Origin of the sequence: Marinobacter denitrificans, from assembly GCF_008795955.1 — a bacterium.
Classification (GTDB): Bacteria; Pseudomonadota; Gammaproteobacteria; order Pseudomonadales; family Oleiphilaceae; genus Marinobacter; species Marinobacter denitrificans.
Map to the genome: position 1 here is coordinate 1,383,507 of NZ_VMHN01000001.1, position 230,686 is coordinate 1,614,192.

Below are 230,686 nucleotides of genomic sequence, written 5' to 3' on the forward strand. Positions count from 1 at the left end.
CTACGGACATGGCTGAGGCGACGCGGGGGTGTGCTCAGATTGAGGCTGACCCGGGCGCAGGCGGTGTCGAGTACGTCGATGGCCTTGTCCGGAAGCTGGCGGCCGGCCATGTATCGGGCGGACATGTCGGCGGCCGCTTTCAGGGCGCTGTCGGCGATCAGTACCTGGTGGGCCTTTTCGTAGACGGTGCGAAGGCCACGGAGGATATGTACCGCCTGGGCCGGTGTGGGCTCGTCCAGCGCAACAGGCTGGAAGCGGCGGCTCAGGGCCGGGTCTTTCTCGAAGTATTTCTTGTATTCGCGCCAGGTGGTGGCCGCGATCGTCCTCAGCTCGCCACGGGCCAGGGCCGGTTTGAGCAGGTTGGCGGCGTCGGAACCGCCTTCGCTGTTGCCGGCGCCGATCAGGGTGTGGGCTTCGTCAATAAACAGGATGATGGGTATAGCGGAGTTTTTTACCGCTTCGATCACGCCTTTCAGGCGTTTTTCAAATTCACCTTTCACCGAGGCCCCGGCCTGCAGGGCGCCCATGTCCAGGGTCCACAGCTCCACGCCGGTCAGGCGTTCGGGGACATCCCCGTTGACGATGCGCAGGGCCAGGCCCTCGACTACGGCGCTTTTGCCCACGCCGGCATCGCCGACAACAATGGGGTTGTTCTTGCGGCGACGGCAGAGGATGTCGATCATCTGGTCGATTTCAGTGTCGCGGCACACCACCGGGTCCAGTTTTTTGTCCCGTGCCAGTTTGGTGAAGTCGGTGGCGTAGCGCTGGAGCGGGTCCATGTCCACCTGCGCCTTATTGGCGGCACTGGGGCCATCTTCGGCGCGGGGCTGCTCAACAGATCCACGGGTCATGGAATCGAATTGCCGGCGTAACTGTTCCCGGTTGATGTCTTTCAGGCGCTGGCTGACCTGGGGCATCAGGTAACGGTCTGGATTCATCAGCAGTGCCAGCATGATGGCACCAGAGCGCAAGTCTGCGTGCCCCAGTTCGGTGGAAGCGATGAGCCAGGCGTCCTGCAGCAACTCGATCAGCAGCGGGGAAAACGAAGGGTACGCCTCGGCGGACTGGGGCTCGCCGTTGAGACTGTCCCCCACAACCGGTTGCAGCGTGTGGTGATCAATTCCGGTGCTTTCAAGAATCTGGCGCACATCGGTAAAGGGCGTTTCCAGCAGCTTGAACAGCAGGTGGGCCGGGGTGATCTCGGCACCCTGGCGGCTGATACACAGCGCCGCCGAGCTTTCCAGGCCCTGGCGACAAATCTCGTTGAGGCGCCCAATCAGCGCCGGTAGTTCTACCCGAATCACAGTGATCTCCTTATTTCGGGAGTTGTTCCAGTACGCTGAGCACATCCCTGATGCGTTCGTTCAGCGCTATGTTGTAAAGCGTGTATACCCCGGCCATGGCCGCCACAAAAAGGCCACCAATACCCCACAGGGGCAGGCCGGTCCTCAGCCGGTTGCGGGCCGGAGTTACATTGTCCAGTGCGCTGCTCAGTGGCTGCGGTTCCTCATCGCGACGAAGCCCACGAATCTGCTCGTACAGTCCGCGGATAATCTGTTCATACTCGTCCCGGCCGTTGGTCATCACCTTGTAGCGGCCCTCGAAGCCCAGGCACAGGCACAGGTAGATAAACTCCAGCATGTCGCGATACCGTGCTGGTTCCTGCTCCATACGGGCAGTGATGGCAAATACCTTTTCGCCACCCCAGGTTTCGTTGTGGAAGCGGGACAGCAGGGAATGCTGGGACCAAATGCTATGGGCGCCCCACTCAGTGCCCAGTACAGCTTCGTCAATAAAGGCACAGAGCACATAGCGGTAAGCCACCACAGTCGGACGCTCGTAGCCCTGCTCTACCAGTTCCCGGTCTATGGCGGCCACTTCATCCACCACCTGCTGGTACAGGTTTTCCACGCCGTGGAAATCCGCCAGCCGGCGCACCCGGATAACCAGCCCCAACAGGGGCGTGGCGGCATCGATCAGCCGGTTGTCTTCAAGACCTCGCAGTTGGAACTGGTCGTTGCCAAAGCCCTGGTCGCCCCCGCGACCGTCGGGGTTACTGTCCCCGAACATCAGGTCATCAAACGCACTGCCACCTGCTTCCGTGTTGCCATTGGGTGAATCCATCACCGGTGCATCTGCCATGATCTAGCTCCTGATTGCCCAGAACTGCATTTCCATTCCCGGGAAACTGCCGGCCACGTGGAAGGCAAAGCCGCTGGCGTTGTCGAGCATCTGCCAGGCCTGGCTCTGGTCGTCCAGCCGGAAGTACACGAACCCGGCGTGATACGGCAACTGACGGGGCGCCACCGGCAGGGCCGACAGCGGAATCCCCGGCAGTTGCAGACTGATGAGGTCGCGGATTTTCTCCACCGACGCCACCTTGCACTGCTGGGTGAACTGCTTGCGCAGGTCGTCCAGTGGCATATCCGCTTTCACCGCCAGGATGAACTCCGCCTGACCAATCAGCTGTACATCCTGGATCGGCGCCACCGTCAGACCGTACTGGCGCTGCTGCAGCTGGATGGCCAGCGCGCGCGGCTCCAGCACCGTACTGAGGGACTGCCTCAGTACCTGCATCAGCGGTGTGAAGGAAGCCTCCGGCAGATCGTGATCATAGGCGGTGTATTCCTGGGGCAGGCGGTTCTCGTCGGTGAAGGTCACCAGCTCGCCGCAGAGCTCCAGCAACGCCTCGTAGAGGCGCTCCGGATGCAACTGCCGTAGCCGCGCCAGGTGGAGGAACCGGGGATGGGCTCGATTGAGCATCTGCAGCAGCATGAAATCCGCCACATCCGCCACACCGCCCTGCCCGGGGGCCCCCACGCGCTCGGCAATGTTCTTGGCCCGTTCGCGCATCAGCCCGGCCATTTCCCCCACGAAGCGCTGCAACCGGGGCGCCGCCCGCACGCTGAGCATGGTGGGAACGAAATTCGGGTCCATCACCAGGCTGCCGTCCGGGCGCTTCTCCAGGATCCGGCCGATGGCCAGGGCCGCGTAGGCACTGCGATCGTCCCGCTCCAGCATCAGCTTCGGAGCCACCCGGGCCACGTCGATGGTGTGGGAATCACCATCGATGGAATGCAAGTCCCGGATTTCTTCACTCTGGGCACGGAAGCGGCCGGCGATGGCGGCCTCCGGCCACTCCACTTCCGCCAGACTCTCGCTGCCCAATGGCAGGGCCAGGTACACCACCTGATTGGCCACAGAGGCGTCGGTGATTTCCAGGGGCTCTGGCATCACATCGTCCTGGGGAAGGCAAAAACGCGTGCCATCCGGGAACAGGCCGCTCGCCCTCACCAGGCCCACCCGGCCAAAGCTAAGGTATTCCGCGTTGAGCTCCAGGTCACTGAAACCATAAAGGTAATCAGAAATCGCCAGAGCCCGTTCGTTGATCTGGTGTTCCAGGTATCGTTGTTGCTGCTGGAAATGCTGGGGCTTGATAAACAACCCATCACTCCAGACGACTCGATTGGTTGCAGACATCAGGATTCATCCGACCTTCTGAGTGTAACTTCACGCTCGCGCAGGTTGACCAGCAGGTGGTAGCGACCACCGATAGGGTCCACCTTCACCACCTTTTTCCACTGGGACAGGTTGGGATAGGCGTAGAAGGCAATCACACCAATAAACCGCGTATCCTCATCAATCTCGAACGGCTCAATAAACTTGAACTGCCCTGGCACGAGCGTGTAATCACTGTGGTCCACATAGTTGCGTCCCAGGGACGGCTCCAGCTCACCCAGCAACTGGTCAAAGTCAGCGGCCATAAGACGTGAGCTGTCCCGCATCTCGATGATCTGGAACGCGATGGGTGTGGGAGCCAGGGATTCGTTCGGGTTCACATCTGGCTCCGCCAGCATGGTCAGGTCCACCCGACTGGGCAAGTCTTCCGGGTAACCCACGGGGATATCCGGGTCCCACATGACCTTGGCGGTTTTGGTAACAGCGTTGTAGGGGGTGCTGCACCCCACCAAAACGAGAATGGCGACCAGCAAACTCCATTTGCAGTACTTCACGACAGGTTCTCCCTCTGTAATTGACGCAATTGTTGATCGTAAGCCTGCTCGAACACCTCCTGAAAAAGACGCTCGAAGCCCTGCTGACGACTGGAACTCAGTTCCCGGTAATAGTGTTGGTACATTTCCCACGCCCAGTTGCTCTCGTCTTCATCGGTTTTCAGCCCACGGCGATAACCATGGAAGCGGCGCAGTAATGCCTCTGGTGAGAAGGCATGCAGAATGGCATCCAACCCCTCGCGTATGGCAGTCTGCGTGGCTACCTGATGATGTCGAAGGCTCTGCAGGCTCTCGCTGACCGCCGCAGGTGCTGACAGGTGCACCGGGCTACGCTGGCTGGCGAACAGGGTCTGCACGGTATCGTGGTAGTCTTCGCCCAGGCGCAAAGGGTTGTCCTCAATGGGCTGGAGGCGGGTACGCAGTGCCTGGTGGCGGCTGTCTTCGCCCTGGTGAAGGCTTAGCAGGCCTTCCACTGTGGCTTTCAGGGTCTGGCCGGCCTCTTCCAGAAACAGGCGCATCTCATCGCTGTCGGCAAAGCCCAGGTCAGTATCCATGCCGCGTAACAGCGGCGCGCCGCTGATGTGTTGGCGGCTCTGGTCATTGGCGTCCCGCTGGCGTGTTGGTCTGGGGGTCTCGGACATCCTGTCGTGCTCTCCTTTTCGCATGGGCAATCCCATGGCTACATCGCGGTTCTCGCGGTACTCGTCAGTGACAGCGCCGTCGCGGGCATGCCACTCCGGATTGTCTGCCAGTAAGGCGTCCTGCTCGCGGTTGATGTCCTCGTCGCGTTTGCGGTCATCCTCCGGGGTGTCAGTCCAGGCCTGCAGCGGGTCGTCACTGAAGGTTTCGCCCGGTGCCGGCTGCAAACCATGCAGAGGTTCATCACCAACCGTTTCCAGCTCGCGGTTTTCTGCGCGTACCAACTCACCTTCATCCACATTGACCAGGGTGGTGTCCTCCACCTCCTCCGGGAGGGCGCCGTTGTGGCGCTGACCACCAAGCACCTCCGCCTTGAGCTGATAACGACCAATAGTGATCGTATCGCCAGTCTTCAGGCGCGCCCGGCGACCACGCCCCACTGGCTGAGTGCCACTGTTAATGTAGGTACGGCCACTACGGTCGATCAGGCAGAATACGCCGTCCATAAAGCGCACTTCGGCGTGGCCAGCCACCGCGCCGGTGCGGTGGGAGGACAGTTGCCAGGTGTCGCTGCCGGCACTGCCAATCGAGCCGCCACTGACGCTGAACACATGCTCCCGCGCCAGGCCACTGGCCACCTGGGTGGGGTTACTGACCACCAGTTTCAGGCTGCGGGTTTGTTGATGTTCCATATCCGGTTTCCTTTTACACAATCCATTGTGAGTTCAGCGGCGTATTTGAAGACGCACCGCGGGCAGCTTCCGGGCCTTTTCCGGCGTCACAAACGAGTTCCAGCCCAGCCGCACGTCCGCCCCCAGTTGCATCGGTTTGACGTCCCGGGGGCGCATCTGCAGTTCGAGGTCGTAGGCGAGCTGTTCCCGGGTCACAAACTCCACCAGTTTCACCAGCCGGTCGTGGTCTTCCCCATTGGGCAGGAAGTCCGCGAACCGCTGGCGGTCCAGGTTGCGGATGCGCAGGATGAACTTGCCACTGCGATCACGGATGCCGGAGCCCACCAATGTGTCCTCACCCAGGGCGGCATTGGCCTGCCCCAGGCGGGTTTGCTGGTCCTTCGGAATGGCCACCCGGCGCAATACCCACTGCTCAATTCCCACGTCGTCAAGATCGAAACAGTGGCCGATAATACCGCTGACCACTTCCGGCGAGCGGCTGCGCCCTGCCATCATCCCGGCGTAAGCCAGCATCTTCGACCAGTTGACCGGCGTTGCCGCCCTGACCTGCGGATCCCCCAGGCCAACGAGCGAAAATATATGCTCTGAAAAACCGTCCGATGCCTCCGGCCGGAACCGCACGTAGTAGCGATACTTGCGCCACGCCCGGTGAAACAGGGTCACCAGCCGGTGATTGAAAAAATCCAGAAAGTGGCGCCGGATGCCCAGGTTCTGCCCTGCTTCCCAGGCCAGATCTTCCAGGTAGTAGCCGGGCAAGGGCGACTGGGAACCGTGCAATCCCAGAAAACTGACTTCCAGCTGGTAGGGGGCGTGCTCGTGCTCCGGCGACGCCGCTGACACCACATCGCTCCCGGGAAAACCGAGCCCCGCCGATGCCGAGAAGCGGATACGCTCCCGCTGGGGCTGTTCGTCCTGGGACCGCTCCAGATCATCACCGTGATGGCGATGGATCAGGTCTACCAGCTGGAAAAAGCTGTAGCGTCGTGCATTGCCCAGAACGGGCTGCAGCTCAGCTACATCAGAGGCTGTTGCCCTTGCTGTAACGTCCATGTGTACCGTTCCTGGTTGTCTGTATTCACCACTTCCAGTTGGTGAAATGCGTTAATACTGGCGTAAAGGGCAAAAAACTGGCTGAGTACGGTGCCGAACAGGTAAAGATCGCCTTCCGAGGCAAACGACTGCTGGTCCAGCCGCATCACTGAGCGGATACCCCGCACCGGCAACCCCCGCACCATCCGGTCCACCGGCGTGGTTTCGATATCCAGGATGCCGGCCAGGCGTTTCTGGGAGACCCGCTCCGCCTGTCGATCCACCAGCGCCCGAAAGTCATAGACTCGTAGCACCGTTCGCAGGGCATCCACGTCCAGCAGCGACAGATAGTTCAGCGACAGGTTGGAGATCAGCGTCCATAACAGGCTGCCATCCAGCGTCGGCCGCAAGGTATGGGTGGGCCGGGTAATATTGCTGAACGACGCAAAAGCCGGTGTCGTCTCCGTGGCCATGCAAATCTCACCCACCGCCAATTGGTGCGGCAACTGCCGGTTGGTACAGGTGAGCGTCAGCGACACCGCTTCCTGGCGGTTCATGCACTCGGACTCATCACCGCGCACGAAGGAAATATAGTGATCGAAACCATCCCCCCGCACACTCTCCCGGGCCTTGACCCGGTAATACAGGGCGGTACGGCCACGATCACGCTCTACCTCGTGCTGAAAACTCTCAAAGGCAGTGTACAACCGCGGCTCCCCACGCCCCGACCGCCCTTCCAGCCAGCCCTCTACCTGCTCGATACTGAACACCTCGTAGTGCTCCGGCGAGCGACTGGACGGCGCAATCCGGTACTCCGTCTGGCGACCATTCAGGTCCACCGGGTCGGCCTCATGAGTAAAGAGATTGATGGCCGGCGTGCAGTAAAGCTGGAAATTCTCCGCACGGATCTTCGCATCCGGCGGAAGAATCCGGCTGAAGTGAAAACGCAGGCTGACTTCATCCGCCTGCACCGCAGGCAACCGTGATTTCAGGCCCTGAATATCCACGAACCGGAAGGCTTCGGGAAAACTCAGGAATTCCTGCAGGATCCGGTAGCCGGGATAGGCATTCTTGGGATAAGGCAGCAGCGCTTCATCGTTAGCAAACCCCACCGGCTTCAGATGGCTGGCCGGGATGGAAAACACCGAATCGCCGACCACCAATTCCATGCGCTGCAGGTAATGGTTCAGCCATAGATAAAGCGTTTCGGAAATGTGGCTCTCGCCACCCAGGTAAAAACGCAGGCTATCCAGACCAAGGGAGGACAGTGGCTGGTCGGTATGCAGTGCCAGGTCGACAGTCACAGAGGACACTTCCCTTGAATGCTCCGCGTGGGCATCCGCCACACTCACCGGAAACACATCCACTGCCCGGCAGGTCCGGAACCGACACTGGGTCTGGCGCGTGGCGTCGCCCAGTGGCCGGCTCTTGATCTCGGTATGCCGCTCAACCCGCTGACGCTCACTGATGGCATGCAACTGCGGATCAAACCGCATAATGGTGCAACTTGGCACCGGGCGCAGGTAGTTCGGCCACAGCATGTTCAACAGCGAATGCGTCAGCTCCGGAAACTCGTCCTCGACCTTTTCACGGAGCTTCCCGGTCAGGAAGGCAAAGCCTTCCAGCAGCCGTTCGACATCCGGATCAGTGCTCTGCTCCGACAGGAAACGGGTCAGCTGCGGATGTGCATCCGCAAATTCCCGCCCCTGCAATCGCAGAAAGCTAAGTTCGTCCCTGTAAAACCGATTCAACTTCATAGAACTACTACACCAAAGTTCGATCGAGGGGATGGGGATACCTTTTCTGCCGGGAAAAAGGTGTCCGAGCAAAGCGAGTTCTTTTTCCCAGAAGAAAAGGTATCGCCATCGCCTCTGACTCCGAACAGGCAATGCAGGGGGCTGCCCAAAAGACGCTCAAGCCGTCCGTGGGCGCTTGGGCTCCGCCATCCATGGCTCCGCACACTTTTGGGCAGCCCCCTGCATCACCTGTTCTCATCCGTGTCTGCTTGCTATTACCAGTGATTTCAGATCACCCGATAATAGCGCTTGTCATCCAATAACAAATCAATGGTCGTTTTATCGTCATCCGAACCCACCTTCAGGTAGACCGTCACCTGGAACCGCAACTGCAATGGATCCGGCCCCTGGGGCATCGCCATCACATCCACCCGGTTCACCCTGGGTTCAAACTTCTCAATACACTGTCGTATGGCGCTGCGAATACGAATGCTCAGGTCATGGGTACCAAGGGTGGCGTCGTTAAAATCCACCAGCCCCAGGTCCGGCACGCTTTCACTGTTACCCGGATGGGCATTCAGCAGACGAACCAGGTGGCGCTTGATGGAATCCACCACATGGGTCACTTCCCCCATGCTCTGCCCCGCGGGTTCGGCAGCCTGCTCCAGTCTCTCGAACAGACTGCCGCCCGAAGCCTGAACACCGTCAACACCGGTGTTCCTGAACACGGATCAGTCCTTGTCCAGACGGCCGACGAGTGACAGCTCGAAGTTCGCACCCATGTACTTGAAGTGCGGACGAACCGCCAGGGAGACCGAGTACCAGCCCGGATCGCCTTCCACATCGGAGACGATCACCTTGGCAGCGCGCAAAGGACGACGGCTGCGAACGTCCGCCGGCGGGTTTTCCTGGTCGGCAACGTACTGACGAATCCAGGTGTTCAGTTCCCGCTCCAGGTCCTGGCGCTCTTTCCAGGAACCGATCTGCTCACGCTGTAGCACCTTGATGTAGTGCGCCAGGCGGTTGACGATCATCATGTAAGGCAGTTGGGTACCCAGCTTGTAGTTGGTTTCCGCTTCCTTGCCTTCCTTGGTGTTCGGGAACTGCTTGGGCTTCTGCACGGAGTTGGCAGAGAAGAACGCCGCATTGTCGCTGCCCTTGCGCATGGTCAGGGCGATGAAACCTTCGTCAGCCATTTCGTATTCGCGACGGTCGGTGATCAGCACCTCGGTCGGAATCTTGGCTTCCAGCTGGCCGAAGGATTCAAAGGTATGAACCGGCAGGTCTTCCACGGAACCACCGCTTTGCGGGCCGATGATATTCGGGCACCAGCGGTACTTGGCGAAGCTTTCTGTCAGGCGCGTGGCCAGCAGGTAGGCGGTGTTACCCCACAGGTAATGCTCGTGGTCACCGGACACGTCTTCCTTGTAGTTGAAACTGCGCACCGGGTTTTCGGTGGGATCGTAAGGCACCCGCAGCAGGAAGCGTGGTGAGGTAAGGCCCAGGTAGCGGGCGTCTTCCGACTCACGCAGGGAGCGCCACTTGGCGTATTTCGGGCCTTCGAAGACGGCTTTCAGTTCCTTGATCGCGGGCAGTTCCTGATAACTGTCGACACCGAAGAATGATGGCGCAACGGAGGACAGGAACGGCGCATGGGCCATGGCGCCCACGGACGACACATACTGCAGCAGCTTCATGTCCGGCGTGGAAGGCGTAAACGCGTAGTTGCCGACCACAGCACCCACCGGCTCACCGCCAAACTGGCCGTATTCGGTGGAGTAAATGTGCTTGTAGAAACCGGTCTGGGTTACGTCGGGCGCAAACTCGAAGTCTTCCAGCAATTCGGTCTTGGTGGCGTGGAGAATGTCCACCTTGATGTTCTCGCGGAAGTCCGTGCGATCAACCATCAGTTTCAGGCCGCGCCAGGAGGATTCCAGTTCCTGCAATTTTGGTGCGTGCAGGATTTCATCCATCTGGGCGCTGATCTTGCGGTCCAGCTCGACCACCATCTGGTCAACCAGTGCCTTGTTGACCGGCTGGCCTTTCTCGTCGCTTTTCAGCAGGTTGGAAATAAACGTCGCCACGCCGCGGCGCGCCACATCGTATCCTTCATCGGCGGGCGCCATGCGACTGTTGGCCATTACCTGGTCCAGCAGAGAGCCTTCAGCTCCTGATTGACGGTCATCCGCAACGGATTCGGAGGCAGCAGATTGCTGCTCAGCAGTATCAGACATACCACATCCCTTCAGTACGTTTTAATAGAAAAGTGAGACCTGCCAGCAATGGCAGAATCCGGATTATTCGCCGCTTTCGTCCGTGGCCAGCTCAAGCTCCTGAAGGAGTTTGTCGCGGGCGTCATCGTTGTCCAGCAGTTCCTGCAGCTTGGAACGGAACGATGGTACGTTGCCCAGCGGGCCCTTGAGGGCAACCAGTGCTTCACGAAGCTCGATCAGCTTCTTCAGCTCCGGTACCTGGCGGGAGATACTATCCGGGGAAAAGTCATCCAGGGTCTGGAACGCGAGGTTAACCGGCAGTTCTTCGGCTTCTTCGTCCAGCTTGTTGGTGACAGTAGTGGAGAGGGTAAGACCGGCTTCCGACATCACAGAACGGAAGTTGTTCTTGTCGACGGAAATCGCCTTGCGGTCTTCGATCGGAGTTTCTTCGGCCTGTCCCTTGAAGTCACCAACGACAAACATCTTCAGCGGTAGCTCTGTTTCAGCCTGCTGATCACCGGTGGCGGGGACGTACTTGATATTGATGCGCTCTTTAGGCGCGACGGAACCGTCTTTTGAAGACATGCGCTTGCTCCCTGTGGTCCATGTGCAAACTCAGTTGCTGTATTACAGTCCTTTGTGCGCACCTTCCTGGCACGCTACGGGCAAAACTTTACACAGAATTAATCAGGCACTCAAGCAAAAACTGGCCAGCTCTTGGCAAAAAACCGGTTCCGGGCAAAGAATTGCCAAGCTGTCGATGTTTTGGCCATACGGCGCCTCCTGTGGCGATAGTGCTGAGCCGACTGGAAAGATCAGCCAATGACGGCGGCAGAGCGTCTGGATATACTCTGACTGACCGTGAGTTACGGATTCAACACCAAAAAAAGGACCCCCACATGAGTGACCTGAAAACCCGTTTTGACGAAGCTGTCAACTACATCCAGAGCGCAGAGGGCGACTTCAAGCCGTCCAACGAACTGAAACTGGAGTTCTACGCCCTCTACAAGCAGGCCACCGAAGGCGATGTCAACGGCAAACGCCCGGGCATGATGGATTTCGTTGGCCGCGCCAAGTACGACGCCTGGGAAAAGGTAAAAGGAATGTCGTCGGAGGAAGCCATGCAGCAGTACATCGACAAACTGGAAGCCCTGAAGTAACCGGGCCGCCAGGCATTCACGGGAGCGGCTACCGTAACGGGAGTTGCTCCCCGTCAATTCTCCCGGTGAAAATTTTTGCGACGGTCAAACGATTGTCATAAGATGCGCCCAACATAAGAACAACAATTCACACGGAAGACGCACCATGGATATTACCGAGGCGCTGGAACAGTCCCAGCCCGGCCTTGTCAGTCGAGTGACTGGCGCCATCCGCAAACACCAGCTTAACCATCGCGCAGAACAGACCTACCTCCACTGGATTTCCCGGTTTGTGCTTTTTCACAACCTGAAAGATCCCGATGCACTGCAGCCTGATGATCGGCAGCTTTTCCTGGCCTATCTGAGCGAGCGCCTGCAGGTATCAAGGGCACGCATGAATCAGGCAAAACAAGCCCTGGCGTTCTTTTACGAGGATGTGCTGGGCAGAAACGAGCCGGATGGAATCGCCGCCGCCTGAGTCGGCCCAGCGTGAGAATCAGCGCTCGGTAGTTGTGGTATTGAACGCGCCGTAGTTGCGGTTGGTGGGTGGCCGGATGATGTAGTTGTCACCGTGGGTCTGTCCGGGGATAGACTTGGGATTGCTGAAACGGAATTCCACCGGAATTTCGTTGCGACCAAGGTCCGTGCGTGGGTCCCGGGGTTGCAGGGCGAGAGGATCAAGATAGAAATCCTCGTCCGTTCGCGGCTGCACCGGCACCCCGGCCGCCGGCGCTTCCAGCCCGCCTTCGATCACGGTGTTGGCCAGGGACTCTTCCTCCATGGATCGGAAAGGAATAGTGTGCAGGGTTGAGCGTTCCTCATAGTTGAACGCACCCCCGTCAACCGTATCTTCATCCGTTTGCGCACACACCAGTAATGGCAGTGCCATTATTGTCACTGCAACCCCGATTGCTGCCCTGATTGAATCGAATCCGCCCATAGCCATTGCCTTTTATTATTCCCTGTCGTGCCGGGGCACCTGACTGACAATTTTTGATCAGTCTATCGCCAAACACGACAAAAAACCCGGGCGGTCGCCAGTTTTGTGACACTCCTCACTTGTCGGGCGTGAGCGGCTCGTAACGAATGCGGGTAATGACAACATGGGTCCAGCCATCCGGAGTGCGCACGCCCACCTCATCGTCAATACGCTTACCCAGAAGGGCGCGAGCCATGGGAGAGTCGATACTCAGATATCCGCGCGACAGGTCGAACTCGTCAGGCCCGACCAGTCGGTAGGTGCTTTCGGCACCTTCCTCGTTCTCGATGGTCACCCAGGCGCCAAAGAATACCTTGTCGCGATCCTCAGGCAGCCGGTCCACCACGGTCAGTTCGTCCAGTCGCTTGCTCAGAAAGCGGACGCGCCGGTCGATTTCCCGAAGCTGTTTCTTGCCATAGATATACTCGGCATTTTCTGATCGGTCGCCCTGGGCGGCGGCTTCACGCACAGCCTGGGTGACCTCCGGCCGCTTCTCCTTCCAAAGGTAGCGCAGCTCTTCACGCAGGGCATTTTCGCCCTCCGCTGTTATGTAGCGGGTTCTGGCCATAGAAAAATCATCGCGTAGAAATAAAAAAACCCCGTAAAAACGGGGTAAGGCTAGCGCTGTGCTGGAGGGAGAAGCAAGCGGAGTTTCCGCCGGCTTCCATAACTACACCCTCCATTCTGCACAGTCGAGGTTACACCGCAGTGGCCGCACGATTACGTTTTTTTCAGGGCGGGAATTAGGTTGTTCACTCTAGAGAGTAGCGTTAACGTCCAAGTCAAATAAGCGTACTAACGAGTGAAGCTTTCACTGGTCGACACTTTGGACAATTTCTGAACAAACGGGGCACCTGAAATGAACACGCAAAAACTCATCAATACAGCGTTAAACGGCCTGGACAGTATTGGCTACCAGCTTGATCAGTATGGCATTACCGGTAAGTTGAACCGCCACAACCTGGCCGCGTTCATCATGCTCGAACAGAAGCATCTGGAAGGCGAGTGGGACAGCATTCAGGCAAAGTTTGATCGTCGCCGCTCACAGTTTGATGGCCTGCTGACCGTGATCGAAACCCGCACTGATTCGCTGATCAAGCCTCTGATCAGCCGTGTACATCAGTTCCGGGGCGTTTCCGACCACTGATCATGCACCTTTAAGTTCGCCCGGAGACGCTTGTTCTCCGGTTTCCGAACCCGGCAGCGTCTGGGTATCCTTGAGGCGTTTCCGGGTCGGGGAATAGGCCGGCATACGAACGGTCACCATTAGCCCCGGGTACTCTTCCCCGGGGTGATGATCGCTGAGGGAAATAACTCCCTGGTGTATCTCGGCCACGGCGCTGACAAGACTGAGGCCGAGGCCATTTCCCGGCAGGGACCGGCTTTTGCCCACCCGGTAGAAACGCTGGAAAACCTGGTCTTTTTCTTCGTCGGGAATGCCAATACCACTATCCCCCACCTCGAAGATGGCATCAGTCCCTTCCTTGCGAACATTGACACGAATCTTGCCCTTTTCGGGGGTGTATTTGATGGCGTTGTCGATCAGATTGCTGACCATCTGGAACAACAGATCCCGGTCACCTTCAATCACTACCTGCTCTTGCAGCGACTGCTCGAAGTCCTGGTCCTTATCTTCCGCCAGGGCCTCGTATAGTTCGCAGGCATCGCTCACCAACTCCCCCAGGGCCACCTGTTTCATATCGGCAGCGTTGCCACGGGTTTCCAGGCGCGCGATTCGCAGCAGGGCGTTGAAGGTTGCCAACAACTGATCTGCCTCGGCCACCGCTTTGCCCGCCTGATCCCGCGCTTCGTCGTGGTCTACAGACAGCAAGGTGTTTTCCAGCTGGTTACGCAGGCGGGTCAATGGTGTTCTCAGGTCGTGAGCAATACTGTCGGAGACGTGCCGTATACCTTCCATCAGGTAGACAATCCGGTCCAGCATCTGGTTGAGGTTTTCGGCCAACTGGTCGAAATCATCATCAGTACCCCGGGTAGGTATGCGCAGGGAGAGGTGCCCGTTCATAATTCGTCGGGAGGTATTGTTGATTACCTCAATTCGCCGGGTGGTACTTCGGCTCATCAGAAATCCGCCCAGCAGCGCCAGTGCCAGGGTAATCCCCATACCCCAGTTGATGGCCGTTTCGATCACTTTTTTCAGATTGGTAAGTTCGTCCACATCACGACCGACCAGCAAACGCAGACCGCCCTGAACCTCGAAGATACGTGCACGGGCCAGGCGCTCGGGGCCGGTCCAGCCTACAGATTCATCCAGCGTGAAATTGATCCAGCCACTTTCCGAGCGTGAGCCCTGCGGCCAGGTCTCTACATTGCCGGCAAGCTTGAGAAAGTCGTCGGTGGTGAGCAGGTAAATGGATTTGGCGTTGGGGTCGCGGGCAACGCGTTCGCGAATAATGGAAATAAGTCCATTGATACCGCTGCCACGATATTGCTCAGCGAGGCCGGCAATCTCGGCCTCGATGGTTTCATCCGTCTGGGCAGTCATGAACCCGGCTGTGCGCCAATAGATAAACGCCAACAACAGAAAAACCGAGGTGGCGAACACCACCATGTACAGCAGGGCTAACTGAAACGATGAGGTTCTGAGCTGGCTAAGCAGTTTCACGCAACATGTATCCTGCACCCCGGATGGTCTGCAGCAATGGGGTATCGAATTCCTTGTCGATTTTTGCCCTCAGACGGCTGATATGCACATCGATCACATTCGTCTGCGGGTCGAAGTGATAATCCCATACCTTCTCAAGCAGCATGGTGCGCGTGACCACCTGGCCGGCATTGCGCATCAGATATTCCAGCAGACGGAATTCCCGGGGCTGAACGTCAATATTGTGCCCTGCCCGCTTTACAGTCCTGGCCAGCAGGTCCATTTCCAGATCCGCTACCTTCAGCACAGTCTCGGTTTCGGCAGACTGGCGGTTACGGCGCACCAGGGATTCAATCCGGGCCAGCAGTTCAGTAAACGAGAAGGGTTTGGTCAGGTAGTCGTCGCCGCCACCACGCAGGCCTTCCACGCGGTCATCCACATCTCCCAGGGCGCTGAGGATCAGCACTGGCACCTGATTACCGGTGGCACGCACCGTTTTGATAATCGACAGGCCATCCATACCCGGAAGCATGCGATCAACAATCATGATGTCGTAATCTTCGCTGGCGGCCATCATCATTCCGTCCTTGCCATCCGCCGCATGATCCACGACAAAATCAGACTCTTTCAGCCCTTTAACAAGGTAGTTTGCCACGTCCTGATCGTCTTCAATTACCAGTGCTTTCACCGGTTATCCTCCTGATTAGCGGATTACATTAACAGCTAGGGTACGAAGAACATCGGTTGCCGGCCAGTTACGATCTTGTAAGAGGGTGTCGCCAATGGCGACGGTCACGCTCTCTCCCAAAACCAACCCAGACTTGTTACCGTCTCGCGACTGGGGCGATATTCCGCGCTCACCCAGCCACCATACCCCATGCGGTCGAGAGCCGCGAAAACATTCCAAAAGTTAATCTCCCCGGTGCCAGGCTCATGGCGGCCGGGATTGTCCGCAAACTGGATGTGGGCAATCCAGGGCAGCAGACATTCCACTGTACGGATCAGATCCCCTTCCATAATCTGCATATGGTACAGGTCGTACTGCAACTTCACGTTGCCAGCATCAACCGCTTCAATCAACTGTATCACCCGGGCGGAGGTGTCCAGAAAGAAACCCGGTATATCCACCCTCGAGTTGATGGCTTCCAGGCAGAGGGTCATACCTTCGTCCTCAAGCCGGGCGGCAGCATAACTCACATTATCGACCAGAGTTTGCCAGGCCAGGGACTCATCCAGGGTGTCAAGGCAGATGCCTGCCAGACAGTTGACCTGTTTGCAGTTCAGGGCCCGGGCATAGCGGATAGCCTGGCCCACGCCCTCCCGGAATTCCTCCACGCGATCGGGAAGGCAGGCAATACCACGCTCCCCCGCGCTCCAGTCGCCGGGAGGCAGATTGAACAGCACCTGCGTCAGTCCATTGCTCTCCAGCTCACGCTTCAGGTCTTCTTCTGCCCAGTCGTAGGGAAACAGGTACTCCACGCCCTTAAACCCCGCCTCCCGCGCCAGCCGGAAGCGATCCAGAAAATCCGCCTCGGTAAACAACATGGACAGATTGGCGGCGAATGCAGGCATGGTTTATCCCTTACGTTTGATGGCTGGCGAGGTGCCCAGAAGAGCACCGTTGAGATGTTCCAGTTCCAGCAACAGGCCACTGTGGTCCACATCGCTATGGCCGTTGGCGACGAGGCTCTGGTATTCATTGTGCACCTGCTGCGCCAGCGGCAGGGTCAGCCCTTCCGAGCGTGCCTCGTCCAGAATCATGCGCAGATCCTTGAGCTGTATACGCGCAGGCGCACCGGGGGAGAAGTCGCGATCAATCATCCGCTGGCCGTGCAGCTCCAGAATCCGGCTGCCAGCAAAGCCACCCATTAAAGCCTCCCGCACGGCAGCAGGATCGGCGCCACCCTTCGCCGCCAGCAGTAACGCCTCCGAAACCGCCCCAATGGTAATCCCCACAATCGCCTGATTGGCCAGTTTGGCCAGCTGTCCGGCACCCACGGGGCCAATCGGCGTACACTTTCCCAGTGCTTCAAAAACTGGCCGCATCCGTTCGATGTCCGCTTCAGAGCCACCGGCCATAATGCTCAGCGTTGCCTGTTCAGCCCCCACGGTACCACCCGACACTGGCGCATCCACATAGCCCGCACCCCGTTCGTGGGCCAGGTCCGCGTGGCGGCGCGCCAGCGAAGGCTGAACCGAACTCATGTCAATATACACCGCCCCGGCCCTGAGCGCGCCGATACCACCCTGTTCCACCATCACACTGTCCACTACGTCGCTGTTTTCCAGCATGGTGATGACCACATCGGCATACCGCACCGCGTCCTTTGGGAAGTCAGCAATCACTGCCTCGCCTCTGAAAGGATCGCATTTGCTCGCAGTGCGATTCCACAATGTCATTGGGAAACCGGCGTCCAGCAGGTTGCGGATCATGGGCGTACCCATCAGTCCGACACCTAAAAAGGCAATGTGCAAACGTTTATTGGTCATGACTTTTTGATCCCCGAATCAAGGTTCGATTATACAAACAAAAACGCCACCGACCCCGTAAGGGTGGTGGCGTTCTGACAAAAGCCGGAGTTGTTTCTGGCTTACGCGGCAGCTTCTTCCGTCATCTGCGCACGAATCTTCTTCATGGCGTTCTTTTCCAACTGACGAATACGCTCGGCAGAGACACCGTAACGGTCAGCCAGCTCATGCAGCGTAGACTTGCTGTCAGACAACCAGCGCTCACGCAGAATATCCTGGCTGCGTTCGTCCAGCAATTCCAGCGCCGACATCAGGCGGCCATTGGAATCATCCGTCCAGTCCGACTGCTCCAGTTGAGTAGCCGGATTGCTACGGTGATCCTCCAGGTAATACGCCGGTGCCTGGTAGGCATTATCGTCGTCATCATCCTGGGGCCCGTCGAACGCTGTGTCGTGAGAGGCCAGGCGGCCCTCCATTTCACGAACCACCTTTGGCTCTACACCAAGATCACTGGCGACGGCGTTTACCTCATCGTGGCTCAGCCACGCCAAACGCTTCTTCTGGCTGCGCAGGTTGAAGAACAGCTTACGCTGAGCCTTGGTGGTCGCCACCTTCACGATGCGCCAGTTACGCAGAATGAACTCGTGAATCTCCGCTTTAATCCAGTGGACGGCAAAGGAAACCAGGCGGACACCATATTCCGGATTAAATCGTTTGACCGCTTTCATCAGGCCCACATTGCCTTCCTGAATCAGATCGGACTGAGACAGGCCGTAACCGGCATAACTGCGGGCAATATGGATCACGAAGCGCAGATGCGAAAGAACCAGCTCGCGGGCAGCATCCACATCACCTTCGTAATGCAGCCGCTCTGAAAGCTTGCGCTCCTCCTCGACAGACAGCACCGGAATACGGCTGGCCGCCTGGATATAGGATTCCAGATTCGCGCCCGGAACCAGTCTGTCGATGACCTGTAAGTTCGTACCCATGTCTTCTCCTCCGAACATGACGACCAGTAAATATATCAACTCGCACTGGGACCGCCAAGTATCCTGAAAGTTCCCTGCATTCACATTAATACGTTTTAAATCAACAAGCTGAGCATCTGATCACTGCTTCAATCTGCGTCCACGCTACTTCGAAAGCAGAACTGTTTCCAATACGGCATTACCGAGACCGGAGATCACCCGCCGGCTATTTCGCCGGGCTCAATATCATCAAGGTGGCGCTTGACGGCCACCCACGCCCCCAACCAGCCTAGCAGCATGGCTGCAATTATCAACGCCAGCCCACCGTCGAAGGTCAGGCCGTTAAGAGAGAACTCGCTGCGATAAAGCCCTGCCAGGCGCTCAACCGGCCCACTGAGCCACCAGAGCGATATCTGAAGCAGCAGCCACGCAACTATACCACCTCCAAGACCAAACCAGGCGCCGGTATAAAGAAATGGTCGGCGCACAAAGGCATCCGTGCCACCCACCAGTTTGGCCACCAGAATTTCGTCGCGGCGGTTTTCGATGGCCAGGCGCACGGTATTACCGATCACCAGCACCACTGCAGCCGCCAGCAACAGTGCCAGGACCCAGACCGCCCGACCCAGAAGGTCGGTCATCGCATTCAACCGTTGCAACCACCCCAGGTCCACCTGCACGCGCTCAACACCGTCCAGCCCTTCAATCACTGTCAGCAGCATCTCCACGCCATCTGCAGTGCGGGAGCTTTCACTGGGCGTAACCAGCAATGTGTGGGGCAATGGATTCTCGTTCAGGTAATCCAGAGCATCCTCAAGACCGGAAGAAGCGCGAAATTCATCCAATGCCGTATCCCGATCGATCAACTCTACGCCAGCCACGCGGCTGTCGTCAGAGACTTTCGCCTTAATGGCCCGAGCCTCTTCAATAGAGACGGAATCGTTCAGATAGGCAGTCACCCGTGCGGAGCTTTCCCAGCCAGCACTGACGCCTTCCAGGCTGGCCAACAACAACATCAGCGCCACCGGCAATGCCAGGGCCACGCCCATGACCGTCCAGGTCATCATGCTGGCAATCGGAGACTGCCACAGCCGCTGTGCGCTGTCCCGGGCCACTCTGCGATGATGGCTCAGGTAGCTCTCGGCCTGTTCGCGCCACGGCGAGGGGGCACTTTTCGCGCCCCGGGTCTGTTGTCTGCGGGGATCATTAGCCATGCAGGCCTCCCGCAGGCCCAACGCCAGACACCAGCCGTCCGTGGTCAAGGGTGAGCTTGCGGCGCCCGAGGTCGTTGATCAGGGCAATATCGTGGGAGGCGATCAATACCGTCACCCCCACCTGGCTGAATTCCGCGAACAGCCGCATGATGTCAGCCGACAGCTCCGGGTCCAGATTACCGGTAGGCTCATCGGCCAGCAGCACCGGCGGCTTGTTTACAACTGCCCGGGCAATACCCACCCGTTGCTGCTCACCCCCGGAAAGCTGCAACGGGTTCATTTTTTCCTTACTCAGCAGACCGACCTTGTCCAGGGCCGCACGAACGCGCCTGCCGATATCCCGGGCAGGCGTGCCCATCACTTCCAGGGGCATGGCGACGTTGTCGAACACGGTGCGATCAAACAGCAGCTTATGATTCTGAAAGACCACCCCGATGTGGCGGCGAATATAGGGCACCTGACGGCGCGGCAGGGTATTGAGCACCTGCCCGCCCACAATCACCTCCCCGGCACTGGGACGCTCCATCACCATGATCAGCTTGAGCAATGTACTTTTACCGGCGCCGGAGTGGCCGGTGAGGAACGCCAGCTCACCGCGCTCCAGGCCGAAATTGACCTGGCGCAGCGCGGTATGGTCGCTGTCGTAGCGTTTGGTGACCTGGCGGAACTCGATCATCGAGGGTTACTTCTCTGGGGTATTATCAGGAGTTTTCGTCAAACAGCGCATCCACGAAGGTGCGGGCGTCGAAGCTGCGCAAGTCGTCTACCTGCTCACCCACACCGATGTAGCGGATGGGCAGCTCCAACTGCCGGGCAATGGCGAACACAATACCACCCTTTGCAGTACCGTCCAGTTTGGTCAGGGTAATACCACTGACACCCACGGCCTGCTGGAATACCTGGGCCTGACTGAGGGCGTTCTGGCCGGTGCCTGCATCCAGCACCAGCATCACCTCGTGGGGTGCGGTATCATCCAGCTTCTTGATGACCCGGACCACCTTCTCCAGTTCGCTCATCAGGTTGTCCTTGTTCTGGAGACGGCCGGCAGTGTCGGCGATGACCACATCCACCCCGCGGGACTGGGCCGACTGGACAGCATCAAAGATCACTGAAGCGCTGTCAGCACCGGTATGCTGGGCCACCACAGGCACGTTGTTGCGCTCGCCCCACACCTGCAACTGCTCAACCGCCGCCGCCCGGAAGGTATCCCCCGCCGCCAGCATTACCGACTTGCCGTCGCGCTGGAACAGCTTGGTGAGCTTACCGATGGTGGTGGTTTTACCGACGCCATTCACGCCGACCATCAGAATCACATAGGGCTTTTTGGCGGTGTCGATTTCCAGGGGTTTGGTGACGTCTGCCAGCAGGCCATGGAGCTCTTCCCGCAGAGCCTTGCGCAAGGCCTCGCCGTCCTTGAGCTGGTTACGCTGAAGCTTGTCCGTCAACGATTCGATGATTTCCGAAGTAGCGGTAACGCCCACATCGGCCATCAGCAGCGTGGTTTCAATTTCCTCCAGCAGGTCCTCATCCACTTTCTTGCCGACGGAGAACAGGTCGGCAAGGCCACCGGTCAGGTTGGCCCGGGTTTTACCCAGACCCTGCCGGATACGCTCGAAGACACTGACCTGAGGTGCTTCAGGCTCTGGCTCTGGCTCTGGCTCTGGAGCTGGCTCAGGCGCCGCGGGAACTTCCTCCACAACGGGCGCTTCGGCAGCCGGGGCACTATCGGGCGCTGCTTCCTTCGCCTCACCAGCCTTGGGCGCAGCACCTTCAGGGGTTTCCGGCTTTTTCTGCGGCACAGGCTTCGGCCGCGGCACACGCCGCCGGTTGGCCGCCACATCCAGAACAAACACCAGAACAAGAAGGGCCAGAAGGCCGATAGCAATCCACTCTGCCGTCATAGTCATACCATTGGTTGTCGATTCGCGGGATGAAAGAAAGCCGGTATTCTAGCAGACTGGATGCCCTAAGTGATGGCCGCGGGTGACTCGCCCGATAAACCTTCGTAACATGGCGCTACCCAAACCCGCGAATAACCAGACTCCGCGAAAAAGAGGCCCACTGCACCATGGCGCGCAACCAGAAACCCAGGCCAGCCAGCGGCGGCGAACTGCGCATCATCGGCGGCGACTGGCGCAGCCGAAAACTCCGCTTCCCCGAAGCTGGCGGCGTGCGTCCAACCCCCGCGCGTACCCGCGAAACCCTGTTCAACTGGCTGTCGTTTCACCTCGCCGGCAGCCACTGCCTCGACCTCTTCGCCGGCTCCGGCGCCCTCGGCCTCGAAGCCCTCTCCCGGGGTGCCGGCACAACCGTCTTCGTCGACCACACCCCGGAACTGGCCCAGTCCCTGCGCAGCAACCTGAGACTCTTGAAATCAGATAAAGGAGAAGTGGTCTGCCAGAACGTCGACATCTATCTGGCCCAGCCACCCGCCAAACCGTTCGACATTCTTTTCATGGACCCACCATTCAGGCAGGGCTGGCTGGAGAAACTGTTCCCGCTGATTGCGGACAATGGCTGGGTAAAACCGGGAAGCTGGATATATGTGGAACACGAAAGCGAGATGTCGACACCCACAGCACCCGCCAACTGGACGCTACACCGACAAAAAACAGCAGGCCAGGTGACCTACTGTTTATTCAGAGTGGAAGAATCGGAACCTGTCTTAAGAAACCGCAGCGACTATCCCGGTGCGGTCAGATCGGTCTCGGGGTGGGTGCCTTTTCTGCCGGGAAAAGGTGTCTGAGCGAAGCGAGTTCTTTTCCCAGAAGAAAAGGCACCTACCTCGGGACCAGCCACCTACACCAGCAGGCTACTTAGGGAGAGGGTCGCAAAGAATAAGCCCGCAAATGCGCCGCAAAGTCTTCGAGATAGCGAATACCGCTGGCCTCGGCCTCCCGGCACCACTCCATCAACGCATTCAGCTTATCCTGCGGCTTCAAACCGCGACGGCGCCAAAGCTCCTGCAGCTCATTGCTCTTCTCATAGATCTGCCGCAACACCGCATTGCGCTCCAGCACCGTTTCCAGATGCTCCTTCTCCTTGGGCTTGATCAGCGTTACCTCACGGGACAGCAAACGCTTAAGGCTGCGATACCGGGGGCGAATCTCCTCGTCCATCAGCGATTTCTGCTGTCGCAACACCGGCTCCATCACCCGCTTGCGGTACTGACGCATAATATCGAACCGGCTGTTGGTGATCGCCTGCACGGTCTCCACATCCACTTCCTGCTTGCCGGGCACATAATGCGCAATCGGTTTGAAACCCTTGGGCTTTGCCAGCCCGAAGAGCTGGAACAGACGAATGTAGCCCCAGCCAATGTCCACTTCGTACCAGCGCCGTGACAACTTGGAAGAGTTGGGATAAGTGTGGTGGTTGTTATGCAGCTCCTCGCCGCCAATCAGGATTCCCCAGGGCGAAATGTTACGGGCATTATCGGCGCACTCGAAATTGCGATATCCCATAAAGTGGCCGATACCGTTGACCACACCGGCAGCCCATACCGGAATCCACATCATCTGAACCGCCCAGATCCAGATACCGTGAACACCGAACAACAGCAGGTCGATCACCGCCATCAACTGGATCCCCAGCATCCGGTAACGGCTGTATACCTTATTCTCAACCCAGTCTTCGGGAGTGCGCTGGCCATAACGCTGCAGCGTCTCCGGCGTGCCGGCCTCGTCGTACAGCTCGGCACCTTCAAGCAATACCTTGCGAATACCCAAAACCACCGGGCTGTGGGGATCTTCCTCTGTTTCGCACTTGGCATGATGTTTACGGTGGATAGCGGTCCACTGTTTGGTGTTCTGTGCCGTGGTCAGCCACAGCCAGAAGCGGAAGAAATGCGCCAGCACCGGATGCAGATCCAGCGAGTTATGGGCAGAATGACGATGCAGGTAAAGCGTAACGCTGATGATTGTGATGTGGGTAAGCCCCAGCGCAACCAGGATCAGCTGCATCACCGAAAGGTCCAGAAGACCGTTGTACCACATAGAGTTTTCCTCTTTCGAAATCATAAGGTTGCAAAGTGCATGACAAGGCCCGGCAGAAAACCTGTGGCCTGACGGATCCGGTACTGCCCAACAACCGTATCTGGCCACTTTAGCGTACACTTGTTAGCTGGAACAACCGTATTTGGATGCCAATTTGTTACTGATTACCCTTATCCGTTACCGCCTCAGTCGCTGGAGTAGACCCCTTGCCCGAATTACCCGAAGTTGAAACCACCCGCCGTGGCATAGCGCCCTATTGCGAGCACCGGACTATTACCCGGGTGACCGTGCGGGATGGCCGCCTGCGCTGGCCCGTTCCGGGTAACCTGAAGGAACTGCTGGAAGGCGCCGTGATCCAGACCGTGGACCGCCGGGCAAAATACCTGCTGATCGGGGTTCGCTCCGCCACCGTCGCCGGCTCACTCATCGTGCACCTGGGCATGTCCGGCAGCTTGCGGGTGATCACTGACCAGAGCGAACCACTGCTGCATGACCACGTTGAACTGGAGCTGGACAGTGGTGTTCGCCTTCGCTTCAATGATCCGCGCCGGTTTGGCTGCTGGCTGTGGTCTGAAATCCCTGAGCAGCACCCGCTGATTGCCAGCCTGGGCCCGGAGCCCCTGGCACCGGAATTTAATGGCCGCCTGCTCTACCGCGTGTCGCGGGGCAAGAAAACGCCCGTCAAATCCTTCATTATGGACAACCATGTGGTGGTGGGTGTGGGCAACATCTACGCCAACGAAGCGCTGTTCAAGGCCGGCATCCACCCCCGCCGCGCCGCCGGCCGCATCAGCCTGGACCGCTACAACCGTTTGGTGGAAGCGATCCGCGAAACCCTCAGCGCTGCGATTCTGATGGGCGGAACCACTCTCAGGGATTTCGTAAACAGCGACGGCAAACCCGGCTACTTCGCCCAGTCGCTGCTGGTGTACGGCCGCACCGGTGAGTCCTGCCAGGAATGCGGGCACACGCTGAAGGAAATACGCATGAACCAGCGCTCGACGGTTTATTGTGGCAAATGTCAGCGCTAGACCGCGCTCAGACAACTATTGAAACAGAAAATTCGTTTGAAAATGCGCAAATATGATTCATAGTTAACAGAGTATCCATAATTGTAAGCTACAATAAGTTGTAGATTTATCGCCAGTTATCGCCAGGAGTAACAAGAAATGACCGGTAAAATTTCCAACATCGTTATTACAGCCGTAGCGGTTTGCCTGCTGGCGTTTTCCTCTGTCGGCCATGCTCAGGCCATCGATGAAGAGCCCTCTGCGCTGGCAATGACCGGTGATGCCCTGTTTGTTCGTCCGGCCCTGCTTGCCACCACCATCATTGGCAGTGCCGTTTATCTGGTATCCCTGCCGTTCTCTGCCCTCGGTGGTAATGCCGCTGAAGCTGGCGACGTTCTGGTAGTTGGCCCGGCCAAGGCCACCTTTGTGCGCTGCCTTGGCTGCACCCGCACTGGCAAAAAGCCGGAAACCATTGAGCAGAACTGATCCGTAAAATCCCGCCTTGCCAATTCAAGCATTCTTCGGCAGCCTGAGGTTTAACCAACTTCAGGCTGTTTTTGTTTATGGTGAACTGGCAATCCCTCGATACCGTGTTCCTGGATATGGACGGAACACTGCTCGACCTGCATTTTGACAATCATTTCTGGCTCGAGCACCTGCCCAGGCGCTACGCCGAATACAACAACCTCAGCCCTGAAGAAGCGCGCGACACCGTTATCCCCATGATTATGGCCGAGCGCGGATCCCTCAACTGGTACTGCACCGATTACTGGAGCGACCGGCTGGAGCTGGACATTACCAGCCTCAAGGCAGAAGTGGGCGAACGCATCGGCTACCGGCCCCATGTAACCGATTTTCTCGATGCGGTTAGGAGCAGCGGCCTGCGCTCCGTTATCGTGACCAACTGCCACCCCGACCCGCTCAGCCTGAAGCTACAGCGCACCGGTCTCGACACCCGGGTGGACAACATCATCTCCAGCCACCAGTTAGGCAAACCCAAGGAAGATCCGGCCTTCTGGCGTGATCTGGCCCAACTCGAAACCTATCGGCCCGCAGCCACCCTGATGGTAGACGACAGTTTTCCGGTGCTGGAGAGTGCCCGTACCGCCGGCATAGCCCAGTGCCTGGCGATCCTCGCACCGGACAGCAAGCAGGCAGCCCGGGACAAACACCCGGATATCCCCTCGATTCATCACTTCGATGAAGTCCTGCCTGCCCTGCGTCAGCGCCAGACCCTGCCATCCGGCCAGTGAGCCAGCTATACTATGGCTATACGCTCATCAGGTGAGGAGACATGACGGCAACCACCACTGACGACAACCGCGTAAGACTAGACAAATGGCTGTGGGCGGCACGCTTCTACAAAACCCGCAACCTCGCCAAACAGGCCATTGAAGGGGGCAAGGTTCACTACAACAGCCAGCGAACCAAACCCGGAAAGCTGGTGGAGCCCGGCGCCAAGGTCACCCTGCGGCAGGGATGGCAGGAGCGCATTGTCATCGTGGATGACATCAGCGAACGTCGCCGGGGTGCTCCGGAAGCCCAGAAGCTCTACCACGAAACCGACGACAGCGTGAAACGCCGGGAAGAACTCTCGTGGCAGCGCAAAACGATGCAGGCAGCGCAGTTGCCCCCTGCCCGACGTCCCTCCAAGAAGGACCGCCGGGATATCCAGCGCTTCCGCGAACAGAACGGGCTTTGATGTCCCGCCCCACAGATTACCAATTCCGATTCTAACGCTCAGGAGAAAACACCATGGCATCCCGGGACCAGTTCCAGCGATTTATTTTTGAAGACAGCCAGGTCCGGGGAGCCTGGGTGAAGCTCAACGATAGCTACAGTGAAATTGGTAACCAGGCGCCGTATCCCGACTCTGTAAGGCGCATTCTTGGGGAATCCCTGGCCGCCAGCGTACTGATGAGCAGCACCCTCAAATTTGAAGGCACCCTCTCTTTACAGGCCCAGGGCAAAGGGCCACTACGTACCCTGATGGCGGAATGCAGCCACGACCACTTCATCCGGGGCCTGGCCCGATACGACGAACACGCCGTTACCGAGGAATCCCTGGACGCGCTGCTGGGTGAAGGCAGCATGGCCATCACCATCTCGCCGGACAAAGGGCAGCGCTATCAGGGTGTAGTGCCCAGAGAAGAAGAAAACCTGGCCGGCTGTCTGGAAGAATACTTCGAGCGCTCTGAGCAGATCCCCACCAGCTTCTTCCTGTTTGCCGACGAGAACCGCAGTGCCGGCCTGATGCTGCAAAAAATGCCCGGCACTACCGAGCAGGATTCCGACCTCTGGGACCGCCTGAACCACCTGGCCAGCACCGTGGAACCCGAGGAACTGCTGGGGTTGGACAGCGAAACATTGCTCCACCGGCTGTTCCACGAAGAAACCGTGCGCCTGTTCGACGCCGAAACGGTCGCCTTCCGCTGTAGCTGCTCAAGGGAACGAACCCTGGGCGCGCTGGAGGCCATCGGCCAGGCCGAGTGCTACAGTATCCTGGAAGAACAGGGCTCCATCGAGATGGATTGCCAGTTCTGTCACGCCCACTATCGCTTCGATAGAAATGACATTGATCATCTTTTCACCGGTCATACGTTACACTGAATACCCGGCTGAATGGCCCGGAAGCCAGTGGTAGCGCGGCTTCCGGGGCAGTCGTTTTTTACCGGCGTCTCTGGCATAATAGCGCGCCTGAACTGACCCGATTGCTCAGATTTCCGTCAATTTTCAGGGGGGACGGCCTGAGCAGTCACGATCACATCCCGAGGGCGAGGTCGAAGTGAGTAACACTTATAATGATCTGTGTGCAGCACGACTGATCGAGTTAGCACTGGAAAGACACGAAGGCCAACTGGCCGCAAATGGTTCACTGGTGGTAAAAACCGGCGAACGCACCGGCCGGTCCCCGATGGACCGCTACATCGTGGAGGAGCCAAGCACCTCTGACGACATCCACTGGGGCCCCATCAACCGCCCGTTCGACGCGGAAAAGTTTGATGCCCTCTGGGACCGCGTGGAAGCCTACATCGCCGAGAAAGACAGCTTTGTAAGCCATGTGCACGTCGGTTCTGACCCGGAACACTATCTCCCGGTACGCATGACCACGGAGACCGCCTGGCAGAATCTGTTCGGCCAGAACCTGTTCATTCGCCCGGAGACCTTCAACCCGGCCGACAAGCAGGAATGGCAGATCCTCAACGTTGCCAATTTCGAATGCGTGCCCGAGCGTGACGGCACCAACAGCGACGGCACCGTGATCATCAACTTTGCCAAGCGCAAGGTACTGCTGGCGGGCATGCATTACGCCGGCGAGATGAAAAAGGCCATGTTCTCAGTGCAGAACTTCCTGCTGCCGGAAAAAGACGTGCTGCCGATGCACTGCTCCGCCAACGTGGGCGAAGACGGCGAAACCTGCCTGTTCTTCGGTCTCTCCGGTACCGGCAAAACCACCCTGTCGGCCGATCCGGAGCGCTTCCTGATTGGTGACGACGAGCACGGCTGGGGCCCCGGCACTGTTTTCAACATCGAAGGTGGCTGCTACGCCAAGTGTATTGACCTGAGCCGGAAAAACGAGCCCATTATCTGGGATGCGATCCGCTTTGGAGCCCTGGTTGAAAATGTCACCATCAACCCGGAGACCCGCGAACCGGACTACACCGACGTTTCTCTTACGGAAAACTCCCGCTGCGCCTATCCGCTGGAGCACGTTGAGAAACGTGTCCTTGAAAACCGGGCCGGCGAACCGTCACACATCGTATTCCTGACCTGCGACATGACCGGCGTACTACCGCCCGTGTCCATCCTCAGCAAGGAAGCCGCCGCCTACCACTTCCTCAGTGGCTACACCGCACTGGTGGGTTCTACGGAAATGGGCTCCTCTTCCAAGCTGAAAGCCACCTTCTCCACCTGCTTCGGTGCACCATTCTTCCCGCGTCCGGCCGGCGTCTACGCCGAGCTGCTGATGAAGCGCATGGATGAGTTCGGCAGCAAGGTCTTCCTGGTCAACACCGGCTGGACCGGCGGCCCCTACGGCGTGGGAGAGCGCTTCAGCATTCCCACCACCCGTGGCATTATCGCCGCCATCCAGAATGGCGACCTGGACGATGCCGAAACCGAGCACCTCCCCACCCTGAATCTGGAGGTGCCAGTAGACGTCCCTGGCGTAGACAACAACCTGCTGAACCCGCGCAATACCTGGGCCAGCAAGGAAGACTACGACGCCAAGGCTGCCGAACTGATCGGCCAGTTTGTCGAGAACTTCAAGAAGTTCGATGTTTCCGACGCCATTGTAGAGGCCGGGCCGAAAGCATAAGCCCCCTTTACTGAAAAAAGTGCCCTGCTCTGTGAGTACGGCGCTTTTTTTGTGCCTTTCTCACAGGAACCCCTCAGTATGATAGCTTGGTCTTTTCGGTGATTAGAAACGGGAAGGGGATTACCTGTGTTGCCTGAACTGAAAACGGTCAGCCTCTTTCTAGCCACCGCGCTGGCAGAAATCATTGGCTGTTATTTACCTTACCTCTGGCTTCGTGAGGGTAAGTCCGTCTGGCTGCTGGTGCCAGGAGCGCTGAGCCTTGCAGCCTTTGCATGGCTGCTGTCACTGCATCCGACCGCTGCCGGCAGAGTCTATGCTGCATATGGCGGCGCTTACATCTTCATGGCAATTATGTGGTTATGGGTGGTCGAGGGCATTCGGCCAACCCACTGGGATCTGATTGGTTCGGCGGTAGCGCTGGTTGGCATGGCAATCATCATGTTTGCGCCACGCACTACTTAGGCTATTGTTTTGGTATGTTCCGTGCGCTGACCCGATACGGGTGCACGCGGCGTCGAGTACTTTGGCAGTCACTGGACCTACCTGGACCTGGCCCCCTTTGGCCGTCAGGAAACGTGGGAGGACTCGCCGGAGGGCTGGCCGCAGACCGCCCCCTATGATTGACCTGCGGAGTGCGTGAGCGCTAATTTGATAACGTCCCCCCGAGCAATGTGGAAGGAACCAACATGCCAAGGAAAATATCACTCCTAATCAGGGTATTCATTCCGCTTGCACTATGTGCCCTCCCCGGCCTGAGTCTCGCCGACAGACCCGCACCTGAAGACTATATTGCAGAAAAACCGCTGCTTCTGGAGATCCGTTACTGCGAGTGCCAGGCCACAAACCCCGAAAGCTCTCCATCCGAGTTGTTGCCCGGATTTCTGGATGAGTCAAAAGTCTTGAAGGTGGGCGTGTCTGCCGAGGATAAAGGGTTTGTTGCTTCCCGGGAGTTTTCCCTCGGGTATGACATCAACATGGTGGATGATCCCTCCGGGCAGCTTCAATTCAACTATATCGGTACATACGCAACCAGTAATGGCGAAAGTACTGGGCAGGCTACGCTGGTTTTAGAGCAGGGTGAGTGGTCGAATCTTTTCGGGTCACATTCCCAGCAGGGAACCGAATCGCAACCCATGAGTGTCATGGTGCGACTGGTTCCGGCGGACGGTTCCTGAGGCTGGTTGTGAGTGCAGTGCGCTCACGACCGTGAGCGAGTCACCACTGCTCCCTGTCCTCCGCGCTTTCCTCGGCCTCAATTTCCGCCTTACGCTCCTGGATCTTTTTCATCTTTTCCTTCGATATCGGCATCTTGCCGCTATCCCTCAGCATGAACAGTCCGCCAAGTACCAGGGCAATGGCACCGAGAAGAAAGACCCATCCTATCGTTGGCATTAGCATGACTCCCTGACCGGATTGGTTTCCTTTATAGTGGACCACACTCCTTCAATCCTACAACCAGATTTAGGATATTCCATGTCCTTTGCCAGAATCTACAATCAGGCGGCCGCCCGCAAAGGCGGAGAAGTGGAACTACGTGCGCTCCTGCCAAGGGTCGCTGAGCCTGGCGAACTGGAAGCCCTGGGCGACGACCGCTACCTGTCGGAGGTTACGCGATGTGTCTTCAAGGCAGGCTTCGTATGGCGAGTAATCGAGAACAAGTGGCCCGATTTCGAAGCGGCGTTCAAGGGGTTTGTGCCGCTTTATTGGCAGCAGGTGCCACCGGATGTGCTGGAGGAACTGGCCCGTGACGAGCGGATTGTGAGGAACATGCAGAAAATCCGCACCGTGCCGGAAAATGCCCGGATGATTGTGGAGGGTGCCAGGGAGCATGGGAATTTCGGAGCTTTCCTCAGCCACTGGCCTTCGGAGGACCAGGTCGGGTTGCTGATGTGGCTCAAGCGCCACGGCGCGCGGTTGGGCGGCAACACTGCCCAGTATTTCCTGCGACGGGTTGGCTGGGATGGCTTTATCCTGTCGTCGGATGTGGTCGCCGGGCTTCATCGTGAAGAGCGCCTGGATGCAACGCCCGGCAGCAAGAAAGCCCTGGTTCAGGCGCAGCAGGCCTTCAACGACTGGCATCGCGAAACCGGTCTGCCCTACAGTCACCTGTCTCGGATTCTGTCCTGTTCGGTGGGGGACTGACTTCCTTAACCGAGCAACGACATGCTATAAAACGTGCTTTGCGAATTCTGCAAAGCGATGGCAGGATATTTAATTCCTCAGGATGAGAAAGAGGGTAGCATGAACCCGACGATTGAACTGCTCAAGTCACACCGTTCGATACGTAAATTCCAGGATTGGAAGATTCGCGACGAGCTTTTCGAAGAGCTGATTCGTGCCGGCCAGAGCGCTGCCACCTCCAGTCACGTTCAGGCCTATTCCATTATTCATGTCGCCAACAAGAAAAACCGCAAAGCCCTGGCGGAGCTGAGCGGAGGCCAACGGTATGTGGCGGAGTGCTCGCATTTTCTGGTGTTCTGCGCGGATATGAAGCGGCCCACGGATGCCGCCGAGCGTACTGGTACCGAGGTGGTCAGAGGCACCACCGAGCAATTACTGGTTGCCAGTATCGATACTACGCTGGTTGCCCAGAACGTCGCTACGGCGGCAGAAGCGGAGGGGCTGGGCGTCTGTTATATCGGCGGCATTCGCAACGACCCTGCCGAAGTGAGCAAACTGCTTCGCCTGCCGGACCATGTGTACCCGGTGTTTGGTATGTGCATTGGCTACCCTGACCAGAAGCCGGAAATCAAACCGCGGCTGCCCATGGCGGCTATCCTGAAGCAGGACTACTACGAAGATGAACAGGACGTGGCGTTGGTGGCGGAATACGACAACACCATGCATGCCTATTACCAGGCGCGCACCGCCGGCAAAAAAGACACGACCTGGTCAAAACAACTCACGCAGCTATTCTCCACCAAACTTCGCCCCCATATGCGCGACTTCCTGCGCGACAGGGGCTTCGAGATGAAATAGCGGCTTGGCGGGGTGGTCTAACCCGGCGCCCCGACCAGGGAGCGGTATACGTCCACCATCGCCAGGGTCACTGCCGTACGGCTACGCACGGCGGCATCCCGGGTGGCGGTGAACTCCTGTTCAGCCGTCAGTACTTCGAAATAGCCGATGAATCCCTCTTCATAACGGGCCCGGGCCAGCTCCACCGCTTTCTCGGCGTTATTCATGGCCTGTTCAAGTCGTTTTTCCCGTTGTTGGGCGCGCTGGTAACGCACCAACCGTGTCTCTGCTTCTTCTAGCGCTTCCAGTACGGTTTGCTGGTAATTGGCTAGTGCCGCACGGCTGTCGGCCCCCGCGGCCTCTATGCGTGCCTTTACCTTGCCGTGGTCCAGGAAGGTCCAGTCGATGCCCAGGGCCACACGCCGGGTATCCGCGGGGCCGGTGAACAGGTCACTGGTGTCGGCAGTAGCAGAACCTATCATCCCACTGAGGGTAAAGCTGGGAAACAGGTCGACGGTGGCAATGCCGATTCGGGCAGTGGCAGCAGCCAGGCGGCGTTCTGCCGCAGCAATGTCCGGACGTCGTCGCAGCACATCCCCGGGGCTGTCCACGGGAATTGCCGGCAGGGTTTCTGGAAGCGCACGCTGGGGTGACAGCGTTTCCACCAGCGCCATCGGAGGCTGGCCGGTCAGTATGGCAATGCGGTGCATAGCCGCCCGGATACCCGCCTGCAGCGTGGGCAGTTCAGCGCGGGTTCGTTCCAGTTGAGCACGGGCACGCACCTGATCAAACTCCGTCCCCCTCCCCGCACCTACCCGGGCTTCCACAATATCCAGAGATTGCTGTTGCAGTGCCACACTCTGCTGCGCCACCAGATACTGCTGTTGCAGACCGCGCAACTCAAAGTAGCTGCTTGCCAGTTGCCCCACCATCGCGACCTGCACGGTGCCGATATCAGCCCCGGCGGCTTCCAGCTCTGCCCTCTGGGCTTCTGTCGCGCGCCGCAGGCGCCCGAACAGGTCCAGCTCCCAGTTGGCGGCAAGGCCAGCCTGGAATCGCTGTACCCGTTCCGGCCCGGCGCCCTGCGGTGACTGCTCAATGTCCGCCAGGTACTGTTCGGCAGCGGTAGCACTGGCAGTCACGCTGGGCCACTGGTCCCTTTCGGCTCCGTAGAGCAGCGCAGCGGCACGCTCGTAGCGGGCTACCGCGCCTTCCAGGGTGTGGTTAGCCGCCAGGGTCTGGTCAATCAACTGCTCCAGCAAGGGGTCGCCAAACCCATGCCAGAAACGTTGCTGGTCACTGACGCCAGCGACCATCGTCCGCCCCTCCGAGAAGGCCTCCGGTTCCGGTGTGGCCGGCGCCTGGTAATCCGGCCCCACGGCACAACCGGTCAACAGCACCAATACTCCGGTCATTGTGATTACTTTATGCATGGCTACCTCCCGGAACTACATCGTCGTTGGGCTCGTCTTCGCAGATCAGTGTGGATGTGTGATGGCTTTTCAGAGGATGGCTGCCAGACAGCTTGCGCAGAGCCACATAAAACACCGGCGTGAGGAACAGGCCAAACAGGGTTACCCCGACCATGCCGGCAAATACGGCAGTGCCCAGAGCCTGGCGAACCTCGGCACCAGCGCCGGTAGCCAGAACCAGCGGTACCACGGCCGCGGTAAAGGTAATCGAGGTCATAATGATAGGCCGCAGCCGCAACCGGCAGGCCTCCAGTGCCGCCTCCACAACGCCCCGGCCCTGTAACTCCAGCTCACGGGCAAATTCCACGATCAGGATGGCGTTCTTACAGGCCAGACCAATCAACACCACCAGGCCCACCTGGACGAAAATGTTGTTGTCCCCGTCCCCAAACCACACGCCGATCAGTGCCGAGAGCATACACATGGGCACGATGAGGATCACCGCCAGGGGCAAGGTCCAGCTCTCATACAGCGCCGCCAGCACCAGGAACACCAGCAGGATGGAAAGCGGGAATACCACCAGCGCCGCATCGCCCTGGGTGGCCTGCTGAAAGCTCAAGTCGGTCCACTCAAAGTCCATGCCGGCAGGAAGGGTCTCGTCCGCCAGGGCCGTCAGTGCATCCATGGCCTGAGCCGAAGACAGCATCCGCGGGTCTGCTTCGCCGGCAATGTCGGCGGCAGGGTAGCCGTTGTAACGCAATACCGGATCAGGGCCGAAGCTCTGACGGATATCCACCATCGAGCCAATGGGTACCATCTCGCCCTGGTTATTGCGGGTGCGCAGGCGGGCAATATCCTCCAAACTATCGCGGTAGGGGGCGTCGGCCTGGGCAATCACCTGCCAGGTACGGCCAAAGCGGTTGAAGTCATTCACGTACGTGGACCCGAGATAGGTCTGCAGGGTGTCGAACAACTCCGTCAGCGGCACGCCCTGGGCCTTGGCCTTGAGGCGGTCCACTTCCGCATCCAGTTGCGGCACGTTGGCCTGGTAGCTGCTGATGGGGTAACCCATGCCGGGTGTCTGGCTGATCGCGCCCTGGAACTGGTTCACCGCATTCTGCAGGGCACCGTAGCCCAGGTTCCCCCGGTCCTCTATGAACAACTGGTAGCCGGAGCCGTTACCCAGCCCAAGAATCGGTGGCGGCATGAAGGAGAAGGCGAAACCTTCTTTCAGCCCGGCGATTTGCTGGCTGATGCGGGCGTTGATCTCTGCCGCACTCAGGCTACGCTCCTCAAACGGCTTGAGCGGAAAGAACACCACACCGGTGTTGGAGGTATTGGTGAACTGCAGTGCATTCAGACCGGGAAAGGCCACGGCGTTGGCCACCCCTTCGGTATCCATGGCAATATCGGTTACCTGCTGCAGCAACTGATCAGTGCGTTCCAGGGAAGCCCCTTCCGGTAGTTTTACCCCGGCTATCAGGTACAGTTTGTCCTGAGTCGGGATAAAGCCCGGCGGTACCACCTTGAACATCAACCCTGTGCCTGCGAGCAACAAGGCATACACCACGAACACGGCACCGCGCCGACGCAGGGAACGGGACACGCCGCGCTGGTACTTCTCCGCACTGGCGTTGAAGAAACGGTTAAATGGCCGGAAGACCCAGCCGAACAAGGCATCAATGACCCGTTGCACCCGATCCTTGGGTGCTGTGTGGGGTTTGAGCAACATCGCGGCCAGCGCCGGCGACAGGGTCAACGAGTTGATGGTGGAGATTACCGTGGAAATAGCGATGGTCACCGCGAACTGCCGGTAGAACTGGCCCGTCACGCCGGACAGGAAGGCCATGGGGATAAACACCGCGCACAGCACCAGGCCAATGGCGATGATAGGACCAGACACCTCCTTCATGGCCTGATGGGCCGCTGCCAAAGGGGTCCGTCCTTCCTCGATGTTACGCTCCACATTTTCCACCACCACAATGGCGTCATCCACCACGATACCGATGGCCAGTACCAGCCCGAACAGGGTCAGGGTGTTGATGGAATAACCCAGCAGGTAAAGCGCACCGAAAGTCCCTATGACCGACACCGGTACCGCAAGCAGCGGAATAATGGAGGCGCGCCAGGTCTGCAGAAACAGGGTGACTACCAGCACCACCAGCAACACCGCTTCCAGCAGCGTGGCCACCACCGCCTTGATGGAATCACTGACAAAAATGGTCGTGTCGTACACCGCTTCATACTCCACGCCCTCCGGGAAGCGAGTGGCCAGTTCATCCATGGTGTCGATCACTTCATCACGGATTTGCAGGGCGTTGGCTTCCGGTGCCTGGAAGACACCGATGGCCACGGCATCCTTGCCGTCCAGTTGAGAGCGCAGGGTGTAGTCGCCAGCCCCCATTTCCAGCCGGGCCACATCTTCCAGCCGCAGGATTTCGCCGTTGTCGCCGCGTTTGAGTACGATGTCACCAAACTCCTCCACGGTTTCCAGCCGTCCCCTGGCATTGATGAGGGTGAGGAAGTCGCTGTCCGGCACCGGCTCGGCGCCGATCTGGCCGGCGGACACCTGCACGTTCTGTTCACGCATGGCACGCACCACATCGCTGGCGGTCAGGCCACGGGCAGCAATCCGCTCCGGATCCAGCCAGGCGCGCATGGCGTAGTCACCACCACCGAATATCTGCGCGTCCCCTACCCCCTGGATACGCGCGAGGCGATCCCGCACGTGCAAACGGGCATAGTTTCGTAAATAAAGAGTGTCGTAGGTACCGTTCGGGGAGGTCAGATGGACCACCATCAGGAAGGTTGGCGACTGTTTCTGGGTGGTCACCCCCTGGCGCCGCACCTCCTCCGGCAGCCGGGCGAGTGCCTGGCTGACCCGGTTCTGTACCCGTACAGTGGCGTCCTCCGCATCTGTGCCGGGGCGGAAGGTGACGGTCATCTGGAGGACGCCATCCGAGCCCGCTACGGACTTGAAATACATCATGTCCTCGACACCACTGATGGCTTCTTCCAGGGGCGTCGCCACGGTTTCAGCGATTTCCTTGGGGTTGGCACCGGGGTAAACGGTGCGCACCACCACAGACGGCGGCACCACTTCCGGGTACTCGCTGACGGGCAAGTTGGGGATGGAAATCAGCCCGATGGCGAAAATGATAATGGAAAGTACCGCCGCGAATATCGGCCGGTCCACAAAGAAGCGGGAGATATTCATTGCGCCATCTCCCGCGCTACCGCAACCGCGTCAGCATCCTGATCCGATTCCCGCATAGCGACCAGTTGCGGGCTCACCTCCATGCCGGGGCCGTACACTTTCTGCACGCCATTGATTATCACCAGGTCACCGCTCTGCAGGCCGTCGCGGATCACCAGCAGGTCATCCACCTGACGGCCCGTGGTCACCTGCCGTGTGCTGGCCAGGTTGTTTTCATCCACCACGTAGACGTAACGACGGTCCTGGTCGGTCAACACCGCCTTGCGGTTGACCAGCAGTGCGCTGTCCAGTTTGGCCACAGGCATTTCCACACGGGCAAACTGGCCTGGCCTGATCAGACCGTCCGAGTTACTGACCACGGCGCGATACTGCAGTGTGCCGGTTCCCGGGTTCAGGTGGTTGTCCACGAAGTCGAGTTCGCCCTGGTACTGGCGACCGTCCTCATCCCCCAGCGCGATACGCACACTTCGTGGCTGGCCAGTGACAGGCAACTGTTGGCTACGGGATGCGGATTTCTCATCGGCCTCAAAATAGACGTGGAGCGGGTCCACAGACACCACGGTTGTCAGCAGGCTCTGGTCCGCATTAGCGAGGTTGCCGCGTGTTACCAGCGCACGGCCGGCACGGCCGCTGACCGGTGCGGTTATGCGGGTGTACTGCAGATCCAGCTCGGCGGCATCCAGCGCTGCCTGGGCAGCCTGCACCCGGGCACGGGCGCTCAATAAAGCGGCATTGCGCTGGTCGTACTCTTCCTGGGAAATAGCACGGCTTTCCAGTAGTGTCTTGGCCCGGCCGGCTTCACTCCGGGCCAGTTCCAGCTGGCTATTGGCCAGTGCCAGTTCCGCACGGGCTGCCTGCGCCCGCGCTTTGTAAGGCCGGGGGTCTATCTGGAACAGCAGGTCACCGGCCTGTACCAGCTCACCTTCTTCGAACGCCACCTCGTCAATGTAGCCACTCACACGGGGGCGCAAATCCACCGTTTCCGGGGATGCTACCCGGCCGGTGAAGGACTCCCACAGGGTGACCCGGTCCACCAGAACTTCCGCCACATCCACTTCCGGCGGTGGAGGCGGCGCGATCGCCTCGTCGCTTTGTGCCTCACAGCCGGTCATCAACACCGCCAGTGCAATAGCCAGGCCCAGTACCCGGCCGGATTCGCTCAAGTTCTTTGTTATCAGACTTTCCATGGTTTCTCGCTCCAATGTCGGGAACGCCTTGTGAGCACGCCCGTTTGCCAAGTAATCGGTTGGATTGCTTGTTAAGTCGGTTGGGGTTAAACGAATTCGACACAGAGCCTATTTCCTCAAGTTAACTTGAGGTCAATAGGCCCGAATCAGGATGTAAGCTAAGATAAAGAATGCAGGGATGAAGAGGGTATCGGGTTACTGCGGGAAGCTTGCCTGATTCTGCCGGCTGCCATCTGCTGGGCGTGAGGGGTTGCCGATTTCTGCGCGGTCATTGCCTGATCCTGCAGAACATACATGAACCCCCATACGATTCAGGATACGAAGGATTATACTGCCCTGAAAGGGAGACCTACCGATGACTGCCACGATTCCCGAGATTTCCGGAAATCTCACCCTCAACTTGCAGCAACAGCTCGCCCGGGTAGTTGGTAAATGGACGACCCAACAGGGCATCCAGGGTTCGGCCATAAATGGTGTAGAACTGATACGCTGCAACCAGCCTTCCAGCTGCGGTTCAAGTGTTTATGAACCTTCGCTGTGTTTTGTCATTCAGGGCACCAAGACCATCCAGCTGGGCGACCGGGAAATCACCTACCAGCCACTGTCCTATCTGGCCAGCTCGGTACACTTACCGGTACTGGGGCGGATTGTCGACGCCTCAGAGGAACGGCCCTATCTGGCGGCAAAACTCAAGGTAGATCCTCAGGAAGTGGCAGATCTGGTGCTGGAGCTCGGCGAAAAGGCCCCGCCACTGGACCCACACGGACACTGCCCGGAACTTGAATGCGGCCTGTGCATCTCATCCATGGATGAGCCTATGCAGAGTGCGCTTTACCGGCTGCTGGGGTTGCTGGATTCCCCCGGCGACATACCCATACTCGCGCCCCTGGCTCGCCGGGAAATCATTTACCGGACCCTGATTGGAGAGATGGGGTCCAGAATGCGAAAGTTTGCTTCGGCGGAATCCCAGTCCCACCGGATTTCCACGGTGATCTCGGCATTGAAGGATCACTACGCGGAACCCCTGCGAATCCGCGAGTTGGCAGAAGCGGCGAACATGAGTGAGTCCACGCTGTACCACAGTTTCAAGCAGGTAACCCGGATGTCGCCGCTGCAGTTCCAGAAGAAGCTGCGCCTGCATGAAGCCAGGCGGCTGATGCTGGCCGAGGGGCTTGAGGCGGCCACCGCCAGCTATCGGGTGGGCTATGAAAGCCCTTCCCACTTCAGCCGCGAGTACAGCCGCCTGTTCGGAGCGCCCCCAAGAGCTGACGTCACATTACTTCGTGGTGAACGGAAAACGCCCGAGCCGGTGTGACCCTTGCGGCTCAGCCATAGAACAGCAGCGGTACGAACGCCACCAGCACCAGTGATATTCCCATGGCTATCAGCGGCATGATGATGCGCTCGTGCCGCTGGTAGAACGTACCCCCTTCCTGCTGTGCTGCCAGCACTTCCGCTTCTCCTACCACTTGCCGTGTCAGCAGATGGTTCAGTGCCACAGGGGGGCTGAGGTAACCGAGCTCGAACGCCACCAGGGTAACCATCCAGAAGTGAATCGGATGGATACCGCTGCTGTAGGCAATGGTTGCCACCGTTGCAGTTACAAGAATCACGGCCCCGAAGGCGTCCATGATCATCCCCAGGATCACGAGGATGACCACCATCAGCAGCATGGCGGACCAGGCGCTGTCGAAAGACTGTGGGAACGCTTCCATCAGATGGGAGCGCTCAATCACGCCGCCAATGCTGACTGACAGGCCCAACAGCAACAACAGAGCGCCGATTTCGGCGGTGGTGTCGTTGGTGGCTGAGCGCAGGCTGCGTTCCAGGCCCTGGTGTTTGATCTCACCACTGGCCCGACCCTTGCGGTTTTTCAGGCTGATGTGCTCATACAGCAGAATCGCCAGCATGATCACGGGCAGCAATCGGGGGGCCGAGAACTCGTCCATTTTCACATCCAGGGCGAACCGGTACAGCAGCACCACCGCTGTGATCACCAGAACATAAGGAATCAGCTGCTTCAGTGCTGACATCATCGGCGAAAGGGCAACGGATGCCGGAGCGAGGTTGAACTGGCTCTGACGGTTAACGGTCAGCGCGACAGCTGTGAACATGGCAGCCGTAAGTACGAACACCCAGATGCCCCAGCCAAAGAGCTCGTCGGTAGTGACTTCCCGGTTCAGGTAGGCAATGACCACCACCAGCAGACAGGGCCGCAAGACGACGCCGAGGGAACCAGACATGGCGGTGGCGGCCAAAGCCAGATGCCGGCGGGCACCGGCAGCACGCAACTCCGTGTAGATAACGGCACCGGCGGCAATAACAAAGATACCGGAGGCGCCGGTATACGCGGTAGGCACGGCTGCCACCAGCACCGCCACCACGGCCAGAAGTTCGGGCGGCATGCGCCACGGCCTGAATACATTGAACACCAACGTGGCGAGGCGGGTCTGCTTCAGCATCATGCCCACCCACACATACAGGCCCACGTTGAGGAACATGTCAGACAGTTCCATCATCTTGCCCAGGTAGATACCAATACCGGAGGCGTGACCGATCAGTGCAAAATAAGTACCTGATATAAGGCACATAACCGTATAAAGAGGGACGGCCAGAAATGCCTTGTTCAGATCGCCGCCCTCTTCCAGGTCGTCCGGCACCCGTACCAGACGGTAGAGACTGGCCAGGGTCAGCGCCGCGAACCCGATGATCCACAGGTTGTGGAGGAGTAGCTCGTCGGAGGACATGGTGTTGTCAGAGCCGAAACTGGACTGGCGGAAGATCACACTGGAACCAAGCAACATGGCGTTGGCGACAGTCTGCAAGGTATGGGAAACCGTGTAGTCCAGGCGGGTTTCCATCGCTCGCATGGCGATGTGATGGCGGGTCAGGGTTGCGGTAGCTGCACACAGCATTACCAGAATGACCAGTATATAGCGCTGGGATTCGAGGCCGAAGGCGATCAGGTCGGCCACGAAGAGTTCCACTGTTCGATAGGCTTTCACGCCTGGCGTAAGCTTGTCCTTGAGGTTCTCGTAGCTGCGATAGCTCTGGCGACAATCTTCCACCGAGCGTTCGATCGCCAGACGGATATCCGCCGGATCTTTTTCAGCTTCTCCCAGTAGCGCCGCCATGGGATCATCTCCGCTCTCCTCCGCCAGCTCTTCCTGTACCGCGGCTTCGATATCCACGTTCGGGTCACAGGTTGGCTGGACCGGATCTGCCCTCAGTTTGTAATAGCCACTCCACAGTTGCTCGCCACCGCGGAGCATCTGGTTGTGGATATCACTGCTGGTGGAAAACAGCACCACCGCCAGCAAAAGCAGACAGGCCGGCAGGGAGGAGAACCACTCCCTGCCACTACGGCGAAATCCAACCTCGGACATAACAGCTCACTCTGGGAATATTGGTTTACAGCAGATCATCCAGATCCATGGTTTCCACCGCTTCCTTCTCATCGTCCCAGAAGGTTCCCAGCTTGCCGGTCGGCGTACGGTGTCCGGTGTTTTCCATCCACATGCGATCGGAAATAGCGACAATCATCTGGGTGGCCATGGCGTCCACGAACTTCCATTCTTCATTGGAGGGTGTTTCGTCGATCGCTTCGGCATGGCTACGAATAACAGCTCGGAGGCGCTCCTGATCACCCTTGTTCTGAGCAGCAATGGCGTGGAACACATGGCTGAGTCTTACCCCGGCCTCCTCACCCTGCTCATCGGCTACGCTAAGGCGCTGGAAAGGATCTTCGCCCTCGGGCTGCGCGCCGGGGATCATCGACCAGACCGTGGCGCGCAATGCCATGGGCGCGCCCCACCACTTGTCGTTCTCGAGACAACTGGTGGCGCGGGCGACGGTGGAGCCGATGTTCTTGGGAACGCCGATGGACGACGTAGACTGGATCTCGGCATTCAGTGCCTGCAGACCCGACAGCAGGCCCGCCATGTAGATAAATTCGCCAAGGTCGTCGTCAAAGCCGGGACATTCCTCCTCATCCGGTTCGCCGTAGAACGCGTTGTGATGTTTCCAGCCCCGGTGATAACGCTTGGCAGCCAGGGACAGGGCACGCTTCTGGCGAATGATGGCATCTTCGGCCGCTTCCGCGTTCCTTGTACGCAAGGCACCCAGGCTGGCCAGTTCGTGCTCCCGCGCCTGTTCTTCCGCACAACCACCGGCTGACAGATAAAGCATTACCGCCAGTTGGTCAGGCTCGCTGGTTACACGGCCAAAGGACATCAGCAGGGGGGCGGTGGCCTCACTCATGGCGCAACCCATGGCCAGATCTTCACTTTCCAGAAGATAGGGAACGGTGTGATTGCGGGAGAAGCCCTGCATCACATCACCGGTGGTCTTGTAGATCATGTTGTTGACGACACCACAACCACTGAGGACCATTCCTGCAAGAACTGCCGTTACGGCACCGCGAAACCGGACAAACCCGTGAGGTGGCCGGTTGGCAGGTTTCTGAATACGTGTCATAACATCTTACCTTTTTATTTTTAGGGCAACCGGAGCCTCGTCCGGCCGGGGCCGCACACCTGCTTGGTTACAGTTTGTAACCGAAACGGCATTATCGCCCACAACTCCCTGTTTTTATGCGACTCCGCCCGCAAATGAAGCCGGAGGCTCAAATGTATTCGGATTACCGGTTTGCACAATGCGTCGCAAACCGCTATAGATTTGGTCAGCCGGCGGTTACGCAGCCACCGGTGAATAACCAAAAACGACAACAAGGAGTATCCAATGCGCAAACCTGAACTTGCCGCCGCTGTTGCAGACCAGACCGGATTGACCCGGGAGAAAGCCAGCGAAGTGATTACAGCATTCACCGACCAGATCTCCGCTGCTGCTGCCCGGGGCGAAGACACCACCCTGATCGGTTTCGGCACCTTCAACATTCGCAGCCGTGAAGCCCGCGATGGCCGTAATCCCCAAACCGGTGCAACCATCCGGATACCTGCCAGCAAGACAGTCGGCTTCAAGGCAGGCAAGGCGCTGAAAGACTCGATCCGCTAAGTCCGCAACCGGGGGCCGCTCGCCCCCGGTTATCCACTCCTCAGGACGCACACTCGGAACGGGAGCCATCCACCCGGCAGCGAATCGCCTTCATCAGGCTGATAGCGCGTTCGTCGTAGACACCGTCTTCCAGTAATGACAACCGCACCTTGCGAAGCATCTTGTCGTATTCGGCGACGTCTTCCTGTGGCGGATGCATCCACACATCCTCGGGAATACCAGCTTCGGCTTCAGCGATGATTTCGTAGGCCTCATCGATGCGCTGGATGGCCTGGTTACGCACCATCTGGCCAGCACTATCCGGGAAGCGATCGCGATGGATGATCACCTGGAAGTTCATGTAGGCTAGCGCGTACTTGAACACGCCCCCATTGGGGGTCACACCTTTGTAAAGCTCCAGGGGGGAATAGGCCACTGCCGGTGCATAGGCCAGATCGACACTGCCATTGTTGAATTTACCCGCAAAGTTGGCAGAGTTGGAGCCCACTACGGAAGCACCCACATGCCGCACCATGCGCACGGAGGCGCTGTCAAAATCCAGGGTGGCAATGCGTTTGCCCTGCAGCTTTTCCACGGAATCGATCGCACGATCTCGGGTATGGAGGTACACCGCGCCACCGGGGAAAACGCCAGCCACTTCGTAGTTTCCATCGATCAGGAACGGGCGCGCCTTTTCCTGGCTGAGAGTGTTGTAAAGCAGCCGCATTTCCTCTTCACCGGGCACAGCACCCATAGCCTCCAGGGTACCGGTGAATTTGTTGAATTCGCGAGCACGGGTGCCGGTGAGCAATACGGCGTCACACTGACCGGCCTTGAAGTCTTCGGCGGCGACTTTCTCGTCGGTATAGGCACGCAGGTTCAGTTTGATGCCTTCCTTGAGGGCGATGGGCTGGAAGGTTTTGGTAATAGCGAACAGCGGGCCGTTGGCCCCCACCGGATCAAACACACAGAAGCTTCGCTCCATGAGGTCCGATTCCGCCTGGGCAAGCGGCGACAACGCAAGACTGGCACACAGGGCGGCAACCGCTGTGGCCTTTCGCGGTAGGTTGACTAGTTTCACGGGGATGACTCCTGAATTATTATTGTCTGGCCGAGATTAGGCCGGCCACGACAAGAATACTTTGGCACAGGTGCCTGTCATCAAGGGCTCTGAAGCAAAAAGGTAAGGAACTGTGACGGGCTCGACAGAGGTTCCGCAACCTCTGCCACATTTTACCGACATGAAAGCCCGGGCTACAGGTTATTGCAGGGCCAGGCCTGTTGGCCATTGCACAGGGTAAGCCGAACCACACCTGGCAGATCTTTACCGGGCAACGGAATGTGGCGCCCCACTGAACAGAGGTTGGTGTCGTCCGGCCGCCAGCTGGTCCGGGGGTCAAACACACACAGGTCCGCCACTGCACCTTCATGGAGCTCGGCGGAATGGCCAAGCACGGCAGCCGGGCCAGTGGTGAGCGCCCGGATCAGGTCTGCATTGCCCAGCTCGCCTCGCTGCACCAGCAGCAGACCCATGGACAGGGTGCTCTCAATGGTGGAGAGGCCCGGTTCGGTGGCGGCCATCGGGGCCTGCTTGGCAGCGGAGTCGTGAGGCTGGTGCTGGCTGGTGATCGCATCAATTACGCCGTCCCGCACACCGGCCAGCAAAGCCTGCCGGTCTCTCTCCGAACGCAGAGGGGGGCGCACATGGTAACGGCTGTCGAAACCGGACAACGCATCTTCAGTAAACAGGAGTTGGTGCACTGCAACGTCTGCGGTCACTGCAATACCACGCTTCCGTGCATCGGCCAGCATCTCCACGCTACGGGCACAGGATAACTGGCTCAGGTGCAGGCGAACGCCGGTTTCTTCAGCCAGCAACAGCATTTCCATGACCGCAGTGGTTTCCGCCACCTCGGGAATGCCCAGCAGCCCCAGCCTGGAAGCTACCAGACCATCGTGCGCGTACCCATCAGCTGCCAGTGCGCGGTTCTCGGGGCTGAACATCACCGTCAGCCCGAACGTCTGGGCATAGGCCATACAGCGACGCAGCACCCGCGCATTCTTCACCGGACGTGCGCCGTTCCCCAGGGCCACACAGCCCGCGGCCGCCAGGCCCGCCATGTCGCTGAGAAGGTCGCCTTCCAGGCCGCGGGTAATGGCGCCCACCGGCAGTATTCGCACCCCCGAACGCTTGGCAGCCACGTCCAGAATCAGATTGGTGACCGCACCGGAATCGTTCACTGGCGAGGTCTCCGGAGACGCACATACAGTGGTGAATCCACCATGGGCGGCAGCCAGGCTCTCCGAGGCAATATTGCCTTTCTGACCATTGCCGGGCTCGCGCAGGTTGCAGCACAAGTCGACAAACCCTGGCGCCACGATGCAGCCGGCGGCATCAAATTCGTTATCGGCAGACTCTCGTCCAGCGGCATCGCCGAGCGCAGCGATGTAGCCATCCCTGATCAAGACCGTGGTTACAGTATCGGTGTTGGCCAGGCGGCCACCGCTGATTTTCAGGCTGCTCATCCCTCGACCCTCTCTGCCAGCTTGCGATTGCGCTCTGCCATCTGGCCACCCATGGCCATGGACATTACGGCCATGCGAATGGCAATACCGTTGGTGACCTGGTTGAGGATGACCGACTGTGGCCCGTCAGCCACCGCCGATTCTATTTCCACCCCCCTGTTGATGGGGCCGGGATGCATCACAATGCAGCCCGGGTCGGCAAGGGCCAGCTTCTCCCGATTGAGACCATAGAGTCGGTAGAACTCCCGTTCGCTGGGCAGTAGCGCCCCTTCCATACGTTCTTTTTGCAGGCGCAGCATGATCACCACATCCAGGTCTTTCATGCCCCGTTTCATGTCGTATTCCACGGTGCAGCCCAGGCTTTCCACGTCTCTTGGCAGCAGGGTGGCCGGTGCGATCACCCGTACTTCTGCCGCTCCCAATTCGTTCAGGGCACGGATCTGGGAGCGCGCCACCCGTGAGTGCAACACATCACCAACAATGGCCACTTTCAGCCCCTCAAAACGGCCCTTGTGTTGCCGGATGGTGAGCATGTCCAGCATGGCCTGAGTGGGGTGGGCATGGCGGCCGTCTCCGGCATTAATGATCGCCACCCCCGGTGTAACGCTTTCGGCAATAAAATGGGGAGCACCACTCTGGGAATGACGCACCACGAACATGTCGCTGGCCATGGCTTCCAGATTCAGCAGAGTGTCAGACAGGGACTCACCCTTGGACGTGGCTGAGGTATTGATGTCCAGGTTGAGTACGTCCGCCGAGAGGCGCTTGGCCGCCAGTTCGAAGGTGCTGCGGGTGCGGGTGCTGGATTCAAAGAACAGGTTCACCACCGTACGGCCCCGCAGCAACGGCACTTTCTTGATGCTGCGCTCACCCACTTCGATAAAGGAATCTGCGGTGTCGAGAATTTCGGTCAGTAGCGCCCGGTCCAGGCCATCGAGGGTCAGAAAATGCCGTAGCTGGCCGTCGGCGGTAAGCTGAAGGGAGGTCGAGGAAGGGTCGTTTGCCGTCATGTGTCGCCTGTTGGGGTTATGCGTTCGCTGATTACTTGCCCGTTTCCTGTAATTCTATGTGCAGCGGGGCCGGGCCGCGCAATTTCACACGCTGGTGAGACTGCAGGGCCAGTACCCGTCCGGTTACATCCGGCTGCACCGGCAGCTCCCGCGCGCCCAGATCCACCAGTGTGGCGAGGATGATACTTGCCGGCCGGCCATAATCGAAGATTTCATTCATTGCCGCGCGGATGGTGCGACCACTCATGATAACGTCGTCGATCAGGATAATATCCCGGTCTTCGGTGCTGAAAGGCAGACTGGAAGGTTTCACTTTCGGGTTAAGGCCAATGCGGCTGAAATCGTCCCGGTAGAAGGAGATGTCCAGCTCGCCCCAGGGCTCTTTCAGGCCCAGACGCTTGCTCATGACATCCGCCAGCCAGACGCCGCCGGTACGAATACCGATCAATGCCGGGTCGGTGACTCCCCGCTCTTCCAGCCTCTTGCGCAGGCCCTTTTCCAGGTCATCAAGCAGCTGGTCCATATCAAGCAATGCAGTCATTTGAGTCCTCTCATACAACAGCCTGAGCCGGGTCAGGCAGAACGGGATTCCTGCTGATGAAACCAGGTTTCCAGAATCAGCACGGCGGCACGGTCATCGACGCCGTCGCGGCCAAAATCACGACTGCCGCCGGCAGCCAAGACGTCGCCCTTGGCCTCGAAACTGGTCAGGCGTTCGTCCACCATTTCCACTTCGACGTGAAAGCGTCCGTGTAAACGTTTGCCAAATTTTCGGGCCCGGGCGCACATGTCGTTTTCGGTGTCGTCCATGTTCAGGGGCAGACCCACCAGCACACGGTCCGGCTTCCATTCTTTCAGCAGCCGACCAATCTGATCCCAGTCCGGCACCCCGTCCCGGGCTGGCAACATCGTCAGGGGTTTGCCGGTTCCGAGCAACTCCTGGCCGCTGGCCACACCAATCCGCCGGGTGCCGAAGTCGAATGCCATTACGCGGCGATTTCCTGCATCAGGCATGTCCCACAAACTCGCTGAGCTGGTTAAGATCGATGCCGATCAGTTTCAGCACCGCCTGATAGCGGTCCTCCCATGGCGTACGGAACAGGATTTCGGGAGTGGCGGGGCAGGTCAGCCAGGCATTGCTTGCCAACTCATCCTCCAGTTGCCCCTCACTCCAGCCCGCATACCCCAGACACACGAGGTAGTTTTTCGGCCCTTTGCCAGCCCCAATGTCGGAGAGCACATCCCGGGAAGTGGTCAGCAGCACGTCATCGGCCACCCGGGCGGTATTCTGCCAACCGGCATCGGGCGAGTGCAGCACGAAGCCGCGCTCAGTCTGTACCGGCCCCCCACCATAGACGGGCACATCCAGTTCGCCGCCCTCCATATCAAGCTGTTCGAGGATTTCGCCGAGGTGAATATCCAGGGGGTGGTTAACCGTCAGCCCCAGGGCGCCCTCATCGGAGTGTTCGCACAGGTAAATCACCGCGCCATGGAAACGGGGATCCTGCAAATAAGGAGAGGCCACCAGAAACTGGTGCCGCAGACTGTGTGGAGAGTGTTTCGATGCTGTCATCCTGATGTCAGCCCCCGCCGTTCAAATACCCAGGTACGGATAATTTCCAGTTCGTCGATATTCTCTCGCATATCCTCCGGGAAAGGTGCAAACGGCGCCGCCATTCTCACGATGCGAATAGCCGCGTCATCAAGCACCGTGCTACCGGATGACTGGAGTATAGCCAGTTCCTTGATCGAGCCGTCTTTCTTCAGGGAAACCAGCATGCGCAGGGTGCCATAGATGCCCGCCTGCCTGGCCTCCTTAGGGTAGTTGATATTACCCACCCGGGTCACCTTGCTGACCCAGTTCTGCACGTACCATGCGTTGGTCGATTTCAAGGTGGACGCCGCCGTCACCCGCATCACGCGGGGTTTCTTGGCATAAGCTTGCCGTTGCTGGTCGAACCGGGCCTCCAGACTGGCGATTTCGAGGCTGCGCTCCATCAGGCTCTTCTTTTCTTTTACCGGCAACGTTTCTTCCGACTCCGGTTCCGCGGTATCCGGCTTCGACACCTGGCGTTCGCTGGGCGCCTCGGCCTGCACCACAGGCTGCTCCTGCTGAGGCACCGGCTTCACCCGGGAAGGCGGCTCCGGCTGAACCTCGGCGATCTCCTGCTGGCTGAGTTCGGAGGGCTGCGGCGATGTCATTTCCACCGCGTCCTCCTCGGTACCACTGCCTTTCTGGCTGGTCTGGGCAAGGAAATCGGCTTCGTCCGGATCGCTCTCGTCATCATACTGTGACAGGGTGATTTCCATGGTCTGGGCCGAGGAACGCGGAGACTCCGGCGCGAAAGTGATGCCCAACACCACGATGGCATGAACCGCGAGCGCCATGAAGAGTGTGAAAGAAAACCGATCGAAATCGCTGACCTGCACTGCCATTCCTGAACTTTACCTCGGTTAGGCCCGGCTACGGACCATTATTTAAGACGACGCTCGATGGCATCCAGCAACTGGCTGGAAATATCGATTCCGAATGCGGCATCCAGTTCCCGGATACAGGTGGGGCTGGTTACGTTGATCTCGGTCAGGTAGTCACCAATCACGTCGATACCGACAAAAATGAGCCCTTTGTCCTTGAGTACCGGCGCTACCCGGTCGCAGATCTCCCGGTCACGGGCGGTCAGTTCACGGCCCTCGCCGCGGCCACCGGCAGCCAGGTTTCCGCGATTCTCCCCGTGGGAGGGGATGCGCGCAAGTGCATAGGGAACCGGCTCGCCGTCGATCAGCAAAATGCGCTTGTCACCCTGCTTGATTTCGGGAATGTACTTCTGGGCCATAGCCTGGTGAGCACCGTGGTTGGTCAGAGTCTCGATTATCACTCCGAGATTGTCGTCATTTTCCTTCACGCGGAAAATCGAGCGTCCACCCATGCCATCCACCGGCTTCATGATGACGTCGCCATGCTCGGCATAGAATTCCTTCAGCCGATGGGCGGAACGGGTCACGATCAGCGGCGGGGTGCAGTCTTCGAACTGGGCGGCGAACAGCTTTTCGTTACAGTCGCGTAGCGTGGAGGCCGGATTGACCACCAGAGCGCCCTGTTGCTCGGCAATCTCCAGCATGAACGTGGCCATCAGAAATTCCCGGTCAACCGGTGGGTCCTGCCGCATCAGGATCACGTCCAGGTCACCCAACGCACGATCCTGGCTGCCGCCGAACCGGAACCAGTCTTCCGGGTCCATGTGCACGGTGAGGTCCCGCGTTCGGGCTCGGGCCTGACCACCCTTGAGGTACAGGTCCGGCAACTCCATGTACTCGATTTGCCAGCCCCGCTTCTGGGCGGCCAACAGCATCGCCAGCGAGCTGTCTTTCTTGAAATGGATCTTCTCGATGGGGTCCATCACAATTCCGAGTCGGACTGTCATAATGCCTCGCCAGGTAAAAGGTTGAAAACACGAACCGGTCTGCAGAGCGCTGTTGGTAATAATGCTATGCTGAAAACACAGATGGTATTGTACCCGAGCCGCGAATGCATCCGGAGAAATCCCGTATCAATTACGTGACTTCCGGAGCAGAAGTACATTTGGTCACAAAGTTATACTTTTTATCCGGCCCTCAATACTCTATAAATGAGCGGGATTTATAGAACAACGTTAACGTTTGTGTTAAAACCCCCGGTTGAAAAATAACGACAGTCGCAGAGCGCAAGGCAGTTGGACAATGGATGACAACTTCGAGAATCTGAAGATTATGGTGATCGACGATAGCAAGACCATTCGTCGCACCGCTGAGACCCTCCTCAAGAAGGTCGGTTGCGAAGTCATTACAGCAACAGACGGCTTTGACGCTCTGGCGAAAATTGCCGATTCCCAGCCCAACATCATTTTCGTTGATATCATGATGCCCCGGCTAGACGGTTATCAGACCTGCGCACTCATCAAGAACAATTCCTCTTTCAAAAAGACGCCGGTTATCATGCTCTCCAGTAAAGATGGACTGTTCGACAAGGCCAAAGGCCGAATTGTTGGATCAGACCAGTACCTGACCAAACCGTTCAGCAAGGACGAGCTTCTTAACACCATTCGCCAGTACGTTCCCCAAGCGGAACAGTAAACCTGCTGAAGCAAAGAACTATTGAGGACACCATGGCCCGCATTCTGATTGTTGATGATTCCCCGACCGAGGTTAAAAAAATCTCGACCATTCTGGAAAAGCACAAGCACGAAGTGCTGACGGCCGATAACGGCGCTGACGGCGTTGCCAAGGCCCGTGCCGAAACTCCGGATCTGGTTCTGATGGACGTGGTCATGCCCGGGCTGAACGGCTTCCAGGCAACCCGCCAGCTGACCCGCGCTCCGGAAACTGCCTCTATCCCGGTGGTTATTGTAACCACCAAGGATCAGGAAACTGATCGTGTATGGGGCACTCGTCAGGGCGCCAAGGGCTACCTTGTAAAACCCGTCAACGAAGACGACCTGATCAAAACAATCAACAGCCTGATTGCCTGATCCCCAACCGTGGAGTAAGCATGTCCGCCCAGGCCGCCCCCTTTGCAGTACTGACGGATATCGCCCGACGCAGCCGGTCAATGGCTGCCGGTCTGCCGGAACAACAGGAAGCCGTCGAACTCTGGAACGGGATCGGCTTTGTTCTGGCAGGCGAGCGCTACGTCGCACCGATGGGTGAAGTCACTGAGATCCTACATGTCCCCCGCTATACCCATATACCGGGGGTTCATCAGTTCATGTTGGGCGCCGCCAACGTGCGGGGCCGCCTCCTTCCCCTGGTCGACCTTGCCGGTTTTTTCGAAATCCCCCGCTCTTCCCGCAGCCAGCGTGAGCGCCGGGTGCTGGTTGTGGAACAGGGTGACGTGTTCAGTGGCCTGGTCGTCGACAGTGTCTCGGGCATGCAGTATTTCGCAGTGGACAGCTTCGTGGCATCGCCACAGGATGTGCCTGCAAACGTTCAGCCGTTTGTAAATGGCGGCTACGAGCGTAACGAGGAAGTCTGGAAAGTGTTTTCTGCCGCCGAACTGCTCGGGGACGAACGCTTCCTGGATGTAGCGCAATGGTAAGGGCGGTGACAACGGCAGGAACTCCTTCCCGCCTGCCCAACGCCCGCAGAAACAAACTTGCCAATATTATGAAGAGGCCGGGAGCCAGAAAATGAAAAATAGAGCCGGAAGACTCAGTATGGGACAGGGGGGCAACAAGCTCGTTGCCGGCCTGATTGCCGCACTGATCGCATTGACCGTCCTGCTCGTTGCAGTGCTGTTCATTATCAACAAGGACAGCCAAAACGACCAGGCCTACATCGCCCACGCTTCGGAGCTGCGGGTACTGTCACAGGAAATTGCAAAGAACGCGACGGAAGCAGCGGGCGGTACTCCCTCGGCCTTCGACGCTCTGCGCCGTTCCCGTGACGAATTCGAGCGCCTGTGGGGCTATGTGGTTGATGGCAACCCGGATACCGGCCTGCCCCCGAGCGAGATTGCCCGGGAAAGCGGCGTGCAGGCCACCTGGCAGGAAGTGCGGAACAACGCTGACAGTATCCTGTCCACCCGTGATGCTGTACTCGGCCTCCACGAAGTTGCCCGCACCCTGAACGAAACCATTCCCCAACTCCAGGTGGAATACGACGATATCGTTCAGATCCTGCTTGACAACAACGCACCTGCCGAACAGATCGCCCTGGCCCAGCGCCAGTCACTGCTGGCAGAGCGGATTGTACGGTCGGTCAACAACGTACTGTCCGGTGATGAAGACGCGGTTATCGCCGCTGACCGCTTTGGGCGTGACGCCAGCCTCTTCGGCCGCGTTCTCGACGGCCAGGTTAACGGCAACCCGGCCATGGGCATTTCCCAGGTTAACGACGAAGATGCCATTTACGGCCTCGAAGCCGTTGGTGAACTGTTTGAATTCGTATCCCAGAACGTAGACGCCATCCTTGAAGCCTCTCCCGACCTCTTCAAGGTTCGTACTGCGGCCAGCGATATCTTCTCGAACTCACAGGTTCTGCTCGATGAGATTTCCGTTCTGGCCGAGCGATTTACCGGTCAGGCCGGCTCCCGTTTCATCAGCCCGACTCTTGCCTTCATCATCCTGGCCGCCATGGTGGGTATCGTTGTCATGATCGGTGTGGTTCTGTACCGCGAAGCCCAGGAGCGTCTGGCGACGACCCAGGAGCAGAACGAGCAGAACCAGAACGCGATCCTGCGACTGCTGGACGAACTGGCCGACCTGGCCGATGGTGACCTGACAACCGAGGCAACGGTAACCGAGGACTTCACCGGTGCCATCGCCGATTCCATCAACTACGCGATCGACCAGATGCGCGGACTGGTACAGGCGATTCGTGGTACGGCGGTACGGGTAGCGTCAGCCGCCCAGGAAACCCAGGCCACGGCCATGCACCTGGCGGATGCTTCCGAGCACCAGGCCCAGGAAATTGCCGGCGCCTCTGCAGCGGTCAACGAGATGGCGGTGTCCATCGACCAGGTATCCTCGAACGCTGCTGAATCCTCTGCGGTTGCGGAGCGGTCGGTTGCGATCGCGAAGAAAGGCGCGGAAGTGGTACAGAACACCATCCGCGGCATGGATAACATCCGTGAGCAGATCCAGGAAACCTCCAAACGGATCAAGCGTCTGGGTGAATCTTCCCAGGAAATCGGTGACATCGTATCCCTGATCAACGACATTGCCGACCAGACCAACATCCTGTCCCTGAACGCAGCGATCCAGGCCTCCATGGCCGGTGACGCGGGCCGGGGCTTCGCGGTGGTTGCGGACGAAGTTCAGCGCCTGGCGGAACGTTCCTCTGCGGCAACCAAGCAGATTGAAGCGCTGGTTAAAACGATCCAGTCAGACACCAACGAAGCGGTTATCTCCATGGAGCACACCACCGCCGAGGTGGTCCGTGGTGCACGTCTGGCCCAGGACGCGGGTATCGCCCTCGAGGAAATCGAGAACGTATCCATGTCTCTGGCGGAATTGATCCAGAACATCTCCAACGCTGCACGTCAGCAGTCGTCTTCTGCGGCGCACATTTCCAACACCATGAACGTCATTCAGGAAATCACCTCGCAGACCTCCTCCGGTACCAACGCGACTGCGAAGTCCATCGGTAACCTGGCAGAGATGGCGTCTGAACTGCGGTCCTCTGTTGCGGGCTTCACACTGCCCGAAGAAGAGTCGGCCGACCAGGAAGAAGAGGAAGACAGCGACGTTCCGGTGGTGAGCTGATTATTGCTCCGAGGCTGCTGACAGTTTATGGCTGAAACACGCAACCATCTGTCACCTGCCGACGGCATCTGGTCACTGCGCCGACTCCCCGACATGGACGAGGCGCAGTTCAGCCAGTGGCAGACACTGCTTGAGCACCGTACCGGTATTGCCCTGTCGTCCGGCCGCAAGTCGTTTCTCGAAACCAACCTCGGGATACGCATGCGAGAGATCGGATGCAGCAGTTACCAGGCCTACTACGAGCAGATCGTATCCGGCCCGGATGCCGTTATGGAGTGGTCCACCCTGGTGGACCGGCTGACGGTGCAGGAAACCCGGTTTTTCCGGGATCCGGATGCCTTCAGGCTGGTGTCTGACTATGTGCTTACCCGGCCTCGCGAGGCGCTGAAGAAGCGCCCCCTGGAGGCCTGGAGTGTAGGTTGCTCCACCGGCGAGGAACCTTACACGCTGGCGATGCTACTGAATGAGTGTATGGAAGGGTTGTCGCTGCAGCCATTGTTCGGGGTAACCGGCTCTGACATCAGCAAACCAGCCATCGACAAGGCCCAGTCCGGCCTGTTCAGCGCACGCAAGCTGATGGGAATGGACGAGGCCATGAAGGCCAGGTACTTCCGGCCGGCAGAGCGGAACAACGTTGAAATTGTAAAAAGCATCCGGGAGCGGGTGTGTTTCACAAGGCTGAATGTGCTGGATCTGAAACACGCTCCCATGCACGGAATGAACATTATCTTCTGCCAGAATCTGCTGATTTATTTCCGGCGCTGGCGCCGGCGGGAAATCGTAAAACGGCTTGCAGAGCGGCTGGCGCCCGGGGGGTTGCTGGTCCTGGGCCAGGGAGAGCTGACCGACTGGCAGCCCCCTGGCTTACAGAGGGTACCCTCGGAACATGTGCTGGCGTGGATCAAACGCCAGACTGACGAAGAATAACCGGAGTGGTTATGGGCAATCACCATGACAGCATCGCCCTGGACTGGGTTCGTGGCGAAATACAGGACACGTTGACCCAGGGTCAGCAGGCACTGGAAGCGTATGTCGAGAATCGTGACGACACTGCGCGCCTGCGCTTCTGCCTGAACTATCTCCACCAGGTTCACGGTACTCTGCAGATGGTTGAGCTTTATGGCGCAGCCCTGCTGACCGAGGAAATGGAGAAGCTCACCCAGGCCGTCCTGAACGAAACCGTCGCCAGCGTGGACGATGCGGTGGAAGTATTGATGCAGGCTATCCTGCAGCTTCCCCAGTACCTGGAACACCTTGCCAGCAGCAAGGATGATTTTCCAATGGTACTGCTGCCGCTGCTGAATGATCTCCGGGCTGCCCGGGGCGAATCTCTGCTTTCCGACACCTCGCTGTTCAAACCCGATCTGGCGCCCTCGAAGATTGCCGCAGCGGCCAATGTCTCCCAGCGCCTGCAGGACCCGAAAGTTCTCGGCCATATCCGCAAGCTTCGCCAGATGTATCAGTTCGCCCTCGCCGGCGTGGTCCGCGAGGCCGACCTGGACGCTCATTTCGATTACATGCAGAAGGTTATCCAGCGGCTGATCCGTTTGTGCCAGAAAACCCCCCGGGGTCAGCTCTGGAAAGCCGCGGGCGCCTTCGTTGAAACCCTTCAGGAGCACGTCAACCCGGTCAATACCGCCGTCAAGGCGCTGTTGCGTGAACTGGACGCGGAAATCCGGCGCCTGACCGACGAGCATGTGGATATCCTGCAGCAGCAGGTACCGGAAGCGCTGCTCAAGCACCTGCTGTATTACGTCGCCCGGGCCCGGGAACTGAACACCCCGCTGGTACAGGAACTGCGCGACAATTACCGGCTGGAGCACGCCCTGCCCTCTGATGATGACGTTGACGCCGCCAAGACCCGGGTGTCCGGCCCTGGCCGAGATGCCATTCACTCGGTGGTCAGCGCCCTGAACGAAGAGCTGGCCAAGCTCAAGGATCAGCTGGATCTGTTCGTACGGTCAGAGCTACGCCAGAACGACGAACTCGAAGAGCTTTTGCCCGGCCTGCGCCAGGTGGCCAATACTCTGGCAGTGCTGGGCCTTGGGATACCCCGGAAGGTCGTTACCGAACAGCTTGAACTGGTGGAAAAGTTGTCCACGCAGTCTGAAGCAGTCGATGACGGTACCCTGATGGATATCGCCGGTGCCCTGCTGTATGTCGAAGCCAGCCTGGCCGGTCTCGACAGCGACCGACAATCCGAGAGCAGCCGTGCTGACGACGACCAGCAATCCGTTAATATGGGCTCGCGGGAACTGGGTGAAGCCAGTGGTGCCCTGCTGAGGGAGTCACGCAACACCCTCGAACAGGTCAAGACCGCCATCGTCAATTTCATTGCCTCGCAATGGGAAACCGGCGAAATCGAGCACGTCCCCGGCTTGCTCCACAGCATTCGCGGTGGCCTGAGCCTGATTCCCCTGGACCGTGTTGCCGATATGCTGGCATCGGCCGAGCGCTACATCACCGATGTCCTGCTTGGCGGTAGACAGGTTCCTGACTGGAAGCAACTGGACACCCTGGCTGACGCCATCACCAGCATCGAATATTACCTCGAGCGGCTTGCTGATGGCATCGAGGACAACGACAGTGTTCTCAGCGTGGCCGAAGCCAGCCTTACCTCCCTTGGCTTCCCCGTTGGCCAGGAGCCCACCTGGAGGCATCCGTCGGAAGAAGAGGTACCGGTGGTCGAGCCCGAAACGCGTGCAGCGTCAGGCTCAGGTGATGCCAAAGGTTCCGACGAAGAACTGCTCGATGACGAGATACTCGGGATCTTTGTCGAAGAAGCTGAAGAAGTCCTCGAAACCATCAATGAGTTCTATCCTCGCCTGCGCCAGAATCACGACGACCGCGAGGCATTGACCGAAGTTCGCCGTGCCTTCCATACCCTCAAAGGCAGCGGCCGGCTTGTAGGCGCGACCAGTATTGGTGAGCTGGCCTGGTCGGTGGAGAATCTTCTGAACCGGGTGATTGACCAGACGCTTCGCCCCAACGACGACATGTTCAGCCTGATCGACGACGTTAACGGGCGGATTCCGGCACTGATCAATGATTTCCGCAGTGGCCAGGCAGATGGTGACGTGGCAGAGCTTATCGAGCGTGCGGAAGCCATGTCCACCACCCGCAAAACCGACGGTGACAGCGCTGCCTCAGAGCCCGCAGCAGAAGCCGACAGCAGTGCCTCCGAAGTGGAAGCGCCTGCAGAGGGAGCGGCGGAAACACCGACTGCCCCGGAGCCATCCGCTTCCGAAGAAAACGCTGAAGACGACCTCATCGACGACGAAATTCTCGAGATCTTTATCGAGGAAGCCGGTGAAGTTCTGGACACGATCAGGGAATTCCTGCCAATGCTGCTACGGCAGCACGATGACCGTACCGCGCTGTCGGAAGTCCGACGGGCGTTCCATACCCTGAAGGGCAGTGGACGTATGGTTGGCGCGCTGGTGGTTGGCGAACTGGCGTGGTCTGTCGAGAACATGCTGAACCGCGTGATCGACGGCAGCATCTTCATGAACGACGACATAGCAAACCTGCTGGACGAAGTGACGGCCGTTCTTCCGGAACTGGTTGAAGACTTCGAGAAGCGGCGAGCGCCGTCCCGCGACACGTCGGTGCTGGAAGCCCGTGCCAAGGCCCTTGCCAACGGCGAAATTCCCGATACCAGCACCATGCCGCCCTCAGAGCCGCAAGCTACTGCTGACGGGGAATCCCCGGCGGAGGCGCTGCAGACTGAAGACGACGAAGATACCGCTGTCGATCCGGTACTGCTGGACATCTTCGAAAGTGAGACCGAGACCCACCTGCAAACCCTGCAGGACTTCCTCCGTGCCGCTGGTGACAAGGCCAGTGTTGCCTATACCGATGATCTTTCCCGCGCCCTTCATACCCTGAAAGGGAGCGCACATACAGCGGGTATCGGCCCGATCGCCGCTGTAATTACTCCGCTGGAACGATTTATAAAAGAATCCCGCGCCCAGAACAGGCGGGCAGATCAGGAGGTTGTCGGTCTGATTGGCGACGCCTGTGATTTCCTGACCCAGGGCCTGAGCCAGATCCGGGAGAACCCACAGGGAGACCTCCCCGGCACCGACAACTTCCTGGAAAGGCTGGAGCAGGTCAGCAATGCCACATTGCGCAGCGCCCGTTCCCGTGATGATGAACAGGAAGACGACAACCGGCCGCATCTGGTTCAGCTATTCCTCAACGAAGGCCTGGACATTCTGCTGGATGCCGACCGGATTCTTGACGTATGGGCGGAAAACCCCGAACAGACCTCTGCACTGGATACTCTGCGCAGGGAATTGCAACAGCTGACTGACGGTGCGCAACAGGCCGATCTGACCGACGTTGCCGACCTCTCGGGAGCGCTGACAAACGTTTACGAGCGCGCAGCAAGGCCCGGGTTCCAGCCGGACCCGTACTTCTTCGATACCATCCGCGCCGGTCACGAACACCTGATCAACATGATGGATCAAGTGGCTGCAGGGTTGGCCACGGAGAACGGTGACGAACTGATTGCCGGCCTGGACGCACTCGCCGTAGATGCCTCCGAAGAAACTCCGGATGAGACCCCGGATGCCTTTGAGCAGGAATTCACCGGTGATCTGGAGGAAATCGACCGTAGCTTTGATCTTGAGGCCGAGGAAACCCCGGAAGAAAGTGCTGAACTGCCACCGCTGGCGGAGACCGATGAAGAGATGGATCAGGAACTGGCGGAGATTTTCCTGGAGGAAGCCCGCGACCTGATCGACAGCACCGCCGACGCCCTGCAGAGCTGGAGCGACAATACCGGCAACCTTGATCTGCTACGCCTGCTACAACGGGACCTGCACACCCTGAAAGGTGGCGCCCGTCTTGCCGACATCCCACCGGTTGGTGACCTGTCCCACGAGCTGGAAAACCTGTTCGAGGGCCTGACAGAGCAGCGACTTGCGGTTACCGGTGAACTGTCCGATCTGCTGTTCCGTTGCCACGACCGTTTGGCGGGCATGGTGGATGCCCTGGAACAGAATGAACCACCCCGGCCGGCACCGGACCTCATCAGTGAAATCCACGCCTACATGGACAGCGCCACTGGCTCTCGCCCGGTGACGGACGTGAACCACGATGATGCCGAAACCGGAGAGGATGAAACCATCCCTCTGGCTGACCTGGAAGAGCATGATAGTCCGGCACCGGAAATTTCAGCGGAGACCCCGGAAGAGGCTCCAGACGATGCTCCGGAAGAGGAACACGCTACCGATCTCTCCCATCTCGACCCGGAGCTGATCGGCATCTTCCTGGAGGAAGCCTACGACCTGATCAACTCTACCGGCAGCGCTCTGCATACCTGGAGTGAAGACCCCTCCAACCGCGAAGTGGCAGCGGAGCTTCAGCGTGATGTGCATACCCTCAAGGGCGGCGCACGCATGGCCGGTGTTGACGCCATTGGCGACCTGACCCATGTGCTGGAAGATCTGTTCGAGAAAGTGGCAGAGGGCCAGCTCAGTGCCAGCGACGACATGAACGACCTGCTGTTCGCCTGTCACGACCGGCTTGCGCAGATGGTTGAACAGGTGGCGACACAAAAGCCCTGTCCGCCGGCCACGGAACTGGTTGCCCGGGTACAGGCCATCCTCTCTGGCAAGCCAATGCCTGCTGCAGAGCCTGACGAGCCGACCGAAGAACCGGAAGAAACCGACGCGCAGCACACCTCCCTCGCCGAGACCATTCCAGAGGCCTCCGATGACGATCTGGTAGGCATCTTCCTTGATGAAGGCCTTGAGATTCACGAGGCCATCGGCGAATGTCTGGCCCAGTGGAAGGACGAGCCGGAAGAGCTTGTCGGCGTGACCCAGCTTCAACAGGAACTGCATACCCTCAAGGGTGGCGCGCGCCTGTCCGATGTTGACCCCATTGCCGATCTGGCCGAAGCCTGGTCAGACGCCCTCGACCCGTTGATTGCCGGTGCCAGCAATCAGTCCAGCCTGCTGGAGCTTAGCGAGAAAGCCCACGGTTCCTTGCGAAACATGCTCGCCAGCCTGGAAGACGGCTCCAAACCGGCTGCTGACACCGCCCTCGTGGGCGCATTGAAAGATGCCCACAAGGCCTCCGGCGACGAGCTGGGCGACTCAGCTGCAGCTGCCGAAGCCGCCAGCGAAGAAGAGGCCGTTGATGCCGAAGTGCTGGAAATCTTCCTGGAAGAAGCCGGCGAGATTCTTGACCAGCTGGAACAGTTACTGGACGACTGGCGAAAAGATCCGGCCAACCACCATTTCAACCAGGAGGCCCAGCGTGCCCTGCACACCCTCAAAGGTGGCGCAAGACTGTCGCAACTCGGCGAGCTGGGTGACAAGGCCCATGGCCTGGAAACACGACTGATAGACCTGGGTGGCAACACCCCGGGCGAAGAAGCCTGGCTGGCCATTACGGAAGACCACGATGCCATCGTGTCGTTGATTGCCGATATCCGTAAACGGTTCGAAAGCACCGGCGCAGTTCCGGAACCCGCCAAGCCGCAGGCCGAAGAAGACGAAGCACCCGAAGCGCCAGAGCCGGTCGCTGAAAAACCTGTTGAACCCGAAAAACCGGTAGCACCAGCGCCCAAGCCCAACAAGGGGCCATCCAAGGCGCCGGCAAAGGCGGGCGCCGCCCAGCGTGCACCCCAGGAGACCATCCGGGTATCCGCACCACTGCTGGACGAACTGGTTAACCTGGCGGGTGAAACCAGTATTACCCGTGGCCGCCTGGAACAGCAGACCAGCGACTTCAGCCACAACCTGGACGAAATGGCCGCCACCATCGAGCGTCTGCGTGAACAGCTGCGCCGGATGGAAATTGAGACCGAGACCCAGATCCTGTTCCGCGCGGAGAAGGAACACGGCCCGGATTACGGCGACGACTTCGACCCCCTGGAGATGGACCGCTATTCCGCCATCCAGCAGCTCTCGCGGGCCCTGACGGAATCATCCTCTGACCTTGCGGACCTGCGGGAAACCCTGTCCGATCGGGTACGGGACACCGAGACCCTGCTGGTACAGCAGTCGCGGATCAACACGGAACTCCAGGAAGGTCTGATGAAGACCCGAATGATTCCATTTTCCTCCATGGTGCCCAGGCTGCGCCGTATCGTTCGCCAGATCAGTGGTGAACTCAGCAAAAAGGTCGAATTTGATGTCCGTAACCCGGAAGGGGAAATGGACCGCAATATCCTTGAACGCATGATTGCGCCGCTGGAACACATGCTGCGTAACGCGCTGGACCACGGTATCGAGACACCGGCAGACCGGAAGAAAGCGGGCAAGCCGGAAACCGGTGAGGTTACCCTGTCGCTGACCCGTGAAGGCGGCGACGTGGTACTGCGAATGATCGACGATGGCGCCGGCATTCCCGCCCAGGTCATTCGTGACAAGGCTATCCGCCAGGGCATGATGTCAGCGGACGAAGACCTCAGCGAGCGCGAAGTCCTGCAGTTCATCCTGCAGCCGGGCTTCTCCACCGCCCAGCAGGTTACCCAGATTTCGGGCCGTGGCGTGGGCATGGATGTGGTTGCCAGCGAGATCAAACAGCTTGGTGGTAGCCTGGACATCGACTCTACTGTCGGCAAGGGCACCGTCTTCACCGTTCGCCTGCCGTTCACGGTTTCCGTCAACCGGGCCTTGATGGTCTCCACCGGTGAGGATTTCTACGCCATCCCGCTGAACACCATCGAAGGTATCGTGCGGGTCAGCACCTACGAGCTTGAGGAATACTACAAGCCGGAAGCGCCCCTGTATGAATACGCCGGCCAGCAGTACCGCCTGCAGTACCTGGGCAGCCTGCTCAACAGCGACCACCACCCCAAACTGCAGGGCCAGGCCCTGCCACTGCCGGTCATCCTGGTGCGTGGCGCCGAGCAGCCCATGGCGTTGCAGGTTGACAGCCTGATGGGTAGCCGCGAAATCGTGGTCAAGTCCCTGGGCCCGCAGTTCAGTACCGTACGGGGTGTCTCCGGTGCCACCATTCTTGGTGACGGTAACGTGGTGGTGATCCTTGACCTGCCGGCGATGATCCGTTCCGACATTCTCTCCGAGCGCCAGCGCATCGCCAACCTCGAGAAAGCCAAGGAAGCCTCACGCCGCGTGGAGCAGTCCACCGTGGTTATGGTGGTGGACGACTCGGTCACGGTACGAAAGGTCACCTCGCGCCTGCTGGAGCGGAATGGCATGGAAGTCATCACCGCCAAAGACGGCCTGGATGCGGTGGCACAGCTGCAGGATCACAAACCCGACATTATCCTGCTGGACATCGAAATGCCCCGCATGGACGGATTCGAAGTGGCCAGCTTTGTGCGCCATGACGAAAATCTCAAGGAGACGCCGATCTGCATGATCACCTCCCGTACCGGTGAAAAACACCGTGAACGGGCGCTGGCCATAGGTGTCAACGAATACCTCGGCAAGCCTTTCCAGGAAACCGAGCTGCTAGACACCATCGCGCGGCTGACCGGGAATCAGTGATGACCGGCCAGCCAGGACGGCCAGCGGTCGGTATCGTCTCGGATATCGTGCTGCAGCGACACCGGCTGCAGGAAGCCACGTCCAGGTTCGGCCTGGACGTTTGCTTTTCCGGAGACCCGGCCCGCCTCCAGAATTACCCGGATTTCCCCGATGCCAACCTTTGGTTGGTTACCCTGGAAGACGAAGCAGATCACCCGGTCCTGTTTGATCACCTGCTGGAAAACACCGAAGCGCCAGTCCTGTTTGGTCTGGACCCGGCCCCGAAGCCCGGCAGTACCGACTATTTTCGCTGGGAACGGCGGTTGCTGGACAAGCTGGAGCAGTCCCTCGGACATATCGAGCAACTGGATTCCGCCGCCGCTATTGAGGAACTGGCCAACGAAAAGCCGCAAGCGGCCACCTCCCCCACGCTCCCCCGATGGATTCCACCTGCCTCAGCAGACCTGCCTGCCGAAGAGATCTGGATTCTGGGCGCGTCACTCGGGGGCCCGGCAGCGGTTAAAACCTTTCTCGACAACCTTCCGCCCGGCTTACCGGTGGGTTTTGTCTACGCCCAGCATATCGATAACAACTTTACCGAGGTGCTCACCCGTGTGCTGGGGCGGCACGCTCACTACCAGCTGAAACCTGCCGAAAACGGCTACCGCATCCATAACGGTGACGTTATCCTGATGCCGGTTGAGCACGAATGGACCCTGGATGACAGCGGCGCACTCATGCAGCGGGACACGCCCTGGCCAGGGCCTTACGGCCCGTCCATTGACCAGGTGCTGCTGAATATCGGGGACCATTACGGTGCCCGTTGCCACGCCATCGTGTTTTCCGGCATGGGCAATGACGGCGCCATTGCTGCGCCCTTGCTGAAGGCTTATGGTAGCCGCATCTGGGTGCAGGAAAGCGGCAGTTGTGGCAACAGCTCGATGCCCGATTCTGTGGCAGCCACCGGCTGTTCCGTGTTCTGCGGCACGCCGGAACAGCTGGCCCGAGAACTCGTCAAAACGATTGAAGAATCCTGCCTGCTCAAGGGCCGGCAAAAACGGGATTCCGCCTGAGGAAATGAGTAATGAACGACAACAGCCAAACCCTGCCCTGCGTAATGATTCCCATGAGCGGAAAACAACTGCTGTTACCGAACGTTTCGATAGCGGAAGTCGTGGATTTTGCCAGTTCGGACCCGGCCCCCAACACTCCCGAATGGCTGGTCGGTGAACTGGACTGGCGCGGCCTGAATCTGCCGGTTATTTCCTATGATGCCGCCAATGGGGGCAAGCTCACGGTTCCCGGCGGCAACCGGGGCCGCATTGTGGTACTGAACACCATAGGTGACCACCACAATTCGGTGCCCTTTATGGCGCTGGTCACCCAGGGTATCCCCAGCCAGACCCGCCTGACCGAAGAGCAGGTCAAAAAAATTGATGGTGAAACCGGCCCTGCCGACCTGATGGTGGTGGAGGTCGAAGGCGAAACCGCCATTATTCCGGACCTTGGCTACCTTGAGTCCCTCGCGCTGGAAGCCTCTCGCTAGGCAAACCACCACGTCGACAGTCAACGCAGACGTGGCACTGTTTTTTGCTAATGTTATAATGTTGCAAATTCCGCAGGACAGTGCCCATGTCATCCAGCGCTCTTCCCTATCGCCCCCACAATCACCAGGCCTGTGTTGCTCAGGCACTGGCGGATGCCAGAACCATCTGCCAGCAGCATAATGCCCGCCTGACACCAACCCGCGAGCGGGTATTGGAGCTGATCTGGCAGTCCCACAAGCCTCTGGGTGCCTATGACGTTCTCGCTGTGCTGGCAGAAGATGGCCACAATGCCGCGCCCCCCACTGTTTACCGGGCCCTCGACTTCTTGCAGCAATACGGGCTGGTGCATCGTATAGCCTCGCTCAATGCGTTCACAGGCTGTACCCATGCCGGCAAGAGCCACAATGGCATGTTCCTGATCTGCCGCTCCTGCGGGAACGTTCTGGAACTGACAGCTCCCGCGGTGTCCAGTGCTCTCCATAGGGCAGCGGCGGAAGAGTCCTTCCGCCCGGAGGATGTGACCATTGAGGTGTCTGGCTACTGCCCACGCTGTGCTTCGGATGACGCCCATGGCTGAGGCGCTGGTAGAGCTCCGACGGGTGACCGTCAACTTTGACGGCCGCCCCGTGGTGGACCACGTGGACCTGCGCGTCCAACGGGGAGATATCATCACCATTATCGGCCCTAACGGGGCCGGCAAGACCACACTGATCAAGGCCATCCTGGGTATTCAGCCAATCTCCGATGGTGCCCTGACCATGGCTCCGGGACTTACCATCGGTTACGTGCCCCAGCACCTGACCCTGGAGACGACGTTACCGCTCAGTGTAAAACGTTTCATGCTGCTCAGTGGTCGCTCCCTCCAGGAATGCCGGGAAGCACTGGACACGACGGGCGTGGCTCACCTGCTTGATGCCTCGGTACACCACCTGTCCGGAGGCGAGAAACAGCGGCTCCTACTGGCCCGGGCACTGGCCCGCAGGCCGGACCTGCTGGTGCTTGACGAACCTGCCCAGGGCGTGGATATAAACGGCCAGGCCGCCCTTTATGACCTGATCAGAAGCCTGAGGGATGAGCTGCACTGCGGCGTGATCATGATATCCCACGATTTGCACCTGGTCATGGCGGCCACTGACAAGGTTATCTGCCTCAATCAGCACGTGTGCTGCAGCGGGTACCCTGCAGATATCTCCCACGACCCGGCCTTCATCGAAACCTTCGGGCGCCCGGTTGCGGAAAGCCTGGCGGTATACCATCACCGCCACAACCACAGCCACGATCTCCATGGCGATGTAGTGTCCGGTGAGGAAGGTGCCCACAGCGAGGATGACGATCACAGAGGGTGCTCCCATGTCCATCATTGACGCCATCCTCGGGGACTTTTTCTGGCGGGCACTGATTGGTGGCCTTGGCGTAGCCCTTGTGGCAGGGCCTTTGGGCTGTTTCGTGGTGTGGCGGCGCATGGCCTATTTCGGCGATACCCTGGCCCACTCGGCGCTGCTGGGCATTGCCCTGAGTTTCCTGATCAGTGTTCCCATCAACCTGGGGGTGATCATCACCTGCGTGGTGCTGGCCGTGGCCCTGGTCCTGTTTTCTCGCAGCAAGACACTGGCCACTGACACCCTGCTGGGGATACTGGCTCACAGTGCGCTGGCCATTGGCCTGGTGACACTCAGTTTCATGCCTGACATCCGGATTGACCTGACGGGCCTGCTTTTCGGTGACCTGCTCGCGATGAGCCGCCATGACCTGATCTGGATCTATGGCGGGGCCGCGGTGATTCTGGGGTTGCTGACCATGCTGTGGCGAGGCCTGTTGATGAGCACCATCCATGAGGAGTTGGCGCGAGTGGAAGGCGTGCCGGTCGAGCGCCTGCGGCTGGCGTTGATGTTGATGTTTTCAATCGTGATTGCCGTGGCCATGAAGATCGTCGGGGTACTGTTGATCACCGCCCTGCTGATTATCCCTGCGGCTACTGCCCGCCGCCTGGCGCACAATCCGGAGCACATGGTGGGGCTGGCCATCGTATTCGGTTTCGTTGCCGTCAGCGGGGGGCTAACACTGTCCTGGCATCTGGATACCCCCGCCGGCCCCTCTGTGGTGGTCACTGCCTTTTCTGTTTTTCTGTTGGTGTATGGCTCGGCACGCCAGAGTCAGTCCTGACACGGGGTAATGCAGGTAGAGTTTGCCTGCGCTGTGGCCGGGACCTGAAGTGTGGACTAAAGTAGAGGGCAGGCAGTCACCCCGAAATCTCGCCACCGGTTACGGACAGACTATGGAAAGCCCCGAACTGACAAGGAAAGGACATTTTCCGGCGCTGCCTCACCTGTGGGCACCGCTGTTGATACTTGCCGCTGGCCTGATGGTTACCGGCGTCACGGCACTGGCGCTGGAAAACCAGGCCCGCAGTCTGGCCGAAGAAGTCTACCACCGGCACCACAACACGCTTGTGGCGCAGCTGAGCGGCTACGCCGAGCTTCCGCCCACAATCACTGACGAACCTGTGCCGGAGGAGCCCGTGAATGACTCGGCGTCTGTCGGGTTCTGGCTGTCAGGCGTGTTCAAAAATTCCGTACCGGGGATGCTCAACCTTCGCATTGATACCCTTGAACGACACACCAAAACCCCGCTGTTTCAGACCATTCACACGGCAAATCCGGACCCTTCGCGGTCGTTGCGCACAGAAATTTCCATCGGCGAACACCGGTGGCTGCTGACCACGCTGCCCGACGCTCGGTTTCTGGAACGCCCTGCCCAACAGTCCTTCCGGTTCGTCTGGCTGGCAGGGCTGGCGATGACCCTTTTGGCCACGGTGATTGTGGTACTGCTGTGCCTGCGTTTACGCCGCTGGCAAACTCACTTTCGCACGGCGGAAAGGGAGCGCGAGGACTACCGCCAGCAACTTAACAACATACAGGTTGAAAAGGCGATTCTGCGGCAGGCATTGAATGACAGCGAACAGCGCAGCCGCGATCTGGTGGCGCTCTCGGGAGCCACGATCTGTGAGCTCGATGAAGCAGCCACCACTGGATACATTTCCCCCCAGGTGGCTGATCTGTTGCAAAAAGCTCCGGCTGACCTGTCTGGCCTGCCCTTCGAAGAACTGGTGGTGCCGGATTATCTGGACAATTTCCACCGGACCCTCCAGGCCGCGAGACAGGAGCAGCAAATCCAGCGCATTGACCTGAAACTGCTGGACGCCAATGGCCAGCGGGTACCAGTGACCGTTCGGGTTCTGGCATTGCGGGATACGTTACACGGGTTCAGCGGGTACCGCCTGAGCCTGCAGCCCGGTACTCAGATGACGCAGTAGCGCATTGCCTGAGTACCGGGTTGTCAGCGTTTTCCGTCCAGAGGTCGCAAAACGTCTTTCAACCGGCTGGATTCCACCAGCTCCATGAATTCATCCCCCAGCCGGTCACTCTCCGCAATGGCCTTGCGCCAGGCACGCTCGCGGCCGGCGTCATCGCCCAGGTAGCGCTCGAAATCCTTGCGGTCCGGCAGTTTTTTATCCGGCAGCGACTCCAGGTATTCCGGTGACGGCGACACCAGCAGAACATCCTGCAACCGGGTAGCGTCGCCGCGACGCCAAGGCAGGGTTTTGTCGAACCAGCCCGGAACCACCTTATCGGTGAAATGGGGATAGAGGATCACCCCAGGCTGTTCGTAGGGCAGATCCAGGTGATAGTCCAGCAGGCCGCCATCACGGTAAAGGCCATCTGGAGCACCGGGAATGTTGCGCACGCCGGACATCACCATGGGAATGGACGCAGAAGCCAGCAGGGCCGCCATCAGATTGTCTCGGCTCAGAGCGACTTCGTGGCTGGGGAAGTCCACCAGTTTGGCCAGGGGCGCTTTTACCCGGGCGTCGTGGATGATGCCTCGCTCCATAAAGCGGCCCAGATGGCGACGGCTGACCATATTGGCGCTGATGGCGTTCATCAGGCCCAGGCTGAGGCGGCCCCTGGTATCGTGTTCCAGCATGCCGCGGCTGCGCACTACAACGATGTTCAGGCGGTACCAGGGGTGGTTGAGAATGTGGTCCTCACAGCCGGAGAGCAGTTCCTCCAGAAACAGCACGCTCTTGCGGCTGACTTCCGCCATGCTGACACCCTTGGCGAAGCGTTGGGAAGTGTACAGGTCCGCCAGCCGGGCCAGTTGGGCCTTGGGGTCATCCGTTGACGTCACGGCTGCGAACCGCCAGCTGCCGATGGAAGAACCGATGAGTGCGCGCACCTGAGGTACAGCAGGCAGGAAGTCACCGAAAATCGCCTTGTCGAGGCCGGAAATCCCCAGCGCTTTGGGGCCACCGGCGGCTCCGGGCACAACATGCACATCCGCTGCAGAAAACGGCTTTTCCTGCAACCGCTCGAAGGCACGACGGCCGGCACGGACGGTCAGCGCGGATGGACGAGTGTGGACGGCGGTCATAATGGCTCCTTGCTCAGAGCCCGCAAGTTTATCGAACTGCAGGCCGGGCAGCCATAGCAGTGGCGGCATTCGTACCGGGCCTGAAAACCCGCTATCTTCCCGGAGGGGAAGTGCTAGACTTCGGAAAAGCCTGATTCGGGAAGCCCAGCCACACCATAAACAGCCGGAGTATGCTGTGAATCCATTCGCCGCCACCCACAACATGGCCTCAAGTCCCACCCTTGCGGTACTTGGTTTCAAACGACAGATTGTTTATCACCTGCACTTCTGGGCGTTCGTTGCCGTTACTCCCCTGGTCATGGTGCAGTGGCGGCAGGGTAACGGTCTGTTGGCGTTACTGCTCATTCTGTTCGGCCTGAATGCAGTCGCGGTCATCGCGTTGCTGCGATTCCGCAGCATCTATTTCCTGCAAGGACGGCTGTTCCCCTTGCTGGCGGTCGTCTGCGCGGTTTATTCCACCATGATAAATGGCCATGCCGGACTTTACTGGGCCTACCCCGCCGCCGCGGCACTGTTTTTCCTGCTTCCTCTGAGGGAAGCTACCGCCAGTAATATAGTGTTTGTGACCAGCATGTCGGTGGTATCGTTTATCTCGTTTCCGGAGGCGGATTTCTGGCGCATCACTTTTTCACTGGGGCTTACCTGCCTGTTTGTCATGACCTTTGCCTGGCTGGTAGGCCGGCTGCAGGCGGAGCTGACCCGCCTGGCAACCACCGATCCACTGACAGGCTGTCTTAACCGATCACAATTGGCTGATATCCTCAATGGCCAGATCCAGATGCGTGAGCGCTATGAGCGGGTTTGCAGCCTTATATTGCTGGACATGGACTATTTCAAGATCATTAACGACCGGTGGGGGCATCTGGCCGGCGACAGGGTTCTGCAGGAACTGTCATCAAGGCTACGCAAGCGTCTGAGGGAAAATGATCGTCTGTTCCGCATTGGCGGTGAGGAGTTCATGCTGGTATTGCCGGAAACACGCCAGAAAGATGCCGACAAGGTTGCCCGGGAGCTGCTTACAAGCATCAGCGCCCGCCCCTTCGCAGAAGATATCCAGATTACCGCCAGCGCCAGTGTGGCGGAAGTTGATAAGGGCGACACCTGGTCGGTATGGCTGAACAGAGCCGACCAGGCGCTCTATGAAGCCAAGGCCAGGGGCCGGAACCAGGTGGCCAACGCTGTCAGACGTCAGGAAACCACTCCGCCCGAAGACACCGACCCTCTGCTAGCCGGCGCCTAGTGGGCGGTCCGGCTAGCCCGTTTGCCGACAAAAATCCCGCCAGGCCCGGTAGACCTCTGCAGCACTCTCGAAATGTGGGTAATGGCCGACATTGCGCAGGCTGACAACGTCCGCATGCGGTACAAGTTCGCGATACCGCCTGGCCATTGCGGCACCCGAAACCGGATCTGCCACGCCCGAGATCAGCCTCAATGGCTGCCGCGCATTCTGCAAGGCGCCCACCCACCGGTGGCGGTGACACCGGCGCTCTTCCATAAAGTGAATCAGTTTGTGCAGGATGCCACGGCCGTTGTTGTAGGTGAGCAGATACCAGAAATCATCCATGTCCTTCCGGCCAGGTGCGTTGCCCGGGCTGAACAGGCGCCGGAAATTCCGCTCAAAGGTACCTCGGGACAGTCCACGGCTGATCAACCCTCCCAAAGGGCTGCGCAGGAGTTTCTGTATCAGCAGGGGACTGTGCACCTCCGGGAAAAGCGCTCCGTTGAGAAAGCCGACCCGGGTGATGGTAAAGGGCAGGACGCCTTCCTGGTCACGGGCCAGTAGTTCCTGGGCCACGCTGCAACCGTAATCGTGGGCGAAAAAACTGACGGCTTTTAACCCCAGGCCGGCAATCCAGCCCTCAATCATGTCGGCCTGGTCTTCGATGTTGTAATCGTAAAGCGCGGGCTTGTCTGAAAAGCCAAAGCCCAACATGTCCAGGGTAAGCACAGTGTGATGCTGTGCCAGCATTGGCCACAGCCGGTTCCAGTCCCAGCTAGCCGTGGGAAAGCCATGGAGCAGCACCAGGGCATCGCCCTGACCGGCCATACGGCTGAAAATGGCATGCCCCCCGTAAGAGAACCATTTTCCCTCCTGTTGCCAGCCTTCCAGAGTTCCTGTCCCTGATCCGTAAGCTGTCTGGCCCCGTGGTCCGGGGATCACCTGTTCCATTCCGGTTTCCTGAAACCTGCCTGAGAGTGAGACTCTAAATCAAACCAACGGGGCCCGCCATATCCGGCAGGGCATTTTGCGAACCGGGTCGGTCGGATGGTCTTTTTGCTCCAGGTGATCGTAAATCTGGAGGACATCGACAAATTACCTTAAGCTTTCGCCTTTATAACCGACGACCAACTCCGGAAGCCTCTATGACCAACAAGCTTGACGACCTGGCCAGCCATTTCCAGCACATTATCGCTGGCCTGGGCGAAGATCCGGGCCGCGAGGGCCTTCAGAACACCCCTCTGAGGGCCGCGAAAGCCATGCAGTTTCTGACCCAGGGGTATCAACAGAGCCTCGAAAGCCTCGTTAACAATGCGGTCTTCGAGTCCGCGATGGACGAAATGGTGGTGGTCCAGGATATCGAGCTTTACAGCATGTGCGAACATCACATGTTGCCGTTTATCGGAAAGTGTCATATTGCCTATCTGCCTCAGGGCAAGGTGCTTGGACTGTCCAAATTTGCACGCATTGTCGACATGTATGCCCGTCGCCTTCAGATTCAGGAAAACCTGACCCGTGAAATTGCCGAGGCGGTGGAAATGGTCACCGGCGCCAAAGGCGTTGCTGTTGTTATTGAGGCGCAACACATGTGCATGATGATGCGCGGCGTGGAAAAGCAGAACTCCCGCATGAAGACCTCGATGATGCTTGGCCAGTTCCGCAAGTCACAGGCAACGCGGACGGAATTCCTGACGCTGATCCGGGATCGCTGACCATTTATGAGTACCGAGGAGTCCAGATGACTGCAGTAACCGGTAACCACCTGGCAACCGTTCGTATAAAGGACCTTTTGCTACGGACCTACATTGGCATCAAGGACGAGGAGATCAACAATCAGCAGGATGTACTGATCAACGTGCAGCTGACTTACAATGCCGCAGACGCCATCAATCAGAATGACATCCGTGCGGCGCTCAACTATCGCACCATTACCAAGCAGATTATCAGCCACGTGGACGGCAACCGCTTTGCCCTTCTGGAGCGGCTTACCCACGAAGTACTCAGTATCGTTATGGAGCATGAGGCCGTCAGTTGGGCCGCGGTGGAAATCGACAAGCCCCATGCGTTACGCTATGCCGAATCGGTGTCCGTCTGTCTTGAGGCGCACCGGACCACCTGACGAACCGGTACCTCCATGTCCCGTAACAACCCCGAACAGCTCCGCAGAATACTCGAAACCGTCCGCACCATCGCGCTGGTCGGCGCCAGCGACAAACCCGACCGTCCCAGCCACGAAGTCATGGCCTATCTTCAGGGGCGCGGCTACCGGGTGATACCGGTCAATCCCAGGCTTGCCGGTAAAACAGTGCTCGGGGAAACCGTCTATCCTGATCTTGCTTCCGTCCCGACCTCTGTGGATATGGCCGATCTTTTTCTCGCGCCTGGTCGCACCGATCCGGTCATCGATGCCGCCATCAAAAAGGAGATTCCGGTGGTCTGGATGCAGCTTGGTGTCATTAATGAAGAGGGCGCGTTGCGAGCGGAAAATGCGGGCGTCATTGTTGTCATGGACAAATGCCCCAAACAGGAAATTCCCCGCCTGGGCATACCGCCGGTGACACACTCTGCCACGTGATGCCGGTACCGCCTGGCGCCTTCAACGAGGCACCTGTCCCGGACATTGGATTTCTGACATAATCAGGGCGAGACAAGCAGAAGACTGGCAGAGCCATGTGGTTCCGACGTAAAACCAGCAATACGCCTTCACGAAGGCCAACAGCCCGCCGCCCTCAGTCAGCGTCCCTGGCGCCTGATACTATGACCCGCATCCAGCGGGTCCGGCTGCCGGTGGATCTGCTCGCCTCCGGAATGCGGGTGGTCAAACTGGATCGCCCGTGGACAGAAGTTCCCGTGTTGTTCCAGGGCTTTACCATCGAAACCCTCAACCAGGCCAGTATCCTCCGCCAGTACTGCGAGTGGGTGCTCGTCGAAGGCGATGACGAGATATTGTCGCGGGCGATGGACCAGGTGGCGTTGCACAAGCAGCGTACTTCCAGACCGATGTCTGAAACCCGGCCGCTGGCCAAAGAAATACCTCGCGCCCGCAGGGCATGGAACAATACCCAAAGCTTTGTGGAGCAGGTGACCCGTAACATCGAGCAGGGTAATGACCTGAACCTGCAGGAGGCCCGCCCCATCATTCGTGAGTGCGTTGACAGCATCAAGGCGAACGCTAGCGCGATGTTCTGGATGAGCCGCATCAAATCCCGGGACGCCTACACCGCTGAACACTGCCTGCGCGTCGCCGTTTTCACGGTGGCGTTTGCCCGTTTTCTCGGCATGCCGGACGAAGATCTGGAAATTGCCGGTATGTGTGGCCTGCTCCATGATCTCGGCAAACTGAAAGTACCGCCAGAAATACTCAACAAGCCGGGGGCACTGACCCGCGAAGAATTCGCGATCATGCAGAAACACACCACCTTCGGCTACGAGCTGTTGCGCTCGGATGCAACACTGGACCCGATCATTCGCGATGTCACCCGCCATCATCACGAGCGCATCGATGGTTCTGGCTACCCCCAGCAACTGCAGGAGTGGCAGATCAGCCGTTTCGCTCGCCTGGTCTCGATTGTCGACGCCTTCGATGCTATGACCAGCGACCGTTGCTACCGGGATGGCATTCCCACTTCCGATGCCATCCGCATCCTTTACCGGAATCGTGGCAGACAGTTTGATGCCGACATGGTGGAAGCGTTTATCCGCATGGTGGGTATTTACCCGCCGGGAACTCTGGTAGAACTGACCACAGGAGAAGTGGCATTGATTGTGGCGGTACATCCTGGCAAAAAACTCAAGCCAAGGGTCGAAGTCCTTCTTGATACCGAGAAAAAAGCGATTACGCCGAGAACGATCGATCTGGCAAATCCCACGCCAGGGGAGCAACCTCAGATCATACGCCCCCTCCCTGATGGTGCTTTCGGGATATCGCTGCAGGCAAGGATCCACCAATTAGTAACAGATCATCGCGTTTATTCCTCATAATAGGATGAACCCGGCCGATATGTTGTTCAGTGAATGAAGCAAACGGAGCACTTTGTGGACAAACCTGCCTCGGCGCTAACCCTGTTTGTCAGGGGATTGCTGAACCCGGTATTTCCAGCCCTGATTTTCCTCGTATTCCTGGGAATTGCTCTGGTTTTGCAATACGGCATGGAGAAGCAGGATAACTCCCAGATCCAGTCCAACCTGGACAACGAAGCCCGCTCCATGGCCACTCGGCTTGAACGGGAATTTCTGGTTCATGTGGATGCCATTCGCCGGATGGCTCAACGACGGGAAACCAACCCGGACATGGCCCGTGAAATCTGGGAACGGGACGCTCAGAATTATCTGGCGGATTTTGGCGTCTACCAGGCACTGGAGTGGATTGACGAAGACTTTGTTATCCGCTGGCTGGAACCTTCCGACGGTAATGAAGCTGTTATCGGCTACAACGTAGCGTTTTCTAAGGCGCGCCGGCAAGCCCTGGAAACAGCCCGGTCGACGGGTAATATTGATGTTTCCGGCGTTATCGACCTGAAGCAGGGTGGCAGTGGGCTGGTCATCTATGCGCCGATTCTCTCCGGGGAGGCCAACCAGGGTTTTATTGCAGGCGTCTTCAAAATGGAAACCCTGGCCAGGCAACTGCTGTCCGGACGCCCCCTGGAGTCCTTCCGCATTGACATCCTGGACGACGGCAGCCCTACGTACGTCCTTGGCCAGTCGATCACCCCGGACCCCTCCTTCTCCAGTACCGCCAGCGTCGAATTGCCGACGATGGACTGGACGCTGACGGTTACCCCTTCCGTATCCTGGGTAAAAGATCATCGCAGCGACTGGCCATTCGTTACCTTCGTGATCATGCTGTGCATGGGGGTGTTGACGAGCCTCACCACTCTGCTGGTTCAACAGATTCTCAAACGCAACCAGGCATTGCTGAAAACCCGGCGGGAGCTTGATGCGGAAATCAGTCAGCGCCAGGCTGTCCAACAGGACCTGGCGCGACTTGAGACCACTGACACCCTGACCGGGCTGGCCAACCGCCGCTTCTTCATGGAAGACCTGGTTCACACGCTGAGCATCGCGGACCGGCAGATGCGTCAGGTAGCCCTGGTAATGATCGACCTGGACCGCTTCCAGATGCTCAACGACTCCCTCGGTCACCAGTTCGGAGACGAATTGCTGATCAAGGTGGCCGAACGCCTGAACGCACTCACCGACGAAAGAATCATGGTGGCGTATTCCGGCGGCGACGAATTCATGATCTGCCAGCAGCATGTGGAAGAGATAGACGACGTCATCAATCTGCTGGGGCAGATCAAGCACTGCTTTGAAGAGCCCTATCATGTGCAGGGCGAAAAGCACGGCGTTACCGCAACCATGGGGGTGGCGGTCTATCCCCAGAGCGGCCTTGACGCCGACACCCTGATGCGAAATGCAGACGTCGCGCTGTACCGCGCCAAGGAGCAGGGGCGAAATACCTATCAGTTCTACACTGAAGGCATGCAGGACCGGGAAGTCATGCGTCTGGAGCTGGACAAAGACCTGGACCAGGCCCTGGCCAATGACGAATTCGTGCTTTACTTCCAGCCCCAGCTGGATCTCAATGATTCCTCAATCAACAGCGTGGAAGCTCTCATCCGCTGGCAGCATCCACGCAGAGGCCTGTTACCGCCGATCGACTTTATTCCTCTGGCTGAGGAAAGCGGGCGCATCACGGATATCGGCCGTTGGGTGGTCAAGGCCGCCTGCAGGCAACTGGCGAACTGGCAGAACAGCCCCTACGCCGGCCTGCGTATCGCAGTGAACCTGTCAGGCCGCGAACTGGATGACGAGAGCATTGTCGACCATATCCAGGAGACCCTTGAATCCCATGGGGTACCCGCGGATCGCCTGGAAGTGGAATTGACTGAAGAGATCTTCATCCAGAACATCGAACACAACCTCAACCAGCTCTCCAAGCTCCACACACTGGGCGTGCACCTGGCCATTGACGACTTTGGCGTGGGTTATTCTTCGCTGGGATATCTGCGGGATTTTCCGGTTGACCTGCTGAAGATCGACCGCTCCTTCATTACGGATGTCACCGAACGTCACGACGATGCTGTGATTACCCGCGCGGTCATCAACCTGGCCCATAACCTGGGCATTCAGGTGGTAGCCGAAGGCGTGGAGACCCGGGAACAGCTTAATTTCCTGAAAAATCATCGCTGTGATCTGATCCAGGGCTACCTCATCAGCCGCCCGATCCCCGCCGCCGAACTGGAACAGGCTCTGAGCTCTGGCATTCTGAATGTCGATACGCCGGTTGGTAGCTGATTGAAATGAGCACGGCGAATCACCACTATTCCGGTATCAGCTTTCAAGGTACCAATGTATGAGTGCAAACTATCTGACCAGGGAACAGGACGACCGCTTGCGGCGCTGGGAAGCCTGGAACAAGCGTTACTTTATCTTCGCGTTCTTTTCGCTGATCGTTATCCTGGTTTTCAGCAGCCAGCTCGGCCTTTCCAGCGGCGAGAGCTGGGGCCCCCTGGGGGTGATCGTTGCGCTGTTAATCACGCCCATCATCATCCTTCAGTTACGCCTGGCTTGCCCAGCCTGCGGGCAGAAGATTGGCTGGCAGGCCAAACTGATGGCCCCGGACCAGTGCAAGGCCTGCGGCACCTTCCTCCGTTCAAAAAATTCCTCGTCCTGAAAAAAACCTTTGACCTGTGAGTAGCTCACAGGTTTTAAGCTATCCTTAACCTGATACCACGTGGCGTTCAACTTGGGTGCCATTCGCGGTTGGGTAAACCTTCTTCCGAAACACGCTCCTCCGGCACATCCATGTGACGCTTGGGCTCCGCCATCCATGGCTCCGCACAGTTTCGGAAGAAGGTTTACCCAACCACTCGATCAACAGTGGGGTGGCTGTCTGCACTATGAAAGTCAAAGAAATCGCTATGGGTGCGGGGGTTAACCCCGATACCGTCCGGTTTTATACCCGGGAAGGGTTGCTGAAGCCCACACGGAACCCGGACAACAACTACCAGCAGTATGATGCGGAAGACCTGCGGCGCCTGCGTTTTGCCCGCAAAGCACGTCAGTTGGGGTTCTCGCTACCGGAAATCCGGCAGATTCTGGAACAGGCGGAGGATCATCACTCCCCCTGCCCCATGGTCCGGGACGTGTTTCAGCAGCGGCTGGCGGAAGTAGAGCGTGAGATTGCCGAGCTGCAGCAGCTGCGCAACCGTATGACTGCAGCGCTTTCTGCCTGGCAGGAGATGCCGGATGGCACACCGGACGGACATACGATTTGCCAATTGATTGAACACTGGGACGAAGCCGTCCCGGAAACAGGTAACAAGGAGTGATGCTCCATGAATGAGAAAACTGGATTGCACCCGGCTCTGTCGATTTCCGGCGCGTCCTGTCAGGGCTGCGTGCGCAAGATCCGTAGCGCGCTGGAACCATTGACTGGCAGTGCCGATCGGGTTGATGTGAACCTGGAAGAGCAGACGGTTGCACTGCCGGATGGCATTGATACTGCGGAAGCAGCCCGTATTGTGACCGAGGCGGGCTACCCTGCCTCGCCTCTGGAGGCCTCCTCCACTGCTGAACCAGCGTCGGAGGATGATCATTGCCATGTCGATAATGAACAGGTCCGGGCTGAAGCCCGGCAGGAACCCGAACAGAGCACGAGGAATGTCGAGAGCCACGGTAATGATGACCAGATCCACCTGGCGGTTACGGGCGCCACCTGTGCATCCTGCGTGAACACCATTGAGAAAGCGCTGAAGTCGGTGGAGGGCATTACCGGTGCCCATATGAATCTGGCAGACAATACCGCCACAGCCACCGGCCATGCGGACCCCCAGGCGCTTATCAGGGCAGTGGAAAGCTCCGGTTACGGCGCCAGCGTGATCGAGGATCCGGATGCGGCGGATGACCGTAAGCAGGAAGAGGATCGCAAGCAGTACAAGACGCTGCTGGTGAAGATGGCGATTAGTCTGAGTCTCGGTCTGGGCCTGATGATCTGGGGCATGGGCTTTGGCTCCATGATGGTCACCGCCGACAACCAGATGACCTGGCTTGTCCTGGGTGTTCTTACTCTCGGTGTGATGATCGGTACCGGCGGCCACTTTTTCACCGGCGCCTGGAAAGCATTCCGCCATCACAACGCCAATATGGATACCCTGATTGCCCTGGGCACCGGCACGGCCTGGGCCTACTCCATCGTAGTGGTCAGTATTCCCGATGCGATGCCGGAAATGGCGCGGCATGTGTATTTTGAAGCCTCGGCGATGATTATCGGCCTGATCAATCTGGGCCAGGCGCTGGAGGTGCGAGCCAAAGGCAAGACCTCGGAAGCCGTGCGACGGCTGCTGGATCTGCGGGCAAAGACCGCCCGGGTTATCCGTGACGGCGAGGAGCAGGATCTGCCGGTAGAGCAGGTCAGGGCCGGCGATCATATCCGTGTACGCCCCGGTGAAAGCCTGCCGGTGGACGGGGAAATCATCGATGGCAGTACCCGCATCGATGAGAGCATGCTCACCGGTGAACCCATGCCCGTCAGCAAGCGCGAAGGTGACGAGGTGTCTGCCGGTACCCTGAATACCCATGGTTCGATTATCTACAAGGCCACCCGCGTGGGCAGCGAAACCGCCCTCGCCCAGATCATTCGCCTGGTGAAGAAAGCCCAGGGCTCCAAACCCTCCATCGGGCGCCTGGCAGACAAGATTTCCTCGGTGTTTGTGCCCAGCGTGATGCTGATTGCCGTGGTTTCGGCGTTGGTCTGGTACAACGTCGGGCCAGAGCCGGCAGTGGTCCATATGATGGTAGCGGCCACAACAGTACTGATTATTGCCTGCCCCTGTGCTTTGGGCCTGGCCACCCCAATGTCAGTGATGGTGGGTGTCGGCAAGGCCGCGGAGTACGGCGCCTTGATTCGCCAGGGCGACGCCCTGCAGACCGCCGGCAAGCTGGACCTGGTCATCCTCGATAAAACCGGCACCATTACAGAAGGCCACCCGGCGGTTACCCGTTTCCACGCCACTGACGACAACACGGGCAGATTGCTGGCCCTGGCTGCTGGCCTGGAACAACACTCGGAACATCCTCTGGCAGAAGCGATTATGACAAAGGCCAAAGAGGAAGATGTCACTCTGGAAACTATCACCGGATTTGAGGCCCTCAACGGCAAGGGCGTGACGGGTGAGCTTGACGGCCAACCTGTGCGCCTGGGCAATCGCCGCTGGCTGGAAAGCGAGGGTGTGGATCTGGCAGAACTTCAGCAGGAAGCGGATGCCATCACCTCCGAAGCCGGAACACCGCTGTTTCTGGCACTGGGTGAAAAAGCGGTGGGCGTCATCGGCGTCGCCGATGCCGTCAAGCAGGATTCCGCGGACGCCATCCGCCGCCTCCACGATGCCGGTATCCGGGTCATGATGGTCACCGGCGATGTGGACGCCACCGCCAAAGCCATCGCTCAAAAAACCGGAATCGATGATTACCGTGCCGAGGTATTACCGGAAGACAAGGCCACTATCGTCAGCGAAATGCGTGGCAAGGGCTTTACCGTGGCAATGGTTGGCGACGGCATCAACGATGCCCCTGCCCTGGCCGCTGCAGACGTCGGCTTTGCCATTGGCACCGGAACCGATGTGGCCATCGAAAGCGCCGGCATCACGCTGATGCGGGGATCGCTTCACGGCGTAGCCGATGCCATTGAGATATCCCGGGCTACGGTTCGTAATATCCATCAGAACCTGTTTGGTGCTTTTATATACAACTCCATGGGTATACCGGTGGCAGCCGGGCTGTTATACCCTCTGTGGGGAATGTTGATGAGCCCGATACTGGCTGGCGCTGCCATGTCGCTGTCCTCGGTTACGGTGGTCACCAACGCCAACCGGCTGCGCCTGTTCAAAACCAGTAATAACGCCGGCAAGGAGGGGAACGAATGAGCACACTTCTGGTCAACGCTGGAGGACTGATCCTGATGGCCGCCATCGTCTGGTGGTTCTGGCTCGCGCCCTCCGAAGGTAGCAAAGCGAACAACGATCCCAGCCATCACCATTGAGGTAACATCATGAAAAAACACATGCTGGCCCTGGGCCTCATAGCCACCGTCGGTTTGAACAGCCAGTTGCAAGCCGAAGAGGGGCTCAAAGACATTCACGTCTACAAGTCACCGACCTGCGGTTGCTGCACCGACTGGGTAGATCACCTTAAGGAAAATGGTTTCAAGGTGGAAGTGACTGAAACCAACGATATGAACCCCATCAAGATTGATGCCGGCGTGACACCGGGACTGGCCAGTTGCCACACGGCGTTTATCGGCGACTACGTGATCGAAGGCCACGTTCCGGCCAACGACATTCACCGGCTGATTGCAGAGGCACCGAAGGCAAAAGGCGTCTCGGTACCGGGAATGCCGGCGGGTTCGCCGGGCATGGAAATGGGCGACCGCAAGGATCATTACCAGGTGCTGATGTTCAACGAGAGCGGCCAGACCCGGGTTTTCGCCGAACACAACTAGGTCCTGCCTTGTCCCTCAAGTATCCCGGCCCGTAAATCGAGCCGGGATATTAACCACTCGTAACAGGTCTGACTCATACCGCCATAACCGGTATACTCCGCAACAACATTCAAATTTTATCCAGTCAGGTTCTGTTCATGCTCAACGCCGACGCCCTCAGCCAGTTGCGCCAGCTGAAGTCCGATATTGAAGAAAACAAGGTGGTGTTCCCCGGCACTGTCAAAGCCACCAACGGACGTTTCGGCTTTGTAGCACTGGATGAAGGCAGGGATGTGTTTCTGCCGCCGGAAGAAATGCAGAAAGTCCTGCCCGGCGACCGGGTAACCATTACCGAGCAGGAAGGCGACAAAGGCAAAACCCAGGGTGTGGTGGACGAACTGCTGGAAACCAGTCTGGACACCTTCGTGGGCCGTTACCTGGTGAGGGGCAAGGGCCACTTCGTGGTGCCGGAAACCCCCGGCATCAACCGCTGGATCTTCATTCCGCCGAAAGAACGCCAGAATGCCGAGCCCGATGACTACATCTACTGCCGCATTCACAAGCATCCCATCAAGGATGGCAAGGGCCAGGCAAAGATCCTGAAAGTGATCGGGAAGGCCGGCGAAACCGGCATCGAACGCTCTTTCACGGTTGCCACCTTTGACCTGCCGGACACCTGGCCGGAAGCTGTCACCAAGCAGGCCGAGGTGCTGGACGAATCGGTCATCGAAGCCAGGGGTGAGGGCCGTGAAGACCGCACCGACCAGCCTTATGTCACCATCGACAGCCCCGGCACCCAGGATATGGATGACGCCCTGCTGGCCGAACCCAATGCGACCGGCTGGAAACTCTCCATTGCCATTGCCGACCCCACCGCGGTCATTGAGCCGGGCAGCCCGGCCGAGCAGGAAGCCTTCCGCCGCGCTACGGCCATCTATTTTCCCGGCGAGCCCCTGCCGATGCTGCCGGACACACTGAGCACCCGCCTGTGTTCGCTGATGCCTGAGGTAAAACGCCTGGCCCTAGTCTGTGACCTGCAGGTGAACAACGACGGCAGTCTGGGCGAGTACAGCTTTCACCAGGCCGTCATCCGCTCCCACGGCAAGCTCAGTTATGAGCTGGTATCGAACCTGATCGAGGGGCGTGAAGCCGAGGACGTCAAGGCGTTACCGGACAGCGTTTCCAACAGTCTTGACCAGCTTCACCAGGTGGCCATGTCCCTGCGCAAGTGGCGCAATGAGCATGCGCTGGTAAACGGCGATCGCCCGGAATTCCGCCTGCGCCTGGATGAGAATCGCCGGGTACGGTTGATTGAACCTTCGGTACAGAACGAAGCCCACCGGCTGGTTGAAGAGTGCATGATCGCCGCCAACCGTTGCGCCGCTGACTTCCTCGGCCAGCAGGACAAGGGCCTGTTTATTCAGCACCCCGGCTTACGTGACGACCGCGCCGACAACATCCGTGCGCTGCTGGAAGGCTACGCCCCCGATCTCGCCAGCGTGGACGCCACCAGCGCCGAAGGTTTCCGCGACCTGATGAAACAGACCGAAGGGCTGGACTCGGAAGTACCGGTCAAGGCCATTATTTCCCGCCAGCTCGCCCGCGCCGAGCTGTCGTTTACACCCGCGCCGCACCAGGGCATGGGGCTGGCCGCCTACACCACTTTTACCTCACCGCTGCGCAAGTTCAGCGACTTCCACGTGCACCGGCTGATCAAGTCAATCCTGTGGCAGGAACCCCTGAGCGATCTGAGTGACGAGCAACTGGCGGAACTGCAACTGACCCAGTTCAGGGCACGACAGGCGGCCAACAGTCTGGAGAGCTGGCTCAAGAGTGACTTCGCCCGGACTCTGGGGGATGAGCCGATGGCCGGCGTTATAAGCCGCACGACTCCCTCGGGCTTCTTCGTACGGCTGGATGCCAACGGGCTGGAAGGCTTCGTGAGCTGCAAGACTCTGGAAGGCAAATTCAGCTTCGACCCGGTCACCCTCCGCCTGGTTCACAACAAGAACGGCCGCACGTTCCAGTTGGAACAGCCGGTGACCGTTACATTTGCGGGCGTGGATGACGAACGCAAACAGATCCTTTTCAGCCTGGTGGAAGCCCAGGCAGATAGCCCCGCAGAAGGCAGCGAGCCTGGTAGTAAAGGCGACGCTTGAAAATCCGGCTTCCGGGCACCATCGTAGTATTTATACGGGAACCTACTCGTTACGGAGGTGAGTCCGGATGCCAATCAGCCCAACGGAATTCCTGAAGAAGTACGGCTTCGAAGAGGAAGAAGAGGAGCGGGACCACAGCCTGCGCCACAACGCCATGGAGCACGCCCGGCACCTGAAGCGCCCCCATGCCGGAACGCCTCACGACTGGGAAGAGTGGGAGCGCTATAAAAAAGAGCACCCCGATGAAGTCGAGGACGATGAAAAGGGTGACAACAACTAACCCTGCTCAAGCATCCTCGACAGACGTGCGTCCTTGGCCTGCCATTGCTCAGCCAGCCAGTTCTTCACATTCTTGCGGTGCTCGGCGTCCGTCGCATAATCCCGCCCCTTGAGGTGCTCGGGAATTGCCACGGTGTCGATCTCCATTTTCACCTCGCTGACCCTTCCGCACATGAAATCCCAGAAGGTGGGCGCCCTCCCCGGATAGGCGATAGTCACATCCACCAGGGTTTCGATTGCGTCCCCCATGGCATCCAGCACAAACGCCACACCGCCAGCCTTGGGGGTCAGCAGATGGGTGTACTTTGATTTTTGCTGGTCGTGCTTGGCCTGGGTAAAACGGGTACCTTCTACGAAGTTCATGACGCTGACCGGGGTGTAGCGAAACTTTTCGCAGGCCTGCCGGGTCGCTTTCAGATCTTCGCCGCGTTTTTCCGGGTGCTTGATCAGGTATTCGCGGGTGTAACGCTTCATGAACGGGAAATCCAGCCCCCACCAGGCCAGGCCAATCACCGGCACCCAGATCAGTTGCTGTTTGAGGAAGAACTTGAGAAACGGTGCCCGGTGGTTGAAGACCCGTTGCATGGCGAAGATGTCGACCCAGCTCTGATGGTTACTGAGCACCAGATACCAGCTTTCCCGTTTGAGTTTTTCATCCCCGTGGACGGTCCACCTGGTGTCCTGGGTGAGTTTCATCCAGCCGGTGTTGCAGGCCACCCAGGCTTCGGCAATCCAGATAATGACTTTGGTGCACAGAACACGGAAACCGGTATGGGGGACAATGAGTTTGAGAATTGCCGGAATGTAGAGAAGCAGGCACCAGAACAGGGTATTGAGACCAAGGAGAATGGAGCTGATAACGCCGATGACCGGGGCTGGCAGGAAGCTGAGCATGATTGTCCTGTTGTTGGTTTTTTACGATGGCTGAATGATACCAATGGTTGGCAGGTTTGGGCAGTGGCCTGAAGTGACCGGTTTGCCATTGGGGGTGGACGTTCTTGCCATAGTTCTGGCCTGTGGAGATAGTCTAGTCTTGTTGGGCCTTTGTGGCTGTGCAGGTATGAAAGCCCTTTCCCGGACACGCCGTGAACCCATCCATGGGGGCTCGGCATTGCCATCCATGGCAATGCACGGTCCGGGAAAGGGCTTTCATACCTGCACGATCAGGCTTGTGTGCCAGCCGCCCGTTTTCATTCAGAACAGGTTAGCGACTTTCATATTATGGAAACCTCTATGCCCGACCCGCTGAAATATGCCTTCAACAAAGCCTCGGGGCTGACCCGACAGACGGCGCTTTATGCCGGTAACGCCTTTGACCGGGTCTTCCGCGCCGCCAGCCTGGTGCAGGCGGGCCAGACGCCGTTCGAGACCCTGTACACCGATGGGCTGGTGAGCCTGCGATATTACCCGCCGCTGGCCGAGGACTTTATTGAGCTGGACGGTGAAATGATCGATGTGGAGCGCACGCCCCATAGAACACCGATCGTGATCGTGCCGCCACTGGCAGTGAATATGCTGATCTACGACCTGTTTCCCCAGCGCAGCCTGGTGCGGTTCCTGCGGGCGAAGGGGTTTGAGGTGTATCTGATCGACTGGGGTGTGCCTACGCGGCAGCACAGCCACTACAACCTTCACACCTACGTGGCGGAGCTTCTGCCGGCGTATCTGAACCGGGTGCGGGAGCACAGTGGCGAGCAGGAGCTGTCGCTGCACGGCTGGAGTCTGGGCGGGATGTTTACCCTTTTCTACTCAGCCCTCAGCCGCGACCAGCACATCCGCAACGCCATTGTGCTGGGCTCCCCCATCGACAGCCACGCCTCCGGCCTGATGGGGCTGATGTACCAGCGGGTCTCCGACGTTGCCGAGTTCGTCCGCAAGCGCACCGGCTTCCGCCTCCACGACGTCAAACCCCACTGGTTCCACACCCCCGGCTGGGCCAACACCATCGGCTTCAAGCTCACCAACCCCATCGGCAGCGTGATGGGCTACTGGGAACTCATCGTCCGCCTGGGCGATCGCGACTTCGTCGCCAGCCACGCCACCACCTCCGCCTTCCTCGACCGCATGGTTGCCTACCCCGGCGGCATCGTTCAGGACGCCGTGGTGCGCCTGTGGATCGACAACGACCTCTCCCGCGGCCAGATCCAGATCGGCGAAGACATTGCCCGCCTGGAAAACGTAAACGCCAACTTACTCGCCATCGCCGGCGACAGCGACACCCTGGCAACACCCGGCGCGGTCAAACGGATTGAGGACCACGTCAGCTCAAAGGAGGTCACCTTCCGGGTTACCCCCGGTGGGCACATGGGCATTCTGGCCGGGAGCAGGGCGCCGAAGGAAAGCTGGATGGAAATGGCGGAGTGGCTGGCGGCAAGATCGGACTGAATCACCTGACCTCCAAACCTCGGACGGCCGTCACAAGAGTTGAACGCGCGGCTCGGGAAGGGCTATCCAAAACTGTGCGGAGCCATGGATGGCGGAGCCCAAGCGCCACATGGATGTGCCGAAGGAGCGTGTTTTGGATAGCCCTTCCCGAGCCGTGCAGCCACCAGAAAGTCAGAGGTTCGCCAAAGTCGCGGGCAACTCCGAAAGACTACGAACCACCGCATTAGGCTCAATCCCCCAGTCCTCAAATACCTTCCCCGAATCCCGCTGAACCCAGATGGCCATCAAACCCGCCGCCCGGGCCCCGATAACATCCCAGGCATTGCTCGAAACCAGACACAACGGCTGATCTAGCGCCCCCGTCGCCCGCCGCGCATAGGCATACACCGCCGGGTCCGGCTTGAAACTCCTGATGTCATCCACCGACACCAGCCCATCAAACATCGCCAGCAGGTCATTGTGACCCAGCACCTTCTCAAGCGCCGGATAGGTGCCGTTGGAGAACGCAAACATCAGATAATCCCCTTCCAGGGACTTCAACGCCGGCAAGGAATCCTCAAAAGCAGGCAGGGAGAGATAGGCCCCCATCAACTCATCCTCGCGATCCTGACTCAGCTCGAACCCATGGCTGGCCATCGCGTATCGCAATGCCTGACGGGTGCAAACCCCGAAATCCTCGTACATCCGCATCAGCCCCTTGCGAAAGGAAAACTCCAGCTGCTTCTCCCGCCATTGTGAGCTCACCGATTCCGCAGCATCGCCGGCATCCGGAGCCAACAGGTCAGCCATTCCCAGTGGATCCACCAGGGTTCCATACACATCAAATGCCAGTATTGGTTTCATCGGGCTCTCCTTTGTCATGGTTTCAACCAGATCTCATACCTGACCATGCCGAAACCGTATCTGAATGTACATTCAAAATTCCTCGTGGAGCGTGCCATAGCAGCCCCCCGGCACATAGCGTACACTTCCATTCATGAACTCAATTGATACATTCAACCTCGACATTCGCTCCCTGAGCACCTTCATTGCCGTACTGGACGAAGGCAGTGTATCCAGGGCCGCCGTGCGCCTGGGGGTCAGCCAGTCGGCGGTCAGCCATACCCTGGAGCGTCTGCGTCAGGCCCTGGGAGATCCCCTGTTCGTGAAATCAGGCCGCGGCATTGTGTCCACCCGGTATGCCGTCCAGGCCGCCCCTCACATACGCCAGATACTGGACGACCTCCACTCCCTGTCCTCCGGCCCACCGTTCACCCCGGCCAGCGCCGAATTCACCTTCACTATTGCGGCCAACGACTACCAGCGCGACCTGTTGTTGCCCGGCTTGCTCTCGGTCCTCCGGCGTGAAGCACCCGGCATCCGCCTACAAGTAATCCCCTCTGGCATACCCACTGCCGACATGCTGCGCAAGGACCTGTGCGACCTGATTATCTCGCCCCATGCCCCGGAAGCCACAGACATCATGCAGCGGGGGCTGATGGCAGACCGGATGGTTGTATTCTACGACCCGGATCACCGGCAGGCCCCTGATTCACTTGCGGATTATCTGAAAGCCGATCACATTGGCATCCTGTTCGGCACCGGTGAAAAAACCGCGCTTGAAGACTCCTTATCCGCCCGTGGCCTTACCCGAAGAACCGTTGTGACCGTAGCCAACTTTTCCGGGTTGTCCGGATTCCTGCGCGGCACAGACATGCTCGCCACGGCGCCCAAACGCATGAGTGAACACTTACTGCGAGACTTTGCCACTGCGCCCCTGCCCTTTGAATACAAGCCGTTTACCATGCTGATGCTATGGCACAAGCGTAATCAGAACGACCCAGCCCACCGCTGGATCCGCAACCACGTTAATGGCGTTGCTGCGACAATGAACGACCTCACCAGCTAACCCATCTGCTTTGTTCATACGTTGTATGAAACAGACGGCCGTTATCAGGGCTGGGTTAGTGCGTAGACTTACAGCATTGTTTCAGGTAGCAGCGGGTGGGCCACCCGCTGCGTTCGAGAGCTACGCAGGAAAGAAGATGCTCGCATTAACCAGTATATGGACAACGATATTATTAGCCGCCGCCGTGGCCTTAGGGCCGCTGGCGATCGACATGTACCTGCCCGCCTTGCCCAGCATGGGAGAATCCCTGTCGGCAGGTACCGGGCAGGTCCAGCTGACGCTGAGTGTTTACATGGCCGGCTTCGCGGTCGCCCAGCTGGTCTGCGGCCCGCTGGCAGACCGTTTCGGCCGCAAGCCCATCATGATCGGCGGTTTTCTGCTGTTTGCGGTTACCAGCGTGATCTGTGCCCTTGCCACCAACATTGAAACCCTGGTTCTGGCCCGCTTTCTTCAGGCCCTTGGTGGCTCTGCCGGGCCGGTACTTGGTCGCGCGGCAGTGCGGGATATCTATTCGCCACGAGAAGCGGCGAAAATCATGGCCATCCTTGCCAGCATCATGGCCTTGGCCCCGGCAGTCGCCCCGACGATTGGCGGAATTATGGTGGTCGGGCTGGGATGGCCGTCGATATTCCTGGCCCTCGGCGGTTATGCACTTGTGATGGCGGTAGTGGTGGCGGTCGGCATTCCGGAGCCGATGCATCCTGACCATCGTCAATCCCTGCGCATAAGGAGCCTGCTGAAGAATTATCGGGCGATAGCGTCAGATATCAGCTTCCTGGGCTACACCCTGACCAATTCCCTGACCTTCGCCGGCCTGTTTGCGTTTCTGTCCGGATCCTCGTTTGTGCTGATCGATTTCCTGGGTGTAAAACCCCAGCATTTCGGACTGTTCTTCGCCTGTATCGTCGCCGGCTACATCGTTGGCAACCTGACCGCCATTCGCCTCGGCCGCCAGCTCGTACCGGACCAGATTCTGGTCAGAGGGCTGGTTCTTTCTGTTGCCGGTGGCGGGCTGATGACAGCCTTGGCGATAGCACAGGTCTACAGCGTATGGGCTGTCATACTGCCCCAGATGTTGTTCATGATGGGCGTTGGCATGGTACTTCCCCAGACCATGGCCGGTGCACTCGCCAACTTCCCCCAGATGGCCGGTTCGGCATCGGCACTTTTCGGCTTTACCCAGATGGCGGTAGCAGCCGCTATCGGCATGCTGGTGGGGCATTTCCACGACGGTACCTCCCTGGTGATGGCGGCTATTATTGTCACCTGTGCCATCGCAGCCCTGGCCAGCTACCTGATGCTGGTCCAGCGGCACCCGGCTCCCGGATTTGAGCCAGCCTGACACCCATTTAATCGGCCTCTGGATGAAAAAGCATCCAAAATGGACTACACAGAGTAAGTTGTTAAACACAAATCCATCAGGCCAGCAAAAAGGGAGTTCCAAATGAGCAACGTAACACTCGGCGGCGATCCGATTACCGTCAGCGGCACCTTGCCGCAACCGGGCGACACCGTCCCCGACTTCACCCTTACTACACAGGGTCTGGAAGACGTGACCCTCGACAAATGGGCTGGCAAGCGCAAAATACTCAACATCATCCCCAGCATAGACACCCCGACCTGCGCCACGTCCACCCGCAAATTCAATGAAAAAGCCAATAACCTGGACAATACCGTAGTGCTGGTTATCTCGGCCGACCTGCCCCCCGCCGCCAGCCGCTTCTGTGGCGCAGAAGGCCTGGAAAACGTCATCACCCTGTCCAGTTTCCGCAACTACAGCTTTCAACAGGACTATGGCGTAGCTATTCAGGATGGGCCACTTGCCGGCCTTTGTGCTCGCGCGGTGGTGGTTCTGGATGAAGACAACAAGGTTCTGCACAGTGAGTTGGTCGGTGATATCAAGGACGAGCCGGATTATGAGGCGGCTTTGAAGGCGCTTTGATTTTTCGAATGTTCAAGATTTAACGTCGGATTACGCCTGCGGCTAATCCGACCGGAGATAGCTGTGTTGTCAGATCGAGCCGGGGGTGGGGTGTATTTTCCGGCGGGAAAAGGTGTGTGAGCAAAGCGAGTTCTTTTCCCATAGGAAAATACACCCCACCCCTGGCTCAGCCCCCAAAAGCCCGCAGGCTACCCGGCAAACCTGATAGAATCGCCCACCGAGTAACACACCAGGAACCAACACTACCAACGTGACCAACGCCTACTCCCAAGCCAGCCTGCCGCGCCAGTTGTTTACCATGACCTGGCCCATGCTCTTCGGTGTGCTGTCACTGATGACCTTCCAGCTGGTGGACAGCGCCTTTATTGGCCAGTTAGGCCGTGACCCGTTGGCGGCGCTGGGCTTCACCCTGCCCATGCAACAGTTGATCATCGGCCTGCAGGTGGGCCTGGGCATTGCCACCACGGCTATTATCTCCCGCACCCTGGGCGCAGGTGACCAGTTGCGGGCAGAACGCCTGGGTGGGCTGGTCGTTACCGTCGGTGCCACGCTGGTCATCATCCTTTGCGTCTGCCTGTGGTTGTTGCAGACCCGTATCATGGCTGCGCTTGGCGCGGAAGAGAGCCTGCTGCCACTGATCCGCAGCTACTGGATACCCTGGCTGGTCTCCGCCTGGACCGGCGCAATGCTCTATTTCGGCTACAGCGTGTGCCGCTCCCATGGCGATACCAAACTGCCTGGCTACATGATGGTGGCCACCAGCCTGCTCAACATCGCTCTCGACCCGCTCTACATCTTCGTGTTCGACTGGGGCCTGCCCGGTGCCGCACTGGCCACCATTACCGCCTTCGGCGTTGGCTGCCTGTTCATCTACCCCAAGCTACTCCGTTGCGGCTGGTTGCGCTTTGACCTGAAACAACTGGCTCTGGGGAAAGCAGTCAGACAGCTGACCGGCATTATGGCGCCCGCCATGGTCAGCCAGTTGATGCCACCGGTCTCAGCCATGGTGGCCACTGCATTGGTGGCCGGCTTTGGCTCTGCGGCCGTAGCAGCCTGGGGCCTGGGTACGCGCCTGGAGTTTTTCTCCATTGTGGTAGTGCTGGCCCTGACCATGTCCATGCCACCCATGGTTGGGCGCATGCTGGGGGCCGGCAAAATTGGCCAGATTCGCAAACTCGTGCGCCTGGCGGTTCGATTTGTGGTGGTCTGGCAACTGGTTATTGGTCTGATCTGGTTAATGGCCTCCGGGCTGGTATCGGAACTGTTCACCAGCGACAGGGAGGTCAGCGATGTGCTGGGCAGCTATCTGGTTCGGGTGCCACTCAGCTACAGCGGCCTTGGAGTCTGTATGCTGATGGTGTCGGTTTGCAACGCCCTTGGGCTGGCAATGCGTGCTCTGCTGGTATCCACCCTTCGCCTGTTCCTCTGTTTTCTGCCCTTTCTCTGGTTTGGCGCCCAGATTGGTGGCATCAACGGGCTGATGAGCGGTGCCTTAGCTGGTAACCTGTTGGCGGGAGCCATGGCTTATTCGTTCTACCGCCAGGGCATCCGGAAACTGGCGGCCCAGCCCACCAGTTATTGACTTATAAGAATGAAAAAGTCTCAAACATTGGCTATACATAAAGAATGCTAATAAGCTGAATGCGTTTAAGAACTCACTCCTGACCGGCTGAATTCCGTTATGGACATTGGGCTTCTCGTCTTTTTGCCCGTACTGGGAGCCATCGCTTCGCTCCTTTCAAGACTGAAGCGGCCCGGCCCGGATCACGTGCAGCGCCACGCGCTGGTTGCGCTGATAGCCCCGGCCATTTGCCTGCTGCTTTTGCTCAGTTACCTTCCCCGGATCCAGTCCGGCGAAGCCCTCGTCTATTCCCTTTCGTGGGTGCCAGAAATCGGCCTTGGCCTGGCCTTCCGGCTGGACGGTCTGAGCTGGTTGTTTGCCACCCTGATTACCGGCATCGGCTGCCTGATCATCGTCTACGCCCGCTATTATTTCGCCGGCAAGGACACAGCAGGCCGTTTCTTCATTCTGATTCAGCTGTTCATGACCGCCATGCTGGGCATTGTGTTGTCAGAGAACCTGCTGTTTATGCTGGTGTTCTGGGAACTCACCAGCCTGGTCTCTTTTCTGCTGATCGGTTTCACCTGGTCCAGCCGCAATGCCCGTCGTGGAGCCCGCATGTCCCTGGTCATTACCGGCGGGGGCGGCCTGGCCCTGCTAGGTGGCATTCTGCTTCTGGGACAGATCGTGGGCAGCTACCAGATCACTGATGTGCTGGCCGCCACCGATACCATTGTCAGCGACGACCGCTATCCCCTGACCCTGTCGCTGATTCTGCTCGGCGCCTTTACCAAGTCTGCCCAGGCGCCGTTTCATCTCTGGCTACCCCATGCCATGGCGGCACCAACTCCTGTGTCCGCCTACCTGCATTCCGCAACGATGGTGAAAGCAGGCCTGTTCCTGATGGCCCGCCTGCACCCGGCCATGGGCGACACCGAACTCTGGTTCAGCCTGATTACCATTACCGGCATGGTGACCCTGATGGTCGGCGCGTTTGTGGCCATGTTCATGCACGACATCAAGGGCCTGCTGGCCTACTCCACCATTTCCCATTTGGGGCTGATTACGTTGTTGATTGGCATGGGCAGCGAAATGGCGATGGCGGCCGCCCTGTTCCATCTGACGGTCCATGCGCTGTTCAAGGCGCCCCTGTTCATGATGGCAGGCATTGTCGACCAGGCCACCGGAAGCCGGGATATGCGCAACATCAATGGCTTGTGGCGAACCATGCCGGCATTGATGCTGATTACAGCTGTACCGGCAGCCGCCATGGCCGGCCTGCCATTGATGAGTGGTTACCTGAGCAAGAAAATGCTGTTCTCGGAGAGCCTGCTGGTGACCGCACCCCACTGGGCCACCACCCTGATTCCGGTATGGGTCACTGTTGCCGGCCTGTTTTCCGTGGCCTATTCCGTGCGCATTTTCCACAACGTGTTTTTCAACGGGCAACCGGTGGATCTGCCTCACTGGCCGCCTCGCAGAAAGCCGGCCGGCATGCTGATACCGCTGTTCATTCTTGCCTCTGCCTCACTGCTGGTGGGGCTGGCTCCGCAGGCCACCTACGACACCGTGATTCACCTGGCAGTCATGGCCACATCCATGACCCACCTGCCGCTATACGACTTCTCGGAACTGTCCGACGCCCAGGGGCCGGCCATGATGAGCATGATTGCAATGCTTGGTGGCGTCGTTTTCTATCTCGCCCGCGGCCCACTGTTTGCCATCCATCGCCAGTTACCGGACGTGGATGCCAAGAACATCTTTGAGCAGATCATGCAGCAGAGTATCCGCTTCGCCCAGTCGCTGGTATATCGCCTGGAGAATGGTTCGCTGCAGCGTTACCTCGCCTTTATTCTGGTGGCCGCCATTGCACCGGCGCTCTGGATGCTCACTGGCTATACCGGGTGGCAGGGCCCGTCCGCATTGACAGAGGTTAACCCGATGGTGGTTTTCGGTGCCGTCATCCTTTGCCTGTCGGCTATCGGCGTCGCGCTGTTTCATCATCAGCGCCTGCCGGCGCTGCTTCTGCTATCGGTCACCGGCCTGTTCGTCACCCTCGCATTCGCCCAGTTTTCAGCCCCGGACCTGGCCCTTACCCAGCTCTCCGTAGAAGTCATGGCGGTGGTCATCATGATGCTGGCGCTGTCGTTCCTGCCCCAGACCTCTCCCAGGGAATCCGGAGCCGGCAGGATTGCACGTGATCTGGTGCTGGCGGGGCTGGCAGGGACCGGCATCGCGCTCTTTGCGTACGCAGTGCTGACCCGGCCGGCTGAGACCATTTCCGGGTATTTCCTCGCCAACAGCGTTCCTGGTGGGGGCGGCACCAACGTAGTCAACGTCATTCTGGTGGATTTCCGGGGCTTCGACACCCTGGGTGAAATCACCGTGCTGGGTATCGCCGCCGTTGCAGTATTTGCGTTCACCCGTGACCTGCATCTGAAGGAGCGGGTAGCCAGTGCCGGCACAGCAAAGGGATTTGCCGAGCCTCATCCGGTGATCCTGCAGATGGTTTCCCGTATGGCCCTGCCTATTGCCCTGCTGGTATCCGCCTTTATTTTCCTGCGGGGGCACAACATGCCCGGAGGCGGTTTCATTGCCGGGCTGGTAACCGCAGTTGCCCTCACCCTGCAGTACATGGCTGGCGGCCTGGTATGGGCGCAGGAACGAATGCTTACCCATTTCCGCCCACTGATTGGCGCCGGTCTGCTGATCGCCACGGCCACCGGCCTGGGCAGCTGGGTGGTCGGCTACCCGTTCCTCACCTCCGCCTTCAGCCACATGGACTGGCCGCTGATTGGCGAGTTCGAGCTGGCAACAGCGCTGTTGTTTGACCTGGGGGTTTACACCACGGTGGTGGGTGCCACCCTGTTGATACTGGCAAACCTTGGCAAGCTGATGACCGTGGCCGGGCCCGGCCAGGAGGTAGGCTGATGGAGCTGGTAATTGCCATTACCCTGGGGGTGCTGACCAGCACCGGTGTCTACCTGATACTGCGGGCACGCACGTTTTCAGTGGTACTGGGCCTGACGTTACTATCACATGGCGTAAACCTGTTCCTGTTCAGCATGGGCCGGCTAACCACCGCCTCCCCGGCCGTGATCGGGCTGGTGGAAAACTATACCGACCCACTCCCCCAGGCGCTGGTGCTCACCGCCATCGTGATCAGTTTCTCGATGACAGCATTCGTAGTGGTACTGGCCCTGAAAGCCGCAGTGGAGCTGCGCAGTGATCATGTGGATGGCGAAGATCCGAATGAGGACCGCCAATGAACCACCTGATGATCATGCCCATCGTGATACCGCTGCTGACGGGCGCATTCCTGCTGGTAATGTACCGCTACAACATCGGTCGCCAAAGGTCACTGAGTATTGGTTCCACACTTTTACTGGTGATATTTGCGGTGTGGGCGATTCTCCAGGCCGGGGTTACCGATTACACCCTGTACCGTCTCGGTAACTGGCAGCCGCCGTTCGGGATCGTGCTGGTACTGGACCGGCTCAGTGCCATCATGTTGCTGCTGACAGCTCTGTTGAGCCTTTTCTGCGTGCTCTACGCCAGTCGTGGTTCAGACCGGGAGGGCTCCCACTTCCATGCCCTGCTGCAGTTTCAGCTCATGGGCATCAACGGGGCGTTTCTCACCGGCGATCTGTTCAATCTGTTCGTGTTCTTCGAGGTACTGCTTATTGCCTCCTATGCGCTGCTGCTGCATGGCGGGGGCCGGGCACGCAGCCGCGCCGGTCTGCACTATGTCGTGATCAACCTGGCAGGCTCCGCTCTGTTCCTGCTGGCACTGGGAATTCTCTACGGCCTGACCGGCACGCTGAATATGGCGGACCTGGCCCGTGTGATTGCCACGGCGCCGGAGGCGGACCTGCCCCTGCTGAAAGCGGCTTCACTTTTGCTGATGGTGGTATTCGGCATCAAGGCTGCCCTGCTACCCCTGTTGTTCTGGCTACCGCGAGCCTATTCCGCCGCCAGCGCACCCGTAGCGGCACTTTTCGCCATCATGACCAAGGTGGGGTTTTACTCCATGGTACGGGTGTTTCTGGTGGTGTTCGGCCTGGATGAGGGCTCACCTGCCAACGATACGGTTTTGGCGTGGCTGTGGCCGATGGCCCTGGTTACGCTCTCACTGGGTGGCATTGGTGTGCTCGGTGCGTCCAGCCTGCGCACCCTGACGGCTTACATGGTCATTGTATCTGTCGGCATTCTGCTTGCGACCATGTCCCGCAACGACGAACAGCTGCTGGCAGCCAGCCTGTTCTACCTGTTGCACAGCACCTGCATGACGGCGGTGTTTTTCCTGCTCGCAGACCTGATCGGCCGATACCGCGAAAACGGGTATGACCGTTTTTCCGTGATCTCGCCACTGTCGCACCGCTGGATATTGGGCACGGTATTTCTGGTTGCGGCCGTCAGCATGGCCAGCCTGCCGCCCTTCAGCGGATTCGTCAGCAAAGCGTGGATTCTGCAGTCGTCCTCCCGGCTATCGGACTATCTCTGGTTGTGGGCGCCCATTCTTATGTCCGGATTACTGATCATCGCGGCCCTGAGCAGGGCCGGCTCCGGCTGGTTCTGGCGGCCAGAGCAGCGTGCCGATGAAGCCGCCCCGGCGCTGGATGGCGCCCGCACTGCCACTGTCTGTGTCATGATTGCCATCAGCTTCTCTCTTGCGATATTTGCGCAACCCGTGATGGATTACCTGGAGGCAGCCGCGCGGCTCATTTATGAGCCTTCGGGGTACGTGGAAGCAGTGCTGGGTGATTACGTCGGCCAAAGCAGAGAGGTGACCGAATGAACCGTCGCGAGTTCTGGCTGCCAAGACCGTTATTTTCGCTGTTTCTGGCGGTGCTCTGGTTGCTGATGGTCAACAGTTTCTCAGTGGCCCACATGCTGCTGGGACTGGCCCTGGGTGTTTTCATTCCTTTCGTCACCCGGGCATTCTGGCCGGAACAGGCCAAAGTGCGCTATTTGCTGCCTCTGCTGCGGTACTTTGTAGTATTGATGGTGGATATCGTGCGCTCAAATCTGGTCGTGGCCAGGCGCATCCTGTGGTATCCGAATCAGCTGACGCCCGGGTTTGTCACTTTTCCCCTGGAGCTGGACGATGACTTTGCCATCACTATCCTGGCCAGTACCATTTCTCTGACACCTGGCACTGTAACCGCCCACTACGACAGTTACGCCGGCACCCTGCTGATCCACGCCCTGCATGTCACCGACGAAGATGAACTGGTGCGGCAGATCAAGGAACAGTACGAGCGGCCGTTGAAGGAGATCTTCCAGTGATTGCCACCGTGATTCCATTCGTGATCGGCGTATTCTGTCTCGCTGTGCTGCTCAACCTTTACCGGCTGGCCATCGGGCCCGACATTGTCGACCGCATTCTTGCGCTGGACACCCTGATGATTAACAGCATTGCCCTGATTGTGCTGGCGGACATCCAGATGTCACTGGGCATACTGTTCGAAGCAGCCCTGCTGATAGCCCTGATGGGGTTTGTCGGTACCGTGGCCATGACCAAGTACCTGCTGAGGGGGGATGTCATCGAATGAACGGTTCAGAGATGCCCCTGCTGCTGCAGCTGGTCATTACTTTTTTTCTCGTGGCCGGCGCCATAGTGGCGCTGATCGGCTCCATCGGACTGGCGCGACTGAAAGATTTCTATATGCGCCTGCACGGGCCCACCAAGGCCAGTACCCTTGGGGTGGGCTGTATCCTGTTGGCGTCACTGCTGTATTTCAGTTACCTGAAAGGCGGGCTGTCGGTGCAGGAGGCACTGGTGACTCTGTTCCTGTTTGTGACGGCGCCGGTCAGTGCACACATGATGGCCAAGGCAGCCCTTCACCGTAAGCTCAAGTGCTCCCCCCGCACCCGCAAGGGGCCACCGGATCACTGATCGGCAAATCGTGCCCGGAAGGTTTCTGGCATGGGCACGACTGACTTGCGCTGGTAGTTGAAGAATACGAATCCGTATTTCGCCAGGGCCACGGGTTGCCCGCTTTCGGCCTTGGTGACGCGGAACACGAAGTCGCCGCCGTATTTGTTGAAGTCCATCAGGCCCACTTCGAATCTGAGCATTTCCGGAAAGAAGGATTCAGACTGGTACATGGTTGCCAGGTCAGTAACGATGATGCCCATGCCGTCTTTGTCAGCTTCCTGAACGCCATAGTTCACCAGAAACTGGGCCCTGGCTTCGGACAGCATGGAGATGAGCGCGTCGTTGCCCAGGTGGTTGGCACCGTTGATATCAGTGATCCGAACCGGCATCTTGGTTTCAAAATAAAAGGCATCATCCGGAAAAGAAAGTTTGATACGGGCCAAGGTTGAGTTCCTGTAGGGGAGGATTTTCGGAAACGGCCAATGATACTTGGTTGTCGACCTGCCTTCATCCCGGGACATCAAGTTCAATATTCGTTATCTTGGATTTGTCTCTGGCGCATTCAGCTTGGGAGCATCGGGGATTGGGAGTGCTCTTTCAAAACACGCTCCTTCGGCACATCCATGTGACGCTTGAGCTCCGCCATCCATGGCTCCGCACAGTTTTGAAAGAGCACTCCCAATCCCCACCTCAAACTTAGACGCGCACCTACACCAATAAGACAACGGACATTCTATGAATATTCGCCCTGCTGCGACTCTGGTTCTGACAAAAGACGCCCCCGAAGGTCTGCAAGTACTTCTGCTACAACGGACTTGGGAAGCGGTGTTTATGCCCGGGTTCTTTGTATTCCCCGGTGGGTCTGTAGACGACCAGGATATAAGGGGGCGCCAGCATGCCGTGGGGCGAGGTGATAGCGAAATCAGTCAGACCATGAGCCTGGATGAAGGTGGGGGTGACTATATGCTCGCGGCGGTCAGGGAATGTTTTGAGGAAGCCGGCATTCTGGTGGCGCTGGACCAGAATGATAGGGAACTCGCCACCGAACACCCTGTTCACAGCGACCGCATGGCACTATTCAAGGGTGAAATGACGCTGTCAGAGGTATGCCAGCGCCACAAACTGACGATTCCTCTGGACCGGCTGGCTTACCTGGGGCACTGGATTACCCCCCCAGGCCCTCCCCGCCGGTTTGATACCCGGTTTTTCGTGGCAGTGGCGCCCGAGAACCAGCTGGCGAGCCATGACGGCACAGAGACGATTGATCACGTCTGGCTGAGCCCTGCCCAGGCGCTGGAGGATCACCGCTGTGGGCGACGTTTGCTGGGCCTGCCCACCATCCGGACATTGCGGATACTGAGCGACTTTGACACCACCGGGGCGCTGATGCGTTACGCCCACGCCAATCCGCCGGAACCCTATCCCAGCAAGCCGTGGCCTGCGGTGAAGAAGGGTAAACCGGTGGTGCTGGAGCCCGGGGCTCCGGCTTATGACGAGGCGGCTAAGCTGGACCCGGAGGGCGAAGGCTCCACCCAGGCGGAGATTGTTCCAGGCGAGCCGGTGGAAGTGGCTGCCGGGGTGGTGCGGCTGACAGCGCCAAACCCGGGGATGATGACCGGGCCGGGCACCAATACCTATGTGCTGGGCCATGAACGGTTTACGGTGCTGGATCCGGGCCCGGACGATGCCACCCATATTGAGCGGATTCTGGAAATCACCGGCGGGGCAATTGATCAGGTGGTAGTGACCCACACCCACAAGGATCACTCCCCCGGAACTGTGGCGCTGAAAGCCCGGACCGGGTGCCGGGTTTTCGGACAACCGGCGCCGGCAGGCGCGGCCCAGGACCAGACGTTTGCTGCGGATGAGGAACCGATCGACGGGGACCTGATTACAACCGACGCTGGCACGCTGAAAGTGCTTCACACGCCGGGCCATGCCTCCAACCACCTGTGTTACCTGCTGATGGAGCAGGAACTTCTGTTTTCCGGTGATCACGTTATGCAGGGTTCGACGGTGGTGATCAATCCCCCTGACGGCGATATGAAGGCCTACCTTGAGTCCCTGTACGACCTGCTGGACGAGCCGGTACGTTACATTGCCCCGGCTCACGGGTTCCTGATGGGGCATCCCGAAGCGGTTATCGATTACCTCATCACCCACCGATTGGCCCGGGAGCACAAGGTGGCTCGGGTGCTGAAAGAGCTGAAAACGGCAAGCCTGAAGGCGTTGACGGCGGACGCTTACGATGACGTCCCGGCCGCCATCCATGGTATCGCAGCCCGTTCGGCGCTGGCCCATTTGTTGAAACTTGAGGGGGATGGCCGGGCAGCCAGGGAAGGCGAGACCTGGCATGCCACTTCCCACACCTGAGCCCCGCCAGCCAACTAACACTGGGCCCCGGCCCGGGGCCTGGTTATTTCTTTGCGATAATATACACCGCGTGGACGATACCGGGTATATAGCCAAGAAGGGTCAACACAATGTTGATCCAGAAGTGCTTTCCGATACCCACTTGTAAAAACACCCCCAACGGCGGTAACAGAATCGCAATAAGAATTCGCAAAAGATCCATAGAGTGAGCTCCCTTTCAGACGTATAACGGATACAGAACCGTAACAGGGATCCTGTAGTCTCATGAATAGGCCATTTTGCGGAAATACACAAAGAGTTCATGAAAGGGGCATTAAACCTTTGTCACAGCCGTATTCATGAAACTTCAGGGCCTCTATCCTTGTTCCGTGCCACACATTCCGGACGCCAGGCCCCCACTGGCTGACAACCCGAGAGGAACTATGCCGTACCGCTGGCTGACACACCTGTTTCGCGCTGGCCTGATTTCCACATTCTGCGGCGGGCTGTTAGCCCTCCCGGCTGCCCACGCGGAGCAAACCGGCGAATCCGATACGCAGGAAGTCCTCGTTGCAGAACTTGCCGAAGACGAGAGTGTTGAGGATGTTGAGCACTCAGAACCCCTGCGGACATCGGACCAGAAAGCCGAGGAACCAGCTCCGGCTGAGCCTTTGGCGGAAGAAAAGGCAGCCACAGATACCACACAGGAGGCTGGTGCTACGGAACCTCACGAGCCGGTAACGGAAGATCAGAGTGAGACCACAACGGAGCCGGAGGTTCCGGAACAGAGCGAACAAACGGAACCACCTGAAGACCAGAAAGAAGCTTCCAGCCTTGAGATGCTGGGCGCAACGGTGCCTCCCGGCAAAGCCACCCGGCTGTCCTGGTCGCCCGCTATCCAGGGTGCCGGGCTGTCCCAGCCAACGCCCGTGCTGGTGGTCAACGGCGCCAAACCCGGCCCCAATCTGTGCCTGACCGGTGCGGTGCACGGTGATGAACTCAACGGTATAGAAATAATCCGTCGCACCATGTACGACCTGGAGCCCGATAAGTTGTCAGGGCGCGTTATCGGAATCCCCATCGTCAATCTGCCCGGTTTTCAGCAAGGCAGCCGCTACCTGCCAGACCGCCGTGACCTGAACCGGCATTTCCCGGGCAGCACCGATGGCAGCCTGGCAGACCGCATTGCGCAATCGCTATTCCAAAGCGTGATTCGCCATTGTGACATGCTGGTGGATATCCACACCGGATCACTCAAGCGCACCAACCTGCCCCAGTTGAGGGCGGATATGAATAACCCTGAGGTAGCCGAGTTTACCCGTGGGTTTGACCGTATGGCGGTGGTCCACAGCAGCGGCAGTGCCGGGATGCTTCGCTATGCCGCGATTGAGGCCGGCATTCGCGCTGTTACCATGGAGGCTGGTGAATCCCTGCGCATCCAGGAGCACCAGATCAAGGCCGGCGTCAATAGCCTGACCAGCCTGATGGACAAGGAGGGCATGATTTCCAGGATGTTTGTCTGGGGTGACCCGGAGCCCGTGTACTACGATTCCGAATGGGTGCGTGCAGAGCACGGCGGCATCCTGTTCAGTGAGATCAAGCTCGGTGCCAAGGTTGGTGAAGGTGAGATTCTTGGCTACGTGTCAGACCCCATCACCAATGAACAACACCCCATCCGGGCCAGAAGCGATGGGCGGATTATCGGCATGGCCGTAGACCAGGTTGTCATGGCCGGCTTTGCCGCCTACCACGTTGGTACTGAGGCAGAAGTGCCCGGAGAGTAGTATCCTGTCGGGTTCCTGATATTCATCGGAATCAGGAATGCTGACAGGAGCTAGTGTGTCTTCAGAAACCCCGAAACCATTATGGATTGCCTATGCCGGCCTGGTTCTGACCCCGCTGTTCTGGGCCGGAAACGCCGTGGTCGCCAAAGGCGTGGTGGATGAGATTCCGCCACTGTCCATGTCATTCTGGCGCTGGGTGATTGCCCTTGCGATTCTGTTACCCTTCGGATTGCCGGGTGCCTGGCGCCAGCGCCAACTGATTCGCCAGCACTGGCTGTCGATACTGGCGCTGTCTACCTTCAGCGTCGGGGCGTTCAATTCTCTGCTCTACTTTGCGGCAGTGACCACCAGCGCCACCAATATCGCCCTGATCAATGCCACCATTCCCATTATGGTGGCCTTACTGGCCTGGGTGTTGTTGGGAGATCGCACGCGGCCGGTGCAGGCTCTGGGTATCGGGTTGGCGGTGCTGGGCATTCTCGCGGTAGTGGCCAGAGGGGACCTGTCCGTGCTTACTGGCCTGCAGGCGCAACCCGGCGACCTGATCATGGTGCTGGCAGTATTCAGTTGGGGCCTGTTTTCGGTGCTGCTTCGCCGCCAGGCCGTGCCACTGCCGCCACTGACTTTCCTGACCGTTCAAATTGCCTGCGGCACCCTGGTGATATTGCCGTTTTTCCTGGTAGACCTGATGTTCTTCTCAGGCGGTTTCGACCTGAACCAGTCGACCGCCCTGCCGATGATGTATTTTGCCATTTTCCCCGGTATTCTGGCCTACGGGTTCTGGAACCATGCGGTCCACCGGATTGGCCCGGCAAAGGCGGCTATCTTCATGTACCTTACCCCGGTGTTTGCCTCGGTAATGGCGGGTATTTTCCTCGGGGAACGACTGGGCATATTCCACATCGTGGGCGGCCTGCTGATCCTCGCCGGCCTTTTCCTGGCCACCCGCACCACCGAGCTTCGCCGCAAATACCGCTGAACATGCAACGGGAAGAACTGAACAGGCAGGGATTCATGGAAAATCACTTGGCAAGATTGATGGCTGTACTGATGTTCACGGCATTCAGCACCGTGGCTCTTTCCGCTCCCTGTGACCCGGAAGAAAACAGCTGGGTCCCCGGCCGCTATTACCCCACTGGCTCGGCCGTGTTTCATAAGGGGAAATGGTACGAGTCCCGCCAACTCCACGAAGGCAAAACGCCAGGGGTAGATTTCGAGTGGAAACCACGGGCATCAGCACCAGACTGCCGCAAAGAAAAAGAAAAGCCTCGCCCCGAAAACGGTGGGCAGAACAAAGCGCAACAGCCACAGGACCGGGGCCAGGAACAGCAAGAACCCCCAGCGAAAGCCCGGAATAAATCCACGCAAGCCTGCAAGGACCCCGGGGCCTGGAGTTTTGGCGCCAGTTACACCGTCGGTCAGATGGCCATCCATGAAGGACAAACCTACCGTGCGATTCGCCCCAGCAATGGCCAGATGCCAGGGGTGAGCAAGCCTCCCCACTGGCAGCCGGTTGACCCTCCCTGCAAGAATGGAACGGATAGCAAAGATTAACCGGACACCGGCACCATTGCCTGGCGGATCTGTTCCAGAGCCGTCTCCAGTGTCTTCCGCGGGCAGCCAATGTTCATGCGCATGAAGCCACTGCCGGCCTCGCCGAAGGTGATCCCCGGGTTCATGCCGATACCGGCCTGATGCACAAAGAATCGCTTCAGTTCCGGGTCGTCCATCCCCAGAGCCCGGCAATCGAGCCACAACAGATAGGTTCCCTCCGGTTCTGTTACCCCGACGGCGGGCAGGTGCTGTTGAATGTAATCGATGACGTAATCGCGATTGTCTTTCAGGTAGGCCATCAGTTGGTCGAGCCACTCGCCACCATAACGGTAACCGGCCTCGAATCCGGCGATGCTGAACGGATTGCACTGGTTCATGTGCATGGCATCGAAAACCTCTTTCAATGCCTTGCGATGCTCTGCATCTGGCACCACCAGCGCCGACAGGCCCAGGCCTGGCATGTTGAAGGTTTTGCTGGGTGCCACTGCCGTAACCAGGGCATCCTCTTCTCCGGCCAGACATGCCAGTACCTGGTGGCCAGGTTTGTCCGGATAGGTCAGGTCACAGTGGATCTCGTCCGATAGCACCAACAGGTTATGCCGCCGGGCGATCGACAGTACGGCCTTCAGCTCGCTCTCGCTCCATACCCTGCCCACCGGGTTATGGGGCGAACACAGCAATAACACCCTGGCATCGTCTCTTGCGGCGCAGGCCTCCAGGTGCTCGAGGTTCATTTGATAACGGCCATCCACCAGCTCAAGCGGGTTCTCGATCACGGCCCGGCCGGTTTTCTGAATTGAACTGAAAAACGGCGGATAGACCGGCGGCTGGATGATCACGCCTTCGCCTTCACCGGCAAACGCCAGCGCCGCCGCGTGTAGAGAAGGCACCACCCCCGGTGCCATCAACAACCAGTCCCGCTCGATGGCCCAGTCATGGCGGTTTTTGAACCAGTCGACAATGGATGCGTACAGACTTTCCGGAAACAGTGTATAGCCGTAAACCGGGTGCCTGGCTCGCTGTTCCAGTGCCTGCGTCACCGCCTCCGGTGCCGGGAAATCCATATCCGCCACCCAGAGCGGAATAACATCCTCGCGGCCGAACACGGCCTTGCGGGCGTCAAACTTTACCGAGCAGGTTTTCTCCCGCTGAACGAGCCGGTCAAAAGAATCGGACACAGAGGGCCTCCGTTACGGCGTTGGCGATAGGGTTGTGAGTTACTGCCCGTCATTCTGCGGCAGGAGGGATAATGGCAGCAACCGCCCGTCCGTCTTTGGTCGCAAAAACACAGGTTTTGCTTGCCTGCAACCGCCGATACTTGCGAACCTAACGGATTAATTGCACGTCCCGGTTTACCTCGGAGCCTTTGAATGCTTGCCCAGATCCTGTCCACGATGTTGCCGGTGTTCCTGATTGCCGGCTGTGGTGCTCTTTACGGTCGTTACCGCACCCCTGACATCCAGGGATTGAACATCCTGAACATGGAGCTTTTTGTGCCCATGCTGGTGTTTGCGGTATTGGCGGACCAGCAGGCACCGCTGCAGGAGTACACCAGCCTGGCGCTGGCGGCTGCGGTAGTGGTTCTGGGCTCTGGCATTGTCCTCTACCCCGTGGCCAGGGTTCTGAAGCTGAACCTGAAAACCTTCCTGCCGCCGATGATGTTCAATAATTCCGGCAACATGGGGATTCCGGTACTGGTGCTGGCCTTCGGCGAAGCAGCCCTGCCGGCCGCCGTTGTGCTGTTTGTTGTGGAGATGCTGCTGCACTTTACCGTGGGCATCTATATGCTCGATCCGCATACCTCCATCCTCAGGAGGCTTCGCCTGCCCGTTATAATGGCGAGCATTGGCGGGCTTGCTGTCAATTTTGGCGGTGTAGCCATGCCCGCCTGGCTACTGGAAACCCTGAACATGCTTGGCGGGGTGTGTATCCCCCTGATGCTGTTTACGCTGGGGGTGCGCATGCTGGATGTGGATTTTGGCGACTGGAAACTGGGCATGCTGGGCGCCATTGCCTGCCCCGCCTCCGGGCTCATCCTGGCGTGGCCGATGATCGCGATTCTCGACCTCCCTGGCCTGCAGATAGCCGCCCTGTGGGTCTTCGCGGCCATGCCATCCGCAGTGCTGAACTACATGCTGGCGGAACAATACCAGCAGGAGCCTGAAAAGGTTGCGTCACTGGTTCTGATCAGCAACCTGGGGAGCCTGGTGGTTATGCCGGTGGTGCTGGGGCTGGTGTTTACTGCAAATTATGTCTGAGACCACTGCTGTTGTGCGGGCTTCACGCCCCGGTTTTCTGATGCTCGCCCCGCTGTGCACGGGGCTCGGCGTTACGTTGGCCTGGCAGCAGGGTGAGCCGCCGGCGTTACTGGATACCCTGCTGGTACTGACGGGCGCCGTGTTGGCCCATGCTGCCGTCAATCTGCTCAACGAATACGAGGACTTTGTGTCCGGCCTCGACCTGATCACCAGGCGCACGCCCTATTCTGGTGGCAGCGGGGCGCTTCCGGCGACACCTTCAGCCGCAAAACGGGTGCTGGGGGCGGCCCTAGGCACCCTGGCACTGGTAATTGCGATCGGGGTGTACTTTCTCTGGCTTCGGGGGCTCCCGATGCTGGTGCTCGGCGCAGCCGGTGTGGTGCTGGTGCTGACATACACGCGCTGGATCACCCGTTCCCCGCTACTGTGCCTGTTTGCACCGGGACTGGGCTTTGGGCCAGTGATGGTTCTGGGCAGCCTGGTTGCCCTCGGTGCCCGCCTGGATACGGCGGCTATCACCGTGGCCCTGATCAGCCTGTTGCTGGTCAGCGAGCTGCTGCTGATCAATCAGATACCCGATGTCGACGCCGACCGTAAAGTCGGCCGCCGTCATTTCGTCATCACTCTTGGCAAACCAAAAGCCGCCCGACTTGTGGGGATCATGTTACTGACGGGCTTCGGAGTGCTGGCGGCAGGGCTGGTGGCGGGCTGGTTGCCGCCATGGAGCGCCCTTGCTCTGGCGCCTTCGCCAGCAGCCCTGTGGATAAGCCTGACGTTGCCGCAGGCTCTGACCAGCCCTCAAAAGCTCGATGCGGTGCTAGGAAGCAATGTTGCCGTGCTGCTGACAACCCTGGCTCTGCTGATCGTTGGTCTCAGCCTTTAAGCCGGAACACACTGACCCGCCCACTCAACTGCTCCGCCAATGTGGCGAGATCGCGGCTGGCGCCAGCCACCTGTTCGGAACCGGCAGCGGTTTCCACAGTGGAATCGTGAATACGGCTGATATTGCGGTTCACCTCCTCCGCAACGCTGCTCTGCTCTTCCGCAGCACTGGCAATCTGGGCGTTCATGTCATTGATTTCACCCACTTCCTGCCGGATCTGTACCAGCGCCTGTTCCGCCGACCGGGTTTTTTCCACCGTTGTTTTGGCCAGGTCCCGGCTGGTTTCCATCACCGCAGCTGCTTCCGAGGCGCCGGTCTGGAGTTTACCGATCATCTCCTGGATTTCGCGGGTGGAATCCTGGGTGCGGGTCGCGAGTGAGCGTACTTCATCTGCCACTACCGCAAAGCCTCGGCCGTGAGTGCCGGCACGGGCAGCCTCAATAGCCGCATTCAGAGCCAGCAGGTTGGTCTGTTCGGCAATCGCGTTGATCACTTCGATGATCTTCTCAATGTTGGCGCTGTCATCCGAAACGCGATGCACGGTTACCGCGGCTTTCTCGAGCGTGTCCGCCAGCTCGCCAATGGAGGCTGCTGTTTCCTGAACCACCCGGTTGCCGGTTTCCACTTCCTGATCCGCCTTTCCGGTAGCGGTGGCCGCACTGGAGGCAAATCCGGCCACTTCGTTCACCGTCGCGGCCATCTGATTGATGGCAGTGGCCATCTGTTCCGCTTCCTCGGACTGGATGCGGATCTGGCGGTTGTTGTTGTCCGAGGTAGCCAACAACTCTGACGAACTCCCGGCCAATGCCGTCGCTGATTGCCGAACTTCGCGGATTATCCCGGCGAGCTGCTCTACGGTATCCCGAAGCGCACCCATTACGCTGTCCGGGTACTTTGTCTGAATGTCCTGGTCAAGTATGCCGTCCGAGAGCTGGCGAATGGCGTCCGCAACCTCATCCGGCTCTGCCCCCAGGGTGGAGCGGAGCCTGCGAATAATAAGCACCGCCACGGCAACGCTCAGCAATACAGCAATCCCGGTGACCATGAAAATCACCCGGTTGAAGTTGCCGGCGGCCTCTCTGACTGCATCCACGTTGGTGGTAATAAAGCCCTCCTGATGGTCAATGAAGGCGTTAATACGGTTCAGCCAGGTGGTGTAGGCAGGGGAGACATCCTCCAGCAAAAATTCGCGGGCGTCCTGAATGCTGCCGTCCTGGCGCATTTCCAGTAACTCATCGGTCAGTTCCAGGGTGCTGCGCTCAATTTCCTTGATAGCCGCCAGTAACTGCCGCTCCCGATCCGTAGCCCCGGCTGACTGGAACAGCTGGTCCATGGGACGGGCCGAGTCCACGTAGAAAGCCTTCAAGCGTTCAATATCCTGGAGATGGGTTCTCAGGGCGCGGTCGTCCCGTACCAGAACCGCATCGCGGATGGCGATTGCGCGGTCATGGACGCTGCCACGAAAGTTGATCGCGTAGCGCTGTTTGACAGCCGCATCATCGCCCACTTCCGTGAGAGTCCTGTCGATAAAGCCAACCCGATGATTACCAATCAGGCTGACCAGTATCATCAGTGAAAGAATAAGACCAAAACCCAGGGCAAGTCGTGTAGCGACGGTGAACCTGTTGAACATTATTTACTCCGGCTGTGACTGACCATAAATCGAATCTATGTATTCACCGCTTTCATAAAATCAGATCAATATATTCGCCAGGGAATGATGATCTTTTACAATGATTTTCATTGCTACATAACGTTACATTTCTCGGCGATCAGCCGGCATAACCAGCAGATACGCTTGCAACAGCACGGGCTTTGGCCGAAGGTAAGAACTATTCAGGTTGAATTTCATTTTGATACGGAGATCTGCCCTATGAGTGTTCTGCTTCTCCTCCTAAGTGCGCTGGTGCTGATTTATCTCGGCATTGGCGGCGCAACGGCTGCTGCCGTTCTGGTCATCGCCACAATTGTGGGTCTGTTCCAGGATGGCTGGCACATCCTCAGTATCCTGTTCGGTGGTGGCTTGCTGGCCCTGAGCCTGGTGTTGGTACTGCCCGGGGATCTGCGACGTGAGAAGCTGAGTGCACCACTCCTTGGGTGGGTTCGTGGAAGGCTCCCCAAGCTCTCCGACACCGAGGCCGAAGCACTGCGCTCGGGCACTGTGGACTGGGACGGCGAGCTGTTTTCCGGCCAGCCCGAATGGTCGAAGTTACTGGACGCCAAGCCAGCTCATCTGTCCAGTGAAGAGCAGGCGTTCCTCGACGGACCTGTGGAAAAACTCTGTCGCATGCTGGACGACTGGAAGATCACCCACGAAGAGTACGATCTGCCCAACAAGGTCTGGAAATTCATTCGTGAGAACGGTTTCTTCGGCCTGATGATTCCCAAGGAGCAGGGTGGCAAGGGTTTCTCCCATACCGCTCATTCCGAAATCGTCATGAAGATCTCCACCCGCAGTGTGTCTGCAGCCGTCACCGTCATGGTGCCCAACTCCCTGGGCCCGGGCGAGTTGCTGATGGAGTACGGCACCGATGCCCAGAAAGAACATTACCTGCCCCGCCTCGCCGGTGGCGAGGAGATCCCCTGCTTTGCCCTGACCTCACCGGTGGCGGGTTCCGACGCAGGCGCCATCCCCGACAAGGGTATCGTCTGTAAGGGCCAATGGAATGGTGAGGAAGTACTGGGCCTGAAAGTTACCTGGAACAAGCGCTACATCACACTGGTACCGGTTGCCACGCTGATTGGCCTGGCCATCAAGGTGTACGACCCCGACAAGCTGCTGGGGGAGAACGACGAGATCGGCGTGACCTGCGTAATGATTCCCCAGGATCTTGAAGGCGTTCACTCCGGTGCTCGCCACCTACCCATGAACACGGTGTTCATGAACGGGCCGACCTGGGGCACTGACGTTTTCATCCCCATGGAACAGGTCATCGGTGGCCAGGACATGCTGGGCAAGGGCTGGAAGATGCTGCTGGAATGCCTGTCCATCGGCCGCTCCATCTCCCTGCCCGCATTGGGCACCGGCGCCGGCAAGGTGGCCAGCCTGGCAACCGGCTCCTATGCCCTCACCAGGGAACAGTTCGGCCGCTCCATCAGCCAGTTTGAAGGGGTACAGGAAGCCCTGGAACCCATCGCCGGCTATACCTACATGATGGACGCCGCGCGATTGCTGACCTCAGGTATGCTGGATCGCGGCGTTCGCCCGTCCGTACCTTCCGCGGTGCTCAAATACCGCAATACCGATCTGATGCGTATTGTGATCAATCATGCCATGGATGTGGTGGCAGGCCGTGGGGTTATTACCGGCCCCCGCAACTTCCTGGCCCGGGCCTACCAGGCGGTACCGATCGGTATTACGGTTGAGGGCGCCAATATCCTCACCCGCAGCCTGATGGTGTTCGGCCAGGGCGCTATTCGCTGCCATCCATTCATTGTGGAAGAGATCGAAGCGGCCGGTATGGAGGATAAAAAAGCGGCGGTGGAAAAGTTCGATGGCATTTTCTACCGCCATATCGCCCACACCACCCGTAATGCACTGCGGTCGTTTTTGCTGGCCCTGACCGGCGGCCTGCTGGAACCAGTACCGCGCCAGGGTAATATCCAGTCCAGCTATCGCCAGTTGGCACGCTTCTCTGCAGCATTTGCACTGATGACCGACGTGACCCTGCTTACCGTGGGGGGTGGCCTCAAGGCCCGCCAGCGTCTGTCCGGCCGTATGGCGGACTGCCTGGTGCATCTGTATTACGCCACAGCCGTCATCAAGCAATGGCACGAGGAAGGCTACCCGGATGACCAGCGCCCGCTGGTGGACTGGTGCCTGCAAACCAGCCTGCGGGATCTCAAGACTTCCATGCGAGAATTGATCATCAACTTCCCGGTGCCGCTGCTGCGCTGGCCGTTGCGGATACTGGTCTTCCCGCTGGGTGCCACCGGCCTGAACGGGCCTGACGACAGGCTCGGTACAGAAGTTGCCGCCAGCATTGTCAACGACACACCGTTACGCCAGCGCATCAGCCGTGGCAGTTACATCAATACCGACCCGAACGATCCGCTCGGCCGCGTACTGAACGCCTACCGCCTGGCCAATGAAACCCGCGAAATGCGCGAACGCTTGCACGAAGCCCTGCGTAACAGCGACGAAGACGAGTTGGGCGGCATTGACCTGCTGATGGGCCATGAGCGCAAGGAACTGGTGGACTGGGCGTGTAAGCAGGGCGTTGTGAAAGACGAGGAGTGCGAAACGCTGCTGGAAGCACTGGAAGCGCTCTACGACGTTATCCGCGTTGATGCTTTTGAGCCCGACGGCCTCAAAGCTCTGTCCCGTTGCGCCAAAGGGAAACGGAAAGTCGTGGAACGACTGCCAAAAGAAGAAGAATGATTCCTTTCAGCCGCACTCGATGGATCGGGTGCGGCTGAATGCCTGCCGGCACCTGAACCCTTCCTGAACCGTGCTATTGCTTCAGCCTCTCACCCTGATTGGCACATCCTATGAAAGTAGATTCAGAAAGCACTTTTTCTTGTGAACTTTTGGTTATAAAATAACTGATAGATATTTCATTTAAGAATATAAAGATATTCCGGCAGGCTATATGGAACTTCAGTTCAGCCAGGTCACCAAATCGTTCGGGGACCTGAATGTCATCAAGCAATTCGACACCACCATCAGGAATGGCGAGATCGTTGCCCTGGTGGGGCCTTCTGGTTGTGGCAAATCCACGTTGTTACATATGCTGGCCGGACTTCAGCAGCCCACGTCAGGCACTTTAACTGCGGGTGGCGCTTCGGTTGCAAAGCCGTCTCCGGAGCGCACCCTGGTATTTCAGGAACACGCGCTCTATCCATGGATGACCCTGCTGGACAATGTTGCCCTGGCGCTGGAATTCCAGGACAAGCCACGGAAAACGTCCCTGGCAGAAGCCCGGAAATGGCTCTCCCGGGTAAAACTCGAGGGCTTCGAGGACTATTACCCTCATCAGGTCTCCGGCGGCATGCGCCAGCGTTGTGCCCTGGCCAGGGCTTTTATCGCCCGCCCCAAGGTCCTGTTACTGGACGAACCCTTCGGTGCCCTCGACGCGCTTACCCGGATGACTCTGCAGAGTGTCCTTAAAGATCTGATCGAGGAAGAACGGCCCACCGTGGTTCTGGTCACCCATGATGTGGACGAAGCCCTGTATCTGGCAGACCGCGTGATGGTTTTCAGCCAGCGCCCGGCGACCGTCCTCAGGGAAGTCGAACTGGGGCACATCCCCAAAACCCATGACCTGACTGCTTTTGCGGATGTCCGCCTGGAAGTTCTGCACCTGTTGGGCATTGATACTGACGAACACACACCCGCTGATTCCCAAGGAGAAACGGCATGAACCGCTCTTTACTGGCTCCCCTCTTTGCCTTCCTGCTGGGCCTGGTAAGTACCAGCCCGGCGACGGCCGCAGAAGAATTCCGTGTCGGTTATGTCCGTGTGATGGACGATGCCCAGGCCATGCTGGCCTATGAAGCCGGGCTTTATGAGAAATATGGCCTGGATGCAGAGCTGATCGAATTCACCTCCGGCACCGACCTGATCAAGGGCATTGTTGGCGGGCAGCTGGATATCGGCGTACTGGGTTTCTCCAACGCCTTTACCTGGGCTTCCAAGGGCGCGGATCTGAAGATCGTGGGTGGGGCCCAGCGCGGCTATCACTCGCTGCTGGTGCGTGAAGATTCGGGTATCGAATCGGTGGAAGACCTTCGTGGCAAGAACCTCGCTTCCCAGAAGCAGGGCAGCACCGCAGACATCGTGCTCAAGGGCGTGATGCTCGACAATGCGGGCCTCACTCCATCCGACCTCAACATCATGGGTGTCGCCCCATCCGTGGCCGTTCAGTCGCTGGTTGGTGGCCGCGTGGATGCAGCCTTCCTGTTCGAGCCCTACGACCGTATCGCGCAACTGGTGGCACCGGTCAAACAGATCTACGAGATTGGCGAGGTCTGGCCGTTCCCCTGCATGGTGGTGATCACCTCCGGTGAAACCCTGGAGAAGCGCAAGGATGTTCTCTGGGCAGCACTGGATGCCCAGCGCGAAGCCATTGATATGCTCGAGAGCGCCCCCGAAAAGGCGGCGCCCTACATCACTGACTACTTTATCCGCGAGCCGGTGGTGAAATCCCGCAACCAGGGTGACGTGCCCAGTGAGCAGGTGATCACCGAAGCCATCAAGACCAACGACTTCAGCGCCAAGCTGACGGAAGACGACATCAACCGCATGAAAGAGTTGGCGGCCATCATGCAGGAGCAGGGCATTCTCAAGGTGGACGGCGAGTTTGACGTCGACGCCCTGCTGGACATGTCCTGGCAGCAGGCGCGTGAGCTGTAAGCATGAATAACAGTCAGACCACCGGCGTTGCCAGCAAACGGGCCTATGTGGCCGCCATCGCCATTATCCTGTTTTTCTGGCAGGTGGCGGCCTGGTTCCTGCCGGACTTCCTGATGCCGGATGTACCGGTAGCTCTGCAACGGTTGTGGGAAGAACTCAACAGTGGCGAGTTCTACGAAGGGCTCGGCAACAGCATGAGCCGCCTGGGCATCGGCTACGGCGCCGCCCTGTTCTTCGGCATCATACTGGGCCTGGTGGGCGGGACCCTGGATATGGTGCGCAGTACCCTGAAGGCCGCCATCATCATCCTGCAATCCATTCCTTCCATTGCCTGGGTGCCACTGTTCCTGATCCTGATGGGCTTCGGCAACATGCCGATCATTGTGGTAGTGGCCATCGGCGCCTTCTTCCCCACCGCATTGAGCGTAATGAACGCCACCGAGAGCGTGGAGAAAGTGCACATCTCCGCCGCCCGGGTGATGGGCGCCTCCAAGATGCAGATGCTCAAACGGGTCTACTTCCCGGCGGTGACCCCGGAACTGATCACCGGTGCCCAGCTCGCCTTCGGCAACGCCTGGCGCGCCCTGATCTCGGCCGAAATGATCGTCGGCTTCAGCGCCGGCCTGGGCAAATCCCTGGCCTATTCCGGCGAGATTGCGGATATGACCGGCGTTATGACCAACATCCTGGTGATCGCGATCCTGGCTGCCGTAATCGATCAGGTCATCCTCGAACGCATCAAGCACCGCTTACTACGTTATCAGTACCTCTGAGCCTGGTCACTCAGCCCTGAGGCCACCGCGAATGGCCTCATCCACCAGCCACCGGCGCAGAACCTGAATCCCCCGCTCGCGCCGGCGGCTGGTCTTCCAGGCAAAGTAGAACTTGTCACCGGTCATCACTGAATGACAGGGCAACCGCACAAAATCCTCGGAATCCTTCCGTGTGCTCAGCATGTAATCATTGGTCAGCGTGATGCCCTGATGAAACCTCGCCGCCTCCAACGACAGCAGCATATGGCTCGAATGCAGCAACCGGCTTGAAGCAGGCAACTTCAAACCCGCCTCGTGATACCACGCCTCCCAGTCGCCCCCCTGCTTATCGTAAATACTGTGGGTAGACAGCAGCGGAAACTGAGCCACCATCTCCGGCGTTAACGACACCGAATCAGAATCGGCATTGACCTCATCCAGCGCCAGCTCCCGACGAATCCGCTGCCAGTAATCCTGACTGCACACCGGAAACAGCCGCTCGGTATACAGCAGCTCATAACTGAACGCCGCCGACACCGGCTTGATGGTAATAAAACAATCCGCCACCCGATCCGACAGCACCGGATTCTCGCTGCTCATCTCCAGCGACAGCTCCAGTTGCGGATGTAGCCTCTGCAGGTCCGGCAACCTTGGCGCCAGCCAACGCACCGCAAACGAACTGAACACCGACAGCCGCAACCGCGACTCCTCATGCCCCAGCAACTGCTCACTCACTCTCTCAATCTGCAACAACGCCGACCCGACACCATCCAGATACTGCCGCCCCTCGTCAGTCAACGCCAACGTACGACCACTGCGCCAGAACAGCTTCTCACCCAGGTAGGTTTCCAGCTGCTTGATCTGATGACTGACCGCACTCTGGCTCACCGCCAGCTCCTCGGCGGCCAGCGAAAAGCTGTTCAGCCGGGCAACGGCTTCGAAGACGGGGAGGGATTTCAGGGGTGGAAGCTTCATTATCTATTTTTCTAATACCGGTGGATTAAAGATCATTTTATCGGATATTAGCACAGGCATAGAATGCCATCACAAGATTCAGAGAGCCGGGCGGGTGGGCCTCGCCGAAACCGTGCGGAGCCATGGATGGCGGAGCCCGAGCCGAACAGGGACGTCTTGAGGCGTGTTTCGGAGAGGCCTACCCGCCCGGCGAATGCTCCCAAGCGGGAGGAAAGTTTATATAGAGGGGTAAACCATGTCAGGCAAAACCGTAAACAGTGCAATTCTACTGCTGGTGATCGGCAACGCCATGGCATTGATCAGCGACGTGTTCATCAAACTGATGGAACCCGGCGCTCCGATATTCCAGTTTGCCTTCCTGCGCTGCGTCATCACCCTGCTGCTGTTACTGCCCCTGGCCGGCCAGCTCAACCGCAATCACCTGTTCTCCGGCTTCAAAATTCACGCCGTGCGGGCCCACATACACCTGGTCGGTATCCTGTGCATGGTCATCGCCCTGGCCAACCTGCCCCTGGCCACCGCCAATGCCGTGTTCTACGCAGCGCCCATACTGGTCATGGTGCTATCCGTCATCATCTTCCGGGAAAAGCTTACGCCACTGAGCGTCTTCGCTGTATTCAGCGGATTCGGCGGCATCATCGTCATCCTGCGTCCAGTGGAATTCAACTGGGCCGCCATCGCAGCCCTGGCCTCCGCCTTTGCCCTGGCTATCAACGCCGTCATGGTCCGCAAGTTACCGAAAGAGCAGACCACCGTGCACAAGCTGCTACTGAACTACATGCTGATTATCCCGGCGGCCGGTGCGCTGGCATTTTGGGAAGGCGCGGCCTGGGACAGCTCCATACTGATCAGTGCCCTGGGCTCTGCCCTGTTTATACTGGGCTACAACATCACTGTTTTACTGGCTTACAAGCAGGTGGACGCCAACCAGGTAACCGCTGCTGAATACACCGGGCTGATCTGGGCTGTAGGCATTGGCTGGATCTGGTTCTCCGAGGTGCCGGACCTGTGGTTCCTGGCCGGCAGCACCATGATTGTGGTGCCTCTGATTCTGATTGGTCTGCAACAACACCGGCGCCGTTCAAGGGCGCCGGCCAGGGGTTTTAATCCGGACACTCAGCGGGTTACGTCGATGAGCAGCTGAGCGCCCTGATCGACCGGATGATAGCCACTGTTGTAACGAAACCGGTAACGGCTGCCTCGATTATAATGCCCGTGGTGCCGGCTCTCGTTCCAGTGGCGCTTATGGCCATGGTAGCCGTGTTTACGCTGCTGGTACTTCTTGTGCTTCCAGCCGTGATGCCGCTTGCTATGCTTTTTGTGTTTCCAGCCATGCTTGCGGTCGCGGTAGCCGTGGTCGGCGTACCTGTCACGGTGCTGCGAAGTCAGAAACTTCTTGTGGTGCGGGGCGCCCTTGGCGTGGCCCACCTTCTGGTGGTAGCCCGCCTTGTGGTCTTCACGCTTGAAAGAGTCCGCCATGGCAGGCGCGGTGGCCATCAACAGGCCAATAAGGCAACTTCCGATCAGAAACTTTTTCATCGTTCTTCTCCCGATCTTTCCGGATCCCGGATATCAGCACTCACAGGCACTTTGCGTGTGCTCCCTGAGTTCAGAGTACGGATCTACCGGGTAATGTCAGGCGATCGGGGGCCGCTTTGCACTTCTTTTACGTGGGCGCTGACAGACTTTACAGTTCTCAGTGCCGCTTGACCGGGGCCGGCCTCACAGCAGGTGGGACTCCAGTTCAAATACGTGGGGATCATGATCGCCGAGCGCTCTTAGCGCCTCTGCCAGTTTCAGCAGATATTCACTGTTGGGACCACTGGGGCCGGTAGAACGTGCAATCTGACGCGCAATGTCGAGGGAAGACGCCGGCCCCAGAAAAGCGGCGTTGTCTTCGGTGGCAATGTAAACAAGGCCTTCTGCGCAGTTACCGTCATCAAACACCATGGGGGTGCTGAAACGCAGGTAGCCGTTCTTTTCCCGTACATCCAGATGCTGGAAAACCTGCGGCGATACCCGGTAGGCGACGCCCTTGCACAGAGCGCCCGGCTGCTCAATCAGCGTTACTACCCTCCCTGGCGCCTCTGGTGTGCCGCGATGGTCATGGGAGCCCTGCCAGAAACGGCGGGCCCAGCCTTCAATGGTAGCGGGCCGTTGTTCGAGGAACGGGAAGTCCACCTTATAGATCAATGAGCCATACCCAAACAGCCACACGGAGGACACCCCGTCGAATTGCTGCCGGCTGCGGTTATGTTCCACGGTATCAAATGACATTATGCACTGGCTCCCGCTCACAAACGCTGGTTGAAATCATCAGGTAGCTGCCGTTGACGCGATAAATCCGGCAATTCCCGTCAGCACGATTTCCGCTGCCATGGCGGAGAGAATCAGGCCACTGATCTTGGAGAGGATATTCAGCCCGGTTTTACCCAGCACCTTTTCGAGGTAACCGGACAAGTGCAGCAATGCCGCCAGGATGGCCAGCCCCGACACCAGCCCCAACAACCCGCCTGCCACTTCCGGCACGCTGTTCAGCTCGGCCCCGTAAACCAGGATGGCACCAATGGTGGCCGGACCAATCATCACCGGGATGGCCAACGGCACTACGGCAATATCGTCACGGTCTTCGTCCGGCAAGCCGGTGGCGTGGTTGCGGGTGCCACTGGTAACCAGGCTGATGGCGGTCAGGAACAGGAGGCTGCCGGCGCCGATCCGGAACGAGTTCAGGGTAATGCCGATGGCGCTGAACAGCAGCGGACCGGCAAAGAACAGTACCAACCCCAGGATCAGTGCCGATACGGTAGAGCGGCGGATAATGGAGCTTTTTTCCGCCGCCGGCAGCCCCCGGGTCAGTGCCAGAAACATGGTCACCACAAAGAACGGCGCCAGCAGAAACAGGAAACGAATCGTGCTGCTGATGTAGGTACTGAAAAACGCTTCAAACATTCGGAATATCCGGCCAGGAGTAAAAGCGCCATAGCATACCGGCACCGACGCCTGAGTGCCGTACGGAAGTGAACGTACTCTACCGTTTAACGCTGGGTTTCCGCGGCTTGCGAGGCTTTACCGGCCTTGCAGGTTTGCCCTGCCCGGAGGGCTTGCCACGCTTTCCCGCCGGCTTCGCTGGCCTTCCGTCTTTTATAGTCTTGCCTCGTGCACTCTCGGGCGGCTTGCCCGTCTTTTTGCCAGGTTTTTTCCCAGCCGATTTCTTTCCAGTGGGTTTCTTTCCACTGGGTTTCTTCCTTTCGCTGCGGGTGTCCGGGTTCACCTCCGAGGAAGAATCCCGGATCATATCAAACAGCCCTTTCAACTCCTTCTCACCCAGATCGCGCCACTCGCCATCCGGCAGTCCTTTCAGGCTGATGTTCATGATGCGTACCCGCTCGAGCCTGGTGACCTCGTAATCAAAAAACTCGCACATGCGCCGGATCTGCCGGTTCAGGCCCTGCACCAGGGTGATACGGAACACGAAACGGGAGACCTTCTCTACCTTGCAGCGCTTGGTGACCGTGCCCAGGATCGGCACGCCGGCACTCATGCCCTGCACGAACTCCGCCGTCACCGGCTTGTTGACGGTCACCAGGTATTCTTTCTCGTGGTTGTTACCCGCACGCAGGATCTTGTTGACCAGGTCGCCGTTACTGGTAAGAAAAATCAGCCCCTGGGAGTCCTTGTCGAGACGGCCAATGGGGAAAATCCGCTCGCCGTGGCCCACATGGTTGACGATGTTCCTGGGTTCCGCCGGGTCGGTGGTGCTGACCACGCCTACGGGCTTGTTCAGGGCGATAAAAATCAGGTCTTCCTCGTCCCGGGGTTCGATCAGCTGGCCATTAACCGTGACCTTGTCACCGGGTAAAACCTGGTCCCCAACCTGGGCGGCCTTGCCATTGATCGCGACGTTGCCATTCTCGATGTAGCGGTCGGCCTCCCGCCGGGAACACATGCCACTCTCGCTGATGTATTTGTTGAGGCGGGTCGAGTTTTTACCGGGCATGGGGTTCCTGTTCTGGGTCTAGGCCACTTTGGGGGAAACATAGCTGAAACGCTTACGATACTGCTCCATGGTACAACCTACTGTGCGTTTGAACAGCCTCCGGAAGGAACTGGCGTCTTCATAACCCACGCTCCAGATAATCCGCACCGTCTGTTCGCGGCTGGATTCGAGCAAGTGCTTGGCTGCCTCGATTCGCAGATGCTGCAGGTAACCGATGGGAGTTTCCCCGGTAGCTTCCTTGAACCGGCGCTTGAAGGTACGGGTGCCAAGGCCAGCTACAGCAGCCACTTCATCAATCGTCAGCCCGTCTGCGTAATGCTGCTCCAGCCAGCTCTGTGCCTTGCGAATGGCATCATCCTGATGCGCTTTCTGGCTGTAGAACGCCATGTAGGGTGTCTGTTCCATTCTGCGACCGTCCAGCACCAGCATCTTGCTGCACGCCAGGGCTACGGCGGGTGAGGCGAAACGCTCCACCAGGTAAATGCACAAATCCACAAACGCTGTGGCCCCGCCGGCGCAGATAATCTGGCCGTTATCCACCAGCAACTGGTCCTCTTCCAGGCGCAGGTGCGGGTAACGGCTACGAAACAGCGGTGCTGCCCGCCAGTGGGTCGTGGCCACCTGATCCTCCAGCAAACCGGCCTCCGCCAGCACAAAGCTGCCGGTACAGACACTGGCGAGTACCGCGCCACGGCCCAGTGCTTCCCGCAGCCAGCCATACAGGGGCTTTGACGGCGCCAGGGTTCGCTCAAGCCGCTCCGCCCCAACCGCAGCTTCCACGGAAGAACCCACCACGATCAGGTCGGCCTGGAAGCTTCCCCGTTGAATGGTCGGCGTAACCACGGCACCGCTGTAGCCACGCACCGGCTCGTCGTCCACCGTTACCACCTGGCAGTTGAACAGGGGCTCGCTATGGCCAACGGGAGCGCGGCCACAGAAATTGGCGACGGTAAAGAAGTCCATCACGCCGTGCACACCGGAGGCGTGACAGTTGGGCAAGGCGATGATCGCAATGTTGAACATGACTGACTGGCCCTTTTCGCACTTTATATGTCAAATATGACACTCCTGCCGGCCACCCGCAAGCCCTAATCTGAACCTGTCATTCACCAATGCAGGAAGAAGGACTTTCACTATGACCTCACAACTGAACACCCAGTCGGAGACCTTTCAACGTCCGACCGTCCAGCCCGCTCCAGACCATACTGGATTTTCAGCCACACGCCTGGCCCTGCAGCTATACGCCAGGGTTTCACCCCAGAAGGCCGGCCGGCTGGTAAACCGCATGGCCTTCAGGCCCTCGCGCCTGCCCGTGCCGATTCGCTACGAACCCCTGCTGGATAACGCCGACAGTTACACCCAACTTCAGCATGGCGCGCGCACCATACCGGTCTATTCCTGGGGCGAAGGGCCGGTCATTCTCGGCGTTCATGGCTGGGCCGGTGCCGGCATCCAGTTTGGCGCCTGGGTAACCCCACTGGTGGAAGCCGGCTATCGCGTGGTGCTGTTTGACGCCCCGGCCCACGGCCGCGCCCAGGGCGAAAGCACCGACCTGTTTGAAATGGCCGAGGTCACTGCCAGGGTGGCGGCCAGTGTGGGCCGTGTTCATGGCGTTCTGGCGCATTCTATTGGCTGCATTGCTGTCACCCGAGCCATCGCGGATGGCCTGAAGGCGAATTACCTGGTGATGCTGGCGCCTCCAGCAGGCCTCCGTGCTGTGATGGACAACCTGGGTCGCCAACTGGGGCTGAGCGGGGACGTTCTGGCGGTTCACCTTCAGCTGATGGAAGAGCGTTTCGGTCAATCGGTCTGGGAGCAGCTCGACCTGGAAGCGTTGTCGCGCTCGCTCACCCAACGGGGCCTGCTCGTGATCGATGATGAGGACACCACCATCTCACCCGATGAAAGCCAACGGATACTCGACAACTGGGAAAACGCGACGGTTTTGCGCACCCGGGGTCTGGGCCATCATCGATTGTTATGGAGCCCCATGGTTGTGGAAACCGTGCTCCGGGATCTGGGTCGGCCGGTGGATACCGTTTGATTGCACCGTCCCGCACTCCCGTTTATGGTTTCGAAGCAGAACCGCTAACCGACATGGAGTCCCGCAATGCAACTGTCCGACCCGAAACAACAACAAACACCCCGGGGCCGACTCGCCTGGAGGGAGGGCGGTAGCCCCGAGGGTCAGCCGCTGGTAATGATCCACGGCTGGCCGGAAAGCTCCTACTGCTGGGAACATGTGGCCGCACACCTGAAACCGGGATTTCGCATTATTGCGCCAGATCTGCGGGGGCTGGGCGACAGTGAACGTACCCCGGGCGTCGATCATTACCGCAAACAGGAAATGGCGCAGGATGTAGTCAGCCTGCTGGACAGCCTGGGCATTGGCAACTTTCAGCTTGTAGGCCATGACTGGGGCGGTATTGTGGCCCAGGAAGTGGCTCTGGCCATCCCGGACAGAGTGCGCCGGATGGTGATCATGAACATTGCCGTCATCAACAACCTCAAAGGCAATCAGGAAGTGATCTCAAAGGTTCGCGCGGGTAGCGGTGCCGCCTACTGGTACCAGCACTTCATGCAAACACCGGGGCTGCCCGAGGCCATGATTCCCGGTGCCGAAGAAACCTGGCTGGGGCATTTCCTGCGCACCTGGAACGGGCAACCTTTCCCGCAGGACGCGTTCGACGAATACCTGCGCACTTTCCGGGTGCCAGGCACGCCCGGTACCAGTTCCAACTATTACCGGACCTTTCACGACGACGCCAAGCGCTGGGCCACCACCGAGGGGCATCGTTGGCCCATGCCCTCCCTGTACATCTATGGCAACAAGGACAAGGTGATCATTCCGGAATACCTCAATCACATCGAGGAATGCTTTGAATCCCTGCAAGTGGAGCAGGTGGAGGCGGGGCATTTCCTTCAGGAGGAACAGCCGGCTGCGGTGGCGGGCTACCTGAACAATTTCCTGGAAATCGACTGAAACGCTAGCGGGACGGGCTGACGAACACCCAGTTGGTACCCACGTCGTCGCACACGATGATGTCATGGTTGATCACCGTGCACAGGGAAATATCCTGCGGCAACTCATCGTGATAACGGGCTTTGACCGCCAGGGTTTTCTTGTCCTGTTTGAGCAGGGTAAATGTCTGCTCCATTCGCCGTGCAAAGTCGACACCGCCATTTTCTATGGTGTGAAAGGCATTATGGAACGCAGTGAAACTCATGGTGTTGGCACCCAGGCCGATGTCTACCATGTTGGGGATGTACCGGTCGTAGGCGTCTGAAAGGTAACGCCGCACCTCTTCGTCGTCATTGCGGTTACCTTCGAAGGAGCTCAGGCCCAGGCGGTTCTCCGGCTCCAGAGCGCCGTCCGCCAGCCTGTTGTTGGGGAGATTTTCCGTCAGCTCATAACGGCGTTGTGGGCAGGTAATGTGCTTACCTTCCAGGCGACAATCCGCCAGCCGGCCAGTGAGTTCGGAGTCCTCTTCCTGTTCGGTTGGAGCACGTTGCGAGTTGGCCGGGGCCGGGCCGTCCTGCGAAGGTGGGGGAGCTGGTGGCGCGGAAGCACCGGGATCAGGTACCTCCAGGCCCAGGCGTCCGGCGGGGCGGCGCAGAAGCAACGCCTGTACCTGGGGGTCGTTGCGCTTGAAATCCGTCGGAGAAGGCAGGCCCGCACCCTGCCCCTCGGCGACAATTTTGCAGTACAACTTTTCCAGCCCGGTTTTCGCGCCCTCCATGCAGGCTTCATCGGCAGGGGCGGCCTGGGTGGTGCCAAAGCAGACCCCAAGCACGAGCAGTGTCAGCCATCTAGCTGTCATCACGCTGCCCCAGGGCCACTCGAGCCATCAGGTCTTCCACCCGGCGGATGGTCTCGGCATCGCCCTTTTTGCCGGTTAGTACCACCTGGGAGCCGATGGTGGCCACGTACATCAACAGTGACAGGTCCCGGATGCGCTGGGGGTCACTGCTCAGGCGTTCATAGAGTTCGCAGTTCTGGTTGATGCGGGCTTCATCCACTTCGGTTACCAGGTCCGCGGCATAGTCATTGCGGCGAGCAAAGTCCCGAACGGCCAGTTCCACCTGCAAGCGGCGGATGTTACGGGAGGCATCAGTGAGCAGCAGTTCCAGGATCTGCCGCAGCTCGGTTTCCACATCGCCACCCTGGGGTTTCCAGTACTGAAGTTCGTGTAGACGGCGGTCGCGCCAGCGGTCGAGAAAGCTGACCACCAGATCTTCATGGTCCTTGAAGTGCCAATAGAAACTGCCCCGGGTGACGCCGAGTTTTTTCGCCAGCGTCAGCACCCGCAAATGGCTGAAACCGCCAGCGGCCACTTCCCCGGCAGCAGCATCCAGCCAGTCGTCACGGGTCAGTTGCGCTTTTCCCGGGTTCTTGCGGCGAGTACGTGTGGTCTGTCGGGCGTCAGTCATTCGGTGGTCAGATCCTGCTGCTGGCGGTATCGGGTGCATTCTACATGAACAGGGCCAGCACATCTGAAGCCGTTGACCCCACCCAAAACATACATTAGTGTATGGACCAACAATACACCAGTGTATGGGGAGTTCAACGCACATCTTCATACCCACCGATTCATCCGATTCCAGTATCAGGGAGCTGCCCGATGAGTACCGCCCATTACGACGTGAACGGCACCATTGCCGTAATCCGACTCGACAATCCACCCGTCAACGGCCTGGGCCTGGCACTTCGCCAGGGCATTGTAAGTGGTATCCGCCAGGCGGAAGCCGATGATGCTGTGAAAGCCGTTGTGCTGATTGGCTCTGACCGTGCCTTTTCCGGCGGCGCCGATATCAGCGAATTTGGCACTTCCAAAGCCACTGCCGAACCCAACCTGAACACCGTGATCAACTATGTGGAAAGCAGTCGCAAGCCAGTGATTGCCGCCATTAGCGGAGCATGCATGGGCGGCGGGCTGGAACTGGCGCTGGGATGTAATTATCGCATTGCCAGGCCCGATGCCCAGATCGCCCTGCCGGAAGTGAAACTGGGCCTGCTGCCTGGTGCCGGCGGCACCCAGCGCCTGCCCCGTGTGATTGGTGCCGAGCACGCCCTGAACATGATTGTCTCCGGCAGCGTGGTGCCGGCGAAGCAGTTCAAGGGCAGCGCGCTGTTTGACGAAATTGTGGACGGCGAGTTGCTGGACGCTGCCATTGCCTACGCCACCAAGGTGGTCAACGAAAACCTGCCGCTGAAGAAAGTGCGTGACCTCAAGGCCAAACACCCCAACCCGGAAGGCTTCTTCATGTTCACCCGCAACACCGTGGGTGCCATGGCAAAGAACTACCCGGCACCGCTGAAGTGTGTGGAGGCGGTGAAAGCGGCGGTAACCATGCCGTTCGACAAGGGCATGCAAGTGGAGCGCGAAGCCTTCGTAAACCTGATGCAGACCCCAGAATCCCGCGCTTTGCGTCACGCGTTCTTCTCCGAGCGCCTGACCAGCAAGATTGCTGACGTGCCCTCCGATACCCCGGCGCGCGACATCAAATCCGTCGGCGTGATTGGCGGCGGCACCATGGGCACCGGTATCAGCATCAACTTCCTCAACGCCGGTATCCCGGTGACGATTGTGGAAATGAAGCAGGAAGGCCTGGACCGTGGCGTTGAAGCCATCCGCAAAGTCTATGAGGGCCGTGTGAAGAAAGGCCGCATGAGCGAAGACGACGCCAAGGCCAAGATGGCCCTTCTCACCCCGTCTCTGAGCTATGACGACCTGAGCAACGTGGATCTGGTGATAGAAGCCGTCTTCGAGGAAATGGGCGTCAAACAGTCTGTGTTCGAGAAGCTGGACGAAGTATGCAAGCCAGGTGCAATTCTGGCCTCCAACACCTCCACCCTGGATCTCAACAAGATCGCCAGCTTTACCAAGCGCCCGGAAGATGTGATCGGCCTGCACTTCTTCAGCCCGGCCAACATCATGAAGCTGCTGGAAGTGGTCCGTGGCGAGAAAACCGCCAAGGACGTGCTGGCCACCGCCATGAAACTGGCCAAGGCGATCAAGAAGACGGCCGTGGTTTCCGGCGTGTGCGACGGCTTTATCGGCAACCGCATGATCAACCAGTACCAGCGTGAAGCCCTGCTGATGCTGGAAGAAGGCGCCAGCGTGCAGCAGATCGACAAGGCCATCGAGAAGTTCGGCTTCGCCATGGGCCCATTGCGCATGGCCGACCTGGCCGGCGGTGACATCGGCTGGGCCATCCGCAAGCGCCAGTACGAGGAAAACCCGGACATGGTGAAGATGGTGGTCGCCGACCGCCTGTGCGAAATGGGCCGCTACGGCCAGAAGACCGGCGCCGGTTTCTACCGCTACGAGCCGGGCAACCGCAACGCCCTGCACGACCCGGAAGTGGACAGGGTGGTGGACGAAGTCCGCGCCGAGCTGGGCATCACTCCGCGCAAGATCAGCAACCAGGAAATCGTGGAGCGCTGCGTGTATGCCCTGGTCAACGAAGGCGCGCAGATTCTGGACGAAGGCATCGCCCAGCGTGCCTCCGACATCGACATGGTGTACCTGACCGGTTACGGCTTCCCGGTGTTCCGCGGCGGCCCCATGCACTACGCCGAAGAAGTCGGGCTGCCCAACGTGGTGCGTGCCATGCAGGCCTTTACCGAAGACCGCCACACCCAGCCAGGCTTCTGGGAGCCGGCAGCGCTGCTCGCCAGGCGCGCTGAGGAAGGCAAGGGTTTCGACGCTAAATAACCGGTCCACGAATTTTTTCGGAGAATTATTATGTCCAATGATGTTGTCATCGTATCCACTGCCCGCACGCCCCTGGCCAAATCCTGGCGCGGCGGCCTGAACATGACCCACGGCGCTACCCTGGCCGGTCATGCCATCCAGCACGCGGTCGAGCGCTCGAAAGTCGACCCCAACGAAATCGAAGACGTGCTGATGGGCTGCGCCTTGCCGGAAGGCTCCACCGGTAACGATGTGGCCCGCATGGGTGCAATTCGCGCGGGCCTGCCGGTCTCCGTGGCCGGCGCCACCATCAACCGCTTCTGCTCCTCCGGCCTGCAGGCCATCGCCATGGCGGCCCACCACATTGCCGTGGACCGGGTGCCGGTAATGGTCGCCGGCGGCGTGGAGTCCATCTCCACCGTGCAGGCGAACGTGAACCAGAACTACTTCATGGAACCCTGGCTGGCGAAGAACAAGCCGGAGCTCTACTGGTCCATGCTGGACACCGCCGAAACCGTGGCCAAGCGCTACAGCATCAAGAAAGAAGACATGGACGAGTACGGCGTACGCAGCCAGACCCTGGCCTCCAAGGCCCGTGAAGACGGCAAGTTCGACGACGAAATCGTGCCCATCACCACCACCATGGGCGTTGCCGACAAGGCCACCGGCCAGCTCAGCAGCCAGGAAGTCACCGTCAGCCAGGACGAAGGCATCCGCCCGGACACCAACCTGGAAGGCGTCAGCAAGATCCGCTCGGCAATGGAAGGCGGCGTGGTCACCGCCGGCAACGCCAGCCAGTTCTCCGACGGCGCTTCGGCCTGCGTTCTGATGGACAGCAAAATCGCCGAACAGCGCGGTGCCACGCCACTGGGTATCTTCCGTGGTTTCGCCGTTGCCGGTTGCGAGCCCGACGAAATGGGCATCGGCCCAGTGTTCGCGGTCCCCAAACTGCTCAAGCGCGCCGGCCTGACCGTCGACGATATCGGCCTGTGGGAGCTGAACGAAGCCTTCGCGGTTCAGGTGCTCTACTGCCAGCGCAAACTGGGCATCCCGATGGACCGCCTGAACGTCAACGGCGGCGCCATCGCGGTCGGTCACCCCTACGGCACCACCGGTTCCCGCCTGGTCGGCCACGCCCTGATCGAAGGTAAGCGCCGTGGTGTTAAGTATGTGGTCGTTACCATGTGCGTTGGTACTGGTATGGGAGCTGCCGGCTTGTTTGAAGTCGCCTGATTGCCTAAGGCTTTGGGGGAAGCGCCTGTTGGGTAGGGTGTTCCGAAACACGCTGTAAACACGTCCGTGTGCGCTTGGGCTCCGCCATCCCTGGCTCCGCACAGTTTCGGAACACCCTACCCAACAGTCGCCCATAGCTTTGTGCAATGGCAGACCATTAAAGACTCCGAACCTGAGACGGTTATTGCCCAGAGCCGATTGCGAGAGCAGGCACGAACAAACTCGAAGCGTCGGCCAGGTATCACCGTTCAAAACTGTGCGGAGCCAGGGATGGCGGAGCCCAAGCGTCACATGGATGTGCCGAAGGAGCGTGTTTTGAACGGTGATACCTGGCCGGCGCCGCTCCCGGACTTGAAGACGCGCTATCCCAAACTTATAGGCGGCTCCGGAACAAGGAGCCAACGACCTCAGCCAACAGAAGAGGTGCTCCATGGATTTGAATTACACCCCCGAACAAGAGGCGTTCCGCGCTGAAGTTCGACAGTTTCTTGAAGACAACCTGCCGGACGATATCCGCGAGCGGGTACAGAAACGGCTGCGCCCGGACAAAGCCATGACCGAGCGGTGGCAGAAGATACTGTTTGAAAAAGGCTGGGGAGCTTCCACCTGGCCGACCGAATTCGGCGGTACCGGTTGGGACCCGATTCAGCAGATTATCTTTGAAGAAGAATGTGCCCTCGCCGGTGCTCCGCGTCAGTTGGACTTCGGACTGCGCATGGTTGGGCCCGTCATCATGACGTTTGGTAACGACGAGCAGAAACAGCGCTTCCTGCCGGGCATTCTCAGTGGTGAAGACTGGTGGTGCCAGGGTTACTCCGAACCCGGGGCCGGTTCAGATCTGGCGTCGCTGCGCACGTCGGCCAAACGGGAAGGCGATCATTACATCGTCAATGGCCAGAAAACCTGGACGACCCTGGGCCAGCATGCGGACTGGATTTTCTGCCTGGTGCGTACCAGCACCCAGGGCAAACCGCAGCAGGGGATTTCATTCCTGTTGATCGATATGAACACCCCGGGCATCGATGTGAAGCCCATCATCATGCTGGACGGTGAGCATGAGATTAACGAGGTGTACTTCGACAACGTCAAAGTCCCTGCCGAGAATCTGATCGGCGAGGAAAACCAGGGCTGGACCTACGCCAAGTTCCTGCTGGGCCATGAGCGCACGGGCCTCGCCAATGTGGGGCAGTGGAAGGCGTTGATGAAGCGCCTGAAGGAAGTGGCGCGGCAGGAGCAGGATGGTCAGCGGCCGCTGATCGAGAACACCCGCTTCCGCGACCGCCTGGCGCAGCTGGATGCCGAGCTGCGTGCGCTTGAACTGACGGTTCTGCGTGTGCTGACCGACAAACGCGGCCCCGGCCCGCAGGCGTCGATTCTGAAAATCCGTGGTACCGAAATCGGCCAGCAACTGTTTGAAATGCTGATGGAAGCGGGCGGCCAGGATTCCATTGCCCATATCCCGGAAGCGTTGGAGCTGGATTACAACGGGCCCCGTGCGGGCTCGATAGATGCCACGCCGTCGGCCGGCGATTACTTCAACATGCGCAAGCTGTCGATCTTTGGTGGGTCCAACGAGATCCAGCGCAATATCATTTCCCAACTCGTGCTAGGTCTTTAAGGAGGCGCTATGAATTTTGATCTGAGCGAAGAACAGCAAATGCTGAACGATTCACTGCGCCGCTTCGTTACCAACGAGTATGGCTATGAAAAGCGCGGTGAAATTATCAGCTCCGGAACCGGCATCGACCGGGCCACCTGGTCGAATTTCGCCGAGATGGGGCTGCTTGGCTTCAGCTTCCCGGAAGACTACGACGGGCTGGGCGGAAATGCCGTCGACACCATGGTGGTCATGGAGAACTTTGGCCGCGGCCTGGTGGTGGAACCCTATCTGGCCACGGTGGTACTGGCCGGCGGGCTGATCCGGGATGCCGGTAATGAGGCCCAGAAAGCCGACATCCTGCCGGGCATTGCCAGCGGCGAAAGGCTCCTGGCGCTTGCGCACTACGAGCCGGGAGCCCGCTACAACCTGAGCCATGTGCAGACGACCGCCCGCAAGGACGGTGACCATTTCCAGATCAGCGGCCAGAAAACCACCGTGCTGCATGGCGGCCAGGCGAATCAGTTGATCGTATCGGCGCGCACCAGTGGTGGCGTGAATGATGAATCCGGGCTCTCCCTGTTCCTGGTGGATAGCGGCGCCAAAGGCGTGAAAGTGGACGACTTCGCCACCCACGATGGCCACCGTACCGCTGATATCAGTTTCAGCAATGTCACCGTCAGTGCCCACAACCTGATCGGCACCATCGACGAGGCCTTCCCGGCCATCGAAAAAACCGTGGACCTTGGTATTGCCGCCCTGTGTGCGGAAGCGGTTGGCGCCATGGAAGCAATGAACGCCGCCACGCTGGAGTACATCAAGACCCGCAAGCAGTTCGGTGTACCCATTGGCAAGTTCCAGGTGTTGCAGCACCGCATGGCGGATATGTTCATCCAGACCGAACAGGCCAGAACCATGGCCATCCTGGCTGCCAGCGAGGCGGACTCCGATGACCGCGCCAACCGCCGGGAAGCCATCTCCATGGCCAAGACCCTGGTGGGCCAGGCCGCCCGTTATGTGGGCCAGCAAGGGGTTCAGTTGCACGGCGGTATGGGCGTGACCGACGAAATGTTCGCCGCCCACCTGTTCAAGCGTCTGACCCTGATCAACCTGCTGTTTGGTGATGCCGATCATCACCTGGCCCAGGTCAGTGATGGCCTGCTGGCAAAGACCGCCTGAACCCTCAAGGAGAGCAAAATGAGCGTAAAACAACTACTGGATCTGACCGGCAAGGTCGCTTTCATCACCGGCGGCTCTCGGGGCCTGGGCCTGCAGATGGCCGAAGCTCTGGGGGAGCTGGGGGCCAGAATCGCCATCAGCGCCCGCAAACAGCATGAGCTCGACGAGGCCAAGGCGCACCTGGAAGGCCAGGGGGTGGAAGTGATCACCATCGCCGCCGACCTGTCCGATCTGGAAGGCATTCCCGGTGTGGTGGATCAGGTGGTCAGCCAGCTGGGTGACATCGATATCCTGGTCAACAACGCCGGCGCCACCTGGGGCGCCCCCGCTGAGGACTACCCGGCGGAAGGCTGGATGAAGGTGATGAACCTGAACGTCAACGCTTCCTTCTTCCTGACCCAGACCGTGGGCAAGCGCTGCATGATTCCCCGCAACACCGGTAAGGTGATCAACATCGCCTCCATCGCGGGCCTGTCCGGCAACCCTGAAGGCATGAAGACCATCGCCTACAACACCAGCAAGGGCGCCATGGTGAACTTTACCCGCGCCCTGGCCTCCGAATGGGGCCAGTACAACATCAATGTGAATGCCCTGTGCCCGGGCTTCTTCCCGTCGAAGATGTCCCAGGGGCTGCTGGATGCCCAGGGTGAGAAGATGCTCGAGCGCATACCCCTGAATCGCTTTGGCGGCGAGGAGGATCTCAAGGGTGCGGCGGTGTTACTGGCCTCCGAGGCCGGGCGGCACATCACCGGGCAGTGCCTGGCGGTAGATGGCGGCACGCTGGTCAGCTAGGCGTGGTGCTTTAGCCCGTCACAGGCACTGAGTGACCTGCTCCGGGTCCAGGTTGCCACCGGTAATGATCAGAACCGTGGTCCCGTCTGGAGCAGGCGGAACCTTGTTCTCCAGCAATGCCGCCAACCCAACACTGGCACCGGGCTCGACGTAGAGCCTGGCCTCAGTCAGCAGGCGGCGCGTGGCTTCTCTGATACCCGCCTCGGTAACCGTCACGATACGATCCACCACCTGGCGTGATGCCGCATAGGTGCAGTCTCCAACCACTGCCGGTGCGAGGCTCGCGGCCCAGGTAGCCACCGAGTCCAGGCTGGCTGTGGCATCCTGTTTTTGCCAGGCATTGAACATGGTAGCCGCGCCCTCCGGCTCCACGCCAATCAGCTCTATCTCCGGCCGTTGCGCCTTGACGGCCAGCCCCAGGCCTGAGATCAGCCCACCGCCGCCAATGGGGCACAGCACCCGCTCCACATCCGGCTGCTGGCGCAGCAGTTCCAGGCCAACCGTGCCCTGCCCCGCCATGATGCGGACATCGTTATAGGGATGTACCAGGGTCAGCCCCTGCTCATCCCGCATCTGGTGGCACAAGGCCACAGCTTGCTGGATGGTGCCTTGAACAATCACCTCGGCACCCAGTTCCCGGGTACGGCGAATCTTCAGCGGGCTGGAACCCTCCGGCATGACCACCGTGAGCGGCACATTCTGCATGGCTGCCGCCCAGGCCAGGGCGATGGCATGGTTACCGGCCGACACCGTCACCAGGCCGGCTTTGAGTTCGTCTTCAGAAGCGGTCAGCAGCCAGTTCAACGCACCACGGGCCTTGAAGCTGCCGGTGCGCTGGAGGCTCTCGCATTTCAAGCCAAGGGGCTGGCCCATGGCGGCATCCACGTCAGGCACCCTTAACAACGGAGTCTCGCCCAGTTGTGGGCGGATACGCTGCTCTGCCTCAAGAATCCCGGATTGGTCAGGAAGGGTTGGTTTGGTCATGGCGCGCGCTCCTGTTGTTCCCGTATGCAAACCATGGTGCAGGAACGACTGACTATCAAGATACATCGACCAACGGGAGTCGGATGCACAAACACACATTTTGCGTAATACCCAAATTGGGTATAAAGTTACCCAAATTAGGTATTAACCTGAATGAACTCGATAACCACAGGTGGCCCTCGATGTCGTCAAACTCCAGCCTTGCGGATGCCTTGTTTTCAGGCACCCGACAAAAAGTGCTTGGCCTCCTATTCATGCAGCCCGATCACGACTTCTCACTAGCCGAATTAATCGAACGCGTAAGGGCCGGCTCCGGGGCAGTTCAACGGGAAATAGGTCGATTCGTGGACAGCGGGCTGGTCACTGTCGAAGTCAAGGGGCGCCAGAAGCGTTATAGAGCCAACCAGGAATCGCCCATCTTTCCGGAATTGTGCTCTCTGGTTGCAAAAACCCTTGGGCCGGCTCAAGTGGTCAAGGATGCTCTGAGCGCCTTGGACAGTGAAATCGACGTAGCACTGGTTTATGGTTCGGTGGCCAAGAATACTGATCGGGCGGACAGTGACATCGACCTTATGCTGGTTTCTGACACATTAACCCTCGAAGATGTGTTTACCGCACTGGAGCCGGTGGAACAGGAGCTGTCGCGGCCTGTAAACCCCACACTTTACACCAGGCACGAATTTGAAAAGCGTCGGAACAACGACAATCCGTTTGTAAGAAAGGTACTGAATGGACCGTACCTGTTATTGAAGGGAATCATTAATGAACAAGGAAGCTCTTGAGAATCTGGTCAACATTCGCAAACTCCACTATGAAGCGGCTGATGCCAGCGAAGTAAATGGTCTCATCCGATCCGGTAGCATCCGACTGCAAGATGCAAAACTGGAATCCCTCAGTCTGGAAAGCCGCTTCGATCTGACCTACAACGCCGCTCACGCATTGTCACTGGCAGCCTTGCGCCATCTTGGTTATCGTTCTGACAATCGATACCTCGTTTTCCAATGCCTGCAGAACACACTCGACCTCCCCTCTGCAAAATGGCGTGTTCTTGATCAGGCTCATCGCAAACGAAACCTGGCGGAGTACGAGGGGTTCATCGACGTGGATGAAAACCTGGTTGCCAGCCTTGTCCGGGTCTGTGAGGACATCAAGGTGGCGATTAAAGAGCTGACGGAGAATGACAGATAGCCGACTCCTACCCAATATAGGTCGATAAATGCCCATATTGGGTAGCTTTCAGTCAACGACTTACAGTGCAGGCGCTGCCTCGCCCAGGCCTTCGGCCTCCGGCTCACACACATACTGCGCCGCATCAAAGCGCCTGGTCTGCTGCCGGAACTGCCAGGTGAAGCCCGGCCACAGTGTGGTGTTCTTGCCGTTCTCGTTCACGTACCAGCTCTTGCAGCCGGTCTGCCAGACAGAGTCACCAAGCTTGGCGTGAATGGAGGCGTTGTATTTACTCAGGGCGTCTTCCTTCACTTCCACGCTCTTCCAGCCGTGCTTCTGCATTTTCTTCAGGGCATCCAGCACGTACTGGATCTGGCTTTCGATCATGTACACCATGGAGCTGTGGCCCAGGCCGGTGTTGGGGCCCATGAGCATGAAGAAATTGGGGAAGCCGGCGATGGTGCTGCCCTTGTAGGCTTCGGCACCGTCTTTCCAGGCATCCAGCAGGTCCTGGCCGTTGCGGCCATATACCATGCCGGCGGGAATCGGGTCCTGGGCGCGGAAGCCGGTGCCGTAGATGATGCAGTCCACTTCCCGCTCGTTGCCGTTGTTATCCACAATCATGTTGCCCCTCACTTCGCGGATGCCGTCGGTCAGCACGTCGACGTTGTCCTGGGCCAGGGCCGGGTAGTAGTTGTTGGAAATCAGTACCCGCTTGCAGCCGAAGTGGAAGTCCGGGGTGACCTTTTTGCGCAGTTCCCTGTCCTTGATCTGGTTGCGGATATGGCGGCGGGCCTGTAGCTCGCCGATCTTGAGGATGCGGGGATTGCCCACAAAGCCCAGCACCCGGGCCTCCAGCATCCAGTAGATGCTCTGGCGGAAGGCATTCAGGGTTTGTGGGAACCTGCGGAACATCATCCGCTCCAGTGGACGGATCTCCCGGTCCGGCTTGGGTACGATCCATGGCGGTGTGCGCTGGTACAGGTCCAGGTGGGCCGCGTCCTTGGCCACTTCCGGCACAAACTGTATGGCCGAGGCCCCGGTGCCGATCACTGCCACCCGCTTGCCTTTGAAATCATAGCTGTGGTCCCAGTCCTGGGAGTGGAAGTTCTTGCCGGTGAAGGTGTCGATGCCCTTGATGTTGGGGTAAGCCGGTGTGCTGAGGCCGCCCATGCCGGAAACGACGACATCCGCCTTGAAGGAGCTGAATTCAGGCAGATCCTTGTCTTTGCGGTCCAGTTTGTCGCCGGGGTTCAGGCATTTGTCGTGCATGTAGGCCCAGAGTCTGGGGCTGTCGCAGGTTTCGACGGTCCAGCTCTGGTTGTTTTCATCGAACCGAGCGCCAGCAACGTGGGTGTTCAGGCGGATGTGTTCCATCAGGCCATATTTCTCGGCGCAGTGGCGCAGGTAGGCCTGGATTTCTTTCTGTTGGGCGAACATCCGGCTCCAGTTGGGGTTCTGTTCGAAGGAGAAGGAGTAGAGGGCGGACTGGACGTCGCAGGCGCAGCCGGGGTAGTGGTTTTCGTGCCAGGTGCCGCCGACGTCGTCGCTTTGTTCCAGGATGACAAAGTTGTCGTATCCGGCTTCTTTGAGCTTGATGCCCATGCCCAGGCCGGAAAATCCGGTTCCGATGATGGCGATTTGTGCGTTCTGACTCATGCTGCTACCTCGTTGTTCGCTGGCCATCCGGCCTTGCCTGTTGTTGTGTGTTTCGCCATGATGTCTGACGGTATACACATGTATACACAACGGAGTAGACAGTTGTATACTTTGGTTCGATCTGAAATGGTTTTTTGGCCTGGTTTGGTAAGTGGCTGTCCTCTTTGTCCTTCTATTTGGGAGTGTGGGGCAATTGGGGAGGCCTTTCCGAAACACGCTCCTTCGGCACATCCATGTGACGCTTGAGCTCCGCCATCCCTGGCTCCGCACAGTTTCGGAAAGGCCTCCCCAATTACCCCATCAAACCAAGGTGATACTTCATGAGTGTTTTGACCGGCGGGAAGCTGAAATTGATTCAGGCGGCACTTAGGTTGATTAATCAGAGCCGTAGCCTGACGTCACTCGGCCTACGGGAACTGGCCCGTGAGGCAGGGCTGAACCCGAATACTTTTTATCGCCACTTCAAGAACCTGGACGAGTTCGGATTACAGGTTCTGGGGTATATCGCTGAAGACATGAAGTCAGGCGTTCGTGAACTGCGGCAGATGGCGGAGTCTTCGGAGCAGGCGTCACACGATACCGTTACATTTGTATACCACTACTTCCTGGCCAATCCGGCGGCCACTACTGTGGCGGTGAGGGAACTTCATGGGCCGTCGCCGTTGTTACGCAGAGCGCTTGAGTCTCAGCTCGATGCCAGCGCCAGGGAGATGGCAGAGGATATTATCGAGCGGCAACTGGTCAGTGCCGTGCCGCAAGAGACGATTCACGAGATTTCCCGTATGACTATCCGCTACATTTTGTTCAGGGCCATGGATTACATCGAGAAACCGGCGCAGCGGGAGGCTATCCAGCAGGAAACAGAACGTTTTATCAACCGCCAGTTCCGCGGTGCGATGCTGGATCATCTGTCCCAGACCGACGTCGAGAACCTTGCCCAGAAATACGCCTGAAACCGCCCCACCCCTCCTCTTCAGTCTAAACCGAGCAAATCTGGCAACTTGCACTAGTATGTAGGTATCCAGACAACTGGTTCATCGGGCAATCCGGAGAGCGCACTAACCATGAAAATCGGTATCCCCAAGGAAATTTTCAAGGATGAACGGCGGGTAGCAGCCACGCCGCCCTCCGTTCACAAACTCATTGGTCTTGGTTACGAGGTGGTTGTTGAAGGCGGGTCTGGCGAGGCTGCCAATTACTCGGATCAGGCCTACGAAAAAGTGGGGGCGACCATAGCGGCCGATACCACCTCCTTGTGGCGGGAAGCAGACTTCATCCTGAAGGTCCGGGCCCCCATGGAAAACCCCTCCCTCGGCAAACACGAAGTGGATCTGATGAAGGAGGGGGCGTTTCTGGTCAGCTATATCTGGCCGGCGCAAAACCCCGAGTTACTGGAGAAACTAGCGGCAAAGAAGATCACCTCGTTCGCCATCGACAGCCTTCCCCGCATCAGCCGGGCCCAGAAGATGGATGCGCTCAGCGCCATGGCCAATATCGCCGGCTATCGGGCGGTAATCGAAGCGGCCAACAACTTCGGGCGTTTCTTTACCGGACAGGTAACCGCGGCAGGCAAGGTGCCGCCAGCGAAGGTCATGGTGATTGGTGCCGGTGTTGCTGGCCTGGCGGCGATTGGCGCTGCCAACAGCATGGGCGCCATCGTGCGGGCCTTTGACACCCGGCTGGAAGTGAAGGAACAGGTCGAGAGCATGGGCGCCGAGTTCCTGGAGCTGGATTTCGGTGATGAGGAAGGCAGCGGCAGCGGCGGCTACGCCAAGCAGATGAGCGACGAGTTCATCAAGGCGGAAATGGCGCTGTTTGCAGAGCAGGCTGAGGAGGTGGACATTATCATCACCACCGCCCTGATTCCCGGTAAGCCCGCCCCGAAACTGATCACTGCCGAGATGGTGAAGTCCATGAAACCCGGCAGTGTGATTGTCGACCTGGCCTCGGAACGCGGCGGTAACTGCGAGCTGACGGAACCGGGTAAGGTCGCCCATCACCACGGCGTGACGCTGATCGGCTACACCGACCTGCCCAGCCGGATGGCCAAGGTGGCCAGCGACCTTTACGCCACCAATCTGGTGCACCTGCTTACCGAACTGACCCCGGAGAAAGACGGCCAGCCGCTGGTCAACATGGAGGACGATGTCATCCGTGGCTTGACCGTGGTGAAGGAAGCCGACGTTACCTGGCCGCCACCGCAGCCGGAGGCCCCGGTCAGCCCGAAACCGGCGCCCGGTACCGAGGAGCCTTCAGCGGCCGACAAAGCAGCAGCCAAGAAAGACGCCGACCGCCGCAGCCTGATTGGCAAGGGTGCCCTGCTGGTGGTAACGGCATTAGCGCTCTACGGAGTCGGGGCCCACGCACCGGAAAGCTTCCTGCAGCACTTTACGGTATTTGTGCTGGCCTGCTTTATCGGCTGGCAGGTGATCTGGAACGTAACACCCTCCCTGCACACCCCTTTGATGAGCGTGACCAACGCCATCAGCGGCATCATTGTGATCGGGGCCATTCTTCATCTGGCCCAGGCGGAGAACTTCGCCGTCGGAGTGATGGCCTTTGTCGCGGTGCTGATTGCCAGCATCAACGTAGGGGGCGGCTTCCGGGTCACCCATCGCATGCTCAAAATGTTCCGCAGGTAGGAGACGCCCGATATGAGTACAGGACTGGTGAGCGTGGCCTACGTGGTCGCAAGTATCTGCTTTATTCTCAGCCTGGGCGGCCTAAGCCACCAGGAATCCGCACGGCGCGGTAATCTTTATGGCGTGGCCGGCATCATTATCGCGGTGGGGGCGACCCTCGCCAGCGTAGACGGTGGCGTCACTGCCATTGTGATTGCAGTGCTTCTCGGCGCTGGCATCGGCATCCCCATCGCCAACAAGGTGGAAATGACCCAGATGCCGCAACTGGTCGCCCTGCTTCACAGCTTTGTAGGTCTGGCGGCGGTGTTGGTGGGTTTCTCCGGCTATATTGAACCGCTGATCGCAACTGCGGGAGCGGAACACACCATCAAACTGGTGGAAGTGTTTGTAGGCATCTTTATCGGTGCAGTGACCTTTACCGGGTCGCTGGTCGCCTGCGGCAAACTGGACGGCCGTATCGACAGCAAGGCCCTGACCCTGCCCGGCCGGCATCTGATGAACCTGGTGGCGATCATCGCCTGTGTGTTTTTGGGCGCATGGTTCCTGGGCACCGACAGCATGGCGCTGGGGATCATTTCCCTGATATTGATGACCGTCATCGCCTCGGTGCTTGGCATTCACCTGATCATGGCCATCGGCGGTGCAGACATGCCGGTGGTAGTGTCCATGCTCAACAGCTATTCCGGGTGGGCGGCAGCCTCCATCGGGTTCATGCTGGGCAATGACCTGTTGATCGTCGTTGGCGCCCTGGTGGGCAGCAGCGGTGCCATCCTCAGTTACATCATGTGCAAAGCCATGAACCGCTCGTTCATCAGCGTGATTCTTGGCGGCTTTGGCCAGACAACAAGCAGCTCAAGCGCCGCCGATTCCGACCAGTCGGTTTACGAGTCCAGTGCGGATGACGTATGCGAGGAATTGCGCAACGCCGATTCGGTAATCATCGTGCCCGGTTACGGCATGGCGGTCGCCCAGGCCCAGAATGGCGTCAGCGAAATGACGAAGATACTGCGGGAGCGGGGTGTCAACGTACGCTTCGGCATCCACCCGGTGGCCGGCCGCCTGCCCGGCCACATGAATGTGCTGCTGGCTGAAGCCCACGTACCCTACGATATCGTGCTGGAGATGGACGAAATCAACGCCGATTTCCCCGAAACCGATGTGGTGCTGGTGATCGGTGCCAACGACACGGTAAACCCGGCGGCCGCCGAAGACCCCGGCAGTCCAATCGCCGGTATGCCGGTACTGGAGGTATGGAAAGCCCGGCAGGTAGTTGTCCTCAAGCGGGGCATGGCCACCGGTTATTCCGGTGTCGAGAACCCGCTGTTTTTCAAGGACAACACCCGCATGCTGTTCGGTGATGCCAAGGAAAGCATCGATAAGCTAGTCGGGGGTTTACGGGGCTGAGGTCTCAGGCGTCTTTGGCAAAGAACCGCTCGATCTGCCGGGCATGGCTCTGACCATCCCGGTAGCCCAGTTTGATAAGGTCGCGACAGAAGCGCTTGTCGAACAGCAGGAAACTGGCCAGGTTGGCGCTGGAAGACGGCGCAGAATCCGTTGCGCCGGTAAGCCGCCGCAATACCAGGGGCATGGCATCAACGTATTTCATGGCTATCTCGTTGATGGGCTCAGACGGAGAAATTTCCAGTATTTCCACCGGGCTCAGAGCGAGCCCGGATTCCTTCAGCCGCTCTTCCGGTATCAGTGCCAGTAACCGGTTGATGAGGCGCGAGCGGTCGATGTCGTAGTCCAGCGTATCCAGGAACATACCATTGAACACATGGGCCAGTACCTGGGTCAGCGTTGGCATGCCCGGCTTATCCTGCCTTACGGGCGCGCACATAGCGTTGGCACTGACACCAATTACCAGGACCTTTTGCGCCCCCAACCGCAACGCGGGGCTGATATGGGCCATCTGCCGAGTAACGCCATCGCCAAAATACTCCCGATTGATTTTAACCGGCCGGAACAGCGTGGGAATCGCAGAGGACGCCATGATATGGTCGATCGCCAGTTCCGTGCGAGTACCGGCCCGCTGACCCAGCGACCAGCCTTCAAGCCCCTCAGCGCCCTCGAAGAAGCAGACGTTCTGGCCAGAAGCATACCCGCAGGCATTCAGCCCTACCGCATCAATATGACCGTCCCGGATCGTATTACGGATGCTCTCGAAGTCAATTTCCAGTTCCAGCATCTTCCGTAAGGGGGCATTGTTCAGGAAAGACACCGGTCCGCTCTCGATCGGCAGACTGATCAATTTGCGTGCAATGTCGCTGAAGCTGCGCATCAGGCTGATGGTATCGGCCCGGAACACTCGATCCATGGTCAGTTCCGACCACATTTTCTCCAGGTGATCGATGTTGTGGCGGAAGAGCCCGCGGTTGCCCGCCACCGCCATGGCGTTAATGGCACCGGCGGACGTTCCGATGATGACGCGGAAAGGGTGGCTCCAGTCGGGATACATATCCGCAATGGCGCGCAGGACTCCCACCTGATAGGCCGCCCGCGCGCCACCACCGGTCAGTACCACACCGGCTTTGCTCATGAGGTCGCCCCAGCCCGGTATCTGCAGTCAGTCACGCCTGGCTCATCCGTCGGCGCTTGCCGGCAAACGGATTATTGAAGCTGGAGTCATGCCCCTGTAGCTGGGCTTCGGGGTGGTTCTTCGTCATCAGCTCCTTGACCTTCGGGATATGCTTCTTCGGAGCATCAACCATAATCAGATATTTGCCTGACTCAATGTCACTGTGAAATGGTTCGATACGGTAATTTTCGTTCTGGATACCGCCAAAGCCACCTACCCAGCCCCCGGCCACAACAACAAAGATAAACAGGGCAATCCAGGCAGCTGCCGGCATGTCCAGAACATTCAGCAATGCCATCGGGACCAGAAACGCGAGTGCCAGAACAAAGCCGGCTATGGCACCACGCTCCACATACCTGGGCAGATCGGTGCGATCAAGAATGGAAGCTGTGTGCAATTGATGAGTGTACAGGCCAGCTTCGTCCTTGCTGACAATATGGAAACGCCAGTCGGTGACGCCGTGCTCATGAAGGTCGTCGGAGATTTCCTGTGCGCTGTCAATCGAAGATACCAGATAGAATAAACGTATCATGGTCTTTCTCCTTTTCCGCCAATCAATAAGGCGTTCTTCATATGACAATCTAGTTCAAAATCTCCGGTTTTACGTAATTCGGGTGAAGATCACCGGGCCCGCCAGGGCAATTCCCCAGGCAAACAGCGCAAGGCACCCATCTTTCGAAATCATCGCCAGGCCGAAAGCCATAAGGGCAAGGCCGGCAATACTGGCGCTGAAGGGCACAAGCTCGGTTGCCGGCATAACCACCGCAATCACCATACACGCCAGTGCCATCACATAAAGCCCGCCTCCCTTGACCAGGAAGATCAGCCGCGGGCGTATCAATCGGTCAATACCACGGGCGGGTGGGCGCAGCATTTCCAGGCCCTGCACAAGCTTGTTGCGGGGTATCTGCCGCTGCGCCAGCCAACCCGGCAGCCAGAAATACTTTCGTCCTACCAGGACCTGTCCCAGAGTCAGCAAAGTGAGCAGCCCCATCAGGGTAGGCATGCCCGGAACACCACTCAGTGGAGTCACCAGAATCAACCCCACCAGGAGCACCACCGGCCCGAAACTACGTCGCCCCACCGAGTCCATCATTTCTCCGATGGAAACATGGGACTGATTGGCCGTTCCGGCTTCGATCAGGTCCATCAGCTCTTCGATATCAGCCGGATCGCCCTGCTCGTCCATGGCCAATGTCCCCGGATAGTCCGATGTTTACTCGGTGGTGTTGTAGACGTAGGAAGACACCGTACCATCCTGATTGAACCGTACGACCAGGTCAGTGGTTTCAGCATCACCAAAGGCAGACCAACGGTATTTGCCATAGGTCCAGGTACGCTTGCCATCCTCAATACCGGTTCTCCAGGGCTCACCAAACATCTCCTGGATGTCTGAACGGGTGGTTTCGCCGATCTCAATCTGGTCCACATTGTGAGTAGCGAAATCCTGGCCCACCGTGGCGCACCCGGCAAGGGTTAACGAAAAGGCAATCAGGATAATGGCAGAAAAAGATGTAACAGACTTCATGGTGTATCCCTTCTGTGATTAATCAGTACATCAATCATACGGGTTTTGGCCGAACGATAAATTACAGCGCGGACAGACATAAAAAAGCCCCGGCGGCTGGCCGGGGCTGATCGTCAACGCATTGCGTACTCAGTAAAGCTTCGCCAGCGACTTCTTCGCAAAGGGCTCCACATCACCGATGCGGCCCTCTTTTACTTTCACCAGCCATTCCGGATCCTGCAGCAGGGCGCGGCCCACGGCGATGAGTTCGAATTCGTTGTTGTTCATGCGCTCAACGAGTTCGTCGATTCCGGACTGCTCCACCGCTTCCTTCTTGCTGGCAAAGGTGCCGCTGATGAAATCTTCGGTCAGCCCGACGCTGCCGACGGACATCGTCGGTTTTCCGGACAGCTTCTGGGTCCACCCCGCCAGGTTAAGGTTTGATCCCTCAAACTCCGGCTCCCAGAAACGGCGTGTGGACGCATGGAAAATATCAACGCCGGCTTCCACCAACGGCTTCAGGAATTGCTCCAGCTCCTCGGGGGAATTAACAAGCTTCGCCTCGTAATCCTGCTGCTTCCACTGGGAGAAACGCAGCATAATGGGAAAATCGGGGCCCACGCGGTGGCGCACCGCCTCAATGATTTCCACCACGAAGCGCAGGCGGTTTTCCATGCTGCCGCCGTACTCGTCGTCACGCTGATTGGTACCTTCCCACAGGAACTGGTCCAGCAGATAGCCGTGAGCTCCATGAATCTCGACACCGTCAAAACCGAGTGCTTTGGCGTCCTGGGCGGCGTCGGCGAAGGCATTGATCACGTCGTCAATATCCTCTTTGCTCATGGCCTTACCATTGGGCTTGCCTGGCGCGAAAAGCCCTGAAGGGCTGTAACCTGGGACCTTCGGGTCCGGCTCCGTGCCTTCCTTGCGAACAGCGCCCACATGCCAGAGCTGGGGGAAGATGGCGCCACCGGCTTCGTGAACGGCATCCACGACATCCTTCCAGCCGGAAAGGGCCGTGTCGCCATGGAAAAACGGCACGTTGGGGTAACCATTGGCACCGGGGTGATTCACCGTGGTGCCCTCGGTGATCAACAGGCCCACACCACCTTCGGCGCGGCGGCGGTAATAATCCACTACATCCTGATTCGGTGCATTGCCCGGCGAGAAGTTACGGGTCATCGGGGCCATGGCAACGCGGTTGCGCAGGGTCAGATTATGTATTTCAAAAGGCTCAAACAGGGGGCCAAGGTTCATGCTCATGGTAGATCGCAACCTCACTAATCTGGTTTCTTTAAGCAACCTTATTCAATCTGGTTTTAAAATGCAACCCTATTAGGTACACTGTAAAGCATGGCCAGAAAACGTTTTGATGACTCCAGTTGCTCCGTCGCCCGTGCCCTGAATGAAGTGGGGGACTGGTGGTCCCTGTTGGTGGTGCTCCACGCAATGTACGGCACCCGGCGCTTTGTCGACTTCCAGCAAGAGCTGGGGATCGCCCGCAATATACTTTGTGACCGGCTGGCACGGCTGGTGGACAATGAAGTTCTTAAAAAGGTGGAAGTGGGCGAACACGGCTCACGCTTCGAGTACCGCCTGACCGAGAAAGGGCGTGACCTCTTTCCCATCGTGATAGCCCTTCGCCAATGGGGTGATAAGTGGAATCCGGCACCAGACCAGGCGCCGCTGGATCTCAGGGATCGTGAAACCGGGCAAACCATTCGCCAGGTAGAGGTGCAGGATGTTAACGGCAATCCGCTCACAGTTCGCGATGTGTTTGTGCCGGAAGGCGAAACCGTCGATAAGCGCAAGTCAGCGGAAAGCAGAAAGAAAGTCGGCTGACAAGCCGTAGAATTACCCCCTTCTTTCATTTTCTTGAGTTGAATCAATCCTCCGCCGAACTCGGTATTCCGGCCCCACCGCACTTGCGCTAAATCAAGTTCCAGGTCTCCGTAGTCATTAACCTGTAGTCATCGATTATTCAGGTTCAAGGAGATTACTATGTCGCGTACATTCAAGCTTGGCGTTCTTGCCGCAGCCGTTATGGCAATTGCCCCTGCTGCGCAGGCTTTCGAAGCGGGTGATTTTATTGTACGGGCCGGCGCCGTACACGTAGCCCCGGATGATTCCAGCGATGTGCTGACCGTTGGTGGCGCAGAGGCACTGGGCTCTGATGCACGCGTGGGAGTCGATGCCAACTCACAACTGGGGATTCGTGCAACCTACATGTTTACCAGTAATCTCGGCGTTGGCTTGCTCGCGGCCACCCCCTTTAAACACAATATCACTGGAGAGGGTGATATTTCCTCACTCGGAAAAGTGGCAGAGACCAAGCACTTACCACCTACCCTGACCCTGCAGTACTTTCCTATGCATAGCACCGCCGCTTTACAACCCTATGTTGGTGTAGGTGTGAATTACACAACCTTCTTCGAGGAGAAAACTTCCGGGGCACTTGAGGGGCTCGACATTGAATTGGATGACAGTGTCGGCGTTGCAGCTGAAATCGGTCTGGATTACATGCTCAGTGAACAATTTGGTTTGAACGCTGCTATCTGGTGGGCAGACATCGATACAGAAGCAGAGGTTGAAACTCTCGACACGTTTGACGTCGAAATCGACCCCATGGTCTACATGGTAGGCTTCACCTACAAGTTCTGATTCGTACCCGCCGGAAACCTCATGGTCTGTGGGTTTCCGAAAGGTGCGTTCTCCAGTGCGGGGCCTTAGGGCCCCGCCTTTTTATTGGAGAAAACCGAATCAGGCGGTTTCGCGCTGCGGCGAGCGCCTGGCCTGGCCACCGTTGCCATTCTGGCTCCGGCCACCAGTGCGACCACCTGGCTTGCCGCCAAAGCTGCGGCCATTGCCGGCAGGCTTGCCATTATTGCCACCACCGTTACGATTGCGGGCGCGGCTGGGGTCGGCCTTGGCCTTGGGCTTCAGAGGCAGGTTGTTGGTGGGCTCAAAGCCTTCCACGCTCTTACGCGGCAACTGCTTCTTGATCAGCCTCTCAATACCCGCCAGCATCTTGCCTTCGTCGGCGCTGACCAGTGACAGTGCGTGGCCGCTTTCACCGGCACGACCGGTACGGCCAATGCGGTGAACATAGTCTTCGGGCACGTTAGGCAACTCGAAGTTCACCACCTGAGGCAGCTGCTTGATGTCCAGGCCACGGGCCGCGATATCAGTTGCCACCAGAACACGCACTTCACCCTGCTTGAAGTCTGCCAGAGCACGGGTGCGGGCACCCTGTGACTTGTTGCCATGGATGGCAGCGGCAGTAATACCGTCACGCTCCAGTTTCTGGGTCAGGCGGTTGGCGCCATGCTTTGTACGGGTAAACACCAGCACCTGTTCCCAGCCGTTGTCACGCACCAGCTTGCTCAACAGCGCGGTTTTCTGGCTCTGATCTACCGGATAGACAGACTGCTTGATGCTTTCCGCTGCGGTGTTCCGCGCCGCTACTTCTACCTGAACCGGGTTATCCAGCAGGCCTTCCGCCAGCGTACGGATCTCGCTGGAGAAAGTCGCAGAGAACAGCAGGTTCTGACGCTTGGCCGGCAACAGCGCAAGAATCTTGCGGATGTCGCGGATAAACCCCATGTCCAGCATGCGGTCGGCTTCGTCCAGAACGAGAATTTCCACTTCGTTGAAGCGAACCGCGTTCTGCTGATACAGGTCCATAAGGCGACCGGGTGTGGCCACCAGTACGTCCAGGCCCTTGCGCAGCTTCATCATCTGCGGATTGATTTTCACGCCACCGAAAACCACGGCGGACTTGGTAGGCATATACTTGCTGTACAGGGCCACACTGTCGTGTACCTGGGCCGCCAGCTCACGGGTGGGCGCCAGGATCAGTACCCGTGGCCCCTTGCCGGTGCGGGGGTTTTCCGCCAGGCGTTGCAGCAACGGCAGGGTAAACCCTGCGGTTTTACCGGTGCCCGTCTGGGCAGCCGCCATCACGTCCCTTCCCGAAAGTACGGCGGGAATGGCCTTGGCCTGAATGGGTGATGGGGTTTCGTAACCCTGGTCGGTAGTGGCACGGACCAGTTGCTCGGACAGACCGAGTGAAGAAAAACTCATATTGGTTCAACTCTTGATTATTCTGCCTCCACGAACACCGTTATCGGCGAATGCGGGCAGATGCCATGAAGATTCATGGAATAAAAGACGACTACGGCCACACACCATTAACGGGGTGACGTCCTCTGACAGGTCGTATGGATGGTTCGCACGGGGCTTGAAGCCTTAAACTGCGGAAATCCCTAGAGGCAGGATGGTGAGCACACTAACAGAGTGTTCGGGGAATAGCTATAGGGTACGATCACACCCCGCCCCGAAGGGCAGGGTTGGCGGGTTAACACTCAGCGCATATTTTAACGCACCCCGTCCCGGCGCAGGGCGGCCGGTGTGTACTCGCGGGAATGACGCTCGGTGCCGTATGTATAAGGATCGCTTTCCTCGTTGGTGAGCCCCATCACCAGATAGCGACCAGACAGCAGGTCATACAGTGTCTCGAAAGCATAGGCGGGAATATTGGCATCATAAATCTGCATGTTGTGGGCCTCGGCGACCCGCCAGAGGTTTCCACGGCCATCGTAATGGTCCACCACGGCGATCTGCCAGGTGTCCTCGTCGATGTAGAAGTCCCGCTTGCCATAGACATGGCGCTCGCCATCCTTGAGGGTGGCCGTTACGTGCCATACCCGGTGCAGTTCATAGCGGGCGAGGTTCTGATCAATGTGCCCCGGCTTGATGATGTCGTCGTAGCTCAGCTCTTCACTGGCCAGCCGGTAGGAGTTGTAGGGGATGTAGAGTTCCTTCTTCCCTTTGAGCTCCCAGGTGTAGCGGTCAGGCGCACCGTTATACAGGTCAAGGTTATCTGACGTGCGTTGGCCATCCGCTGCGGTGCCTGGTCCGTCATAGGCCACGTTTGGTGCCCGGCGTACCCGGCGCTGGCCGGAATTATACAGCCACGCCCGCCGCGGCTCCTCAACCTGGTTGATGGTTTCGTGAACGAGCAACACATTCCCCGCCAGGCGGGATGGCGCAGTAATGGCCTGCTTGAAATAGAACATGACGTTGTCGTCCTCGCCCTGCTCGTAATCTTGCAGAGCCACCCGTTCGGTGAACGACTCGGTAAACCGCACAGGGCTGAAATCCCCATTGGGCTGGGGTGTCACCTGGGCCACGTTGCGGGTAAACGAACCCCCGCGATACCGGGTAATGTGGTTGAAGATCACCTCAAGGCCGTTCTGCGGAATCGGGAACGCTGTTGCAGTCTTGTAGTTCTCGAGACCGTTTCCACTGTCGATCAGCTCCACCGTAGTCGCATTTTCAACGGTTTTTTCCTTAACATCTTCAGGATAGGTAGCTGTACGGCGGGTTTTGTAGACTGGAATGAAGTAATCATCGTAGGCCTTGATGGTGGCTATCTGGCCTGGCGTCAGATTATCGGCATACTCGTCCACATTGCTCTGGTCAATCCGGAACAGCTCTTTATCCTCGGGGAACGGGTCGGTATAGCGGCCATCACCCTTGTAGCTGGCTGGCGCCTCGGTCAGCCCTCCCGTCCATTCAGGAATCTCATCGCCGTTGCCGGCTTTTTCGGCACCGATCGGTGTCAGCGTATCGCCAAGTTTGGCGGCTTCCTCCTGGGAAACGGCAGCCAGCGATGGACCCGAGAGCAGAAGGCTCCAGGCAATTGCCCCATAAAGCACTTTTCTGGAAGAGTTCATCATCAGATTCTCCTTTGTGGTTGTAATGGGCTCAAAATGAGTAAGAAACAGACGCCGCGATGAAATCGCGATCATTAATAACGTTGTATTCGCCACCGAAGTAGTTGGTGTAGCTCAGGGTCGCCTTGTAGGAATTCTGGTAATTGGCATCGATGCCAAGGCCCACGGACTTGTTGCCCTCGTTGAAGTTGCCACCGGGATCAGGTGCATACCCTTCCACGTCATGGGACAGAAAGACTTTCGGCATGAGATTCACGCCGGCAAAGGCGCTGGGGTAGTCCCAGGCAAACAGCGCGCGGTAACCCCATGAGAAGGAGGTGGTGAAGCCATCACTGCCACAATTGCTGGCGTTGATGTTCAAGCGGGGGTCATCATCGGTACCCTGGCTGCAGAAATCTCCCGAGAAGCTGTCCCCGTCCAGCGGCACCGGCCCCACCCCATAGATGCCGGAACGCCCATAACGGGCTTCAGATGTGCTGGGCAGATCGTGAACATAGGTCGCCCCCACTTCCGCTACGATAATAAATCGCGCAGCGCCCATAACACGGTCAATAAAGTGAATTGCCGTAGCCTGGGCCTGGGAAACGTTGTAGCGGTCGTAACCGTCCACTGCCTTGCCGGCATAGTTGAAATCGGGGTTCTCTTGCCGCTGCTGTTCTTCCAGTTTGCTGACCACCTGACCGTCTGGCCCGCGCTGCTGCAAGCCGCCGTAGATCAGCTCAAAGGTATTCCACTGAATCGGCATGTTGGGGCGGAAACTGTATTCGGCGCCCAGCGAGGTTCCGGTGGGCAGGGTGGTGTTAAAGCTGACACCGTAGAGGTCAATGTCGCCCGGGTATTCAATGAAATAGCTGGGGAACCTGGAGTGCGGCAGGTTCGGATCGCTTTTCTGGTTGCCTTCCGGATCAGAGGGGTTATTCACCACGCCACTGATGTAGGGCAGCCGGCTGTGATAGCGGGTGTAGTAGAAACCGAGCTCGGCGCCCAGGTCCGTAAGATACCAACGCACAGCGGCACCAAACTGATCCTTGTCGCCGGGCTCCCTGTCACCCAGGCGCGGCGAGACAAACCCTTCCTCAAGGGCCTGGGAATCCGGTACCTGCCCCGCCAGTAAAACCGGGCCACAACCATCCGCCGCTACGTCCGCCGATGAGAAAAAGGTACCGCAGTCATCAATCCTGAAGCTCTCCCAGTCGGTTTGCACAAAGCCTTCCACCGTTATTTCCGGTGTAATTCCGACGGAGGTATAAAGCAGTTCCACCGGTAGCAGAACGTCCTTCAGTTCAGCACCGGGGGCCCGAAAGGCCGGCACATCAATTGGGTTGACCGCATTGATGCCGCCAAGGATAAACGTGCTTTCGCCCCAGTTAACCACCTGGCGGCCATAACGAACCGAAACCGGCGTATCGCCGAAATACCAGTCGGTAAAGACATAGGCGTCCAGCAGGTCGACACCGGCGGCGTTATCCCTGGCCTCATCATTGAGCGTTCGCCGCTGGCCTACCGGGTCTTCCGCCCGGCGGTTATCCCTGAGCTCGTGGTCGTAATAGTAGGTAGCCCGCACCAATGCCCCGATCCGGGTCAGGTAGTTACTATCCGGCACATAATCGAGAAACAGCTCGCTGCGCCCCTGAAGCCGCTGGGAATAAGGCTCGTATTGCTCGAAATTCAGGTTGCCGTCGTCAAAATTGTTGGAAGAAGCGCCGGTATCACTGAACGCAAATTCCGGCCCCAGGTTGCCTTGCGAGATCAGGTCCTTGTCCTGATCCTGCAGCCGGTAGCCGATCCCCGCCGTCAGGGTGGTGGAAAAAGAAGCGTCGATTTCATAGATCTCGAAATCAAAGGCCATGGCCGGAGCAGTGGCAAAAAAGGCACTGACAGCCAGTGCCAGGCGCTTGCGATGTAGGCTTGTTGTTGTCATTGGGTTGTGACTCCACATTTTCTGAAGGCGTAGCCATCCCCGAGGATGGAATTTTTTCGCCATCGATAATTGAGGTTTGATCAGGAATGCGCCGCCGCGAACCGGCGACGCTGTCTTCAGGTTCCGGGCACTTTAGAGAAGGCCATCCAGCAGGCCACCATCGTCATCGCCGCTGCCATCGTCCGTGCCGCTGTCCGGTTCGTCTCCCGCATCGGTATTGCCATCGGCGGAACAATCGGTACCTGCGGTGTCGGCATCCTTGACGACACAGGGGTTTTCGACGCTCACGGATCCCAATGTGAACAACTCCAGCATCTGGGCAGTCATTTCAGCGAAAACGGCACTGGAAGAGAACGGATCGGCGCTCTTCTGTCCGGCGGAAATCGGGTTACCGTGCGAGCCTTCACGATAGCGGGTGATGTACGGCAGGGCCGATGCCGAGTCGAGTGGTGTTGGCTCCGCCCCCATGGACGCTGCCAGGGGGTCGGTCCCGGCCAGCGGCATGTTTTCCCCGGCTATCACAAAACCGGTTTCAGGAACGGTGCTCATCAGGGGACCAAGATCGTACAGCAGGGAATCCGCAGCGTTCGGGATCGTATTATCGGTCGGGCGCTTCTCATCCTCAGGTACACCTGTCATTTCTGTCAGCAAGACCGGCTCACCCACGTAAAGCGGTGCAAATGCGACCGGGTCCGCAGAATCCAGCAGGCCCTGGAAGACATTGAAGTAGATATTCAGCTCTGTTCGGCCCTGGGCCAGAAGGCCACCGGACGCGGCGTCAAGGCCTGGCAGTACGAGAGGGGCGACCGACTGGGAGTTTTCAACAAGACGGGCAAATCCACCACCGGTGTTGAGGAAGTTGGCCGCAGTGACGGGGTTGAGGCTGGTGTTGCCGGCGTCAAATGCGGCGTTGGTAACGTGCGGTACGGCCACGCCGCCCATGCCGCTCAAAGAGTGACTCAGGAAATACACCCGACTGGTGTCGATGTTGAGGCCATTGGCGCAACTGCCACAATCGGCGATCGCTTCTTCAATAGCCAGAAGCGATGCGTTCACGTTCAACAGATCCAGTGCGCCCTGGCGCATGTTGTCGAGGGTGTTGGCGTAGTTGGCAAAATTCAGGAACAGGCTGCCGGATTCCGGCGCTTCCAGTTCCGACGCTGGCACCGGGTTCAGGTTTGCATCCGCTGCGAAACCGAAATGGCGCTCCGTTGCATCGGCCGAGGCTCCGGCCTGGGTGGTGATCGGGTTCAGCCCAACAATGCCCTCCTCAAAAATACCGTGAAGCGGCTGGTCGATACCAATAGTGATAAAGCAGTCGTCAGCGGAATCCGCGATACAGGTCAGGCCGGCGGCTGTTGCCAGCGGCAGTATGGCTGAGCGGTCCGTGGTCGCAGCATGCTGATAGATGATCACCGGGAACCCATCCGCAGATGGCGGTGTTGAAGTTTCTTCCGGCGCAGCTATAACGATGGGAACTGTCGTATCCGCGGTCTTGGCCGCAAATGGGAAGCGGTAGGTGATACGATCAGAAGGCGCTGCCTCCAGGGAGTCGTGGTCAGAAAAGTCAGCCGCCAGCCAGTTACTTAGGGCCAACGGGGCGCCATCGCCTTCTTCCGGCAAGGACTGATAGTACGGCAGAGTAATTTCGCCTTCGTACACCCGGATATCCAGGTCTATCGAAAGGTCGCCCACGCCGGCACTCTGGCGAAGCGCCGGATTCACGTCGCCGCCCTCACGCTGACTGAAAACTCGAACAGTCCGCGGTTTTGGGGTATCCAGAACGCTGTTTGCAGCGGTGGCAAGCGCCTGGGCTTCGGCTTCCTGATCGGACACGTTATCGACGGCCAAGGCGGTTGCAGCCTGCAGTGCAAAGGCAACCCGGCGGTCTTCCTCGCTATCAGACACGATATCATCGTAGTTAACGGTCACGCCGCCGGCCTGAGCGTCATTGAGTACTGCGGCAAGCTCGTCGTCGTACAGACGGAAGGTGATATCGGTGAGAATGTTGAAGATTTCGTCGTTGATGCTTTGCTGTTGCGCCGTGGCCGACCCGCCCAGTGGTTGTTGGCTCAGGTTGTAGAAACCTGAGATCAGTTGGTCAAGGCCTTCCTGACGAGCCTGGATGCCAAGGCTGGAGCGGAAGAACGTGATCGGGGCGGCATTTGCCAGCAATATGTCATCGACGGCGGTGGTGGTGATGGTGGTGGAGAACACCACGTCGTCAAAGTCAGCGGAATAGCCTGCAGCGGCACCGGCCTCCCGTTTAAAATCGAAGTAGTCCGATGCCAGCTGGCGCGCAGGCAAGAGGGCTTCCCGGAAGGGTTCAAAAGCCGCGTTGGAAAGAATCTTGTCCGGGTTTGCCACGGATTGATAGGTGGGTGCTCCCACCAGCGGCTCCCCCTCAGCGTCGACGATATCGTTCGTTATCGCCAGGGCATAACGGGTTTTGGGTGCCAGGGGCTGGAGCGGCAGAATCCGGATCATGTTGTTCTGGCCGCCATCGATGTCCAGCAGTTCTACCCGGACTTTCTGCTCAATCAGGAAGTCGAAGATGGCCGCGGCTCCGGCAGTGTCACCGCTCTCCTGCAGCGCCAGGGCCCGGCGGTACTGAATCTCCGGCGTGATCCCCGCTACTTCTCCAGCTGCCTGTACCAGGCTGTCGCCGCTGGCGTATTCAAGAGGAATCAGGAACACGTTCTGTCCGGGATTGGGAACAACCTCACCATCCACCGAAATAAAGTCACGGGCATCCAGTGTCTGCTGGCTGTCGATGCTGGCACTGATCTTGATGTCTATCGGGGCAAGCACAGAATTGCCGTCAAGAAAACCGATGCCGGTGGTCACCGGATTTGCCGGGTCGCTGCCATTGAGCATGGTGCCGTCATCAACGTCGCTCAGGTAAAAGAGCGCATCGCTGGGAATGGGGAACTCGGTTTCCAGCGGATCAAAGAGCGGGTGGGTACCACGCTCCAATCCAGGGTTGCTAATGGTGTAGTCCGGGTTTGCGTTTTTCGTGGTTTCGCTGCTGCTTTCAAAACAACCGGTCAGGCCAATTGACGCGATAGCCAGCGTCAGTAGCGATGCTTGGCGAATGAACATACTTGCATACCTCTGTTCGTTTTTTGTAGTTCGGAACACGCCCTGTGTCTTTCGGCCTTACACGGAAGTCTAATTGCAGTGGTTCCAAAAAAATTTTCCCAACGTGCCGGAAATTTGCACGAACAGGTGCTAACTGGTTCTTGTACCGCCAAATTTGTCTCGAACAGAGACAGAAAAGGATGGTATGTTCAACATTTGGCAACACGTCCCGACTACGGACCGAGGAAACAGATTGGCATTGCTCCCGTTTCGATCATCGCAGTCAAAGCGTTTTGACCGGCTTGTCCTGCCCTACATGAGAGGCATGTATAATTTTGCCTACCGGCTGACCGGCCAACAGCAAGACGCCGAGGACCTGGTTCAGGACGTTGTCGTCAAACTGTATCCCCGCCTGGACGAACTCGAAAAAGTGCAACAGCCACAGCCATGGCTCAACCGGGTTCTCTACCGCCATTTCGTGGACCTTACCCGCAAACAGTCCAGCCAGAGGGAAATCAATGCAAGCATGCTGGTGTCTGCTGAGAACCAGACTTCCTTCATGGAATCGCTTGGCGAGGCGGGCCCCGATGCCTCCGCCGGTATTGACCAGGCCCGCATTGATGACACCGTAAAACGCCTGCTGAATACCCTGCCCCCGGACCAGAGAACCCTACTCCTGCTTCACGATGCTGATGGCTGGCGCCAGGAGGACATAGCACAGGTTCTTGATGTCCCGGTAGGGACGATAAAATCACGGCTACACCGGTCCAGGGCATTCATGCGTGAGCGGCTGAAAAAACAACTGGAACCTTTCGAAAGGCAACAACGTGAGGGATGAAGAGGTGAATGCCATGACGTGTCGTCAGTTCCATCAAGAGGTCGACAGCCTGGTTCGCGGCGAACTTCCGCCGCGCGAACAGGAAGCCCTCCAGGCCCATGCATCCGTGTGCCCGGACTGTTCCGAGCTCTGGGAGGACCAACGACGCCTCCATGAAGGCCTCATGGCCCAGACCATTCCCGAACCGAACGCCGATTTCGAAGCACGGATTCGAGCGCTGGCGCTGTCAGGAAGTTCGGCCCCCCGTGCCGGTCTTCCAAACGCCCCGATGTGGGCTTCGGCGGTTGCCGCCGTACTGGCACTTGGCATTTTCATTGGCATGCAGATTGGCCCGGTGGACGTAGCGCCCTCCGGCGAAGATCTGGCGGAAACCACGGACAAGAACACAGCGGAGCCAGCCTCTGCGCTCCAGGCTGCTCCCGACGTGAGAACCGTCAGGCTGGCCTTCAATTCCCGCCGGGCCATGGAGAACGTAACCCTGACCCTGGAAATGCCCCCCAATGCCGAACTGGCGCCGTTCCCGGGCCGCCAGACTATCAGCTGGAAGGTGAACCTCAAGGAAGGCGACAACGTGCTGGCGTTGCCCATACACGTACTGTTTCCCGGGTCGGGCGAACTGGTCGCTCACCTGGACGATGGCACGCGGCGCAAGACATTCAGTACCGCTATTCCAGAAAATACGGAGCCCTCATCATGAACAGCAATACCCTTACACCCTGGCTCGCTCCGGCCATCTTCTGTGTTCTGCTTGCAGCACCCGGCCTCTCCCACGCCCAGGACGATCTGGATGTGACCATGAGAATGGTTACGGATGACCAGGAACTGGACGACTCCTTTGTACAGCAACTTGAGCTGCCGGAGTCAGTGGATTCGCCTGCCGGACCAGCCGACTTCGGAGACATCCAGACGGACTCCGAAGATTTTGCCGCTGAAGCCCGCGAAGACATGCTGGATATTGAAGAAACGCTTGCCGAGGAATCGCGGGAGTCGCGCGATGCCCTTGGCACAGAGCTGCCTGGCGAGATTATAGAGGAAGCGCCGGAACTGGATTTGCCGGGCCTTGAAGATCCGGAACTGGAGCTTCCGGGCACGGATGATACTGACCTGGACCTTGATACAGACCTCGATCTGCTGGACGACGACCCGCTGAACGTGGAGGATACCGAACTGCAATAAATGCAGACGTCACAGTTACCGCCTCCGGGCTGGCACTGGCCCATCCAATGACTGTTATACTCTGAGTTCGAGTTCAGACCATTCCGGAGAGAGTATTTGCGCAGGTTTCTGCCAGTGGCCCTGCTTGTGTGTGTGGCCCTTTCGACAACCAGTGTTCAGGGAAAGACACCAGAGGCAAAAGCCCACTTCCAGGCCGGCGTTCAGGCTTTCAATGACGGCGAGCTGGACAAGGCGCGCCGCTATCTTGAGTCCGCAGCCGAACAGGGTCTGAACTCGCGCTCGCTCAGCTACAATCTCGGTGTGGTGTACTACAAGCTCGGGCAGTACGAAAAAGCAGAACAAACCTTCCGGCAGCTTATCCCCACCCGCCAGAAAGCACTCGCCTATTACAACATCGGCCTTACCGCACTGGCCCGGGAAAACCGTCCCGCGGCGGAAGAGGCCTTCCGGGCGGTACTTGCCTCCGCCCCCGACGATAACCTGTTATCCCTTGCCACCCGACAGCTCGAACGTCTCGATCCGGCAACGCCCAGGGCAGTGGCCAAAAAGCGTTGGGCCGGGCTGATTTCCGTAGGCGGGGGTTATGAGGACAATGTCGCCCTGTTCCCGGACACCGCTCCGGAAAAGCTGGACAGTGGTTTTATAGAAGCACTCGCCGCCGCTTCCTATTACCTGCACGGCGATGCCATGGCGGGACTTCGCTCGGATTTGAAGTTTTTTTCCCGGCAATACCCCTCCGAACATGACTTTGATATTCAGGTGGTTCAGGCGGAAGCAAGATGGGTCCAGCAAACCGGCCCCGGGCACGTCAGTCTCGGCCTTGGCGGCGACTATATCTGGCAGGACCGCCGATCCCGTGAACGCCGGGCCAAGCTCATGGCGGGTCTGACCACCCGCGACTGTCCCGGGCCGGGCTCACGGTGCCAGATCAAGGCCGAGGCTGCCCGGGTATTTCCCGAGCCGGGGTTCGAAGCCTATCAGGGCGAGATGTATCGGCTGGACGCCCAATACCGGGTCCGCCCCGGAAACTGGTCCGGGAAACTTAGGTACCGGGCCGAATACAATGATCGCGACAACCTGGAGACCAGAAGCGAATTCTTCAGTGTGTCGCCGCAACGACATGGCCTTGACGCAAGCGTTGGCTATGGCCTCACCGACAAACTGACGGTTGAAGCAGGCGCCGGCTTCCGCTTCAGTTACTATCGCACGCCACATCAGCTGCACATTCCCGAAGGCACACAGACAATACGTCGCGAAGACAAGCGCTACACTCTCTCGGTCGGCACCACCTACCGCGTTTCAGGCCACACCTCTGTGAGCGTGGATGTCGATCGCACGGATAATGACAGCAACATCGATCGCTACCGCTATGATCGCCACACTGCAACCGCCAGCATTGCCATCGGATTCTGACTCCAACGCAAACAGATGGAACTCCCGGCCATTTCAAGGGTCACTAGGCGCCATACAGTCATCAAAATCCCCCGATAAGCGGAGAAGCCATGCTCAGTGTAGGCGTCGGTCCCTTCAGCCTTTCCATTGGACACCTGTTACTGATTCTGGCTTTTGTTGTTGCCTTGCTTGTCGGGGCATTGGCTGGCCGTAAGGAAAACCTCCCCATATCCGGCGCGCTGGCCGATATTTTCCTCGTCGCTATGTTAGCGGCACGGATCGGCTTTGTAGTGCGTTACTTTGAACACTATCAGGACGACTGGCTGGGCATCATCGATATTCGCGATGGTGGCTTCGATGTGGTCTCTGGACTGGTGGTGGCGCTGGGTTTCACCAGTTACCTGCTATGGCGGCGCACCAACATCCGACGACCGCTGGGGTTCGCTGTGGCGGCAGGCCTGATGACCTGGGGCTTCACCGGCGGCGTGATTGCCTTGATCGACAACCAGACCCAGGGCCTGCCCGACGTGGCCCTGACCGACCTGAAGGAACAACCAGTCGATCTGGACTCCCTTACTCAGAAACAGCCCACCGTCGTAAACCTCTGGGCTACCTGGTGCCCGCCCTGCATTCGCGAAATGCCGGTACTGGAGGAAGCCCAGAACCGCTACCCGGGAATCAACTTTGTCTTTGCCAACCAGGGCGAGCACCCCGAAACCATCAATCACTTTCTGAGTGAGCAGAACCTGGATCTGGACCATGTGCTCAGCGATCGGCAGGGTGGCTTCGGTCGCGCTATCGGCAGCCAGGGTCTGCCAACCACGCTGTTCTATAACGCCCAGGGCAAACTCGTGGACAGCCACATGGGAGAACTCTCAAAAGCCAGCCTGGCCCGAGGTCTTGAACGCTTCGAGGCCAACCATTCCGAACATGTACCGTCGCAAGAGGTAACCCAATGACCCTGAACTCCCTGAAACGAGTCATGCACTGTGCATTGCTATCCACCGCGGTTATTGCAACCAGTGCTCAGGCCGAAGACCTTCCACCGGCAATTCAGAACCTGGAACAACAGGGCGTGGAGGTTATAGAAAGCTTTGACGCGCCCGGTGGCTTAACCGGCTATGTTGGTGAAATGCGGGGGCGTTCCCTTGCATTCTATCTGACGCCTGATGGCGACCACGTGATTGTGGGCACGATGATGGACAAGGACGGCAACAACCTGAGCGAGGCCAGTATCCAGGAGCTTGTCGTGGGGCCGAAGTTCGAAAGCGCCTGGCCGGAACTGGAGGAGAGCAACTGGGTCCGGGACGGGGATAAAAACGCAGACACGGTCATCTACACCTTCACCGATCCCAACTGCCCTTATTGTCATCGCTTCCGCCAGCAGGCCGAGCCCTGGATCGAGGCCGGCAAGGTACAGCTGCGCCACATCATGGTAGGCATTCTCAAAGAAGACAGCCTGACCAAAGCAGCCACCATTCTCGGCAGCGAAAACCCCGAATCGGCTATGCAGAAGCACCAGGCGTCCTTCGAGAAGGGCGGGATTGAGGTAGACCGGAAGCGCGTGAGCGCGGCTCATCTTGAGGTAAAAGCCAACAACAGCCTGATGCAGGAACTGGGCCTTCAGGCAACACCCAGCACCCTCTATAGGGGAGAGGACGGGAAAATCACAATGGTACAGGGCCTGCCCAATCCGCAGGCTCTGGAACGCATGATGGGCCCCCGCCCCTGACAACACCGGATGTCCCGCCAGCCATGGCGGCGGGACTCATTCCGTGGCCGCTTTGGCAAAGTTTGCGAGCGCGCCCTTCACTTTCTCGATAACCTCGTCGCAGCCCTCAATATCATGGCGCTGCTTGAGGTACTCGGGGTCGTTGTAGCCAAGCCAGACAACCCCTTCGCTGTCCTCCCAGATCAGCGCTTTCTGCGGCAGATCAATGGCGACGCTCTGGGCGCACTGCATCAGCGGCGTGCCTACTTTCGGGTTCCCGAAAATCACCACTTCCGTGGATCTCAATTCCAGCCCCGCTTTTTTGGCACCTTCGGCATGATTGATACGGTTCATCACAGTCATGCCTTTTTCTTCAAGCACCGCCTCCAGCTTGTCTGCCGTGGCTTCGGTGCTGTGGTTGCTTTTTATCGCCACCATACCCTCGGCAGCCATCACAGACAGGGGAAGGCTCAGCACTACCATCAAGATCAGCCGCTTGAATCCTGCAAACATTGGACTTTCCTATTGTTGGAATAACGTCCCTAGAGCATAGGTCAGCATGCTGAGAATTTCCCGGCCTCAATAGACTTTCGCAGCACCCTCGGGACGGGTTTTGAAGCGTTTATGCAACCACAGATACTGGTCTGGCTGTTCGCGGATGGTCTCCTCGATGTAACGGCTCCAGATCTCCGTATCAATTTGCTTGTCCGCGCCAAACTCCTCCTGTATCGGGGAGAAGGTAACCCGGTAGTTGCCATCCGGCATTCGCAGGTGGCTTACACAAACGACCGACGCGCCGGATACTTTGGCAATGTAACTGGGAGAGGTAATACATCCGGCCTCGGTGCCGAAGAACGGCACGAAAAGCTCGGTCTTCTTGCCAAAATCCTGGTCGCAGGCGAACCAGACTTCACCGCCTTTTTTCAGGAACGACACCAGCGGCCGCAACTCACGCTTGGTAAAGGGCCGGATACCGAAATGACGCCGGCGGCCGTTCTCGATCATGCGATCGATGACCGGATTGTTGTTGGGACGGTACATGTAACCGGGTTTTTTCAGGTGGCAGGCAATCAACGGCAAGGCAAAATCGAAAATGCTGTAATGCCCGCCAATCAACAGAACACCCTTACCCCTGGCCTGGGCTTCTTTCAGGTGCTCCAGCCCGTGTACTTCCGCCTGCTCACAATAGCCCGACATATCCCGCCACCAGGCGTGGATGCTTTCCAGGAAGCCACGGGTACAGGCAACAAAATTGTCCTGAACCAGTTGTTCCCGGGCCGCTGCGTCCAGTTCAGGAAAACAGGTAGCAATGTTGGTATTGGCCACCCTGGCCCTGGATTTCAGCCTGCCTTCCAGAAAACAGCCCAGCCGCCGCCCAAGGCGCTGCTTGACCGGCATCGGCAGCAGGGCTAGCAGATACAGCGTGAATACCAGAAACCAGGATGGCCAGAATGCGGGATGCCACAAAGGCCTGTTGTTCTTGTTCTTACTGCCGGACATACTTCTTTGCCTGTTCAAAAACGAGAAACGAGCCTGCCATAGAATCCGGACAAAGTGTACTTCCAAATGTGACCGAAGGGGCCGGCCGGCGTCAGGAGCCAAACAGGGCAGACTTGAGCGGCCGTAGAAAGCCCGCCTGGCTGCCATCATGTGCCACTGGCCGGATACCATCGAATTCCAGATAACCGTCTTCAATCGGCCCGAATCTCAGGGTTTTCACATCTGCCATGTAGTTCTGGGTGACCTTCCAGGGGCCATGGGTGCCCTGGCGTGGCAGACGATCATCTGCACGGCGAATGTAACCGGAATCCAGGCCGCCCATCACCGTTCCCTCGCCGCGGCTGTCGCCGGTATCCCTGGGCACGCAGACCCGGTTGTTCTGGGCGTCCATGTAGTTCAGCAGTCGACACAGGTACTCTGCGGCAATGTCGACCTTCAGGGTCCAGGAAATATTGGTGTAACCGAAAATCATGCCGGCATTGGGTACACCCTCGACCATCACATTCTTGTAGATGACCTTGTCCCGCAGCACCACGGGCTGGCCATCAACCATCAGGTCCATCCCTCCAAGCATCTGGATCTCCAGCCCCGTGGCCGGAATGATGATATCGGCCTTCAGCTCCTGCCCGGATTTAAGCCGGATGCCCTGCTCGGTAAAGCTCTCGATATGGTCCGTCACAACCGACGCCTTGCCCGCGCGAATGGACCCGAACAGATCCCCATCCTTGACCACACACAGACGCTGGTCCCAGGGATTGTAACTGGGGGAGAAGTGGCTCATGTCGGCCTTGCCATCCAGTTGCCGGCGCACCAGGCCCAGCATCAACCGGCGCATGATTCCCGGATTCTTGCGCGAACGGTTATAGAGAAAGCGGGCCACAGCAACGTTCCGCGCCCGGGTAAGGCGATAGGCAGATTGGGCAGGCAGCATTTTCTGGAAGAACATCGCTACCTTGTCGTTTGACGGCAGCGGCATCAGATAGGAGGGCGAGCGCTGCAACATGGTGACGTGTTCAGCTTCTTCCGCCATGGTGGGGACCAGTGTAATGGCCGTGGCACCGCTGCCAATAACCACCACACGCTTGCCGGCATAATCCAGGTTCTCCGGCCAGTGCTGAGGGTGCACAATCCGGCCCTTGAAACTGTCCTCGCCGGGAAAGTCCGGCTTGTAGCCGGCGTCATAATTGTAATAACCCGTGCAGCCGATCATGAAGCTGGCGGTAAAAGTGAGGGATTCACCGCTTGCCTCTTGCACCGCCGTCACTGTCCAGCACTTGTCGGTAGCGGACCATTCTGCACGTTTGACCGCCATCCCATACCGGATATGTTTGTCGATGTCGTTTTCCGCGGCAGTGTCACTTACGTACCGTTTGATAGAGGGGCCATCGGCCAGCACCTTGCCACTGGTCCAGGGGCGGAAATTGTAGCCGAAGGTGTACATGTCAGAATCAGAGCGGATACCGGGATAACGGAAAAGGTCCCAGGTACCACCCAGGGACTGCCGGCGCTCAAGAATGGTGAACGACTTGCCCGGGCACTCACGCTTGAGGTGACAGGCCATACCAATGCCGGATACGCCGGCACCGATAATCAGTACATCTACATGCTGTTTACTCATAACTACCCTTGCACCGACTGTTGTTGTTTTTATTAAAATTTTAGCGTGGTATACCACACCAGTGGTTTGAGAATAGCCCAGTACAGGAAAAGTGGAAATTGGCCCAATACGGCGAATCCGCCGCCGCTTCGGTCAGTTGTTGGTGCCGGAGTGTGCAGTTTTACGCCATAACAGCTCAGAGTCATCCCCATTACCCAGGGGCAACGCTGCTCGTTCCTCCCGGCATTCAGCCGAGCCCATTTCAAACTCCCGACAAACCCACGGCCGGTTTTCATAAATCGTACACATAAACGTCTCCCGATCTATCGCCGAGCACCAGCCATCTTCCAGCCTCAGCATGGTTTCCCCTCCCCATTTATCCACCGCAATATGCCGTGCGGGAACACCTGTGTCGGAGATGATCATGACTTCCAGACGACAGCAACAGGCTTCACAATTCGAGCAGGAGATGTCGGGGTCCGTTATATTCTTCACAGGGATGGTCATGCTTATTTCTTCATAACTCCAAAGCCGGCGAAATTCAGGGGGTATTTACCGCTTTTCCTGTTGTTTCAGGAACAACACGATGCCCGGCGGCATGTGGGCCACCCCAAAAGCGGTTAGAAACGCCGCCAGACCGCCGCCCTCTTCAGCGCCCATGTAGACGGCTGAGACAACCCACGCAAAGCTGGCCGCCACAACAGTGAGCAGTATGTGGCCAAGCCAACGCTGGGGAAGAGACGTTATCTGACGATATATCTGCCAGTGGGCGTACCCTGTCATCCAAAGGGCGCCCAGAACCAGAAATAGTGTCCAAACAAGGCGCAAGGGCTTCTCCTCGATAACGGAACAGGAGCCGCGAAGCGGCGGAAAATCGGTCGCTGGGCAGCCGATTGTTATGTTTTCCCCGAAGTGCTAGATTGTGTATAGAAACGGGAAATCATACACATAGGTACACCATGAGAACGAACATTGTCATTGACGATCAGTTGATGGCCGAAGCCCTCAAAGCCTCTGGCTACGAAACCAAAAAAGAAGCCGTTGAGCAAGGCCTGAGACTTCTGGTCCAACTGAGCAAGCAGCAGGAGATTCGAAAGCTGCGAGGCAAAATCAACTGGGAAGGCGACCTGGGTGAAATGCGAAGCTCCCGATGATACTGGTGGATACCAGCGTCTGGATCGACTACTTCAACGGAGTCAAAAACCCGCAAACTGACTTGCTGGATGCCTCGATAGTCCAGGGATCTGCCGCTATAGGAGACCTCATATTTCTGGAAATCCTGCAAGGCATCCGTAACGACAAACAATATCGTCAGACCAAACAAAGCCTTCTCACGCTGGAACAGTATGAAGTGTTTGGCAAAGATATGGCAGCCAAGTGCGCCGACAATTATCGAGCACTTGGTAAAAGGTGCATCACGATCAGAAAGTCTGCCGATGTGATCATCGCGACATTTTGCATAGAAAAGGAGCTACCCCTGTTGTTCCTGGATCACGACTTTATCCCTTTTGTTGATCACCTTGGACTTGAGCCTGCCCTGAGAGAAACATAAGAGCGTATTACACCAACGCGTTCGTATAACTCCGGGTACAAGTACACCCAGGGGCGTAGCCACGGGGAGGAGCCGGGCCGATGGAATAGTGGGTAGGATTATCGGATCTTTTCGTCAAGGCTCCGGACTCATGAACAAACCCATACTGATCATCGGTGGTGTCTCCGTGGACACCGTGATCCAGCTTGATGCACTGCCACAGCCTGTGCCGCAGACCATCTGGCCCAACGACAGTTACAGAACCCTGGGCAGTACCGGCGCCGGCAAGGCCCTTAACCTGTCAGCTCTGGGGCGGCCGGTTACACTGCATTCCCTTCTGGGGCGGGACCAGGAGGCGGGCTTCGCAAGTACCGCCCTGCGCCGCCCCGGAATCGAGTTGTTGGTTGAAACCACCGATACTCCCACCGAGCAGCACGTGAATCTGATGGACCCACACGGCGGACGGGTGTCCCTGTTTGTTCAGCCACCTGCCGAGCCGGCCACGGTTGACTGGGCTCCAGTGCGCTCTGCCATGGAGCACTGTGAGCTGGTAGTGGTCAATATCCTTGGCTATGCCAAGCCGGCCCTGGCGTTAGCCCAGAACGCGGGCAGACCCGTGTGGATCGACCTGCACGATTACGATGGCCAGAACCCCCATCACCAGCCGTTTATTGATGCGGCCAGCGTGATCTTTCTGTCCAGTGACAACCTGGCGGAGTATCGCGGGTTTATGGAAATGATGATCGATGAGGGTAAGGAGTTGGTGGTTTGCACCCATGGCGCTGACGGCGCCACCCTGCACGACCGGAATGGGGGCTGGCTGGAGCAGCCGGCGTTTCCGGTCGAAGAGGTGCGGGACACCAACGGCGCCGGCGATGCCTTCTTCAGTGGTTTTCTGATGGGCTACCTGGAAGGCCAAAGCCTGCAAACCTGCCTTCAACTCGGTGCCGCGTGCGGTGCACTCTGCGTTACTTCACGCTCACTGGCCGCGGAAGACCTGAGCCGACAGAGGCTTTACGACCATTTACGGGCTGGTGGCTTATAGTTCTTCAGGGCAGAGATCAGGGCTTCCGGTTGTTGCTCCACAATCACCATCGCCGCGTACTCGGGCTTGAGGAAGCCAGTGCCGGACATCTTGCGGATGAAAGCCAGCAACTCGTCGTAGTAGCCGTCTACGTTGTAAAACGCGCAGGGTTTGTTGTGATAGCCGAGCTGGCCCCAGGTCCAGGCTTCGAAGATCTCGTCCATGGTGCCAGGGCCGCCAGGCAGGGCCACGAACGCATCGGCCATGTCCGCCATCAGTGCCTTGCGCTCGTGCATGGAGGCCACCACATCCAGCCTGGTGAGGCCCTGGTGGGCCAGTTCCCGGTCACGGAGGGATTCGGGGATAACGCCGTACACCTCGCGGCCACCGGCCAGCACCGCATCGGCCACCACGCCCATCAGACCTACCTTACCGCCACCGAACACCAAGTCCATACCCTGGTTGGCCATATAATTGCCGAACTCTTCGGCGGCCTCGGCAAAGCGTTGGTCATTGCCCCGGCTGGAGCCACAAAAGACAGCGATTTTCATGAATGTTTCCTGTCACTGGATTCGTTGTTTGGTGTGTTGGGCCATATACTGTCAGCATCCCAAAAACACCTGAGCCACTGACATCAACACGGGTTACCTTCACATGAAAACCGTTTTCTCGCCGTTGCACAACCGCCGCACGGCTACAACAGAGCTCGACGGGGGCGTCCTGATCTCGCCCCATGAGAAGCCGTCACGTGCCGAGACCATACTGGGCCGGGTGAAACAGGAACAGTTGGGAGAGGTTCTCGCACCCCGGGAATTCGGTCTGGGCCCGGTGCTGCGTGTGCATACCCAGGACTATGTGGACTTCCTCAGGACCTGCTGGGCAGACTGGACTGCCGAGGGTAAGCCCGGTGAAGCCATTCCCGCTGTCTGGCCCGGCCGTGGCATGCGGCACCGGGTACCGAAAGACATTGATGGCCGCCTGGGCTATTACAGTTTTACCGCCGATACATCGATCACGGAGGGCACCTGGGAAGCCGCCTGTGCTTCTGCCGATGTCGCACTGACCGCACAGGCGCTGGTGGCCAACGGCGAGCCTGCGGCCTTCGCACTGTGCCGCCCGCCCGGTCACCATGCCCACGCTGACCTGTTGGGCGGTTACTGCTTCTTCAACAACGCTGCCATATCCGCCCAGGCCTTCCGCGACCAGGGCGCCAAACGGGTGGCCGTGCTGGATGTGGATTTCCACCACGGTAACGGCACCCAGAGCATTTTCTACTTGCGGGACGATGTGATGACCATCAGCCTGCACGGCGACCCGGACCTGGTGTTCCCCCATTTCCTGGGGTTAGAGGACGAGAGGGGAGAAGGCGTCGGTGAGGGTTTTAATCTGAACATCGTCTATCCGCCCGGCACGCCTTTTTCGGTCTGGCGCAAGGGACTGGAAACCGCCTGCGCCAGGATCACAGCCTATCAACCAGACGCTCTGGTGATCGCCCTGGGCGTGGACACCTTCGAGGACGATCCGATTTCCTTCTTCAAACTGACGTCCGCGGATTACCTGCTGATGGGGGAGCGGCTGGCGCAACTGAACCTGCCCACGCTGTTTACCATGGAAGGCGGTTACGATGTGGATGCCATTGGGGTGAATGTGGTGAACGTACTGAAGGGGTTCGAACGCGCCCGCCTCTAAGGCCGCCCCTGCACATCCTCAAGGCTTGACGACCCGGCTTGCGAGCCACCCTGGACAACACTTAGTGAGCCATCTGTCTCCAGCACGACGGCTTCTACGCCCTCCAGGGCCAGAACACCCGATGAACGGACGGCGGAGCGTACTTCATCCTCCGTCACCCGCGCCTTGCGCAGCGCCGCTGGCATGAACTCGCCCCGGTACAGTAGCAGCTGCGGTTCCCCCGTAAGAATACGCCGGAACCATTGCGTGCGAACGCTTGTCCAGGTGACGACAAGCTGGAGGCCGATCAGCAGGGCAAACGCCAGCACACCATCTGCCAGCGGAACACTCTTGGACAGCAACACGGTCGCCAACGTTGAACCCAGGGCCACCGTTACGATCAAATCGAAGGCGTTGAGCTTCGAAAGAGTCCGGTTGCCGGAGATGCGCAGGAACACCACCAGCACCACGTAAGCCAACACCCCCACAACCAGCGTGCGAATCAGGCTCGACCACCCACCGAAAAAGATCTGTTCCATATTGCTCTCCCTTTTCCGAACCTCTACACCCCGCAGAGAAAATCCCTTCAATCGATCTTTTCACCAGAGCCATCCATCTCGGCTATGAACCGGACTCCTTTTGGTTTTCAAAGACTTCCGGATACCGGCGTTTCATCCGGGCAAGCCGGTAGATGGTGATGAAGTTGGTGACCACCACCATGCCCTCCGCCAGCGTACCACCCACCGACCCGATAAAGATGTTATTCAGCATCCAGGCAATGGCGGCGGCCGCGAGCATCAGCCGCATGGGAATGCCCCTGAGCATGAACATGCCCACGGTCCCGAAGATGGCAGCGGCTATGGCGAAGTAATCCACCGGGCTGCGCCAGGTCAGCACGGCCGCCACCAGGTTCACCGCCAGTACCGCCAGCATTACCTTCCAGTTGCCCAGATAGCGCCGGGCCAGCATGATGCGACCGATCACCAGCAAACTCAGCACCGCCGCTGTCCAACTGCCGAACAGCGCGAACTGCAGCGCAAAGGCCACATTCGCGGAGATCAGCAGCACCATCAGGCGGTCATCCCGCTTGCTGGCAAAGCCGACAATACAGAACCCCAGCGCAATCAGGCTGACAATCTGGCCTGCCAGATCGGTATAGCTCATACCATCAAACATGAGGATCAGTCAGCAACGTACAATGGCTTTGCGGGGCCAGGATCACCTTCTGCGATAATCCGGGTCCGTCCAGCAAAGCGGCAGGGATTCCCCGGACGGAAAGTTGAGGCCGGCTTTTTCAAAGCTTTCCGGGTCCTGGGCCTCCTCACCAAAGTGCAGGCTGCCCTGCACGGTTGTTTCATGGGGATCAAACAACTCTTTGGTGTCCAGTACCTCGATCATATGCCCGGTCGATTTTTCAGCGAGAAACATAAATCCCTCCCGGATTTCCCTGATGGTGTGTGAAACGATCTAGCTCGCTAATTCGATCTTCCTGAAGTCGAGTGTATTCTCTTTGGGCGAGGCTTCAATGCCCATCACTTCGGAGCGACGCTTGGTAACAATGTAGACGAAACAGCCGAAGTACAGTGCAATCACCAGGGCGCCGACCCACTGGATGCGCAGGAAGTCCAACTGGAATAGCAGGGTCAGGCCGCACATGGCAACCAGGTTGCCCAGATAGTACTTGCCCTGTCCAAGGCGCCGGGCCGTCAGGTTCAGATTGTCGGTATAGAGCCGTATCAGCGAATCCAGTGAGTTGATAACCATCAGGATACCCACCGTGATCATCGCAATGTTGATAAACGCGGCAATGTTCAGCCCCTCGGCGTGATAGTGGTACAGCACCGAAAACCAGGTACCGATGGCAATGGACGGAAACACCAGCATGGCGATCATCAGCTGCCAGGTGCGCAGGCCGCTGACAAAACGGGCGGTGAACTGGCCGATCATGATGCTCCAGGAGAACCACCAGAACAGGTAAAACTCATGGTAGTCGTTCAACGGCAACATGAAGTAGTGGAGGTTGGTGAAGTACTCGCCGATCAGGCCCGCGGTGCCGAAGAAGTCCCCCACACTGCCGTTGCCAGTCAGGAACGCACGGCCCCACATCACCGCGATCAGGGCGATAAACAGCCAGCTCGAACCCAGGCTGAGTATCCGCACATACTTGATTTTACTGCTGGAATGCACGGCCGCTGCAATGGCTGCAAAAACAATCAGATAGAAAGTGGGTACCACGGTTTCCCCATCGCCGATTTCCGGCAGATACCAGGGCAGATTAACCAGCAACAGGAAGGCCGTGAAGGCACAAGTGCCGATGATCACTGCATTGTTGACCACTTTCACCAGCGGAATATCAAAGAACTTCACCCGCGGTTCAATTACGCAGAAATAGAAGCAGGTAAGGAAGTAAAAGCCCCAGATCAGGAAGGCCCAGAAACCGAACTCAATGGCCAGGGGGTTGGCAAACCCGTACTCAGGGCTTTCCCCAAGGTCGCCGTAACCGGCGAATTCCGTCAGCGGGAACATGATCAGGCCGACATCGAGGCCGGAGGTAAACAAAATGGCGATAAACGTGAACGTGCGTACCGGCGTAACGCCGATGACTTTCAGGTCCCACCATTTGAACAGGATCAGCGCGATGGCCGCAAAGGTGAAGATCAGGCCTGTGGATAACCAGAGTGTCATACACACCTCCGGGGACAGGGAATCGTTATTATATCGGACAACATGGGTGTTCCTCCTCTACTTTGAAGCAAGAGCTCATTCGAATCGGACACAAACCCCCGCGTTGACGGGTCAACACTTAACTATCGCGCGCTCAGGACGGCGCGATCTTCGCAGCCGCAGCGACGATAGGTAAGTCCTGATGGTTTGCATAAAAAACCGGCAGCCGTTGCGCCGCCGGAATACGGTCAGGCGAGCGCGCGTCTGGCGCCTCCCGGGCGCTGACGGTCTCGCCATTGCTCGTCCATTGCCACGGGGGCAGTGGACGGATTCAGTGGCTCAACGCCACGAATAAGGTCAGCGGCACGCTCCGCCACCATGATGGTGGGGGCATTGAGGTTGCCGTTGGGAATGGTTGGGAAGACGGAAGAATCCACCACCCGCAATCCGCTCACGCCGTGCACCCGGGTATCCGGGCCCACCACGGCCTGGTCGTCTACACCCATCTTGCAGGTACAGGACGGGTGATAGGCGCTTTCCACCGCCTGGCGCACAAAGGCATCGATTTCCTCGTCGCTCTGCACGTCAATACCCGGCTGGATTTCCGGTCCCCGGTAAGCGTCCATTGCCGGCTGGCTGACAATTTCGCGGGTGAGGCGCACGCAGTCACGGAAGCCCTCGCGGTCATCCTCGTGCTGGAGGTAGTTGAAGAGGATACGCGGTGCCTGCCTGGGGTCGGCTGACTGGACGTACACTGAACCACGGCTCTTGGGCTTGTTATGGCCAACATGGAGCTGGAAGCCGTCGCCATTGAAGGCCTCCTTACCGTCGTAGCGCATGGCCGCCGGCAGAAAGTGGTATTGCAGGTCCGGCCACTCGACACCGGCTTTGGAGCGGATAAAGCCGCAGGATTCAAAGTGATTGGTGGCGCCCAGGCCATCCTTCTTCAGCAGCCAGCGAACACCGATCTTGAGCTTGTTCCACCAGTCGAGCTTGCCATTGAGAGAGACCGGCTCCTTGCAGCGAAACTGGAAGTAGAATTCCAGATGATCCTGCAGGTTACCGCCTACACCGGGCAGCTCGTGATTGACGGGAATGTCGGCCTGCTCCAGGACATCACGATTACCGATACCGGAGAGCTGCAGCAAGTGGGGGGACCCAATGGAGCCCGCACACAGGATCACTTCCTCAGAAGCGGCCACATCCACCAGCTTGCCGTCTTTCTCATAACGCACGCCGGTGGCCCGCTTGCCATCCAGCAATACCTTGTGCACCAGGGCGTGGGTAACCACCATCAGGTTGTCCCGCGCCATGGCCGGGCGCAGGTAGGCGTTGGCAGTGGACCAGCGGCGGCCGTTTTTAACCGTCATATGCATGGCGCCGAAGCCTTCCTGGCGCTCGCCGTTGTAGTCCGCAGTGGCAAAGTAGCCCGCATCCACACCCGCATCCACAAAGGCCTTGTAGAGCGGGTTCTGCATGTTGTTGCCGTTATTGACCCCTAACGGGCCGCTGCCTCCACGGTACTCGTCCGCACCAAAGGCCCAGGTTTCCGCCTTCCGGAAATAGGGCAGACAGTGGCGATAGTCCCAGCCATTGGCGCCCTGTTCCTGCCATTCATCGAAATCCCGGGCGTGGCCGCGCACATAGACCATACCGTTGATGGAGGAAGAACCGCCCAGCACCTTGCCCCGGGGGCAGTGCATGCGGCGGTTATCCAGGTAGGGTTCCGGCTCGGTCTCGAACTGCCAGGCGTATTTTTTTGTGTTCATGGGGATAGATAGCGCCGTCGGCATCTGGATAAAGATGCTCTTGTCGCTGCCGCCGGTCTCCAGCAGCAGCACCCGGTGGCGGCCATCCTCGGTAAGCCGGTTGGCCAGCACACAGCCCGCAGACCCGGCCCCGACAATAATGTAATCGTAATTCGCTTCTTTCATACGCAACTCCCGGCAGCCCGGTTAGAAAGGGCTGTCTATATCCTCCATTCCCACATACACCGCCTTCAGCTGGGTGTAGTGGTCGAGCGTGACACGGCCATTCTCGCGGCCCACGCCGGAGAGTTTGTAGCCACCCACCGGCATTTCCGCTGGTGAGGCTCCGTAACTGTTGATCCAGCAGATACCGGCCTGGATACGATGAATTACCCGGTGGGCACGGCGAATATCACTGGTGAAGACGCCTGCGGCCAGGCCGGTATCGGTGTTGTTGGCACGGTCGATCACTTCGTCCTCACCGGAGAAGGTCAGGACCGACATCACCGGGCCGAAAATTTCTTCGCGGCAGATGGTCATGTCGTCGGTGCAGTCGGTGAAAATGGTAGGCTCCACGAAGTAACCACCAGGGGCGGATGCGGGTTTTGCGGCCTTGCCACCGTGGCTGAGGGTGGCGCCTTCGGCGATGCCTTTCTCGATGTAGTCCAGGACCAGTTGCTGGTGCTTCTGCGAGATCAATGCGCCAAAATTGGTCTCAGGATCGGTAGGGTCGCCCATGCGGATGTTGCTCAGCGTGCGCTCCAGCAACCGGTCCATGAATTGCGAATAGATAGCCTCGTGGACGAAAACCCGGGTGCCATTGGTGCAGACTTCGCCCTGGGTATAGAAGTTACCCAGCATTGCCGCCGAAACGGCGTTTTCAATATCTGCGTCTTCGAAGATAATCAGTGGCGATTTGCCACCCAGCTCCATGGTCACGTCTTTCAGGGTAGAGGCCGCTGCGGTCATCACCTTTTTGCCGGTGCCCACTTCCCCGGTGAACGATACCTTGGCAATGTCCGGGTGATGCGTCAGCCAGGCGCCGACCTCACCTGCCCCCTGCACCACGTTGAATACACCCGCCGGCACACCGGCTTCGGTGAATATCTCTGCCAGCTTGAGAGCCCCCATGGGGGTCTCCTCGGAGGGCTTGAAAATCATGCTGTTACCGGTGGCCAGCGCCGGAGCAGACTTCCAGCAGGCAATCTGCAGCGGGTAGTTCCAGGCACCGATACCGGCACACACGCCCAGAGGTTCGCGGCGGGTGTAGTAAAAATCGCCACCCAGGTCCTGCTGGTTGCCCTCAACCGAGGCCGCCAGGCCGGCAAAATATTCGAGCGTGTCGGCGCCGGTCACCACATCCACTACCTCGGCCTCCTGCCAGGGTTTGCCGGTGTCTTTCACTTCCAGTGCGGCCAGTTCGTCGTTGTGCTCCCGCAGCAAGGCCACGGCACGGTGAAGAATGCGACCGCGTTGCGCGCCGGTCATGGCGGACCAGGCTTTGAAACCCGCCTGGGCACTTTCGATGGCAGCCTTCTGGATAGTCTCATCGGCGATTTCCATTTCGTAAATCACCTCACCGGTGGCCGGGTTGACCACTGGAAAGGTTTCACCGGAGCTGTTGGCCATGGGCTGGCCGTTGATGAAGTTCTGATAACGGGGCAATGCAGTCATGGGGTTCAAACCTGGGCTGATGAATTCGTTGTTGGATTGAGCGCGTTCAATGCAAATCGCTTACAAAGCGTTTCCGCTGCGGCGAAGCCTTCCTCGGGGTCCATGCTCAGGGCACTGCGCAGCCAGAATCCGTCAATCATTGCGGCCATCTGGCGCGCGGCTTCGGTGGCGGCCTGTTTCGGCAAACGCTGCGCAAAGGAGAACCGCAGATTGCTGTAGAGTCTGGCGTTGTTGATCTGCTGCAGACGCTGCAAGCCGGGCTCGTGCATAGAGCGGGCCCAGAAGCTGAGCCAGGTCTTCGCCGCCAGGTCAGAACGCTGGAACTCGGAGAAATTGGCTTCCACGATGCAACACAGGCGCTGCTCCGGAGAACCATCGGTGCGGGCCATGCGTTCCCGCAGTTCCTTACCAAGCTGATCCAGCAGGTACCGCAGTGCCGCCTCGATCAACCCCTGCTTGCCGCCGAAATAGTGACTGATGATGCCGGATGACATACCGGCACGGCGGCTGATGGAGATGATGGTGGTGTTCTGCAGGCCCAGCTCAGCAATGGATGCCATGGTGGCATCGATTAACTGCTGCTTTCGGGTGTCTTTTACTCCGACAATCGGCATCGCGTTCGACCTGATCTTTATTAATTGAACGTTCAATTAAAATAAAGTGTACAGAAAGTAATCTGTCGCTACAACCCAACGCAGGCGGCATAAAAAAGCCCCGCTGTCCGGACACCGGATAGCGGGGCTGAAAACACGAACTGTCTGTTTGGGGTCAGCCGTGTGTGAACCTGTGTTCAGGCGGTGAGTCAGGCCGCCGCTTCTTCACTCTCATCAGCAGAGTTACGGATCAGGAAGTCGAAGGCGCTCAGGGCCGCCTTGGAACCTTCACCCATGGAAATCACAATCTGCTTGTACGGCACCGTGGTGGCGTCACCAGCGGCAAACACACCCGGTATCGAGGTTTCGCCACGGGCATCGACAATGATCTCACCATGCTGGCTCAGCTCGATGTCGCCTTTCAGCCACTCGGTGTTGGGGATCAGGCCGATCTGGACAAACACCCCTTCCAGGGCCACATGATGCTCTTCGCCGCTGTCCCTGTCCTTGTAGCTGATGCCGCTGACCTTGCCGTTCTCGCCCACGACTTCCGTGGTCTGCGCTGAGGTCAGGATTTCCACATTCTTCAGGCTGCGCAGTTTTTTCTGCAGTACATCGTCTGCCTTCATTTCTGAAGCAAACTCCAACAGGGTCACGTGGCCGACGATACCGGCCAGGTCAATGGCCGCTTCCACGCCGGAGTTACCACCGCCGATCACCGCCACACGCTTGCCCTTGAACAACGGGCCGTCACAGTGCGGACAATAGGCCACGCCCTTGTTGCGGTACTCGTCCTCACCGGGCACACCCAGCTGGCGCCAGCGGGCACCGGTGGACAACACCAGGGTGCGGGACCTCAGTGATGCTCCATTGGCCAGGCGCACCTCGTGGAGGCCGCCCTTGCTGGCTGCCGGGATCAGCTTCTCGGCACGCTGCAGGTTCATGATGTCCACGTCGTACTCTTTAACGTGCTGCTCCATGGCCGCCACCAGCTTGGGGCCTTCGGTGTAGGGCACGGAAATCAGGTTTTCGATACCCATGGTGTCCGCGACCTGGCCGCCAAAGCGCTCGGCGGCAATACCGGTTGAAATGCCTTTACGCGCCGCGTAGATAGCTGCCGAGGAGCCGGCCGGGCCGCCACCGATCACCAGAACCTCGAACGGGTCCTTGTGCTTGAGCTTCTCGGCTTCGCGGGCCTCGGCACCGGTATCCACCTTGGCGATGATCTGCTCGAGGGTCATACGGCCCTGGCCGAACGATTTACCATTGAGGTAAACGCTGGGTACGGCCATGACTTCACGCTGTTCGACTTCGTCCTGGAACAGGGCACCGTCGATGGCGGTATGCTTGATCTTCGGGTTGAGAACGCTCATCAGGTTGAGGGCCTGAACCACATCCGGGCAGTTCTGACACGACAGGGAGAAATAGGTTTCAAACTCGAACTCGCCATCCAGTTCTTTGACCTGCTCGATCACATCCTGGCCCGCCTTGGCCGGATGCCCACCTACCTGCAACAGCGCCAACACCAGCGAGGTGAATTCATGGCCCATGGGAATGCCGGCGAAGCGCACGCCAATGTCGGTGCCAACACGGTTGATGGCGAACGAGGGGCGACGAACATCTTCGGAGTCGTCTGTGCGCTGGCTGATCTTGTCCGACATCGGCTCGATTTCGTCCAGCAGCTGCTTGAGCTCCTGGGACTTCTGGCTGTCATCATAAGCCGCAACCAGCTCGATCGGCTGCTGCAGCTTTTCCATGTAGGCTTTCAATTGCTCCTTGATACTGGCGTCCAACATGCTCTCTGTTCCCCTTCGGATATCGTAAAACTGAATGTGCGAACTCAGGTTGAGTCGTGAATCGAATATGCCACTACGATACGGTCCAGCCAGGTAGAGCTCAAATTAATTGATCTAAAGTATTTGATAGGCCCTTGCTATTCGACTCTGAAAATCAACCAGATAGAAACAAAGAAGGCCCGCAAAGCGGGCCCTCGTACAGGTTTCAGTGGGACCAAAACCTTAGATTTTGCCAACCAGGTCCAGGGACGGAGCCAGGGTAGCTTCGCCTTCTTTCCACTTGGCCGGGCAAACTTCACCAGGATGGTTACGAACATACTGTGCCGCTTTTACCTTACGCAGCAGGTCGTCTGCATCACGGCCGATACCTTCAGCAGTGATTTCCATCGCCTGGATAACGCCATCCGGGTCGATCAGGAAGGTAGCGCGGTCTGCCAGGCCCTGGCCTTCACGCATAACACCGAAGTTGTTGGTGATGGTGCCGGTCTGGTCGCCTACCATGAAGTAGTTGATCTTGCCGATGGTCTCGGAGCTGTCGTGCCACGCTTTGTGGGTGAAGTGGGTGTCGGTAGACACAGAGAACACTTCCACGCCCAGCTTTTGCAGCTCTTCGTACTTGTCTGCTACGTCGCCCAGCTCGGTCGGGCATACGAAGGTAAAGTCGGCCGGGTAGAAGAAAAATACCGACCACTTACCTTTTACATCGGCTTCAGAAATTTCAACGAACTCGCCCTGTTTGAAAGCTGTCGCGTTGAACGGCTGAATTTCGCTGTTAATCATACCCATAAAGATTATCTCCATTTGGTTAATTGAGGCATTGGCTAACTTGAGATGGACAATATATTGGTCCAATCAAGAACATTCAAATTGATTGTTTTTAGGTGTCCGATAGGTAACTACTATTTTATTCTTGGGCGGGTAATAGCAAAGAACTATTCCGTATTATCGGGTTGGAAGGCGCCCTTGTGGAATTCGGTGGCTATCTCCACTTCCTCTGTGCCGCAGTCCTTTGGTTCCATCACCACGCCTCCAGCCAGCGCCTTAAGCACCGCATGTACACCATGAGACAGTGATTCGGTATTGTAACCGCCCTCAAGGATCATGGCCAACCGGCCCTTACAGTGCTTGTCGGCAATTTTCTGGACAATGCCCGTCATGGCGGCAAAACCCTCGTAAGACACATTAAGTGCCAGGTCGAACCAGTGGGCATCAAAACCGGCGGAGACCAGTATCAGGTCGGGTTTGAAATAGTCTGCGGCCGGCACCAGGATCTCACGCATGGCCTTCAGATAAGCCACATCACCGGCGCCGGCGGGCATGGGAACATTGATAATGGTGCCCTCACCCCGTCCTGCCCCGACATCGGCCAGCTGGCCAGTGCCCGGGTAGAAGGGGGCTGCGCGGTGCATATCGAAGAACATGACATCCGGGTCGGCCCAGAAAATATCCTGGGTACCGTTCCCATGATGGGCATCCCAATCAACAATCAGTACGCGCTTACAGCCCAGGGCAGCATGGGCGTGAGCCGCGGCAATGGCCACATTGTTGAACAGGCAGAAGCCCCGGGCCCGGGCCGGCTCGGCATGGTGCCCAGGCGGCCGCACTATCGCGAAAGCGCTGCCGGTGCGGCCCTCAACCACCGCTTCCACGGCGGCAATTGCCGTCCCGGCGGCCACTTCGGCGGCCTGGACACTGCCCGGCGAAACCGCTGTGGTATCCACGTCCAGCCAGGCGCTTTCATTTCGCAGAGAAAAAATGTCATCAAGAAAAGACCGGGTATGGACCCGGCTCAGCTCATCCTTCGTGGCCGCCTTGCCTGGCTCGATCCGCACGCCGGGGATAGGTTCACGTTCCAGCAGATCCATGATGGCCGTGATGCGGCCGGGGTGCTCCGGGTACTTCCACTGCACATCCAGTCCGGAAAGAATCGTGCGAATCCGCTTGTCCAGGCGCCCTGGCAAAAAATCCACCTTACTATCGGGCGAGTGAGCCAGTACCCGATCATCGTAGAAGACGGTTACGTCCCTTTGCTGTACCAAAGCCATGCCCTCCTGGCTGGAACTCTAGCTCCATCATAACCCTCTCAGGGTAAATCACAATGGCGCCTGAAATCGCCGATGCATGGGGCTGTTTTGCATGAGCACCCGGCTTCAGCCCGTCCCTACGCGGTCAGAACCTCAAGGAAATAGCTGTACAAGCCGATACCAATCAACACATTGAACGGGAACGTCATACCGAGCGACGCCAGCATGGCCAGCCCGATATCCGCGTCGGGAATGGCGTGTCGCACAGCCACCGGCGCGGCAATATACGAAGCACTGGCGGTAAGCGCACCCAGGATCACGATGGAACCGGGCTCCAGCCCCAGCCAAAGGCCGGTTGCCAACCCGGGCAGGGACAGCACCGGGGGCATGGACAGGGCAAATACAATGAGCCGCCAGTGACGGAGCTGGATCTTGCGCAGGGTTTCAGCAGCCACAAGGCCCATCTCCAGCAGGAACAGCGATAGCACCAGGGAGAAGGCACCCGTCAGCGGTGCGGTGACGCCGTCACCTTTGTCCGGCCCATAGAGAATGCCAATAATCACACCGCCCACCAGCAACACAACACTGCGGTTTGTCAGTGTTTCCTGCCATAGTGGTGTTCCGCTGCTGCTCGTTTTGGCTGCGCCCTGGGTATAGCGCCGATACAGCCACAGGCCGGTAAGAATGGCCGGCAGCTCCAGTAATACCAGATAGAGGGTGACTTGCCCGCCAGTGGCCAACCCCCGGGATTCCACCCAGGCCAAGGCAACAGCGAAGGTGCCCGCGCTGACTGACCCGTAGTGTGCACAGAAACTGGCCGCATCGGCCACGTTCAGGCGGACGAGGTGCCGGAGCATCGGAAACAGCACCAGCGGAATGAGAAAGCCCAGTGCCATGATCGCCAGTACTTCGGTAATCAGGCCCCAGTGAAGGTTACCATGCAGGGCCATGCCGCCCTTGAGCCCGATAGTCAGCATCAGCAACAGGCTGAGGATATCGTAGGCGGCTTTGGGGATGGTCAGGTCTGAACGAAGGGTTCCCGCAATCACTCCGAGCAGGAAGAACATCACGATGATGTCTGGCATGAATCAGAAACTCCGATAAAACAAAGGGCCCCGCAGGGCCCTGGATAGAACAAGTGTCAGTCAGGCGGTCCCCACCTGTTGCGAGGCGGGCCTGAAAAGCATCGGGCTCGTCTGCTGGCAGGAGGCCGCCACCTTGCTTGCCGGTGCCACGTCCACCTCAAATATATGATAGGCCTCAGGGCCGAACGGGTCGAGTGCGGTATCCAGATACTGGTAACTGGTCGGGACCGGGTCCCCTGAATACACTACAACAAATTGCCGTTCCACAACCGGAATGGCAACGTTCAGTGGTTGTTCCACCCACAGGTAGACACCCTTCTGGGGGACAACATATTCGCAACGTACCACGCGGTAACCTTCTCGCAGCTTCAGCGTGTTGGGCTCTTTGCCGCATTCGAGGCGGAACTTGTGAATCGTTTTCATGGCCGGTTCTCCTTCAGTGGAACACCTTGCCATCATCCATCAAGAATAACTCGAAAAGAACATCGTTTTTTCTGGTTTATGATTCGTTTTTTTCGATCTTATCGTTCAGTTCCGGTCGTTCGCGCAGCAACTCGGTTACCGCTGCATTGTGGCTCCCCCGGGCCCGTGTCACTGCATACAGTGTGTCACGGACCTCTTGGATACTGGCCACATGCACCACTTGATACTGACGACAGACCTCATCACAGATCGCAGTGGGTGCTGCAAAATAACCCAGGCCTTCCCGCCCGAACACCTTGATCAGAGCGCTGTCGTCCACTTCGGCAACCACTTTCACCCGGATATCCTGGCTGGAAAACCAGTTCATCAGTGCGCTGATATAGGGGGCGTCAAGGGAGGTTGCCAGGAAGGGCTGGCGGTCGAGACTGGCGGGGAAATTCTCGGCCAGCGTTTTCGCCAGCCCGGGTGCTGCAAACAGCGACATGGAAGAGCTCGCCAGCTGATGGCTGCGGAACTGGCCAGCCTCGCCCGACGCAGGCTGGCGGTCCGTCAGCACGATGTCCAGTTCGCGCTGGCCAAGCCGCTTCAGCAGTTCGGTGGTATCGCCGGTGCGGCAGCTCAACCGCACCTCCCGCGAGAGGGACAATGCGGGCTCTGTCAGATGATAGGCAATCAGCTTGTGAATGGAGGCGGCAATGCCCACTGCCAGGCTCAGGGGCCTGTTCTCCGGTGGCTGCCGAAGCACATCCGTCAGTGCCTGGGCAGTCTGGAACATATCGTCAGCGTAGGTAAAAACGGTTTGCCCGAAATCGGTCAGCTGCAGGGCCCGGTTGGCACGGCGGAACAGCGCGTTGCCCAGAGCGGATTCGAACGTGGCCAACTGACCGCTGAGCGTCTGGGGCGTCAACGCGAGGCTTTCCGCCGCACGGACAATGGAACCGGTGCGCGCAATTGTCCAGAAATAGTAGAGGTGGCGAAGATTCAGGTTATCCATCTCGGACATTACTCCTGGTTTGTTATCGCAAGGGCATGGCTGTTATCGGCTGCCCCACTGGTGCTGAAGCAATGCCCGCTCGGCATCAGGCCCGATCGGCGAGCCGGCCATCATCCGGTCCAGGGTCTCGTCGAGTCCACTCCCCCCGCTGGCCGTCTGGTAGGTATCTGCGCCGGGCAACGGCTGTGCGTCTATCCGGGCAATCTGTTCCCAGGTACCCTCGTCGCTGCGACAGGCAATCTGCTCCGACGCCGTCTCTGTGGTCTCCAGCCGGTACTGACGACACCACTGGTCCGCCTGGCTGCGGAACGTCAGTCTTGGCATCACCGAGGCATGGTCACCAATCTGATAAACCACACCACTAGGCTGGCTATCCAGAGCCTTCACTACCTCTGACCACGCCGGTGCATCATTGGACGGCAGGGCCAGCCACTGCGTCAACGCCACCCCTGCAATCACTGCTGCCCCAATAGCCTTACCGGTGTGCCCATGCACTCTGCGCCACCAGGGGATTGTAACCACATTGGCATGCGTGGGTGCACCGTCTTTAGCATGTTCTGTCTCAAGCATCCTGGTCACTGCTTCTGGCATCGGGTGGTCGTCAATGGCGCTGTAATGAGCTTGCAATTCTGCATCCACCAATGCCAGCTCCGCCAAACGGTTCGCCAACGCCGGATCTGCCGCCAGTTGCGTCCTCACCGAGGCCATCTCCGCTTCGGTCAGTTCATTGTCGAGAAATGCCGACAGGGTTTCGTCCGTCACCTTCATCAATCGGTCCTCATGGTTACTGGCGCCAGGGCTTTACTCAGCGCCGCCCTGGCGCGGGCCAGCCGGCTCATGACCGTGCCTTTCGGTACATCCAGAATCTCAGCCACAATCTTGTAAGGCATACCCTGGATGGCCACCAACGAGATAATCTGGCGCTGGTCTTCCGGCAGTTGCGCCATGGCCGTATCCACCCGATCCCATTCAATCTCCCTGGTGGTCTGATGTTCGCCGTTCACTATCTGCCCATCGGTCAGCTCCGGGTTATTCGCCACTTCCCGCCGAACCTTTCTGGCCCGGCATTCGTCTATCCATATATTGCGGCAAACCCTGAATGCCCATTTGGTGAGATCGGCATCGTCGGGTGTGCGTCTGGTCAGCAACCGCTCGACGGTGTTCTGTAGCAGGTCGTCAGCATCTGACCTGGAGCCAGTCAGCGAATAGGAAAATCGTCGGAGCCTTGGTAAAAGTTCGGAAATTTCCTGTTGCATAGCCTTCTTTTTCAAGAGGTGTTACCAACCAAACGGGCTGGTTACCGGTTTATTCCATAAACCACGGAATTTTTCTCCGGCCCGGCCGTTGTATCGTATGAAACACATTCGAATCCGGACTGGCGTAATGAAACCTGTTTTCAAGACACGTTTGTTCCCCGCTCTTGCCCTCTGCTCACTCTCCGCGTCAGTTATGGCGCTCGGCGGAGGCGGTGTTGCCGATAACCCGGCGGCCTCCGTCCTCCGCCAGGTGGAGCAGAAGGCAGGGCAAATGGTCGAACGGACTATAGACCGGCGCCTTGAAAAACGGGCAGAGGCGCAGGCCGATGTCGTCAGACAGGGACTGGCAGCATTGCCCGCGATACTTCCAATACACACGACCAATGGGCGAATCGGGTTCAATGACACCCTCCTGGAAGATGGTTCGCGCGCGGTGGAACGCCAGTGGCTTGTCACTGGCACTGGCCCGGAAGTCGCCAGTCTCGACCGGCCGGGCATCACCGTTCTGGAACGCCGCGAACTGGCAGGGCTGGGGATGATGGTCGTCCGCTTTCGGGTCTCCCCGGAGCTGGACTCCCGAGAAGCACTGAAAACCGCGATTCCGGGCCTGGCAAATCGCCTGGACCGGAACCACATCTATGCGCCGCAAGCCAGGGCCGCCAGCGCCGAAACAGAAACCCCACAGTGGCGCAGCCTCTGCACTATCCCTGTTCGCGTCGGCATGGTGGATACGGCTATTGCCACCGACCATCCCGCCATGGAGACTGCGCGGATAGTGCAGCAACGCTTCCTGGACCTGGGGGACGTGGACGGGCGGCTCAAAGAGCCCGAAAGCCATGGCACTGCGGTCGCCAGCCTCATGGTGGGCAGCCGGGAAAATCAATGGTCCGCCCGGCTCCCGAAAGCAAGAGTATTTAATGCCTCAGTATTCTATAGCCGGGACCGCCATCTCTCCGGCGCTACCCTCGAGCACCTGTTGGAGGGCCTGAACTGGCTGGCGGCCCAGGATCTCTCCGTCATCAACATCAGCCTTGCGGGACCGGATAACCGGCTTCTCGCCACAGCTGTGAATAATCTCCGGAAGCAGGACATCCTGCTGGTAGCTGCGGTGGGGAACCAGGGGCCTGCCGCCCCGCCGTTGTATCCGGCCGCCTATCCGGAGGTGGTCGGTGTAACGGCGGTCGACGGCTCGGGCAAGCTTTACCGGTGGGCTAACAGGGGGGAACAGGTAATGTTTGCGGGCCCGGGAGTATCCGTCCCGGTGGCGCATCCCGAAAACGGCATGGTAGCCGACAGTGGCACCTCATTGGCGGCACCGGTGATTGCTGCCGCGCTCGCCTGCAGGTCCGCCGATTACCCGGCAGACCAGGCGTTAGAAGCTCTGATCAGGGAAGCCCGGGATCTGGGAGAACAAGGCCGTGACTCCCGGTTTGGTCACGGCTTCCTGAATTTTTGAAGGCCCGGTGTCAGAAACCCGCCCTGACCGTAACCCCGGCCACAGTCTTCTGGTAGTCGGCAGAATCTACGTTGGAGGTGTAATTGCCCCACGATATGCTGGGCTCAACACTGACCACGTCATTGACACCGATCCGCCAGCTTGCCTCCAGAATGTGCGCCTTGTCTGCCCGTTTGCTGGTCGAGCGCTCTGCAAGATCCCCTGTCAGACGATCGTCAAGCACCGGGTCCGAGCTGGTTACCTTAACCTCGTCATAGTCCCGGTCCTCGTAGCGCCAGCCAAACCGGAGCCTGTTGGCCTCGCCTGCCAGGGTGAACTTGTGCACCAGTGCCGCCCGGACACGAAGCAGGTCATTGTCATAGGCCTCCGCTTTGGCATCCTCACGATCGCCGTCAAGCCCGAGTACCACATGGCTCCGGGCCTGGTTGAAAAAGAAAAACGAATCCAGGCTCACACCCCGGATGTCGGCGTCCCTGGCGTTACTGTCGTCAAAGTCCTTGCGCTTGTCCTGCAGGCTGGCCTGCAGGTATACGTCCTGCCCGATCAGGCTGCCCAGGTAGACGCTGGCGCGACTGAAATCCAGGAAGGGGTCTGACCCCAGAGTGGCGTGGGAATAGTGATAACTGGTGCCGATGGTCACCGGCTCAAAGTTGTAACTGATGTCCGCCGAGAGCAGATGAATGTCCTGATCGAACTGGTCGAGGCTCTGGTACCGTCTGCCCGACAGGGAATAACCGAGGGTGATGTTCAGGGGCTCGGTGGGTTGCAGCACCCCTTCCAGCCCAGCATCAAATACCCAGGCCTCATCGCTTTTATCGGAGGAGCTATTCAGCTCATCGACCGTTACATTGCTGTCGTGTTCGACACCACCCTCGAGATGGCCATTCAGCCGGGCCTGATCTTCCGCCTGAACCACTTGGGATGATACCACCAGAGCCAGTGCCATCGGTCCCGTCCATTTGCGTGAAATCGGTTGCATGTCTGCTCCTTGTTGGCTGCAAGAGTTGGCTGCGAGAAAAAAGCCGGGCGCTGCGGCCCGGCCGGTGTCGGAGGAGTCGTTACAGAGCGCCGCCCCCAGAGCCTTTCACAGCTCCCTTGACGGAGTTCTGCACTTCGCTCCTGACGCTCTCAGAAACAGACGTGCCGATCTGCTGATTGGTTTCAGCCCGAATCTCGGCATTTCGGGCCTCTTTCATGCGCTCCTGCGCCTGCTGGCGCATTTCTGCGGCCTTATCGGAGGCGGCCTCTGCGGATGCCTCGGCTGTGCCTCGCGCCTTCTGTCCGGTTTCTACACCGGTACTGATCGCAGTGGCGGCACCCTGGTGAGCCTTGTCACTTGCTGCCTCTCCCCGGCCGGCCGCGTCGTCACGGGCGGCTTCTCCGTTGCCATTACCCCCAGCGTTGGCCGAAGCCCCACCGTTGGCAGAAAAACCATTGCGGGTGCTGGCCTCGGCGCTCATGTTGGCTTCGGCCTCCGCATTTGCATTGGCGGAGCCTTCAGCGGCCAGGGCGCCAGTGGAAAGAATGGAGCAGATTGCGAGAGTCAGTAGCTGCTTTTTCATGGTTACGTCCTCCTTTTGTTACCCGTTTCGGGTGGCTTTCATCAGGAGGACGGTTGGGGACGGGATTTATTCCTTGCTGATCCCTGGATTTATTCTCCAGTCTTCGGAGGCGACCACAGCGGAACGTCCTCCTTACTTGGAGGCTGCCAATCCTGCTGCATGACGTGACCCAGGGTCTCTTCCAGTTTCATGAAAAGTTCACTGTAACGGGGACTGAAACGGATACCCTCTTCAATGTCCTTCCAGGCAGCGAACAAATCATCCTCGTGGGCCTTTTCATTATTGATAAAGGCCCAGGTCATCTGCCGCGCTCGCAACGGGTGCACGCCGAACGCGGTCAGGGCATGGCCGCCCAGCTCCAGGGCCGAGTGATAGGTTTCGCTGACCACATCATCGGCGCCGGCCTGTCGCAACTGATAGCCATGGCCTCTGTCAAAGGCCCGGGCCAGCACCCAGACACCGGGGTACAGTCATTCCGCTTCGTCCTTACGTATGATCAATGTGCGTCCCGCCAGGCGTTCATCGCTTCCAGCCTGCTGCGCATACGCCGCACGTGACTTCCTTCCCAGTAAAGCTGACGGCAGGTGGCACATGCCCAAACCACCTCGTTGCTTACCCCGCGCACCCCCGGGTGAAAGAGCTGTTTCTCGCGCTCTCCGGCTGTGTGCAGTGGGGTGTTGCAGTTTTTACAGCGGCTGAACGGAGCCAAACACCAATCCAGATTCAGCTGGAGAGTCAGCTCCTTCAGCCGGGCCTGGTCATCCGGACCCGACAGATACAGCACATAGAAAGGCGCGCAGACAAACTCCAGCAGGTCCGCATCCGCGGTTACCAGCCATCGCTGCTCAGCGCGGGAGCGATCCACCAAATGCCTGTCTGGCGAGCCCGGGGCTGGCAAGGAGGTGTCGTACCCGGCTACCCGCAGCCACTGCGCCACGTTGATCAACATCTCGTCACACAGAAAGCGCAATGGCGCCAGCGAACACAAGCTGCCTTCAATCAACTTCATACCATTCTGGCCGGACCCTTACCGGCTACCACTCCAGTTGCGCCCCGGTCTGGTACTCGATCACCCGGGTTTCAAAGAAGTTTTTCTCCTTACGCATGGTAGCCTGCTCATCCAGCCAGGGCGACACGTTCTTTGCCCCCGGGAAGGGCTCTTCCAGACCGACGGTTCTCGCACGGCGGTTAGCCACAAAGCGGAACTGTTCGCTGTGGTACTCGGCGGAGTAGCCGAGAATGGGGTCGCGCAGAATGTAGTTGGCGTAGGCGGTTTCGGCGGCATCGGACTCGTCCCACATATCCCTTACGGCTTTGGGGTCTAGGGTGATGTTTTCCTCTTCGAGGATCTGGTTCACCACTTTCAGGCCGAAGGAAAAGTGCATGGCCTCGTCCCGCAGGATGTACTGCAGCTGCTCGCCAGTGCCCCGCATCAGGCCCCGGCGTTGCAGCGCGAAGATGGGGCTGAAACCGTTGTAGAACCAGGCGCCTTCGAAGACCGCTGCGAAGAACAGGTAAGACATGATGAATTCCTGCAGGTCGTCCCGGTTGCGCAGGTTCAGGTCGGAGCGCATAGCGGCGTCCAGGCGGCGGTTGGCCATCTGGATCTTGCCGTTGATGGCCGGAACCACGCGGTAGCGATTGTAGATTTCGCTCTGGTCGAGGTTGAGAGTTTCGATGCAGTGCTGGTAGGCCCAGGTGTGCATGGCTTCCTCGTACACCTGCCGCGCCTGGTAGATCTGCAATTCCGGCGCGCTCATTTTCTCCATCACTGCCAGGCCGATGTTGCGCATGGCCAGGATGTCGGAGGTGGTGAGATAGGCCAGCACGTTTTCATACACGTGCTTCTCCGGCGCGGACAGGCGGTGGTGATAGTCGTGGACGTCCTGGGCCATGTTGACGTCCAGCGGCGTCCAGTGGTTCTTGTTGGCGTTCATGAAGTACTCCCAGGCCCAGGGGTACTTGAACGGCGCCAGCTGATTGATGTCGGTATCACCATTGACCACCCGCTTGTCGTCGACATTGACGGGAGCCGGGCCTTCGGGGTTGGCCCGGTGGGTTTGGGTGTTTGGTTCGTCGTTCCAGTTGAGCATGTTAAATCTCCAGAATTATTGGCAGGCTTCGCAATCCGGCTCGTCGATGCTGCACACCTGTGGCTGTGGCGCGGCCACCGGGGCGGATTTTTCTGCGCCTGTCGCCCCCAGGGAACGCAGGTAATAGGTGGTTTTCAGGCCGCGTTCCCAGGCCAGCTGGTACAGCGCATCCAGTTTTCTCCCGCTGGGTTCAGCCATGTAGAGGTTGAGGCTCTGCGCTTGATCGAGCCATTTCTGACGCCTGGCCGCAGCTTCTACCAGCCAGCGCGGATCAATCTCGAAGGCGGTGGCGTAGCGTGCCTTGAGTGCCTCCGGAATGCGGTCGATCTGCTGCACGCTGCCGTCGAAGTATTTCAGGTCGTTGACCATCACGTTGTCCCACAGGCCTTCGGCCTTGAGGTCGCGAACCAGTGAGGGATTTACCACAGTGAACTCGCCGGACAGGTTCGATTTGACGAACAGGTTCTGGTACGCCGGTTCGATGGACTGGGATACACCCACGATGTTGGAGATGGTCGCCGTCGGTGCAATGGCCATTACGTTGCTGTTGCGCATGCCATTCTTTGCAATCAGCTCGCGTACCGGGGTCCAGTCCAGGCGACTGTTGGTGTTGAGGCTGAGGTCGCCGTCCCTGCGGTTTTCCTTCAAGAGGCTGACAGAGTCGATGGGCAATATTCCCTGATGCCATAGGGAGCCTTCGTAGGTTTCGTAAGCGCCGCGTTCGCCCGCCAGTGTTGCGGAGGCGCGGATGGCGAAATAACTGATCTGCTCCATGGCCAGGTCAGCGAATTCCACCGCTTCCGGACTGGTGTACGGCAGATTGAGTTGGTACAGCGCGTCCTGGAACCCCATCAGGCCCAGGCCCACCGGGCGATGCTTGAAGTTGGAGTTCTTTGCCTGGGGAACAGCGTAGTAGTTGATATCGACAACGTTATCGAGCATGCGCACCGCCGTATCCACGGTACGTTCCAGGCGCTGAACATCCAGCTCGCCATCGCGGATATGGGCTGCCAGGTTGATGGAGCCCAGGTTGCACACGGCGATTTCGTCGGCGCTGGTGTTCAGCGTTATTTCCGTACACAGGTTCGAGCTGTGCACAACGCCGCGGTGCTGCTGGGGCGAGCGCAGGTTGCAGGGATCTTTGAAGGTGATCCAGGGGTGGCCGGTCTCGAACAGCACCGTGAGCATCTTGCGCCAGAGCTGTTTGGCGGGAATGGTCTTGAACAGTTTGATCCTGCCCTGCTCCGCCAGCGTTTCGTAGTGCTCGTAGCGTTCACGGAAGGCGTTGCCATAGAGGTCGTGAAGGTCCGGCACATCGTTGGGAGAGAACAGGGTCCAGTCCCCGTCTTCGCGCATACGCTCGATCAGCAGGTCAGGCACCCAGTTGGCGGTATTCATGTCATGAGTACGGCGGCGCTCATCGCCGGTGTTCTTGCGCAGCTCCAGGAATTCCTCGATATCCAGGTGCCAGCTTTCCAGGTAGGCGCACACCGCGCCCTTACGCTTGCCCCCCTGGTTGACGGCCACGGCGGTGTCATTCACCACTTTCAGGAAGGGCACCACGCCCTGGCTACTGCCATTGGTGCCCTTGATGTGCGCGCCCAGTGCCCGCACCGGCGTCCAGTCATTGCCCAGGCCGCCAGCCCATTTGGAAAGCATGGCGTTGTCGCGGATCGCCCCGTAGATGCCTTCCAGGTCGTCCTGCACGGTGGTGAGGTAACAGGAGGAAAGCTGGGAATGCGGAGTGCCGCCGTTAAACAGGGTTGGCGTGGAGGCCATGTAGTCGAAGGACGACAACAGGTCATAGAATTCGATGGCGCGGGCATTGGGGTCGTCTTCCTTCAGGGCCAGGCCCATGGCCACGCGCATGAAGAACACCTGGGGCAACTCCAGGCGGTCGCCTTTCCAGTTGACGAAGTAACGGTCGTAGAGGGTCTGCAGGCCCAGGAAGCCGAACTGGTAGTCCCGCTCCGGTTTGATGGCAGCGCCCAGGCGCTCCAGATCAAAAGCGGCCATGGTCTCATCCAGCAGCTCGCAGGCGATACCCCGGTCAATAAAGGCGCTTAAAGCCTGCGGGTAAATGTCGCTAAGCGGCAGACTGACGGGCAGTTCCAGAGCGCTCGCAGTTTCCAGCCGCAGTTGCTCCAGCAGCAGACGAGCCGTCACGGCGCTGTAGTCCGGCTCCTGTTCAATGCGGCCGCGGGCGGTCATGATTAATGCGAACAGCACTTCTTCCTCGGCGATACCGTCGTAAAGGTTTCTCAGCGCCGCTTCGACCAGGGATTCACCGTCGATGCCCTCCAGCCCCCGGCTGGCATGCTCCACCTGAACCTTCATCGTGCCAAGATCAAGCGGGGCAACCTCGCCACTGGCTTTCTTTACCGTCAGCGTAGGATGGGCTTCTACCGGCGCCAGACTGGCGCGCTCCTGGGCGTGAGCTTCGCGGTAGAGCACATAGGCGCGGGCCACTTTTTGCTCCTCCGCCCGCATCAAAGCCAGTTCCACCTGGTCCTGGATATCTTCGATATGAACCTTTCCCCCGGCTTTCAGGCGGCGACTGATGGCCTGAATGACCTGATGAGTAACCCGTTCCACCGAATCGTGAATGCGGACAGAGCCGGCGGCTTCATTACCTTCTACGGCAAGGAACGCCTTGGTAACGGCAACACTGATTTTGGCAGGGTCGAATCCAACCAGGGTGCCGTTGCGTTTTATAACCTGGAGGGAGGCGGTGGTGGGTGTAGCAGACTGGCCGGGCTCGGCCAGGGTGGCTGTGGACATGTCGGTTCTCCTGAATACGCGTTGTTTCTGTGTCCTTCGCGTAGGCAGAGAGAATCGGAGGGCAAGACCGTAGGTCCACATCGGCACGCGTGTGTAGGATTACGGTTCCACGACTCTGCTCAACCTTATACGCGAAGGTGCAGTTGTATCCCTGGCAGGTCTTCGGACTCAGGGGCGTGAACCTTCTGGTTCGGCCTTACGTAGCGACTTCCCGGTGTTAACCAGTGTCTTGATGCCACGCTTGTTCCCCAATACCGCTGCGCGTCAGTTCCGGATTCTCACCGGATTCCCGGTACCTCTATTTCACTCCCCCTCATTATCACGGGGGGAGAACATGGGATAATGGTTGATGCCTGATCAACCATTAATCACCATATTTGGTACCTAACCAAGGATAAAAACACTATATACAGTAAAGCTAATAGCAACAAGGCACTTTTTCCCCGGTTGCAGGTCAGTAAGCGGAACTACCGGAGAGCCTCATGAAGCACGTACTGAAATACTTACTGGCACCCCTCATCCTGGCCATGGCCGTCACCCAGGCGCTGGCAGACAGTGACAACCGTTCACTGATAAAAGCGTTTTCCGGCATGACATCCCTGGAGGATGGCTGGGAGCCACTGGAGTTTCCGAAAATTGAAAACCACAGTCGCTACAGCCTGGTTGAACACAATGGCGAACAGGTAGTTGAAGCTATCACCGATAACAGTGCCTCGGGGCTCATCGCCCGGGTCTCGGTGGAACCCGGAGATTCTCTGATCCTGCGCTGGCGCTGGAAGGTCTCCAATGTGTTCGAACAGGGGGACGCCCGCAAAAAGAACGGCGATGACTACCCGGCGCGCATCTATGTAGCGTTTGAATTCGAGCCTGAAGAAGCCGGTTTCTTTGAGCGCGCCAAACGCAAGACGGTGGAAGTGGTCTTCGGCGAGAAACTGCCCGGCAACGCCCTGAATTATATCTGGGCAAACCGGTTACCGAAGGGAGAAATCGTCGCTAATCCCTTTACCGAGACCACGATGATGGTAGCGGTGAATTCAGGGTCGCTGAAGATCGGCGAATGGGTCACCGTGGAACGGGACATTGTGGCGGACTACAAAGAGGCCTTCGGCCGCGAACCACCAAAGCTTGCGGGCGTTGCCATTATGTCGGATTCCGACAATACCGGGGAATCCGCCACAGCCTGGTACGGGGATATCGAGCTGATCAAGCCCTAAAACAGGTCGGCAAGTCCCGGAAGCTGAAACCCCTCGCTCAGAACCCTGGGTTCCGGAACCTCACCGCGCTCGGCAAGACGAAGGTAGGCATCATCAAATTCGTTGCGCAGCCGGGCGCTTCTCGGGTTAGCCAGCGAGAACACCCAGGCGGCATTGCGGGTGCGGACGGGGTACTCTTGAATACCGCGCACCGGGAACTCGTCCAGAACGGCCTTTACCGGGTCGTGGTAATCCAGCAGATAGTCGCCACGCCCCCGGTTCAGCATGGCTAAGGCCGCCAGGTGATTGGGAGCTTCCGTTATCGATATACCCGGGGTGTTTTCAAGATGTTCAGCCAGGCCACCATAGGTGTAGCCGGAGATAAGTATCAGGGTTCTGTCCTTCAGATCGTCGAAGTGCAACACCGGGGGCATCGTCGCCAGTCCCCAGGCGCTGAGCTGGAAGGGCAGCGGGCTCACAAAACTCTCGAGTACTTCTCCCTTGAGGGCAGGCACGTCGGTAACCCCGGGCCATAAATCGATACCACCCGTACGAAGGTAATAGTAGGTTCGACTCACCGGAAGATAGCGAAAATTCAGATCGTACCCGGCTTCTTCTGCCACTCGGCGGGTCAGGTCGATAAAGACACCCTCGGCCCGGCCGTCGGTACCCTCATAGGCCAGGGGCGGTACATCCACATAACCCACTATCAGGGTATCCCCAGCTGGCTGGGCAATAGCAGGCCCGCAAAGGAGGGCGAGGCAAAGACAGACCACCAATGGCAACCTTGAGGGAAGGGTAACCGCCCCGCTCCTACCGTACAGGAAACCACTGGAAAACCTGGTCCGAATTCTGGCTGTAATTATCATTGGTGCCGCTGGCCATTGTCTTTTTATCGTTATAAAAAGAGTAACAGACCTGCGCGGGAATGCACTGCCCGCAAGGCAACAATTACGGGCAACACCAACGGCTGTAGGTTCTACACCGGCTGAAGGCTCTATACTGGCTGAAGGCTCTACACCAGGTTGATCACGCTGAACAGGCCCACAGCGCCCATCACAATGGTGTAGGGAAATGCCATGATCACCATCCGCCCGTAGGAGAGCCGCACCAGCGGTGCGATGGCAGAAGTCAGCAGAAACAGGAAGGCCGCCTGGCCGTTAGGTGTAGCGACACTGGGCAGGTTGGTACCCGTGTTGATGGCGATGGCCAGTTCCTGGAAATGCTCGTAGTCGATGCTGCCGGCGTCCAGCGCCTGTTTGATTTCACTGATGTACACGGTCGCCACAAACACGTTGTCGCTGATCATCGACAGCAGGCCGTTGGCAATAAAGAACATGCCCGGTTGCTGATCTTTTGGCAGGCTGAGCACAAAATCAATGATTGGCTTAAACAGGTGTTGTTCGTGAATGACCGCCACGATGGCAAAGAACACCACCAGCAGCGAGGTGAACGGCAGGGATTCCTGGAACGCCTTGCCGATCTGGTGTTCATCGGTAACACCAGTGAACGAAGTGATAAGGATGATCACCAACAGGCCAATAAGTCCGACCTCCGCCAGATGAAACGCCAGGCCGATAACCAGGATCAGTGCCGCCACTGCCTGCACCCATAGAGCAGCCTGGTCGGCCTTGGTCCGTTTGGTTCTTTCGTTATCGGCAAATTCCTCCAGGACCTGACGCACCGGTTTCGGCAGGCGGGCGCCATAACCAAACCAGCGCAGCTTTTCCAGTAACCAACAGGTGACCAGGCCGGCGGCCAGCACCGGCAGGCTTACCGGCGCCATGTGCAGGAAGAAACTGACAAAATCCCAGCCCACCACCTTGGCGATCAGCAGATTCTGTGGCTCGCCGACCATGGTAGCCACACCGCCCAGCGCAGTACCAATGGCACCGTGCATAAGCAAGCTGCGCAGGAAGGCCCGGAACTTGTCCAGGTCTTCCCGGTGCAGTTCGATCACCTGTTCGTCGCTGTTGGCGTTGTGGTCCTTTTGGTGATAACCCTTGCCTGATGCCACCTTGTGGTAAACCGAATAGAAGCCGACGGCAACACTGATGATCACTGCCGTGACGGTCAACGCATCCAGAAAGGCCGAAAGCAACGCCGCAGCGGCGCAGAACAACAGGGACAGTGCCGACTTTGAACGCACCCCTACCAGTATCTGTGTGAAGGTCACCAGCAGCAGCTCTTTCATGAAGTAGATGCCAGCCACCATGAACATCAGCAGGAGAATAACGGGGAAGTTCACCAGTACTTCGTGATACACCGCATCTGCTGTGGTCATGCCCACCAACAGAGCCTCGATGGCCAGCAACCCGCCTGGCAGAAGCGGATAGCATTTCAGGGCCATGGCGAGCGTAAAAATAAACTCACCCACCAGCACCCAGCCGGCCACCGCCGGACCGAGGGTCCAGACAATGAGTGGGTTAGCGATGAGGAAAAGGATGATGACCTGTTTGTACCAGGCGGGCGCATTACCCAGGAAATTGTGGGTAAAGCCGGAGAGAACGGTCGTGGGCATTGCAGGAATCTTCTGAGTTAACGGGCGAATAACAGTATGTGGCTATCGGCCGTTATCTTCCTTGATATTTGCGTACCCGGTAATCCATCAAAGGTACCGGGTGTGTGACTATTTGGTCTTAAACGCTGCAAGGAAGAGTGACCGGACGACCACCCCCAAAAAGTTTCGTAATATTACTAAAAAGCAGGGGCGTGAGCGACTTTATTTTTTGGTGACCGCTTCCGCCAGCATCTCAGCCGTGATCGCCGAGAGCGTCCACCCCAGGTGGCCGTGGCCGGTGTTATAGAACACCGTGGGCAGGCGGCCCGGCCCCACCCGTGGCATCATATTGGGCAGCATCGGCCGAAGCCCGGCCCAGGGCACAACGCGACGGGTACAGACCCCGGGGAAGCACTGCTCTACCCAGCGGGTGAGCGGACGAATCCGGTCATCCCGGATGTCGCGATTGTAGCCACTGAATTCCGCAGTACCGGCAACGCGAAAACGGTCGTCCCCCAGGCGGCTGGTCACAATTTTGGTGGCGTCATCCAGCAGGCTGACGGTAGGCGCCGCCTCCCGGGAGGCCTGATCGTCCAGCTCAACGGTAATGGAATAGCCTTTGACCGGGTAAATATTGACCCGATCGCCCAGCTTCGCCGCCAGGTCCCGGCTGCCCACCCCCGCGCAGACCACCACACCATCAAAGGTGTCGCGGGTCTGCTGGTCACCGTCATGGGAGGTAACCCACGCATGGGCGTCGTCGGCACTGAGTTCCGTTACTGAGTGGCCATAGCAGGTCTTCACTCCGAGCCGCAGAATCGCCTCAGCCAGACCATTGGTAAACTTGTGGATATCCCCGGTGGAATCGCTCTCGGTGAAGAAGCCACCGTAATAGCGGCCGGCCAGCGTGGGCTCGATGTCACGCATTTCCTCGGGGGTGACTGGCCTGCGATCAAGGCCTCCGGCAGCCAGCAGCTTCGAGACATGGGCCGCGTGGTCAAAGCCGGCTTTATCACGGTAGATGTGCAGGATGCCCTGTTTTTTCAGGTCAAAGTCGATGCCTTCCTCTTGCGCCCATGCAAACAGATGGCCACGGGCGGCAATCGCCAGACGCGCGGTCTCAGTGGTGTTCTGCTCATACTGGGGAATGGCAGCGATGAACTCGGCAAACCAGCTCAGTTTGTGCCAGGAAGGCCTGGGGTTCACCAGCAGCGGTGCATCGCTGCGGAACATCCATTTAAGGCCTTTAACGATGGTCTGCCAGTTGTTCCAGACCTCAGCGTTGGAAGCCGACAGCTGCCCCCCGTTGGCGAAGGACGTTTCCATCGCTGCATAACGGTGCTTTTCGTAAACAGTGACACCAAGACCGCGCTTGGCCAGAGTGTAAGCAGTAGTGATACCAGTGATTCCACCGCCAATTACTGCAATTCGCTTCATAGCAATCTCCAGGGGGCGTCCAGGGTTACCTTTCTCCACAGCACGCCTGCAACAGCATGGTAGAAAGCACCCCTTCCGTCTCTGGACCTGAGAGATTCACGCGCCGTTACCGGCCGCTTGCTCCTTCGGTGTGCCAACGGACGCAGTCGCCGGCAGCTCTTCGGAAAGTTATTCACACCAGCGGTCCTTTTGCCTGAGAGTTTCCGGGGCAGTTGCTCCTTCGGCGCCGAGCCCACACTTGTGCGACTCAGTCTCTCCCGCTGGCACGTCTTATATCAATTGATACCTGTCTGGTTGAGAAAGTAGCAAATAATTGATCAGTACGACAGTTTTACCGGATCTGCATGGCCCCGCACAGGGCACCTACTCCACCGTTACACTCTTGGCCAGGTTCCTGGGCTGGTCCACGTCGGTGCCTTTGAGTACGGCTACGTGATAGGACAGTAGCTGCAAGGGAACGGTGTAGACGATCGGAGAGGTGATGGGGTGGACCGATGGAAGCGACATCACATGGATGCCTTCCTGGGATTTTACGTCCGCTGCCTTGTCGGCAAATACAAACAACTCACCGCCTCTTGCGCGAACCTCCTCGAGGTTGGACTTCAGTTTTTCCAGAAGCTCGTTGTTCGGAGCCACGGTGACCACCGGCATGTCGCCGTCCACCAGGGCCAGCGGTCCATGTTTGAGTTCGCCGGCAGGGTAGGCCTCGGCGTGAATATAGGAGATTTCCTTGAGCTTCAGGGCGCCTTCCAGGGCGACCGGGAACATCGCGCCACGGCCCAGGAACAGGCTGTGGAACTTGTCCATGAACGATTTGGAAAGTTCGGCGATCTCGGCGTCCAGCGCCAGCACCTGCTCAACCTGCCCTGGAATCAGGCGGATGGCTTCAACAATTTCCGATTCCCGCGCTTCTTCCAGCCCGTTATGGCGAGCCAGTGCCAGGGTGAAAATCAGCAGCGCGGTTAACTGGGTGGTGAAAGCCTTGGTAGAAGCAACACCGATTTCGGGGCCAGCCTGGGTCATGATGACCAGATCAGACTCACGTACCAGGGAACTGCCCGGCACGTTACAGATGGCCATGGCAGCGCGGAAACCGGCCTTCTTTGCCTGTCGCAAAGCAGCGAGGGTATCCGCCGTTTCACCGGACTGGGAAATACACAGGAACAGGGTATCCGGCTGGATAACGTGTTTGCGGTAGCGGAACTCGGAGGCCACTTCCACGGAGCAGGGAACGCCTGCAAGGTCTTCGATCCAGTAACGCGCCACCATACCAGCGTGATAACTGGTACCACAGGCGATGATCTGCACATGGCGCACATTCTCCAGCAGATTGCCGGCCTGGGTACCCAGGGCCTGCTCCAGCACGCGGGTATTGGTTATCCGGCCTTCGGTGGTAGCCTGGATTACCCTTGGCTGCTCATGGATTTCCTTGAGCATGAAGTGCCGGTATTCGCCCTTTTCAGCCGCGTCGGCACTGTGTTCAAAGCGGGTGATGGCGCGCTCAACCGGCTGCTTGTCGCGGTCGTGAATTTCGATCCGGTCACGACGGATATCGGCAATGTCGCCTTCTTCCAGGAACATGAAACGGTCGGTAACCGGCAGCAATGCGAGCTGATCGGAGGCAATGAAGTTCTCGCCGATACCCACACCCACCACCAGAGGGCTACCCTCGCGGCAAACGACCATGTGGTCCGGCTCATCGGCATGGATGACAGCCAGGGCAAAAGCACCACGCAGCCGTTCAATAGCGCTGCTGACCGCCTCATAGAGATTATTGCTCAGGCGATATTGCTTTTCGATCAGATGCGCGACCACTTCGGTGTCGGTCTGGGAGGTACACTCAAAGCCCTCGGCTTTCAGCTCTTCCCGCAGTTCCTGATAGTTCTCAATAATCCCGTTGTGAACAATGGCCAGTCGTTCGCCGGACATGTGCGGATGGGCGTTTATCTGTGAAGGCTCACCGTGGGTGGCCCAACGGGTGTGGGCAATACCGGAAACGCCTTCCAGCCCCTCGCCGGTGATAACGTCAGCCAGTGCGGCAACCTTGCCGACTTCCCGGGCACGGTTGATGGCGTGATTGCTGTCTATTACAGCCATGCCCGCTGAGTCATAACCCCGGTACTCCAGGCGGCGCAGGCCCTCCAGCAAGATACCCTGAACATCCCTTTCCGATACTGCACCTACGATTCCACACATAAACCTGTCACCTGTTCTGAATGTACCGAAGCCTTTCGGGGCTTTTGAATCAGTCTTTTTTAACCGGGCGTTCCCAGTTATCGATGTTACGTTGGCGTCCACGTGCCACGGCAAGCTCGCCTGCCTCTACGTTACGGGTGATGGTAGAGCCCGCCCCGATGGTGACATTCTCCGCCAATGACACGGGCGCGACCAGGGAGGTGTTCGATCCCACGAAAACGCCGTCTCCGATCACCGTCTGGTACTTGTTCACCCCATCATAATTGCACGTAATGGTCCCTGCACCCACATTCACATTACGTCCAAGTATGGCATCACCCACATAGCTGAGGTGGTTGATCTTGCTGCCTTCACCAACGTCGGCCTTCTTGGTTTCCACAAAGTTGCCCACCTTGGTGCTGTCCGCCAGCCTGGTGCCCGGGCGGAGCCGTGCGAAGGGACCCACCTGGGCGCCGCTGCCGATCTCCGCGCCATCGATAACCGAGTTGGCCTCAATGCGGGACCCCTCACCAATCGTGGCATTGCGAATCAAACAGTTGGGGCCGATGCTGACATTGTCAGCAAGGGAGACGTTGCCCTCAAATACCGCATTGATGTCGATCAGTACATCCTGTCCCACCGAGAGGTTTCCACGCACATCCACACGCGCGGGATCGGCCAGGGTGGCACCCTCGGTCATCAGCCTCTCAGCCTCCTGACGCTGATACCAACGTTCCAGTTCCGCCAGTTGCAGCCGATTATTCACACCCTGCACTTCGTATTCGTTGGCCGGCTGCGACACTGAAATGACCAGGCCTTTGTCGGCAGCCATGGCGATGATGTCGGTCAGGTAGTATTCGCCCTGAGCATTGCTGTTGGACAGTTGCGGCAGCCAGTCTTTCAGGTGGCGTGCGGAAACGGCAAGGATACCGGTATTCACTTCGGTGATGGCTTGCTGGGCGTCGGTAGCATCTTTCTGCTCCACAATCGCCGCCACCTGGCCGGCTTCATTACGGAGAATACGGCCATACCCGTCCGGGTTCTTGAGAGTTACCGTCAACAGACCAAGTGAGTCCTCACTTACCTGGGAGACGAGTGCATCAAGAGTTTCTGGTCGTGTCAGCGGCACATCGCCATAGAGAACCAGCACCCGTGCGTCATCTGGAAGGGCCGGTAATGCCTGGGCGACTGCGTGGCCGGTACCCAGCTGTTGCTCCTGCAATGCCCATTGCACGTCTTCAGCCGGAGTGATGGCCTTTACCTGGTCAGCTCCATGGCCGATAACCCCATGGATACCCTCGGCGCCCAGTTTACGGGCGGTATCCATCACATGGTGAAGCATGGGTTTGCCGGCGATGCGGTGAAGGACCTTTGGCAGGGCGGATTTCATGCGTGAGCCCTGGCCGGCGGCCAGAATTACAACGTGCAGGGATGTCATAGGTGTACCACACTCCAGGCTGGTGGCGAGTTTGGGTGTATTGAACAAAAAAAGCCGCCTCCCTGGCAAATGACACTCCGGAAAGGTTCCGGTAAGTCATCCGCTTCAGGATGCGGCTTTTGTCAGGCGAACGGCTGCCGTTACGCAGGTCCCGGGGTTTCCGGCCTCAGCGAACGTTCTTGCGCAGCTTCTGAATCGTACGCAACTGGGCGGCAGCTTCTGCCAGCTCTGCTGCGGCACGGGAGTATTCAAACTCGCCTGTCTTGTTTGCCAGTGCCTTTTCAGCTTCTTTCTGGGCTTCCAGTGCCGCTGCTTCGTCCACATCCTTGGCGCGGATAGCCGTATCAGCCATCAGGGTCACGAGGTTGGGCTGCACTTCCAGGTAGCCACCTGAAACGTACAGAATTTCCTCTTTCCCGTCCTGCTTGATGATCCGCACTGACCCGGGCTTGAGCTCGGTCAGCAGCGGAGCATGGCCCAGCTGTATACCCATCTCACCCTCGGTACCGGTAGCGATCAGCATCTCTACCAGTCCGGAGTAGATTTTTTCCTCGGCACTTACGACGTCACAGTGTACGGTCATAGCCATTTCTCATGCCTCTTGGGTCTGAAAGTGAAGGAAGTATTACTTCTTGCTTTCCTTCTCTTTCATTGCCTTCGCCTTCTCGATCACTTCCTCAATGCCGCCGCACATATAAAACGCCTGCTCGGGCATGTCGTCGTATTCACCGTTCAGGATACCTTCGAAGCTGGCAATAGTCTCTTTCAGAGACACGTACTTACCCGGAGAACCGGTAAATACTTCAGCAACGTGGAACGGCTGAGACAGGAAACGTTCGATCTTACGGGCACGGGAAACCGTCAGCTTGTCTTCTTCTGACAGTTCATCCATACCCAGGATGGCGATGATGTCCTTCAGTTCCTTGTAACGCTGCAGAACGTTCTGCACACCACGGGCAACGTTGTAGTGCTGCTCACCGATGGTCAGCGGGTCCAGCTGACGGGAGGTCGAATCCAGTGGGTCGATCGCCGGGTAAATACCCTTGGAAGCGATGTCACGGCTCAGTACCACGGTGGCGTCAAGGTGCGAGAAAGTCGTCGCCGGAGACGGGTCAGTCAGGTCGTCCGCCGGTACGTAAACCGCCTGGATGGACGTGATGGAACCGTTCTTGGTGGACGTAATCCGCTCCTGCAGCTCGCCCATTTCCTGGGCCAGGGTAGGCTGGTAACCTACTGCGGACGGCATACGGCCCAGCAGTGCAGATACCTCGGTACCCGCCAGGGTGTAACGGTAGATGTTGTCCACGAACAACAGTACGTCACGGCCTTCGTCCCGGAACTTCTCGGCCATGGTCAGGCCAGTCAAGGCCACACGCAGACGGTTTCCGGGAGGCTCGTTCATCTGCCCGTAAACCATGGCGACCTTGTCCAGTACGTTGGACTCCTTCATCTCGTAGTAGAAGTCGTTACCCTCACGGGTACGCTCACCTACACCGGCGAATACGGACAGACCGGAGTGCTCTTTGGCGATGTTGTTGATAAGTTCCATCATGTTGACGGTCTTACCAACGCCGGCGCCGCCGAACAGGCCAACTTTACCACCCTTGGCGAACGGGCAGATCAGGTCAATAACCTTGATGCCGGTTTCCAGCAGGTCGGCAGAGGCTGCCTGGTCCGCATAGCCGGGGGCCTTGCGGTGGATGGCCCAGCGTTCTTCTTCACCGATCTCGCCCTGTTCGTCGATAGGACGACCCAGAACATCCATGATGCGACCCAGAGTCTGGGTGCCCACCGGTACCGAAATCGGCTTGCCGGTATTATCTGCTTTCAGGCCGCGTTTGAGGCCTTCTGTGCTGCCCATCGCGATGGTGCGGACAATACCGTCGCCCAGCTGTTGCTGAACTTCCAGAGTTGTCTCACCACCTTCAAGCAGCAGTGCGTCGTAAACGCCCGGAACGGAGTCACGTGGAAATTCCACGTCGATAACCGCGCCTATGATCTGAACGATGTGTCCGCTACTCATGCTCGGTTCCTCGTTATCTTGATAGTCAATAAAACCAGTAGGACTGTGGGCAGGATCAGACCGAAGCCGCGCCGCTCACAATCTCCGAAATTTCTTGCGTAATGGCTGCCTGACGAGCCTTGTTGTAGGCCAGTTGAAGCTCATTAATGATCTCGCCGGCGTTGTCGGTCGCGCTCTTCATCGCGATCATCCTCGCAGCCTGCTCGCAGGCCAGATTCTCTACCACTCCCTGATATACCTGGGATTCAATATAACGTGGCAGCAGCCCATCGAGGATGGGACGGGAATCAGGCTCGTAGATGTAATCCCACTGGTTACCGATTTCTTCGTCATCGCCTTCCGGCAAGGGCAGAAGCTGCTCTGCAAGAGGCTTCTGGGTCATGGTGTTCACAAACTCGTTATAGATGACATAAAGGCGATCAATCCTGCCTTCCTCAAATGCATCGAGCATGACCTTGACGTTACCGATCAGCTTCTCTGCACTCGGGCTGTCACCGATGTGAGTCAGCGCCGCGATCACGTTGCCGCCATAACTGCGGAAAAATGACGCGCCCTTCTGTCCGATGGCGCAGATATCGGTCTCAACACCTTTTTCTTTCCATGCACGCATTTCACGCACGAGCAGCTTGAACGCATTGGTGTTCAGACCACCACAGAGTCCCCGGTCCGAGGACACCACGATGTAACCGACACGCTTGACGTCACGCTCCTTCATGAACGGATGCACGTAATCCTTGTTGGATTTGGCAATATGTCCGATTGCCTGGCGCATCTTTTCCGCATAGGGGCGAGTGGCCCGCATGCGTTCCTGAGCCTTACGCATCTTACTCGCAGCCACCATTTCCATGGCGCTGGTGATCTTCTGCGTGCTCTTGATGCTTCCGATCTGGTTACGTATTTCTTTTCCGACGGCCATAAGTCACTGCCTTTTCAAGTTAGACACTCATGTGGACCAACAGGCCTGTTCTCACAGGCCCGAAGGGTTTACCAGCTTTGAGTGGTCTTGAATTTCTCCAGAGCAGCTTTCAGGCCGGCGGCAATATCGTCGTCGAACTTGCCTTCTGCACCGATCTTGTCGAGCAGGTCTTTCTGTTCGGCGCGCATCCAGTCGAGCAACTGCGCCTCGAACTTGACCACTGCGCTGACCTCGACATCGTCCAGGAAGCCTTCGTTAGCTGCGAACAGTACGGTACCCATTTCCGCGACAGTCATGGGGCTGTACTGGTTCTGCTTCATCAGCTCGGTAACACGCTGACCATGCTCAAGCTGGTTCCGGGTGGCTTCGTCCAGGTCTGATGCGAACTGGGCGAATGCCGCCAGTTCACGGTACTGGGCGAGTGCCAGACGGATGTTACCGCCGAGCTTCTTCATGATCTTGGTCTGGGCAGAGCCACCAACCCGGGATACAGAGATACCGGCGTTCATTGCCGGACGGATACCGGAGTTGAACAGGTTGGTTTCCAGGAAGATCTGACCGTCAGTGATGGAAATCACGTTGGTCGGTACGAACGCGGAAACGTCGCCCGCCTGGGTTTCAATGATCGGCAGTGCGGTCAGGGAGCCGGTCTTGCCTTTCACTTCACCGTTGGTGAACTGCTCTACGTATTCTGCATTAACGCGGGAAGCGCGCTCCAGCAAGCGGGAGTGCAAGTAGAATACGTCACCCGGATAGGCCTCACGACCCGGCGGGCGGCGCAGCAACAGGGAGATCTGGCGATAAGCCACCGCCTGCTTGGAAAGGTCGTCGTAGACGATCAGGGCGTTTTCACCGCGGTCACGGAAATATTCACCCATGGAAGTACCGGAGTAGGGCGCCAGGAACTGCATGGACGCCGGATCGGCAGCACCGGCAGCAACCACGATGGTGTGGTCCATAGCGCCGTGCTCTTCCAGTTTACGGACGATGGATGCGATGGAAGACTGCTTCTGACCCACGGCAACATAGATACACTTGATGCCGGTGTTTTTCTGGTTGATGATCGCATCAATGGCCACGGCAGACTTACCAATCTGACGGTCACCGATGATCAGCTCACGCTGACCCCGGCCGATTGGCACCATGGTATCGATCGCTTTCAGGCCGGTCTGTACCGGCTCATCAACGGATTGACGCGCGATAACGCCAGGCGCCACCTTTTCGACCGGTGAAGTCAGGGTGTTACCCAGCTCACCCTTGCCGTCGATCGGGTTACCCAGACCGTCAACAACGCGGCCCAACAGTTCGGGGCCAACCGGTACTTCCAGGATACGACCGGTACAACGAACTTTCTGGCCTTCGGCCAGATCTTCGTAGTCACCCAGTACCACGGCACCAACGGAGTCGCGCTCCAGGTTGAGAGCCATGCCGAAAGTGCCGTTGGCGAATTCGATCATCTCACCGTACATTACGTCGGCAAGACCGTGAATCAGTACGATACCGTCAGAAACGGAGAGGATCGTACCTTCGTTCTTTGCTTCCGAAGAGATATCGAGCTTTTCGATTCTCTTCTTGATGATGTCACTGATCTCGGATGGATTCAGTTGCTGCATGCCTTTGTCCTCAAACCTTGTGCTGAAATCAGGAGCCCACGGAATTGGCCATTCTGGCCAGTTTGCCGCGAACCGAAGCGTCGATAACCAGGTCGCCTGTGCGTACAACCACCCCACCGATCAGACTCTGATCAACCGAGGATTCAAGCTCGACCTTGCGCTCCAGTTTCCTGGACAGAGCGTCGATCATCTTCTGCTGCTGTTCGGGGGTCATTTCAAACGCCGTACTGACCTTGATCTTCACCGTGCGCTCAAGATCGGCGCGGTGGAGACTGAACAGCTCCGAAATAGCTGGCAGCAGAGCCAGACGCTTGTTTTCAGCAAGAATCAACAGGAAGTTTCTGAGTGGCTCAGGCAGCTGCTCTTCAAAACAGTCAGCGAAGAGTTCCGCCTTGCGTTGCTCAGACAGGCCAGGGTTGGCCAGGATGATCTTTACCTCGTGGTCAGCCGCAACCTGTGCGGCGAAAGCCAGCGCCTGATCCCACAGATCAACGGCGTTATGGTCCTGCGCAGCATCAAAAACGGCTTTCGCATAGGGTCGGGCTAACGTAGTCAGTTCTGCCATGATGACCCTCTTTTAGAGTTCTGCGGCCAGCTTGTCCAGCATCTCGCTGTGAGCTTTGGCATCGACAGAGGTTTCCAGGATCTTCTCGGCACCGGCAATGGCAATGGCTGCCACTTCTGCCCTGAGTGCATCACGAGCCTGAACACGCTCCTGTTGAATTTCCGCCCGGGCCTGTTCGATGATCTTCTCGCCTTCTTTGCGAGCATCATCCTTGGAGGCCTCAACGATCTGGGCGGCACGCTTGTTAGCCTGGTCGATCAGGGCTGCAGACTCTTCTTTCGCTTTCTGCAGTTCCTTGGAGGCTTTTTCCTGCGCAAGTTCCAGATCAAGGGAAGCCCGATCTGCGGCAGAGAGGCCGTCGGCAATTTTCTTCTGGCGCGCACTCATGGCCTCGGTAATCGGAGGCCATACATATTTGACGCAGAACCAGACGAAAATAGCGAAGGCAATCGTTTGCCCTATTAACGTAAGGTTTATATTCACGGCGGTGTACCTCTTGCTATTCGTTGCGTCCCGGTGTCCGTAGAGCGGGGCGCGGCCTTAACGTAACAGCTCAGCGCCCGACAACTCTTTCGGCTGATTAACCAGCTACAACGAAGATCAGGTACATCGCGATACCAACACCGATCATGGGTACGGCGTCCAGAAGACCAGCCATGATGAAGGCCTTGGTTTGAAGCTGGTTGCCAAGCTCTGGCTGACGAGCAGTGGACTCAAGCAGCTTGCCACCGAGCAGACCGAAACCGATGCCAGCGCCCAGAGCGCCCAGTCCGATGATCAGTGCTGCTGCAATAAATACCATTTCCATTGAAGACTCCTCAGTTTTCTCAGATAGTTAAGGGTTTATTTTCGGGTATCAGTGATCTTCGTGCGCGGCGCTGAGGTAAACCACAGCCAGCGTTGTAAAGATAAAGGCCTGCAGGGTTATTACCAGAATGTGGAAGATGGCCCAGGGTACGTTCAGCGTCCACTGGATCCACAAGGGTAACAGCGCAATCAGGATGAATACGACCTCGCCAGCGTACATGTTGCCGAACAGACGCAGCGCGAGACTGACAGGCTTGATGATCAGGGCCAACAGTTCAAGCACCAGGTTGAACGGCACCAGCGACCAGTGATTGAACGGTGTGAATGAGAGTTCCTTGGCGAATCCGCCCGCGCCCTTAACCTTGAAGCTGTAGAACAGAATCAGCAGGAATACGCCGATAGCGATCCCAAAGGTACCGTTGGGATCGGTCGTAGGTACGATCTTGAAGTATTCCAGCCCCAAGGCATGGGCAACAGAAGGTATGTAGTCCACCGGAATCAGCTTCAGGCTGTTCATCAGGAAGATCCAGACGAACATGGTCAGGGCGAGTGGCGCAATGATCGGATTCTTGCCGTGGAAAACGTCGCGCACGATGTTCTGGATGAACTCGACCGTCATTTCCACGAAATTCTGCAGACCGCTGGGTGTATCCGTCGTGGCCTTCTTTGCCACCATCCGGAACAGGCCAAGGAAAAGCAGACCCATGGCGATAGACCAGCCCATGGTGTCAACATGGATCGCCATGAAGCCCATATCTGTGGCTTCCTGCCCGGTGCGGGCCATGGTCCAGGTCGCTTCCTGCACAACGCTGCCATCGGCACGTTCATAACCTTCCGGCAACTTGCCGTAGGTCAGGTTCGTAAGGTGGTGCTTTATATACTCTACTGGGGTATCAGCTGCCATACTGCTCTCGTCCAGTCATCGCTGTGGTTTTGGCCGGATGAACCAACGCAGAAGCGGGCTCAACACAACCATCACAGCAAAAGTGAATAACAGAGCCGGCACATGTACTGGCTCCATTAAGATGAAAACGGCCGCGAAAAAGACGGCAGTCAGGGCGAGTTTGACGGTTTCGGCCCTGAACATGTTGCCCACCACGAGATGCGCGTTCCGCGCGCCCTCAAACCGGTACATCCGGTGAGCAAAATACGCGTTTGGGATGACATAAATAAGACCGCCGACAAAAGCGGAATAACCTGCCAAACGACTTTCTGTAAACCAGACAAGGCTCCATACAACAATGAGCCCGGTTTCGGTTGCCAGCCACTGTAAAAATGGCAACCTGTTAATGCGCTTTCTGGTCGGGGACATGGAACCAGCCTGAAATAGGGTCATGCGTGAGTGAAACCTGCTTCCTGTCACACCCTGTCCAGAGTTAATGCAAGCGCGCGAAATTATATGTGTTAACCGGTGGGTGTTCAACAGAACTGACGGGAAAATTTGATGGAAAAATAGCCAGTTTTCACGGCAAATCCCACCAATATCACACAAGTTGTGCTTTTAAACAATTCCGATCACGACATGTGGTGTTTTAGTGGCGAATCAGTACTTTCGCACTATCGACCAAGGAGACTACTTGATGTGGCCCAGGATACCATCCAGCTCATCCAGTGAGGTGTATTCAATCACCAGCTTGCCTTTTCCACGTTGGCCATGGTCGATTGACACCCGGGCTCCAAGTCGTTCAGCAAGATCATCCTGCAGGGCACGAATATTGGGGTCCACTTCGCCTTTGGCTTTCTTCCGGCCCGGAGCTTCCTGTTGTACACGGCGAACCAGAGCTTCGGTCTGACGAACAGACAGGGATTTGGCCACGACCTGCTTTGCCACCTGCATCTGCTGCTCCGGCTGCAGGGTGAGCATGGCGCGGCCATGGCCCATTTCCAGGTCGCCGTGCTCGAGCATCACCCGCACATCTTCGGACAGGCTGATCAGGCGCAGCAGGTTGGTGATTGTGGTTCTGGACTTGCCTACAGCTTCGGCGACCTGGGCCTGAGTGAGACCGAATTCGTCCTGCAGGCGCTGCAGGGCAAAGGCTTCCTCAATGGGATTGAGATTCTCACGCTGGATGTTCTCGATCAGCGCCATGGCGATGGCGGCATCATCCGGCACGTCACGGATGATGGCGGGAATGCGGTCGAGCTCGGCCATCTGGGTGGCTCGCCAGCGACGTTCACCGGCAATCAGCTCGAAGCGGCCCTCGGCAATCGGGCGCACCACCACCGGCTGCATCACACCCTGCTGACGAATGGAGTCCGCCAGTTCCTGCAGGGCGGCCGGGTCCATGTCCCGGCGGGGCTGGAACCGCCCACGCTGGATCAGGTCAATAGGAACTTCCCGGAGCTCACCATCGTGATCCTTCAGTTCCTGATCCAGGTTAACCCTGGAACCCTGTAACAGAGCGCCCAGTCCGCGCTCACCCAGTCCTCGTTTCTTCGCCGCCATGGTGTTTGTCATTCTTCCCGATGAAAAATCTGTGTGCAAAGGAGAGGTAGTTTACACGGCAACGGCCGCAGATGTCTTTTGTGAACCATGCCGGCGAACCATTTCCCCCGCCAGGGCCAGGTATGCAATCGCACCCTTGGAGGTGCGATCGTATTTCAGTGCCGGCACGCCATAACTGGGCGCCTCCGCCAGCCGTACGTTGCGGGGAATCACTGCCTTGTACACCTTGTCGCCGAAAAACTCGCTGAGCTGGCCGGAGACATCCAGGGTCAGGCTGTTACGGGGGTCGTACATGGTACGCAGGATGCCTTCTACCTGCAGGTCCGGATTAACCGTCTCCTGAATCTGTTCCACCGTGTTCATCAGTGCCGCCAGGCCTTCCAGGGCGTAGTACTCGCACTGCATGGGGATCAGCACGGTATCCGCCGCGGAAAGTGCGTTAACCGTAAGCAGGCTGAGGGAGGGAGGGCAATCGATCAGGATGTAGTCGTAGTTTTCCCGCACCTTGTTCAGAGCCAGGCGCAGGCGATGTTCGCGACCGATTTCGTTCATCAGTTCCACTTCGGCGGCGGTGAGGTCGCCGTTGGCCGGCAGGATATCGAAGCCGGAGGCCTCGGCGCGGAAAATCACTTCGGCGGCGGTCGCCCGCTTGGTGAGCATGTCGTAGCCGGAACGCTCAAGGGCGTTTTTATCCACACCACTGCCCATGGTGGCATTGCCCTGGGGGTCCATATCCACCAGCAGCACACGGCGTTTGGTCGCAGCCAGGGAAGCAGCCAGGTTGACGCAGGTGGTGGTTTTCCCAACACCGCCTTTCTGATTGGTCACTGCAATCACACGCGCCATGACTAGCCTCCTGTGGTGAAATTCTGATGGCCGCAATCCCGGCCGATCACCAGCAGATGCCGGTCACCATCCGAGCCGGGTACTGATAACGAGTGCCGGGACCTTAGCTGCCAACCTGATGGCAGTGCAGCCACCTCATCATCCGGAAACTGGCCTTTCATGGCAAGGAACTCGCCCTCATCCGCAAGCAGATGCCCGCACCAGGCGACCAGATTTTCCAGAGCCGTGAAGGCCCTGCTGCTGATCTGCCGGTACTGAATCGCGGGATCGCAGCTTTCCGCCCGGCCGTGAATAATATCCACGTTCTTCAGGCCCAATTCCAGTACACACTGGGTGAGGAACCGGGTTTTCTTGCTGTTACTGTCCAGTAGGGTAAACCGTTTCTCCGGCAAGACAATGGCCAGTGGAATACCCGGCAACCCGCCACCAGCACCCACATCCAACAAATGATCGGCGGTGACAAACGGCAGGATGCTCAGGCTGTCGAGCAGCTGACGGGACACCATCTCACGCGGCTCCCGTACGGCTGTCAGGTTGTAGGCGCGGTTCCATTTGTTCAGCAACGCCAGAAACGCCAGCAGCTGGTGCTGGCTGGCGTCGTCGAGTTCCAGATTCAGATCAGCCAGGCCCTGGGCGAGCTGGCGTTGCCATAGTGCATCGCTCATGGGTGCACTCAGGCGGACTGTTTGCGCAGAAGTTCACGCTTCTTGAGATGCACCAGCACCTGGGAGATGGCAGCCGGGGTTACACCCTGAATGCGCGAGGCCTGGGCCACGGTTTCCGGCCGGACTTCCTTGAGTTTCTGCCTGATCTCATTGGAGAGGCCACCGATAGCGTCAAAATCGATATCATCCGGCAGACGGGTGTTCTCGTTCCGGCGCAGGCGATCAATTTCATCCGCCTGGCGGGAGATGTAACCTTCGTACTTGATCTCGATTTCTACCTGGTCTGCAACAACAGGATCATCCGCGATGCCATCGGCCATGCGGGCAATATGGTTGTAGTTGATTTCCGGGCGCCGCAACAGTTCCGCCAGGGTCTGGTCGCGGTTCATGGGCTGGCGCAGGAAACTGTTGGCCGCCTCGCCACCGGGAGTACCCGGATGAATACGGGTAGTTTCCAGGCGATTTCGCTCTGCCGCGATGGCCTCACGCTTGGTGTTGAATGCCTGCCAGCGCTGCTCATCCACGGCCCCCAGCTTGCGGCCGGTTTCGGTCAGCCGCAGGTCGGCGTTGTCTTCCCGCAGGATCAGCCGGTATTCGGCGCGGCTGGTAAACATGCGGTAGGGCTCCGAGGTGCCCATGGTAATCAGATCATCCACCAATACGCCGAGATAGGCCTCGTCGCGGCGGGGATACCATTCGTCTTTCTCCTGAGCCCGGAGCGCGGCGTTGATACCCGCCAGCAGGCCCTGGGCACCGGCTTCTTCGTAGCCGGTGGTGCCGTTGATCTGGCCGGCAAAGTACAGGCCCTGGATAAACTTGGTTTCCAGGGTGTGGCGCAGGTCCTGCGGATTCAGGAAATCGTACTCGATGGCGTAACCGGGCCGGGTGATATGGGCATTCTCGAAGCCGGGAATGGTGCGCACGGCTGCCAGCTGGATATCGAACGGCAGGCTGGTGGAAATACCGTTGGGATACAGCTCGTTGGTGGTCAGACCCTCGGGCTCGACGAAAATCTGATGCGAATCCTTGTCCGCAAAGCGATTGACCTTGTCTTCGATAGACGGGCAATAGCGGGGGCCGATGCCTTCAATGTTGCCGGCAAACATGGGCGAGCGATCGAAGCCACTGCGGATGATGTCGTGAGTCTGCTCGGTGGTACGGGTTACGTAGCAGCATACCTGCTCGGGATGCTGGTCGCGGGATCCCAGAAATGACATCACCGGTGCCGGGTCATCACCCCATTGCTCCTGCATCACGGAAAAGTCCACGCTGCGGGCATCGATACGGGGTGGGGTGCCGGTTTTCAGGCGCCCTACATTGAACGGAAGCTCCCGAAGCCTCTGGGCCAGGGCGTTGGCGGGGGCGTCACCGGCACGGCCACCGGAGTGTTGCTGCATGCCGATGTGTATAACGCCGCCCAGGAAAGTCCCGGTGGTCAGCACCACCGTCGGTGCACGGAAGCGGATGCCAGACTGAGTCACCACGCCGCTAATGCACTCACCTTCAACGATCAGGTCGTCCGCGGCTTGCTGGAACAGGGTCAGATTGGGCTGGTTCTCAAGGATCTCGCGGATAGCGGCCTTGTAAAGCACCCGGTCTGCCTGGGCACGGGTGGCGCGAACGGCCGGGCCCTTGCGGGAGTTGAGCACGCGGAACTGGATGCCGGCCCTGTCAGTGGCCATAGCCATGGCCCCGCCGAGGGCGTCGATTTCCTTCACCAGGTGGCTCTTGCCAATACCGCCAATGGCCGGGTTACAGGACATTTGACCCAGGGTTTCAATATTGTGGGTCAGCAGCAGGGTCTGCGAACCCATGCGCGCAGCCGCCAGTGCGGCTTCAGTACCGGCATGGCCACCACCAATGACAATCACATCGAAACGGGTCGGATAATCCACTACATCACCTCGGCAAACGGGGTATCAAAAAAATTCCGGGTATTAAAACAGCCTGAAAATCAGGGCGGGGAGTATAACGCCTCACCCGGAAAATTGCAGTCAGAATGTGCAAATTTTAACCAGAGGAAAGAGCCCGGCAAAACCCCGACGCGTCCCTCAGACATTTCCAGGGGTTCCACGCCAGGTTTCACAGATAGGGGAAAACCGAAATCCGAAAAATTTCAGCGGGTTGTAGATACCTTCTGAGAAAACTTTTCAAGAAAGTTATCCACATTCCAGACCTGCTGTCCGGACCCCGTAAACCAACCTTAATGTTTTGTTTTTATTGGACTTACACAGTTTTAATCAAAGCTTATCCGAAGGTTATCCAATTATTTATCCACAGTTTGCACCGCTTCGGACCAGCGTCTATCAGAACTTGTCCATCTCCTTTGATTGCGGCGCCGCAACCATCCCGCGGCCGCCCGCAGAATGGCTGGCCTGCTTCTCAAGTTCGAGCTCAATCGCATTGGAGGCCTTGGCAAACCGCGCCAACAGGTTATAGAGCACGGGAATGATGAACAGGGTCAGGGTGGTGGCAAAGATCAACCCGCCAAGAATCACAATGCCGATGGAAGCCCGGCTTTCCGCCCCTGCACCGGTAGCCAGCACCAGCGGCACGGCGCCGAAGACTGTGGAAATCGTGGTCATCAGCACCGGGCGGAAGCGCAGGATGGCGCCTTCCAGGATGGCCTCACGTACCTCATAACCCTTGTCGCGAAGCTGGTTTGCGAACTCCACGATCAATATTCCATTCTTGGCCATCAACCCCAGTAGCATGATGATGCCTATCTGGCTGTAGATATTCAGCGTGATACCCGAGAAAAACAGGGCGTAGAGAGCACCGGTGACGGCCAGCGGCACCGATAGCATGATGATCATAGGGTGGATCCAGCTTTCAAACTGTGCCGCCAGAACCAGGAAAACAATCACGAACGCCAGCCCGAAGGTCACGTAAATGGCCGCCGAGGAATCCTGGAACTCCCGGCTCAGGCCCTTATAGCTGACCCGTGCCTCTGGCGGCAGGTTATCCACCGCCAGACCGTTAAGGTAGTTCAGGGCGGAGCCCAGGTCATAGCCGTCTGCAAGAGAGCCGCTGATAACCACCGCGGGCAACCGGTCAATCCGCCGCAGGTCAGGATTTGCCCCCACCTCTTCAATGGTCACCAGTGCTTCCAGGGGAATCAGGTCGCCACCCTGTCGCGGCCGCAGGAACACGCGGCCAAGATCATCAGGGGTGGCCCGGTCGATATCCGCTGCCTGCACGATAACGTCATACTCCCGGCCGCGGTCCAGATAGGTGGTTACCTGTCGTGAGGCCAGCATGGTTTGCAAGGTCAGCCCTACATCTTCCACGGTTACGTCGAGGTCTGCGGCGCGTTCCCGATCAATGGTGACGTTCAGTTCCGGGCGGGTCAGCTCAAAATCGGTTTCCAGGCTGAGGAGATTGGGATTCTCTTTCGCGCGTTCCACGATTTCCTCACTCCAGGCCTGCACTGAGGCATAGTCCGGGCCACCGATGACAAATTCCAACGGCTGGTTGAATCCACGTTGGCCCAGGCCCGGCGGATTTACCGCCACAGACCGGACACCGGGTATGCCCTCCAGTTTTCCTCGCAGGTCACTGGTTATTTCCTGCTGTTTGATCTCCCGCTCGTCCCAGGGCGCCAGGCCCATGATCATGAAGGCATTGTCGGCCTCGTTGCGGAACCCCACAATGGAAAGCAACCGGTTGGCGCTGCCGTCTTCCAGGTAGGGAAGCAACAGTTCCTCGGCCTTGCGGACATGGTGATCGGTGTATTCCACCGTGGAACCGCGGGGCGCGCTGGTGGGCATGATGATGACACCACGGTCCTCGGTAGGCGCCAGTTCCTGGGGTAACTTCGGAAATACGACCACCGCCAGGATCAGGCCGACCATGCCAAGGCCCAGTAACAGGCCAGGCTGGCGCAGGGAAAACCGCAGAATACGTGCATAACCATTGGTAAGCCCGTTAAGGGCTCGCTCGCTGGCCGCCCATAAGCGATGCCCCTCTGCAGTCTCGGGACTGTGCTTCAGCCATTTGGAGCACAGCATGGGCGTCAGCGTAAGCGCCACGATGCTGGAAACCACCACGGCCGCCGCCAGCGTAAACCCGAACTCCGCAAACAGGCGACCTACATTTCCCCCCATGAAGGAAATGGGTACGAACACAGCAATCAGCGTCAGGGTGGTGGCGATAACCGCAAACGCAACCTGCCGCGCACCACGATAGGCCGCCAGCAGAGGGGGTTCCCCCTCGTCAATGCGCCGCTGGATGTTCTCCAGCATCACAATGGCATCGTCCACCACCAGACCGATGGCAAGAATCACCGCCAGCAGGGTCAGCACGTTGATGGAAAACCCCAGCGCGCCCAGACCGATAAACGCCCCGATGACAGCAACCGGTATGGTCACCGCCGGAATAAGTGTGGCCCGCCAGGAACGCAGGAACATGAAGATAACAAGGATGACCAGAGACACAGCAATGGCCAGAGTGAAGATAACTTCCTTGATTGAGGCGCGGATAAAGATGGATTCATCGTAGCTTTCGGCGATGGTAACTTCCGGAGGGAGGGTGTCACGGATCCGGTCCAGCTCCGCCCTGACCAGATCCGATACCGCCACAGTGTTGGACTTGGACTGGCGAATAACCCCCATACCAATGGCTGTCTGACCGTTGGCCCGTAGGCGGCTGGTGTCAGACTCAACGCCCATCTGCACATTCGCCACCTCGCCCAGGCGCAGCAGATCGTTTCCATCACGGCGGATGACCAGGTTGCGGAACTCCTCTACCTCCGACAATCGCCCCTTGGCGCGCACGGTGAAGTCGCGGGTGGCGGATTCCACTGAACCGGCGGGCAATTCCACGTTGTTCGATCGCAGCGCCTGCTCCACCTCTGACACGGTAATATCCCGGGCAGCCAGCCGTTCCCTGTCCAGCCACACCCGGATGGCGTAACGGCGCTCGCCGCCAATACGTACATCGGCCACGCCGTCAAGGACGGAAAGCCGGTCCGCCAGTACACGGTCGGCGAAATCGCTAAGCTCTGCACTGTCCCATACGTCGCTGCGAAGGGTGATCCACATCATCGGGCGGGCATCGGAATCGGCTTTGCTGACCACCGGTGGATCGGCTTCCTCGGGCAGGTTATTGGCGACCCGGGCTACCGCATCGCGGACATCGTTGGCAGCAATATCCACGTTGCGCGAGGTGTTGAATTCGATGGAGGTGCGGGATTCGCCCTGTTCGGTGCTGGACTCGATGGAGCGAATACCCTCGATGCCACTGATTGCTCCCTCGATCACCTGGGTGATCTGCGTGTCGACCACTTCCGCAGCGGCGCCGATGTAGTCCGTGGAAATGGAGACCACGGGGGGGTCGATGTCCGGGTATTCGCGCACGGGCAGGCCCCGCAGCGCCGCAAGACCAAAAACCAGAATCAGAAGGCTGATAACGGTGGCGAAAACCGGCCGTTTGATAGAAATGTCCGAGAGGATCATCGATCAGCTCTCCCGGGAAGTGGCAAAGCGGTTGTCCGGGATCGCCTTGTCGTCGTCCACCACATCAATACGGTTGCCACTGCTGAGGCGGTCCTGACCGGTAATTATTACCCTGTCCTCACCGGAGAGGCCTTCGGCTACCTCCACCCAGCCGGGAGATCGGGAGCCCAGAGATACAGACACTCGACGGGCAACACCGTCCTCTGCAATAAAGACATATTTGGCCGCACCGCGAATCATCACCGCCTGTTCGGGGATAACCAACGCTTCCCGCTCCCGCAGTGTCAGGTTGGCCGACATGAACTGTCCCGGCCGCAACTTACCATCAGGGTTATCGATAACAGCTCTTACCGGCAAGGTACGGCTGAGTTCGTTGACCCGTGTGCCGAGTTCCACAAGTTGGCCCTGAAAACCCTCATCGGGATAGGCCGGCGAGGTTCCACGAACCATCTGACCGATCTGGATCTGGCCCAGAAAGCGTTCGGGAATGGAAAAACCCAGCTCCATGCGATCCGTTGAATCGAGCGTGGTTACCGACGTTCCGGCACTGAGATAGGTGCCAAGGCTGATATCGCTGAGGCCAATCACGCCTTCGAAAGGGGCTTCAATCCGGTGGTTATCCAGGCGGGTCCGCGCCGATTCGCGCTGGGCCTCGGCCACATCCATTGCGGTGCGAAGCTCATCCACCTGGGACCGGGAAATGCTGTTGTTGGTCTGCAGTCGTTGTGCGCGTTCAAACTGGCGACGGGCATCTGCCAAGGTGGCTTCTGCCACCTGCAAATCAGCCCTGGCCTGGCGATCGTCCAGACGCAGCAGCAACTGCCCGCGGCTGACCCGCTTTCCGCTGTCCAGATTCATTTCCACCACGCGGCCACTGACTTCGGTGGTCAGTTCCACCTGGTCGAGCGCCCGCAGGTTGCCCACGGCATTTACTGAATCCCGAACCAACTCCATGCTCGGGCTGAACGCATTCACCTTGCTGGCCGGGCGCTCTGTCTGCGCAGTTTCCGACTCTTCCTGGGCAAAATACTGCCAGGAGAAAGCACCTCCAGTGGCCAGTGCTACCAGTACCAGGGCGATCAGCCATTGCTTTATCATAATCGTCTCATTCAGTTTGTTGTGACTTCCTGCTGATCACCAGCACAATTTCACCCACTTCGATTCCCCACTTACTCATCGTGGTCTGGTTAATCAATGTGTCAGGCGTAATCAGGTACATCCAGTCGTCCATGCGGACATCAATGGTGTCGTCACCGTAGGCCACCCGCAGGACATAGTTCATGTTGATCGCGTTGCCCTGCCATCGCAGGGTGCCTGGCTCCACCACATCACCGGCCTCCGCATGCAGAGCCCCATTATCCGGTGTCAGCGTCCAGACCCGGGTTTGCACCTCGCCATCGTCGAAACGGAAGACCTCGTCCAGGGTGCCCACGCCCTCGCTGTCCCAGCTGGCCGAAATATCGGCATCAAAGGTGCGTATGACTTCGCCGGAATAATCCTTGACCACACCCCGGGCGGTAAGTTCGCCGGTGAAGAATTCCTGCGGCGTCAATACCGGCTTGCGGTCGCTGTAGTCTTCCAACGACGGTCCGGCGCAGCCCACAAGCAGGACTGTGGATAACAATAACCACAGATAGGGGCGCAAACCAGTGATGAGCTTCACTCCGGATGGACTTTGCATGACTTTTACACTCTTGGACGGTTCGGAATTGATATCGGGCTTCACAAATACGCCAGCGGCGCCGTTACCGATCATTACCGCACCGGCCCTGAGCTGTTCCGTCATTTCAGCCAATTGTCCGTTCTGACATCGAGGATAGCGATTTCCGTCAATGGCAGGCCGCCAGCAATGCCGTAAAACATCAGGCAATGGAAGGCTGCCGGCCTTCGCCCACTCTGCAAACAGAATCACAGAGGTTATTGCCATGCCGGTTTACAAGGCGCCCCTGCGCGACATGAAGTTCCTGCTCAATGAGGTGTTTGACTACCCTGGCCATTACACCCGGCTCCAGAGCGGCGAAAACGCCACTCCCGATATCGTTGACGCCATACTCAACGAATGCGGGCGATTCTGTGAAGAGGTACTGAGCCCGCTTTACCAGAGTGGTGACGAGGAAGGCTGTAGGCTGGAAAATGGGGAAGTAATCACTCCGAAAGGCTATCCCGAGGCCTATCAGCAATACGCCATGGGCGGCTGGCAGGGTCTCTCTGCACCGGAAGAATACGGTGGCCAGGGCCTTCCTGCCTCGATGGGCCTGCTAAAACAGGAAATGATGGGGACCGCCAACTGGCCTTTCTCCATGTACCCCGGCCTGTCCATGGGCGCCATGAACACTATTTTCCTGCACGGCAGTGAAGAACAGAAACAGGTCTACCTGACACCACTCACCGAAGGACGCTGGGGCGGCACCATGTGCCTCACAGAACCCCAATGTGGTACCGACCTGGGCCAGGTCAAGGCCAAAGCAGAGCCTCAGGCAGACGGCAGTTACAAACTCTCCGGTACCAAGATTTTCATTTCCTCCGGTGACCATGATCTCACCGAGAACATTGTTCATATTGTGCTCGCCCGTTTGCCGGATGCCCCCAAGGGCACTCGCGGTATCAGTCTGTTTATCGTGCCCAAATTCCTCCCGGACGGTAACGGTGGCATTGGCGAACGCAACGGCGTTACCTGCGGCAGCCTGGAAAAGAAAATGGGCATCAAGGCTTCGGCCACCTGTGTACTGAACTTCGATGATGCCACCGGCTTTCTGATAGGCCCGGAAAATGAAGGCCTGAACTGCATGTTTACCTTTATGAACACCGCCCGTATCGGCACCGCCATTCAGGGGGTAGGACCTGCGGAGCTCTCTTACCAGTGGGCACTGGACTACGCCAAAGAGCGTCGGTCCATGCGGGCGCTTTCGGGCAAGAAAGAACCAGACCAGGCAGCTGACGCACTGATTCATCATGCCGACGTTCGCCGTATGTTGCTGACCCAGAAAGCCGTGGCCGAGGGAGGCCGCGCAATGCTGTATTACGCCGCCCGCCTGGCAGACCATATGGTGGAAGGCCACACCACCGGCGATGAGAAAAAGGCCGACGCCTACGACGACAAGCTCGGTTTCCTGACCCCGATATTGAAAGGTTTCCTGACCGAACTGGGTAACGAGGCGGCCAATCTGGGCGTGCAGGTATTCGGGGGCCATGGCTACATACGCGAACATGGTATGGAGCAGATTGTCCGGGATACCCGCATTGCCACGCTTTATGAAGGCACCACCGGTATCCAGGCGCTGGACCTGTTGGGCCGCAAGGTGTTGCTGATGACCCAGGGCGGGGCGGTCAGGGAGTTCACCCTCCGGGTGGCCAACTTTGCCCGCAAGAATCTGACCGACAAACGGGTCCGTCCCTTCTCGGTCGAGCTGCTCAAACTCACGGCGCAGTGGAATCTGCTGACGGTTCGCCTGATGCTGGCGGCCCGTAAAGATCGGGACATGGTCAGTTCGGCTGCCAATGACTTCCTCATGTACAGCGGTTACGTAACCATGGCATACATGTGGCTGCGCATGGCCGCCGTTGCCTCCGACAAGCTCGACAAGGGGGGTGCGGATTCCGAAGACTTCTACCGGGCCAAGCTGGCGACGGCGGAATTCTACTACGAGCGCCTTCTGCCAAGAGCCCAGGCCCATGCCACCAGCATGCTCAGCCCCAGCAAGAACCTGATGCAGCTGGAGGCAGACAGCATGAGTTTTATCGATTAAATCCACACCTGCTGGATTTGCCCGCCGGGCGGTTGAAATTCTGACGACCGCCCCCAATCTTTCAGTAGCCGCCGCTCGCGCGGAATTCCATACCAGATCAACTTGTTATTTTTTGCTTCGGGAAACCTGATACGGGTTCCCCTGTGCGATAGAGAAATAGGGAGGTTTGACCATGGATACTCGTACTGATGATCTGTACCCCACACGGCTTGAGCGCCCTACGGCAAGTTTCAAGCGCCTGGACCCGGTAGTGCACAGCGCTGGCAAAGAGCGGAAAGACGGCCCGCTGAGCGAAACGGAACTGGCTCAATACGAGCGGGATGGCTTTCTGGTATTCAATAATTTTCTCGATACCACCACGGTACAGCGATTCCGGGAAGACTTGCGTGCCTACGAGAATGACGAGGCCATACTGCAATCCGAGGGCACCATCACAGAACCGGGAAAGCAGGAAATACGTTCCGTTTTCGGCATTCACGAGCTGTCGGACCGCTTTGACCGCCTGACTCGTGACCCTCACATTCTGGGCATGGTGCACCAGCTGCTGGGCAGTGATGCCTACATTCACCAGTCACGTATTAACTTCAAGCCGGGATTCCACGGTAAGGGCTTTGACTGGCACTCGGATTTTGAAACCTGGCACGCAGAAGATGGTATGCCTCGTATGCGCTCAGTGAGTTTTTCCATCGCGTTGACTGACAATACACCGTTCAATGGGCCATTGATGCTGGTGCCGGGCTCCCACAGGACCTTTATCCCCTGCGTCGGCCGCACGCCCGAAGACAACTATCAGTCGTCACTGAAAAAACAGGAGCTGGGTGTGCCGGCGCACCATGACCTCAACCGGATGATCGACGAACATGGTATCCAGGCACCCACGGGCCCGGCCGGTTCACTGATTATTTTCGAGTGCAACACCCTGCACGCCTCCAACGCCAATATGTCCCCCTGGCCACGCAGCAACCTGTTCTTCGTCTATAACAGTGTGGAGAATCAGCTGGTGCAGCCATTCTGCGGCAACAAACCCCGGCCTGAATTCCTGGGTAACCGGACTCGCACTGACTCTCTTCAGGTTGTGGATGCCCCGGATCAGCGCAGAACCGGTTGACTTTACGGGCGCCTATAAACGAAAAGGGGAGCCGTATCGCTCCCCTCCTTACAAGCCGTATTTGGTTTCAATGGCCTCGAACATGCCTGACTCATGGACCTTTTCAAGCCCGGCGTTGAGCTTTTCGACTGTGTCATCCGGTGTATCGGGATTTATTGCGAGGAAAAGCTCCATATCGTTAAAGGAATAGACCGGTTCCAATCCTTCCACGTCTTGCTGCGAAGCAAAATAAGGGCCTGCCAGCCGATCTGCTATCCACAAGTCAATCTGGCCAAGTTCCAGGCGTTTGGGGTTCAGGTCATCACTATCCAGAGCCGACACCTCGTAGCCACGTTCAAGCAGGTACTCGGTCATAACATCATTGCGGTAGCCACCAAACCTCAGCCCCCTGGTATCTTCAAGGCGGTCGATCTGGAGATCTGTACCCGCGGGGGCGAAAATGGTCCACAGGTTCCGGGTCAGCGGGCCAACCCACTTGAAGCGGGGCGCACGGGACTCTGTGTAGGTAGTGCAGAAAATACCGTGATTGCTTTTGTTAAGGGCGCGGTTGTAGCCGTAATCCCAGTTTCGCAGCTTGATCACATAATCAAGGTCGGTGTTGTTAAGAATCGCTTTGACCATCTCGGTGCATAAACCATCGATGTTCGTGCCGTTATGCTCGAACGCCCGTCCTGTGGCACTCATGTTGTACGGGGGAAAGTTTTCGGTATACAGATACAGTTTGTCAGACGCCTGGGCGGTGGAAATGCTAGCGGTCAGGGTCAGGACAGCAAGTAGTAGAGGTGGCAGGTGCCGCACGGTTTTTCTCCTTGGTATGCATAGTCGCCATGGCGATGGCGTCCCTTTCTTGGAGGGCGAAGTCTACCTCAGGTATCGACGGTAATTGACACCAAAAATGTGTGTTTTCGTAAGGAAATGAACGCTATACCATTCGCTCAGCCGATCCTGGCTCCGGGACCGGCAAGCCAAAATAGTCGCCTTGGGAAAAGTCGATGCCCAACTCACAAACCCGCTCCTGCACGGCTTGGTTGTGGACAAATTCAGCCACAGTGCGGATATTCAGACTACGGGCAAACTGGACAATGCCACTGGTTACAAGAAATGCTGTGTGATCCTCATGCAGATTGCGGATCAGGCTGCCATCGATTTTTATATAATCGACGTTCAGGCTCAGAAGGTGGGCAAAGTTGGAGTAGCCGGTGCCGAAATCATCAATGGCAATTTGACAGCCAAAAGGCTTTACCTGCTCAATAAAGCGATGGATTTCATCGTAATTGGTAATACCGTCCGATTCCAGAATCTCGAATATCACCCTGCTCCCGATGCCATAACGATCCAGAGCCTCCAGAATCCTGCCCACTGTTTCAGAATCGGCAATGTCGCCGTACGACAGATTGATGGAAAACTCTTCCTCCCGATCTGAGAAACCGGCAAAACACTTCTCGATCATCAATACCGTGATTCTGCGGTTCAGACGCAAACGGTCGGCAATTTTCACGAACTGGGCGGCGCTGATCACACGGCCGTCCGTCTCCACCATCCGTACCAGACATTCGTATTTGGTAACACGCTGCTGCCTGTTATCATGAATAGGCTGAAACCAGGGCACCAGACGGTCTTCGTCAATGGCCGCTTTCAGCCGGTTGGCCCAGTAGAGGTTGGCTTCGTAGTTCTCTTCAACTCCCACAGACGGATCGTAAAGCAGGTGATGGCGGTTCTGCTCCCGGGCCTGCAGCACCGCCACCTTGGCCTGACTGACCAGTTGATCGGCGGAGCCCCCCGCTCTGCGGCCTTTTCGCGTTGCCATTCCGACGCTGACATCCATTGTCAGGGGCTGGTACTGCCAATATATCCGCTCCCCGTTGACAAGGTGACGCAGCTGCACAGCCAGACCCTGGATGCCCTCCTCCTCAAGCAACGGCGCAAGGATCGCAAATTCATCACCTGGCAACCGGTAGACCCTCAACAGTCCTCCGGCCCGGTCCCGGTTGAAAGCTGTTAACCGAGTGGCAAGCACCAGCAATACGTGGTCACCACAGACATTGCCAAAGAGGCTGTTGATTTCGTTAAAGCGGTCCAGATTGATGATCAACAACGAGGCATCATCACGGGCCTGCAAGTCCCGTAACAGGCGGACCCGATTGGGCAATCCGGTAAGCTCGTCAGTATAGGACGCCTGAAGTTCCCGGATCAGCTGCATGATCCGGTATAACAGATAAAGGCTCAGAAGCAGCATTGCAGAAACCGTGCCCAGGAGAATCCTCTGGTTGGTCTTCTCCATAGGCCTCAGTACCGCATTGATTTCATCCACCGGCACGCCTGCACCATAGACCATGCCGCCGGCAGTAGCGGCATAATACAGTTCGTAATCGTTACCACTTACGGTGAGCGTGCGCATGGTAAGGGCTTCGGAGGCCGGGTCGATATCTGCGGCCAGCTCAAGTGCCAGAACAGCATCAATCAGAGCCTGCTCTTCGGGGGTATCCTCACCCCTGCTGAGGCTGGAGAGATTACGGTTATTGCTATCGTTGAGAAAAGTGAAGCTATGCTCGGTAACGCTGATGCGACTGACGACGTCAATGATCTGGTCCGATGTCCAGGCAGTTGTTGCCATACCCAGCAGGTTGTTCCGCTGGTCATACATCGGGGTTGCCAACGTCAGGACCGCGCGTTCGGTGTTGAGATCGTAATAGACCGGGGACCAGTAAACTTCACTGACACGCTCGGGGCCGGGTGTCCATCCCCGACCGAGTGTGTGACCGAACCAGGGAGCGTTACGATAGTTTCGTAGCTGAGCATCAACCTCCAGACGCTTCAGCTCCGGGTTATCGGCGTTGCGTATAAAATACGGCATATAGCCATCACCGGGCCCGGACATAACGCCGGGCTCAAACCACAAGCCGCCGCCGGCAGCACCGTCAAAATCTTTCAGGTGGTCTTTGAGAGAGGTTTCCAGATGGGCCCGGATAGTGGAGCGGTCGATATCAGCGACATTGCTCCGGGCCAGCGAATGGAAGCTTTCGCCAACATTTGCCAGCGCCTTGGTGTAACCGGCCAGTGCTGACTGACGGCCGTTGATGCGAGTCAGCCCGGCACTGATAACTTCATGGATCTGCTGACGCCGGAGCTCGGAAAGGGCCTCCTGGGAGTAGTTGAGGTTCAGGCGTGACAGCAACAACATACCGGCGAGAAATACCAGTATCAGTAAGCCGAGTAACCACATGACTGCCTGTCGGGAGGAGGGGTTTTTCCGGTAGAACGGGCGGCGGAGAAACGTGACCGACATCAATCGATATCCTTCGGCGGAGAATCAGGTACCGTCGGCGGGGGTTTGCTCCCGGAAACGTTCAAGTGCTATGCGAGCTTCCTTGTGCCCCTGGCTAGCTGCCTTATCGTACCAGTATACGGCCTGTTCCGGATTTTTCTCGACACCGAGTCCGGAATCGTACAGCTGGGCCAGAATATAGGCTGCAGTACCCGAAACGAGCGCCACCTGCCGTGCCCATTGAAAAGCGCTGGCATAGTCTTCAAAAGCATGGGTAATCATTGCCATATTGACCTGAGAGCGCGGATCTCCGTTTTCAGCGGTTTCGCGGCAGGCTTCCCTGGCGGCACTGAAGTTGCGGATAGTGGTTAACAGATAGCAGTCACTGAGGGATTGGGCGTCCTGCCGTTGGGGCTGGGAGGCTTCATCGTTGTCATCAGGGGCAGCGATTGTGGTCGGCAGATTGTTGTGCTGGTTCTGCTGCACCCGCTGGGCAAACGATTCTACCTCTGCGGCGCAGGAGTAGTTATACCCGGCACGATAGCGGGCCAGTCGCTGTTCTGTAGCCGGTTTGCCGGCATAGCCATCCGCGATGGCCTGGCAGCGGCGGTCACGTTCCTCCGCAATTTGCCGAAGCACGGCTTCACGTCCGGTATCATCACCATGCTTCTTGAGATAATCCGTAAGCGGGTCAATATAGGGCTGGTCAAACAGTGCCTGGCGCTGCAGTTCGTAGGGTGCTGTATCAGGTGGGGTAGCAGGCGGCTTGCCTGCATTCTCGCCCCGGGTTCCAACCTGCGGCTGCGCTTCAGACAAGTACTCACCGTTGATGACAGCGCACCCGGGCAGGAACAGAAGGGTCAGAAGAGAAACATACCAACGATACATTGAAACCTTTTAGCCGTTCACGGCAACGGAGCATCCGGTCTCATATGGAAGAGCACTGACTCAACGGTTTCCCTGTGCTTATTTACCTATACAAAAGCTACTGAAGATCTTACCAAGCAACTCATCCGGTGTCATTGCACCTGTAATTTCTCCCAGGGCATCCTGCGCAGCACGCAGATCCTCAGCGAGTAACTCGCCGGCGCCGAAACCCTGTAACTGTGCTTCGCCCTGGCGCATGAACTCCTGTGCCCGTTCCAGGGCATCCAGATGACGACGCCTGGCGATAAAGCCACCCTCTGTCGTACTGGCAAAACCCATGCACTGTTTCAGGTGATCCCTCAGAACTTCAAGCCCATCTGCGGATTTGGCCGCGATACGGATGACCGGCGCCGCCGCTCGGTCTGGTTGTTCAATACCGACGGGTTCGCCGGTCAGATCCACTTTGTTCCGGATTACCGTAAGAGGGGCACCCTGAGGTAGCTGATCAATAAAATCGGGCCACAATCGGTGAGGTTCAGTTTCCGGTGTTGTGGTCGCGTCCACCATCAGCAGGATACGGTCGGCCTGGCGGATTTCCTCCCAGGCGCGGGCAATGCCGATCTGTTCAACTTCGTCCGGGCTGTCTCTCAATCCGGCCGTATCAATAATATGCAGGGGCATGCCATCAATATGTATATGCTCCCGCAGAACGTCCCGGGTAGTGCCTTCAACCGCGGTTACAATGGCGGCTTCCCGACCGGCAAGCGCATTGAGCAGGCTGGATTTGCCGGCGTTGGGGCGGCCAGCTATCACCACTTTCATACCGTCCCTGAGAATCGTCCCTTGCTGGGCCTCAGCAAGAATCACGTCCAGATTCTGCATGATGGTCTGCAGGTCGTTGGCGACTTTACCATCCGCCAGAAAATCGATTTCCTCTTCAGGGAAATCAATGGCAGCTTCCACATAAATACGAAGGTGAGTAACCGCCTCGACCAGGGCATCAATTCTACGGGAAAACACGCCCTGTAATGACCTGACGGCACAGCGTGCAGCCTGTTCTGAACTGCTCTCAATCAGATCGGCAATCGCTTCCGCCTGGGTCAGATCGAGTTTGTCATTAAGAAATGCCCTTTCGGAAAATTCACCGGGCCGCGCCAGGCGGGCGCCCAGCTCACACACTGTTCTCAGCAACAGGTCCAGGATAACGGTACCGCCGTGCCCCTGAAGCTCGAATACATCTTCGCCTGTAAACGAATGGGGATTGGGAAAAAACAGCCCTATGCCTTCATCAATCAATTCGCCGCTTGTGTCCAGGAAGGGACCGTAGTGGGCGTAACGGGGACGGGGATTGAAACCAAGCATTTTGCGGGCAATGGTCGCCGCCTCCGGTCCGGAGACTCGCACAATCCCCACACCGGACTGACCCGGCGCTGTGGCAATGGCGGCAATGGTATCGGTGGCATTGAACATCTTGTTGTCCCCTGAAACAACAGAGGCCCCTTGAAGGAGCCTCTGTGATTGCTGGCCTTAATTGTGCCTGATCAGCTCTTCTTGGTGGCCATTTCCGCTTCAATCTTGCGGGTAATGTACCACTGCTGGCTGATGGACAGGATGTTGTTAACCAACCAGTACAGTACCAGACCTGCCGGGAACCAGAGGAAAAATACCGTAAACACCAGCGGCATCATCTTCATGATCTTGGCCTGCATCGGGTCCGGTGGTGTCGGGTTCAGGCTCATCTGCAGCATCATGCTGGCACCCATCAGGATGGGCAGGATGAAATAGGGGTCCATTACCGACAGATCGTGAATCCACAGCATAAACGGTGCATGGCGCAGCTGCACACTTTCGAACAGAACCCAGTACAGGGAAATGAACACGGGCATCTGAACCAGTATCGGCAGGCAGCCACCAAGGGGGTTTATTTTCTCCCGCTTGTACAGCGCCATCATTTCCTGGGACATTCGCTGGCGATCGTCGCCGTAGAGTTCTTTCAGCCTCGTCAGCTGCGGAGCCACAGCACGCATTCTTGCCATGGAACGGTAGCTGGTAGCAGAGAGTTTGAAGAACACCGCCTTCACCAGGACCGTCAGCAGAATGATCGCGACACCCCAGTTGCCCACCAGGCCATAGAACCAGTCCAGGATAATGAACAGCGGCAAGGCAATAAAGAACAGGAAGCCGAAATCAACGGTGCGATCCAGGTTCGGCGCCACTTCTTCCAGGCGCTCAATGATCTTGGGGCCAACATAGGCCCGGGCAGATACTTCTGCGGTTTCTCCTGGTTGAACCTGTGTGGCGGGGTAGACAAATCCCATCACATGAAGAGCGCCGCGTTGAGTGGACTGGAACTGGGCGGGTTGATCCCGTTCAGGTACCCATGCCGCCAGGAAATAATGCTGGAGGAACGCCAGCCAGCCATTGGTGACTGACTGATTAACGGGTTCGTCAGTCAGATCATCAAAATCGTACTTTTCGTAGGGGTCCTCCGGGGTGCTGACGACCATACCCAGGAATGCCCTGATACCAAGGCTGTTCTGTGCAGTCGGATCAGGCGCCTGGTCCCTGACGATCTTGCCGGTCATGTTGGCCTGCCAGACATCGTCAGACTGGTTATCGATCAGATAACGAACATCAATTTCATAGCTGTCACGGGCAAATCCGTACCGTTTGGTGATTTCCACATTATTGTCAGTGGAATAGGTCAGATCTACGGTAAGTGAATCTTCACCTTCCTGCAGTTCGAATTCACTGGCAGAGACTTCGTAAACGGGGGCACTGCCGTTGCGTTTACTGTCGATACCATCGCGGCCAATAAGACCGCTTTCCATGATGTAGGTGCGCCGATTGGTATTGGTCAGAATCCGCAGGGATTCCTTACTATCGAGTGAGCGATCGTACTGGAGCAGGGAGCTTTGGATGAGATTACCGCCGACCCGATCAATTTTCAGTTCATAGACATCGGTACGGATGGTGATGAGCTGGTCGCTGACTTCGACTGAACCATTTTCTGAACTGCTGATAGCCTGGCTTTCACCTTCCGGGGTTGTGAACTCTTCGTCGGAGGTCACAGATCCGCCTGCGGATTCGTCTGGCAGTGTCAGATCATCGCTGTCTCCGGAGGGGGCCCTGGAACTGGTCTGCTCGGCAACCTGTTCGGTCTGCGGCAGGTTATAGTCTTCATTCCAGGCAAGTACCATCATGTAACTGACAATGGCCAGGCCGGCAAATAATACAATGCGTTGAATATCCATAAACTTACTGTTTGGTCTGGTTAGTGTTATGGGTTTGGCTGGCCGGCCCGCAGCAGGTGGTGGACATTACCTCACTGCAGACGTCAGTGCCCGGAACGGGATCATACCCGCCTTTTGCCCACGGATGACACCTCAGAAGACGTTTCATCGCAAGAAAAAGGCCTTTTGCTGCACCATGGGTGGTTATGGCTTCGACAGCATATTGTGAGCAGGTTGGAAAGTGACGGCAGTGACTGGCCATCATGGGGCTTATCGCATACTGGTAGACACGGATGGGCAGGAGCAACAGTTTGCGCATTAACCCGTTCCTTTGCCGGTACCGGAATGTTCCGATGTTGAGGGTTTCTGGAGCTGGCGGTTTTTCTTTCTGAGACGCGACCAAAGCTCCGTCAGGGTAGCATTGAGCGTTGCATTATCAAGCTCTGTCAGTCCCCGTCGCCCAAGCACCACAATGTCCAGGGCAGGGTAGTCTGTCTGGTGTCTGAAGGTTTCCCGGACCCGACGTTTGACGCGATTGCGTTGTACGGCGAGTTTGAGATTTTTCTTTGAAAACACCAAACCGATCCTGGCGTGTCCCAGAGTATTGGGTGTCGCCAGGATCAGAAAATTCCGGTGCGGAACCCGGATTTGAACGTCATCGAAGACTTTGCCGTAATCACCTGGTTTGAGCAGCCGGGACGATTTTGGAAAGGTCAAAGCCTTCATCAGGCGGTCAATGTCTTACGCAGACAGACGGGCACGGCCCTTGGCACGACGGCGGGAGATAACCTTGCGGCCGTTGGCAGTCGCCATGCGGGCACGGAAACCGTGAACGCGCTTACGCTTCAGTACGCTTGGTTGAAACGTTCTTTTCATGGTGTCGATCTCACATTGCAGGTATTGGAAATTCAATGGTTGGCTGGAAAATGAACAGCCAAAACAGGAGCGGCATTCTATGCAATGTGGCAAAGGAATTCAATGCTTATCGATTGCGTGATGCGCTAATCTGGATCTGACGGAAACAACCCGGCTGAGTAATAGATTCAGTAGGTCTTTTTTAATCTCTTTAAGGATTATTATTACTGTTATTAGGCAGGCCTTTTTCTGTGGATAAGCGACAAAACGGGATTTAAAACAGTTTATTGCGATATTTACAAGGTGGTTGACAAGTGCTGCTGAGCCCTGTGCATAACTGACGCACGGAATGTGGGTAACATGGTTGGTAGCTTCGAGGCGGTTTTATCCACTGGTGTCAGGGGGATTATGCACAGGGTTGGGGCCGGGTTGCGAACAACGGGCTGTGGGTAACTGTGAAGGCTATCGTTTTCTGTACACAAGCCTGTAGGTAAGTCTGTAAAAATATGATATTTAACAATTTAAATTTCCACAGGCTGTTTATTAAGTGCTATTGACCCTTTCACTTGAGGGGTGCGCAGGTTAGAATCCTTGGTCATCTCTTTCATCGGGTCACGGAGATCCGTTACGAGTAATTTCTGAGGCATCGGAGGCAAGGCTGTCGTGCCGAATAATATCTGGCATCAGTGTCTGGAAGTACTCCGGGACGAGTTTCCCGCTCAGCAATTCAACACCTGGCTCAGGCCCTTGCAGTCTGATCACCGCGAGGGCCAGTTGATGCTGTTTGCGCCAAACCGCTTCGTGATGGATTGGGTCAACGAGAAATACCTCAGACGAATTGAAGAAGTATTGAAAGATCTCCATGGGGGCCAGGCGCCGCTGGTCAATATGAAAGTGGGTTCAGCACCCAAAACGTCAGATCTGGTTGTTCGTTCTGAAACGGCAGCCAAAGGGGCGGCGACCGAGCAGGAAGGCGTCAGCACGGTGACGGAAGAAGAGAGGGGGATTGCAGCCACGGTGAACCCCCGCGCCGCAAAGCCGAGGCACGAAGACAACCGCCGTTCCGTGCAGGTGGAAGGGGATATCAAACACCAGAGCTTTCTCAATGAAGGTTTTACGTTTGACACTTTCGTGGAGGGTAAATCCAACCAGCTCGCCAGGGCTGCCTCCATGCAGGTGGCGGAAAACCCCGGCGGGGCCTACAACCCTTTGTTTCTTTACGGTGGGGTTGGTCTCGGTAAAACCCACCTGATGCATGCAATCGGTAACGATATAGTTAGGCGCAATCCAAGGGCAAAGGTCGCCTATCTTCGCTCCGAGCGGTTTGTCGCAGACATGGTCAAGGCCCTTCAGCTGAACGCAATCAATGAGTTCAAGCGGTATTACCGGTCCGTAGATGCACTGCTGATTGATGATATCCAGTTTTTTGCCCGCAAGGAGCGGTCCCAGGAAGAGTTTTTCCACACCTTCAATGCGTTGCTTGAGGGTGGCCAGCAAGTAATCGTCACCTGTGACCGCTTTCCGAAAGAAATTGTGGATATGGAAGAACGGCTCAAATCGCGATTTGGCTGGGGCCTGACAGTGATGGTTGAACCACCGGAGCTGGAAACGCGGGTGGCGATCCTGATGAAAAAAGCCGAGCAGGTGAACGTCAAACTCAGTAGCGAAGCGGCTTTTTTTATTGCCCAGAAGATCCGTTCGAATGTCCGGGAACTAGAAGGGGCACTGCGTCTGGTGATAGCGAATGCTCACTTCACCGGGTCGGAGATAACCCCACCGTTTATCCGCGAAAGCCTCAAAGACTTGCTGGCGCTGCATGAAAAGCAGGTCAGTATTGATAACATTCAGCGCACGGTGGCGGAGTATTACAAGATCAAGGTCTCTGACCTGTTGTCGAAACGACGCACCCGTACGATAACCCGGCCACGGCAGGTTGCCATGTCTCTGTCGAAAGAGCTGACCAACCACAGCCTGCCGGAAATCGGGGATGCGTTTGGTGGCCGTGATCACACCACGGTACTGCATGCGTGCAAGAAGATTGTGGAGCTCCAGGAGACAGATCCGGGTATCCGCGAAGATTATCAGAACTTTATGCGGTTGCTTACAACCTGACCGGTTCAGTGAACAACCAATAAACATTCACCTTCCAATAAAAGAATGCTGGGTGCCATGAAACTGACGATCAGCCGAGAATCCCTGCTTACCCCGCTGCAATCCATTGCCGGTGTGGTGGAACGTAAACAGACAATGCCAGTATTGTCCAATGTATTGCTGGTAGCGGAAGACAACTCCCTGACTCTCACCGGAACCAATATGGAAGTGGAGCTGGTTGGACGGGTGTCGCCGGTGCACGTGGATCAGCCGGGACGTATTACCGTCCCGGCCCGGAAACTGTCCGATATCTGCCGCGCACTGGGCGAGGAATCTCCCATTGAGCTTGCACTGGAAGGTGACCGGCTGCACCTGCGTTGTGGTGCCAGCCATTTCACCCTGTCGACTTTGCCTGCTGAGCATTTTCCAAATGTGGAGGACGAGGCGGAAAGTTTCCGGCTCGAACTGCCCCAGAAGGAACTCAGCCGTATGTTTGATGCGACCGCCTTTGCCATGGCGCAACAGGATGTCCGTTATTATCTCAATGGCCTTTTGTTGGAAGTGGACAAAGACCACGTCCGCACAGTGGCGACGGATGGCCATCGCCTGGCCATGGCCCATTTCGATCTGCCGACCGGCTGCCCTGAACCGCGGCAGGTGATTGTGCCCCGTAAGGGCGTGCTGGAGCTGGCGCGCCTGCTGGATGACGTGGAGACGCCGGTTACCCTGGTGATTGGGGACAACCATCTGCGTGCTACTGTGGGAGCCTACACGTTCACCTCGAAGCTGATAGAGGGCAAGTTCCCGGACTATAACCGGGTTATTCCCCGTGGCGGTGACAAGATCGTGTTGGCAGACCGGGCCACACTCAAGAATACCCTGCAACGTGCCGGTATTCTTTCCCACGAAAATATCCGGGGCGTGCGGCTGAATCTTGCCCCTAACGAGTTGCAGGTTTTCGCCAATAACCCGGATCAGGAACAGGCCGAAGACGCGTTGCCGGTCGAGTATCAGGGCGAATCACTGCAAATCGGATTTAATGTAGGGTATCTGGTGGATGTAATGAATGCGTTGGAGGAAGACCAGGTGAAAATCACCCTGGCTAATCCCAACAGCAGCGCACTGATAGAAGCGCAGAACGATAACCGCTGCCTATACGTTGTGATGCCCATGCGGCTTTAAAAGACACAATTTACGGGATAAGGAAGGAAGAGAAACATGGGAACGGTGACGAACAGTCTCAAGGGTGCCTTTCGCATCGGTCAGACGGTGTCTGTACTCGGACGTGCCGGCGTGAATTGGGTTCGTGGTGATCGTCCACCTGCTCCACGCTTGCTCAGGCAGACGTTTGAATCGCTGGGAGCCACTTATATCAAGCTGGGTCAGTTTATTGCCAGTTCACCCACGTTTTTCCCCAAGGAATACGTTGAGGAGTTTCAGTACTGCCTGGACCGGACTCCGAACCTGCCCTTCGGTGTGATCAAAAAGATCATCAGGGATGAACTGGGACGGCCGATCGACGAGGTGTACTCGGATATCGATCCGGTGGCCTTGGCTTCTGCGTCAATTGCCCAGGTTCATGCTGCGAAGCTGGTTACCGGTGAAGATGTGGTGATCAAGGTACAGAAGCCCGGGGTGGAAAATATTCTGCTCACGGACCTTAACTTTCTTTATCTATCTGCCCGGATTCTGGAAACGCTGGCTCCCAAGCTGTCCTGGACGTCACTGTCGGGTATCGTTGAGGAAATTCAGCGTACCATGATGGAAGAGTGCGACTTCATCAAGGAAGCCAACAACCTTAAAGTGTTCCGGGAGTTCCTGCTGAATTCCCATAATGAAGACGCCACAGTGCCTCTTGTGTATGAAAGCTGCAGCACCCGACGGATTCTCACCATGGAGCGATTCCACGGCGTTCCGCTTACAGATCTGGAAAGCATCCGGGGCTATGCACGGGATCCGGAGCGAACGCTGATTACTGCCATGAATACCTGGTTCTCCAGCCTGACCCAGTGTGAATTTTTTCACGCGGATGTCCACGCCGGTAACCTGATGGTGTTGAAGGACGGGCGAGTGGGCTTTATCGATTTCGGCATCGTGGGGCGCATACGACCGGACACCTGGCAGGCTGTCAGCGATTTTATTTCATCCGTGATGGTCGGAAACTTCGATGGTATGGCAGACGCCATGATCCGTATCGGTATTACCCATCAAAAAGTTCAGGCCAGCGAACTGGCGAACGACCTTCGCCGTTTGTATCAACAGATGGACAAGATGGTCCCGGACGAAGTGCCGTATCAACCGGATCAGGCTGAAGACGACGTGAACAGCATCCTGATGGATATGGTGCGGATTGGTGAGGGCCATGGGCTTCATTTCCCAAGGGAGTTTGCCTTGTTGTTGAAACAGTTTCTGTACTTTGACCGTTACGTACACATTCTTGCTCCAGAGATGGATGTTTTTATGGACGAACGTCTTACCATGCTGCATTAATCGCGTTCATCCACAAGGTTTTGTACACTGGGGCAGCGTCGCCGATTGGCACGCTGCCTTTTTTGTTCCGTCTCCAGGCTGACAACTTATCGTGATCTATGGCGCTCGTTAAACTGCAAACGGAACACTTCCGCAACCTCTCTCCTGCGCCGGTCAGCTTCTCTCCTTCCATCAATCTTCTTTACGGTGAAAATGGCAGTGGAAAAACCAGCGTGCTGGAAGCCATCGGGTATCTGGGTCTCGGACGTTCGTTTCGTGTCAGTCGACACCAGGCGGTGGTCAGTCACGGCCAGAGCAAGCTCACCGTATTTGGCGGCCTCGATAAAGGAATATCCGACGACAAGGTTGCTGCGCCCGGAGAACTCTGTCACCGCGTAGGGATATCCCGGGACGTATTGGCGAAGGAAACGACACTTCGTGTGGATGGTGAAGCAGTACGAAATCTCTCTTCGCTGGCTTTGCATCTCCCCGTGTCGGTTATCGACCCCGGAGTATTTGATATTGTTGCCGGTGGTCCCGGCAAACGGCGTCAGTTTCTGGATTGGGCAGTGTTCCACGTGGAACCTTCTTTTGCCTCGAGCTGGCAGCAGTGCCAAAGAGTGACATCACAGCGGAATCAAATCCTCAGAACTGGTAGAATAGACGATGCTCTGATGAAGGTCTGGGACTCGCAGTACACGGAGTTGGCAGAGCGTCTGACAAAAGCACGTAAAGAGACCTTCCGTTTGTTCACCAAGGCCTTTGATAGCTTGCTCGGCGAGATCGACGCGCCCTGGGTAGACGGGCTCAAGCTCGATTTTTACGCGGGCTGGGATGTGTCGCAATCTCTGTTTGACGTGTTGAAAGCACATCGGGAACAGGAACGGAAAATGGGCCATACCTTGTATGGCCCCAATCGGGCCGACATACGGCTGCGTTTTCAGGGGCGACCGGTGTCGGAGACATTTTCCCGGGGTCAACAGAAAACGCTGGTTATATTGATGAAGATTGCTCAGGGCATGGTACTGAGTGATCTGGGTAAGCAGGTCACCTTTCTGCTGGATGATATTAACGCGGAACTGGACGTGGGACACCGGGCCATGCTGGCCCAGAAACTCTACGAATTACGCTGTCAGGTGTTTTTGACGTCGATAGAGCCGCCCCGACCTGATGAGCTTTGGCAGAACACCATGCCGGAATACAGATTGTTCCACGTGGAACATGGAAATTTAACGGAAGAATAGAATAAGGCCCGGATGAACCATCTTCATTCCTCTACAGCAGAGGCAATGGCTTCGGGCCGGGAAATCACCCTTCAGGAGTGCCCAAATGAGCGAATCGAACTACAATTCCTCCAGTATCAAGGTATTGAAAGGACTGGATGCGGTGCGGAAACGGCCCGGGATGTACATTGGTGATACCGATGATGGTACCGGTCTGCACCACATGGTCTTTGAGTTGGTAGATAATTCCATTGACGAAGCGCTGGCCGGGCACTGTTCTGAAATTGGGGTGATTATTCATCCGGATGAATCAGTGACGGTCAAGGATAATGGACGTGGTATCCCGGTTGACCTTCACGAGGAAGAGGGAGTGTCGGCCGCGGAAGTTATTATGACCGTGCTCCATGCCGGGGGTAAGTTTGACGACAACAGCTACAAGGTCTCTGGTGGCCTGCACGGTGTTGGAGTTTCCGTTGTAAACGCCCTGTCCTCTTCACTTACCCTGACAATCCGCCGGGATGGCAAGGTGTATGAGCAGGTATACAACGGTGGTGTACCGAAGGCGCCTCTGGGCGTTGTAGGTGATACCGATGCCAGCGGTACCAAGGTCCACTTTATTCCCTCCCCTGAAACCTTCACCAGCATCGAGTTCCATTGGGATATCCTGGCCAAGCGGTTGCGGGAGCTGGCGTTTCTGAACAGCGGCGTACGTATTCGTCTGCAGGACGAACGTTCCGGCAAAGAGGAGGTGTTCGAATATGAGGGGGGGCTGCGTGCCTTTGTGGAGCACCTGAACTCCAATAAAACCCCGATCAACCGGGTCTTCCACTTTATAAAAGAGCGCGAAGACGGCATCTCGGTTGAAGTCGCCATGCAGTGGAATGACGCCTTCCAGGAGAACATCTACACGTTCACCAACAATATTCCCCAGCGGGACGGCGGCACCCACCTGGCGGGCTTCAGGGCTGCCCTTACCCGCTCACTGAACAATTACATCGAGCATGAAGGCCTGGGTAAAAAGGCCAAGGTAAGCACTTCCGGTGACGACGCCCGTGAAGGCCTCACTGCGATTATCAGCGTGAAAGTGCCGGATCCGAAGTTCTCGTCGCAGACCAAGGACAAACTGGTCTCCTCAGAAGTGAAGACGGCGGTTGAGCAGGAGCTTTATCAGTCATTTGCTGACTTCCTTCAGGAGCAGCCTAACGAAGCCAAGCTGATCGTTAACAAGATGATCGAAGCTGCCCGCGCCCGTGAAGCTGCCCGCAAGGCCAGGGATATGACCCGTCGCAAGGGTGCTCTGGATATCGCTGGCCTGCCCGGCAAACTGGCAGACTGCCAGGAAAAGGATCCGGCCCTCTCTGAACTGTTCATAGTGGAGGGTGACTCTGCGGGCGGCAGCGCCAAGCAGGGTCGCGATCGTAAAACCCAGGCTATTCTGCCGCTTAAAGGTAAGATCCTGAACGTAGAGAAAGCACGTTTTGACAAGATGCTGTCTTCGGCGGAAGTGGGCACTCTGATCACAGCCCTGGGCTGTGGTATCGGGCGGGAAGAGTTCAATCCCGAGAAACTCCGTTACCACTCTTTGATCATCATGACCGATGCGGATGTGGATGGTTCCCACATCCGCACCCTGCTGCTTACGTTCCTGTTCCGCCAAATGCGCGAGATCATCGAACGTGGCCACGTGTTCATTGCCATGCCACCCCTCTACAAGGTCAAACGAGGCAAGCAGGAACAATACCTGAAAGACGAGAAAGCGAAGGAAGCCTACCTTACCCAGACCGCGCTGGAAGGTGCCCAGTTGTATGTGAATCCGGAGGCCCCTGCCATCAAGGATTCCGCTCTGGAGACCATGGTCAAGGATTACCAGGCGGTGATGGCAATGATTGATCGCCTGTCCCGGGCTTATCCTGCCAAGGTGCTTCAGCAAATGCTGGATAACGTCACCCTGAAGCCGGAAGACCTGAAGAACGAAGAAGCGGTTGCCCGCTGGGTCGCGCGCCTGGGTGATGGCTTGCAGCTGGATACCCGCACCGGTACCAAGTACACCTTCTCCGTGGAGAAGGATACCGAACGTAATCTTTACCTGCCGAAGGTGGTGATTTACGTTCATGGTATTCCCCATAACCACGTTTTCAGCCACGAATTCTTTGATTCGTCCTCCTATGCCGCCATCGCTCGGATGGGCGAAACCCTGGACGGTCTGATCGAAGACGGCGCTTATATTCAGCGCGGTGAGCGCAAGCAGGCAGTTCTGTCCTTCGCAGGTGCTCTTGAGTGGTTAATGAAGGAAGCCCAGCGTGGTCTGAACATCCAGCGCTACAAGGGGTTGGGCGAGATGAACCCGGACCAGTTATGGGAAACCACGATGGACCCGGAAACACGTCGCATGATGAAAGTGACGATCGAGGATGCCTTCGCGGCCGACCAGATTTTCACCACGCTGATGGGGGACGATGTGGAACCGCGACGGTTGTTCATCCAGAACAACGCCCTGGAAGTAACCAACCTGGATATCTAGGGGTACAGTGGAAGGATAATCGAGGCGTGCCCGGTACTGTTTCGCCGGGTCACAAAAAAGGCGGCCAGATGGCCGCCTTTCTTATTTAAAATCAATAGCTTGCAGGATCGTGGGTTTACCGATCCTGTTGGCCGGATGCAGAGTCTGACGATTTCTTTTCATGCTGAGCCGCCAGGTGCGGTGCCATGACTTCTTCAAGGGTATAGCCGGTAAGCCGCCGAATGGAGCGCCACAAATAATAGAAGATGGCAATCATCATGACCATCGACGGGATCGCGATCATTGGGTAACTCACCAGGGTCATTCGCCCCAGTTCCTCATTGAACGCCTGGGTCCCGGACGGACTGGTGACAATCCACTTGGCCAGCACGAAGTTCATGATGGATGAGAACAGGAAGGTCAGGCTGAAGAAGTAGCTGGCCTTCAGCAACCGCGCCTCGAACTCAGCCTCGCTTCCCCTCTCTTTAAGTACCTTCTGAATTTTTTCCACATCCAGCACGGTTGGGTTGTAGAGAAGCGTTTTTACCAGCGGGTATCTGGTACGAGTGGATATCAGTACAGCGAGGCCAATCACCGCTGGAACGGCAGCCTCCTTGATGGCCAGCCAGCCAGCGTCGAGCTCCATCAGCCCTATACCGCCGGTGAGACCCACGCTGATAATACCCAGCACCGCAATAAAGTTGTACTTGCGGTAGCGCACGAGCTCGAACAATCCCCAACTCAGCGGGAATGCAAGCCCTATGATCAGGGCCATCACACTGCCCAGATACTCGTCACCGCTGAGCTTCATCAGAATAACGGAGGGAATGACGATGCTGACAAGCAGGTCTATCCAGGGCCTGGGTTTGTGTGTCGGTCTTGAAGGGGTTTCCGGGGAGGTCATAAATCAGCCTGATGGTTCGGGAAGTGATGCTGGTTGCGTCTCAGCATACCGAAAAGATCTTCAGGCAGTATACGATGAAATCACCACTAACCGAAGGATAGTCGAACCAGCCTGCCCTTGCGGACAGGCTGGAAGGTGCTCAGTAGAAGTCAGGCTTCAGAAAGAGCCGGAGGTCGTGCTGGTGGAGCCCAGGCTTCCGGTCTGAAGTTGGTTATTGGAGCCGGATTGCCATTCCAGCTGGGCGGTGGGGTCAGTTTCGCTGCGTTTGATGCATTTCCACTCCATGCTGGTG

Annotated in this window: 214 protein-coding genes, 1 pseudogene and 2 riboswitches (2 of these 217 only partly in view); of the genes and pseudogenes, 95 read left to right on the forward strand and 120 right to left on the reverse strand. The window is 58.1% G+C overall.

Annotation, left to right across the window (positions count from 1 at the left end):
• From tssH to tssB, 10 genes are all read right to left on the reverse strand, one after another.
• Nucleotides 1-1,304, reverse strand: partial view of a type VI secretion system ATPase TssH gene (tssH, locus tag FO268_RS06385; protein WP_191966867.1) — the start only. 1,339 nt of this gene lie to the left of the window's left edge; only the first 1,304 of its 2,643 coding nucleotides appear in the window; its start codon is at nt 1,302-1,304; the stop codon falls past the left edge of the window.
• A gap of 10 nt (nt 1,305-1,314) precedes the next feature.
• Nucleotides 1,315-2,142, reverse strand: a complete 828-nt coding sequence (icmH, locus tag FO268_RS06390; RefSeq protein WP_150990855.1) for a type IVB secretion system protein IcmH/DotU — start codon at nt 2,140-2,142, stop codon at nt 1,315-1,317.
• Between the two features lie 3 nt (nt 2,143-2,145).
• On the reverse strand, nt 2,146-3,480 hold the full coding sequence (tssK, locus tag FO268_RS06395; RefSeq protein ID WP_150990857.1) for a type VI secretion system baseplate subunit TssK: 1,335 nt from the start codon (nt 3,478-3,480) through the stop codon (nt 2,146-2,148).
• Nucleotides 3,480-4,013, reverse strand: a complete 534-nt coding sequence (gene tssJ / locus FO268_RS06400; RefSeq protein ID WP_150990859.1) for a type VI secretion system lipoprotein TssJ — start codon at nt 4,011-4,013, stop codon at nt 3,480-3,482. Before tssJ ends, tssK begins: the two co-directional genes overlap by 1 nt.
• A complete protein-coding gene (gene tagH / locus FO268_RS06405) occupies nt 4,010-5,344 on the reverse strand; it encodes a type VI secretion system-associated FHA domain protein TagH (protein WP_150990861.1) in 1,335 nt (444 codons plus the stop codon). Before tagH ends, tssJ begins: the two co-directional genes overlap by 4 nt.
• 33 nt (nt 5,345-5,377) lie before the next feature.
• Nucleotides 5,378-6,394, reverse strand: a complete 1,017-nt coding sequence (gene tssG, locus FO268_RS06410) for a type VI secretion system baseplate subunit TssG (protein ID WP_150990863.1) — start codon at nt 6,392-6,394, stop codon at nt 5,378-5,380.
• On the reverse strand, nt 6,358-8,130 hold the full coding sequence (gene tssF / locus FO268_RS06415) for a type VI secretion system baseplate subunit TssF (protein ID WP_150990865.1): 1,773 nt from the start codon (nt 8,128-8,130) through the stop codon (nt 6,358-6,360). The genes tssG and tssF overlap by 37 nt, the downstream gene beginning before the upstream one ends.
• 266 nt (nt 8,131-8,396) lie before the next feature.
• Nucleotides 8,397-8,837: a type VI secretion system baseplate subunit TssE gene (tssE, locus tag FO268_RS06420; protein ID WP_150990867.1), complete on the reverse strand. Its 441-nt coding sequence runs from the start codon at nt 8,835-8,837 to the stop codon at nt 8,397-8,399.
• Between the two features lie 3 nt (nt 8,838-8,840).
• A complete protein-coding gene (tssC, locus tag FO268_RS06425) occupies nt 8,841-10,343 on the reverse strand; it encodes a type VI secretion system contractile sheath large subunit (protein ID WP_150990869.1) in 1,503 nt (500 codons plus the stop codon).
• Between the two features lie 63 nt (nt 10,344-10,406).
• Complete coding sequence (gene tssB / locus FO268_RS06430) at nt 10,407-10,907, reverse strand: type VI secretion system contractile sheath small subunit (RefSeq protein ID WP_150990871.1); 501 nt, start codon at nt 10,905-10,907, stop codon at nt 10,407-10,409.
• 314 nt (nt 10,908-11,221) lie between these two features.
• Here tssB and FO268_RS06435 point away from each other — a divergent pair, with 314 nt between their 5' ends.
• Together FO268_RS06435 and FO268_RS06440 are read left to right on the forward strand one after the other, a co-directional pair.
• A complete protein-coding gene (locus FO268_RS06435; RefSeq protein ID WP_150990873.1) occupies nt 11,222-11,482 on the forward strand; it encodes an acyl-CoA-binding protein in 261 nt (86 codons plus the stop codon).
• Nucleotides 11,483-11,627: 145 nt separating this feature from the next.
• A complete protein-coding gene (locus FO268_RS06440; RefSeq protein WP_150990875.1) occupies nt 11,628-11,939 on the forward strand; it encodes a site-specific integrase in 312 nt (103 codons plus the stop codon).
• A gap of 18 nt (nt 11,940-11,957) precedes the next feature.
• Here the strand turns inward: FO268_RS06440 and FO268_RS06445 are convergent, their stop codons facing one another.
• On the reverse strand, nt 11,958-12,350 hold the full coding sequence (locus FO268_RS06445) for a hypothetical protein (RefSeq protein WP_150990877.1): 393 nt from the start codon (nt 12,348-12,350) through the stop codon (nt 11,958-11,960).
• 166 nt (nt 12,351-12,516) lie between these two features.
• Complete coding sequence (greB, locus tag FO268_RS06450; protein WP_150990879.1) at nt 12,517-13,008, reverse strand: transcription elongation factor GreB; 492 nt, start codon at nt 13,006-13,008, stop codon at nt 12,517-12,519.
• Nucleotides 13,009-13,299: 291 nt separating this feature from the next.
• Here greB and FO268_RS06455 point away from each other — a divergent pair, with 291 nt between their 5' ends.
• Complete coding sequence (locus FO268_RS06455; protein WP_150990881.1) at nt 13,300-13,587, forward strand: hypothetical protein; 288 nt, start codon at nt 13,300-13,302, stop codon at nt 13,585-13,587.
• On the opposite strand, the gene FO268_RS06460 is transcribed toward FO268_RS06455, so the two are convergent.
• From FO268_RS06460 to ftsY, 8 genes are all read right to left on the reverse strand, one after another.
• Complete coding sequence (locus FO268_RS06460) at nt 13,588-15,063, reverse strand: sensor histidine kinase (protein ID WP_150990883.1); 1,476 nt, start codon at nt 15,061-15,063, stop codon at nt 13,588-13,590. It abuts the gene before it with no gap.
• Entirely contained in the window at nt 15,050-15,730 is a 681-nt protein-coding gene (locus FO268_RS06465; protein ID WP_137436320.1) for a winged helix-turn-helix domain-containing protein, read from the reverse strand. Before FO268_RS06465 ends, FO268_RS06460 begins: the two co-directional genes overlap by 14 nt.
• Before the next feature lie 104 nt (nt 15,731-15,834).
• A complete protein-coding gene (hyi, locus tag FO268_RS06470; RefSeq protein WP_150990885.1) occupies nt 15,835-16,614 on the reverse strand; it encodes a hydroxypyruvate isomerase in 780 nt (259 codons plus the stop codon).
• A gap of 3 nt (nt 16,615-16,617) precedes the next feature.
• Complete coding sequence (locus FO268_RS06475; RefSeq protein WP_150990887.1) at nt 16,618-17,532, reverse strand: NAD(P)-dependent oxidoreductase; 915 nt, start codon at nt 17,530-17,532, stop codon at nt 16,618-16,620.
• A gap of 101 nt (nt 17,533-17,633) precedes the next feature.
• Nucleotides 17,634-18,500: an RNA polymerase sigma factor RpoH gene (rpoH, locus tag FO268_RS06480; protein ID WP_150990889.1), complete on the reverse strand. Its 867-nt coding sequence runs from the start codon at nt 18,498-18,500 to the stop codon at nt 17,634-17,636.
• Nucleotides 18,501-18,694: 194 nt separating this feature from the next.
• Nucleotides 18,695-19,693, reverse strand: coding sequence for a permease-like cell division protein FtsX (gene ftsX / locus FO268_RS06485; protein WP_150990891.1), 999 nt, complete (start codon nt 19,691-19,693; stop codon nt 18,695-18,697).
• Nucleotides 19,686-20,369 (reverse strand): cell division ATP-binding protein FtsE, encoded by a 684-nt coding sequence (ftsE, locus tag FO268_RS06490; RefSeq protein ID WP_150990893.1) that lies wholly within the window; start codon nt 20,367-20,369, stop codon nt 19,686-19,688. Before ftsE ends, ftsX begins: the two co-directional genes overlap by 8 nt.
• A gap of 25 nt (nt 20,370-20,394) precedes the next feature.
• Nucleotides 20,395-21,594, reverse strand: coding sequence for a signal recognition particle-docking protein FtsY (ftsY, locus tag FO268_RS06495; RefSeq protein WP_150990895.1), 1,200 nt, complete (start codon nt 21,592-21,594; stop codon nt 20,395-20,397).
• A 167-nt stretch (nt 21,595-21,761) separates the two neighbouring features.
• Between ftsY and rsmD the strand changes: the two genes are divergently transcribed.
• On the forward strand, nt 21,762-22,439 hold the full coding sequence (rsmD, locus tag FO268_RS06500) for a 16S rRNA (guanine(966)-N(2))-methyltransferase RsmD (protein ID WP_150990897.1): 678 nt from the start codon (nt 21,762-21,764) through the stop codon (nt 22,437-22,439).
• Nucleotides 22,440-22,509: 70 nt separating this feature from the next.
• Here the strand turns inward: rsmD and FO268_RS06505 are convergent, their stop codons facing one another.
• Nucleotides 22,510-23,688 carry a DesA family fatty acid desaturase gene (locus FO268_RS06505; protein ID WP_150990899.1) on the reverse strand — a complete coding sequence of 393 codons (1,179 nt, stop codon included), beginning with the start codon at nt 23,686-23,688 and terminating at the stop codon, nt 22,510-22,512.
• A gap of 206 nt (nt 23,689-23,894) precedes the next feature.
• Between FO268_RS06505 and mutM the strand changes: the two genes are divergently transcribed.
• The 8 genes from mutM (at nt 23,895) to FO268_RS06550 (ending at nt 30,191) form a co-directional block, all read left to right on the forward strand.
• Entirely contained in the window at nt 23,895-24,719 is an 825-nt protein-coding gene (gene mutM, locus FO268_RS06510) for a bifunctional DNA-formamidopyrimidine glycosylase/DNA-(apurinic or apyrimidinic site) lyase (RefSeq protein ID WP_150990901.1), read from the forward strand.
• A gap of 138 nt (nt 24,720-24,857) precedes the next feature.
• The gene (locus FO268_RS06515) at nt 24,858-25,184 is read left to right on the forward strand and encodes a hypothetical protein (protein ID WP_150990903.1); all 327 of its coding nucleotides are present in this window, start codon (nt 24,858-24,860) and stop codon (nt 25,182-25,184) included.
• 77 nt (nt 25,185-25,261) lie between these two features.
• Nucleotides 25,262-25,951, forward strand: coding sequence for a GMP/IMP nucleotidase (yrfG, locus tag FO268_RS06520; protein ID WP_150990905.1), 690 nt, complete (start codon nt 25,262-25,264; stop codon nt 25,949-25,951).
• A gap of 41 nt (nt 25,952-25,992) precedes the next feature.
• A complete protein-coding gene (gene hslR / locus FO268_RS06525; RefSeq protein ID WP_150990907.1) occupies nt 25,993-26,400 on the forward strand; it encodes a ribosome-associated heat shock protein Hsp15 in 408 nt (135 codons plus the stop codon).
• A gap of 53 nt (nt 26,401-26,453) precedes the next feature.
• A complete protein-coding gene (hslO, locus tag FO268_RS06530) occupies nt 26,454-27,308 on the forward strand; it encodes an Hsp33 family molecular chaperone HslO (RefSeq protein WP_150990909.1) in 855 nt (284 codons plus the stop codon).
• Between the two features lie 175 nt (nt 27,309-27,483).
• The gene (locus FO268_RS06535; RefSeq protein WP_150990911.1) at nt 27,484-29,016 is read left to right on the forward strand and encodes a phosphoenolpyruvate carboxykinase; all 1,533 of its coding nucleotides are present in this window, start codon (nt 27,484-27,486) and stop codon (nt 29,014-29,016) included.
• A gap of 129 nt (nt 29,017-29,145) precedes the next feature.
• Entirely contained in the window at nt 29,146-29,478 is a 333-nt protein-coding gene (locus FO268_RS06540; RefSeq protein ID WP_150990913.1) for a YnfA family protein, read from the forward strand.
• Between the two features lie 224 nt (nt 29,479-29,702).
• Nucleotides 29,703-30,191 carry a hypothetical protein gene (locus FO268_RS06550; protein ID WP_150990915.1) on the forward strand — a complete coding sequence of 163 codons (489 nt, stop codon included), beginning with the start codon at nt 29,703-29,705 and terminating at the stop codon, nt 30,189-30,191.
• A gap of 40 nt (nt 30,192-30,231) precedes the next feature.
• Here FO268_RS06550 and FO268_RS06555 read toward each other — a convergent pair whose 3' ends face one another.
• Nucleotides 30,232-30,408: a DUF2897 family protein gene (locus FO268_RS06555; RefSeq protein ID WP_114611755.1), complete on the reverse strand. Its 177-nt coding sequence runs from the start codon at nt 30,406-30,408 to the stop codon at nt 30,232-30,234.
• A gap of 81 nt (nt 30,409-30,489) precedes the next feature.
• On the opposite strand from FO268_RS06555, the gene FO268_RS06560 reads away from it, so the two are divergent.
• Both FO268_RS06560 and nfsA read left to right on the forward strand, forming a co-directional pair.
• Entirely contained in the window at nt 30,490-31,158 is a 669-nt protein-coding gene (locus FO268_RS06560) for a DNA-3-methyladenine glycosylase I (protein ID WP_150990917.1), read from the forward strand.
• Nucleotides 31,159-31,257: 99 nt separating this feature from the next.
• The gene (gene nfsA, locus FO268_RS06565) at nt 31,258-31,995 is read left to right on the forward strand and encodes an oxygen-insensitive NADPH nitroreductase (RefSeq protein ID WP_150990919.1); all 738 of its coding nucleotides are present in this window, start codon (nt 31,258-31,260) and stop codon (nt 31,993-31,995) included.
• A gap of 17 nt (nt 31,996-32,012) precedes the next feature.
• On the opposite strand, the gene FO268_RS06570 is transcribed toward nfsA, so the two are convergent.
• Genes FO268_RS06570 through FO268_RS06580 form a run of 3 tightly spaced genes read right to left on the reverse strand, consistent with a single transcriptional unit; the run spans nt 32,013 to nt 37,790 of the window.
• Nucleotides 32,013-33,407, reverse strand: a complete 1,395-nt coding sequence (locus FO268_RS06570) for an efflux transporter outer membrane subunit (protein WP_150990921.1) — start codon at nt 33,405-33,407, stop codon at nt 32,013-32,015.
• On the reverse strand, nt 33,400-36,603 hold the full coding sequence (locus tag FO268_RS06575; RefSeq protein WP_150990923.1) for an efflux RND transporter permease subunit: 3,204 nt from the start codon (nt 36,601-36,603) through the stop codon (nt 33,400-33,402). Before FO268_RS06575 ends, FO268_RS06570 begins: the two co-directional genes overlap by 8 nt.
• Entirely contained in the window at nt 36,600-37,790 is a 1,191-nt protein-coding gene (locus FO268_RS06580; protein WP_150990925.1) for an efflux RND transporter periplasmic adaptor subunit, read from the reverse strand. The genes FO268_RS06575 and FO268_RS06580 overlap by 4 nt, the downstream gene beginning before the upstream one ends.
• A gap of 355 nt (nt 37,791-38,145) precedes the next feature.
• Here FO268_RS06580 and FO268_RS06585 point away from each other — a divergent pair, with 355 nt between their 5' ends.
• A complete protein-coding gene (locus FO268_RS06585; RefSeq protein ID WP_150990927.1) occupies nt 38,146-39,105 on the forward strand; it encodes an AraC family transcriptional regulator in 960 nt (319 codons plus the stop codon).
• Between the two features lie 10 nt (nt 39,106-39,115).
• Here FO268_RS06585 and FO268_RS06590 read toward each other — a convergent pair whose 3' ends face one another.
• Entirely contained in the window at nt 39,116-41,176 is a 2,061-nt protein-coding gene (locus FO268_RS06590) for a TRAP transporter large permease subunit (RefSeq protein ID WP_150990929.1), read from the reverse strand.
• A 25-nt stretch (nt 41,177-41,201) separates the two neighbouring features.
• Nucleotides 41,202-42,266: a hypothetical protein gene (locus tag FO268_RS06595; protein ID WP_150990931.1), complete on the reverse strand. Its 1,065-nt coding sequence runs from the start codon at nt 42,264-42,266 to the stop codon at nt 41,202-41,204.
• A gap of 264 nt (nt 42,267-42,530) precedes the next feature.
• Between FO268_RS06595 and FO268_RS06600 the strand changes: the two genes are divergently transcribed.
• Nucleotides 42,531-42,803: an HU family DNA-binding protein gene (locus tag FO268_RS06600; protein ID WP_027830102.1), complete on the forward strand. Its 273-nt coding sequence runs from the start codon at nt 42,531-42,533 to the stop codon at nt 42,801-42,803.
• A gap of 40 nt (nt 42,804-42,843) precedes the next feature.
• Here FO268_RS06600 and FO268_RS06605 read toward each other — a convergent pair whose 3' ends face one another.
• From FO268_RS06605 to gshB, 8 genes are all read right to left on the reverse strand, one after another.
• A complete protein-coding gene (locus tag FO268_RS06605) occupies nt 42,844-43,767 on the reverse strand; it encodes a putative solute-binding protein (RefSeq protein ID WP_225316545.1) in 924 nt (307 codons plus the stop codon).
• A 269-nt stretch (nt 43,768-44,036) separates the two neighbouring features.
• Nucleotides 44,037-45,308 carry a dihydroorotase gene (locus FO268_RS06610; RefSeq protein WP_150990935.1) on the reverse strand — a complete coding sequence of 424 codons (1,272 nt, stop codon included), beginning with the start codon at nt 45,306-45,308 and terminating at the stop codon, nt 44,037-44,039.
• Nucleotides 45,305-46,318, reverse strand: a complete 1,014-nt coding sequence (locus FO268_RS06615) for an aspartate carbamoyltransferase catalytic subunit (RefSeq protein ID WP_150990937.1) — start codon at nt 46,316-46,318, stop codon at nt 45,305-45,307. Before FO268_RS06615 ends, FO268_RS06610 begins: the two co-directional genes overlap by 4 nt.
• A 31-nt stretch (nt 46,319-46,349) precedes the next feature.
• Nucleotides 46,350-46,859 carry a bifunctional pyr operon transcriptional regulator/uracil phosphoribosyltransferase PyrR gene (gene pyrR, locus FO268_RS06620; RefSeq protein WP_150990938.1) on the reverse strand — a complete coding sequence of 170 codons (510 nt, stop codon included), beginning with the start codon at nt 46,857-46,859 and terminating at the stop codon, nt 46,350-46,352.
• 32 nt (nt 46,860-46,891) lie between these two features.
• Nucleotides 46,892-47,332: a Holliday junction resolvase RuvX gene (gene ruvX / locus FO268_RS06625; protein WP_150990940.1), complete on the reverse strand. Its 441-nt coding sequence runs from the start codon at nt 47,330-47,332 to the stop codon at nt 46,892-46,894.
• A complete protein-coding gene (locus FO268_RS06630) occupies nt 47,325-47,891 on the reverse strand; it encodes a YqgE/AlgH family protein (protein WP_191966869.1) in 567 nt (188 codons plus the stop codon). The genes ruvX and FO268_RS06630 overlap by 8 nt, the downstream gene beginning before the upstream one ends.
• Entirely contained in the window at nt 47,888-48,754 is an 867-nt protein-coding gene (locus FO268_RS06635; protein WP_150990942.1) for an energy transducer TonB, read from the reverse strand. Before FO268_RS06635 ends, FO268_RS06630 begins: the two co-directional genes overlap by 4 nt.
• A gap of 38 nt (nt 48,755-48,792) precedes the next feature.
• On the reverse strand, nt 48,793-49,740 hold the full coding sequence (gene gshB, locus FO268_RS06640) for a glutathione synthase (RefSeq protein ID WP_150990944.1): 948 nt from the start codon (nt 49,738-49,740) through the stop codon (nt 48,793-48,795).
• Nucleotides 49,741-50,035: 295 nt separating this feature from the next.
• On the opposite strand from gshB, the gene pilG reads away from it, so the two are divergent.
• From pilG to FO268_RS06700, 12 genes are all read left to right on the forward strand, one after another.
• Nucleotides 50,036-50,428 carry a twitching motility response regulator PilG gene (pilG, locus tag FO268_RS06645; protein WP_007154228.1) on the forward strand — a complete coding sequence of 131 codons (393 nt, stop codon included), beginning with the start codon at nt 50,036-50,038 and terminating at the stop codon, nt 50,426-50,428.
• A gap of 32 nt (nt 50,429-50,460) precedes the next feature.
• Nucleotides 50,461-50,823, forward strand: coding sequence for a twitching motility response regulator PilH (gene pilH, locus FO268_RS06650; RefSeq protein ID WP_011787171.1), 363 nt, complete (start codon nt 50,461-50,463; stop codon nt 50,821-50,823).
• Nucleotides 50,824-50,843: 20 nt separating this feature from the next.
• Nucleotides 50,844-51,389: a chemotaxis protein CheW gene (locus FO268_RS06655; protein ID WP_150990946.1), complete on the forward strand. Its 546-nt coding sequence runs from the start codon at nt 50,844-50,846 to the stop codon at nt 51,387-51,389.
• A gap of 91 nt (nt 51,390-51,480) precedes the next feature.
• Nucleotides 51,481-53,556 carry a methyl-accepting chemotaxis protein gene (locus FO268_RS06660; RefSeq protein WP_191966871.1) on the forward strand — a complete coding sequence of 692 codons (2,076 nt, stop codon included), beginning with the start codon at nt 51,481-51,483 and terminating at the stop codon, nt 53,554-53,556.
• Between the two features lie 27 nt (nt 53,557-53,583).
• A complete protein-coding gene (locus FO268_RS06665; protein WP_150990948.1) occupies nt 53,584-54,483 on the forward strand; it encodes a CheR family methyltransferase in 900 nt (299 codons plus the stop codon).
• 11 nt (nt 54,484-54,494) lie between these two features.
• The gene (locus FO268_RS06670; protein ID WP_150990950.1) at nt 54,495-62,030 is read left to right on the forward strand and encodes an Hpt domain-containing protein; all 7,536 of its coding nucleotides are present in this window, start codon (nt 54,495-54,497) and stop codon (nt 62,028-62,030) included.
• On the forward strand, nt 62,030-63,082 hold the full coding sequence (locus FO268_RS06675) for a chemotaxis protein CheB (protein WP_150990952.1): 1,053 nt from the start codon (nt 62,030-62,032) through the stop codon (nt 63,080-63,082). The genes FO268_RS06670 and FO268_RS06675 overlap by 1 nt, the downstream gene beginning before the upstream one ends.
• An 11-nt stretch (nt 63,083-63,093) precedes the next feature.
• Nucleotides 63,094-63,555: a chemotaxis protein CheW gene (locus FO268_RS06680; RefSeq protein ID WP_150990954.1), complete on the forward strand. Its 462-nt coding sequence runs from the start codon at nt 63,094-63,096 to the stop codon at nt 63,553-63,555.
• 86 nt (nt 63,556-63,641) lie between these two features.
• Nucleotides 63,642-64,133, forward strand: coding sequence for a Fur family transcriptional regulator (locus tag FO268_RS06685; protein WP_150990956.1), 492 nt, complete (start codon nt 63,642-63,644; stop codon nt 64,131-64,133).
• Entirely contained in the window at nt 64,126-64,920 is a 795-nt protein-coding gene (gene znuC / locus FO268_RS06690) for a zinc ABC transporter ATP-binding protein ZnuC (protein WP_150990958.1), read from the forward strand. The genes FO268_RS06685 and znuC overlap by 8 nt, the downstream gene beginning before the upstream one ends.
• Entirely contained in the window at nt 64,907-65,719 is an 813-nt protein-coding gene (gene znuB / locus FO268_RS06695) for a zinc ABC transporter permease subunit ZnuB (RefSeq protein ID WP_150991742.1), read from the forward strand. The genes znuC and znuB overlap by 14 nt, the downstream gene beginning before the upstream one ends.
• Before the next feature lie 112 nt (nt 65,720-65,831).
• Complete coding sequence (locus FO268_RS06700; RefSeq protein ID WP_150990959.1) at nt 65,832-66,869, forward strand: PAS domain-containing protein; 1,038 nt, start codon at nt 65,832-65,834, stop codon at nt 66,867-66,869.
• Between the two features lie 23 nt (nt 66,870-66,892).
• Here the strand turns inward: FO268_RS06700 and FO268_RS06705 are convergent, their stop codons facing one another.
• Nucleotides 66,893-67,987, reverse strand: coding sequence for a patatin-like phospholipase family protein (locus tag FO268_RS06705; RefSeq protein ID WP_150990961.1), 1,095 nt, complete (start codon nt 67,985-67,987; stop codon nt 66,893-66,895).
• Between the two features lie 202 nt (nt 67,988-68,189).
• Between FO268_RS06705 and FO268_RS06710 the strand changes: the two genes are divergently transcribed.
• Nucleotides 68,190-69,227 carry a GGDEF domain-containing protein gene (locus tag FO268_RS06710; protein ID WP_150991745.1) on the forward strand — a complete coding sequence of 346 codons (1,038 nt, stop codon included), beginning with the start codon at nt 68,190-68,192 and terminating at the stop codon, nt 69,225-69,227.
• A gap of 12 nt (nt 69,228-69,239) precedes the next feature.
• Here FO268_RS06710 and FO268_RS06715 read toward each other — a convergent pair whose 3' ends face one another.
• Nucleotides 69,240-70,157: an alpha/beta fold hydrolase gene (locus tag FO268_RS06715; RefSeq protein WP_150990963.1), complete on the reverse strand. Its 918-nt coding sequence runs from the start codon at nt 70,155-70,157 to the stop codon at nt 69,240-69,242.
• 194 nt (nt 70,158-70,351) lie between these two features.
• On the opposite strand from FO268_RS06715, the gene folE reads away from it, so the two are divergent.
• From folE to FO268_RS06770, 11 genes are all read left to right on the forward strand, one after another.
• A complete protein-coding gene (gene folE, locus FO268_RS06720) occupies nt 70,352-70,918 on the forward strand; it encodes a GTP cyclohydrolase I FolE (protein WP_150990965.1) in 567 nt (188 codons plus the stop codon).
• A gap of 26 nt (nt 70,919-70,944) precedes the next feature.
• Nucleotides 70,945-71,325: a dihydroneopterin triphosphate 2'-epimerase gene (folX, locus tag FO268_RS06725; RefSeq protein ID WP_150990967.1), complete on the forward strand. Its 381-nt coding sequence runs from the start codon at nt 70,945-70,947 to the stop codon at nt 71,323-71,325.
• A 15-nt stretch (nt 71,326-71,340) separates the two neighbouring features.
• Nucleotides 71,341-71,781 (forward strand): CoA-binding protein, encoded by a 441-nt coding sequence (locus FO268_RS06730; protein WP_150990969.1) that lies wholly within the window; start codon nt 71,341-71,343, stop codon nt 71,779-71,781.
• Between the two features lie 182 nt (nt 71,782-71,963).
• The gene (locus tag FO268_RS06735) at nt 71,964-73,187 is read left to right on the forward strand and encodes an HD-GYP domain-containing protein (RefSeq protein ID WP_225316517.1); all 1,224 of its coding nucleotides are present in this window, start codon (nt 71,964-71,966) and stop codon (nt 73,185-73,187) included.
• Between the two features lie 54 nt (nt 73,188-73,241).
• The gene (locus tag FO268_RS06740) at nt 73,242-75,503 is read left to right on the forward strand and encodes a bifunctional diguanylate cyclase/phosphodiesterase (RefSeq protein ID WP_225316518.1); all 2,262 of its coding nucleotides are present in this window, start codon (nt 73,242-73,244) and stop codon (nt 75,501-75,503) included.
• A 58-nt stretch (nt 75,504-75,561) separates the two neighbouring features.
• A complete protein-coding gene (locus tag FO268_RS06745) occupies nt 75,562-75,882 on the forward strand; it encodes a hypothetical protein (protein WP_150990975.1) in 321 nt (106 codons plus the stop codon).
• A 226-nt stretch (nt 75,883-76,108) separates the two neighbouring features.
• On the forward strand, nt 76,109-76,540 hold the full coding sequence (locus FO268_RS06750; RefSeq protein WP_150990977.1) for a MerR family transcriptional regulator: 432 nt from the start codon (nt 76,109-76,111) through the stop codon (nt 76,538-76,540).
• 6 nt (nt 76,541-76,546) lie between these two features.
• Nucleotides 76,547-79,132 carry a heavy metal translocating P-type ATPase gene (locus FO268_RS06755; protein ID WP_150990979.1) on the forward strand — a complete coding sequence of 862 codons (2,586 nt, stop codon included), beginning with the start codon at nt 76,547-76,549 and terminating at the stop codon, nt 79,130-79,132.
• A 125-nt stretch (nt 79,133-79,257) separates the two neighbouring features.
• Entirely contained in the window at nt 79,258-79,707 is a 450-nt protein-coding gene (locus tag FO268_RS06760; protein WP_150990981.1) for a DUF411 domain-containing protein, read from the forward strand.
• Between the two features lie 137 nt (nt 79,708-79,844).
• Nucleotides 79,845-81,845: a ribonuclease R family protein gene (locus FO268_RS06765; protein ID WP_150990983.1), complete on the forward strand. Its 2,001-nt coding sequence runs from the start codon at nt 79,845-79,847 to the stop codon at nt 81,843-81,845.
• A gap of 67 nt (nt 81,846-81,912) precedes the next feature.
• Complete coding sequence (locus tag FO268_RS06770; protein ID WP_150990986.1) at nt 81,913-82,125, forward strand: hypothetical protein; 213 nt, start codon at nt 81,913-81,915, stop codon at nt 82,123-82,125.
• Here the strand turns inward: FO268_RS06770 and FO268_RS06775 are convergent.
• Nucleotides 82,122-83,018 (reverse strand): acyltransferase, encoded by an 897-nt coding sequence (locus tag FO268_RS06775; protein ID WP_150990988.1) that lies wholly within the window; start codon nt 83,016-83,018, stop codon nt 82,122-82,124. The genes FO268_RS06770 and FO268_RS06775 overlap by 4 nt on opposite strands.
• A 339-nt stretch (nt 83,019-83,357) precedes the next feature.
• Between FO268_RS06775 and FO268_RS06780 the strand changes: the two genes are divergently transcribed.
• Entirely contained in the window at nt 83,358-84,509 is a 1,152-nt protein-coding gene (locus FO268_RS06780) for an alpha/beta fold hydrolase (protein WP_150990990.1), read from the forward strand.
• Between the two features lie 171 nt (nt 84,510-84,680).
• Here FO268_RS06780 and FO268_RS06785 read toward each other — a convergent pair whose 3' ends face one another.
• Nucleotides 84,681-85,352: a haloacid dehalogenase type II gene (locus FO268_RS06785; RefSeq protein ID WP_150990992.1), complete on the reverse strand. Its 672-nt coding sequence runs from the start codon at nt 85,350-85,352 to the stop codon at nt 84,681-84,683.
• A 133-nt stretch (nt 85,353-85,485) separates the two neighbouring features.
• Between FO268_RS06785 and FO268_RS06790 the strand changes: the two genes are divergently transcribed.
• The 10 genes from FO268_RS06790 to FO268_RS06835 all read left to right on the forward strand — a co-directional run bounded on the left by FO268_RS06790 (nt 85,486) and on the right by FO268_RS06835 (nt 95,799).
• Complete coding sequence (locus FO268_RS06790; protein WP_150990994.1) at nt 85,486-86,397, forward strand: LysR family transcriptional regulator; 912 nt, start codon at nt 85,486-85,488, stop codon at nt 86,395-86,397.
• A 136-nt stretch (nt 86,398-86,533) separates the two neighbouring features.
• Nucleotides 86,534-87,739, forward strand: a complete 1,206-nt coding sequence (locus FO268_RS06795) for a Bcr/CflA family multidrug efflux MFS transporter (protein WP_150990996.1) — start codon at nt 86,534-86,536, stop codon at nt 87,737-87,739.
• Nucleotides 87,740-87,841: 102 nt separating this feature from the next.
• On the forward strand, nt 87,842-88,339 hold the full coding sequence (gene tpx / locus FO268_RS06800; protein WP_150990998.1) for a thiol peroxidase: 498 nt from the start codon (nt 87,842-87,844) through the stop codon (nt 88,337-88,339).
• A 298-nt stretch (nt 88,340-88,637) separates the two neighbouring features.
• Nucleotides 88,638-89,921 (forward strand): MATE family efflux transporter, encoded by a 1,284-nt coding sequence (locus FO268_RS06805; protein ID WP_150991748.1) that lies wholly within the window; start codon nt 88,638-88,640, stop codon nt 89,919-89,921.
• Between the two features lie 99 nt (nt 89,922-90,020).
• Nucleotides 90,021-92,831, forward strand: coding sequence for a monovalent cation/H+ antiporter subunit A (locus tag FO268_RS06810; protein WP_150991000.1), 2,811 nt, complete (start codon nt 90,021-90,023; stop codon nt 92,829-92,831).
• Nucleotides 92,831-93,169 (forward strand): Na+/H+ antiporter subunit C, encoded by a 339-nt coding sequence (locus tag FO268_RS06815; protein WP_150991001.1) that lies wholly within the window; start codon nt 92,831-92,833, stop codon nt 93,167-93,169. Before FO268_RS06810 ends, FO268_RS06815 begins: the two co-directional genes overlap by 1 nt.
• Nucleotides 93,166-94,698, forward strand: a complete 1,533-nt coding sequence (locus FO268_RS06820) for a monovalent cation/H+ antiporter subunit D (RefSeq protein WP_150991003.1) — start codon at nt 93,166-93,168, stop codon at nt 94,696-94,698. The genes FO268_RS06815 and FO268_RS06820 overlap by 4 nt, the downstream gene beginning before the upstream one ends.
• Nucleotides 94,695-95,189, forward strand: a complete 495-nt coding sequence (locus FO268_RS06825) for a Na+/H+ antiporter subunit E (protein WP_150991005.1) — start codon at nt 94,695-94,697, stop codon at nt 95,187-95,189. The genes FO268_RS06820 and FO268_RS06825 overlap by 4 nt, the downstream gene beginning before the upstream one ends.
• The gene (locus FO268_RS06830) at nt 95,186-95,455 is read left to right on the forward strand and encodes a K+/H+ antiporter subunit F (RefSeq protein WP_137436387.1); all 270 of its coding nucleotides are present in this window, start codon (nt 95,186-95,188) and stop codon (nt 95,453-95,455) included. The genes FO268_RS06825 and FO268_RS06830 overlap by 4 nt, the downstream gene beginning before the upstream one ends.
• A complete protein-coding gene (locus FO268_RS06835) occupies nt 95,452-95,799 on the forward strand; it encodes a Na+/H+ antiporter subunit G (RefSeq protein ID WP_225316519.1) in 348 nt (115 codons plus the stop codon). The genes FO268_RS06830 and FO268_RS06835 overlap by 4 nt, the downstream gene beginning before the upstream one ends.
• Here the strand turns inward: FO268_RS06835 and FO268_RS06840 are convergent.
• Entirely contained in the window at nt 95,793-96,224 is a 432-nt protein-coding gene (locus FO268_RS06840) for a thioesterase family protein (RefSeq protein ID WP_150991007.1), read from the reverse strand. The genes FO268_RS06835 and FO268_RS06840 overlap by 7 nt on opposite strands.
• Before the next feature lie 292 nt (nt 96,225-96,516).
• Between FO268_RS06840 and FO268_RS06845 the strand changes: the two genes are divergently transcribed.
• Nucleotides 96,517-98,154 carry an MBL fold metallo-hydrolase gene (locus FO268_RS06845; protein ID WP_150991009.1) on the forward strand — a complete coding sequence of 546 codons (1,638 nt, stop codon included), beginning with the start codon at nt 96,517-96,519 and terminating at the stop codon, nt 98,152-98,154.
• 43 nt (nt 98,155-98,197) lie between these two features.
• On the opposite strand, the gene FO268_RS06850 is transcribed toward FO268_RS06845, so the two are convergent.
• Entirely contained in the window at nt 98,198-98,356 is a 159-nt protein-coding gene (locus FO268_RS06850; protein WP_072795577.1) for a YqaE/Pmp3 family membrane protein, read from the reverse strand.
• Nucleotides 98,357-98,576: 220 nt separating this feature from the next.
• Between FO268_RS06850 and FO268_RS06855 the strand changes: the two genes are divergently transcribed.
• Genes FO268_RS06855 through FO268_RS06865 form a run of 3 tightly spaced genes read left to right on the forward strand, consistent with a single transcriptional unit; the run spans nt 98,577 to nt 101,471 of the window.
• Nucleotides 98,577-99,917: a succinylglutamate desuccinylase/aspartoacylase family protein gene (locus tag FO268_RS06855; RefSeq protein WP_150991011.1), complete on the forward strand. Its 1,341-nt coding sequence runs from the start codon at nt 98,577-98,579 to the stop codon at nt 99,915-99,917.
• Between the two features lie 37 nt (nt 99,918-99,954).
• Nucleotides 99,955-100,896, forward strand: a complete 942-nt coding sequence (locus FO268_RS06860; protein ID WP_150991013.1) for a DMT family transporter — start codon at nt 99,955-99,957, stop codon at nt 100,894-100,896.
• 35 nt (nt 100,897-100,931) lie between these two features.
• A complete protein-coding gene (locus FO268_RS06865) occupies nt 100,932-101,471 on the forward strand; it encodes a carbohydrate-binding protein (protein ID WP_150991015.1) in 540 nt (179 codons plus the stop codon).
• Here the strand turns inward: FO268_RS06865 and FO268_RS06870 are convergent.
• Nucleotides 101,468-102,649 carry a MalY/PatB family protein gene (locus tag FO268_RS06870; protein ID WP_150991017.1) on the reverse strand — a complete coding sequence of 394 codons (1,182 nt, stop codon included), beginning with the start codon at nt 102,647-102,649 and terminating at the stop codon, nt 101,468-101,470. The genes FO268_RS06865 and FO268_RS06870 overlap by 4 nt on opposite strands.
• Before the next feature lie 192 nt (nt 102,650-102,841).
• Here FO268_RS06870 and FO268_RS06875 point away from each other — a divergent pair, with 192 nt between their 5' ends.
• Nucleotides 102,842-103,729 (forward strand): AEC family transporter, encoded by an 888-nt coding sequence (locus FO268_RS06875; protein ID WP_150991019.1) that lies wholly within the window; start codon nt 102,842-102,844, stop codon nt 103,727-103,729.
• The gene (locus FO268_RS06880; protein WP_150991021.1) at nt 103,722-104,612 is read left to right on the forward strand and encodes a prenyltransferase; all 891 of its coding nucleotides are present in this window, start codon (nt 103,722-103,724) and stop codon (nt 104,610-104,612) included. The genes FO268_RS06875 and FO268_RS06880 overlap by 8 nt, the downstream gene beginning before the upstream one ends.
• On the opposite strand, the gene FO268_RS06885 is transcribed toward FO268_RS06880, so the two are convergent.
• Nucleotides 104,602-106,245, reverse strand: a complete 1,644-nt coding sequence (locus FO268_RS06885; RefSeq protein ID WP_150991023.1) for a methyl-accepting chemotaxis protein — start codon at nt 106,243-106,245, stop codon at nt 104,602-104,604. The genes FO268_RS06880 and FO268_RS06885 overlap by 11 nt on opposite strands.
• Nucleotides 106,246-106,485: 240 nt before the next feature.
• Here FO268_RS06885 and FO268_RS06890 point away from each other — a divergent pair, with 240 nt between their 5' ends.
• From FO268_RS06890 to FO268_RS06905, 4 genes are all read left to right on the forward strand, one after another.
• Nucleotides 106,486-108,993: an acyl-CoA dehydrogenase gene (locus tag FO268_RS06890; RefSeq protein WP_150991025.1), complete on the forward strand. Its 2,508-nt coding sequence runs from the start codon at nt 106,486-106,488 to the stop codon at nt 108,991-108,993.
• Between the two features lie 211 nt (nt 108,994-109,204).
• A complete protein-coding gene (locus tag FO268_RS06895; protein ID WP_150991027.1) occupies nt 109,205-109,975 on the forward strand; it encodes an ABC transporter ATP-binding protein in 771 nt (256 codons plus the stop codon).
• Complete coding sequence (locus FO268_RS06900; protein WP_150991029.1) at nt 109,972-110,967, forward strand: ABC transporter substrate-binding protein; 996 nt, start codon at nt 109,972-109,974, stop codon at nt 110,965-110,967. Before FO268_RS06895 ends, FO268_RS06900 begins: the two co-directional genes overlap by 4 nt.
• A 2-nt stretch (nt 110,968-110,969) precedes the next feature.
• Complete coding sequence (locus tag FO268_RS06905) at nt 110,970-111,740, forward strand: ABC transporter permease (RefSeq protein WP_150991031.1); 771 nt, start codon at nt 110,970-110,972, stop codon at nt 111,738-111,740.
• A gap of 6 nt (nt 111,741-111,746) precedes the next feature.
• On the opposite strand, the gene FO268_RS06910 is transcribed toward FO268_RS06905, so the two are convergent.
• A complete protein-coding gene (locus tag FO268_RS06910) occupies nt 111,747-112,694 on the reverse strand; it encodes a LysR family transcriptional regulator (protein WP_150991033.1) in 948 nt (315 codons plus the stop codon).
• A 235-nt stretch (nt 112,695-112,929) separates the two neighbouring features.
• Here FO268_RS06910 and FO268_RS06915 point away from each other — a divergent pair, with 235 nt between their 5' ends.
• Entirely contained in the window at nt 112,930-113,838 is a 909-nt protein-coding gene (locus FO268_RS06915; RefSeq protein WP_150991035.1) for a DMT family transporter, read from the forward strand.
• Here FO268_RS06915 and FO268_RS06920 read toward each other — a convergent pair.
• The 5 genes from FO268_RS06920 to FO268_RS06940 form a co-directional block, all read right to left on the reverse strand.
• Nucleotides 113,811-114,233, reverse strand: coding sequence for a hypothetical protein (locus FO268_RS06920; RefSeq protein WP_150991037.1), 423 nt, complete (start codon nt 114,231-114,233; stop codon nt 113,811-113,813). The genes FO268_RS06915 and FO268_RS06920 overlap by 28 nt on opposite strands.
• 183 nt (nt 114,234-114,416) lie before the next feature.
• Nucleotides 114,417-114,971, reverse strand: coding sequence for a gamma-glutamylcyclotransferase (locus tag FO268_RS06925; RefSeq protein WP_150991039.1), 555 nt, complete (start codon nt 114,969-114,971; stop codon nt 114,417-114,419).
• Between the two features lie 39 nt (nt 114,972-115,010).
• Nucleotides 115,011-115,643 carry a MarC family protein gene (locus FO268_RS06930; protein WP_150991041.1) on the reverse strand — a complete coding sequence of 211 codons (633 nt, stop codon included), beginning with the start codon at nt 115,641-115,643 and terminating at the stop codon, nt 115,011-115,013.
• A gap of 79 nt (nt 115,644-115,722) precedes the next feature.
• Nucleotides 115,723-116,691, reverse strand: coding sequence for a 23S rRNA pseudouridine(2604) synthase RluF (gene rluF, locus FO268_RS06935; protein ID WP_150991043.1), 969 nt, complete (start codon nt 116,689-116,691; stop codon nt 115,723-115,725).
• Nucleotides 116,692-116,709: 18 nt separating this feature from the next.
• Entirely contained in the window at nt 116,710-117,714 is a 1,005-nt protein-coding gene (locus tag FO268_RS06940; RefSeq protein ID WP_150991045.1) for a GlxA family transcriptional regulator, read from the reverse strand.
• Nucleotides 117,715-117,826: 112 nt separating this feature from the next.
• Here FO268_RS06940 and FO268_RS06945 point away from each other — a divergent pair, with 112 nt between their 5' ends.
• Nucleotides 117,827-118,735 (forward strand): alpha/beta hydrolase, encoded by a 909-nt coding sequence (locus tag FO268_RS06945; RefSeq protein ID WP_150991047.1) that lies wholly within the window; start codon nt 117,827-117,829, stop codon nt 118,733-118,735.
• Between the two features lie 66 nt (nt 118,736-118,801).
• Nucleotides 118,802-119,674 carry an alpha/beta fold hydrolase gene (locus FO268_RS06950; RefSeq protein WP_150991049.1) on the forward strand — a complete coding sequence of 291 codons (873 nt, stop codon included), beginning with the start codon at nt 118,802-118,804 and terminating at the stop codon, nt 119,672-119,674.
• Between the two features lie 4 nt (nt 119,675-119,678).
• Here FO268_RS06950 and FO268_RS06955 read toward each other — a convergent pair whose 3' ends face one another.
• Together FO268_RS06955 and FO268_RS06960 are read right to left on the reverse strand one after the other, a co-directional pair.
• Nucleotides 119,679-120,512, reverse strand: coding sequence for a hypothetical protein (locus FO268_RS06955; RefSeq protein ID WP_225316521.1), 834 nt, complete (start codon nt 120,510-120,512; stop codon nt 119,679-119,681).
• Nucleotides 120,502-121,122, reverse strand: coding sequence for a TetR/AcrR family transcriptional regulator (locus FO268_RS06960; protein ID WP_150991052.1), 621 nt, complete (start codon nt 121,120-121,122; stop codon nt 120,502-120,504). Before FO268_RS06960 ends, FO268_RS06955 begins: the two co-directional genes overlap by 11 nt.
• Nucleotides 121,123-121,313: 191 nt before the next feature.
• Here FO268_RS06960 and FO268_RS06965 point away from each other — a divergent pair, with 191 nt between their 5' ends.
• From FO268_RS06965 to FO268_RS06985, 5 genes are all read left to right on the forward strand, one after another.
• The gene (locus FO268_RS06965) at nt 121,314-123,410 is read left to right on the forward strand and encodes a 3-hydroxyacyl-CoA dehydrogenase NAD-binding domain-containing protein (RefSeq protein ID WP_150991054.1); all 2,097 of its coding nucleotides are present in this window, start codon (nt 121,314-121,316) and stop codon (nt 123,408-123,410) included.
• A 30-nt stretch (nt 123,411-123,440) separates the two neighbouring features.
• Entirely contained in the window at nt 123,441-124,622 is a 1,182-nt protein-coding gene (locus FO268_RS06970; protein WP_150991056.1) for an acetyl-CoA C-acyltransferase, read from the forward strand.
• A 430-nt stretch (nt 124,623-125,052) separates the two neighbouring features.
• Nucleotides 125,053-126,240, forward strand: coding sequence for an acyl-CoA dehydrogenase family protein (locus tag FO268_RS06975; protein ID WP_150991058.1), 1,188 nt, complete (start codon nt 125,053-125,055; stop codon nt 126,238-126,240).
• A 9-nt stretch (nt 126,241-126,249) separates the two neighbouring features.
• Nucleotides 126,250-127,398, forward strand: a complete 1,149-nt coding sequence (locus FO268_RS06980; RefSeq protein ID WP_150991060.1) for an acyl-CoA dehydrogenase family protein — start codon at nt 126,250-126,252, stop codon at nt 127,396-127,398.
• 18 nt (nt 127,399-127,416) lie between these two features.
• Nucleotides 127,417-128,190, forward strand: coding sequence for an SDR family oxidoreductase (locus tag FO268_RS06985; RefSeq protein WP_150991062.1), 774 nt, complete (start codon nt 127,417-127,419; stop codon nt 128,188-128,190).
• Nucleotides 128,191-128,208: 18 nt separating this feature from the next.
• Here FO268_RS06985 and FO268_RS06990 read toward each other — a convergent pair whose 3' ends face one another.
• Nucleotides 128,209-129,174: a threonine ammonia-lyase gene (locus tag FO268_RS06990; RefSeq protein ID WP_150991064.1), complete on the reverse strand. Its 966-nt coding sequence runs from the start codon at nt 129,172-129,174 to the stop codon at nt 128,209-128,211.
• A gap of 182 nt (nt 129,175-129,356) precedes the next feature.
• On the opposite strand from FO268_RS06990, the gene FO268_RS06995 reads away from it, so the two are divergent.
• Together FO268_RS06995 and FO268_RS07000 are read left to right on the forward strand one after the other, a co-directional pair.
• A complete protein-coding gene (locus FO268_RS06995; RefSeq protein ID WP_225316522.1) occupies nt 129,357-129,956 on the forward strand; it encodes a nucleotidyltransferase domain-containing protein in 600 nt (199 codons plus the stop codon).
• On the forward strand, nt 129,937-130,362 hold the full coding sequence (locus tag FO268_RS07000; protein ID WP_150991066.1) for a hypothetical protein: 426 nt from the start codon (nt 129,937-129,939) through the stop codon (nt 130,360-130,362). The genes FO268_RS06995 and FO268_RS07000 overlap by 20 nt, the downstream gene beginning before the upstream one ends.
• A 60-nt stretch (nt 130,363-130,422) precedes the next feature.
• On the opposite strand, the gene FO268_RS07005 is transcribed toward FO268_RS07000, so the two are convergent.
• Entirely contained in the window at nt 130,423-132,000 is a 1,578-nt protein-coding gene (locus FO268_RS07005) for a flavin-containing monooxygenase (RefSeq protein ID WP_150991068.1), read from the reverse strand.
• A 320-nt stretch (nt 132,001-132,320) separates the two neighbouring features.
• Between FO268_RS07005 and FO268_RS07010 the strand changes: the two genes are divergently transcribed.
• The 3 genes from FO268_RS07010 to pntB all read left to right on the forward strand — a co-directional run bounded on the left by FO268_RS07010 (nt 132,321) and on the right by pntB (nt 136,046).
• Nucleotides 132,321-132,953 carry a TetR family transcriptional regulator gene (locus tag FO268_RS07010; RefSeq protein WP_150991070.1) on the forward strand — a complete coding sequence of 211 codons (633 nt, stop codon included), beginning with the start codon at nt 132,321-132,323 and terminating at the stop codon, nt 132,951-132,953.
• Nucleotides 132,954-133,064: 111 nt separating this feature from the next.
• On the forward strand, nt 133,065-134,642 hold the full coding sequence (locus FO268_RS07015) for a Re/Si-specific NAD(P)(+) transhydrogenase subunit alpha (RefSeq protein ID WP_150991072.1): 1,578 nt from the start codon (nt 133,065-133,067) through the stop codon (nt 134,640-134,642).
• A 12-nt stretch (nt 134,643-134,654) separates the two neighbouring features.
• Nucleotides 134,655-136,046: a Re/Si-specific NAD(P)(+) transhydrogenase subunit beta gene (pntB, locus tag FO268_RS07020; RefSeq protein ID WP_150991074.1), complete on the forward strand. Its 1,392-nt coding sequence runs from the start codon at nt 134,655-134,657 to the stop codon at nt 136,044-136,046.
• Between the two features lie 4 nt (nt 136,047-136,050).
• Here pntB and FO268_RS07025 read toward each other — a convergent pair whose 3' ends face one another.
• The 5 genes from FO268_RS07025 to FO268_RS07045 form a co-directional block, all read right to left on the reverse strand.
• Nucleotides 136,051-137,181, reverse strand: a complete 1,131-nt coding sequence (locus FO268_RS07025) for a patatin-like phospholipase family protein (RefSeq protein ID WP_150991076.1) — start codon at nt 137,179-137,181, stop codon at nt 136,051-136,053.
• A gap of 31 nt (nt 137,182-137,212) precedes the next feature.
• Nucleotides 137,213-137,752, reverse strand: a complete 540-nt coding sequence (locus tag FO268_RS07030) for a hypothetical protein (protein ID WP_150991078.1) — start codon at nt 137,750-137,752, stop codon at nt 137,213-137,215.
• 69 nt (nt 137,753-137,821) lie between these two features.
• On the reverse strand, nt 137,822-138,409 hold the full coding sequence (locus tag FO268_RS07035) for an exopolysaccharide biosynthesis protein (RefSeq protein WP_150991080.1): 588 nt from the start codon (nt 138,407-138,409) through the stop codon (nt 137,822-137,824).
• A 27-nt stretch (nt 138,410-138,436) separates the two neighbouring features.
• Nucleotides 138,437-138,748 carry an outer membrane protein assembly factor BamE domain-containing protein gene (gene bamE / locus FO268_RS07040; protein WP_150991082.1) on the reverse strand — a complete coding sequence of 104 codons (312 nt, stop codon included), beginning with the start codon at nt 138,746-138,748 and terminating at the stop codon, nt 138,437-138,439.
• Between the two features lie 129 nt (nt 138,749-138,877).
• Nucleotides 138,878-139,990, reverse strand: a complete 1,113-nt coding sequence (locus FO268_RS07045; protein ID WP_150991084.1) for an NADH:flavin oxidoreductase — start codon at nt 139,988-139,990, stop codon at nt 138,878-138,880.
• Between the two features lie 90 nt (nt 139,991-140,080).
• Between FO268_RS07045 and FO268_RS07050 the strand changes: the two genes are divergently transcribed.
• Both FO268_RS07050 and FO268_RS07055 read left to right on the forward strand, forming a co-directional pair.
• On the forward strand, nt 140,081-140,569 hold the full coding sequence (locus tag FO268_RS07050; protein WP_150991087.1) for a winged helix-turn-helix transcriptional regulator: 489 nt from the start codon (nt 140,081-140,083) through the stop codon (nt 140,567-140,569).
• Nucleotides 140,570-140,728: 159 nt separating this feature from the next.
• Nucleotides 140,729-141,388: an OmpW/AlkL family protein gene (locus FO268_RS07055; RefSeq protein ID WP_150991089.1), complete on the forward strand. Its 660-nt coding sequence runs from the start codon at nt 140,729-140,731 to the stop codon at nt 141,386-141,388.
• A gap of 99 nt (nt 141,389-141,487) precedes the next feature.
• On the opposite strand, the gene FO268_RS07060 is transcribed toward FO268_RS07055, so the two are convergent.
• The 4 genes from FO268_RS07060 to FO268_RS07075 form a co-directional block, all read right to left on the reverse strand.
• The gene (locus FO268_RS07060; RefSeq protein WP_150991091.1) at nt 141,488-142,810 is read right to left on the reverse strand and encodes a DEAD/DEAH box helicase; all 1,323 of its coding nucleotides are present in this window, start codon (nt 142,808-142,810) and stop codon (nt 141,488-141,490) included.
• 293 nt (nt 142,811-143,103) lie between these two features.
• Nucleotides 143,104-144,465, reverse strand: a complete 1,362-nt coding sequence (locus tag FO268_RS07065; RefSeq protein WP_150991759.1) for a DUF1329 domain-containing protein — start codon at nt 144,463-144,465, stop codon at nt 143,104-143,106.
• Between the two features lie 31 nt (nt 144,466-144,496).
• Nucleotides 144,497-146,386, reverse strand: coding sequence for a DUF1302 domain-containing protein (locus FO268_RS07070; protein ID WP_150991093.1), 1,890 nt, complete (start codon nt 146,384-146,386; stop codon nt 144,497-144,499).
• A gap of 132 nt (nt 146,387-146,518) precedes the next feature.
• Complete coding sequence (locus FO268_RS07075) at nt 146,519-149,488, reverse strand: hypothetical protein (RefSeq protein WP_150991095.1); 2,970 nt, start codon at nt 149,486-149,488, stop codon at nt 146,519-146,521.
• A 184-nt stretch (nt 149,489-149,672) separates the two neighbouring features.
• Between FO268_RS07075 and FO268_RS07080 the strand changes: the two genes are divergently transcribed.
• The 6 genes from FO268_RS07080 to dsbG all read left to right on the forward strand — a co-directional run bounded on the left by FO268_RS07080 (nt 149,673) and on the right by dsbG (nt 154,605).
• Nucleotides 149,673-150,305, forward strand: a complete 633-nt coding sequence (locus tag FO268_RS07080; protein ID WP_150991097.1) for an RNA polymerase sigma factor — start codon at nt 149,673-149,675, stop codon at nt 150,303-150,305.
• A gap of 13 nt (nt 150,306-150,318) precedes the next feature.
• Nucleotides 150,319-151,002, forward strand: a complete 684-nt coding sequence (locus FO268_RS07085; RefSeq protein WP_150991099.1) for an anti-sigma factor family protein — start codon at nt 150,319-150,321, stop codon at nt 151,000-151,002.
• On the forward strand, nt 150,999-151,481 hold the full coding sequence (locus FO268_RS07090; protein WP_150991101.1) for a hypothetical protein: 483 nt from the start codon (nt 150,999-151,001) through the stop codon (nt 151,479-151,481). The genes FO268_RS07085 and FO268_RS07090 overlap by 4 nt, the downstream gene beginning before the upstream one ends.
• 96 nt (nt 151,482-151,577) lie before the next feature.
• Complete coding sequence (locus FO268_RS07095; RefSeq protein WP_191966877.1) at nt 151,578-152,894, forward strand: tetratricopeptide repeat protein; 1,317 nt, start codon at nt 151,578-151,580, stop codon at nt 152,892-152,894.
• 89 nt (nt 152,895-152,983) lie between these two features.
• Nucleotides 152,984-153,832 (forward strand): TlpA disulfide reductase family protein, encoded by an 849-nt coding sequence (locus FO268_RS07100; protein ID WP_150991105.1) that lies wholly within the window; start codon nt 152,984-152,986, stop codon nt 153,830-153,832.
• Nucleotides 153,829-154,605, forward strand: coding sequence for a thiol:disulfide interchange protein DsbG (gene dsbG, locus FO268_RS07105; protein ID WP_150991107.1), 777 nt, complete (start codon nt 153,829-153,831; stop codon nt 154,603-154,605). Before FO268_RS07100 ends, dsbG begins: the two co-directional genes overlap by 4 nt.
• Before the next feature lie 36 nt (nt 154,606-154,641).
• Here the strand turns inward: dsbG and FO268_RS07110 are convergent, their stop codons facing one another.
• From FO268_RS07110 to FO268_RS07130, 5 genes are all read right to left on the reverse strand, one after another.
• Nucleotides 154,642-155,097: a DUF302 domain-containing protein gene (locus tag FO268_RS07110; RefSeq protein WP_150991109.1), complete on the reverse strand. Its 456-nt coding sequence runs from the start codon at nt 155,095-155,097 to the stop codon at nt 154,642-154,644.
• Nucleotides 155,098-155,163: 66 nt separating this feature from the next.
• Complete coding sequence (locus FO268_RS07115; RefSeq protein ID WP_150991111.1) at nt 155,164-156,084, reverse strand: lysophospholipid acyltransferase family protein; 921 nt, start codon at nt 156,082-156,084, stop codon at nt 155,164-155,166.
• A gap of 91 nt (nt 156,085-156,175) precedes the next feature.
• A complete protein-coding gene (locus FO268_RS07120; RefSeq protein ID WP_150991113.1) occupies nt 156,176-157,702 on the reverse strand; it encodes a flavin-containing monooxygenase in 1,527 nt (508 codons plus the stop codon).
• A 132-nt stretch (nt 157,703-157,834) separates the two neighbouring features.
• Nucleotides 157,835-158,188 (reverse strand): YkgJ family cysteine cluster protein, encoded by a 354-nt coding sequence (locus tag FO268_RS07125; RefSeq protein WP_150991115.1) that lies wholly within the window; start codon nt 158,186-158,188, stop codon nt 157,835-157,837.
• A 45-nt stretch (nt 158,189-158,233) separates the two neighbouring features.
• Nucleotides 158,234-158,509, reverse strand: a complete 276-nt coding sequence (locus tag FO268_RS07130; RefSeq protein ID WP_150991117.1) for a hypothetical protein — start codon at nt 158,507-158,509, stop codon at nt 158,234-158,236.
• A 131-nt stretch (nt 158,510-158,640) separates the two neighbouring features.
• Between FO268_RS07130 and FO268_RS07135 the strand changes: the two genes are divergently transcribed.
• The 3 genes from FO268_RS07135 to FO268_RS07145 all read left to right on the forward strand — a co-directional run bounded on the left by FO268_RS07135 (nt 158,641) and on the right by FO268_RS07145 (nt 160,257).
• A complete protein-coding gene (locus FO268_RS07135; protein ID WP_150991119.1) occupies nt 158,641-158,835 on the forward strand; it encodes a type II toxin-antitoxin system VapB family antitoxin in 195 nt (64 codons plus the stop codon).
• A complete protein-coding gene (gene vapC / locus FO268_RS07140; RefSeq protein ID WP_150991121.1) occupies nt 158,832-159,233 on the forward strand; it encodes a type II toxin-antitoxin system VapC family toxin in 402 nt (133 codons plus the stop codon). The genes FO268_RS07135 and vapC overlap by 4 nt, the downstream gene beginning before the upstream one ends.
• Before the next feature lie 130 nt (nt 159,234-159,363).
• Nucleotides 159,364-160,257, forward strand: a complete 894-nt coding sequence (locus FO268_RS07145; RefSeq protein ID WP_150991123.1) for a carbohydrate kinase family protein — start codon at nt 159,364-159,366, stop codon at nt 160,255-160,257.
• Here FO268_RS07145 and FO268_RS07150 read toward each other — a convergent pair.
• Nucleotides 160,227-160,787: an LOG family protein gene (locus FO268_RS07150; RefSeq protein WP_150991125.1), complete on the reverse strand. Its 561-nt coding sequence runs from the start codon at nt 160,785-160,787 to the stop codon at nt 160,227-160,229. The genes FO268_RS07145 and FO268_RS07150 overlap by 31 nt on opposite strands.
• A 103-nt stretch (nt 160,788-160,890) precedes the next feature.
• Between FO268_RS07150 and FO268_RS07155 the strand changes: the two genes are divergently transcribed.
• Complete coding sequence (locus tag FO268_RS07155; protein WP_150991127.1) at nt 160,891-161,925, forward strand: histone deacetylase family protein; 1,035 nt, start codon at nt 160,891-160,893, stop codon at nt 161,923-161,925.
• On the opposite strand, the gene FO268_RS07160 is transcribed toward FO268_RS07155, so the two are convergent.
• The 15 genes from FO268_RS07160 to FO268_RS07230 form a co-directional block, all read right to left on the reverse strand.
• The gene (locus FO268_RS07160; protein ID WP_150991129.1) at nt 161,922-162,443 is read right to left on the reverse strand and encodes a DUF421 domain-containing protein; all 522 of its coding nucleotides are present in this window, start codon (nt 162,441-162,443) and stop codon (nt 161,922-161,924) included. The two genes, FO268_RS07155 and FO268_RS07160, sit on opposite strands and share 4 nt — an antisense overlap.
• Nucleotides 162,444-162,525: 82 nt before the next feature.
• Nucleotides 162,526-163,080, reverse strand: a complete 555-nt coding sequence (locus FO268_RS07165) for a YgjV family protein (RefSeq protein WP_150991131.1) — start codon at nt 163,078-163,080, stop codon at nt 162,526-162,528.
• 42 nt (nt 163,081-163,122) lie between these two features.
• Nucleotides 163,123-163,332 (reverse strand): acetyltransferase, encoded by a 210-nt coding sequence (locus tag FO268_RS07170; RefSeq protein ID WP_150991133.1) that lies wholly within the window; start codon nt 163,330-163,332, stop codon nt 163,123-163,125.
• A 39-nt stretch (nt 163,333-163,371) separates the two neighbouring features.
• A complete protein-coding gene (locus FO268_RS07175; protein ID WP_150991135.1) occupies nt 163,372-164,589 on the reverse strand; it encodes a BCCT family transporter in 1,218 nt (405 codons plus the stop codon).
• A gap of 227 nt (nt 164,590-164,816) precedes the next feature.
• Nucleotides 164,817-166,502, reverse strand: coding sequence for a choline dehydrogenase (gene betA / locus FO268_RS07180; protein ID WP_150991137.1), 1,686 nt, complete (start codon nt 166,500-166,502; stop codon nt 164,817-164,819).
• A gap of 21 nt (nt 166,503-166,523) precedes the next feature.
• Nucleotides 166,524-167,990, reverse strand: a complete 1,467-nt coding sequence (betB, locus tag FO268_RS07185) for a betaine-aldehyde dehydrogenase (protein ID WP_150991139.1) — start codon at nt 167,988-167,990, stop codon at nt 166,524-166,526.
• 5 nt (nt 167,991-167,995) lie between these two features.
• On the reverse strand, nt 167,996-168,604 hold the full coding sequence (gene betI, locus FO268_RS07190) for a transcriptional regulator BetI (RefSeq protein ID WP_150991141.1): 609 nt from the start codon (nt 168,602-168,604) through the stop codon (nt 167,996-167,998).
• Between the two features lie 188 nt (nt 168,605-168,792).
• Nucleotides 168,793-170,379: an alkyl hydroperoxide reductase subunit F gene (ahpF, locus tag FO268_RS07195; RefSeq protein ID WP_150991143.1), complete on the reverse strand. Its 1,587-nt coding sequence runs from the start codon at nt 170,377-170,379 to the stop codon at nt 168,793-168,795.
• A gap of 222 nt (nt 170,380-170,601) precedes the next feature.
• Nucleotides 170,602-171,165: an alkyl hydroperoxide reductase subunit C gene (ahpC, locus tag FO268_RS07200; RefSeq protein WP_191966879.1), complete on the reverse strand. Its 564-nt coding sequence runs from the start codon at nt 171,163-171,165 to the stop codon at nt 170,602-170,604.
• A gap of 146 nt (nt 171,166-171,311) precedes the next feature.
• Entirely contained in the window at nt 171,312-172,418 is a 1,107-nt protein-coding gene (locus FO268_RS07205; protein WP_202336575.1) for a histone deacetylase family protein, read from the reverse strand.
• Between the two features lie 122 nt (nt 172,419-172,540).
• A complete protein-coding gene (locus tag FO268_RS07210) occupies nt 172,541-173,488 on the reverse strand; it encodes a sodium-dependent bicarbonate transport family permease (protein ID WP_150991147.1) in 948 nt (315 codons plus the stop codon).
• A gap of 60 nt (nt 173,489-173,548) precedes the next feature.
• Complete coding sequence (locus FO268_RS07215; protein ID WP_225316523.1) at nt 173,549-173,911, reverse strand: DUF7352 domain-containing protein; 363 nt, start codon at nt 173,909-173,911, stop codon at nt 173,549-173,551.
• Nucleotides 173,912-173,987: 76 nt separating this feature from the next.
• Nucleotides 173,988-174,905 carry a LysR family transcriptional regulator gene (locus tag FO268_RS07220; RefSeq protein WP_202336541.1) on the reverse strand — a complete coding sequence of 306 codons (918 nt, stop codon included), beginning with the start codon at nt 174,903-174,905 and terminating at the stop codon, nt 173,988-173,990.
• A 42-nt stretch (nt 174,906-174,947) separates the two neighbouring features.
• Entirely contained in the window at nt 174,948-175,673 is a 726-nt protein-coding gene (locus FO268_RS07225; protein WP_150991151.1) for an anti-sigma factor family protein, read from the reverse strand.
• The gene (locus FO268_RS07230) at nt 175,673-176,176 is read right to left on the reverse strand and encodes an RNA polymerase sigma factor (RefSeq protein WP_227716228.1); all 504 of its coding nucleotides are present in this window, start codon (nt 176,174-176,176) and stop codon (nt 175,673-175,675) included. The genes FO268_RS07225 and FO268_RS07230 overlap by 1 nt, the downstream gene beginning before the upstream one ends.
• A gap of 112 nt (nt 176,177-176,288) precedes the next feature.
• Between FO268_RS07230 and FO268_RS07235 the strand changes: the two genes are divergently transcribed.
• Nucleotides 176,289-177,617, forward strand: coding sequence for a S8 family serine peptidase (locus FO268_RS07235; RefSeq protein ID WP_191966880.1), 1,329 nt, complete (start codon nt 176,289-176,291; stop codon nt 177,615-177,617).
• Nucleotides 177,618-177,627: 10 nt separating this feature from the next.
• On the opposite strand, the gene FO268_RS07240 is transcribed toward FO268_RS07235, so the two are convergent.
• The 6 genes and pseudogenes from FO268_RS07240 to FO268_RS07265 form a co-directional block, all read right to left on the reverse strand.
• On the reverse strand, nt 177,628-178,596 hold the full coding sequence (locus tag FO268_RS07240) for a surface lipoprotein assembly modifier (RefSeq protein WP_150991155.1): 969 nt from the start codon (nt 178,594-178,596) through the stop codon (nt 177,628-177,630).
• Between the two features lie 79 nt (nt 178,597-178,675).
• Nucleotides 178,676-179,179, reverse strand: a complete 504-nt coding sequence (locus FO268_RS07245; RefSeq protein ID WP_150991157.1) for a hypothetical protein — start codon at nt 179,177-179,179, stop codon at nt 178,676-178,678.
• Between the two features lie 89 nt (nt 179,180-179,268).
• Nucleotides 179,269-179,646, reverse strand: a pseudogene (locus tag FO268_RS07250) (potassium transporter); the annotation flags it as partial.
• Nucleotides 179,647-179,675: 29 nt separating this feature from the next.
• The gene (locus FO268_RS07255) at nt 179,676-180,188 is read right to left on the reverse strand and encodes a Mut7-C RNAse domain-containing protein (protein ID WP_150991159.1); all 513 of its coding nucleotides are present in this window, start codon (nt 180,186-180,188) and stop codon (nt 179,676-179,678) included.
• A 25-nt stretch (nt 180,189-180,213) separates the two neighbouring features.
• Nucleotides 180,214-181,272, reverse strand: coding sequence for a ribonucleotide-diphosphate reductase subunit beta (locus tag FO268_RS07260; protein WP_150991161.1), 1,059 nt, complete (start codon nt 181,270-181,272; stop codon nt 180,214-180,216).
• A 15-nt stretch (nt 181,273-181,287) separates the two neighbouring features.
• Nucleotides 181,288-184,053 (reverse strand): ribonucleoside-diphosphate reductase subunit alpha, encoded by a 2,766-nt coding sequence (locus FO268_RS07265; RefSeq protein ID WP_150991163.1) that lies wholly within the window; start codon nt 184,051-184,053, stop codon nt 181,288-181,290.
• A gap of 136 nt (nt 184,054-184,189) precedes the next feature.
• Nucleotides 184,190-184,406, reverse strand: a riboswitch (cobalamin riboswitch).
• A 174-nt stretch (nt 184,407-184,580) separates the two neighbouring features.
• Between FO268_RS07265 and FO268_RS07270 the strand changes: the two genes are divergently transcribed.
• A complete protein-coding gene (locus tag FO268_RS07270) occupies nt 184,581-185,267 on the forward strand; it encodes a DUF3047 domain-containing protein (RefSeq protein WP_150991769.1) in 687 nt (228 codons plus the stop codon).
• Here FO268_RS07270 and FO268_RS07275 read toward each other — a convergent pair.
• The 21 genes from FO268_RS07275 to FO268_RS07375 all read right to left on the reverse strand — a co-directional run bounded on the left by FO268_RS07275 (nt 185,264) and on the right by FO268_RS07375 (nt 209,814).
• The gene (locus FO268_RS07275; RefSeq protein ID WP_191966882.1) at nt 185,264-186,022 is read right to left on the reverse strand and encodes a substrate-binding periplasmic protein; all 759 of its coding nucleotides are present in this window, start codon (nt 186,020-186,022) and stop codon (nt 185,264-185,266) included. The two genes, FO268_RS07270 and FO268_RS07275, sit on opposite strands and share 4 nt — an antisense overlap.
• A 239-nt stretch (nt 186,023-186,261) precedes the next feature.
• Complete coding sequence (gene nhaB, locus FO268_RS07280) at nt 186,262-187,767, reverse strand: sodium/proton antiporter NhaB (RefSeq protein ID WP_150991167.1); 1,506 nt, start codon at nt 187,765-187,767, stop codon at nt 186,262-186,264.
• A 201-nt stretch (nt 187,768-187,968) separates the two neighbouring features.
• Nucleotides 187,969-189,183, reverse strand: a complete 1,215-nt coding sequence (locus FO268_RS07285; RefSeq protein ID WP_150991169.1) for a D-amino acid dehydrogenase — start codon at nt 189,181-189,183, stop codon at nt 187,969-187,971.
• A gap of 171 nt (nt 189,184-189,354) precedes the next feature.
• Nucleotides 189,355-189,453: riboswitch (glycine riboswitch) on the reverse strand.
• Nucleotides 189,454-189,546: 93 nt separating this feature from the next.
• Complete coding sequence (glmS, locus tag FO268_RS07290) at nt 189,547-191,379, reverse strand: glutamine--fructose-6-phosphate transaminase (isomerizing) (protein ID WP_150991171.1); 1,833 nt, start codon at nt 191,377-191,379, stop codon at nt 189,547-189,549.
• Between the two features lie 49 nt (nt 191,380-191,428).
• Nucleotides 191,429-192,796, reverse strand: coding sequence for a bifunctional UDP-N-acetylglucosamine diphosphorylase/glucosamine-1-phosphate N-acetyltransferase GlmU (glmU, locus tag FO268_RS07295; RefSeq protein WP_150991174.1), 1,368 nt, complete (start codon nt 192,794-192,796; stop codon nt 191,429-191,431).
• A 166-nt stretch (nt 192,797-192,962) separates the two neighbouring features.
• On the reverse strand, nt 192,963-193,385 hold the full coding sequence (locus tag FO268_RS07300) for a F0F1 ATP synthase subunit epsilon (protein ID WP_137436477.1): 423 nt from the start codon (nt 193,383-193,385) through the stop codon (nt 192,963-192,965).
• Between the two features lie 36 nt (nt 193,386-193,421).
• Entirely contained in the window at nt 193,422-194,819 is a 1,398-nt protein-coding gene (gene atpD, locus FO268_RS07305) for a F0F1 ATP synthase subunit beta (protein WP_150991176.1), read from the reverse strand.
• Nucleotides 194,820-194,874: 55 nt separating this feature from the next.
• Nucleotides 194,875-195,735, reverse strand: a complete 861-nt coding sequence (atpG, locus tag FO268_RS07310) for a F0F1 ATP synthase subunit gamma (protein ID WP_150991178.1) — start codon at nt 195,733-195,735, stop codon at nt 194,875-194,877.
• 68 nt (nt 195,736-195,803) lie between these two features.
• On the reverse strand, nt 195,804-197,348 hold the full coding sequence (gene atpA / locus FO268_RS07315) for a F0F1 ATP synthase subunit alpha (RefSeq protein WP_150991180.1): 1,545 nt from the start codon (nt 197,346-197,348) through the stop codon (nt 195,804-195,806).
• Nucleotides 197,349-197,376: 28 nt separating this feature from the next.
• Nucleotides 197,377-197,913 carry a F0F1 ATP synthase subunit delta gene (locus FO268_RS07320; RefSeq protein WP_150991182.1) on the reverse strand — a complete coding sequence of 179 codons (537 nt, stop codon included), beginning with the start codon at nt 197,911-197,913 and terminating at the stop codon, nt 197,377-197,379.
• Nucleotides 197,914-197,925: 12 nt separating this feature from the next.
• Nucleotides 197,926-198,396 (reverse strand): F0F1 ATP synthase subunit B, encoded by a 471-nt coding sequence (locus FO268_RS07325; RefSeq protein ID WP_150991184.1) that lies wholly within the window; start codon nt 198,394-198,396, stop codon nt 197,926-197,928.
• A gap of 97 nt (nt 198,397-198,493) precedes the next feature.
• Complete coding sequence (gene atpE, locus FO268_RS07330) at nt 198,494-198,721, reverse strand: F0F1 ATP synthase subunit C (protein ID WP_027830230.1); 228 nt, start codon at nt 198,719-198,721, stop codon at nt 198,494-198,496.
• 48 nt (nt 198,722-198,769) lie between these two features.
• Nucleotides 198,770-199,624, reverse strand: coding sequence for a F0F1 ATP synthase subunit A (gene atpB, locus FO268_RS07335; protein WP_150991186.1), 855 nt, complete (start codon nt 199,622-199,624; stop codon nt 198,770-198,772).
• A 15-nt stretch (nt 199,625-199,639) separates the two neighbouring features.
• Nucleotides 199,640-200,032, reverse strand: a complete 393-nt coding sequence (locus tag FO268_RS07340) for an ATP synthase subunit I (protein WP_150991188.1) — start codon at nt 200,030-200,032, stop codon at nt 199,640-199,642.
• A gap of 261 nt (nt 200,033-200,293) precedes the next feature.
• Nucleotides 200,294-201,166 carry a ParB/RepB/Spo0J family partition protein gene (locus FO268_RS07345; RefSeq protein WP_150991190.1) on the reverse strand — a complete coding sequence of 291 codons (873 nt, stop codon included), beginning with the start codon at nt 201,164-201,166 and terminating at the stop codon, nt 200,294-200,296.
• Nucleotides 201,167-201,217: 51 nt separating this feature from the next.
• Entirely contained in the window at nt 201,218-202,012 is a 795-nt protein-coding gene (locus tag FO268_RS07350; protein WP_150991192.1) for a ParA family protein, read from the reverse strand.
• Nucleotides 202,013-202,014: 2 nt separating this feature from the next.
• Nucleotides 202,015-202,677, reverse strand: coding sequence for a 16S rRNA (guanine(527)-N(7))-methyltransferase RsmG (rsmG, locus tag FO268_RS07355; RefSeq protein WP_150991194.1), 663 nt, complete (start codon nt 202,675-202,677; stop codon nt 202,015-202,017).
• Between the two features lie 8 nt (nt 202,678-202,685).
• Nucleotides 202,686-204,572 carry a tRNA uridine-5-carboxymethylaminomethyl(34) synthesis enzyme MnmG gene (mnmG, locus tag FO268_RS07360; RefSeq protein ID WP_150991196.1) on the reverse strand — a complete coding sequence of 629 codons (1,887 nt, stop codon included), beginning with the start codon at nt 204,570-204,572 and terminating at the stop codon, nt 202,686-202,688.
• Between the two features lie 411 nt (nt 204,573-204,983).
• On the reverse strand, nt 204,984-208,133 hold the full coding sequence (locus FO268_RS07365; protein ID WP_150991198.1) for an efflux RND transporter permease subunit: 3,150 nt from the start codon (nt 208,131-208,133) through the stop codon (nt 204,984-204,986).
• 3 nt (nt 208,134-208,136) lie between these two features.
• Complete coding sequence (locus FO268_RS07370) at nt 208,137-209,231, reverse strand: efflux RND transporter periplasmic adaptor subunit (RefSeq protein ID WP_150991200.1); 1,095 nt, start codon at nt 209,229-209,231, stop codon at nt 208,137-208,139.
• A gap of 7 nt (nt 209,232-209,238) precedes the next feature.
• Nucleotides 209,239-209,814, reverse strand: a complete 576-nt coding sequence (locus FO268_RS07375; protein ID WP_150991772.1) for a DUF3833 domain-containing protein — start codon at nt 209,812-209,814, stop codon at nt 209,239-209,241.
• Between the two features lie 244 nt (nt 209,815-210,058).
• On the opposite strand from FO268_RS07375, the gene FO268_RS07380 reads away from it, so the two are divergent.
• Nucleotides 210,059-211,879 (forward strand): acyl-CoA dehydrogenase C-terminal domain-containing protein, encoded by a 1,821-nt coding sequence (locus tag FO268_RS07380; RefSeq protein WP_150991202.1) that lies wholly within the window; start codon nt 210,059-210,061, stop codon nt 211,877-211,879.
• A 172-nt stretch (nt 211,880-212,051) separates the two neighbouring features.
• On the forward strand, nt 212,052-212,987 hold the full coding sequence (gene thpD, locus FO268_RS07385; protein ID WP_150991204.1) for an ectoine hydroxylase: 936 nt from the start codon (nt 212,052-212,054) through the stop codon (nt 212,985-212,987).
• Between the two features lie 48 nt (nt 212,988-213,035).
• Here thpD and FO268_RS07390 read toward each other — a convergent pair whose 3' ends face one another.
• The 8 genes from FO268_RS07390 to rpmH all read right to left on the reverse strand — a co-directional run bounded on the left by FO268_RS07390 (nt 213,036) and on the right by rpmH (nt 221,228).
• Nucleotides 213,036-213,785, reverse strand: coding sequence for a substrate-binding periplasmic protein (locus tag FO268_RS07390; protein ID WP_150991206.1), 750 nt, complete (start codon nt 213,783-213,785; stop codon nt 213,036-213,038).
• Between the two features lie 124 nt (nt 213,786-213,909).
• The gene (locus FO268_RS07395; protein WP_225316525.1) at nt 213,910-216,273 is read right to left on the reverse strand and encodes an EAL domain-containing protein; all 2,364 of its coding nucleotides are present in this window, start codon (nt 216,271-216,273) and stop codon (nt 213,910-213,912) included.
• A gap of 24 nt (nt 216,274-216,297) precedes the next feature.
• On the reverse strand, nt 216,298-217,068 hold the full coding sequence (locus FO268_RS07400; protein WP_191966884.1) for a tetratricopeptide repeat protein: 771 nt from the start codon (nt 217,066-217,068) through the stop codon (nt 216,298-216,300).
• 150 nt (nt 217,069-217,218) lie between these two features.
• The gene (gene mnmE / locus FO268_RS07405) at nt 217,219-218,589 is read right to left on the reverse strand and encodes a tRNA uridine-5-carboxymethylaminomethyl(34) synthesis GTPase MnmE (protein WP_150991210.1); all 1,371 of its coding nucleotides are present in this window, start codon (nt 218,587-218,589) and stop codon (nt 217,219-217,221) included.
• Between the two features lie 71 nt (nt 218,590-218,660).
• Nucleotides 218,661-220,373, reverse strand: coding sequence for a membrane protein insertase YidC (yidC, locus tag FO268_RS07410; protein WP_150991212.1), 1,713 nt, complete (start codon nt 220,371-220,373; stop codon nt 218,661-218,663).
• Between the two features lie 4 nt (nt 220,374-220,377).
• Nucleotides 220,378-220,671 carry a membrane protein insertion efficiency factor YidD gene (yidD, locus tag FO268_RS07415; RefSeq protein ID WP_150991214.1) on the reverse strand — a complete coding sequence of 98 codons (294 nt, stop codon included), beginning with the start codon at nt 220,669-220,671 and terminating at the stop codon, nt 220,378-220,380.
• The gene (rnpA, locus tag FO268_RS07420; protein ID WP_150991216.1) at nt 220,671-221,078 is read right to left on the reverse strand and encodes a ribonuclease P protein component; all 408 of its coding nucleotides are present in this window, start codon (nt 221,076-221,078) and stop codon (nt 220,671-220,673) included. The genes yidD and rnpA overlap by 1 nt, the downstream gene beginning before the upstream one ends.
• Before the next feature lie 15 nt (nt 221,079-221,093).
• The gene (gene rpmH, locus FO268_RS07425; RefSeq protein ID WP_008172542.1) at nt 221,094-221,228 is read right to left on the reverse strand and encodes a 50S ribosomal protein L34; all 135 of its coding nucleotides are present in this window, start codon (nt 221,226-221,228) and stop codon (nt 221,094-221,096) included.
• A gap of 642 nt (nt 221,229-221,870) precedes the next feature.
• Here rpmH and dnaA point away from each other — a divergent pair.
• The 5 genes from dnaA (at nt 221,871) to gyrB (ending at nt 229,511) form a co-directional block, all read left to right on the forward strand.
• A complete protein-coding gene (gene dnaA / locus FO268_RS07430; RefSeq protein ID WP_150991218.1) occupies nt 221,871-223,319 on the forward strand; it encodes a chromosomal replication initiator protein DnaA in 1,449 nt (482 codons plus the stop codon).
• A gap of 57 nt (nt 223,320-223,376) precedes the next feature.
• On the forward strand, nt 223,377-224,480 hold the full coding sequence (gene dnaN, locus FO268_RS07435; RefSeq protein ID WP_150991220.1) for a DNA polymerase III subunit beta: 1,104 nt from the start codon (nt 223,377-223,379) through the stop codon (nt 224,478-224,480).
• 36 nt (nt 224,481-224,516) lie between these two features.
• Nucleotides 224,517-225,788, forward strand: coding sequence for an ABC1 kinase family protein (locus tag FO268_RS07440; protein WP_150991222.1), 1,272 nt, complete (start codon nt 224,517-224,519; stop codon nt 225,786-225,788).
• A 98-nt stretch (nt 225,789-225,886) separates the two neighbouring features.
• Nucleotides 225,887-227,011, forward strand: a complete 1,125-nt coding sequence (gene recF, locus FO268_RS07445) for a DNA replication/repair protein RecF (protein ID WP_150991224.1) — start codon at nt 225,887-225,889, stop codon at nt 227,009-227,011.
• An 85-nt stretch (nt 227,012-227,096) separates the two neighbouring features.
• Entirely contained in the window at nt 227,097-229,511 is a 2,415-nt protein-coding gene (gyrB, locus tag FO268_RS07450) for a DNA topoisomerase (ATP-hydrolyzing) subunit B (RefSeq protein WP_150991226.1), read from the forward strand.
• Nucleotides 229,512-229,626: 115 nt separating this feature from the next.
• Here the strand turns inward: gyrB and FO268_RS07455 are convergent, their stop codons facing one another.
• Both FO268_RS07455 and FO268_RS07460 read right to left on the reverse strand, forming a co-directional pair.
• The gene (locus FO268_RS07455; protein WP_150991228.1) at nt 229,627-230,394 is read right to left on the reverse strand and encodes a VC0807 family protein; all 768 of its coding nucleotides are present in this window, start codon (nt 230,392-230,394) and stop codon (nt 229,627-229,629) included.
• Between the two features lie 156 nt (nt 230,395-230,550).
• On the reverse strand, nt 230,551-230,686 hold the end of the coding sequence (locus FO268_RS07460; protein WP_150991230.1) for a carbohydrate-binding module family 20 domain-containing protein. Its footprint extends 1,577 nt past the window's final position; 136 of the gene's 1,713 nt are visible here — the last part of the coding sequence; its start codon lies off the right edge, out of view — the gene reads right to left on this strand; it ends in the stop codon at nt 230,551-230,553.

Bases quoted from the DNA above. Each gene is read 5' to 3' on its own strand.
- icmH (WP_150990855.1), bottom strand. From the start codon at position 2,142: ATGGCAGATGCACCGGTGATGGATTCACCCAATGGCAACACGGAAGCA.
- tssK (WP_150990857.1), bottom strand. From the start codon at position 3,480: ATGTCTGCAACCAATCGAGTCGTCTGGAGTGATGGGTTGTTTATCAAG.
- tagH (WP_150990861.1), bottom strand. From the start codon at position 5,344: ATGGAACATCAACAAACCCGCAGCCTGAAACTGGTGGTCAGTAACCCC.
- tssG (WP_150990863.1), bottom strand. From the start codon at position 6,394: ATGGACGTTACAGCAAGGGCAACAGCCTCTGATGTAGCTGAGCTGCAG.
- tssF (WP_150990865.1), bottom strand. From the start codon at position 8,130: ATGAAGTTGAATCGGTTTTACAGGGACGAACTTAGCTTTCTGCGATTG.
- tssC (WP_150990869.1), bottom strand. From the start codon at position 10,343: ATGTCTGATACTGCTGAGCAGCAATCTGCTGCCTCCGAATCCGTTGCG.
- tssB (WP_150990871.1), bottom strand. From the start codon at position 10,907: ATGTCTTCAAAAGACGGTTCCGTCGCGCCTAAAGAGCGCATCAATATC.
- FO268_RS06435 (WP_150990873.1), top strand. From the start codon at position 11,222: ATGAGTGACCTGAAAACCCGTTTTGACGAAGCTGTCAACTACATCCAG.
- FO268_RS06440 (WP_150990875.1), top strand. From the start codon at position 11,628: ATGGATATTACCGAGGCGCTGGAACAGTCCCAGCCCGGCCTTGTCAGT.
- FO268_RS06445 (WP_150990877.1), bottom strand. From the start codon at position 12,350: ATGGCACTGCCATTACTGGTGTGTGCGCAAACGGATGAAGATACGGTT.
- greB (WP_150990879.1), bottom strand. From the start codon at position 13,008: ATGGCCAGAACCCGCTACATAACAGCGGAGGGCGAAAATGCCCTGCGT.
- FO268_RS06455 (WP_150990881.1), top strand. From the start codon at position 13,300: ATGAACACGCAAAAACTCATCAATACAGCGTTAAACGGCCTGGACAGT.
- hyi (WP_150990885.1), bottom strand. From the start codon at position 16,614: ATGCCTGCATTCGCCGCCAATCTGTCCATGTTGTTTACCGAGGCGGAT.
- FO268_RS06475 (WP_150990887.1), bottom strand. From the start codon at position 17,532: ATGACCAATAAACGTTTGCACATTGCCTTTTTAGGTGTCGGACTGATG.
- rpoH (WP_150990889.1), bottom strand. From the start codon at position 18,500: ATGGGTACGAACTTACAGGTCATCGACAGACTGGTTCCGGGCGCGAAT.
- ftsX (WP_150990891.1), bottom strand. From the start codon at position 19,693: ATGGCTAATGATCCCCGCAGACAACAGACCCGGGGCGCGAAAAGTGCC.
- ftsE (WP_150990893.1), bottom strand. From the start codon at position 20,369: ATGATCGAGTTCCGCCAGGTCACCAAACGCTACGACAGCGACCATACC.
- ftsY (WP_150990895.1), bottom strand. From the start codon at position 21,594: ATGACGGCAGAGTGGATTGCTATCGGCCTTCTGGCCCTTCTTGTTCTG.
- rsmD (WP_150990897.1), top strand. From the start codon at position 21,762: ATGGCGCGCAACCAGAAACCCAGGCCAGCCAGCGGCGGCGAACTGCGC.
- FO268_RS06505 (WP_150990899.1), bottom strand. From the start codon at position 23,688: ATGTGGTACAACGGTCTTCTGGACCTTTCGGTGATGCAGCTGATCCTG.
- FO268_RS06515 (WP_150990903.1), top strand. From the start codon at position 24,858: ATGACCGGTAAAATTTCCAACATCGTTATTACAGCCGTAGCGGTTTGC.
- yrfG (WP_150990905.1), top strand. From the start codon at position 25,262: ATGGTGAACTGGCAATCCCTCGATACCGTGTTCCTGGATATGGACGGA.
- hslR (WP_150990907.1), top strand. From the start codon at position 25,993: ATGACGGCAACCACCACTGACGACAACCGCGTAAGACTAGACAAATGG.
- hslO (WP_150990909.1), top strand. From the start codon at position 26,454: ATGGCATCCCGGGACCAGTTCCAGCGATTTATTTTTGAAGACAGCCAG.
- FO268_RS06550 (WP_150990915.1), top strand. From the start codon at position 29,703: ATGCCAAGGAAAATATCACTCCTAATCAGGGTATTCATTCCGCTTGCA.
- FO268_RS06555 (WP_114611755.1), bottom strand. From the start codon at position 30,408: ATGCCAACGATAGGATGGGTCTTTCTTCTCGGTGCCATTGCCCTGGTA.
- FO268_RS06560 (WP_150990917.1), top strand. From the start codon at position 30,490: ATGTCCTTTGCCAGAATCTACAATCAGGCGGCCGCCCGCAAAGGCGGA.
- nfsA (WP_150990919.1), top strand. From the start codon at position 31,258: ATGAACCCGACGATTGAACTGCTCAAGTCACACCGTTCGATACGTAAA.
- FO268_RS06570 (WP_150990921.1), bottom strand. From the start codon at position 33,407: ATGCATAAAGTAATCACAATGACCGGAGTATTGGTGCTGTTGACCGGT.
- FO268_RS06575 (WP_150990923.1), bottom strand. From the start codon at position 36,603: ATGAATATCTCCCGCTTCTTTGTGGACCGGCCGATATTCGCGGCGGTA.
- FO268_RS06580 (WP_150990925.1), bottom strand. From the start codon at position 37,790: ATGGAAAGTCTGATAACAAAGAACTTGAGCGAATCCGGCCGGGTACTG.
- FO268_RS06585 (WP_150990927.1), top strand. From the start codon at position 38,146: ATGACTGCCACGATTCCCGAGATTTCCGGAAATCTCACCCTCAACTTG.
- FO268_RS06590 (WP_150990929.1), bottom strand. From the start codon at position 41,176: ATGTCCGAGGTTGGATTTCGCCGTAGTGGCAGGGAGTGGTTCTCCTCC.
- FO268_RS06595 (WP_150990931.1), bottom strand. From the start codon at position 42,266: ATGACACGTATTCAGAAACCTGCCAACCGGCCACCTCACGGGTTTGTC.
- FO268_RS06600 (WP_027830102.1), top strand. From the start codon at position 42,531: ATGCGCAAACCTGAACTTGCCGCCGCTGTTGCAGACCAGACCGGATTG.
- FO268_RS06605 (WP_225316545.1), bottom strand. From the start codon at position 43,767: ATGGAGCGAAGCTTCTGTGTGTTTGATCCGGTGGGGGCCAACGGCCCG.
- FO268_RS06610 (WP_150990935.1), bottom strand. From the start codon at position 45,308: ATGAGCAGCCTGAAAATCAGCGGTGGCCGCCTGGCCAACACCGATACT.
- FO268_RS06615 (WP_150990937.1), bottom strand. From the start codon at position 46,318: ATGACGGCAAACGACCCTTCCTCGACCTCCCTTCAGCTTACCGCCGAC.
- pyrR (WP_150990938.1), bottom strand. From the start codon at position 46,859: ATGACTGCATTGCTTGATATGGACCAGCTGCTTGATGACCTGGAAAAG.
- ruvX (WP_150990940.1), bottom strand. From the start codon at position 47,332: ATGCCTGATGCAGGAAATCGCCGCGTAATGGCATTCGACTTCGGCACC.
- FO268_RS06630 (WP_191966869.1), bottom strand. From the start codon at position 47,891: ATGACAGCATCGAAACACTCTCCACACAGTCTGCGGCACCAGTTTCTG.
- FO268_RS06635 (WP_150990942.1), bottom strand. From the start codon at position 48,754: ATGGCAGTGCAGGTCAGCGATTTCGATCGGTTTTCTTTCACACTCTTC.
- gshB (WP_150990944.1), bottom strand. From the start codon at position 49,740: ATGACAGTCCGACTCGGAATTGTGATGGACCCCATCGAGAAGATCCAT.
- pilG (WP_007154228.1), top strand. From the start codon at position 50,036: ATGGATGACAACTTCGAGAATCTGAAGATTATGGTGATCGACGATAGC.
- pilH (WP_011787171.1), top strand. From the start codon at position 50,461: ATGGCCCGCATTCTGATTGTTGATGATTCCCCGACCGAGGTTAAAAAA.
- FO268_RS06655 (WP_150990946.1), top strand. From the start codon at position 50,844: ATGTCCGCCCAGGCCGCCCCCTTTGCAGTACTGACGGATATCGCCCGA.
- FO268_RS06660 (WP_191966871.1), top strand. From the start codon at position 51,481: ATGAAAAATAGAGCCGGAAGACTCAGTATGGGACAGGGGGGCAACAAG.
- FO268_RS06665 (WP_150990948.1), top strand. From the start codon at position 53,584: ATGGCTGAAACACGCAACCATCTGTCACCTGCCGACGGCATCTGGTCA.
- FO268_RS06670 (WP_150990950.1), top strand. From the start codon at position 54,495: ATGGGCAATCACCATGACAGCATCGCCCTGGACTGGGTTCGTGGCGAA.
- FO268_RS06675 (WP_150990952.1), top strand. From the start codon at position 62,030: ATGACCGGCCAGCCAGGACGGCCAGCGGTCGGTATCGTCTCGGATATC.
- FO268_RS06680 (WP_150990954.1), top strand. From the start codon at position 63,094: ATGAACGACAACAGCCAAACCCTGCCCTGCGTAATGATTCCCATGAGC.
- FO268_RS06685 (WP_150990956.1), top strand. From the start codon at position 63,642: ATGTCATCCAGCGCTCTTCCCTATCGCCCCCACAATCACCAGGCCTGT.
- znuC (WP_150990958.1), top strand. From the start codon at position 64,126: ATGGCTGAGGCGCTGGTAGAGCTCCGACGGGTGACCGTCAACTTTGAC.
- znuB (WP_150991742.1), top strand. From the start codon at position 64,907: ATGTCCATCATTGACGCCATCCTCGGGGACTTTTTCTGGCGGGCACTG.
- FO268_RS06700 (WP_150990959.1), top strand. From the start codon at position 65,832: ATGGAAAGCCCCGAACTGACAAGGAAAGGACATTTTCCGGCGCTGCCT.
- FO268_RS06705 (WP_150990961.1), bottom strand. From the start codon at position 67,987: ATGACCGCCGTCCACACTCGTCCATCCGCGCTGACCGTCCGTGCCGGC.
- FO268_RS06710 (WP_150991745.1), top strand. From the start codon at position 68,190: ATGGCCTCAAGTCCCACCCTTGCGGTACTTGGTTTCAAACGACAGATT.
- FO268_RS06715 (WP_150990963.1), bottom strand. From the start codon at position 70,157: ATGGAACAGGTGATCCCCGGACCACGGGGCCAGACAGCTTACGGATCA.
- folE (WP_150990965.1), top strand. From the start codon at position 70,352: ATGACCAACAAGCTTGACGACCTGGCCAGCCATTTCCAGCACATTATC.
- folX (WP_150990967.1), top strand. From the start codon at position 70,945: ATGACTGCAGTAACCGGTAACCACCTGGCAACCGTTCGTATAAAGGAC.
- FO268_RS06730 (WP_150990969.1), top strand. From the start codon at position 71,341: ATGTCCCGTAACAACCCCGAACAGCTCCGCAGAATACTCGAAACCGTC.
- FO268_RS06735 (WP_225316517.1), top strand. From the start codon at position 71,964: ATGACCCGCATCCAGCGGGTCCGGCTGCCGGTGGATCTGCTCGCCTCC.
- FO268_RS06745 (WP_150990975.1), top strand. From the start codon at position 75,562: ATGAGTGCAAACTATCTGACCAGGGAACAGGACGACCGCTTGCGGCGC.
- FO268_RS06750 (WP_150990977.1), top strand. From the start codon at position 76,109: ATGAAAGTCAAAGAAATCGCTATGGGTGCGGGGGTTAACCCCGATACC.
- FO268_RS06755 (WP_150990979.1), top strand. From the start codon at position 76,547: ATGAATGAGAAAACTGGATTGCACCCGGCTCTGTCGATTTCCGGCGCG.
- FO268_RS06760 (WP_150990981.1), top strand. From the start codon at position 79,258: ATGAAAAAACACATGCTGGCCCTGGGCCTCATAGCCACCGTCGGTTTG.
- FO268_RS06765 (WP_150990983.1), top strand. From the start codon at position 79,845: ATGCTCAACGCCGACGCCCTCAGCCAGTTGCGCCAGCTGAAGTCCGAT.
- FO268_RS06770 (WP_150990986.1), top strand. From the start codon at position 81,913: ATGCCAATCAGCCCAACGGAATTCCTGAAGAAGTACGGCTTCGAAGAG.
- FO268_RS06775 (WP_150990988.1), bottom strand. From the start codon at position 83,018: ATGCTCAGCTTCCTGCCAGCCCCGGTCATCGGCGTTATCAGCTCCATT.
- FO268_RS06780 (WP_150990990.1), top strand. From the start codon at position 83,358: ATGCCCGACCCGCTGAAATATGCCTTCAACAAAGCCTCGGGGCTGACC.
- FO268_RS06785 (WP_150990992.1), bottom strand. From the start codon at position 85,352: ATGAAACCAATACTGGCATTTGATGTGTATGGAACCCTGGTGGATCCA.
- FO268_RS06790 (WP_150990994.1), top strand. From the start codon at position 85,486: ATGAACTCAATTGATACATTCAACCTCGACATTCGCTCCCTGAGCACC.
- FO268_RS06795 (WP_150990996.1), top strand. From the start codon at position 86,534: ATGCTCGCATTAACCAGTATATGGACAACGATATTATTAGCCGCCGCC.
- tpx (WP_150990998.1), top strand. From the start codon at position 87,842: ATGAGCAACGTAACACTCGGCGGCGATCCGATTACCGTCAGCGGCACC.
- FO268_RS06805 (WP_150991748.1), top strand. From the start codon at position 88,638: ATGACCTGGCCCATGCTCTTCGGTGTGCTGTCACTGATGACCTTCCAG.
- FO268_RS06810 (WP_150991000.1), top strand. From the start codon at position 90,021: ATGGACATTGGGCTTCTCGTCTTTTTGCCCGTACTGGGAGCCATCGCT.
- FO268_RS06815 (WP_150991001.1), top strand. From the start codon at position 92,831: ATGGAGCTGGTAATTGCCATTACCCTGGGGGTGCTGACCAGCACCGGT.
- FO268_RS06820 (WP_150991003.1), top strand. From the start codon at position 93,166: ATGAACCACCTGATGATCATGCCCATCGTGATACCGCTGCTGACGGGC.
- FO268_RS06825 (WP_150991005.1), top strand. From the start codon at position 94,695: ATGAACCGTCGCGAGTTCTGGCTGCCAAGACCGTTATTTTCGCTGTTT.
- FO268_RS06835 (WP_225316519.1), top strand. From the start codon at position 95,452: ATGAACGGTTCAGAGATGCCCCTGCTGCTGCAGCTGGTCATTACTTTT.
- FO268_RS06845 (WP_150991009.1), top strand. From the start codon at position 96,517: ATGAATATTCGCCCTGCTGCGACTCTGGTTCTGACAAAAGACGCCCCC.
- FO268_RS06850 (WP_072795577.1), bottom strand. From the start codon at position 98,356: ATGGATCTTTTGCGAATTCTTATTGCGATTCTGTTACCGCCGTTGGGG.
- FO268_RS06855 (WP_150991011.1), top strand. From the start codon at position 98,577: ATGCCGTACCGCTGGCTGACACACCTGTTTCGCGCTGGCCTGATTTCC.
- FO268_RS06860 (WP_150991013.1), top strand. From the start codon at position 99,955: ATGCTGACAGGAGCTAGTGTGTCTTCAGAAACCCCGAAACCATTATGG.
- FO268_RS06865 (WP_150991015.1), top strand. From the start codon at position 100,932: ATGGAAAATCACTTGGCAAGATTGATGGCTGTACTGATGTTCACGGCA.
- FO268_RS06875 (WP_150991019.1), top strand. From the start codon at position 102,842: ATGCTTGCCCAGATCCTGTCCACGATGTTGCCGGTGTTCCTGATTGCC.
- FO268_RS06880 (WP_150991021.1), top strand. From the start codon at position 103,722: ATGTCTGAGACCACTGCTGTTGTGCGGGCTTCACGCCCCGGTTTTCTG.
- FO268_RS06885 (WP_150991023.1), bottom strand. From the start codon at position 106,245: ATGTTCAACAGGTTCACCGTCGCTACACGACTTGCCCTGGGTTTTGGT.
- FO268_RS06890 (WP_150991025.1), top strand. From the start codon at position 106,486: ATGAGTGTTCTGCTTCTCCTCCTAAGTGCGCTGGTGCTGATTTATCTC.
- FO268_RS06895 (WP_150991027.1), top strand. From the start codon at position 109,205: ATGGAACTTCAGTTCAGCCAGGTCACCAAATCGTTCGGGGACCTGAAT.
- FO268_RS06900 (WP_150991029.1), top strand. From the start codon at position 109,972: ATGAACCGCTCTTTACTGGCTCCCCTCTTTGCCTTCCTGCTGGGCCTG.
- FO268_RS06905 (WP_150991031.1), top strand. From the start codon at position 110,970: ATGAATAACAGTCAGACCACCGGCGTTGCCAGCAAACGGGCCTATGTG.
- FO268_RS06910 (WP_150991033.1), bottom strand. From the start codon at position 112,694: ATGAAGCTTCCACCCCTGAAATCCCTCCCCGTCTTCGAAGCCGTTGCC.
- FO268_RS06915 (WP_150991035.1), top strand. From the start codon at position 112,930: ATGTCAGGCAAAACCGTAAACAGTGCAATTCTACTGCTGGTGATCGGC.
- FO268_RS06920 (WP_150991037.1), bottom strand. From the start codon at position 114,233: ATGAAAAAGTTTCTGATCGGAAGTTGCCTTATTGGCCTGTTGATGGCC.
- FO268_RS06925 (WP_150991039.1), bottom strand. From the start codon at position 114,971: ATGTCATTTGATACCGTGGAACATAACCGCAGCCGGCAGCAATTCGAC.
- FO268_RS06930 (WP_150991041.1), bottom strand. From the start codon at position 115,643: ATGTTTGAAGCGTTTTTCAGTACCTACATCAGCAGCACGATTCGTTTC.
- rluF (WP_150991043.1), bottom strand. From the start codon at position 116,691: ATGCCCGGTAAAAACTCGACCCGCCTCAACAAATACATCAGCGAGAGT.
- FO268_RS06940 (WP_150991045.1), bottom strand. From the start codon at position 117,714: ATGTTCAACATTGCGATCATCGCCTTGCCCAACTGTCACGCCTCCGGT.
- FO268_RS06945 (WP_150991047.1), top strand. From the start codon at position 117,827: ATGACCTCACAACTGAACACCCAGTCGGAGACCTTTCAACGTCCGACC.
- FO268_RS06950 (WP_150991049.1), top strand. From the start codon at position 118,802: ATGCAACTGTCCGACCCGAAACAACAACAAACACCCCGGGGCCGACTC.
- FO268_RS06955 (WP_225316521.1), bottom strand. From the start codon at position 120,512: ATGACAGCTAGATGGCTGACACTGCTCGTGCTTGGGGTCTGCTTTGGC.
- FO268_RS06960 (WP_150991052.1), bottom strand. From the start codon at position 121,122: ATGACTGACGCCCGACAGACCACACGTACTCGCCGCAAGAACCCGGGA.
- FO268_RS06965 (WP_150991054.1), top strand. From the start codon at position 121,314: ATGAGTACCGCCCATTACGACGTGAACGGCACCATTGCCGTAATCCGA.
- FO268_RS06970 (WP_150991056.1), top strand. From the start codon at position 123,441: ATGTCCAATGATGTTGTCATCGTATCCACTGCCCGCACGCCCCTGGCC.
- FO268_RS06975 (WP_150991058.1), top strand. From the start codon at position 125,053: ATGGATTTGAATTACACCCCCGAACAAGAGGCGTTCCGCGCTGAAGTT.
- FO268_RS06980 (WP_150991060.1), top strand. From the start codon at position 126,250: ATGAATTTTGATCTGAGCGAAGAACAGCAAATGCTGAACGATTCACTG.
- FO268_RS06985 (WP_150991062.1), top strand. From the start codon at position 127,417: ATGAGCGTAAAACAACTACTGGATCTGACCGGCAAGGTCGCTTTCATC.
- FO268_RS06990 (WP_150991064.1), bottom strand. From the start codon at position 129,174: ATGACCAAACCAACCCTTCCTGACCAATCCGGGATTCTTGAGGCAGAG.
- FO268_RS06995 (WP_225316522.1), top strand. From the start codon at position 129,357: ATGTCGTCAAACTCCAGCCTTGCGGATGCCTTGTTTTCAGGCACCCGA.
- FO268_RS07000 (WP_150991066.1), top strand. From the start codon at position 129,937: ATGAACAAGGAAGCTCTTGAGAATCTGGTCAACATTCGCAAACTCCAC.
- FO268_RS07005 (WP_150991068.1), bottom strand. From the start codon at position 132,000: ATGAGTCAGAACGCACAAATCGCCATCATCGGAACCGGATTTTCCGGC.
- FO268_RS07010 (WP_150991070.1), top strand. From the start codon at position 132,321: ATGAGTGTTTTGACCGGCGGGAAGCTGAAATTGATTCAGGCGGCACTT.
- FO268_RS07015 (WP_150991072.1), top strand. From the start codon at position 133,065: ATGAAAATCGGTATCCCCAAGGAAATTTTCAAGGATGAACGGCGGGTA.
- pntB (WP_150991074.1), top strand. From the start codon at position 134,655: ATGAGTACAGGACTGGTGAGCGTGGCCTACGTGGTCGCAAGTATCTGC.
- FO268_RS07025 (WP_150991076.1), bottom strand. From the start codon at position 137,181: ATGAGCAAAGCCGGTGTGGTACTGACCGGTGGTGGCGCGCGGGCGGCC.
- FO268_RS07030 (WP_150991078.1), bottom strand. From the start codon at position 137,752: ATGATACGTTTATTCTATCTGGTATCTTCGATTGACAGCGCACAGGAA.
- FO268_RS07035 (WP_150991080.1), bottom strand. From the start codon at position 138,409: ATGGACGAGCAGGGCGATCCGGCTGATATCGAAGAGCTGATGGACCTG.
- bamE (WP_150991082.1), bottom strand. From the start codon at position 138,748: ATGAAGTCTGTTACATCTTTTTCTGCCATTATCCTGATTGCCTTTTCG.
- FO268_RS07045 (WP_150991084.1), bottom strand. From the start codon at position 139,990: ATGAGCATGAACCTTGGCCCCCTGTTTGAGCCTTTTGAAATACATAAT.
- FO268_RS07050 (WP_150991087.1), top strand. From the start codon at position 140,081: ATGGCCAGAAAACGTTTTGATGACTCCAGTTGCTCCGTCGCCCGTGCC.
- FO268_RS07055 (WP_150991089.1), top strand. From the start codon at position 140,729: ATGTCGCGTACATTCAAGCTTGGCGTTCTTGCCGCAGCCGTTATGGCA.
- FO268_RS07060 (WP_150991091.1), bottom strand. From the start codon at position 142,810: ATGAGTTTTTCTTCACTCGGTCTGTCCGAGCAACTGGTCCGTGCCACT.
- FO268_RS07065 (WP_150991759.1), bottom strand. From the start codon at position 144,465: ATGAACTCTTCCAGAAAAGTGCTTTATGGGGCAATTGCCTGGAGCCTT.
- FO268_RS07070 (WP_150991093.1), bottom strand. From the start codon at position 146,386: ATGACAACAACAAGCCTACATCGCAAGCGCCTGGCACTGGCTGTCAGT.
- FO268_RS07075 (WP_150991095.1), bottom strand. From the start codon at position 149,488: ATGTTCATTCGCCAAGCATCGCTACTGACGCTGGCTATCGCGTCAATT.
- FO268_RS07080 (WP_150991097.1), top strand. From the start codon at position 149,673: ATGTTCAACATTTGGCAACACGTCCCGACTACGGACCGAGGAAACAGA.
- FO268_RS07085 (WP_150991099.1), top strand. From the start codon at position 150,319: ATGACGTGTCGTCAGTTCCATCAAGAGGTCGACAGCCTGGTTCGCGGC.
- FO268_RS07090 (WP_150991101.1), top strand. From the start codon at position 150,999: ATGAACAGCAATACCCTTACACCCTGGCTCGCTCCGGCCATCTTCTGT.
- FO268_RS07100 (WP_150991105.1), top strand. From the start codon at position 152,984: ATGCTCAGTGTAGGCGTCGGTCCCTTCAGCCTTTCCATTGGACACCTG.
- dsbG (WP_150991107.1), top strand. From the start codon at position 153,829: ATGACCCTGAACTCCCTGAAACGAGTCATGCACTGTGCATTGCTATCC.
- FO268_RS07110 (WP_150991109.1), bottom strand. From the start codon at position 155,097: ATGTTTGCAGGATTCAAGCGGCTGATCTTGATGGTAGTGCTGAGCCTT.
- FO268_RS07115 (WP_150991111.1), bottom strand. From the start codon at position 156,084: ATGTCCGGCAGTAAGAACAAGAACAACAGGCCTTTGTGGCATCCCGCA.
- FO268_RS07120 (WP_150991113.1), bottom strand. From the start codon at position 157,702: ATGAGTAAACAGCATGTAGATGTACTGATTATCGGTGCCGGCGTATCC.
- FO268_RS07125 (WP_150991115.1), bottom strand. From the start codon at position 158,188: ATGACCATCCCTGTGAAGAATATAACGGACCCCGACATCTCCTGCTCG.
- FO268_RS07135 (WP_150991119.1), top strand. From the start codon at position 158,641: ATGAGAACGAACATTGTCATTGACGATCAGTTGATGGCCGAAGCCCTC.
- vapC (WP_150991121.1), top strand. From the start codon at position 158,832: ATGATACTGGTGGATACCAGCGTCTGGATCGACTACTTCAACGGAGTC.
- FO268_RS07145 (WP_150991123.1), top strand. From the start codon at position 159,364: ATGAACAAACCCATACTGATCATCGGTGGTGTCTCCGTGGACACCGTG.
- FO268_RS07150 (WP_150991125.1), bottom strand. From the start codon at position 160,787: ATGAAAATCGCTGTCTTTTGTGGCTCCAGCCGGGGCAATGACCAACGC.
- FO268_RS07155 (WP_150991127.1), top strand. From the start codon at position 160,891: ATGAAAACCGTTTTCTCGCCGTTGCACAACCGCCGCACGGCTACAACA.
- FO268_RS07160 (WP_150991129.1), bottom strand. From the start codon at position 162,443: ATGGAACAGATCTTTTTCGGTGGGTGGTCGAGCCTGATTCGCACGCTG.
- FO268_RS07165 (WP_150991131.1), bottom strand. From the start codon at position 163,080: ATGTTTGATGGTATGAGCTATACCGATCTGGCAGGCCAGATTGTCAGC.
- FO268_RS07170 (WP_150991133.1), bottom strand. From the start codon at position 163,332: ATGTTTCTCGCTGAAAAATCGACCGGGCATATGATCGAGGTACTGGAC.
- FO268_RS07175 (WP_150991135.1), bottom strand. From the start codon at position 164,589: ATGACACTCTGGTTATCCACAGGCCTGATCTTCACCTTTGCGGCCATC.
- betA (WP_150991137.1), bottom strand. From the start codon at position 166,502: ATGAAAGAAGCGAATTACGATTACATTATTGTCGGGGCCGGGTCTGCG.
- betB (WP_150991139.1), bottom strand. From the start codon at position 167,990: ATGACTGCATTGCCCCGTTATCAGAACTTCATCAACGGCCAGCCCATG.
- betI (WP_150991141.1), bottom strand. From the start codon at position 168,604: ATGCCGATTGTCGGAGTAAAAGACACCCGAAAGCAGCAGTTAATCGAT.
- ahpF (WP_150991143.1), bottom strand. From the start codon at position 170,379: ATGTTGGACGCCAGTATCAAGGAGCAATTGAAAGCCTACATGGAAAAG.
- ahpC (WP_191966879.1), bottom strand. From the start codon at position 171,165: ATGGGTATGATTAACAGCGAAATTCAGCCGTTCAACGCGACAGCTTTC.
- FO268_RS07210 (WP_150991147.1), bottom strand. From the start codon at position 173,488: ATGCCAGACATCATCGTGATGTTCTTCCTGCTCGGAGTGATTGCGGGA.
- FO268_RS07215 (WP_225316523.1), bottom strand. From the start codon at position 173,911: ATGAAAACGATTCACAAGTTCCGCCTCGAATGCGGCAAAGAGCCCAAC.
- FO268_RS07220 (WP_202336541.1), bottom strand. From the start codon at position 174,905: ATGGATAACCTGAATCTTCGCCACCTCTACTATTTCTGGACAATTGCG.
- FO268_RS07225 (WP_150991151.1), bottom strand. From the start codon at position 175,673: ATGAAGGTGACGGACGAAACCCTGTCGGCATTTCTCGACAATGAACTG.
- FO268_RS07235 (WP_191966880.1), top strand. From the start codon at position 176,289: ATGAAACCTGTTTTCAAGACACGTTTGTTCCCCGCTCTTGCCCTCTGC.
- FO268_RS07240 (WP_150991155.1), bottom strand. From the start codon at position 178,596: ATGCAACCGATTTCACGCAAATGGACGGGACCGATGGCACTGGCTCTG.
- FO268_RS07245 (WP_150991157.1), bottom strand. From the start codon at position 179,179: ATGAAAAAGCAGCTACTGACTCTCGCAATCTGCTCCATTCTTTCCACT.
- FO268_RS07255 (WP_150991159.1), bottom strand. From the start codon at position 180,188: ATGAAGTTGATTGAAGGCAGCTTGTGTTCGCTGGCGCCATTGCGCTTT.
- FO268_RS07260 (WP_150991161.1), bottom strand. From the start codon at position 181,272: ATGCTCAACTGGAACGACGAACCAAACACCCAAACCCACCGGGCCAAC.
- FO268_RS07265 (WP_150991163.1), bottom strand. From the start codon at position 184,053: ATGTCCACAGCCACCCTGGCCGAGCCCGGCCAGTCTGCTACACCCACC.
- FO268_RS07270 (WP_150991769.1), top strand. From the start codon at position 184,581: ATGGCCGTCACCCAGGCGCTGGCAGACAGTGACAACCGTTCACTGATA.
- nhaB (WP_150991167.1), bottom strand. From the start codon at position 187,767: ATGCCCACGACCGTTCTCTCCGGCTTTACCCACAATTTCCTGGGTAAT.
- FO268_RS07285 (WP_150991169.1), bottom strand. From the start codon at position 189,183: ATGAAGCGAATTGCAGTAATTGGCGGTGGAATCACTGGTATCACTACT.
- glmS (WP_150991171.1), bottom strand. From the start codon at position 191,379: ATGTGTGGAATCGTAGGTGCAGTATCGGAAAGGGATGTTCAGGGTATC.
- glmU (WP_150991174.1), bottom strand. From the start codon at position 192,796: ATGACATCCCTGCACGTTGTAATTCTGGCCGCCGGCCAGGGCTCACGC.
- FO268_RS07300 (WP_137436477.1), bottom strand. From the start codon at position 193,385: ATGGCTATGACCGTACACTGTGACGTCGTAAGTGCCGAGGAAAAAATC.
- atpD (WP_150991176.1), bottom strand. From the start codon at position 194,819: ATGAGTAGCGGACACATCGTTCAGATCATAGGCGCGGTTATCGACGTG.
- atpG (WP_150991178.1), bottom strand. From the start codon at position 195,735: ATGGCCGTCGGAAAAGAAATACGTAACCAGATCGGAAGCATCAAGAGC.
- atpA (WP_150991180.1), bottom strand. From the start codon at position 197,348: ATGCAGCAACTGAATCCATCCGAGATCAGTGACATCATCAAGAAGAGA.
- FO268_RS07320 (WP_150991182.1), bottom strand. From the start codon at position 197,913: ATGGCAGAACTGACTACGTTAGCCCGACCCTATGCGAAAGCCGTTTTT.
- atpE (WP_027830230.1), bottom strand. From the start codon at position 198,721: ATGGAAATGGTATTTATTGCAGCAGCACTGATCATCGGACTGGGCGCT.
- atpB (WP_150991186.1), bottom strand. From the start codon at position 199,624: ATGGCAGCTGATACCCCAGTAGAGTATATAAAGCACCACCTTACGAAC.
- FO268_RS07340 (WP_150991188.1), bottom strand. From the start codon at position 200,032: ATGTCCCCGACCAGAAAGCGCATTAACAGGTTGCCATTTTTACAGTGG.
- FO268_RS07345 (WP_150991190.1), bottom strand. From the start codon at position 201,166: ATGGCGGCGAAGAAACGAGGACTGGGTGAGCGCGGACTGGGCGCTCTG.
- FO268_RS07350 (WP_150991192.1), bottom strand. From the start codon at position 202,012: ATGGCGCGTGTGATTGCAGTGACCAATCAGAAAGGCGGTGTTGGGAAA.
- rsmG (WP_150991194.1), bottom strand. From the start codon at position 202,677: ATGAGCGATGCACTATGGCAACGCCAGCTCGCCCAGGGCCTGGCTGAT.
- FO268_RS07365 (WP_150991198.1), bottom strand. From the start codon at position 208,133: ATGATCCTCTCGGACATTTCTATCAAACGGCCGGTTTTCGCCACCGTT.
- FO268_RS07370 (WP_150991200.1), bottom strand. From the start codon at position 209,231: ATGATAAAGCAATGGCTGATCGCCCTGGTACTGGTAGCACTGGCCACT.
- FO268_RS07375 (WP_150991772.1), bottom strand. From the start codon at position 209,814: ATGCAAAGTCCATCCGGAGTGAAGCTCATCACTGGTTTGCGCCCCTAT.
- FO268_RS07380 (WP_150991202.1), top strand. From the start codon at position 210,059: ATGCCGGTTTACAAGGCGCCCCTGCGCGACATGAAGTTCCTGCTCAAT.
- thpD (WP_150991204.1), top strand. From the start codon at position 212,052: ATGGATACTCGTACTGATGATCTGTACCCCACACGGCTTGAGCGCCCT.
- FO268_RS07395 (WP_225316525.1), bottom strand. From the start codon at position 216,273: ATGTCGGTCACGTTTCTCCGCCGCCCGTTCTACCGGAAAAACCCCTCC.
- mnmE (WP_150991210.1), bottom strand. From the start codon at position 218,589: ATGTTCAATGCCACCGATACCATTGCCGCCATTGCCACAGCGCCGGGT.
- yidC (WP_150991212.1), bottom strand. From the start codon at position 220,373: ATGGATATTCAACGCATTGTATTATTTGCCGGCCTGGCCATTGTCAGT.
- yidD (WP_150991214.1), bottom strand. From the start codon at position 220,671: ATGCGCAAACTGTTGCTCCTGCCCATCCGTGTCTACCAGTATGCGATA.
- rnpA (WP_150991216.1), bottom strand. From the start codon at position 221,078: ATGAAGGCTTTGACCTTTCCAAAATCGTCCCGGCTGCTCAAACCAGGT.
- rpmH (WP_008172542.1), bottom strand. From the start codon at position 221,228: ATGAAAAGAACGTTTCAACCAAGCGTACTGAAGCGTAAGCGCGTTCAC.
- dnaN (WP_150991220.1), top strand. From the start codon at position 223,377: ATGAAACTGACGATCAGCCGAGAATCCCTGCTTACCCCGCTGCAATCC.
- FO268_RS07440 (WP_150991222.1), top strand. From the start codon at position 224,517: ATGGGAACGGTGACGAACAGTCTCAAGGGTGCCTTTCGCATCGGTCAG.
- recF (WP_150991224.1), top strand. From the start codon at position 225,887: ATGGCGCTCGTTAAACTGCAAACGGAACACTTCCGCAACCTCTCTCCT.
- gyrB (WP_150991226.1), top strand. From the start codon at position 227,097: ATGAGCGAATCGAACTACAATTCCTCCAGTATCAAGGTATTGAAAGGA.
- FO268_RS07455 (WP_150991228.1), bottom strand. From the start codon at position 230,394: ATGACCTCCCCGGAAACCCCTTCAAGACCGACACACAAACCCAGGCCC.